The sequence below is a fragment of the Undibacterium sp. MH2W genome (genome assembly GCF_049340215.1).
GTDB lineage: Bacteria > Pseudomonadota > Gammaproteobacteria > Burkholderiales > Burkholderiaceae_D > Undibacterium.
Genome location: NZ_JBMPPA010000004.1, coordinates 230,687 through 461,372, shown reverse-complemented (window position 1 = coordinate 461,372; position 230,686 = coordinate 230,687). Strand labels below are relative to the sequence as shown.

General features: G+C 48.2%; 211 protein-coding genes, 4 tRNA genes and 1 pseudogene (2 of these 216 cut by a window edge). 148 read left to right on the top strand and 68 right to left on the bottom strand.

Annotation, left to right across the window (positions count from 1 at the left end; all coding sequences use genetic code 11):
* From urtA to ACO0K2_RS12655, 6 genes are all read left to right on the top strand, one after another.
* Positions 1-218, top strand: the 3' end of a protein-coding gene (urtA, locus tag ACO0K2_RS12680; protein WP_423019289.1) for an urea ABC transporter substrate-binding protein. 1,036 nt of this gene lie to the left of the window's left edge; the window shows 218 of its 1,254 coding nt (coding positions 1,037-1,254); its start codon lies off the left edge, out of view; its stop codon occupies positions 216-218.
* A 155-nt stretch (positions 219-373) separates the two neighbouring features.
* Entirely contained in the window at positions 374-1,948 is a 1,575-nt protein-coding gene (gene urtB / locus ACO0K2_RS12675) for an urea ABC transporter permease subunit UrtB (RefSeq protein WP_423019409.1), read from the top strand.
* On the top strand, positions 1,948-3,030 hold the full coding sequence (gene urtC, locus ACO0K2_RS12670) for an urea ABC transporter permease subunit UrtC (RefSeq protein ID WP_423019288.1): 1,083 nt from the start codon (positions 1,948-1,950) through the stop codon (positions 3,028-3,030). Before urtB ends, urtC begins: the two co-directional genes overlap by 1 nt.
* On the top strand, positions 3,027-3,881 hold the full coding sequence (urtD, locus tag ACO0K2_RS12665) for an urea ABC transporter ATP-binding protein UrtD (protein WP_423019286.1): 855 nt from the start codon (positions 3,027-3,029) through the stop codon (positions 3,879-3,881). Before urtC ends, urtD begins: the two co-directional genes overlap by 4 nt.
* Before the next feature lie 10 nt (positions 3,882-3,891).
* Positions 3,892-4,590: an urea ABC transporter ATP-binding subunit UrtE gene (gene urtE / locus ACO0K2_RS12660; RefSeq protein WP_423019284.1), complete on the top strand. Its 699-nt coding sequence runs from the start codon at positions 3,892-3,894 to the stop codon at positions 4,588-4,590.
* An 86-nt stretch (positions 4,591-4,676) separates the two neighbouring features.
* Positions 4,677-5,570 (top strand): urease accessory protein UreD, encoded by an 894-nt coding sequence (locus tag ACO0K2_RS12655; RefSeq protein WP_423019282.1) that lies wholly within the window; start codon positions 4,677-4,679, stop codon positions 5,568-5,570.
* A gap of 28 nt (positions 5,571-5,598) precedes the next feature.
* Here ACO0K2_RS12655 and ACO0K2_RS12650 read toward each other — a convergent pair whose 3' ends face one another.
* Together ACO0K2_RS12650 and ACO0K2_RS12645 are read right to left on the bottom strand one after the other, a co-directional pair.
* On the bottom strand, positions 5,599-6,540 hold the full coding sequence (locus tag ACO0K2_RS12650) for a VTT domain-containing protein (protein WP_423019280.1): 942 nt from the start codon (positions 6,538-6,540) through the stop codon (positions 5,599-5,601).
* A gap of 151 nt (positions 6,541-6,691) precedes the next feature.
* A complete protein-coding gene (locus tag ACO0K2_RS12645; RefSeq protein WP_423019278.1) occupies positions 6,692-7,774 on the bottom strand; it encodes a hypothetical protein in 1,083 nt (360 codons plus the stop codon).
* Positions 7,775-8,031: 257 nt separating this feature from the next.
* Between ACO0K2_RS12645 and ACO0K2_RS12640 the strand changes: the two genes are divergently transcribed.
* The 15 genes from ACO0K2_RS12640 (at position 8,032) to ACO0K2_RS12570 (ending at position 24,107) form a co-directional block, all read left to right on the top strand.
* Positions 8,032-8,334: an urease subunit gamma gene (locus ACO0K2_RS12640; RefSeq protein WP_423019407.1), complete on the top strand. Its 303-nt coding sequence runs from the start codon at positions 8,032-8,034 to the stop codon at positions 8,332-8,334.
* Positions 8,335-8,342: 8 nt separating this feature from the next.
* Positions 8,343-8,660 carry an urease subunit beta gene (locus ACO0K2_RS12635; protein ID WP_423019276.1) on the top strand — a complete coding sequence of 106 codons (318 nt, stop codon included), beginning with the start codon at positions 8,343-8,345 and terminating at the stop codon, positions 8,658-8,660.
* Positions 8,657-10,354 carry an urease subunit alpha gene (gene ureC / locus ACO0K2_RS12630; RefSeq protein WP_423019274.1) on the top strand — a complete coding sequence of 566 codons (1,698 nt, stop codon included), beginning with the start codon at positions 8,657-8,659 and terminating at the stop codon, positions 10,352-10,354. The genes ACO0K2_RS12635 and ureC overlap by 4 nt, the downstream gene beginning before the upstream one ends.
* 49 nt (positions 10,355-10,403) lie before the next feature.
* Positions 10,404-10,922 carry an urease accessory protein UreE gene (gene ureE, locus ACO0K2_RS12625; protein ID WP_423019272.1) on the top strand — a complete coding sequence of 173 codons (519 nt, stop codon included), beginning with the start codon at positions 10,404-10,406 and terminating at the stop codon, positions 10,920-10,922.
* Positions 10,922-11,602 (top strand): urease accessory protein UreF, encoded by a 681-nt coding sequence (locus tag ACO0K2_RS12620; RefSeq protein ID WP_423019270.1) that lies wholly within the window; start codon positions 10,922-10,924, stop codon positions 11,600-11,602. Before ureE ends, ACO0K2_RS12620 begins: the two co-directional genes overlap by 1 nt.
* Positions 11,603-11,651: 49 nt before the next feature.
* Positions 11,652-12,323: an urease accessory protein UreG gene (gene ureG / locus ACO0K2_RS12615; protein WP_423019268.1), complete on the top strand. Its 672-nt coding sequence runs from the start codon at positions 11,652-11,654 to the stop codon at positions 12,321-12,323.
* A gap of 50 nt (positions 12,324-12,373) precedes the next feature.
* Positions 12,374-12,991: a HupE/UreJ family protein gene (locus tag ACO0K2_RS12610; RefSeq protein WP_423019266.1), complete on the top strand. Its 618-nt coding sequence runs from the start codon at positions 12,374-12,376 to the stop codon at positions 12,989-12,991.
* A 248-nt stretch (positions 12,992-13,239) separates the two neighbouring features.
* Positions 13,240-14,136 carry a dihydrodipicolinate synthase family protein gene (locus ACO0K2_RS12605; protein ID WP_423019264.1) on the top strand — a complete coding sequence of 299 codons (897 nt, stop codon included), beginning with the start codon at positions 13,240-13,242 and terminating at the stop codon, positions 14,134-14,136.
* A gap of 12 nt (positions 14,137-14,148) precedes the next feature.
* Complete coding sequence (locus ACO0K2_RS12600; RefSeq protein ID WP_423019262.1) at positions 14,149-15,285, top strand: NAD(P)/FAD-dependent oxidoreductase; 1,137 nt, start codon at positions 14,149-14,151, stop codon at positions 15,283-15,285.
* The gene (locus tag ACO0K2_RS12595; RefSeq protein ID WP_423019260.1) at positions 15,282-15,563 is read left to right on the top strand and encodes a 2Fe-2S iron-sulfur cluster-binding protein; all 282 of its coding nucleotides are present in this window, start codon (positions 15,282-15,284) and stop codon (positions 15,561-15,563) included. Before ACO0K2_RS12600 ends, ACO0K2_RS12595 begins: the two co-directional genes overlap by 4 nt.
* Positions 15,550-16,848: an FAD-dependent oxidoreductase gene (locus tag ACO0K2_RS12590; protein WP_423019258.1), complete on the top strand. Its 1,299-nt coding sequence runs from the start codon at positions 15,550-15,552 to the stop codon at positions 16,846-16,848. Before ACO0K2_RS12595 ends, ACO0K2_RS12590 begins: the two co-directional genes overlap by 14 nt.
* A 112-nt stretch (positions 16,849-16,960) precedes the next feature.
* Positions 16,961-17,905 carry an AEC family transporter gene (locus ACO0K2_RS12585; protein ID WP_423019256.1) on the top strand — a complete coding sequence of 315 codons (945 nt, stop codon included), beginning with the start codon at positions 16,961-16,963 and terminating at the stop codon, positions 17,903-17,905.
* Positions 17,906-18,290: 385 nt separating this feature from the next.
* The gene (locus ACO0K2_RS12580) at positions 18,291-19,826 is read left to right on the top strand and encodes an efflux transporter outer membrane subunit (protein WP_423019254.1); all 1,536 of its coding nucleotides are present in this window, start codon (positions 18,291-18,293) and stop codon (positions 19,824-19,826) included.
* Between the two features lie 52 nt (positions 19,827-19,878).
* Positions 19,879-21,006, top strand: coding sequence for an efflux RND transporter periplasmic adaptor subunit (locus ACO0K2_RS12575; protein WP_423019252.1), 1,128 nt, complete (start codon positions 19,879-19,881; stop codon positions 21,004-21,006).
* 11 nt (positions 21,007-21,017) lie between these two features.
* On the top strand, positions 21,018-24,107 hold the full coding sequence (locus ACO0K2_RS12570; protein WP_423019250.1) for an efflux RND transporter permease subunit: 3,090 nt from the start codon (positions 21,018-21,020) through the stop codon (positions 24,105-24,107).
* A gap of 81 nt (positions 24,108-24,188) precedes the next feature.
* Here ACO0K2_RS12570 and ACO0K2_RS12565 read toward each other — a convergent pair whose 3' ends face one another.
* Complete coding sequence (locus tag ACO0K2_RS12565) at positions 24,189-24,830, bottom strand: TetR/AcrR family transcriptional regulator (RefSeq protein ID WP_423019248.1); 642 nt, start codon at positions 24,828-24,830, stop codon at positions 24,189-24,191.
* Between the two features lie 196 nt (positions 24,831-25,026).
* Between ACO0K2_RS12565 and ACO0K2_RS12560 the strand changes: the two genes are divergently transcribed.
* The 5 genes from ACO0K2_RS12560 (at position 25,027) to ACO0K2_RS12540 (ending at position 33,550) form a co-directional block, all read left to right on the top strand.
* Positions 25,027-26,211, top strand: coding sequence for a lipid-transfer protein (locus tag ACO0K2_RS12560; protein ID WP_423019246.1), 1,185 nt, complete (start codon positions 25,027-25,029; stop codon positions 26,209-26,211).
* 19 nt (positions 26,212-26,230) lie between these two features.
* Complete coding sequence (locus ACO0K2_RS12555; RefSeq protein WP_423019244.1) at positions 26,231-27,373, top strand: acyl-CoA dehydrogenase family protein; 1,143 nt, start codon at positions 26,231-26,233, stop codon at positions 27,371-27,373.
* Between the two features lie 76 nt (positions 27,374-27,449).
* On the top strand, positions 27,450-28,604 hold the full coding sequence (locus tag ACO0K2_RS12550) for a CaiB/BaiF CoA transferase family protein (protein ID WP_423019242.1): 1,155 nt from the start codon (positions 27,450-27,452) through the stop codon (positions 28,602-28,604).
* A gap of 182 nt (positions 28,605-28,786) precedes the next feature.
* Positions 28,787-32,080: an amidohydrolase family protein gene (locus ACO0K2_RS12545; protein ID WP_423019240.1), complete on the top strand. Its 3,294-nt coding sequence runs from the start codon at positions 28,787-28,789 to the stop codon at positions 32,078-32,080.
* A 276-nt stretch (positions 32,081-32,356) separates the two neighbouring features.
* Positions 32,357-33,550: an aromatic amino acid transaminase gene (locus ACO0K2_RS12540; protein WP_423019238.1), complete on the top strand. Its 1,194-nt coding sequence runs from the start codon at positions 32,357-32,359 to the stop codon at positions 33,548-33,550.
* A gap of 110 nt (positions 33,551-33,660) precedes the next feature.
* Here the strand turns inward: ACO0K2_RS12540 and murI are convergent, their stop codons facing one another.
* Both murI and ACO0K2_RS12530 read right to left on the bottom strand, forming a co-directional pair.
* On the bottom strand, positions 33,661-34,536 hold the full coding sequence (gene murI, locus ACO0K2_RS12535) for a glutamate racemase (RefSeq protein ID WP_423019236.1): 876 nt from the start codon (positions 34,534-34,536) through the stop codon (positions 33,661-33,663).
* Positions 34,537-34,620: 84 nt separating this feature from the next.
* Positions 34,621-36,138: a fumarate hydratase gene (locus ACO0K2_RS12530; protein WP_423019234.1), complete on the bottom strand. Its 1,518-nt coding sequence runs from the start codon at positions 36,136-36,138 to the stop codon at positions 34,621-34,623.
* Positions 36,139-36,672: 534 nt separating this feature from the next.
* On the opposite strand from ACO0K2_RS12530, the gene acs reads away from it, so the two are divergent.
* On the top strand, positions 36,673-38,676 hold the full coding sequence (gene acs / locus ACO0K2_RS12525) for an acetate--CoA ligase (protein WP_423019232.1): 2,004 nt from the start codon (positions 36,673-36,675) through the stop codon (positions 38,674-38,676).
* Between the two features lie 134 nt (positions 38,677-38,810).
* Here acs and ACO0K2_RS12520 read toward each other — a convergent pair whose 3' ends face one another.
* Positions 38,811-39,674, bottom strand: coding sequence for an AAA family ATPase (locus ACO0K2_RS12520; RefSeq protein ID WP_423019230.1), 864 nt, complete (start codon positions 39,672-39,674; stop codon positions 38,811-38,813).
* A gap of 289 nt (positions 39,675-39,963) precedes the next feature.
* Here ACO0K2_RS12520 and ACO0K2_RS12515 point away from each other — a divergent pair, with 289 nt between their 5' ends.
* Together ACO0K2_RS12515 and ACO0K2_RS12510 are read left to right on the top strand one after the other, a co-directional pair.
* A complete protein-coding gene (locus ACO0K2_RS12515; RefSeq protein WP_423019228.1) occupies positions 39,964-40,287 on the top strand; it encodes a c-type cytochrome in 324 nt (107 codons plus the stop codon).
* 15 nt (positions 40,288-40,302) lie between these two features.
* Positions 40,303-40,659: a c-type cytochrome gene (locus tag ACO0K2_RS12510; protein ID WP_423019226.1), complete on the top strand. Its 357-nt coding sequence runs from the start codon at positions 40,303-40,305 to the stop codon at positions 40,657-40,659.
* 48 nt (positions 40,660-40,707) lie between these two features.
* Here the strand turns inward: ACO0K2_RS12510 and ACO0K2_RS12505 are convergent, their stop codons facing one another.
* Positions 40,708-41,136: a DUF1841 family protein gene (locus ACO0K2_RS12505; RefSeq protein ID WP_423019224.1), complete on the bottom strand. Its 429-nt coding sequence runs from the start codon at positions 41,134-41,136 to the stop codon at positions 40,708-40,710.
* A gap of 213 nt (positions 41,137-41,349) precedes the next feature.
* On the opposite strand from ACO0K2_RS12505, the gene ACO0K2_RS12500 reads away from it, so the two are divergent.
* A complete protein-coding gene (locus ACO0K2_RS12500; protein WP_423019222.1) occupies positions 41,350-41,931 on the top strand; it encodes a malonic semialdehyde reductase in 582 nt (193 codons plus the stop codon).
* Positions 41,932-42,017: 86 nt separating this feature from the next.
* Here the strand turns inward: ACO0K2_RS12500 and nth are convergent, their stop codons facing one another.
* From nth to ACO0K2_RS12485, 3 genes are all read right to left on the bottom strand, one after another.
* Complete coding sequence (gene nth, locus ACO0K2_RS12495) at positions 42,018-42,665, bottom strand: endonuclease III (RefSeq protein WP_423019220.1); 648 nt, start codon at positions 42,663-42,665, stop codon at positions 42,018-42,020.
* Positions 42,662-43,360, bottom strand: coding sequence for an electron transport complex subunit RsxB (rsxB, locus tag ACO0K2_RS12490; protein ID WP_423019405.1), 699 nt, complete (start codon positions 43,358-43,360; stop codon positions 42,662-42,664). Before rsxB ends, nth begins: the two co-directional genes overlap by 4 nt.
* Before the next feature lie 125 nt (positions 43,361-43,485).
* Entirely contained in the window at positions 43,486-44,721 is a 1,236-nt protein-coding gene (locus tag ACO0K2_RS12485; protein WP_423019218.1) for a polyhydroxyalkanoate depolymerase, read from the bottom strand.
* 285 nt (positions 44,722-45,006) lie between these two features.
* Here ACO0K2_RS12485 and ACO0K2_RS12480 point away from each other — a divergent pair, with 285 nt between their 5' ends.
* Genes ACO0K2_RS12480 through ACO0K2_RS12470 form a run of 3 tightly spaced genes read left to right on the top strand, consistent with a single transcriptional unit; the run spans position 45,007 to position 50,987 of the window.
* Positions 45,007-49,314 (top strand): response regulator, encoded by a 4,308-nt coding sequence (locus tag ACO0K2_RS12480; RefSeq protein ID WP_423019216.1) that lies wholly within the window; start codon positions 45,007-45,009, stop codon positions 49,312-49,314.
* A gap of 32 nt (positions 49,315-49,346) precedes the next feature.
* The gene (locus ACO0K2_RS12475; RefSeq protein WP_423019214.1) at positions 49,347-50,495 is read left to right on the top strand and encodes an HD domain-containing phosphohydrolase; all 1,149 of its coding nucleotides are present in this window, start codon (positions 49,347-49,349) and stop codon (positions 50,493-50,495) included.
* Between the two features lie 39 nt (positions 50,496-50,534).
* The gene (locus ACO0K2_RS12470) at positions 50,535-50,987 is read left to right on the top strand and encodes a DUF5990 family protein (protein ID WP_423019212.1); all 453 of its coding nucleotides are present in this window, start codon (positions 50,535-50,537) and stop codon (positions 50,985-50,987) included.
* A gap of 53 nt (positions 50,988-51,040) precedes the next feature.
* Here ACO0K2_RS12470 and ACO0K2_RS12465 read toward each other — a convergent pair whose 3' ends face one another.
* The 3 genes from ACO0K2_RS12465 to fdxA form a co-directional block, all read right to left on the bottom strand.
* A complete protein-coding gene (locus ACO0K2_RS12465; RefSeq protein WP_423019210.1) occupies positions 51,041-53,227 on the bottom strand; it encodes an OsmC domain/YcaO domain-containing protein in 2,187 nt (728 codons plus the stop codon).
* A 193-nt stretch (positions 53,228-53,420) separates the two neighbouring features.
* Positions 53,421-54,491, bottom strand: a complete 1,071-nt coding sequence (locus tag ACO0K2_RS12460; protein ID WP_423019208.1) for an NAD(P)/FAD-dependent oxidoreductase — start codon at positions 54,489-54,491, stop codon at positions 53,421-53,423.
* Between the two features lie 105 nt (positions 54,492-54,596).
* Positions 54,597-54,920 (bottom strand): ferredoxin FdxA, encoded by a 324-nt coding sequence (gene fdxA / locus ACO0K2_RS12455; protein ID WP_423019206.1) that lies wholly within the window; start codon positions 54,918-54,920, stop codon positions 54,597-54,599.
* 402 nt (positions 54,921-55,322) lie between these two features.
* On the opposite strand from fdxA, the gene ACO0K2_RS12450 reads away from it, so the two are divergent.
* A complete protein-coding gene (locus ACO0K2_RS12450; RefSeq protein WP_423019403.1) occupies positions 55,323-56,291 on the top strand; it encodes a 2-hydroxyacid dehydrogenase in 969 nt (322 codons plus the stop codon).
* Here the strand turns inward: ACO0K2_RS12450 and ACO0K2_RS12445 are convergent.
* Both ACO0K2_RS12445 and ACO0K2_RS12440 read right to left on the bottom strand, forming a co-directional pair.
* A complete protein-coding gene (locus ACO0K2_RS12445; protein WP_423019204.1) occupies positions 56,283-56,534 on the bottom strand; it encodes an acyl-CoA-binding protein in 252 nt (83 codons plus the stop codon). The two genes, ACO0K2_RS12450 and ACO0K2_RS12445, sit on opposite strands and share 9 nt — an antisense overlap.
* Positions 56,535-56,682: 148 nt before the next feature.
* Positions 56,683-57,384 carry a UPF0149 family protein gene (locus tag ACO0K2_RS12440; protein WP_423019202.1) on the bottom strand — a complete coding sequence of 234 codons (702 nt, stop codon included), beginning with the start codon at positions 57,382-57,384 and terminating at the stop codon, positions 56,683-56,685.
* Between the two features lie 165 nt (positions 57,385-57,549).
* On the opposite strand from ACO0K2_RS12440, the gene ACO0K2_RS12435 reads away from it, so the two are divergent.
* The 9 genes from ACO0K2_RS12435 to ACO0K2_RS12395 all read left to right on the top strand — a co-directional run bounded on the left by ACO0K2_RS12435 (position 57,550) and on the right by ACO0K2_RS12395 (position 68,040).
* The gene (locus ACO0K2_RS12435) at positions 57,550-58,557 is read left to right on the top strand and encodes a serine/threonine protein kinase (protein WP_423019200.1); all 1,008 of its coding nucleotides are present in this window, start codon (positions 57,550-57,552) and stop codon (positions 58,555-58,557) included.
* Positions 58,558-58,672: 115 nt separating this feature from the next.
* A complete protein-coding gene (gene rpiA, locus ACO0K2_RS12430; RefSeq protein ID WP_423019198.1) occupies positions 58,673-59,344 on the top strand; it encodes a ribose-5-phosphate isomerase RpiA in 672 nt (223 codons plus the stop codon).
* Between the two features lie 38 nt (positions 59,345-59,382).
* Entirely contained in the window at positions 59,383-59,583 is a 201-nt protein-coding gene (locus ACO0K2_RS12425; RefSeq protein ID WP_423019196.1) for a hypothetical protein, read from the top strand.
* 272 nt (positions 59,584-59,855) lie between these two features.
* Positions 59,856-60,752 carry a hypothetical protein gene (locus tag ACO0K2_RS12420; protein WP_423019194.1) on the top strand — a complete coding sequence of 299 codons (897 nt, stop codon included), beginning with the start codon at positions 59,856-59,858 and terminating at the stop codon, positions 60,750-60,752.
* An 868-nt stretch (positions 60,753-61,620) separates the two neighbouring features.
* On the top strand, positions 61,621-62,457 hold the full coding sequence (locus tag ACO0K2_RS12415; RefSeq protein ID WP_423019192.1) for a TOMM precursor leader peptide-binding protein: 837 nt from the start codon (positions 61,621-61,623) through the stop codon (positions 62,455-62,457).
* A complete protein-coding gene (locus ACO0K2_RS12410; protein WP_423019190.1) occupies positions 62,454-63,767 on the top strand; it encodes a YcaO-like family protein in 1,314 nt (437 codons plus the stop codon). Before ACO0K2_RS12415 ends, ACO0K2_RS12410 begins: the two co-directional genes overlap by 4 nt.
* Before the next feature lie 15 nt (positions 63,768-63,782).
* Entirely contained in the window at positions 63,783-64,607 is an 825-nt protein-coding gene (locus ACO0K2_RS12405) for a SagB family peptide dehydrogenase (protein ID WP_423019188.1), read from the top strand.
* Between the two features lie 83 nt (positions 64,608-64,690).
* On the top strand, positions 64,691-66,919 hold the full coding sequence (locus tag ACO0K2_RS12400; protein ID WP_423019186.1) for an ATP-binding cassette domain-containing protein: 2,229 nt from the start codon (positions 64,691-64,693) through the stop codon (positions 66,917-66,919).
* Positions 66,920-66,921: 2 nt separating this feature from the next.
* Positions 66,922-68,040 (top strand): ABC transporter permease, encoded by a 1,119-nt coding sequence (locus ACO0K2_RS12395; protein ID WP_423019184.1) that lies wholly within the window; start codon positions 66,922-66,924, stop codon positions 68,038-68,040.
* A 212-nt stretch (positions 68,041-68,252) separates the two neighbouring features.
* Here ACO0K2_RS12395 and ACO0K2_RS12390 read toward each other — a convergent pair whose 3' ends face one another.
* Positions 68,253-68,525 (bottom strand): oxidative damage protection protein, encoded by a 273-nt coding sequence (locus ACO0K2_RS12390; protein WP_423019182.1) that lies wholly within the window; start codon positions 68,523-68,525, stop codon positions 68,253-68,255.
* Positions 68,526-68,630: 105 nt separating this feature from the next.
* Positions 68,631-69,941 carry an amino-acid N-acetyltransferase gene (gene argA / locus ACO0K2_RS12385; RefSeq protein WP_423019180.1) on the bottom strand — a complete coding sequence of 437 codons (1,311 nt, stop codon included), beginning with the start codon at positions 69,939-69,941 and terminating at the stop codon, positions 68,631-68,633.
* Positions 69,942-70,592: 651 nt separating this feature from the next.
* Here argA and hrpA point away from each other — a divergent pair.
* On the top strand, positions 70,593-74,594 hold the full coding sequence (gene hrpA / locus ACO0K2_RS12380) for an ATP-dependent RNA helicase HrpA (protein ID WP_423019401.1): 4,002 nt from the start codon (positions 70,593-70,595) through the stop codon (positions 74,592-74,594).
* 209 nt (positions 74,595-74,803) lie between these two features.
* Here the strand turns inward: hrpA and ACO0K2_RS12375 are convergent, their stop codons facing one another.
* The 4 genes from ACO0K2_RS12375 to pepF form a co-directional block, all read right to left on the bottom strand.
* Positions 74,804-76,042 (bottom strand): dicarboxylate/amino acid:cation symporter, encoded by a 1,239-nt coding sequence (locus ACO0K2_RS12375; RefSeq protein WP_423019178.1) that lies wholly within the window; start codon positions 76,040-76,042, stop codon positions 74,804-74,806.
* A 497-nt stretch (positions 76,043-76,539) separates the two neighbouring features.
* The gene (locus ACO0K2_RS12370; protein WP_423019176.1) at positions 76,540-77,433 is read right to left on the bottom strand and encodes a DUF1186 domain-containing protein; all 894 of its coding nucleotides are present in this window, start codon (positions 77,431-77,433) and stop codon (positions 76,540-76,542) included.
* 264 nt (positions 77,434-77,697) lie between these two features.
* Complete coding sequence (locus tag ACO0K2_RS12365) at positions 77,698-78,297, bottom strand: hemerythrin domain-containing protein (RefSeq protein WP_423019174.1); 600 nt, start codon at positions 78,295-78,297, stop codon at positions 77,698-77,700.
* A gap of 242 nt (positions 78,298-78,539) precedes the next feature.
* Positions 78,540-80,405, bottom strand: a complete 1,866-nt coding sequence (gene pepF, locus ACO0K2_RS12360; protein ID WP_423019172.1) for an oligoendopeptidase F — start codon at positions 80,403-80,405, stop codon at positions 78,540-78,542.
* 378 nt (positions 80,406-80,783) lie between these two features.
* Between pepF and ACO0K2_RS12355 the strand changes: the two genes are divergently transcribed.
* Positions 80,784-81,752 (top strand): bile acid:sodium symporter family protein, encoded by a 969-nt coding sequence (locus ACO0K2_RS12355; protein ID WP_423019170.1) that lies wholly within the window; start codon positions 80,784-80,786, stop codon positions 81,750-81,752.
* Position 81,753: 1 nt separating this feature from the next.
* Complete coding sequence (otnI, locus tag ACO0K2_RS12350) at positions 81,754-82,542, top strand: 2-oxo-tetronate isomerase (protein ID WP_423019168.1); 789 nt, start codon at positions 81,754-81,756, stop codon at positions 82,540-82,542.
* 74 nt (positions 82,543-82,616) lie between these two features.
* On the opposite strand, the gene ACO0K2_RS12345 is transcribed toward otnI, so the two are convergent.
* Positions 82,617-83,642 carry an NADP-dependent oxidoreductase gene (locus ACO0K2_RS12345; protein ID WP_423019166.1) on the bottom strand — a complete coding sequence of 342 codons (1,026 nt, stop codon included), beginning with the start codon at positions 83,640-83,642 and terminating at the stop codon, positions 82,617-82,619.
* Between the two features lie 341 nt (positions 83,643-83,983).
* On the opposite strand from ACO0K2_RS12345, the gene purU reads away from it, so the two are divergent.
* A complete protein-coding gene (gene purU, locus ACO0K2_RS12340) occupies positions 83,984-84,856 on the top strand; it encodes a formyltetrahydrofolate deformylase (RefSeq protein WP_423019164.1) in 873 nt (290 codons plus the stop codon).
* Entirely contained in the window at positions 84,856-85,398 is a 543-nt protein-coding gene (locus ACO0K2_RS12335; RefSeq protein ID WP_423019162.1) for a YaeQ family protein, read from the top strand. The genes purU and ACO0K2_RS12335 overlap by 1 nt, the downstream gene beginning before the upstream one ends.
* 158 nt (positions 85,399-85,556) lie before the next feature.
* On the opposite strand, the gene ACO0K2_RS12330 is transcribed toward ACO0K2_RS12335, so the two are convergent.
* From ACO0K2_RS12330 to yjgA, 3 genes are all read right to left on the bottom strand, one after another.
* Positions 85,557-86,231 carry an alpha/beta hydrolase gene (locus tag ACO0K2_RS12330; RefSeq protein WP_423019399.1) on the bottom strand — a complete coding sequence of 225 codons (675 nt, stop codon included), beginning with the start codon at positions 86,229-86,231 and terminating at the stop codon, positions 85,557-85,559.
* Between the two features lie 197 nt (positions 86,232-86,428).
* Positions 86,429-87,049 (bottom strand): molybdopterin adenylyltransferase, encoded by a 621-nt coding sequence (gene mog, locus ACO0K2_RS12325; RefSeq protein WP_423019160.1) that lies wholly within the window; start codon positions 87,047-87,049, stop codon positions 86,429-86,431.
* On the bottom strand, positions 87,036-87,647 hold the full coding sequence (yjgA, locus tag ACO0K2_RS12320) for a ribosome biogenesis factor YjgA (protein WP_423019158.1): 612 nt from the start codon (positions 87,645-87,647) through the stop codon (positions 87,036-87,038). Before yjgA ends, mog begins: the two co-directional genes overlap by 14 nt.
* Before the next feature lie 180 nt (positions 87,648-87,827).
* Here yjgA and pmbA point away from each other — a divergent pair, with 180 nt between their 5' ends.
* Positions 87,828-89,180 carry a metalloprotease PmbA gene (pmbA, locus tag ACO0K2_RS12315; RefSeq protein ID WP_423019156.1) on the top strand — a complete coding sequence of 451 codons (1,353 nt, stop codon included), beginning with the start codon at positions 87,828-87,830 and terminating at the stop codon, positions 89,178-89,180.
* A 65-nt stretch (positions 89,181-89,245) separates the two neighbouring features.
* On the opposite strand, the gene ACO0K2_RS12310 is transcribed toward pmbA, so the two are convergent.
* The 7 genes from ACO0K2_RS12310 to ACO0K2_RS12280 form a co-directional block, all read right to left on the bottom strand.
* Positions 89,246-89,959, bottom strand: a complete 714-nt coding sequence (locus ACO0K2_RS12310; RefSeq protein WP_423019154.1) for an ABC transporter ATP-binding protein — start codon at positions 89,957-89,959, stop codon at positions 89,246-89,248.
* Positions 89,956-90,717 (bottom strand): ABC transporter ATP-binding protein, encoded by a 762-nt coding sequence (locus ACO0K2_RS12305; RefSeq protein ID WP_423019152.1) that lies wholly within the window; start codon positions 90,715-90,717, stop codon positions 89,956-89,958. Before ACO0K2_RS12305 ends, ACO0K2_RS12310 begins: the two co-directional genes overlap by 4 nt.
* Positions 90,718-91,587, bottom strand: a complete 870-nt coding sequence (locus ACO0K2_RS12300) for a branched-chain amino acid ABC transporter permease (protein ID WP_423019150.1) — start codon at positions 91,585-91,587, stop codon at positions 90,718-90,720.
* Between the two features lie 3 nt (positions 91,588-91,590).
* The gene (locus tag ACO0K2_RS12295; protein ID WP_423019148.1) at positions 91,591-92,472 is read right to left on the bottom strand and encodes a branched-chain amino acid ABC transporter permease; all 882 of its coding nucleotides are present in this window, start codon (positions 92,470-92,472) and stop codon (positions 91,591-91,593) included.
* A gap of 193 nt (positions 92,473-92,665) precedes the next feature.
* Positions 92,666-93,814, bottom strand: a complete 1,149-nt coding sequence (locus ACO0K2_RS12290) for an ABC transporter substrate-binding protein (protein WP_423019146.1) — start codon at positions 93,812-93,814, stop codon at positions 92,666-92,668.
* A gap of 300 nt (positions 93,815-94,114) precedes the next feature.
* Positions 94,115-95,512, bottom strand: a complete 1,398-nt coding sequence (gene argH, locus ACO0K2_RS12285; protein WP_423019144.1) for an argininosuccinate lyase — start codon at positions 95,510-95,512, stop codon at positions 94,115-94,117.
* A gap of 275 nt (positions 95,513-95,787) precedes the next feature.
* Entirely contained in the window at positions 95,788-96,015 is a 228-nt protein-coding gene (locus ACO0K2_RS12280; RefSeq protein WP_423019142.1) for a hypothetical protein, read from the bottom strand.
* A 242-nt stretch (positions 96,016-96,257) separates the two neighbouring features.
* Here ACO0K2_RS12280 and ACO0K2_RS12275 point away from each other — a divergent pair, with 242 nt between their 5' ends.
* The 3 genes from ACO0K2_RS12275 (at position 96,258) to ACO0K2_RS12265 (ending at position 98,266) form a co-directional block, all read left to right on the top strand.
* Positions 96,258-96,704, top strand: a complete 447-nt coding sequence (locus tag ACO0K2_RS12275; RefSeq protein WP_423019140.1) for an OsmC family protein — start codon at positions 96,258-96,260, stop codon at positions 96,702-96,704.
* Positions 96,697-97,578, top strand: coding sequence for a pirin family protein (locus ACO0K2_RS12270; protein ID WP_423019138.1), 882 nt, complete (start codon positions 96,697-96,699; stop codon positions 97,576-97,578). The genes ACO0K2_RS12275 and ACO0K2_RS12270 overlap by 8 nt, the downstream gene beginning before the upstream one ends.
* Positions 97,579-97,873: 295 nt before the next feature.
* Positions 97,874-98,266 (top strand): VOC family protein, encoded by a 393-nt coding sequence (locus ACO0K2_RS12265; RefSeq protein ID WP_423019136.1) that lies wholly within the window; start codon positions 97,874-97,876, stop codon positions 98,264-98,266.
* A 237-nt stretch (positions 98,267-98,503) separates the two neighbouring features.
* Here ACO0K2_RS12265 and ACO0K2_RS12260 read toward each other — a convergent pair.
* Positions 98,504-98,580: transfer RNA gene (locus tag ACO0K2_RS12260), tRNA-Met, on the bottom strand.
* Between the two features lie 282 nt (positions 98,581-98,862).
* Between ACO0K2_RS12260 and ppnN the strand changes: the two genes are divergently transcribed.
* Positions 98,863-100,236 carry a nucleotide 5'-monophosphate nucleosidase PpnN gene (ppnN, locus tag ACO0K2_RS12255; RefSeq protein WP_423019134.1) on the top strand — a complete coding sequence of 458 codons (1,374 nt, stop codon included), beginning with the start codon at positions 98,863-98,865 and terminating at the stop codon, positions 100,234-100,236.
* A 203-nt stretch (positions 100,237-100,439) separates the two neighbouring features.
* Complete coding sequence (locus tag ACO0K2_RS12250; protein WP_423019132.1) at positions 100,440-101,399, top strand: chemotaxis protein; 960 nt, start codon at positions 100,440-100,442, stop codon at positions 101,397-101,399.
* 149 nt (positions 101,400-101,548) lie between these two features.
* Here the strand turns inward: ACO0K2_RS12250 and ACO0K2_RS12245 are convergent, their stop codons facing one another.
* Positions 101,549-101,959: a hypothetical protein gene (locus ACO0K2_RS12245; RefSeq protein WP_423019130.1), complete on the bottom strand. Its 411-nt coding sequence runs from the start codon at positions 101,957-101,959 to the stop codon at positions 101,549-101,551.
* Positions 101,960-102,305: 346 nt separating this feature from the next.
* Here ACO0K2_RS12245 and ACO0K2_RS12240 point away from each other — a divergent pair, with 346 nt between their 5' ends.
* From ACO0K2_RS12240 to ACO0K2_RS12175, 14 genes are all read left to right on the top strand, one after another.
* Positions 102,306-104,255: a CocE/NonD family hydrolase gene (locus ACO0K2_RS12240; RefSeq protein WP_423019128.1), complete on the top strand. Its 1,950-nt coding sequence runs from the start codon at positions 102,306-102,308 to the stop codon at positions 104,253-104,255.
* A 105-nt stretch (positions 104,256-104,360) separates the two neighbouring features.
* Positions 104,361-106,424: a M13 family metallopeptidase gene (locus ACO0K2_RS12235; RefSeq protein ID WP_423019126.1), complete on the top strand. Its 2,064-nt coding sequence runs from the start codon at positions 104,361-104,363 to the stop codon at positions 106,422-106,424.
* 234 nt (positions 106,425-106,658) lie between these two features.
* Complete coding sequence (gene nadA, locus ACO0K2_RS12230) at positions 106,659-107,792, top strand: quinolinate synthase NadA (RefSeq protein ID WP_423019124.1); 1,134 nt, start codon at positions 106,659-106,661, stop codon at positions 107,790-107,792.
* Positions 107,793-107,857: 65 nt separating this feature from the next.
* Entirely contained in the window at positions 107,858-108,724 is an 867-nt protein-coding gene (gene nadC / locus ACO0K2_RS12225; protein WP_423019122.1) for a carboxylating nicotinate-nucleotide diphosphorylase, read from the top strand.
* Positions 108,725-109,008: 284 nt separating this feature from the next.
* Positions 109,009-110,223 carry a selenium metabolism membrane protein YedE/FdhT gene (gene yedE, locus ACO0K2_RS12220; RefSeq protein ID WP_423019120.1) on the top strand — a complete coding sequence of 405 codons (1,215 nt, stop codon included), beginning with the start codon at positions 109,009-109,011 and terminating at the stop codon, positions 110,221-110,223.
* Entirely contained in the window at positions 110,220-110,459 is a 240-nt protein-coding gene (gene yedF / locus ACO0K2_RS12215) for a sulfurtransferase-like selenium metabolism protein YedF (RefSeq protein WP_423019118.1), read from the top strand. Before yedE ends, yedF begins: the two co-directional genes overlap by 4 nt.
* A 74-nt stretch (positions 110,460-110,533) precedes the next feature.
* Entirely contained in the window at positions 110,534-110,911 is a 378-nt protein-coding gene (locus ACO0K2_RS12210) for a nuclear transport factor 2 family protein (RefSeq protein ID WP_423019116.1), read from the top strand.
* A 378-nt stretch (positions 110,912-111,289) separates the two neighbouring features.
* On the top strand, positions 111,290-112,195 hold the full coding sequence (locus tag ACO0K2_RS12205) for a prohibitin family protein (protein ID WP_423019114.1): 906 nt from the start codon (positions 111,290-111,292) through the stop codon (positions 112,193-112,195).
* 265 nt (positions 112,196-112,460) lie between these two features.
* On the top strand, positions 112,461-112,931 hold the full coding sequence (locus tag ACO0K2_RS12200; RefSeq protein WP_423019112.1) for a hypothetical protein: 471 nt from the start codon (positions 112,461-112,463) through the stop codon (positions 112,929-112,931).
* Between the two features lie 657 nt (positions 112,932-113,588).
* Complete coding sequence (locus ACO0K2_RS12195) at positions 113,589-113,978, top strand: VOC family protein (protein WP_423019110.1); 390 nt, start codon at positions 113,589-113,591, stop codon at positions 113,976-113,978.
* Positions 113,979-114,062: 84 nt separating this feature from the next.
* Positions 114,063-114,506, top strand: a complete 444-nt coding sequence (locus ACO0K2_RS12190; protein WP_423019108.1) for a GNAT family N-acetyltransferase — start codon at positions 114,063-114,065, stop codon at positions 114,504-114,506.
* A gap of 233 nt (positions 114,507-114,739) precedes the next feature.
* A complete protein-coding gene (locus ACO0K2_RS12185) occupies positions 114,740-114,997 on the top strand; it encodes a hypothetical protein (protein WP_423019106.1) in 258 nt (85 codons plus the stop codon).
* Between the two features lie 2 nt (positions 114,998-114,999).
* Complete coding sequence (locus ACO0K2_RS12180) at positions 115,000-115,881, top strand: sensor histidine kinase (protein WP_423019104.1); 882 nt, start codon at positions 115,000-115,002, stop codon at positions 115,879-115,881.
* A gap of 11 nt (positions 115,882-115,892) precedes the next feature.
* On the top strand, positions 115,893-116,732 hold the full coding sequence (locus tag ACO0K2_RS12175; RefSeq protein ID WP_423019397.1) for a LytR/AlgR family response regulator transcription factor: 840 nt from the start codon (positions 115,893-115,895) through the stop codon (positions 116,730-116,732).
* 88 nt (positions 116,733-116,820) lie between these two features.
* Here the strand turns inward: ACO0K2_RS12175 and nadB are convergent, their stop codons facing one another.
* A complete protein-coding gene (gene nadB, locus ACO0K2_RS12170) occupies positions 116,821-118,431 on the bottom strand; it encodes an L-aspartate oxidase (protein WP_423019102.1) in 1,611 nt (536 codons plus the stop codon).
* Positions 118,432-118,545: 114 nt separating this feature from the next.
* The gene (gene purT / locus ACO0K2_RS12165; RefSeq protein WP_423019100.1) at positions 118,546-119,763 is read right to left on the bottom strand and encodes a formate-dependent phosphoribosylglycinamide formyltransferase; all 1,218 of its coding nucleotides are present in this window, start codon (positions 119,761-119,763) and stop codon (positions 118,546-118,548) included.
* A gap of 328 nt (positions 119,764-120,091) precedes the next feature.
* Here purT and ACO0K2_RS12160 point away from each other — a divergent pair, with 328 nt between their 5' ends.
* From ACO0K2_RS12160 to ACO0K2_RS12100, 13 genes are all read left to right on the top strand, one after another.
* Positions 120,092-120,364 (top strand): HU family DNA-binding protein, encoded by a 273-nt coding sequence (locus ACO0K2_RS12160; protein ID WP_162018311.1) that lies wholly within the window; start codon positions 120,092-120,094, stop codon positions 120,362-120,364.
* 48 nt (positions 120,365-120,412) lie between these two features.
* Positions 120,413-120,488 (top strand) — tRNA-Val (locus ACO0K2_RS12155).
* Between the two features lie 21 nt (positions 120,489-120,509).
* Positions 120,510-120,586 (top strand) — tRNA-Asp (locus tag ACO0K2_RS12150).
* Between the two features lie 472 nt (positions 120,587-121,058).
* Positions 121,059-122,981, top strand: a complete 1,923-nt coding sequence (locus ACO0K2_RS12145; RefSeq protein WP_423019098.1) for a SurA N-terminal domain-containing protein — start codon at positions 121,059-121,061, stop codon at positions 122,979-122,981.
* Between the two features lie 215 nt (positions 122,982-123,196).
* Positions 123,197-124,636, top strand: coding sequence for a cytochrome-c oxidase, cbb3-type subunit I (gene ccoN, locus ACO0K2_RS12140; protein WP_423019096.1), 1,440 nt, complete (start codon positions 123,197-123,199; stop codon positions 124,634-124,636).
* Between the two features lie 39 nt (positions 124,637-124,675).
* Positions 124,676-125,293, top strand: a complete 618-nt coding sequence (gene ccoO / locus ACO0K2_RS12135) for a cytochrome-c oxidase, cbb3-type subunit II (protein WP_423019094.1) — start codon at positions 124,676-124,678, stop codon at positions 125,291-125,293.
* Between the two features lie 45 nt (positions 125,294-125,338).
* Positions 125,339-125,485 (top strand): cbb3-type cytochrome oxidase subunit 3, encoded by a 147-nt coding sequence (locus ACO0K2_RS12130; RefSeq protein ID WP_423019092.1) that lies wholly within the window; start codon positions 125,339-125,341, stop codon positions 125,483-125,485.
* Positions 125,486-125,487: 2 nt separating this feature from the next.
* Positions 125,488-126,495, top strand: coding sequence for a cytochrome-c oxidase, cbb3-type subunit III (ccoP, locus tag ACO0K2_RS12125; protein WP_423019090.1), 1,008 nt, complete (start codon positions 125,488-125,490; stop codon positions 126,493-126,495).
* A gap of 24 nt (positions 126,496-126,519) precedes the next feature.
* Positions 126,520-127,932 carry a cytochrome c oxidase accessory protein CcoG gene (gene ccoG / locus ACO0K2_RS12120; protein ID WP_423019088.1) on the top strand — a complete coding sequence of 471 codons (1,413 nt, stop codon included), beginning with the start codon at positions 126,520-126,522 and terminating at the stop codon, positions 127,930-127,932.
* An 8-nt stretch (positions 127,933-127,940) separates the two neighbouring features.
* Positions 127,941-128,477: a FixH family protein gene (locus ACO0K2_RS12115; protein WP_423019086.1), complete on the top strand. Its 537-nt coding sequence runs from the start codon at positions 127,941-127,943 to the stop codon at positions 128,475-128,477.
* A gap of 128 nt (positions 128,478-128,605) precedes the next feature.
* A complete protein-coding gene (locus tag ACO0K2_RS12110) occupies positions 128,606-128,863 on the top strand; it encodes a hypothetical protein (protein WP_423019084.1) in 258 nt (85 codons plus the stop codon).
* Positions 128,864-128,877: 14 nt separating this feature from the next.
* Entirely contained in the window at positions 128,878-130,281 is a 1,404-nt protein-coding gene (gene hemN / locus ACO0K2_RS12105; protein WP_423019082.1) for an oxygen-independent coproporphyrinogen III oxidase, read from the top strand.
* A gap of 4 nt (positions 130,282-130,285) precedes the next feature.
* Positions 130,286-131,050 (top strand): sulfite exporter TauE/SafE family protein, encoded by a 765-nt coding sequence (locus ACO0K2_RS12100; protein ID WP_423019080.1) that lies wholly within the window; start codon positions 130,286-130,288, stop codon positions 131,048-131,050.
* 39 nt (positions 131,051-131,089) lie between these two features.
* On the opposite strand, the gene ACO0K2_RS12095 is transcribed toward ACO0K2_RS12100, so the two are convergent.
* The gene (locus ACO0K2_RS12095; RefSeq protein ID WP_423019078.1) at positions 131,090-131,446 is read right to left on the bottom strand and encodes a flagellar basal body rod C-terminal domain-containing protein; all 357 of its coding nucleotides are present in this window, start codon (positions 131,444-131,446) and stop codon (positions 131,090-131,092) included.
* 55 nt (positions 131,447-131,501) lie between these two features.
* On the opposite strand from ACO0K2_RS12095, the gene tnpB reads away from it, so the two are divergent.
* The 5 genes and pseudogenes from tnpB to ACO0K2_RS12070 all read left to right on the top strand — a co-directional run bounded on the left by tnpB (position 131,502) and on the right by ACO0K2_RS12070 (position 134,120).
* Complete coding sequence (tnpB, locus tag ACO0K2_RS12090; RefSeq protein WP_423019076.1) at positions 131,502-131,672, top strand: IS66 family insertion sequence element accessory protein TnpB; 171 nt, start codon at positions 131,502-131,504, stop codon at positions 131,670-131,672.
* A 293-nt stretch (positions 131,673-131,965) separates the two neighbouring features.
* Positions 131,966-132,223, top strand: a pseudogene (locus ACO0K2_RS12085) (transposase domain-containing protein); the annotation flags it as partial.
* Between the two features lie 536 nt (positions 132,224-132,759).
* Entirely contained in the window at positions 132,760-133,002 is a 243-nt protein-coding gene (locus ACO0K2_RS12080; RefSeq protein WP_423019074.1) for an S-adenosylmethionine decarboxylase, read from the top strand.
* Positions 132,999-133,694: a pyridoxamine 5'-phosphate oxidase family protein gene (locus tag ACO0K2_RS12075; RefSeq protein WP_423019072.1), complete on the top strand. Its 696-nt coding sequence runs from the start codon at positions 132,999-133,001 to the stop codon at positions 133,692-133,694. The genes ACO0K2_RS12080 and ACO0K2_RS12075 overlap by 4 nt, the downstream gene beginning before the upstream one ends.
* A gap of 264 nt (positions 133,695-133,958) precedes the next feature.
* A complete protein-coding gene (locus ACO0K2_RS12070) occupies positions 133,959-134,120 on the top strand; it encodes a hypothetical protein (protein WP_423019070.1) in 162 nt (53 codons plus the stop codon).
* A 195-nt stretch (positions 134,121-134,315) separates the two neighbouring features.
* Here the strand turns inward: ACO0K2_RS12070 and ACO0K2_RS12065 are convergent, their stop codons facing one another.
* From ACO0K2_RS12065 to trpS, 7 genes are all read right to left on the bottom strand, one after another.
* The gene (locus ACO0K2_RS12065) at positions 134,316-136,283 is read right to left on the bottom strand and encodes an MASE3 domain-containing protein (RefSeq protein WP_423019068.1); all 1,968 of its coding nucleotides are present in this window, start codon (positions 136,281-136,283) and stop codon (positions 134,316-134,318) included.
* 277 nt (positions 136,284-136,560) lie between these two features.
* Positions 136,561-137,400, bottom strand: coding sequence for a universal stress protein (locus ACO0K2_RS12060; protein ID WP_423019066.1), 840 nt, complete (start codon positions 137,398-137,400; stop codon positions 136,561-136,563).
* Between the two features lie 111 nt (positions 137,401-137,511).
* Positions 137,512-138,396, bottom strand: coding sequence for a helix-turn-helix domain-containing protein (locus ACO0K2_RS12055; protein ID WP_423019064.1), 885 nt, complete (start codon positions 138,394-138,396; stop codon positions 137,512-137,514).
* Positions 138,397-138,425: 29 nt separating this feature from the next.
* A complete protein-coding gene (locus ACO0K2_RS12050; RefSeq protein WP_423019062.1) occupies positions 138,426-138,809 on the bottom strand; it encodes a response regulator in 384 nt (127 codons plus the stop codon).
* A gap of 158 nt (positions 138,810-138,967) precedes the next feature.
* Positions 138,968-139,609 (bottom strand): response regulator, encoded by a 642-nt coding sequence (locus ACO0K2_RS12045; RefSeq protein WP_423019060.1) that lies wholly within the window; start codon positions 139,607-139,609, stop codon positions 138,968-138,970.
* Between the two features lie 105 nt (positions 139,610-139,714).
* Positions 139,715-140,170 carry a universal stress protein gene (locus tag ACO0K2_RS12040; RefSeq protein WP_423019058.1) on the bottom strand — a complete coding sequence of 152 codons (456 nt, stop codon included), beginning with the start codon at positions 140,168-140,170 and terminating at the stop codon, positions 139,715-139,717.
* Between the two features lie 184 nt (positions 140,171-140,354).
* Complete coding sequence (trpS, locus tag ACO0K2_RS12035; RefSeq protein ID WP_423019056.1) at positions 140,355-141,386, bottom strand: tryptophan--tRNA ligase; 1,032 nt, start codon at positions 141,384-141,386, stop codon at positions 140,355-140,357.
* Positions 141,387-141,779: 393 nt separating this feature from the next.
* Here trpS and hemC point away from each other — a divergent pair, with 393 nt between their 5' ends.
* From hemC to ppa, 5 genes are all read left to right on the top strand, one after another.
* Entirely contained in the window at positions 141,780-142,727 is a 948-nt protein-coding gene (gene hemC / locus ACO0K2_RS12030) for a hydroxymethylbilane synthase (RefSeq protein WP_423019054.1), read from the top strand.
* A gap of 19 nt (positions 142,728-142,746) precedes the next feature.
* On the top strand, positions 142,747-143,520 hold the full coding sequence (locus ACO0K2_RS12025) for a uroporphyrinogen-III synthase (RefSeq protein WP_423019052.1): 774 nt from the start codon (positions 142,747-142,749) through the stop codon (positions 143,518-143,520).
* Positions 143,517-144,695, top strand: coding sequence for a uroporphyrinogen-III C-methyltransferase (locus tag ACO0K2_RS12020; RefSeq protein ID WP_423019050.1), 1,179 nt, complete (start codon positions 143,517-143,519; stop codon positions 144,693-144,695). Before ACO0K2_RS12025 ends, ACO0K2_RS12020 begins: the two co-directional genes overlap by 4 nt.
* A gap of 3 nt (positions 144,696-144,698) precedes the next feature.
* Positions 144,699-145,895 (top strand): heme biosynthesis protein HemY, encoded by a 1,197-nt coding sequence (locus ACO0K2_RS12015; RefSeq protein WP_423019048.1) that lies wholly within the window; start codon positions 144,699-144,701, stop codon positions 145,893-145,895.
* A 206-nt stretch (positions 145,896-146,101) separates the two neighbouring features.
* Entirely contained in the window at positions 146,102-146,632 is a 531-nt protein-coding gene (gene ppa / locus ACO0K2_RS12010) for an inorganic diphosphatase (protein ID WP_423019046.1), read from the top strand.
* Between the two features lie 102 nt (positions 146,633-146,734).
* Here the strand turns inward: ppa and ACO0K2_RS12005 are convergent, their stop codons facing one another.
* Positions 146,735-147,781 (bottom strand): serine/threonine protein kinase, encoded by a 1,047-nt coding sequence (locus tag ACO0K2_RS12005; RefSeq protein ID WP_423019044.1) that lies wholly within the window; start codon positions 147,779-147,781, stop codon positions 146,735-146,737.
* Positions 147,782-147,873: 92 nt separating this feature from the next.
* Entirely contained in the window at positions 147,874-149,049 is a 1,176-nt protein-coding gene (locus tag ACO0K2_RS12000; RefSeq protein ID WP_423019042.1) for a GNAT family N-acetyltransferase, read from the bottom strand.
* A gap of 27 nt (positions 149,050-149,076) precedes the next feature.
* On the opposite strand from ACO0K2_RS12000, the gene ACO0K2_RS11995 reads away from it, so the two are divergent.
* The 3 genes from ACO0K2_RS11995 to ACO0K2_RS11985 all read left to right on the top strand — a co-directional run bounded on the left by ACO0K2_RS11995 (position 149,077) and on the right by ACO0K2_RS11985 (position 152,251).
* Entirely contained in the window at positions 149,077-150,690 is a 1,614-nt protein-coding gene (locus tag ACO0K2_RS11995; RefSeq protein ID WP_423019040.1) for an NAD+ synthase, read from the top strand.
* Between the two features lie 15 nt (positions 150,691-150,705).
* Positions 150,706-151,044, top strand: a complete 339-nt coding sequence (locus tag ACO0K2_RS11990; RefSeq protein ID WP_423019038.1) for a P-II family nitrogen regulator — start codon at positions 150,706-150,708, stop codon at positions 151,042-151,044.
* Positions 151,045-151,114: 70 nt separating this feature from the next.
* Positions 151,115-152,251 (top strand): ABC transporter substrate-binding protein, encoded by a 1,137-nt coding sequence (locus ACO0K2_RS11985; protein ID WP_423019036.1) that lies wholly within the window; start codon positions 151,115-151,117, stop codon positions 152,249-152,251.
* Between the two features lie 200 nt (positions 152,252-152,451).
* Here ACO0K2_RS11985 and ACO0K2_RS11980 read toward each other — a convergent pair whose 3' ends face one another.
* Together ACO0K2_RS11980 and trxB are read right to left on the bottom strand one after the other, a co-directional pair.
* A complete protein-coding gene (locus tag ACO0K2_RS11980; RefSeq protein WP_423019034.1) occupies positions 152,452-153,090 on the bottom strand; it encodes a Smr/MutS family protein in 639 nt (212 codons plus the stop codon).
* Positions 153,091-153,104: 14 nt separating this feature from the next.
* Positions 153,105-154,049, bottom strand: coding sequence for a thioredoxin-disulfide reductase (gene trxB, locus ACO0K2_RS11975; RefSeq protein ID WP_423019032.1), 945 nt, complete (start codon positions 154,047-154,049; stop codon positions 153,105-153,107).
* 325 nt (positions 154,050-154,374) lie between these two features.
* Between trxB and ACO0K2_RS11970 the strand changes: the two genes are divergently transcribed.
* The 4 genes from ACO0K2_RS11970 to serS all read left to right on the top strand — a co-directional run bounded on the left by ACO0K2_RS11970 (position 154,375) and on the right by serS (position 160,204).
* Entirely contained in the window at positions 154,375-156,711 is a 2,337-nt protein-coding gene (locus ACO0K2_RS11970) for a DNA translocase FtsK (RefSeq protein WP_423019030.1), read from the top strand.
* Positions 156,712-156,800: 89 nt separating this feature from the next.
* Positions 156,801-157,463 carry an outer membrane lipoprotein chaperone LolA gene (gene lolA, locus ACO0K2_RS11965; RefSeq protein ID WP_423019028.1) on the top strand — a complete coding sequence of 221 codons (663 nt, stop codon included), beginning with the start codon at positions 156,801-156,803 and terminating at the stop codon, positions 157,461-157,463.
* Positions 157,464-158,777 (top strand): replication-associated recombination protein A, encoded by a 1,314-nt coding sequence (locus ACO0K2_RS11960; RefSeq protein ID WP_423019026.1) that lies wholly within the window; start codon positions 157,464-157,466, stop codon positions 158,775-158,777. It begins immediately after the preceding gene.
* A 131-nt stretch (positions 158,778-158,908) separates the two neighbouring features.
* Positions 158,909-160,204, top strand: coding sequence for a serine--tRNA ligase (gene serS, locus ACO0K2_RS11955; protein WP_423019024.1), 1,296 nt, complete (start codon positions 158,909-158,911; stop codon positions 160,202-160,204).
* An 81-nt stretch (positions 160,205-160,285) separates the two neighbouring features.
* Here serS and ACO0K2_RS11950 read toward each other — a convergent pair whose 3' ends face one another.
* Positions 160,286-162,136: a GGDEF domain-containing protein gene (locus ACO0K2_RS11950; protein WP_423019023.1), complete on the bottom strand. Its 1,851-nt coding sequence runs from the start codon at positions 162,134-162,136 to the stop codon at positions 160,286-160,288.
* A 309-nt stretch (positions 162,137-162,445) separates the two neighbouring features.
* Here ACO0K2_RS11950 and ACO0K2_RS11945 point away from each other — a divergent pair.
* Positions 162,446-162,535 (top strand) — tRNA-Ser (locus ACO0K2_RS11945).
* A 156-nt stretch (positions 162,536-162,691) separates the two neighbouring features.
* Complete coding sequence (locus ACO0K2_RS11940) at positions 162,692-163,825, top strand: tyrosine-type recombinase/integrase (protein WP_423019021.1); 1,134 nt, start codon at positions 162,692-162,694, stop codon at positions 163,823-163,825.
* Here ACO0K2_RS11940 and ACO0K2_RS11935 read toward each other — a convergent pair.
* The 14 genes from ACO0K2_RS11935 to ACO0K2_RS11870 form a co-directional block, all read right to left on the bottom strand.
* Entirely contained in the window at positions 163,779-163,934 is a 156-nt protein-coding gene (locus ACO0K2_RS11935) for a helix-turn-helix transcriptional regulator (RefSeq protein ID WP_423019395.1), read from the bottom strand. The genes ACO0K2_RS11940 and ACO0K2_RS11935 overlap by 47 nt on opposite strands.
* A gap of 44 nt (positions 163,935-163,978) precedes the next feature.
* On the bottom strand, positions 163,979-165,094 hold the full coding sequence (locus tag ACO0K2_RS11930) for an RNA-directed DNA polymerase (protein WP_423019019.1): 1,116 nt from the start codon (positions 165,092-165,094) through the stop codon (positions 163,979-163,981).
* Between the two features lie 254 nt (positions 165,095-165,348).
* Positions 165,349-165,744 carry a four helix bundle protein gene (locus tag ACO0K2_RS11925; RefSeq protein WP_423019017.1) on the bottom strand — a complete coding sequence of 132 codons (396 nt, stop codon included), beginning with the start codon at positions 165,742-165,744 and terminating at the stop codon, positions 165,349-165,351.
* A gap of 52 nt (positions 165,745-165,796) precedes the next feature.
* On the bottom strand, positions 165,797-166,261 hold the full coding sequence (locus tag ACO0K2_RS11920) for a DUF1566 domain-containing protein (RefSeq protein WP_423019015.1): 465 nt from the start codon (positions 166,259-166,261) through the stop codon (positions 165,797-165,799).
* Between the two features lie 27 nt (positions 166,262-166,288).
* Positions 166,289-166,816, bottom strand: coding sequence for a hypothetical protein (locus ACO0K2_RS11915; protein ID WP_423019013.1), 528 nt, complete (start codon positions 166,814-166,816; stop codon positions 166,289-166,291).
* Positions 166,813-167,004, bottom strand: coding sequence for a hypothetical protein (locus tag ACO0K2_RS11910; protein WP_423019011.1), 192 nt, complete (start codon positions 167,002-167,004; stop codon positions 166,813-166,815). The genes ACO0K2_RS11915 and ACO0K2_RS11910 overlap by 4 nt, the downstream gene beginning before the upstream one ends.
* Entirely contained in the window at positions 167,001-167,816 is an 816-nt protein-coding gene (locus ACO0K2_RS11905) for a DUF2303 family protein (protein ID WP_423019009.1), read from the bottom strand. The genes ACO0K2_RS11910 and ACO0K2_RS11905 overlap by 4 nt, the downstream gene beginning before the upstream one ends.
* Before the next feature lie 2 nt (positions 167,817-167,818).
* Positions 167,819-168,163, bottom strand: coding sequence for a hypothetical protein (locus tag ACO0K2_RS11900; RefSeq protein WP_423019007.1), 345 nt, complete (start codon positions 168,161-168,163; stop codon positions 167,819-167,821).
* A gap of 58 nt (positions 168,164-168,221) precedes the next feature.
* Positions 168,222-168,671, bottom strand: coding sequence for a DUF1566 domain-containing protein (locus ACO0K2_RS11895; protein WP_423019005.1), 450 nt, complete (start codon positions 168,669-168,671; stop codon positions 168,222-168,224).
* Between the two features lie 13 nt (positions 168,672-168,684).
* Complete coding sequence (locus ACO0K2_RS11890) at positions 168,685-168,873, bottom strand: hypothetical protein (protein ID WP_423019003.1); 189 nt, start codon at positions 168,871-168,873, stop codon at positions 168,685-168,687.
* A gap of 8 nt (positions 168,874-168,881) precedes the next feature.
* Entirely contained in the window at positions 168,882-169,157 is a 276-nt protein-coding gene (locus tag ACO0K2_RS11885; protein WP_423019001.1) for a hypothetical protein, read from the bottom strand.
* Between the two features lie 265 nt (positions 169,158-169,422).
* Complete coding sequence (locus ACO0K2_RS11880) at positions 169,423-170,334, bottom strand: LysR family transcriptional regulator (protein WP_423018999.1); 912 nt, start codon at positions 170,332-170,334, stop codon at positions 169,423-169,425.
* 337 nt (positions 170,335-170,671) lie between these two features.
* Complete coding sequence (locus ACO0K2_RS11875; protein ID WP_423018997.1) at positions 170,672-171,034, bottom strand: helix-turn-helix domain-containing protein; 363 nt, start codon at positions 171,032-171,034, stop codon at positions 170,672-170,674.
* A gap of 82 nt (positions 171,035-171,116) precedes the next feature.
* Positions 171,117-171,575: a hypothetical protein gene (locus ACO0K2_RS11870; protein WP_423018995.1), complete on the bottom strand. Its 459-nt coding sequence runs from the start codon at positions 171,573-171,575 to the stop codon at positions 171,117-171,119.
* Between the two features lie 324 nt (positions 171,576-171,899).
* On the opposite strand from ACO0K2_RS11870, the gene ACO0K2_RS11865 reads away from it, so the two are divergent.
* The 30 genes from ACO0K2_RS11865 to ACO0K2_RS11720 all read left to right on the top strand — a co-directional run bounded on the left by ACO0K2_RS11865 (position 171,900) and on the right by ACO0K2_RS11720 (position 200,349).
* Positions 171,900-172,349 (top strand): phage regulatory CII family protein, encoded by a 450-nt coding sequence (locus tag ACO0K2_RS11865; protein ID WP_423018993.1) that lies wholly within the window; start codon positions 171,900-171,902, stop codon positions 172,347-172,349.
* Positions 172,350-172,530: 181 nt separating this feature from the next.
* Entirely contained in the window at positions 172,531-175,083 is a 2,553-nt protein-coding gene (locus ACO0K2_RS11860; RefSeq protein WP_423018991.1) for a DUF5906 domain-containing protein, read from the top strand.
* A 334-nt stretch (positions 175,084-175,417) separates the two neighbouring features.
* Positions 175,418-175,825: an antiterminator Q family protein gene (locus ACO0K2_RS11855; RefSeq protein ID WP_423018989.1), complete on the top strand. Its 408-nt coding sequence runs from the start codon at positions 175,418-175,420 to the stop codon at positions 175,823-175,825.
* Between the two features lie 902 nt (positions 175,826-176,727).
* A complete protein-coding gene (locus ACO0K2_RS11850) occupies positions 176,728-177,258 on the top strand; it encodes a phage terminase small subunit P27 family (RefSeq protein WP_423018987.1) in 531 nt (176 codons plus the stop codon).
* Between the two features lie 6 nt (positions 177,259-177,264).
* Positions 177,265-178,971 (top strand): terminase large subunit, encoded by a 1,707-nt coding sequence (locus ACO0K2_RS11845; protein ID WP_423018985.1) that lies wholly within the window; start codon positions 177,265-177,267, stop codon positions 178,969-178,971.
* 86 nt (positions 178,972-179,057) lie between these two features.
* A complete protein-coding gene (locus tag ACO0K2_RS11840) occupies positions 179,058-180,245 on the top strand; it encodes a phage portal protein (protein ID WP_423018983.1) in 1,188 nt (395 codons plus the stop codon).
* Between the two features lies 1 nt (position 180,246).
* Positions 180,247-180,894, top strand: coding sequence for an HK97 family phage prohead protease (locus ACO0K2_RS11835; RefSeq protein WP_423018982.1), 648 nt, complete (start codon positions 180,247-180,249; stop codon positions 180,892-180,894).
* Positions 180,895-180,985: 91 nt separating this feature from the next.
* Complete coding sequence (locus ACO0K2_RS11830) at positions 180,986-182,218, top strand: phage major capsid protein (RefSeq protein ID WP_423018980.1); 1,233 nt, start codon at positions 180,986-180,988, stop codon at positions 182,216-182,218.
* A 75-nt stretch (positions 182,219-182,293) separates the two neighbouring features.
* Positions 182,294-182,545 carry a hypothetical protein gene (locus ACO0K2_RS11825; protein ID WP_423018978.1) on the top strand — a complete coding sequence of 84 codons (252 nt, stop codon included), beginning with the start codon at positions 182,294-182,296 and terminating at the stop codon, positions 182,543-182,545.
* Positions 182,545-183,216: a head-tail connector protein gene (locus ACO0K2_RS11820; RefSeq protein ID WP_423018976.1), complete on the top strand. Its 672-nt coding sequence runs from the start codon at positions 182,545-182,547 to the stop codon at positions 183,214-183,216. Before ACO0K2_RS11825 ends, ACO0K2_RS11820 begins: the two co-directional genes overlap by 1 nt.
* An 11-nt stretch (positions 183,217-183,227) precedes the next feature.
* Positions 183,228-183,554, top strand: a complete 327-nt coding sequence (locus ACO0K2_RS11815) for a phage head closure protein (RefSeq protein WP_423018974.1) — start codon at positions 183,228-183,230, stop codon at positions 183,552-183,554.
* Positions 183,547-183,933, top strand: a complete 387-nt coding sequence (locus tag ACO0K2_RS11810; RefSeq protein WP_423018972.1) for an HK97-gp10 family putative phage morphogenesis protein — start codon at positions 183,547-183,549, stop codon at positions 183,931-183,933. The genes ACO0K2_RS11815 and ACO0K2_RS11810 overlap by 8 nt, the downstream gene beginning before the upstream one ends.
* Complete coding sequence (gene gp17, locus ACO0K2_RS11805) at positions 183,917-184,282, top strand: tail completion protein gp17 (RefSeq protein ID WP_423018970.1); 366 nt, start codon at positions 183,917-183,919, stop codon at positions 184,280-184,282. Before ACO0K2_RS11810 ends, gp17 begins: the two co-directional genes overlap by 17 nt.
* 56 nt (positions 184,283-184,338) lie before the next feature.
* The gene (locus tag ACO0K2_RS11800) at positions 184,339-185,001 is read left to right on the top strand and encodes a hypothetical protein (RefSeq protein ID WP_423018968.1); all 663 of its coding nucleotides are present in this window, start codon (positions 184,339-184,341) and stop codon (positions 184,999-185,001) included.
* A gap of 57 nt (positions 185,002-185,058) precedes the next feature.
* Positions 185,059-185,385 (top strand): hypothetical protein, encoded by a 327-nt coding sequence (locus tag ACO0K2_RS11795; protein WP_423018966.1) that lies wholly within the window; start codon positions 185,059-185,061, stop codon positions 185,383-185,385.
* 50 nt (positions 185,386-185,435) lie between these two features.
* A complete protein-coding gene (locus tag ACO0K2_RS11790) occupies positions 185,436-185,750 on the top strand; it encodes a phage tail assembly protein T (protein ID WP_423018964.1) in 315 nt (104 codons plus the stop codon).
* A gap of 60 nt (positions 185,751-185,810) precedes the next feature.
* On the top strand, positions 185,811-186,284 hold the full coding sequence (locus ACO0K2_RS11785) for a hypothetical protein (RefSeq protein ID WP_423018962.1): 474 nt from the start codon (positions 185,811-185,813) through the stop codon (positions 186,282-186,284).
* A gap of 56 nt (positions 186,285-186,340) precedes the next feature.
* Positions 186,341-189,280: a hypothetical protein gene (locus ACO0K2_RS11780; protein WP_423018960.1), complete on the top strand. Its 2,940-nt coding sequence runs from the start codon at positions 186,341-186,343 to the stop codon at positions 189,278-189,280.
* Position 189,281: 1 nt separating this feature from the next.
* Positions 189,282-189,620: a phage tail protein gene (locus ACO0K2_RS11775; RefSeq protein ID WP_423018958.1), complete on the top strand. Its 339-nt coding sequence runs from the start codon at positions 189,282-189,284 to the stop codon at positions 189,618-189,620.
* Positions 189,617-190,315 (top strand): phage minor tail protein L, encoded by a 699-nt coding sequence (locus ACO0K2_RS11770; protein WP_423018956.1) that lies wholly within the window; start codon positions 189,617-189,619, stop codon positions 190,313-190,315. The genes ACO0K2_RS11775 and ACO0K2_RS11770 overlap by 4 nt, the downstream gene beginning before the upstream one ends.
* Positions 190,312-191,067 (top strand): C40 family peptidase, encoded by a 756-nt coding sequence (locus ACO0K2_RS11765; RefSeq protein ID WP_423018954.1) that lies wholly within the window; start codon positions 190,312-190,314, stop codon positions 191,065-191,067. Before ACO0K2_RS11770 ends, ACO0K2_RS11765 begins: the two co-directional genes overlap by 4 nt.
* Positions 191,051-191,650 carry a tail assembly protein gene (locus ACO0K2_RS11760; RefSeq protein ID WP_423018952.1) on the top strand — a complete coding sequence of 200 codons (600 nt, stop codon included), beginning with the start codon at positions 191,051-191,053 and terminating at the stop codon, positions 191,648-191,650. Before ACO0K2_RS11765 ends, ACO0K2_RS11760 begins: the two co-directional genes overlap by 17 nt.
* 61 nt (positions 191,651-191,711) lie before the next feature.
* Entirely contained in the window at positions 191,712-195,218 is a 3,507-nt protein-coding gene (locus ACO0K2_RS11755) for a host specificity protein J (protein WP_423018950.1), read from the top strand.
* Positions 195,215-195,616 (top strand): hypothetical protein, encoded by a 402-nt coding sequence (locus ACO0K2_RS11750; protein ID WP_423018948.1) that lies wholly within the window; start codon positions 195,215-195,217, stop codon positions 195,614-195,616. The genes ACO0K2_RS11755 and ACO0K2_RS11750 overlap by 4 nt, the downstream gene beginning before the upstream one ends.
* On the top strand, positions 195,613-195,798 hold the full coding sequence (locus ACO0K2_RS11745) for a hypothetical protein (protein ID WP_423018946.1): 186 nt from the start codon (positions 195,613-195,615) through the stop codon (positions 195,796-195,798). The genes ACO0K2_RS11750 and ACO0K2_RS11745 overlap by 4 nt, the downstream gene beginning before the upstream one ends.
* A gap of 109 nt (positions 195,799-195,907) precedes the next feature.
* Complete coding sequence (locus tag ACO0K2_RS11740; protein ID WP_423018944.1) at positions 195,908-196,615, top strand: hypothetical protein; 708 nt, start codon at positions 195,908-195,910, stop codon at positions 196,613-196,615.
* Positions 196,612-198,831 carry a hypothetical protein gene (locus tag ACO0K2_RS11735; protein WP_423018942.1) on the top strand — a complete coding sequence of 740 codons (2,220 nt, stop codon included), beginning with the start codon at positions 196,612-196,614 and terminating at the stop codon, positions 198,829-198,831. Before ACO0K2_RS11740 ends, ACO0K2_RS11735 begins: the two co-directional genes overlap by 4 nt.
* A 257-nt stretch (positions 198,832-199,088) precedes the next feature.
* Positions 199,089-199,568 (top strand): glycoside hydrolase family 108 protein, encoded by a 480-nt coding sequence (locus tag ACO0K2_RS11730; protein WP_423018940.1) that lies wholly within the window; start codon positions 199,089-199,091, stop codon positions 199,566-199,568.
* Positions 199,561-199,956 carry a hypothetical protein gene (locus ACO0K2_RS11725; protein WP_423018938.1) on the top strand — a complete coding sequence of 132 codons (396 nt, stop codon included), beginning with the start codon at positions 199,561-199,563 and terminating at the stop codon, positions 199,954-199,956. Before ACO0K2_RS11730 ends, ACO0K2_RS11725 begins: the two co-directional genes overlap by 8 nt.
* A gap of 39 nt (positions 199,957-199,995) precedes the next feature.
* The gene (locus ACO0K2_RS11720; RefSeq protein WP_423018936.1) at positions 199,996-200,349 is read left to right on the top strand and encodes a hypothetical protein; all 354 of its coding nucleotides are present in this window, start codon (positions 199,996-199,998) and stop codon (positions 200,347-200,349) included.
* Positions 200,350-200,399: 50 nt separating this feature from the next.
* On the opposite strand, the gene ACO0K2_RS11715 is transcribed toward ACO0K2_RS11720, so the two are convergent.
* Positions 200,400-200,660, bottom strand: a complete 261-nt coding sequence (locus tag ACO0K2_RS11715; protein ID WP_423018934.1) for a hypothetical protein — start codon at positions 200,658-200,660, stop codon at positions 200,400-200,402.
* Positions 200,661-201,383: 723 nt separating this feature from the next.
* On the opposite strand from ACO0K2_RS11715, the gene ACO0K2_RS11710 reads away from it, so the two are divergent.
* A complete protein-coding gene (locus ACO0K2_RS11710) occupies positions 201,384-202,172 on the top strand; it encodes a hypothetical protein (protein WP_423018932.1) in 789 nt (262 codons plus the stop codon).
* Positions 202,173-202,427: 255 nt separating this feature from the next.
* Here ACO0K2_RS11710 and ACO0K2_RS11705 read toward each other — a convergent pair whose 3' ends face one another.
* Positions 202,428-204,047, bottom strand: coding sequence for a methyl-accepting chemotaxis protein (locus ACO0K2_RS11705; protein WP_423018930.1), 1,620 nt, complete (start codon positions 204,045-204,047; stop codon positions 202,428-202,430).
* A 620-nt stretch (positions 204,048-204,667) separates the two neighbouring features.
* Here ACO0K2_RS11705 and ACO0K2_RS11700 point away from each other — a divergent pair.
* The 3 genes from ACO0K2_RS11700 (at position 204,668) to ACO0K2_RS11690 (ending at position 209,077) form a co-directional block, all read left to right on the top strand.
* Entirely contained in the window at positions 204,668-205,804 is a 1,137-nt protein-coding gene (locus ACO0K2_RS11700) for an HD domain-containing phosphohydrolase (RefSeq protein ID WP_423018928.1), read from the top strand.
* 169 nt (positions 205,805-205,973) lie between these two features.
* Positions 205,974-207,353: a hypothetical protein gene (locus ACO0K2_RS11695; protein ID WP_423018926.1), complete on the top strand. Its 1,380-nt coding sequence runs from the start codon at positions 205,974-205,976 to the stop codon at positions 207,351-207,353.
* A gap of 152 nt (positions 207,354-207,505) precedes the next feature.
* Entirely contained in the window at positions 207,506-209,077 is a 1,572-nt protein-coding gene (locus tag ACO0K2_RS11690) for a tetratricopeptide repeat protein (protein ID WP_423018924.1), read from the top strand.
* A 32-nt stretch (positions 209,078-209,109) separates the two neighbouring features.
* On the opposite strand, the gene ACO0K2_RS11685 is transcribed toward ACO0K2_RS11690, so the two are convergent.
* Both ACO0K2_RS11685 and ACO0K2_RS11680 read right to left on the bottom strand, forming a co-directional pair.
* The gene (locus ACO0K2_RS11685; RefSeq protein ID WP_423018922.1) at positions 209,110-211,149 is read right to left on the bottom strand and encodes an ATP-binding protein; all 2,040 of its coding nucleotides are present in this window, start codon (positions 211,147-211,149) and stop codon (positions 209,110-209,112) included.
* Between the two features lie 24 nt (positions 211,150-211,173).
* The gene (locus tag ACO0K2_RS11680) at positions 211,174-212,049 is read right to left on the bottom strand and encodes a phosphate/phosphite/phosphonate ABC transporter substrate-binding protein (RefSeq protein ID WP_423018920.1); all 876 of its coding nucleotides are present in this window, start codon (positions 212,047-212,049) and stop codon (positions 211,174-211,176) included.
* Positions 212,050-212,351: 302 nt separating this feature from the next.
* On the opposite strand from ACO0K2_RS11680, the gene glp reads away from it, so the two are divergent.
* The 8 genes from glp to clpB all read left to right on the top strand — a co-directional run bounded on the left by glp (position 212,352) and on the right by clpB (position 222,881).
* The gene (gene glp / locus ACO0K2_RS11675) at positions 212,352-213,557 is read left to right on the top strand and encodes a gephyrin-like molybdotransferase Glp (RefSeq protein WP_423018918.1); all 1,206 of its coding nucleotides are present in this window, start codon (positions 212,352-212,354) and stop codon (positions 213,555-213,557) included.
* Positions 213,558-213,600: 43 nt separating this feature from the next.
* Positions 213,601-213,858 (top strand): molybdopterin converting factor subunit 1, encoded by a 258-nt coding sequence (moaD, locus tag ACO0K2_RS11670; RefSeq protein ID WP_423018916.1) that lies wholly within the window; start codon positions 213,601-213,603, stop codon positions 213,856-213,858.
* A 3-nt stretch (positions 213,859-213,861) separates the two neighbouring features.
* Positions 213,862-214,314 carry a molybdenum cofactor biosynthesis protein MoaE gene (locus ACO0K2_RS11665; RefSeq protein WP_423018914.1) on the top strand — a complete coding sequence of 151 codons (453 nt, stop codon included), beginning with the start codon at positions 213,862-213,864 and terminating at the stop codon, positions 214,312-214,314.
* A 182-nt stretch (positions 214,315-214,496) separates the two neighbouring features.
* Positions 214,497-214,880 (top strand): BlaI/MecI/CopY family transcriptional regulator, encoded by a 384-nt coding sequence (locus ACO0K2_RS11660; RefSeq protein WP_423018912.1) that lies wholly within the window; start codon positions 214,497-214,499, stop codon positions 214,878-214,880.
* The gene (locus ACO0K2_RS11655; RefSeq protein WP_423018910.1) at positions 214,877-216,727 is read left to right on the top strand and encodes a M56 family metallopeptidase; all 1,851 of its coding nucleotides are present in this window, start codon (positions 214,877-214,879) and stop codon (positions 216,725-216,727) included. Before ACO0K2_RS11660 ends, ACO0K2_RS11655 begins: the two co-directional genes overlap by 4 nt.
* Positions 216,728-216,912: 185 nt before the next feature.
* Positions 216,913-219,048, top strand: coding sequence for a TonB-dependent receptor plug domain-containing protein (locus ACO0K2_RS11650; RefSeq protein WP_423018908.1), 2,136 nt, complete (start codon positions 216,913-216,915; stop codon positions 219,046-219,048).
* 109 nt (positions 219,049-219,157) lie between these two features.
* Positions 219,158-220,135 (top strand): prolyl aminopeptidase, encoded by a 978-nt coding sequence (gene pip, locus ACO0K2_RS11645; protein WP_423018906.1) that lies wholly within the window; start codon positions 219,158-219,160, stop codon positions 220,133-220,135.
* Between the two features lie 154 nt (positions 220,136-220,289).
* Positions 220,290-222,881, top strand: a complete 2,592-nt coding sequence (gene clpB / locus ACO0K2_RS11640) for an ATP-dependent chaperone ClpB (protein WP_423018904.1) — start codon at positions 220,290-220,292, stop codon at positions 222,879-222,881.
* 59 nt (positions 222,882-222,940) lie between these two features.
* On the opposite strand, the gene ACO0K2_RS11635 is transcribed toward clpB, so the two are convergent.
* Positions 222,941-223,729: an AraC family transcriptional regulator gene (locus ACO0K2_RS11635; RefSeq protein WP_423018902.1), complete on the bottom strand. Its 789-nt coding sequence runs from the start codon at positions 223,727-223,729 to the stop codon at positions 222,941-222,943.
* 165 nt (positions 223,730-223,894) lie between these two features.
* On the opposite strand from ACO0K2_RS11635, the gene rraA reads away from it, so the two are divergent.
* The 6 genes from rraA to ACO0K2_RS11605 form a co-directional block, all read left to right on the top strand.
* Positions 223,895-224,389 carry a ribonuclease E activity regulator RraA gene (gene rraA, locus ACO0K2_RS11630; protein ID WP_423019393.1) on the top strand — a complete coding sequence of 165 codons (495 nt, stop codon included), beginning with the start codon at positions 223,895-223,897 and terminating at the stop codon, positions 224,387-224,389.
* A gap of 206 nt (positions 224,390-224,595) precedes the next feature.
* A complete protein-coding gene (locus ACO0K2_RS11625) occupies positions 224,596-225,399 on the top strand; it encodes a TatD family hydrolase (RefSeq protein ID WP_423018900.1) in 804 nt (267 codons plus the stop codon).
* A gap of 5 nt (positions 225,400-225,404) precedes the next feature.
* Positions 225,405-227,846: a DNA internalization-related competence protein ComEC/Rec2 gene (locus ACO0K2_RS11620; protein ID WP_423018898.1), complete on the top strand. Its 2,442-nt coding sequence runs from the start codon at positions 225,405-225,407 to the stop codon at positions 227,844-227,846.
* 14 nt (positions 227,847-227,860) lie between these two features.
* Entirely contained in the window at positions 227,861-228,670 is an 810-nt protein-coding gene (locus ACO0K2_RS11615) for an alpha/beta hydrolase (RefSeq protein ID WP_423018896.1), read from the top strand.
* 54 nt (positions 228,671-228,724) lie between these two features.
* Positions 228,725-229,690 (top strand): lipid A-modifier LpxR family protein, encoded by a 966-nt coding sequence (locus ACO0K2_RS11610; protein WP_423018894.1) that lies wholly within the window; start codon positions 228,725-228,727, stop codon positions 229,688-229,690.
* Between the two features lie 100 nt (positions 229,691-229,790).
* Positions 229,791-230,686 carry the 5' portion of a CTP synthase gene (locus ACO0K2_RS11605; protein ID WP_423018892.1) on the top strand. It continues 739 nt past the right edge of the window, so 896 of the gene's 1,635 nt are visible here — the first part of the coding sequence; its start codon is at positions 229,791-229,793; its stop codon lies off the right edge, out of view.

Sequence of the window (230,686 nt, the reverse complement as noted above, 5' to 3'; positions counted from 1 at the left end):
ATAAAGTGATCGCAGCGATGGGTGGTCAGACCTTCAAAGCACCTTCCGGTTTTGAGTTGATGATGGACGCGACTAACCACCATTTGCATAAACCAGTCATGATCGGCGAGATTAAAGCCGATGGTCAGTTTAGCGTGGTGTACAAAACCAAAGAAACCATTCGTGCGCAGCCATGGAGTCCTTACATCCCAGGTAACGAAGGTAAGCAAAAACTGTAATCTGACCATCGTCGTTTGACTTTGTTGTACCTGTTAGTGATAACGCCTTGCGCGTTGTCACGACAGGTCATACATCGTCTGTGTCGTCCTCCTTTTTGCAGCATTCTTTGGCTTTCGTTATGAATATCAAAAAACTCCGTCAGGTCGCCCTAGGTATGCTGTTGAGCCTAGGGTTATCCTGTGGCGCGCAGGTGATGATTGATCCGCATCTTCTTCACGACCTCGCTGGGGACGATCCCGATGCGAGAATCGTGGCGGTGAATGGGATCGCCGCTCTTGCTAATGACGAAGCGGCGCGGGTTCTTAATGCGTTGAAGGACGATAATCTCTACCTCAAGGGCGAGACCTTGTATTTGGTGGAGGGGGAGGTGACGACAGACCTCAGTACAGGAAAAACGACATCACTCCCTGACGGCGTTGATGCTCTTGTCGTCAATAATCGTTTACGTGGAGCCCTTGAGAGCGCCTTGTCTGGCATGAAATTATTCGCAGCCGACCGTACTATCCGTCTGGCTGCCGTGCATGATTTAGCCCAAACGGCAACGCCGGAACAACTGCCGTTATTGGAGCGTGCCGGTGCATCTGAAAATGATCCTGAAATCAAAGGATTGCTTCAACAGCTGATTGCCAGCGCCAATTTACATTCGGCTGATCCAGTCGCGCGTAAATCGGCGGTTCGACGTCTCGCCGAAACAAGTAACGCTAATCTCAAACCGGTGCTAGAAGCCATGCTGAAGCAAAACCCAGATGGCAGTTATGTCGAGCCTGACGAAAGCATTCGGATCGAAGTGGTGGCGACTCTCCATGCGCTCAACGGCCGGTTGGCGCGCACGGAATTTATCGGCAATATTTTCTATGGCATTTCATTAGGGAGCGTTTTGCTCTTGGCCGCCTTGGGATTGGCGATCACGTTTGGGCTCATGGGGATTATCAACATGGCGCACGGAGAACTCTTAATGATCGGCGCCTATACTACCTATGGCTGCCAACTGCTTTTCAAACATTTTTTTCCGCAGGCGATGGATGGCTATCTGCTCTTGGCCATTCCTGCTGCTTTCTTTGTGTCGGGATTCGTTGGTATTTTGCTGGAGCGGACGGTGATTCGTTGGCTGTATGGCCGTCCTCTAGAGACCTTGTTATGCACGTGGGGTATCAGTCTTATGCTCATGCAGACAGTACGATCCCTATTCGGTGCGCAAAACGTAGAAGTGGCGAATCCGTCGTGGATGTCGGGCGGTATTACGGTACTCGGTTCCTTGGTCCTATCGTACAACCGTATTGCGATTATTTTCTTTTCGTTGCTGGTCGTGGGGGCAGTGTGGTTGATATTAAATAAAACCCGTCTGGGACTCTTTGTTCGCGCCGCGATGCAAAATCGCCGTATGGCCGACTGTGTCGGCGTAGCGACTGGCAAGATTGATATGCTGACGTTTGGCCTTGGTTCGGGCATCGCGGGTCTCGGAGGTGTCGCGTTATCACAATTAGGTAACGTCGGACCGGATCTGGGCCAAAGCTATATCGTTGATTCTTTTATGGTCGTGGTATTGGGCGGTGTGGGACAGCTTGCTGGGACTTTAGTTGCAGCGTTTGGTTTGGGGGAAATTAATAAATTCATGGAGCCGGTTGCAGGAGCAGTGATGGCGAAAATCGTGATTCTAGTCATGATTATTATTTTCATTCAGCGCCGCCCCCAAGGCTTGTTTGCGCTCAAAGGCAGGAGTGTTGACTGATGCGTGATTTATTTCCACTGACGACTTGGCGACTGATTCTCGTATTGGCAGTCGTCGCCGCCATGTTGCCTGTCCTGAATCTGGCATTCCCTGATGGTCATCCGTTGCATGTGTCTGGCTATCTGATGGGCATTATTGCCAAGTTCATGTGTTACGCCCTCGCGGCACTTGCCTTAGACTTGGTCTGGGGTTACACCGGCATTCTGTCATTAGGTCATGGCGTCTTTTTTGCCCTCGGGGCCTATGCCCATGGGATGTACTTGATGCGTGCGATTGGGCACGAAGGTGTGTATCAGAGCGACTTGCCGGATTTTATGGTGTTTCTGGATTGGAAGGCTTATCCGTGGTATTGGTCGATGACAGACCATTTTCTGTACTGCATGGCGCTTGTGATTCTGGTTCCGGGCTTGCTGGCATTTGTCTTTGGATTTTTCGCCTTTCGATCCCGCATCAAAGGGGTGTATTTTTCGATTATCACCCAAGCAATGACGTATGCCTTCATGCTGCTGTTTTTCAGAAATGATACCGGTTTCGGTGGCAACAATGGCTTTACGGACTTTAAGCGAATACTCGGTTTTAGTTTGACTGCGGCATCCACCAAAGCGGTATTGTTTTTAGTGACGCTGGCCTTTTTGTTGGGCGCATTAGTGCTTTGCCGTTGGATCGTCACTTCCAAATTAGGGCGAGTGCTACAAGGTGTACGGGATGCAGAATCGCGGTTGATGTTTATTGGTTACAACCCGCTGTGGTTTAAGCTGTTCGTTTGGACCTTATCTGCTGTGCTTTGCAGTATCGCCGGTGCCTTGTATGTCCCGCAGGTTGGGATTATTAATCCATCTGAAATGTCACCCGGTAATTCGATTGAAATGGTGATCTGGGCTGCGGTCGGTGGCAGGGGAACCTTGCTTGGTCCGATTCTGGGTGCCTTTGCGGTCAATGGCCTGAAAAGCTGGTTCACGGCGGCTTTTCCTGATCTGTGGTTGTTTGCTTTAGGTCTGCTATTTATTCTGGTGACCTTGTTTATGCAGCAAGGCATTTTAGGACTGTTTGCGAAATTAAAAAAATCCCGGGAGGCGGCATGAACTACGTGATGAGCGGTGTCTTGCGTCCCGGTCAGCAATATACCAGTGCGACCGGTGATCAGGGGGTGTCGTACCAGCGGTTGAAACCAACGGGCGTCGATACAACGCATGGTGCGATTTTGTATCTGGAAGATATCGTGGTGTCGTTTGATGGGTTTAAAGCCATCAATCACTTAAATTTGGACATTTCTGTCGGTGAGTTGCGTTGCATTATCGGCCCCAATGGCGCGGGTAAAACAACGATGATGGATGTCATCACAGGCAAAACACGACCCACCTCTGGAACCGCATTTTTTGGTCAAACCATGGATCTCACCAAGATGAATGAGGTCGAGATTGCGCATGCCGGTATTGGACGAAAGTTTCAACGACCAACTGTCTTTGAACAGCACACCGTGTTTGATAACCTCGAACTTGCCATGAAAATGAACAAGTCCGTTATGACCACCTTGTTTGCCCGATTAACGAGTACGCAAAAAGACAAAATTGCGGCTGTCCTTGATTTGATTCGTTTGCAAGATCAGGCCTCACGTCTCGCTGGGCTGTTATCCCATGGACAAAAGCAGTGGTTAGAAATTGGGATGTTGCTAATCCAAGAGCCTCAGTTGATTTTGCTCGATGAGCCAGTGGCGGGGATGTCTGACGCTGAAACGGCTAGAACTGCTGAGTTGCTGAACGAATTGCGAGGGAAACATTCCATCATGGTGGTGGAACATGATATGGGCTTTGTAACAGAGATCGCGCAGCAGGGAAAGGTCACTGTATTGCATGAGGGTTCAGTACTCGCGGAAGGGACGATGCAAGAGGTGCAAATGGATGAACGCGTGATCGAAGTGTATCTGGGGCGCTAAAAGGAATGCTATGTTAGAGGTGAAAGAACTGCACCAACATTACGGCTCCAGCCATACCTTGCGGGGTATTTCGCTGCAGGTAAAAAAAGGCGAATGTCTGGCGCTACTTGGACGCAATGGCGTCGGTAAAACGACGTTACTCAAATGTCTGATGGGCGTATTGCCCGTGACCAAAGGCGATGTGTTTTTAGAAGGGAATAAAGTCACCTCGTTCGCCCCGCATCAGCGCGCGAAAGCAGGCATGGCATATGTTCCACAGGGTCGAGATATTTTTGCACGACTGACCGTGGAAGAGAATTTGCTCATGGGGATGGCGAACTTGCCATCGAAGCGGGCGCAGACAATCAAGCCAGAAGTGTTTGAATTGTTTCCCATTCTCAAAGAGATGCTACAACGTCGTGGCGGCGATTTGTCTGGTGGACAGCAGCAGCAATTGGCGATTGCACGTGCATTGCTCGCAGAACCCTCTTATATCATTTTTGATGAACCTACTGAAGGGATTCAACCGTCGATTATTAAAGACATCGGGCGCGTGATCGGGATGCTACGTCAACGGGGCGATATGGGTATTATTTTGTGTGAACAATATTTTGATTTTGCACGTGAGTTAGCGGATCAGTTTATTGTTCTTTCAAGAGGAGAGGTCGTTGCGGCGGGTGCTCAAGACATCATGGACACAGACGACGTTAAAAAGCATTTGGCCGTCTAATTGATGTATTTTTGGAGTGGGTTGATGGCGCATCAGTGTAGAATCCGAGATGCCAACGCACCCACAGTGTTTCACCTTTTACTTGTATGACTGCATCTGAATTCATCACTGATACCACGACGATAGAAACCATCCCACCCAAGGCACATTGGCGCGCCCATCTGCAACTGGGGTTTGCTCATGATGCGGGGACCACGCGTCTGGTTCAGCGTCAGCATACAGGTCCTTTGCGTGTACAGAAGCCACTGTATCCAGAAGGTGAGCGTATTTGCCACGCCATCGTTATTCATCCGCCGGGTGGTGTTGTTGGAGGGGATCAGTTGGCGATCACAGTGAATGTCGGCGCCGACGCGCATGCGCTCATTACGACCCCAGGAGCGGCAAAGTGGTACCGCAGCAATGGCTACACCTCCGAGCAACGGATCGATCTACAGGTAGCAGACGATGCACATCTGGAATGGTTGCCACAAGAAACGATCTTCTTTGACGATGCTACGGTCAAGTTACATCAGACGGTGCACTTACAAGGAAACGCAAGCTTTATCGCGAGCGATATCCTCTGCTTCGGCAGGACAGCATCCAACGAACAGTACACCCGTGGTGTCATTGCTCAGTGCAATCGGATATATCGCAATGGTCAATTGATCTGGTTTGAACAGGGACGTATCGGTGGCAATGATGCTGCCATGCACAGCCCCTTAGGACTGTATGGCAAATCGGTGTGTGGGATGGTGCTTGCTTGTGGTGAGTCACTGACGAGCGAACAGTTGCAACAGCTACGTGATCGCACGGCAACCCTGATTGCAGCGCTGGAACCAGACAGCATCTGCGGTGTGACGCAAATGAAAACGGTGATCGTTGCTCGGTATCTCGGGAATTCGAGTGAGGTTGCGAAACAATGGTTACAGATTGTCTGGGAACACCTGCGGCCCGTGATCAATGCTCATCAAGCCGTGATCCCTCGGATCTGGCAAACGTGAGATTACCCCCGTCACAAGCGGCGCGACATCAGGCTTTGTGGCTCGGTTGCACAATCCACGCCGTTTTACTCAAGGCTTCAAATCCTCCCTTGAGTGGGCGCACATCCTGAAAACCCATCGCCTTTAAGGTGTGTGCTGCATGGACTGCACTGGCATCGCCAGGGCACGCGCAGAAGGTAATAATGAGTTCCGTACTAGGCACCTGATCCATCGCTTCGCCGACCTTGTTCACGTTACGCACCAAAGCGCCAGGGAAGATGCCGGTTTCTTCTATGTATGCCTGACTGCGCAAATCAATCACCTGAAAAGGCTTATTAGATGTAGCAAGTTGTGCTAATTCGTCAGTGGTGATGTGTGGAATCGCTGCTAATTGTTCAAAGCGCATTTTCTGCCAGAATTTCCAGCCAAACCACACAAGGAAGATCCCCAAAAAGACGGTCATAATTTGAATGCCATGTTCCGCCAAAAGATCAACGGCAGCCGCGATTTGCTCTTGCAATGCAAAGCCTGCGAGGAGTGCAATGCCAGCCCATAACGCCGCGCCAATTGCAGAAGCAAATAAAAATTGACCACGTGGCATTCCTAGTGCGCCAGCGACGGGCGGTGCGACGGTGGAAAAGCCAGGAATAAATTTACCGAAGACCAGAGACCACATGCCCCACTTCACAAAACGCGCTTCTGTCTGATTGACGCACGAACCGGGGTTGATGGACATCTTGCACAATAATTTTAATACCTTGTAGCCAAATACCTTCCCCGCTTGATACCACACCAAGTCAGCGATCAGCGAAGCAGTCACAGCGGCATCAAGCATGGCGCTGAGTGGTAGGAGAGAGGTTGCTTGGCTCGCATTGATCATCATCGTCGGTACAGCGGGGACCGGCAGACCGAGCTGTTGCAGCAAGACATTGGTAAAAATGAGCAGGCTGCTGTTATGAGTGACAATATCGTTGAGCCAGTGCGCTGACATAGAAAGTAATCGGTTAGGGTGAAATGGCAGATCGATTGTGGGGCAATCGCAGATACGGCGTCTTTTCTATTTTAACTCAATAGCTCGTATCGGTTCGTTGTCTTCCATCGGTTCGTTGTCTTCCGTTATCCGATGCTGCAGAAATCACCTGTCACGGCGCGATCGCCTGACATTGGGCTGCATTAGGTGCTGTCGTGGCACTACGACCAAATAGAATGTGGGTTCCACATTGCGAGCCGAACATCTGCGCTTGATTGTGACCGACGCCAATGACCTCGAAACGCTCATGCATCTGTACACTCAATGGACCCGCGAGATAGTGCTCATAGTGCCAGTAGCCCCGGGCGCGCGTAATTCTGGTTGGCCCTTCTGCTTCCGCACCACAGGATTTATCGAGTACCCGATGGTTGGGATCGTTATCTGACGTTCCCGCTAGATAGGTGACACGACGCTGCAGATAACGGTGGAACAGATCTGAGCCTGCCATCGTCCCTGCGTACGGCACCATATTCTGCATTCCGTACCGGTAATCATCGTAGCTAGGACACAGTTTCTGGTCATATCTTGCAAAACCATCGCCCTGTGGACGCTCTGGCGTGAAATACAGATAAGACGAAGGATTGGCGATGACATAACGTACATCCAAGCCAGTCTGGCGTAACTGTTCATCGACATGATTCAAGACCGCATAACGGTGCACCAGTTGCCCACCACCTGAATGGCCCGCGACGGTGATTTTTTGCAGTAGGGGAAAGCGTTTTTTATCAGCGAGCATCAGGAGAATGTCATCGAGCACTGTCAAGGAGCTTAACCCGTGAGAGGGAAGCGTGCCGCTCACGGCGTTATCGCCGCCTGTCCAACCTTGGATAGACCAGAGAGGCATGTTGTCGAACCCCTTATCTTTATCCGGTACGCCAGGAAAATTGGGCGCAATGACGAGAACCTCTTTGGGACTGCGCCCCGACCCCTCTAACAGCGCCATCGCGGAGGCGAAATAATCATCCCCATTTCGTTGTATTCCATGCTGAACAATGATGGCTTCGCGTACATCGGGCTGAGAGACGGATAAATCGTCGTTGGCATAGACCGGAAAATCATATTGATCCTGACCAGAAGTGCCAAGGTGTAGACGTTGCCAGTGCGGTACTTCTCCCGCAATTGCACCGACAGAGAGCTGCGTCAACGAGAGAGTGACACCGCTGAGAATGTGGGTAATTAACGAGGATCGTTTCATGGTTCATTCGCCTGCGAAGAAGGTGAGCGCCGAAGAACTGCATTATACAAAGGGGTCATTGAATACAGCAGAGTGGGTTTGTAACGTTGTGATAACGATGTGTATGACACATAACGGGGCGTACTCAAAAAAAATGCACCAAAATGCAACACTTTCTTTGATATTCGGGCGCGATGGTAGCAGAGTGGTGCATGAAAGCTGGTTTGATTCTTGCACTATTTGAATGTGATTCGCGTTTGTTAGATAAAGGCAGAACCATGGACCTCACCCCCCGAGAAAAAGACAAGTTATTGATTTTTACCGCCGCTTTGTTGGCAGAACGACGAATGGCGCGTGGCCTGAAGCTGAATTACCCCGAAGCGGTCGCGCTCATTAGTGCCGCCATTATGGAAGGTGCACGTGATGGCAAAAGCGTTGCACAACTCATGTCTGATGGTACCCAGATTTTGACACGCGCCGATGTCATGGAAGGGGTGCCCGAAATGATTCCTGATATTCAGATCGAGGCAACCTTCCCAGATGGCACCAAATTGGTGACCGTTCATCATCCAATTCCTTAGGAGTACTTATGATTCCTGGTGAAATGTTCGTCGCTCTGGGCGATATCGAACTCAACGTTGGCAGACCGACGGCGACCATCGTCGTGGCCAATAGTGGTGATCGCCCCATTCAGGTGGGGTCCCATTTTCATTTTTTTGAAACCAATCCCTTTTTAAAGTTTGATAGAGACGTCGCCTATGGCATGCGCCTCAATATCGCAGCCGGTACTGCTGTCCGCTTTGAACCTGGCCAGCAACGCACAGTAGAGCTCGTTGCGCTCGCGGGTGATCGTCAAGTGTACGGATTTAATGGCCTAGTCATGGGACCATTGAAAGGATCGTTATGAAAATCTCCCGTCAGGCATATGCAGAAATGTTTGGCCCAACGACTGGCGATCGTTTGCGGCTCGCAGATACCGATTTATTGATTGAAATTGAAAAAGATTTCGCGATTTACGGCGAAGAGGTCAAGTTCGGCGGCGGCAAAGTGATTCGGGATGGCATGGGGCAATCCCAGCGTGCGCACGCAGACGTCATGGATACCGTCATCACCAACGCCGTTATTCTCGATCACTGGGGCATTGTGAAAGCAGACATTGGTCTCAAAAATGGTTTGATCGCATGCATCGGTAAAGCCGGTAACCCCGATATCCAGCCTGGGGTTGATATGGCGATTGGTGGTGCAACGGAGATTATTGCCGGCGAAGGGATGATTGTGACAGCGGGTGGCATCGATTCGCACATTCACTTTATCTGTCCTCAACAAATTGAAGAAGCATTAATGAGCGGTGTTACGACCATGCTTGGCGGCGGTACGGGGCCTGCGGTAGGTACTGCGGCGACGACCTGTACGCCAGGACCTTGGCACCTTCATTCGATGCTGATGGCGGCCGATGCATTTCCGATGAACCTTGGTTTTTTAGGCAAAGGGAATGTGAGCCTGCCGCTGCCGTTGGAAGAGCAAATCCGTGCCGGTGCTATTGGCTTAAAGCTCCATGAGGATTGGGGCAGTACACCCCAAGCGATTGATAATTGTCTGACAGTGGCTGATCGCATGGATGTGCAAGTGGCGATCCACAGCGACACCCTTAATGAAGGTGGTTTTTTAGAGCATACACTGGCTGCTTTTAAAGATCGTACGATCCATACTTTTCATACAGAGGGTGCGGGTGGTGGACACGCGCCGGACATCATTGCTGCAGTAGGGCAAGGAAATGTTTTGCCATCTTCCACGAATCCGACGCGTCCGTACACGGTCAATACGCTCGATGAACATCTCGATATGCTTATGGTCTGCCACCATTTAGATCCGGCGATTGCTGAAGATATCGCCTTTGCGGAGTCGAGGATCCGTCGAGAGACTATTGCCGCAGAAGATATTTTGCATGATATCGGCGCAATTTCCATGATGTCATCTGATTCCCAAGCGATGGGCCGGGTGGGGGAAGTCGTCATGCGGACCTGGCAGACGGCACACAAAATGAAGCAACAGCGCGGCGCATTACCTGAGGATCAATCTGGTAATGATAATTTCCGTGTCAAACGGTATGTTGCTAAATACACGATCAATCCTGCAATTACTCATGGCATATCGCACGTCGTTGGCTCAATCGAAGTGGGAAAAATTGCGGATATCGTTTTATGGAAACCGGCTTTTTTCGGGGTAAAACCATCGATGATTCTCAAGGGCGGCATGATTGCCGCGGCGCAGATGGGCGACCCTAACGCGTCGATTCCAACACCGCAGCCAGTACATTATCGGATGATGTTTGGCGCATTTGGTGGTGGCTTGAAAAAATCCTTTACCTTCGTCTCTCAGGCAGGATACGACGCGGGATTGGCTGAGCAATTAAAGCTCAGTAAAACTCTCATTCCGATCAAAAATACCCGACATGTCCGCAAACAAGACATGATTCACAACGCACTGGTTCCAACGATGGAAGTCGATCCTGAGACGTACGAGGTTCGCGCCAACGGTGAATTGCTGGTGTGCGAGCCGGCGAAGGTACTGCCGATGGCACAACGGTATTTTTTGTTTTAACACAGGATGTTGAATAACCTTTATTTCAGACAAGGATGATGTAATCACCATGTTGACACTTCATACAAAAACAGAAAAAGCAGAAAAAATTGATGGACAACTGATTTTGCCCTACGAGTTACGCGAAAAATCTCGTCTCAGAGCACATTTGGTGAGTGGAGAAGACGTCGCGGTATTCACCGTTCGCGGCACAGTCATGCGCGATGGTGACTTGATGTTAGGAAACGATGGACGTGTGATTCAGGTGCTGGCGGCACCAGAGCCAACGTATAAAGTGGAATGCGACCATGCCTTTGCCTTATTGCGCTGTGCGTTTCATTTAGGTAACCGCCATACGCAGGCACAACTGGGGGACGGTTATTTGCGGATTCGTAAAGATCTCGTCCTGAAAGAAATGCTACAGGGCTTAGGGGCGAGGGTCACGGAAGAAATGGCGAGTTTCGAGCCAGAAGCCGGTGCTTACGGTGGCGGTCATCATCATGGTGGCGATGATATGCATCCACATAACCCGCTTGCGCCGATTCCTTTGCGTCAACGGATCCATCGTCCATCCGATAAGTCTGACTAATGCAATCTGCAGCCTTATTACATCTGCTTCAGCTAGCGAGCCCATCCTTACCGATTGGCGCTTATAGTTATTCGCAGGGGCTTGAGTCAGCCATTGAGCAGGGACTGGTACGTAACGAAAACAGCGCAAGGACATGGATTACGACGTATTTACATGAGATTGTCGCCACGTTTGAAGCACCCGTGTTGTGGCGCTTAATCGATGCTTTTCAACGACGGGATCAAGAACAGGTGCGTTATTGGAACAGTGTCTTTATCGCCGCACGCGACACCGCCGAATTTCGCGCTGAAAGCATTCAAATGGGGTATTCGTTAGGAAAATTGGTGGGTGAGCTGCGTATTGCAGACGAGCAGTTGATGGCAATCTTGCTTGCGCAATCCGAGTTACCTTTACCGACCTCGCTAGCGTGTGCCGCTGTGGCGCTGGAGGTGCCTGCCCCGTCGGTGGTGTTAGGGATGTTGTTTTCGTGGGCGGAGAATCAAGCGTTGGTCTGCGTGAAATCGATACCGCTTGGACAAGTGGCTGGTCAACGTCTTTTGTTATCACTGCGTCCTGAATTAGAGGCCGCTGCGCAAACGGCGATGTCACTGGCCGATGATGAGTTGTCGAATTGGGCGCCGGGATTGTCGCTGTTATCGATGCAACACGAAGTGCAATACAGCCGCTTGTACCGTTCATAAACGGATGGCAAGGGTATTGTCTACATAGAAAAGAAAGAAGCAAATAGCAATGAACTCGATAAAAACTGAATTAAGTCCGGCTCACCATAGCGCCGACCATGCTGCTGCCAATCCATTACGTGTCGGTATCGGCGGTCCTGTCGGCTCTGGTAAAACAGCCTTATGTGAAATGCTGTGCAAGCGCATGCGTGATGACTATGAAATGGCGGTGATCACCAACGATATCTATACAAAAGAAGATATGGAAATCTTGTTGCGTGCCGATGCCTTACCGGCTGAGCGTCTGATGGGAGTGGAAACGGGGGGGTGTCCCCATACCGCCATCCGTGAAGATGCATCAATCAACCTCGAGGCGATTGCACGGATGAGCGCTGATTTTCCGGATCTGGATTTGATTTTGGTGGAATCCGGCGGCGATAACCTCGCGGCAACCTTCAGTCCCGAATTGTCGGATTTGACGATTTATGTCATTGACGTGGCGGGTGGTGAAAAAATTCCTCGTAAAGGGGGGCCTGGGATTACGCGCTCTGATTTGTTGATTATCAATAAAACCGATTTGGCACCGCACGTGGGCGCCAATCTCGACATCATGGCGCAAGACGCCAAGCGGATGCGCGGTGCACGACCTTTTGTGTTCACCAATTTGCGGACAGGCGATGGCTTAGAAGCGGTGGTTGCATTTATTCGCGAGCAGGGCATGCTTGATGTTGCGCATCCCTGATACTGATAGAAATACAGTTGTTGTTTTTTAATTGAAGGAGTGAAAACAAAATGAACTCGAAACGTAAAGCAGCGTTAATCAGAGGTGTTGGGTTGTGCAGCTTGTTGGTGGTGGCTTTGCCGGCGTCGGCGCACATCAGCGTGATGCACAGCGTTGGCGGTTTTGAAGCGGGACTGATGCATCCATTAACAGGATTGGATCATTTGTTGGCAATGTTAGCAGTTGGGATGTGGGCAGCAAAGAATCCTCGTCCAGCACAATGGTTATTGCCGGTGGTGTTTCCCTTACTGATGGCGCTGGGTGCGCTGGCGGGGATCTCGGGGTTGATAGTGCCTGGTATTGAGGCAGGTATTGCGGCGTCGGTGTTGGTACTTGGCTTGTGTATCGCGCTGACAGTGCGTATGCCGGTGTCGGCGAGTGTGGGTTTGGTGGCATTATTTGCTGCAGCACACGGCTACGCACACGGTGTAGAGTTGCCTGCTGGTGCCTCGGGTGCTTGGTTTAGCGTTGGCTTTTTATTGGCGACAATTGGCTTGCACGCTGTCGGATTTTTTGCGACACGCTCTCTATCCCAGATGACTTCCAGCAAGCAGGCAAATACTGTCTACCGCGGTATCGGCGCTGCCATCGCAATGATGGGGGTCTATTTTTTCAGCACGCTTGCTTGATATTTTACTGGTCGTAATACGTTCAGCGTAGTCCGATAAACAATTCTTCAAGGCTTTTGACTAACGAGTCAAAAGCCTTTTTTCTTGTGCTGTGATCCCAACAATGATCCCAACAATGGCATGGGTTCTATTGTGCAGATTTCGTCATGTACTTCGGTGACATTGGTCAAGACTTGGGGTGTACTGCGACCTACAATGCGTAGTATCGAGTGAATTATTTCAATGTAGGTAACGACAAGGAGACGACGATGTGGCGTGGCGTGATACCGGCGGTAACAACTAAATTTACCCCGCAGGATGCACTAGATTTCAATGAAATGGAGCGTTGCTTTCGGTACCTGATGGAAGCGGGCTGTGACGGCTTGATCGCGTGTGGCTCCCTTGGCGAAGGACCTTTGCTTTCGCATGCGGAGCGTATTGATGTTCTCAAGCTGACGAAAGCTGTTACCGGAAGCCGACCTGCGATTTTAACGGTAGCAGAAGCAGCGACCCGCGATGCGTGCGCATTGGCAGAAAAAGGGGCGCGTGCTGGTGCTGATGGTCTGATGGTTGTGCCAAGTACGATTTACCACAGTAACCACAAAGAGACCGTTGCGACCTTGCGTGCCATTGCGAACGCTGCTGATCTGCCGATCATGATTTACTCTAACCGTCTTGCTTATCGTGTTGATGTCACGACAGATATGCTCGAAGAAATTGCCGACGACAAACGTTTTGTGGCAGTGAAAGAATCGTCTGATGATATTCGACGTACAACAGAAATTATTCGTCGTCTTGGTCATCGTTATGATCTGTTCACTGGTGTCGATAATCTGGCCTTTGAAGCCTTGACTGCAGGTGCCATTGGTTGGGTAGCTGGTTTGGTGGTGGCATTTCCGCATGAGACTGTAGCGATCTATCGTTTAATTCAAGCGGGACGTTATGCCGAGGCGCTCGATATTTATCGCTGGTTCCGTCCTTTGCTTGATTTGGATGTGTCGACTTACTTGGTACAAAATATCAAATTGGTCGAGGCATTGGTGATTCAATCGAATGAGCGTGTCCGCGCACCACGTCTTCCGTTAGAAGCGGATTTGCGGAGCCGAGTGGAAGACATTGTGCGTACTTCCTTGGCGACACGTCCGACCTTGCCATCCTTTGCCTAACGGGCGGTCGCTGTGCAGCCGGATGTCATTGTTGTTGGTGGCGGTATCATTGGTGCGTCCTGTGCGGTGAGTTTGCAGCAAGCAGGCATGCGCACGCTGTTGATTGAGGCTGCGCAGCCTGGTTGTGGTATTACTGCGGCGGGGATGGGGCACCTTGTTGCGCTCGATGAAAGTGTGCAAGAACTTGATCTTTGCTTATTCTCGCTCAAATTATGGCGGGACTGGGTCGATCAACACCCCGGGATCGGACAAGTCGTCCAAACTGGCACGCTATGGGTAGCAGAAAACGACGCACAATTGATCGAAGCGCAGCAGCGCGCAGAGCGCTTAAACCAACGGCAATGGCAAGCGGAGGTAATTCGCCCAGAAGACCTCTCTCAGCTTGAACCTGCACTGCGCCAAGGTCTTGCTGGCGCTGTACGTGTTACTGGGGATAGTGTCGTCTACCCACCGGTTATTGCGTATCGAATGGCGCACGACCTTGTCCAACTCGGTGGGCAATTGTTATGCGGTCAGCGTGTGAACTCCTTGCGACAAGGTTCCGGAAGCTCTGTGAGCGTGATGCTGGATGATGATCGTCAGTTCTCTGCGCAACATGTCGTCGTTGCGGCAGGCCTCGGCACCACAACGTTATTACCAGAGATACCAGTGTTTCCAAGAAAAGGGCATTTAGCGATCACGGATCGTTACCCCGGTCGCCTTCGCCATCAGATCGTTAGCATGGATTATGGTCAGCACAATATGACCGAAGATGGCTTGAGTGTCGCCGCCAATGTTCAGCCCCGTGCGACGGGGCAGTGGTTGATTGGTTCTAGTCGTCAGGATGGCCAGTCGGATACGCAAGTGTCTCCTGTGGCAATCGGGGCCGTGTTGCAATCGGCGATTCGCTTGTTGCCGTGTCTCGCTACGATGCATGTGATTCGATCATGGGCCGGAATGCGTCCAGCATCGCCCGATGGGCAGCCGATGATTGGTGCACATCCCCATCGTCCTGGGGTTTGGATTGCCACTGGACATGAAGGCTTAGGCGTCACGACTGCCTTAGCAACAGCCGATATGCTGACGAGTCAACTCTTGGGAAAGACAACAGCGATCGACGCTGCCCCTTATACGCCATCGCGCTTTTTCAATGGAGTGACTGGAAGATGATTGATGTGCAGCACAGGCAGACACCGTTTCAGGTTTGTTTAAATAGGGAGTGGATCACAGTACAACAGCCAATGACGGTGGCAGCACTGTTGTTGTCCAAAAATACGCTCGCAACCAGAGCCGCCGTGTCAGGCGCTACTCGCTTCGCCGTTTGTGGCATGGGGGTATGTCAAGAATGTCGCGTGACGGTTGATGATCAACCACACCAACTTGCCTGTCAGGTCTGGTGCAAAGAGGGTATGGTGATTGAGACTGGAGGTGAAAATGCACGCGACTAATCTGACATCGCAGGAAATCATTACATCGATCTTAATCGTTGGCGCTGGCCCGGCTGGCATTGCCGCGGCGGTCGCTGCTGCTGCGCACGCCCAAGGTATCGTGATTCTCGATGAAAACAGTGAGGCTGGCGGTCAGATTTGGCGTCGTGGTCTTGATGCGTCTCATCCGCAAGGCGCCGCGTTATATGCGCAATTGGTGGAGCAGCCTCATGTGCAATGCGTGTTCGGCGCGCGCGTGATTGCCGTCGTGGATGCGCATCGGCTCATGGTAGAAACACCGCATGGTGTCAAGATCATTCAGTGGGACAAATTGATTGTATGTACCGGGGCAAGAGAACTTCTCTTGCCGTTTCCGGGATGGACATTGCCTGGAGTGACGGGTGCGGGTGGTCTACAAGCATTGATTAAATCCGGTGCCGATTTATCTGGACGACGCGTCGTTGTTGCAGGTACGGGACCGCTATTGCTGGCTGTCGCGGCGACCGTGAAAAAAGCAGGTGGGGAGGTGGTTGCGGTGGTTGAGCAACGTCCCTTATCGCGTTTATGGACTTTTGCTAGTGCACTCTTTTTTCATCATCGTCCCAAATGGTGGCAGGCCTTAGGCTTGCTCTGGATGATCAAGCCGTGGCGATATAAGCTTGGCACGGTGGTCAGTGCAGCCCAAGGCGTGACGCAGGTGCAATCTGTGAGTCTACAAACTGATCACGGTTGTGAAGAAGTGGCGTGCGATGTGTTGGCGTGTGGCTTTGGTTTGCGGTCCAATCTGGCATTGGCTGATGTGTTGCTTTGCCAGTCAATCGATGGAGCGATCACCGTCAATGAGCAGCAGCGTACGAGCCAGCCTCATATTTGGGCTGCAGGTGAAGCAACAGGCATTGCGGGTGTTGACAAGGCGCTGATCGAAGGTCGCATCGCAGGCTTCAGTGCGACGGATCAGCCACTATCTACCGAAGATATGGCTAAGCGAAACCATGCCCAGCATTTTGCGCGTCTTTTGCAAAAAACATTCAATGTCGACCCGCGTTTAGCACAATTATGTCAGCCCGACACCTTGGTATGTCGATGTGAGGATGTTGCTGCGAAAGAGCTCACGCCATTTTCCGATTGGCGGACAGCCAAATTGATGACACGGGTTGGTATGGGCGCTTGTCAGGGGCGAATCTGCGGCGCGGCATGTGAATTTCTGTATGGATGGGAGGCGCCTGAAGCACGTCAACCCGTATTTCCTGCGAAGGCTTCAAGTTTAGCCATGTTGGCAGAGCCATTACCGAAATCCCGCCAATAAACGTCTTGTACTGATCCTTCGGAAAGAAAGTGTTGGCGGATTGTTCAAGTGATTCCGTTTTCTGAGCGGCAGGGCGTTATAAAATGATTACCTCTTTGCGTTTTCATTCATTATGTTTCCCCTTTCCATATTGATTTCAAAATTGGTCCCCGCTTATGTCTATGTGCTGGCAGGGTATGTCGTCAAGCGTCAGACACCGCTCCGAGAGAAGTTGATTGCGAATTGCTTGTTTTATGTCTTCATTCCCATCACGGTATTGAAAGGCGCTTTGTCTTCGGATGCCGGTCATTTTTTCATTCTTACTGGGCTAGCGCTGATAACGAGCTGTAGTTTGGCTGTCGCCGGCTATGCCCTGCGTCGTCAGTTTGCAGATCGTTTGGCACCGGGGATGGTTTCCTGTTTATTTAGTTATTTGAATATTGGTTGGTTTGGCATCCCGATCGTGCAGGCCGTGTATGGGGCCGAGGGTGCTGCCATCATGACGGCTTTTTATGTGGGGGGGATGTTATTTGGAAATACGATTGGCTATTCATTGGCGACCGCTGACGGCCGTTCTTGGTGGAGTGGGCTCTCGAAGTTGACCAAGATCCCCTCTATTTATGCTGTCGTGATTGCCGCGGGGATTCGGTTGTGTATTCCCGGTGCGGATCAGTGGTTATTAAAAGAGGGCGGATTCGTGCTAAGTGCTGGCACGCTGATGACGTCGATATGTGGCATGGGCTTGGTCGGGATGAGTATCGCTCATACACAACTCCGTCACATTCCTTGGGCCATGCTGGGTAAGCTGTTGGCATCGCGCTTTGTCTGTATTTTGCTCATTACAATGACTCTGCAGTCGATATTGGTGCCACTTGGCATCATAACTTCGTTAGATGCCAAGATTTATCTCTTGTTCGCTGCGTTACCTATTGCCGCTAATTTGCTGGTTTTTTCCGCAAAAGACAACAAAGGGCACGCTGAATATGCATTGGTTGGGATTGCATTATTTGCGTCAACGGTATTGTCGTTTGTGTTGCTACTTGCCGCGATTTCAGTACCGCATTTGCTGTTTTCCTGAACAAGCTTGAATCATGCTTTAAAAATAATTCCTTCAAAGTATTGTTTGCTTTAGGAAATAATGCGGTCGCTGCTCTACACCTATTCGTTGTTGTTGACATTGATCTGGCGCTAATGCGCTTGCCATTTTGCGTTCACTTGGGGCAAACTTAAGACACTTTTTTTACAATTTGAAACCCCTTGTCACGATTTAATGGGGTAGTTGTTGATAAGGCATCAAAAAGCGCGTCACGCCTCTTTCTCTCCGACGCCGTTACATTGTGTAATAAGCAATCCAAAATCTAGTGTATGATGTTAATGACTTTTGAGTCAGTTTTATGAGACTCAATTCCTCATTCCCAACCTAATTGTGTATTTCAGGAGTGTGAAAATTGAAAAAAGCAAGGATGTTCAAAAAAAGTCCCCTACGTGCACTCGCTACAAATACTGGTAGTGCACTAGTAACGGGATTGCTTATCAGCGGGTGTGCGGTTGGCCCCGACTTTCATTCGCCGGCCGCGCCGGTGAGTTCCGATCAGTACTCTTACGGTGGCGGTAGTGCTGTTAAAGAGACAGTGGCAACGAAGGGCTTTGCCGGGCAGTCGCAAAAGCTGTCGACAGGACAGGAAATTCCCGCTGCGTGGTGGGAAGTGTTTCATTCGGAAGCGTTGGATAAGCTGATCCGAGAATCACTGAAACACAGTCCAACATTGTCCTCAGCACAAGCTGCTTTGCGTCAGGCACAAGAAAGCTACAATGCCCAAGCAGACGCAACGCTCTATCCGAGTGTCACCGGTAATTTGCAAGCCCAACGTGAACACGCATCAGCCGTGTCAACCAATATCCCTGGCGGGACGATTCTGAACCTCTACAATGCGTCGGTGAATGTATCGTATTCCGTCGACGTATTTGGTGCAAATAAACGGGGTTTGGAAAGCTTACAGGCAGGTGTGGAATATCAACGCTTTCAAGTGGAAGCAACGTATCTCACGTTGACTTCTAACGTTGTGACAACAGCGATTCGCGAAGCATCATTCCGTGCGCAGTTAAAAGCGACCCAAGATATTCTTGATGCACAGACAGCGCAGTTAGCGGTGATTGAGAAGCAATTCTCGGTTGGTGCCATTCCGAAGGCGAGTTTGTTATCGCAACGTAATTTAGTCGCACAAACTCGCGCCAGTGTGCCCGCTCTCCAGAAATCACTCGATCAGACCCGTAACCAGTTAGCAGTGTTGGCTGGCAAGTTACCTGGCGATGCCGATTTGCCGGAATTCCATCTTGAGACCCTGCAATTGCCGCAAGAATTGCCGGTCTCTGTGCCATCGGCATTGGTGCGTCAGCGTCCAGATATTCGCGCCGTAGAGAGTTTGTTGCATCAAGCGAGTGCACAAGTAGGGGTGGCAACTGCAAACCAATATCCACAATTTACCCTCACTGGCAGTTACGGATATACCTCGACAGATTCAAGCAAACTCTTTACCAATAACATGAGTTTCTGGAATCTCGGCGGCGGTTTAGCGGCGCCAATCTTTAATGCCGGTGCCTTGTCCGCAAAACGCCGCGCTTCAGAGGCGGCATACGACCAAGCCGCTGCACAATATCGGTCGACGGTGTTGTCTGCATTCCAAAACGTCGCCGACACGCTGCGCGCGTTGGAATTGGATGCGCAGACGCTCAAGCAACAGGCAGACGTAGAATCATTGGCGAAGGACACCTTGGATCTGACAACCAAACAATACAAATTGGGTGGGGTGAGCTCGTTGGCACTCCTCGACGCCAAGCGTACTTATCAGACTGCCCGGATTAATTTGGTGCAGGCACAAGCAAATCGTTATGCGGACACTGCTGCTTTATTTCAGGCGATGGGCGGTGGCTGGTGGAACCGGCCTGAGCTAGAGGACATTTCCAAAGCGGAAACTGCCACGAGTAAAGCGTCACAGTAATCAAAATAAACCGATATTCCATTTGAATTTTGAAATGTAAGGGGAAGTGTTCATGACTAAGCGTATGTTCATTATGCTAGGCAGTGTGGTGGTGTTGATCGCCGTGCTGGCTTTTGGCAAATTTCTGCAAATTAAACAATTGATCGCGAGTGCCCCAAAACCAGGCGCGCAGACAGTGTCTGCTGCGAAGGCTGAAGTGCTTGAATGGCAGCCACAGATTGCGGCGGTTGGTACGGTGAGTGCCTTCCGTGGTGTGGACTTGAGTTCGGAAGTAACAGGTCTGGTTCGTGAGGTGTTGTTTAAATCAGGTCAGAACGTTAAACGCGGCGACTTGTTAATTCAACTCAATGCTGACGCTGATATCGCTCAGTTGCATGCGTTAGAGGCAGCTGCAGAATTGTCCGCGACAGTATTGAAACGTGATCAAGCGCAATTGGCTGCTGAAGGCGTGAGCCAAGCGCAAGTAGATGCTGATGCTGCTGATTTAAAAAGCAAGCGTGCACAAGTTGCCCAACAAGCAGCCTTGGTAGAGAAAAAATCGATTCGCGCACCTTTCAACGGTCGTCTCGGTATCACGACAGTCAATCCTGGCCAGTACGTCAATACAGGCGACAAGTTAGTGACATTGCAAACGATTGATCCAGTGTATGTCGATTTCTTCGTACCGCAAAAACAAGTGAGTGCATTGAAAGTCGGACAAAATCTGAAGGTCATAAGCGACGCGTTTGCTGGTCAAGAGTTCACTGGTCAGGTCAGCTCGATTAGTCCGAAAGTTGATACGTCCAGCCGTAATGTCCAAGTGCAAGCAACCCTGAGCAATCAGAAGCAATTGTTATTGCCAGGCATGTTTGCGAATGTGGCATTGGATGTGGGTGATAAAAATAAATTTATCACGTTGCCACAAACAGCGATTACCTATAACCCTTATGGCTCGACCGTTTTTGTCGTCAAGGACGGGGACAAAAAGGATGAGAAAGGTAATCCAGTTCAAGTGGCACAGCAGGTATTTGTCACAACAGGTGCAACACGCGGTGATCAAGTTGCCGTACTGACGGGTATTCAAGCTGGACAAGTGGTTGTGACGAGTGGACAGTTGAAATTGAAAAACGGTACGCCAGTGCTGATTGATAATTCTGTGCAACCTAAAAACAACCCGAATCCAACTCCGCAAGAACACTAAGAGGAGCTACGATGAAATTTACCGATATTTTTATCCGGCGTCCGGTGCTTGCCATGGTGGTGAGCCTGCTGATCGTCGTGCTCGGTTTGCGTTCCTTGTTTAGTTTGCCGATTAACCAATACCCTCGCACACAAAATGCGGTGGTGACGGTATCGACAACCTACTACGGTGCCGACGCGCAAACTGTCGCTGGCTTTATTACCCAGCCACTCGAATCTGCCATCGCGCAGGCTCAGGGTATCGATTATTTGTCTTCATCCAGCAGCAGTGGTGTGTCGACGATCACCGCTACTTTGCGTTTGAACTACGATGCTAATCGTGCGTTGACGGAAATTAACACGCAAGTTAACTCGGTGAAAAACCAATTGCCAGCGCAAGCGCAAGAACCTGTGTTGACCGTTCAAACCGGCCAGACCACAGATGCGATGTACATGGGTTTTTACAGTGATACTTTGCCGACCAATAACGTCACGGACTTTTTGATTCGTGTTGTGAAGCCAAAGCTCGATTCGATTGAGGGTGTGCAGACGGCTGAATTATTAGGTGCCCGTCAATTTGCCTTGCGTGCTTGGTTAGACGCCAAGAAAATGACGGCGATGGGCGTTACAGCAGCTGATGTGAGCGCCGCCTTAACCAGCAACAACTACCTGACGGCGCTTGGTGCGTCTAAAGGTCAAATGGTGACAGTGCCGCTGACAGCAGGAACGGACTTGCACTCGGTGGAAGAGTTTAAAAAACTCGCCGTCAAACAAAATGGCGATGCCATTGTTCGTTTAGAAGATGTCGCAACCGTTACACTGGGTTCCGAAAACTATGATTTCAACGTTGCGTTTAGTGGCGTACGGTCCGTGTTTATTGGTATCAAAGTAGCGCCTGAGGCGAACATTCTTGATGTGGCTAAACGTGTTCGTACCGCGTTCCCGCCAATCCAGTCCCAATTGCCAAACGGCCTGACGGGGCAGATCGTGTATGACTCAACAGAGTTTATTAATACATCGATTGAAGAAGTCGTTAAAACCTTGCTAGAAGCACTCGTGATTGTGACGGTGGTGATTTACCTCTTCTTGGGTAGTTTCCGCGCGGTCATGGTGCCAGTGATTGCGATGCCGTTGTCATTGGTGGGTACTTTCTTTGTGATGCTGATGTTTGGCTATTCGATTAACTTGCTGACCCTTCTCGCGCTGGTATTGGCGATTGGTCTGGTGGTTGACGATGCGATTATTGTGGTCGAGAACGTCGATCGTCACATGAAAGAAGGGAAGTCAATTCTTGATTCGTCCTTAATCGCCGCACGTGAATTGGGTGGACCTATTCTGGCGATGACCGTGGTATTGGTGGCGGTGTATGTGCCGATTGGTTTCCAAGGCGGTTTGACTGGTGCGCTCTTTACTGAGTTTGCCTTCACACTGGCTGGCGCTGTGGCTGTTTCTGGGATTGTGGCGTTGACCTTGTCGCCGATGATGTGTTCTCGTTTTTTCTCGGCGGATCAAAACGAAGGTCGTTTTGTGAAGTTCATTGATCATACGTTTGAACGTGTCCGTGGTCGTTATTTGCGTATTTTGCATAGCCTGCTCAATACCTGGCCTGTGCTGATCGTGATGAGCTTGATCCTGATTGTTCTTTTGGGTCTGATGTTCAAAATGTCGCAGTCAGAATTGGCACCAGAAGAAGATCAAGGCATTGTGTTGTCACAGGTCGTCGGTGCACCAACAGCCACATCCGATCAGATGCAGACCTACGCGGATCAGGTGTTCAAAATTGGTCACGATATGCCTGAATACAAGCAAATGTTCCAAATCACAGGCGTGCCAACCACCAATGCCGGTATCGGTGGTGTGCTGCTGAAAGACTGGGGCGAACGTACCCGCAGTGCAAAGGAAATTCAACAAGATCTGCAAGCAAAATGGAACAAGATCGCCGGTGCTCGTATTGCGGCGTTCCAGTTCCCCGCCTTGCCGGGTTCTTCAGGATTGCCAGTTCAATTCCTGATTACCACGACGGAACCTTTTGAAAATCTGAATACCATCGTGCAACAAGTGATGGACAAGGCACGTGCTTCGGGTAAGTTCTACTTCATGGACGTTGATTTGAAGTTGGATAAGCCACAAGCGACATTGGAAATGGATCGCGACAAAATTACGGCATTGGGCATGACACAACAAGGTGTTGGCCAAGCGCTTGGTGCAGCATTGGGCGGTGCTTATGTGAACTACTTCTCGATTGCTGGTCGTTCTTACAAAGTGATCCCTCAAGTGCAACAAGTGGATCGGCTGAATCCAGATAGTTTGCTTGATTTCAATATCCGTACTCCATCTGGAACAATGATCCCGGCCAATACCGTGGCGCATTTCTCTTACAGCGTCGTTCCTGAAGCGATCAACCGTTTCCAACAGTTGAATTCGGCAACCATTTCAGGCGTGGCAGGTGTATCGCAAGACGAGGCATTGAGCTACTTGAAAGGTCTTGTACAAGAAGTTGCGCCGACCGGTTATACGGTTGACTACGCTGGTCAGTCACGTCAGTTCATGAATGAATCCGGTGGCTTCTTGGTGACGATGGCGTTTGCGGTGATTATTGTGTTCTTGGCTTTAGCGGCACAATTTGAAAGCTTCCGTGATCCTGTGATTATTCTGGTCTCTGTACCACTGGCGTTATTTGGTGCGATGATCTTTATTTTCTGGGGATTCTCATCCGTCAATATTTATACGCAAGTGGGTCTGGTGACCTTGATGGGTCTGATTAGTAAACACGGTATTTTGATCGTTGAGTTTGCGAATCAATTGCGTAAAAAAGGCTTGAGTAAGCGTGATGCGATCGAAGAAGCCGCCGGCGAACGTCTGCGTCCGATTTTGATGACAACAGCCGCGATGGTGTTTGGTGTGATCCCATTGGTGATCGCGTCTGGCGCAGGTGCAGCAGGTCGTCATGCGATGGGACTGGTGATCTTCACTGGTTTGTCGATCGGTACGTTGTTCACGTTGTTTGTGGTGCCAGCGATGTATGTCTTTATCTCTGGAAAACACGAAGCCGATGTGCCAACTGGAACTTCAGCTGGAACCCCAGCAGCATTGGATGCTTCAGCCAGCTCTCCCGCCGTTTAACGCGACGTTCTCATAAAAAAACCCGTCATGTATGTGACGGGTTTTTTTTCGTCTACGGCGTCAAGTCATGTTCTTCGTTTATTACTCGCAGCTTGCCAGTGTCATGATGGATTTTTTCAATGCAGCATGGACCGCAAGCATTTCCGTTTTCTGTGTTTGGCGATGGTAACGGAAAAGCATGAGACCTTCGACCTGCGCGACGATCAATGTGGCGCGGAGTGTGTACTCCTCGTCCGAAATGGCAGGATTAAGACCCTGTATAAGTTTGAAAATGGCTTTACGTTCTCGCGCGATCATTTTGTCCATCAATGCAGAGGCAAACGGATGGCGTGCCGCTAGTGCCCAAATTTCGAAAAACATGCCGTATGTCACGGGATTACTGAGTTCTTCTAAAAACATCGTAATCGCCGAGTTCAATTGCTCTATGCGGGGTTGCTGTTGCATGACGTTGGTAATGTGATCGAGCTTTTCCTGAAACTGATTCATCGTCATGAGTAAAACCGCCTCCATCAGCAGATCTTTACTCTGAAAATAATGCTGGACGTTGCTGAGGCTAATGCCCACTTCGCTAGCAACTTTGCGCATCGATAGTCCTGCATACCCTTCGCTGGCGAGAAGATGACGCGCCGCTTCGAGGATTTCGTTGATTCTGCCCAATCCCTTTTCTGTCGTGCTGGAGGATTTGTTTTTGATCGAAGTATGGAGAGGGTTTTGTATCATCATGCAGCTCGGCTGGGACTTGGATTGATTGTGTTGTGTTGTGTTGTGATGCGGTGCAACTTGAATTCACATTGACAAATAGTACGCTTGACCTATAAATTATGATTATTGGTCACGTGACCTATATTAAACAATACCATGATTTTGGCAATGCTTTTTTCATCGACGCCAGGATCCAAACAAAAATATGGAGACAAACATGAGCCAACAAGTTGTTGTGGCGGGCGTTGGTATGATTCCCTTTGCCAAACCTGGCACGGGCGCAGTCTATAACGAGATGGGAGCGAACGCGACGATGCAGGCGTTGGCGGATGCTGGTATTGGTTATGATCTGATTGAACAAGCGTATGTCGGATATGTGTATGGCGATTCCACAGCGGGACAGAAAGCACTATACCAAGTTGGGATGACAGGCATCCCTATCGTCAATGTCAATAATAATTGCTCGACGGGTTCGACTGCTTTGTTTCTCGCGCGCCAAGCGATTGCCAGTGGCGCGGTTGAGTGTGCGTTGGTATTGGGGTTTGAACAGATGAGCCCCGGCGCTTTGGGCGCGGTATTTCAAGATCGGCCAAGTCCGTTTGATCGCTTCGATGAGGTGACAGAGCGCTTGGTTGGTATGTCGCATATTCCCCTAGCACTTCGCTACTTTGGTGGTGCGGGTCTGAGCCATATGCAGAAATACGGTACGCCGATGGAGTCATTTGCCAAGATACGTGCCAAAGCAAGTCGTCACGCCGCAAACAACCCTCTTGCCTTGTTTAAACAAGTAGTGACCCCTGAAGACGTCATGAATGCCACGATGATCTGGCCTGGGGTCATGACAAAGTTGATGGCATGCCCACCGACTTGTGGTGCGGCTGCTGCCGTGCTGGTTTCTGAGCAATTTGCAAAGAAACATCATCTCAATACGCAAGTGTATATCGCCGGTCAGGCGATGACCACAGACCGACCTGATACCTTTAACAGCGACGACATGATGCGCGTCGTTGGTTATAACATGAGCAAAGAGGCCGCCGCGAAGGTCTATGCACAAACCGGGATTGGACCGGAAGACCTCGACGTCGTCGAGCTGCATGATTGTTTTGCGCATAATGAACTCATCACCTATGAAGCGCTTGGATTGTGCCCAGAAGGTGGTGCTGCGAAATTTATCGACGATGGTGACAATACCTATGGAGGGCAGGTGGTAACCAATCCATCGGGTGGTCTACTCTCGAAAGGGCATCCATTAGGGGCGACCGGCTTGGCACAATGTTTTGAACTTACACAACAATTGCGCGGTAATGCTGGAGCACGTCAGGTTGCCGGTGCGCGCGTGGCGCTTCAGCATAATTTGGGTCTCGGCGGGGCCTGTGTTGTGACGATGTATCGTCAAGCCTAATCGATGAGAGGAGCATGATATGCATTACACGTCACCTTGGATGAATCCTGAGCTTGAACAGTTTAGAGCGGCAATCAAACGCTTTATCGCTACGGAGGTCACACCCCATCAAGACCGTTGGCGAACCCAACAGCACGTTGATCGCGCGCTCTGGCATAAAGGAGGCGAGATGGGAATGCTCTTAGCAGACATTCCTGAAGCCTATGGCGGGTCAGGCGGTAGTTTCGCACATCAGGCGATTGTGTTTGAAGAGTTGGGTGATGCGGGTGATATGGCATTCGGTATCCATGTACACGCAATCGTCGCACATTACATCCTCAATCAAGGAACCGAAGCACAAAAGCAAAAATACCTGCCTTTACTTGCCAGTGGAGAACTCGTTGCGGCCATTGCGATGTCCGAGCCTGGTGCTGGGTCCGATTTAAAAGGCATCCGAACAACAGCGCTTCGCGATGGTGATGGCTACCGCATTAACGGTTCGAAGATTTTTATTTCGAATGGGTATCTCGCTGATCTCGTCGTTGTTGTCGCGAAAACCGATCCGGAGGCAGGCGCAAAAGGGATTTCGCTGATGCTGGTCGAAACCCGCCACTGTCCTGGATACCGTGTCGGTAGGATTCTCGAAAAAATGGGGCAGAAAGGGCAAGACACGTGCGAACTGTTTTTTGATGATGTCAGGGTGCCTGCTGACGCTGTCTTGGGTGGTGTCGAGGGGAAGGGATTCTCTCAGCTGATGACGGAGTTGCCCTATGAACGTACGATTCTTGGGGTCGCTGGTGTTGCTGCCATCGAGCGTGCACTGCGTTTGACCGTTGAATATACCCGCGAACGAAAAGCCTTTGGTCAGGCTTTGATTGAGATGCAACATACCCGTTTTGTCTTGGCCGAAATTAAAACGGAGGCGACCATTGCCCGTACTTTTATCGACCGATGTATCGTGGATACATTGGAAGGGCGTATGGATACGGAGCTCGCTTCCATGGCGAAATACTGGATTTCCGACCTGCAATGCAAAGTAATTGATCAGTGCCTACAGTTGTTTGGGGGATATGGTTATATGCTTGAGTATCCAATCGCGCAAATGTATGTCGATGCGCGGGTACAGCGCATTTACGGTGGTGCCAATGAGATTATGAAAGAAATTATTTCGCGTTCTTTGTGACGTTGTTGCTGATGCTGTTGCTGATGTTATTGCGCCATCGACATCCACGTCGTTTATTTCAAGAATAGGGAAGTCTATGAGTGGTCCGTTATCGGGTTTGCGAGTCATTGAAATGGTTGGTTTGGGTCCATGCCCTTTTGCCGCCATGATGTTGGCCGATATGGGGGCAGAGGTGATTCGTATCGATAAGAAAACATCACCGGGCGCCATCAATCCCTTTCCTATGCTGGGTACCCGATTCGATGTCATGGCGCGCGGACGTCGGTCTCTGGCATTAGATATGAAGCAGCCGACAGATCAGGCGATTCTATTGGCGCTGCTTGATCAAGCGGATGTGCTTCTGGAGGGATTTCGACCAGGTGTGATGGAGCGTCTCGGCGTCGGTCCGGAGGTATGTCTCGCTCGCAACGCCAAGTTGGTGTACGGACGAATCACTGGCTGGGGTCAACATGGTCCGTTGGCCTTGTCAGCGGGACACGACATCAATTACCTCGCCTTAACCGGTATGCTGCAAGCAATGGGGAGGGCCGATGCACCCCCAGCACCGCCGCTCAATCTGGTGGCTGATTTTGGTGGTGGTGCAATGATGCTGGCGTTTGGCGTGTTGTGCGCGGTATTTGCGGCGCAACAGTCCGGGCGTGGGCAGGTGGTTGATGCGGCCATGGTCGATGGTGCCGCCTTGCTTGGCGCGATGCTTTACGGATTCAAACAATATGGCGCATGGAGCACAGAGCGCGAGGCAAATTTGTTGGATGGTGGTGCGCCGTTTTACGATAGCTATGCCTGCGCGGACGGCAAATTCATTACGATCGGTGCGATTGAGCCGCAGTTTTATGGGCTATTGCTCAAGCTGACGGGGGTTGATGATCCTGCGTATTTATCGCAAATGACGGTGTCTGGTTGGCCCGATCTCAAGAAAAAATTTGCCGCCTTGTTTGCAACCAAAACGCGCGAGGCGTGGTGCAGCATTCTTGAGAACACCGACGTCTGTTTTGCGCCGGTATTGGATATGGCAGAAGCGCCACAGCACCCGCATAACGTTGCACGAAATAATTTTATTCAAATCGATGGCGTAACACAGCCCGCACCTGCGCCGCGCTTCAGCCTGACACCGCCTGTGGTGTCGATGCCGCCATCAAGGCCCGGAGAACATAGCCACCAGATTTTGCAGGATTGGAAGGTCAGTGAGACCTTGATTCAGCAATATCACGATGTGGCAATCACGCGATAAGAATTTTATTTATTTCGCTCTCAAAGTACGCGATATTCTTTTGTCTTGGCCCCCTTTGCACAAACATTCTCTCTATCTGAGGACGACCGGAACTTCTGATCCGGTGTTGTATCAGAATACGGGTATCACTATATAAATGAGCTGCTCAACCGTTGGGCAGAACAATAAAAAGGGGAACGTGTATGCGTAGTTCAAGATTATTGCCCGGCGTCGTGGCAATCATGATGTGTTTTCCGGCACTCAATGGATTGGCGGCTGAGCCGGCAAAACAAGAGGCAAAGCCAGAAGCAGAAGCCAAAAAATGGGATGTCAATCACCCGCCAGGAGAAGCTAAAACCGTCAATATCGATACCCGTACTGGGACTTGGATGAGTGTCGATGTGAGTCCAGATGGTCAGCAAGTGGTGTTTGATTTGTTAGGTGACTTGTACTTGCTGCCGATCAAGGGTGGGGAGGCCAAACCATTGACCCATTCTATCGCTTGGGAGATGCAAGCACGGTTTTCGCCAGATGGAAAGCAAATCGCCTATATGTCTGATGCCAACGGCGGTGACAATATTTGGGTGATGAACGCAGATGGAAGCAATCCTCACGCGATTACGAAAGAAGATTATCGTCTGCTGAACAATCCCGTCTGGAGCCCTGACGGACAATATATCGCTGCGCGTAAACATTACAGCGGCACGCGTTCTTTGGGATCCGGTGAAATCTGGATGTACCACACCAGCGGTGGCTCTGGCGTCCAGCTCAATGAGAAGCCTAATTGGCAAAAAGATCTGGGTGAGCCAGCTTTCTCCCCAGATGGTCGTTATGTGTACTACTCACAAGACACCACGGAAGGAAATGCATTCGAGTACAACAAAGACGCGAATGGACAGATTTACCAGATTTTCCGGAAAGACTTGCGCACCGGAAAAGTCAATGCCATTGCCGGTGGCCCAGGGGGTGCCGTGCGACCAGTGCCATCGCCTGATGGTAAATACCTCGCCTTTGTACGTCGAATCCGTAACCAATCAACATTGTTTTTGAAAAACCTCGAGACAGGTGAAGAAGTCGCAGCGTGGCCAGAACTAGAGCGTGATTTGCAAGAATCTTGGGCAGTGCAGGGCGTGTATCCGTCATTTGCATGGATGCCTGGAAGCAAGGAAATCGTCGTCTGGGCAAAGGGCAAAATCTGGCGTCTGGATCCGTTTGCACAAAAAGCGGTAGAAATTCCATTTCATGTCAAAGACACCCGTGAAATCCGCGAAGCAGTGCGTTTCCCACACGCTGTGGCGCCGGATCAGTTTGAAGTGCATCAATTACGTTCTGTGAATGTGGCTCCGCAGGGTGATAAGGTCATCTACTCGGCGTTGGGACACTTATATGTCCGTGATTTGCCAAATGGTACGCCGCGTCGTTTAACAAAAGAAACCACGCATTTTGAATATTTCCCCAGTTTTTCACGCGATGGCAAAAACGTCGTCTTTACAACATGGGATGATCAGAAAACAGGTTCCGTCCGTACTATCAATTTAGCGAGTGGCAAAGAAACAGTACTCACGACGCGTCCTGGAAAATACACGCAATCACGCTTCTCCCCAGACGGTAAGCAGGTCGTTTTTGTCAAAACCAAAGGCGGTTATCTCACGACCCCATGGTTTAGTATGGAGACGGGTGTTTATCTTGTGGATGCCGATGGAAAAGGTACACCACGCCTTGTGACTGAAGAGGGAAGTGCGCCGCAATTCGGTAAAGATGCGAGCGAAGTCTTTGTTACTCGTACCAAGTACACGGGTGAAGTTGATTGGACGACATCGCTGGTCAGGGTGCCGCTCGATGGTAAACCAGAGCAAGCCGTGGCAACGGGGGATTTTGCGGGTGACTTTGCGATTTCTCCAGACGGTCAATGGTTGGCATGGGGTGAACGTTATCATGCCTATGTCGCGCCGCTTCCTGCTGTTGGTAAAGCCATTACCATCAGTCCAAAAATGGACTCTCTGCCTGTGAAACAGCTTGATATCAATGCCGCGCAGTACCTGCATTGGTCGGGGGATAGCAAGCAAATTCATTTTGCGCTGGGCAATGAGTTATTTACACGGGATCTGAAAGAAGCGTTCACCTTCGTTCCTGGTGCGCCCGCGGAATTGCCAAAACTCGCTGAACACGGCGTTCAGATTGGCTTTACCGAAAAGGCAGATAAGCCACACGGCACGACCGTGATCTCGGGTGCACGCATTGCCACGATGCGAGGCGACGAAGTGATTGAAGATGGTCGTATCGTGATTGTTGATAACCGTATCGCGCAAATTGGTAAGGCAAGTGACATTGCGATCCCTGCGGGGGCAACGCAGATCGATGCCAAGGGCAAAACGATCTTGCCTGGTATCGTGGATGTGCACTGGCATGGCGGTATGGGTGAAGGCGGCATCATTCCGCAACAAAGTTGGATTGATTATGCCTCACTCGCTTTTGGCGTGACGACATTGCATGATCCTTCTAACGATAGCAATGAGATTTTCTCCCATAGCGAAATGCAACGTGCCGGGGCTGTAGTCGCACCGCGTATTTTCTCAACGGGGACGATCTTGTATGGTGCGAAGGCGAACTTCTCTGCGGTGGTGAATAGTTTGGATGACGCGTTAACGCACTTAAAGCGTCAAAAGGAGCTCGGTGCCATTTCTGTGAAGAGTTATAACCAGCCTCGCCGAGAGCAGCGTCAACAAGTGTTGGAAGCTGCACGTGAGACCGGAATGATGGTGGTGCCAGAAGGTGGTTCCTTGTTCCAAGCCAATATGACGATGGTGATTGATGGTCATACCGGTGTGGAACACACATTGCCAGTGCCAAAGGTCTATGACGATGTCACGCAGTTGTGGTCTCAGACGCGCGTCGGCTACACGCCAACCTTGGGTGTGGCGTATGGTGGATTGGATGGCGAACATTACTGGTATGCCCACACGGATGTCTGGAAGCATCCTTTGTTATCCAAATATGTGCCACGTACCGTGTTGGAGTCACGCAGCGTTCGCCGCGAGATTGCACCGGAGGAAGATTACAACGTCTTCCGCGAGGCTGAACTGGCGACGTCGTTGCAAAACGCGGGCGTTCCTGTCAACTTGGGTGCCCATGGTCAGCGGGAAGGTTTGGCAGCGCATTGGGAGCTCTGGACAATGGTGCGTGGTGGCATGACACCAATGCAAGCCTTGCACAGTGCGACAATCAATGGCGCGAAATATCTGGGGCTGGATAAAGATGTGGGATCGTTAGAAGTCGGTAAATTGGCGGATTTAATGATCATTGACGGCGATGTGCTGCATGATATTCGTCAGTCAGACCGCGTGACACAGGTCATGCTGAATGGCCGTCTGTACGATTCGGCAACGATGAATGAGGTGGGGGCAAGCAAAAAAGCGCGTCAGCCATTCTTCTTCGAAGGTAAATCCGGCGTGAATGCGCCAGTGGGGGCGGCAGAATACAGCCACGGCGGCGATTAATCGTTTTTGTTACCTCCCTAAACGCCCATCAGCTGACACTGGTGGGCGTTTTTTTTGAGCGCTTCTCACCCTGAGACATGGAGACAGACAACGTCTGGTTTTTTCTTCAAAAAGGGGTTTCAGATACAGTTATTGCCTTCCTAGGACGTAATGTGTGTATTTTATTTGGACTTGAGTGTGTCAAAATAGCGCATGTTTTGCGTCGTCCTGTTATTTTATTAAATAATGAACAATGATAATGGGATGATTTCTTATCCAACAACCTGGAGTCACATCATGTTTCAGCACGTCGAAGCCTATCCTGGCGATCCTATTTTGTCTCTGAACGAAGCCTTTGGCAAAGATCCGCGTCCAAATAAGATCAATTTATCGATTGGTATTTACTTTGACGACGCAGGAAAGATCCCTATGTTGCCTTCAGTGCGTGCTGCCGAGCATAAGGTGGTCGCCGATGCTGGTGCCCGTCCTTACTTGCCAATGGAAGGTGCTGCCAACTTTAGATCAGCAGTCCAAGAATTATTGTTTGGTAAAGACAGTGCCGCTGTCAAAGCAGGGCGTGTTGTGACGATGCAAATGGTTGGTTCTAGCGGTGGTCTGAAAATTGGTGGCGATTTTATTAAGCGTTACTTCCCAGCTTCCACCATGCTCGTCAGTGATCCGACATGGGATAACCACCGCGCCGTGTTTGAAGGCTGTGGTATCACGGTGAAAACATATCCTTACTACGATGCTGCGACAGGTGGTTTGCGTTTTGATGCGATGTTGGATGCGCTTAAAGCTGCTGAGAAACACAGTATCGTGCTGTTGCATGCATGCTGCCACAATCCAACAGGTGTTGATTTGACCAAAGAACAATGGCAAGCATTGGTGCCAGTCTTGAGGGAGCGTGAATTGATCGCTTTCCTGGATTTGGCGTATCAAGGCTATGGTGACGGGATCGATGAAGACGCGTATGCGATTCGTTTGCTGGTCGATGAAGGCTTGAGTTTCTTCGTGGCGAACTCATTCTCTAAGAGCATGAGTCTGTACGGCGAGCGTTGCGGTGCGTTGAGTGTCGTATGCCCAGATGCGGCACAGGCGGTCAATGTGTTGGGTCAGATGAAGGCAACGATCCGTCGCAACTATTCCAACCCACCGATGCACGGCGGCCAATTGGTGGCACGTGTGTTGAGTGATCCAGAATTGCGTCCAATGTGGGAAGCGGAAGTCGTGGCGATGCGTGATCGTATTCAATTAATGCGTCGCAAATTGCATGATGTGTTGAGTGCGAAATTGCCGGGCCGTGATTTTAGTTATTTCTTGACACAGCGCGGTATGTTTAGCTACACCGGTTTGACTGCGGAACAGTGCGATCGTCTGAAAGAAGAGTTCGGTGTGTATCTCGTGCGCTCCGGTCGTATGTGCGTCGCCGGTCTCAATACTGGTAACGTCGAAGCGACAGCCAATGCGATGGCAGCCGTGCTTGGCTAATGGTGGCACAGTGATCAAAGCGGTGATCGTCACCGCTTATCAGACAAAAGCGACGTCATCAGCGTCGCTTTTTTTCATGCATGCACTTGGTTTAGCGGGCGTTTAAAAAATTAACAGGTACTCACTGCACTTGGCATTTCGGCGATCGCAGCGATGTCGAGTGCCGAATCAGGTATTTTTAATAACTGACTAAATGCGTTGCGCAAACTGCTCTTGCTGCTGGTCGTATACGCCCTTAGCGTTGGTGGACGCTGGATTGCCTGTAGCGATAATCCGCCTTGTTCCAATAAACGTTGAAGCTGCAAGGCAACGGCAACACCCGTGTCGACGATCTGAACGATTTTTTCTGGTGTCCCTTGCTCTGCGTGGTATTCGCGAATCACTTGCTCGATGAGCCCAGTGACGAATGGGTAGTGAGTACATCCCAGCACCAGCGTATCAGCACCCGATTGCAGCAAAGGCGTGACAAATTGACGTACTAATCGCAGTGTTGCGATCGACCGCAATTCACCTTTTTCAATTTGATTGACCAAGCCAACGCAGGCTTGCTCTTCGAAGTGAACGTTTGTTTCAGTGGCTAAGTGATTCTTTAATTGTTTGAATTTGTCGCTTTGCAGCGTGAACTGCGTTGCCATCACGCCGACAATCTTTTCTTTACTCAAGAGCGCAGCAGGCTTGAGGCCAGGTTCCATACCAATGATGATGAGATCTGGGTAGTGCGCACGCAAAGTTTTGATAGCCGCCGCAGTGGCAGTATTGCAGGCGACGACAAAGGCTTTGATTTCTTTTTGTTGCAAAAATTCGGCGACGGCGAGGCAGCGTTCGATAATATCTGCTTCTGATTTATCACCGTACGGTGCGTAGGCTGAATCAGCAAAATAAATGAGTGATTCGTGCGGAAGAATATGTCGAATATGTTGTAAAACAGAAAGACCACCGACCCCAGAATCAAACACCCCGACAGGTGATAAACGATGCATCTTCATAGTGGGATAGTCCTTTTCTAATCTGAGCTTGCAGGGGTGCAAGCTCAGAGGTGGTTCGGGTTTAACTAGTACTTAATTACGTTATCAGTTGACGGGAATGATGCCGATTTTTGCTTGCCATTCTCTTGGACCTGTGTTGTGGACAGAGGTACCTTGAGAATCGACAGCAACCGTCACTGGCATATCAACCACATCGAATTCATAAATCGCTTCCATGCCCAGATCAGCAAAGCCAACAACCGTTGCCGATTTAATTGCTTTGGAGACGAGGTAAGCTGCACCACCAACGGCCATCAGATAAGCAGATTGATGTTTTTTGATCGACTCAATGGCAACAGGTCCGCGCTCGGCTTTACCAATCATCGAAATCAACCCTGTTTTTTCTAACATCATGTCGGTGAATTTATCCATCCGTGTCGCTGTTGTTGGACCTGCTGGGCCCACAGCTTCATCACGGACAGGATCAACTGGACCGACGTAGTAAATAACACGGTTGGTGAAATCGACAGGCAAGCTTTCACCCTTCGCCAGCATATCTTGAATGCGTTTGTGTGCAGCATCGCGACCGGTCAACATTTTGCCGTTCAAGAGCAAGGTCTGACCTGGTTTCCAAGATGCGACTTCTTCTTTGGTCAATGTGTTGAGATCGACACGTTTCGATTTTTCTGTATCGGGTGTCCAGTGAACTTCTGGCCAGTCAGAGAGTTTTGGTGGTTCAATGTAAGAAGGACCTGATCCATCCAACACAAAGTGCGCATGACGAGTTGCTGCGCAGTTTGGAATCATTGCGACAGGCTTGGATGCCGCATGTGTTGGATACATGTTGATTTTCACGTCGAGTACTGTCGTCAAACCGCCCAGACCTTGCGCGCCAATGCCGAGTGCGTTGATTTTGTCGCACAATTCAATACGTAATTCTTCGGTTTTGTTTTGTGGGCCGCGCTGTTTGAGTTCATACATGTCGATGTCATCCATCAAGGATTCTTTTGCCATCAACATTGCTTTTTCAGCGGTACCACCGATACCAATGCCCAACATCCCTGGCGGACACCAGCCAGCACCCATCGTTGGGACGGTTTTCATCACCCAGTCAACCAAGGAATCAGAAGGGTTGAGCATGACGAATTTGGTTTTGTTTTCGGAGCCACCACCTTTTGCTGCGACTTTCACGTCGACGGTGTTGCCCGGTACCAGTTCCATGTGAACAACTGCTGGTGTGTTGTCTTTGGTGTTTTTACGTTCGAACTGTGGGTCAGCAACGATCGACGCACGCAGTTTGTTTTCTGCAAGGTTGTAGCCTTGGCGAACGCCTTCATTGACGGCATCGATAATCGAGCCAGAGAAACCTTCAAAGCGGACACCCATACCAATCTTGAGGAACACGTTGACGATACCGGTGTCTTGGCAGATAGGACGCTTACCTTCTGCGCACATACGGGAATTCGTCAGAATTTGGGCAATCGCGTCTTTGGCTGCGGGGCTTTGTTCTGCCTCGTAAGCGCGCGCCAAATGGGCGATGTAATCAGCAGGGTGGTAGTAGCTGATGTACTGTAGCGCGGCGGCTACGGATTCGATCAAATCGTCTTGCTTAATGACTGTCATGGTGTGGCTCTTCGCTAGTGGTGAAAATGGGTTGCTTAGTGAATGTCGCAACCAGGTTTGGTCAGGAACGACGCGATCATCTCGACGCGATAGCAGCGACATAGTGGGTGCTTCGTCGCGTACTCTGCATGCACGTTTGCAGAACAAATCAATGCCGTTCCTCGTTCGTCTTTGGTTCAACCGCAGACACCTTTTTCCCCGTCATGTTGCACAGGATAACTCAGCAACATGGGGACTGTGCTGGGTTACATTCACATAAAACATTATTTTACATCTGTGTCGCAGGCTCGTGTATCCCGACATGATGTTAATGAAACTTCAATGTGGGGCTAATGGTATTATTCTGGTATTGAATTCGGCGACGGCGTGGAAGTGTCAATGGACAGGATTCATCGTAAGGCTTGAGTAAGTCTCTGCGTTTAAGGTTAGCCTGTCCAGTTTCATGGCACGGATTGTTGGCTTGCTTCTTACTGCCTTTGATTCGGCTTTATTCCAGCGTTAAAGATTTTTATTGAAAACAAGACGGAGACAAACATGACAGACTCAACATCGAACGGCACTGATAGCACAGAAATAAAAGCAGAGTCCCGGATTTTCCCGCCCCCAGCGGCGTTTGCAGCGACGGCAGCAATTTCAGGAATGGATGCTTACCACGCGCTGTGCAAGTCAGCAGAAGATGACTACGAGGGCTTCTGGGCTAACTTAGCACGCGAGAATCTGCACTGGCACAAGCCATTCTCCACGACCTTGGATGAGTCGAATGCGCCACTCTATAAATGGTTCGACGATGGTCTGCTCAATGTCTCCTATAACTGCTTGGACGTCAATTTACAAAAAGGGAATGGCGACAAAGTTGCTGTGATTTTTGAAGCCGACGGTGGAGATGTCACGAAAGTCACTTACAAAGAGTTGCACCAGAAGGTTTGTCAGTTTGCGAATGGTCTGAAATCGCTGGGCATCGGCAAAGGTGACCGTGTGGTGATTTACATGCCCATGTCGGTTGAAGGTGTTGTTGCAATGCAAGCATGCGCACGTATCGGCGCAACACATTCTGTGGTGTTCGGTGGTTTCTCTGCAAAGTCACTGCAAGAACGTATCGTTGACGTCGGTGCCGTTGCGGTGATCACGGCGGATGAGCAGGTTCGTGGCGGTAAACATTTACCACTGAAAGCCATTGCTGATGAAGCGCTGGGCTTAGGCGACTGCGAAAAAGTGCGTAACGTCATCGTTTATCAACGCACAGGCGGTCCTATTGCAATGGTCGAGGGTCGTGATCTGTGGATGCATGAGCTGGTCGCTACACAATCCTCCGAATGCGAGCCAGAATGGGTGAGTGCAGAGCATCCGCTCTTTATTCTTTACACATCGGGTTCAACCGGCAAACCAAAAGGTGTTCAACACTCGTCAGGCGGCTACTTATTGTGGGCGATCCTGACCATGAAGTGGACATTTGATATCAAGCCAACCGATGTGTTCTGGTGTACGGCAGATATTGGTTGGGTCACTGGTCATACCTACATCACTTACGGACCATTGGCTGTTGGTGCAACTGAAATCGTGTTTGAAGGCATTCCAACGTTCCCGAATGCAGGGCGTTTCTGGAATATGATCGAAAAACACAAAGCGACGATTTTCTACACAGCACCAACGGCGATCCGTTCGTTGATCAAGGCGGCAGATGCAGACGCCAATGTGCATCCATCGAAATTCGATCTCTCGTCCTTACGCTTGCTGGGCTCCGTCGGTGAGCCGATTAATCCAGAGGCGTGGATGTGGTACTACAACAATATCGGCCGCGGCAATTGCCCGATCGTTGATACTTTCTGGCAAACAGAAACGGGTGGTCATATGATGACTCCGCTGCCAGGTGCAACACCGCTGGTGCCAGGTTCATGCACATTGCCGTTGCCAGGCATTATGGCAGCGATTGTGGATGAAACAGGCCACGATCTGCCTAACGGGCAGGGCGGTATTCTGGTGGTGAAGCGTCCATGGCCTTCCATGATTCGTACCATCTGGGGTGATCCAGAGCGCTTTAAAAAGAGCTATTTCCCAGAAGAGTTTGGTGGCAAAGTCTACCTGGCAGGTGATGGTGCAATTCGTAACAAGGACACAGGTTACTTTACGATTACGGGGCGTATTGATGACGTGCTCAATGTTTCTGGTCACCGCATGGGCACCATGGAAATTGAATCCGCACTCGTTGCGAATCCGCTGGTCGCTGAGGCGGCAGTGGTTGGTAAGCCTGATGACACGACAGGTGAAGCAATCTGCGCGTTTGTTGTGCTGAAACGTAGCCGTCCTACCGGCGATGAAGCAAAACAAATCGCTACTGAATTACGGAATTGGGTAGCGAAAGAAATTGGTCCGATTGCTAAGCCAAAAGAGATCCGTTTTGGTGACAATCTGCCAAAAACACGTTCAGGCAAAATCATGCGTCGTTTGTTGCGTGTGCTTGCAAAAGGCGAAACAATCACCCAAGACGTGTCGACTTTAGAGAATCCAGCGATTCTGGAGCAACTCAAACAGCCACTGTGATCGACCCACTACTGAATTGATTCATTGTTTCATTAATCAAATTAATCAATTCAGTGGCTATTGTGCTAGCAAAAAAAAGCGCGCTGCCGAAGAGGGGGCGCGCTTTTTTAATGGGTGTTTTCGTCTTTTTGTTGTTAGCGATTGGTTCTCGACATAAACACGAGGCGCTCAAACAGGTGAACATCCTGTTCATTTTTAAGTAAGGCACCATGGAGTGGCGGTACGATCGCCTTGTTGTCTTTGCTGCGAAGCGCTTCCGCTGGAATATCTTCCGCCAGCAACAATTTCAACCAATCGATAAATTCAGACGTCGACGGTTTTTTCTTGAGGCCTGCCACGTCACGGACTTCGTAAAACGTCTGTAAGGCTTGTGACAACAAATCTGCTTTTAATTTCGGAAAATGGACATCGACGATCTTTTGCATCGTGTCCTTGTCTGGAAACTTGATGTAGTGGAAAAAACAACGGCGCAGGAAGGCGTCTGGCAATTCTTTTTCATTGTTTGACGTAATGATCACCAAGGGGCGGTGCTTGGCACGGATCATTTCGCGTGTTTCGTAGACATAAAACTCCATCCGGTCTAGTTCACGCAATAAGTCGTTGGGAAACTCAATATCTGCCTTATCGATTTCGTCGATGAGCAAAACGACAGGCTCTTCTGCTGTGAACGCCTGCCACAGGACACCCTTCACGATGTAGTTGTGAATGTTTTTAACCCGTTCGTCACCCAATTGCGAGTCACGCAAGCGCGAGACGGCATCGTATTCGTACAGACCTTGTTGCGCTTTGGTGGTCGATTTGATGTGCCATTGCAATAATGGCATGTTGAGTGCGGCTGCTACCTCTTCAGCCAGCATTGTTTTGCCAGTGCCAGGTTCGCCTTTGATCAAAAGAGGACGCTGTAAGCGGAGTGCCGCATTCACAGCCAGTTTCAGGTCATCGGTCGCGACATAGTTGTCAGCACCATCAAAACGGAGAGTGGTCGTTTCCTGGGTCATGGTCGTTAAGAGTCAAATTGGATTGATCGGGTAGAAGCCGTGCTTCCATTGCACTTGAGTATAAGCCAGATTGGCAGGTTCTGCGAACGTCTGTTCTATTTTGCCGTGATTTGGGTTGAGCGCAATTCTCTTGGTTTTCTTGAGGCAACGAAAAAGTGTTGTCGTATCCTGTCCAAATAACTACGTTTGAGCGTGTTTTTTTCGCACAATTGATTTTGATCATATAAAATGGTGCGCAGTATCAAGGTGTTGTCTTCATTGTTCTGTTTGTTTACATCAATTCGCTCATATGAAAAAACTGTTTGCAATCCTCGCTCTCGCGAGTCTCGCCCATGTAGCAGTCGCAGCAGAAGTTGTTGGCAATGCTAAAGATGCTGCTGATAAAAAAATTGCCATGTGTATTGGTTGCCATGCCATTCCAGGGTACAAAGCAACATTTCCAGAGGTGTATCAAGTCCCGATGATTGGCGGTCAATCTGCCAAATACATTGAAAGTGCCTTACAAGCGTACCGTAAAGGTGAACGTAAGCACCTGTCGATGCGTGGGATTGCCAGCAGCCTGTCTGATCAAGATATCGCCGATCTGGCCGCTTATTATTCCCAACAAAAATAAGAAAAGGAGCTGGATATGAAAAAGATGACCTCGATGGTTGTTGCTGCTATGGCCTTGTCAGTTACTTCGTTGACTGCCTTTGCGTCAGGCAATGTAGAGCATGGTAAAGCGATCGTTGAAAAAAATAACTGCTCTGCATGCCATGGGAAAGACTTCAATTCTCCTATCGACCCAAGCTACCCACGGTTAGCCGGACAGCATGAGGATTACCTCGTACAGGCACTCAAAGGCTACCAACGTGGCGTCGATGGCCCAAATGGTCGTGGCAATGCGACGATGGGTGCGCAAGCGAAGGTGCTGTCCCATGAGGATATCCTCGATGTGGCGGCTTACTTGCATAGCTTGCCAGGTAGCTTGGTGCTGAAAAAATAAGGAAGCCCTTCAATCGACAATAAAAAACCACGCCGTAGCGTGGTTTTTTTATCTGCAGCGTTGTTGCAGTGATTCTATATACGCCTCGCCATCCGGCGGTAATCCCGTGCGTTGAGAATTCCAGATCATTTCGCCAAGACATTCCATGATCTGATGATGTGCTTCGTGTTCAGAATTAAACTTGTGCGCTAACAGTTGAAAAGCGGCTTTTACGCCACGTGGCTGATCCACAGAAATCTGTTCCGCAATCGACAAATGCATTGATAAATGCAAAAAGGGGTTTGTTTGACCCTGATCCACGCTGTAGTTCGCTTCGAGTGCGGCATCCACGTCACTGAGGTCGGCTTCATACTCTGAGTGTTGCCGAATCCAATCCGAAGCGATCGCTTCGAGTGGCGTTAAAATTTCGTGAGAATGGATTTTGCGGAAGGTATCGCAGAAAAAACGCCGAACATCGTGCTGGCTGGGATTGAACATAAAAACGATCTGTAAATACGACTACGTTAAAATAAGCCTGTTAACTCGTTAGGCAAGTAACGCCGACGGGTGAAAAGGAAATGCAAAGGGCTCTATTGTAAAAGGATTTTCGCTCGACTGCTGTGGTCGAGCGAATGCGATTGATATAGGGCCTTTGTATTAAGGATGAATGATCGTGGTTGCCATGCAACCTGAACAATAAAGGAGAGTGGAATGTTATCAAAAGACGCATTGGACGTATTATTTACAGAAGCACGCACCCATAACGGATGGTTGGATAAACCGGTCAGTACTGCGCAGTTGCAAGAAATTTACGACTTAATGAAATGGGCGCCGACGTCTGCCAATGCTTCACCTGCCCGTATCGTTTTTGTCACCTCGCCATCGGAAAAAGAAAAATTATTGGCTTGCATGGCTGAAGGCAATGTTGAAAAGACAAAAACAGCACCAGTCACTGCGATTATTGGCATGGATATGGCGTTTTACGAGCAATTGCCAAAGTTATTCCCTCACGCCGATGCACGTTCTTGGTTTGCGGGCAATCAACCTGTGATTGAAGCAACGGCATTCCGCAACTCTTCTTTGCAAGGGGCGTATTTGATGCTCGCCGCGCGCGCGGTTGGGCTCGATTGTGGCGCGATGTCTGGTTTTGATCCTGAGAAAGTCAATGCTACCTTTTTTGCGGGAACGACCGTCAAAGTCAACTTTATCTGCAACTTGGGCTATGGTGACGCAAGTAAGTTGTTCCCACGCTCGCCACGGTTGAGTTTTGAAGAGGCGTGCAAGATCGTGTAAGGTCAACTAAGGACAACTAAGGTCCACTCAGTTTGATATACGACGAGTGGTAGCTGACATTGTCCACCGCAACACCCTTGGTCAGATCAGGTATGGTCTGGCAAGGGTGTTTTTTGTTTGAATTCGCACAAATCATGAATCATGCAATTCCAGCATTTCGGCTTTCTGGCGATGCAGGTATAACGACCGTGCAAGATGAGCCAATGGTGGGCATCCTGTTGAAATTCTTTGGGCACAAATTTCATTAACTTCTGCTCGACGATATCGACGTTTTTGCCAGGAGCAATACCCGTGCGGTTCGATACCCGAAAAATATGCGTATCGACAGCAATCGTTGGAACCCCAAACGCCGTATTGAGCACGACATTGGCCGTTTTTCGACCAACACCAGGCAAGGCCTCCAGCGCCTCTCTGTCTTGCGGGACCTCACCATTGTGCTCGGTCAGAATGAGGCGACAGGTCTCGATGACATTTTTCGCTTTGGTTCGGAATAAGCCAATCGTCTGAATATAAGGAATTAAGCCATCCACACCCAGCGCGTAGATGCTCGCTGGTGTATTTGCTACAGGATAAAGGAGACGTGTTGCCTTATTGACCGACACATCGGTTGCCTGCGCCGACAGAAGTACCGCGATGAGTAACTCGAATGGCGTGGTGTACTCCAGCTCGGTGGTGGGATGCGGGTTTTCTTGTTGTAGTCGGGTAAAAATGGCGTGGCGTTTTGCTGGGTTCATGAGGCGTTTCCTGATTCAGCTTCCAGTTTTTTTAACCGAGCACGTTCAATTGCTGCGGCGATAATGGCTTTTTTGCGTTCTTTTTGTTGTATTTCTTCTGCAGTTTGGGCGGTTTCTAACTCGAGCGCCTTTAATTTGGCCGCCGCTTTGGCTGCTAAACGTTCTTCATTTTCTCGTTTTTCTCTCAGCAGTCGCTGATTTCTGAATTCAAATTGATGACGGGACGCCTGCGCCTGTTCCTCGCTCCATGCATCCCATCCTGTTTTGCCAGGTGTGACAGAAATCATTTTGATGCAATCGACAGGGCAGGGCGCAACGCATAAGTCGCAACCAGTACACATCTGAGGGATGACGGTGTGCATTTGTTTTGGCGCACCGAGAATGGCATCCACTGGGCACGCCTGAATACACAGCGTACAGCCAATGCAAAATTCTTCTTCAATAAAAGCAACAGGTCGGGGACGTTCTTCTCCGTGCGCTGTGTTGAGGGCAATCACAGGCTTGTTCAGGAGTGTGGCTAGGCGTGCGACGCCTTCTTGCCCACCGGGAGGACATTGGTTGTAGTTGGCGCTGCCATCCGCAATAGCGACGGCATAGTCATGGCAAGACGGGTAACCGCATTTTGTACATTGGGTCTGCGGCAAGCGTTGTTCAATTTGTACGGCGAGGTGGTCTGACACGGCAAACTTTACAATAACAGCAAAAAGGAACTGAATTATCCACGTAAATATGACGAAGAACAAATGTTACGGCCAACAAATAAAAAGACCGCCTTCATGTGAAAGCGGCCTGATGGGCTGGTGAGCGTCAGACTCGGCGATTAGCCGTGTTTTTTGATAAATTCACCAATTTTTGGACAGATGATGTCACGCCAACGACGACCCGAGAAAATCCCGTAGTGGCCACAGCCAGGGGCAACAAAATCTTGCTTCATATCGGCAGGGATGTTGCTGCACAAGTCGTGCGCCGCCTGCGTTTGACCTGCACCGGAGATATCATCCAACTCACCCTCAACCGTGAATAACGCAACAGTTTTGATGTCTTGCGGACGCACCAGTTTTCCTTCGACTTCCCATGTACCCATTGGCAGGCGGAATTCTTGGAACACGGTTTTAATCGTCTCTAGGTAATAATCCGCGGGCATGTCGAGAACGGCATTGTATTCATCGTAGAACTTACGGTGCTGTTCTGCCGATTCGTCATCGCCCTTAATCAAGTGCTGGTAGTAATCCCAGTGGCTCTGTGCGTGGCGGTCAGGGTTCATTGCCACGAAGCCGGTGTGTTGCAAGAAACCTGGGTACACCTTGCGACCATAACCCGGATAGTTTGCTGGCACACTGTAGATGACCGTATTTTCAAACCATGAAAATTTCTTTTCGGTCGCCAGATTATTGACCTGTGTTGGGGATTTACGCGGGTCGATCGGACCACCCATCATGGTCATTGTTTTTGGCAATTTTGGATCATTATCCGATGCCATGAGCGAAATAGCCGCTAATACAGGCACTGTTGGCTGACAAACTGAAATAACGTGGACATCAGGACCCAATAAGCGAATAAAATCTTGCACATAGTAAATGTAGTCATGCAAGTGAAATGCGCCTTCGGACAATGGCACCATGCGGGCATCTGTCCAATCGGTGATGTAGACGTCATGCTGTGGTAATAAGCCCCGTACAGTATCACGCAACAGTGTGGAGTGATGGCCTGACAAAGGTGCCACCAGTAAGACCGTTGGTTGTTTGAGTTTCGCTACATCTTTATCGCTGAGTACTTTCTTGAAATGCAATAATTTGCAGAAAGGTTTGATGACTGCAGTCGTCTGCGCAATTTCAACAACTTGCTTATCAATCGTTGTTGACGTGATACCGAATGCTGGTTTTTCGTAGTCTTTACCTAAACGGAACATTAACTCGTAACCAGCCGCAATACGTTGCGCGTAAGGAGTATGCGCTAGAGGCGAAATCGGATTGGTGAACAGCTTTGAAGAGGCCTCAGCCCATTGAGTCAGTGGGTTTAAGAAGGCGCGATTAAGTTCGTGAAGTTGGTAGAGCATGTTGTCATCTTTCTTGAAAAAGACGGAGAGCCGACGAGATGATTAACCCACTTGGAGTGGGCGAAAGTTTCTGGGTAAATATAATACTTTTTGTAGTTTCTGTAAGCAGGTATTGCATTGCATCATAAACCAGTTACAGATTTTTTGGGATTTATGGTGCAAATGTAGCTCTTTTGCTATGTAAATCAATGTTAAATCCATGGCGAATCACTTAATTAAAGTACAATTCTTAAATGCTTTGCGTAGAACCAACGTTGGACGCTTATCTTATTAAAGGTATCTCGTATGAGTAGTAGTCTTTATCTGTCAGAGGCAGAGTGGCGTGAGCGCTGCTTCGTGGTCTTTGATGAAATGCGGGACAATCCTTGTGCCGGCAGAGAGCTTGCGCGCGAGATGCATCAGCAAGCAATTTTCCACCGATTGCCGGTATTGGGGACGTTCGCCGAGTCGCTGTTAGCATTCGCTGATTTTTTTGCGGGCAATTTAGAGCTGGCTGAGCCAGAGTTCGAACGAACTGCGGCCATGTTTGAGTTGGTGGGCGATGACTTGGGTCTCGCTTTTGCAAATTTGGGTACGGTCGCTGTGTGGCGCAAGCGCGGCATGTCCGAACAAGCCTACTCTCTTTGCCATTCTAAAATTCTTCCCTTATTGCCAGTCAAGGATCACCGTTTGTCGGTGTTGGTCCTCAATATCCTCGCCGTTCTCTCCCAAGAACTTGGTTTTACCGAAGAGGCGATACGTCACTTTTATAAAGCGCTTGAGCAAGCTCGGCATCTCCAGATTCTCAATCGCGCCTCACAAATTTTGGCGAATTTGGGAGAAATTTTTTACATGAGTGGGAACGTCGAGTATGCCGAAACGATGCTCGATGAGGCCAGACAAATTGCAGTTGATTCCAATGAGCGTTGGCTGGCGCCCTTTATTTCGACGATGCTTGCCCTTTGTAAGCTCTCGCTTGAGAAATATGATGACGCTTATGCAGCGGTTGCCCCCTACATCGGGGAGGGCAGGGCGGCATTACATACTGACCCTGCGAGTCGCGCATTTTGTTTTTCAGTAGCGGCTTACACCTTGGCCAGAAAAGGTCAGTTGACGCAGGCGGATCAATTGTCGCAGACCGCGATGCACTCGCTTGAGACATTCGAAGATAAACATCTGAAACCGTATAGCTGGTGGGTGAGCGGCTATTTACATCACTGCCATCAGCGTCATCATGATGCGGTGCGTGATCTACGCCGTGCCATCGATGAGAGCGGCAATAAAGGTTATTTCTACGTCCCGCTACGGGCGATGAAAGAAATTACCGATATTTATTCAGAGCAAAAAAATTGGGAGGCGGCTTTCAAGGAGCAGCAACGTTACCTTGAGCTGTTTTCGAAGGTCCAAGGACGGGCAACACGCATTCATGTCCAGACCTTGCATATTAAAAATGAATTGAAAGAAGCAGAATTAGCTCGCCGTTTGGCTGAGGAAGCAATGCAAGAACGGAAAGCGCTCGATGAAGAACTCAAGCGCATGCTCGCCGAACGGGAAACGATCCTTGAAAATGCGATCGTCGGCATCGTCTTTTTAAACCACCACGGTCGCGTTCAGTGGGCGAATACACCGCTCTGTTTAATGTACGGTGTTCATCGCGATACGATTTTGAATGCTTCTTTAGAGCAGTTCTATGTCTCGCGAGAGGACTATTTTTCGTTTGGCGATAAGGTCAATCAGGTGATTAAAACGGGTGCCCCGTATCAGACAGAAATGCAAATGCGGCGCGCCAACGGTGAGTTGTTCTGGGTGCAGTTTTCAGGACAAGCGGTCGATAAAAATGATTTATCGCATGGCACTGTCTGGGTGGTAATGGATATCTCAGCGCGTCGGCGCTTGGAGTCGGATCTAAATCGTTCCGAGAAACATTATCGACAATTAGTGAATAATGCCTCTGAAGGTATTCTCGTGATCCAGCAGGGGCAAATTGTGTTTGCGAATCCGAAAGCATGCCATTTGTTTGCGAGCGATGCAGCGCAGTTGCACCACCAACGTTTTCTGGACCTGATTTTAGCGGAAGACCGCTTGCTCGCTGAAAATTTCAGTACGTGCCATATCAACACAGAACAAACTGACCATTACCTTCATTGTCGCATCCTCCCGCCTTCTTCTCATGCGATTATTTGGGTTGAACTATCTGCGGTGCAGATCGATTGGGAAGGTCAGCCAGCGACCTTGTCTTTTATGTCGGACATCACCCAAAGAAAACTGCTGGAATCGCAATTACAAGAGAGCATGGCTGAGCAGATCCGTTTAGAGACACTGCAAATGCAAAATGAGCTCAAAGAGGCGGAAGTGGCACGTCGCCATGCCGAAGAGACGACCGAGGCGAAATCGCTGTTTTTAGCGAACATGAGCCATGAAATTCGCACGCCCATGAATGCCATCATCGGCATGACGCATTTGGCATTGAGAACTGAACTCACGCCGAAACAAAAAGATTACATCGAAAAAATTCACCACGCTGGCATGGCATTGACAGGAATTATCAACGATATTCTTGATTTTTCTAAGGTCGAAGCAGGTAAGTTGACGATTGAATATGCCGACTTCAGCCTCGATGATGTCTTGGAAAATATCGCTTCAATGACAGCCGATCAGGCTTATGAAAAAGGTGTTGAACTGGTTTTCGGTGCGGCGCACACCGTTCCTCGCCATCTCCGTGGGGATGCTTTGCGCTTAGGGCAGGTATTAATTAATCTGGTCAATAACGCCATCAAATTCACAGAGCAAGGTGAAATTGAAGTGCGCTGTCGAGAATTGGAGCAGTCGAGCGATCGGATTAAGCTTGAATTTGCCGTCAGGGATACTGGTATTGGCATGTCCGCGGAGCAGATGCATCGTTTATTTGTTCCGTTTAGTCAGGCTGACCTATCCACGACACGTAAATTTGGTGGCACTGGACTTGGTTTATCTATTGCTAAACGTGTCGTTGATTTGATGGGAGGTGATATCTCCCTTGAAAGTACCCCAGGGCAAGGAACAACCGTGCGCTTTTCTGCGTGGTTTGGCGTTAGTCAATCCCAGCAGGCGTCGTTGCATTTGCCACAGACCCTGAAGGACATGCGCATTTTGATTGTCGATGACAGTAACTTGGCAGCCGATGCGCTACGCCAGTCTTTGCTGTCGATGTGTGATCATGTTGACGTTGCGCTGACCGCAAACGATGCGATTCATGCACTGGAAGAGCGCGATGTCTATCAACCGTATGACTTAATGTTCGTTGATCTGGATATGCCAGATGTGGATGGTCTTGCATTGATCGGTCTGTTGAAAAATATTAAAACGCTCCGTTCGTCGCCTTTATTTGTGTTGGTTGGTGCCCATGGACGCGAGGAAGTCAATCATCGTGCGGACGTCGTTCCCGATGGATTTATCAATAAACCCGTGAATCCAGTCAGCCTTCGCCATTGCCTTGCTGAACTCTATTCCAAGCAAGAGCATCAGACCACACCACAAGAGTTGCTCAGTATTCCGCAATACAGCGATCTACGTGTATTGCTCGTGGAAGACAATGAAATTAATCAGCAAATCGCACGTGAATTAATGGAAGCGAGTGGCATCACTGTTGATATTGCTGCCAATGGAAAAATTGCGGTCGAAAAAATGCTTGCACATCCGCCCGAACATTTCTCCTTGGTTTTCATGGATTTGCAAATGCCCGAACTTGATGGACACGCTGCAACGGCGATGATTCGTGCTGACAATCGCTTCGATCAGCTGCCGATTATTGCGATGACGGCGCATGCGATGCTTGATGAGCGGCAGCGTTGCCTCGATTCAGGGATGAACGCGCATCTGCCAAAACCCATTGAACCAGCGGCTTTATTTTCGACGATTTCAGAGTGGTGCCCAAGTCATGAAACCGGTAAGCGCCAAAGCTACGTTGCTGAAGACAAGGAAAGCCATGCCAACGTTTTGTTGATCGATGGTGTCGACACCGAAGAGGGCTTGAAACGTACGATGGGTAGCTATGAGTTATACGGAGAGCTGCTCAGACGTTTTTGTGAAGATCAGCGCGATGCGATTGTTAAAGCGCAATCAGCTTTTGTTGAAGGTGATACGCAAACCGCAGAACGACTTGTGCATACCTTGAAAGGGGTTGCTGCGCTGATTGCTGCGAAAGAAATCCGATACATGGCGCAGGATTTGGAAAACTTACTTCGGACGTCTAGTCAAGCGAGGGATATCCTCTCGCGATTTGATGCTTGCCAAAAGCAACTGCAATTAACGATTGTTGCAATTGAGCATGCAATCACACGGATGCGCGCTGATACTGAGCCCACAGAGCAAGTGCCGAGCGCGGGTCCAACGTTTGATCGAGCAACAATGCAAAGCGTTATTAGCCACTGTGAATCATTATTGTCAGAATACGATGGCGAAGCCGTGGATGTCATGATGGAATCCAATGATGTGATTGTGCAGGCACTTGGGGTCGAGCAGTACAAGCAGTTAATGCGGGCAGCAAAGCAATTTGATTTTGATGCCGCACTCGCGTACTTACGCCAAGGCGCAACGCGCAATGGATTTCAGATTAACGTGCAGTCAATTAAATAGGGAGCCGCGGCTGTCTTGGTTTTTTGTTCGCCATGTCAGCCCACCATAGTATGCGTCAGAGAGTCGATCCTACAGCAAAGCAAACGATCTTAATTGTCGATGATACCCCCGACAATATCGCACTTCTGTCAGGACTATTTAAATCGCAATACCGGATAAAAATTGCCACTAGCGGTGCAAAAGCGTTGCAAATCGCCGCCCAACAACCTGCGCCCGACTTGATTCTGCTTGATGTCATGATGCCTGAAATGGATGGGTATGAAACGTGTCGTCGTCTCAAATCAGATTTGCTGACAGTCGATATTCCTGTCATTTTTTTGACAGCAAAAAATCAGCCTGCCGACGAAGAAAAAGGACTATTGTTAGGTGCTGTGGATTACATCAGTAAGCCGATCAGCCCAGCGGTGGTGGTGGCGCGCGTGGCGACGCAGTTAACTCTGCTTCGTGCCCAGCAGTTATTGCGTGATCAAAACAAGTACCTAGAACGCTTAGTGCAGGACAGAACAAGTAAGCTCGCCAAAATGCAGGATGCCATCATTCTCGCAATGGCCTCATTAGGTGAGATACGGGATAATGAGTCGTCCAATCACGTCAGACGGACGCAACTATATGTTCAAGCCTTGGCACTTCAGTTGCGAGAGCATCCGCGATTTTTGCACGAACTGACCGACGAGAATATCGAGCTACTTTATAAATCGGCACCGTTGCACGATATCGGTAAAGTTGGCATTCCGGACAAGGTGTTAATGAAGCAAGGAAAGCTGACACAGGCTGAATTTGATGTCATGAAGAAACATACCGTCTATGGTCGCGATATCATTTTGTCTGTTGAGTATCATCTCGGCGAGAGTAACAACTTCTTGCGCTTTGCCCGTGAAATCACGTATTCTCATCAAGAGAAATGGGATGGAAGCGGGTATCCAGACGGTATTCAAGGGGACGCGATCCCGATTTCGGCAAGATTAATGGCTGTGGCAGATGTCTATGATGCACTGATTTCTGAACGTGATTACGAACCAGTTCTTTCTCACCAAGAGGCGATTGAGGTGATGAGGAGGGGACGAGGGATTCATTTTGATCCCGATGTGCTCGATGCCTTTTTGGCCGTCGCTGATCAATTCGAAACGATTGCCTTACGTTATAGAGATGCGATGCACGAACCAGTTCTATCCTTAGATTGATCGCCAATTAATCATCACGAATGACGCGAGGGGTTCATTGTGGATTCTGTTGCATTGAGATTTATTTATGACGGAGTTGGGCCTGTCGTATGGAATGGCGGCCCGACCGATTTCGGGTTGCAGGATAAAAATGATCTTCTGATGCAGGGGAAGAAAATCAGTGATCACGAGTTTGTGTTTGATTTTCAGTTACAGGTCAAAACTGGAAAAGAAGGGCAACCGATTTTTTTAGGTGACTTTTGTCACGGATCGCCAAAAGATCGTTTTTTGTATTTAAGCTGGCGCAGTCTACAAGGTCACTATGCGCAACGATTTCTTCTGCCTTTAACAAACATCACATCAGCACATGTGGCATTGGCGCAAGAGTCCGGTGTGCCACTAGTCGGACTTCTCAGGGACCACCAACCTAAAGCAACATCTACCGGTGTCAACATCGGTGGACGTCGTTCGGTAGAGTGGACGCTTGCGGTGAATGAGGAAGTAACGAAGTGATGAAGCAATGAGGCGACCGTTGTCTATAACGGTCGCCTCTTGAAGATACGCTGTTATCGCGCGCGGGCGGCGTGGATCTTTTTGTAGCTATCAATCAAACGTGCATGGCGATCCAGACCTTCCAGTTGCATGCTCGTTGGCGTGAGTCCATAGAACCGTACACTGCCGTCGATAGAGCCGATGACCGCGTCCATCCGTTCATTTCCAAACATGCGGCGGAAATTAACGATGTAGTCTTCTAAGTCCAACTCGTCATTGAGTGTGACTTCCAACACCACATTCAATGCTTGGTAAAACAAACCGCGCTCAACGGTATTGTCGTTGTAATGCAAAAATGCGCCGACGAGTTCATGCGCTTCTTCAAAGTCTTGTAACGCAAGGTTGATCAGTAGCTTTAACTCCAATACGGTGAGTTGGCCCCATACGGTGTTTTCATCAAATTCAATACCAATCAATGTGGCGATGTCGCTGTAGTCGTCTAATTCATTATTTTCCAGGCGGTCCAGCAAGTCTTCCAAGGCCTCTTCATCGAGCTTGTGGAGATTGAGAATATCTTCGCGGAAGAGAAGTGCTTTGTTGGTGTTGTCCCAAATTAAATCTTCAACGGGGTAGACTTCGGAATAGCCGGGGACCAAAATCCGGCAGGCCGTAGCACCAAGCTGATCGTACACAGCCATGTAAGCCTCTTTGCCCATTGCTTTGAGAATACCAAATAGGGTTGCCACTTCTTCTTCATTGGCACTGAGTCCTTGACCCGCAAAGTTCCATTCCACAAAGTCGTAATCGGACTTGGCACTAAAGAAGCGCCAAGAAACGACACCGCTGGAATCGATGAAATGTTCAACAAAGTTGTTCGGTTCAGTGACCGCATTGCTGACGAATGTTGGTTGCGGTAAATCATTGAGACCTTCAAAGCTGCGTCCTTGTAATAGCTCAGTAAGGCTACGTTCCAATGCGACTTCGAGGCGAGGGTGTGCGCCGAATGATGCAAACACACCACCTGTACGTGGGTTCATCAGTGTGACGCACATGACTGGATATTGACCACCCAATGAGGCGTCTTTTACCAACACCGGAAAGCCTTGTTCTTCCAAGCCTTGAATGCCCGCCAGTATCCCTGGGTATTTGGCTAAGACCTCTTGCGGCACGTCTGGTAACGCGATTTCTTTTTCGATGATCTCGCGTTTGACTGCACGTTCAAAAATTTCTGACAAGCACTGTACTTGTGCTTCAGCGAGGGTGTTACCCGCACTCATGCCATTGCTGGCGAAAAGGTTTTCAATCAGATTTGAGGGGAAATACACCGTTTCACCATCGGACTGGCGCACATAGGGCAGTGCACAAATGCCGCGCTCCGTATTGCCGGAGTTGGTGTCGATGAGATGTGTGCCGCGTAATTCACCATCAGGATTGTAAATATCCAAGCAATAGTCATCGAGAATGTCTTTGGGTAGTGCGTTTTTCTTGCCAGGCTTAAACCAGCGTTCGTTCGGATAATGGACAAAAGGTGCGTTGGCGATATCCTCGCCCCAGAATGAGCCAGCGTAGAAGTGATTGCAGCTGAGACGTTCAATGTATTCGCCCAATGCAGAAGCCAGCGCGCTTTCCTTTATTGCCCCTTTTCCATTCGTGAAGCACATCGGAGAGTGTGCATCGCGGATGTGTAATGACCACACGTTTGGAATAATATTGCGCCAAGAGGCAATTTCAATCTTGATCCCGAGTCCAGCTAAGAGTCTAGACATGTTGGCAATGGTTTGTTCGAGCGGCAGATCTTTGCCTGGAATGAAGGTGCTCCCTTCGTTACCGGGCTGAAGGGTCAATAAAGCTTGGGCATCGGCGTCGAGATTGTCGACTTCCTCAATCACAAATTCTGGGCCGGTTTGCACGACTTTTTTAACCGTGCAGCGATCAATCGAACGCAGAATGCCTTCGCGGTCCTTCGGGGAGATATCGGCTGGCAACTCCACTTGGATTTTGAAAATTTGTTGATACCGGTTTTCTGGATCAACGATGTTGTTTTGCGATAAGCGGATATTCTCAGTTGGAATATTGCGAGTATTGCAATATAACTTCACAAAGTATGCCGCACATAACGCAGAAGATGCTAAAAAGTAATCGAACGGCCCTGGTGCTGAGCCATCGCCTTTATAGCGGATTGGCTGGTCAGCGATCACCGTGAAGTCATCGAACTTGGCTTCAAGACGAAGCTTATCGAGAAAGTTGACCTTAATTTCCATGAGAGTATTCCAAAATAATGTTCAAAATGCGATGGACGCTATTATCCATGTTTTAGCGATGGCGCAGAGAAAAGCCTTATCAAATCAAGGCATTATCTGAAGATCAATGCAAGTGGGATGCGCAAAAATAAAAAAGCGCAAATTGCTTTGCGCTTTTTTTAAGATGAGTGATTGCCGCAGCAATCGGTCGTCATCAGTCGAACGTTGGTGTTTCCACGCCGAGAATTTTATGCAATTTTGGCGATGTCGTTGTGTACTGCATGTGGATTTTCTTTTCAGGGAAAATATACGGTGCTGCACCGAATGCTGCCAACGCGGCTTCATGGAAGCCAGACAAAATCAATTTCTTTTTGCCTGGGTAGGTGTTGATATCGCCAACCGCGAAAATGCCAGGTACGTTGGTTTCGAATTTTTCAGTATTCATCACCTTGAGCTGCTTACGCTCAATCTCTAGACCCCATTCAGCGATTGGGCCAAGTTTTGGTGACAAGCCGAAGAATACCAACAGGTTATCAAGTGGCATACGACGTGTTACGCCATCGGCACCTGTTACCTTGATTTCGCTCAGTACGTCATCTTTTGTTTCGATGCCAGTGACTTGGCCGATCGTCAGTTGCATTTCGTAGTTGTCGCACAGTTCTTTCATTTTGGCGACTGACGCTGGCGCAGCACGGAAATCTTCACGGCGATGCAACAGAACGACGGATTCTGCTTTACCGACCAAGTTCAGTGCCCAGTCAAGCGCGGAGTCGCCACCGCCACAGATCACCAGGTTTTTACCGTGGAATTGGCTAGGATCTTTGACGCGGTAGAAGACTTGTTTGCCTTCAAATGCTTCGATACCGTCCACTTTTAACGTACGTGGTTGGAATGAACCAACGCCAGCAGCGATAAAAATTGTTTTAGTGATGAAGCGCGTACCAGTGGATGTTTCCAGATCAAAACGACCATCTTCACGACGCTCAACCAGTGTCACTTCTTGACCCAAGTGGAAAGTCGGCTCGAACGGTTCGATTTGTTTTAACAGATTGTCAGTCAGTTCTTGACCTGTGCAAACTGGCACGGCTGGAATGTCGTAAATCGGTTTGTCAGGATATAACTCGACGCATTGACCGCCAACCACCGCCAGTGAATCGATCACGTGTGCTTTGATTTCGAGCAGACCTAACTCGAACACTTGGAACAGGCCAACCGGACCCGCACCAATAATAACGGCATCGGCTTCGATGACGCCGTTTGCCTGTGTAGTTTGATTATTTTCCATACGACGAGATATTTCCTGATATTACCTAAAATTGGTTGGGTAGCGATTTTCTTGCTACCCGCTTGCCATGATGGCATCGCCTCAGCAATGGCGGTCTGGATGGGATTAGCGTTCCAGGTATTGCAGTTTGTCTTTGACGTCTTTCCAGTCATCCGCATCGGCGAGTGGAGCGACTGTTTTCGTGATCGAAGGCCATTTACGTGTCAATTCAGCATTGATTTTGATGAATTGCTGTTGGTCTGCCGGTACGTCTTCTTCGGCATAAATCGCATTGGCTGGGCATTCTGCCACGCACACCGCGCAGTCGATACATTCGTCCGGATCAATGATCAAGAAATTGGGGCCAGCACGGAAGCAGTCCACAGGGCAGACATCCACGCAATCGGTATAGCGGCAGCGGATGCAGGATTCGGTCACAACGTGGGTCATAACAGTCCAATCTTTAAAATTCGGGGTGTTGGCGCAGCCAATTCGCCAAAAAAACGCATGCTATGGCTGCAAAGCCTTGTATTTTAAGGCAATTTCACAGATCTCACAAATCAGGCTTATATACTTTGTGCATAAGCAAATGCAGCGGCGCCTTGTACTTCATAGGGCGCTCTTCCGCTTAGTTCAATAAAAAGCCAGAGGATAGGCGCAAATTATAAACAGATATCGCAGTGTTTGCATTGATGTGGATCACCAGAAGGACGGATTCGCGGTGATGTAGGACGGATGAAATTTTTTCAAACCGCATGCATCACGGATCGTCAATCCAATTTAAAGTTAAGATAGCGTCAACGCCTACACACTGGGCTAGCCCGTTTGATTTTACTTTTTTCTGGATGAATGATGAAACCTGCCATTTTAGTTGCTCGTGCTGTTTTTCCCGAAGTACTGACCCGTTTGTCTGCGCACTTTGAGGTGGAGTCTAACCAAGAAGATGTGGTCTTTACGCCCTCGGAGTTAGTCGAAAAACTGCGCGGTAAGGCGGGTGCAATGACAACTTCGAGCGCACGCATTCATCGCGAACTATTGCAACAATTGCCAGACTTGAAAATGGTCGCGAATATGGCGGTGGGGTACGATAATTTTGATGTGCCTGCTATGACCGAGTTTGGCGTGAAAGCGAGCAATACACCAGATGTTCTGAATGAAACGACGGCTGATTTTGGATGGGCGCTCATGATGGCGACGGCCCGCCGTATTACCGAGGCAGAACACTGGCTGCGCGATGGGCAATGGCATAAATGGCGTTATGATTATTTCCTCGGTGCCGATCTCCATGGCTCTACACTGGGCATTATTGGTATGGGCAGGATAGGGCAGGCGATTGCTCGTCGTTCAACGGGATTTAATATGCGGGTGATTTATCACAATCGCTCACGTCTTTCGCCAGAACAAGAAGCACAGGCCAATCACGCGCATTACGTCAGTAAAGAGGAGTTGTTGCGACAGGCGGATCATGTGATGCTAGTTTTGCCGTATTCCGCAGCCTCTCATCATACGATCGGGGCGGCAGAATTAGCGATGATGAAGCCGACGGCAACGCTCATCAATTTGGCGCGTGGCGGGATTGTTGATGATAAAGCGTTAATTGTTGCGCTACGCAATAAGCAGATTGCCGCAGCCGGACTCGACGTGTTTGAAAAAGAACCTCAATTTGATCCGGATTTTTTAAGTCTGAGTAACGTCGTTTTGACGCCGCACATTGCCAGCGCATCACCGGCGACACGCCTCGCGATGGCAAATTGTGCTGCGGATAATCTGATTGCAGGATTAAGCGGCGCTACGCCACCGAATCTGCTTAATTCATTTTAACGAGTTGATCAGGTCGACGTATTGCTGCATAGCATCTTCCTGAGATGTCCCCTTTAAATTTGCCCACGCATCAAACTTGGCGCGACCAACGAAGTCGGTCATACCAGGACGATCACCTGTGGCATCGCCCGTGCTGCCTTGTTTGAACAGGGCATAGATTTTCAGGAGCGTCATGTTATCTGGACGCTCCGGTAAATTTTTGGACTCAGCTAAGGCGAGGTTGAATTGTTCTTGTAAGCTCATGGGAAACTCCAGCTTTGTTGAATAATAAAAGGATAAAAGTAACGCAAACTCAAAAAGTACCATGAGTCTTGGTTAAATGATCACTTTTACGCTAGAGCTTTTCCTCAAGTCTTTCTGCGCTAATACGGGTCGATTAGCTTGTGATCAATTAATGCAAGGTCGGCTCAGCGCCGCAACAGGCTTTATATTTTTTGCCACTACCGCAAGGACAAGGATCATTGCGACCTACTTTGGGTGTGTCACGTTTGACGGTTGTTACCCCTGATTTTCTTAAGGGTGCCCAGAAACGGCGGATGGCAGGAATCGATGCTTCGATGGACAGCGCCAACGTATGGCATTTTTCTGGCGTATCGACGAATTGAAGCTCTTCTTCGTCGATTTCTTCCGCACCCAATAAGTAGATCGGTTGTAGCAGTGGGCCGATTTCTTCGGATTCCCATGCAGCTTCCCATGCTTCTTCGCGTAATTGCATTCCTTCCCAGAAGCCCCACGCCCACGTCTCACCGTCGATTAATTCTTTGCCGTTTTGTTCGAGTATGCAAAACAGTGGTTCAAATTCTTGGGGTGCGACCTCAAATGTGATCTGGATTTCGTTCATGAAACGAGCGATCAACTGCGTAATGCGCTGTAATTCTTTTTCGTTTTTGAACTTTGGTTCAGCGGCGTCTGGCAGACCCCAAACCAAAGGCAGCCACTCACTCATCGGAATCATCTCAGGACCGAGTGCAATGGCAGTGAGGTAGCCGTGCAAGGCATCCATGGTCATTCCATCGTCGCCAACCCGGTCGGACATCAGAAATTTGTCCAGTTCATTAAATTCTTTGTCGCTGAGTGGTTCGTCTAAATGCATGGTGTAACCTGAATGTGAATATGTAAATACCGGAAGTGTAGCGCTTTGTCGTCATGCTGTAACGCGTTTTATCGTTTTTTGACGCAAACGGAAAGACATCGATCAGAGAGAAGAAAGGTGGATGAAAGGGAAATAAAAGAGAAATTACCACGTACAATTCGGGGTATGAATGAACAAACACTCCCCCAGTCTTTTTCTGATTTGTCGCCTGAACTTGTGCTTGATGCCGTCGATAGCTGTGGCATGCACTGCGATGGTCGCTTATTGGCGCTTAATAGCTATGAGAACCGTGTATATCAAGTGGCGATTGATGATGCGCCGCCACTGATCGCAAAATTTTATCGCCCCCAGCGATGGACGGATGAAGCGATTGTTGAAGAGCATCAATTTGTTCATGAACTTGTCGAACAGGAAATTCCTGTTGTGCCTGCCATGCAAAATGCCGAGGGGGCGAGTTTATTTTCCTACCAAGGATACCGTTTTGCGTTGTTTCAACGACAAAGTGGTCGCGCCCCTGAGGTCGGTGATCCTGCGACCTTGGAATGGCTAGGGCGGTTCATTGGCCGTATTCATGCGGTTGGTGCGTTGCGTCCCTACGCACATCGTCCTGTGATCGATCCGCATACTTTTGGAACGGTGCCGCGAGATTGGTTACTGGCGCACGACTTCGTGCCGTCTGACTTATTGCCGGCCTATCAATCTGTTGTTCAGCAGGCGCTGGATGGGGTTGCAGCGTGTTATGACAGAGCGGGGGATGTTTCTTTGATTCGCTTACATGGTGATTGTCATATGGGCAATGTGCTGTGGCTAGATCAAGGTGAGCAGGCGGGGCCGCATTTTGTGGATTTTGACGATAGCCGGATGGGACCAGGTATCCAGGATTTATGGATGCTACTCTCGGGATCTCGTCAGGAGATGCAGACGCAGCTAACGGATATTTTGGTTGGCTATGAAGATTTTTATGAGTTTGAGCCGCGTCAACTGTACCTCATTGAGGCGCTACGAACACTACGGTTAATTCACTATTCTGCGTGGCTTGCACAGCGTTGGACAGATCCAGCTTTCATCACTGCTTTTCCTTGGTTTAATACCCAACGTTACTGGCAAGACCGTATTCTTGAACTGCGTGAACAGATTGCCCTCATGGAGGAACCTCCTTTGTGGCCTGTTTAAGCTGGTGCTGTTTAAGTTGATGTGAATTGTCTCGATTGCCCAAAAATCTGCGCTGCAAAGAGCGTATCGGATAAAATACCGGACATTTTTGAACTGATGTAAAAGGAATCGCACCATGACGCAGGATGAATTGAAATTAGCCGTTGCTCAGGCGGCAATTGCCTATGTAGTTGAAGGCGAAATTGTTGGTGTTGGCACTGGCTCGACCGCTAATTTTTTTATTGATGAATTAGCTAAAATTAAACATAAAGTCAAAGCGGCGGTCGCTTCCTCTGAAGCAACGGCAGACCGTTTGCGTCAACATGGTATCGAGGTGCTGGATCTGAATGATGTGAGCTCGATGCCTGTGTATATTGACGGAGCCGATGAAATTACCAATCAAGGTGCGATGATTAAAGGCGGCGGCGCTGCATTGACGCGTGAAAAAATCGTGGCATCGGTTGCTGAAAAATTTATCTGTATCGCTGACGGCTCTAAACTGGTGTCGCAGTTAGGAAAATTCCCTTTACCTGTTGAAGTGATTCCGATGTCTCATGCTGCGGTTGCCCGCCAGCTCAATGCGATCGGTGGCGAAGCGCGTCTGCGGATGAAAGAAGGTAAGCCTTTGCTGACTGATAATGGCAACATGATTTTGGATGTACATGGTTTGCAAATCGCTGACCCAGTGGCGTTGGAAGCGCAAATCAACAATATCGTGGGTGTCGTGACAGTTGGTTTGTTTGCACGTCATGGTGCTAATGTGTGTTTGCTCGGTACAGCCGAAGGCGTTAAAACCTTGACGTTCTAATTTGGTTTTTGATAGGCGTATCATCATGCTTCATACTGGTGAAAACTGATGATGCGCTTCTCGGTACTACCGCTGCAGAGGTGATTCTCGCCTTCTCATCGACATCCATGATGCAACATGATGTCGTATCCATTGGTGCCACGACTTTACACTGCGCCGTCGCACCACGCCTTCACACCGTCAATTCGTTATCCCTCCTGACATTCTTTATTATGGTGTATCCAACGAGACTGGATTAGCCTGCCACAGAGACGGCGTTTTCTACTGAGGCAAGACGGTGAACTTGTTACCAAATCCATCATCTGTATTTCAAATCGAAACACTCGTGAGAATTCGAAAACCAAGGCCATCGACGGTTGACGCTGCTTCGCGACCCTTGTTAAGGTAACCAGCGCTATCTGATCAAGCGGCTGTGAAATATGCCAGGCTCAGATAGGGACAGTCTCGTGATTGAGCTGATAACGATGTGCAATCAGGTACACGGCGATGGGTGAGGCATACTGACAGCGCGATGCAATGCCTCAAACATCGTCTACGTACCTGCTGGATCAGAGAGCGTTGGATGGATGCGATTGTTTTAACAGACTTGGCCAGAAATTGCGATGCGCGAAAAGAGTCCTTGTTGTCTCTGAAAGGACGATCACTGATTGCCCATGCGCTTTCTGGTGAATATAAAGTGGCTCAGTCAATACTGAACGAGTTACACCTTCTACGTGGCCGTTTCCTCGGTTTTGCAGCAATACGTGATATCGCTTCTGGATCGGTGCCACTGCATCAAATCGGATCGGTAGTGTATGCTGGTACTCCTCCTGATTCTGTGGTGCTTTCTTGTATTTTTGCTGAATGCATCGCAACCTGTGCTCAATGGTTTGCAATGCCACCCCCGCAAATTGTGCTCCAATGTATCCCTCAGGATTGCCATTTGCACTACACCTTGATTTGCTTTCCTGGGTTAGCGATCATTCGTTTGTCGAGGATGCCTGAAGCGCTTGATGAAGTGCGCCGCATTGTTTTTCAAGAAGTGTGTCACGCTTTTCTTCATTGCGGCGTTCGTCTTCTTGATGAAGGACTTGCGCATTATTGTGCGACACATTTCGTTCATTCCACACATCCATTACATGCGACCACGACACATCATGGGCTATCTGACATTCATGAATTATTGACGATGAATGGAGATGGTCTATTCGGTAATAATGTCTGCTGTGACAGTGGTGATTATCGCGCTGCCGTTTCCAGTGGTGCACGCTTAATTGAATGCTTGATCAACACCGCTGGCATTGACAAACTAAAAGCGCTTTTTCTACGCATTTCGCAATCGACAAGTGACGCCGAAATTATTGAATTAATCGAAGCATCGCTAGGCTATCGATTGCCGCACACCGTCGCTGACGGTGCTTATTCTTGAATTGATCTTTCCTAAAAATATCCTACGCCAGAGGTGAGGTGATGCCGTCAGCATTGATCGCCTCTGGAAAAATAATTGAAAAACCCCACACCATCTCGCTGCATGTCATCCACCAGATGATGCCCACATTGCCATTGACCGATTAGTACAACCACCTTTTCCGATGCGCTATTTTTTGACACATAGAAGTTCGTTTAAAAACAGGATAAAAAAGTGACAGGTATTGAATTGGCGTTCCAAACACGCAAGAGGATGTTACGAAAGTAAGCCGCCTGTAAAACAGGAAAAAGAGTGTGTGGCTTGATTGACGCTGGTTCTCGTGCATTGCTAGAGTCTCCGTCGCTGCTCTCTTGCAGCGTGAGGGATTTCAACTTTTAAATTGGATAACTGGAGGAAATTTTGAATATCGTTTTTGATGTGAATTCAATTTTAATTATTGACTCGACGGAGTCTGAATATGTCGATGACGATTTATCGGCAGCGATGGCAAATGTAAGTATTTCCTGTTGTACGTGCTCTTGCTCCTGTTGTTGCTAACGATGTTGCCGCTTTCTGGGCAATAAAGCGAAGCACGTATTTCGCGTGGCTTATCGCAACGTCTTTTTCTTTGATGGATCGTCGATGAGTTCGGTTGAGTTGAATGCTCGTCGACGATCCTCAAGAATCCACTCAACAATTTACATCAAAGCGCTCCGCGTTGAATTGATTACCCACCTACCTTATGACTGAAAGACTATTCATTTCTCCCCTTGCCGAGATAACCACTTTAGACGACGACAAAATTGCGCTTTCGGTCGTTGGTCGACGATATACGATAGAAGATAAGATCGGTCTGACGAGGCGAATATTAGACTTTGCACAGCACGGAATGACTTCCTCGACATTAATTGACTCTTTGTCGAATGAATTTTCAGAAACAGTCTTGGCATCGACGATTCAGTCACTCACTGCCACAGGCGTTCTTGTCAGTGAAGACGCTCGATCGATGGGGGAGAGCACGCATTTGCACTTACAGCACTATCGAGAAATGAGTGGGAATCCGGAAGGTAGACCTCTTGAGCAATATGATCCAGCCTGTTGGCGTGTCGCATTAGTGGGTAAGGGCATGTTAGCAAATGCATTGAAATTAGCGATTGCGGATGTTCAGATTGAAGTTGAATGTGTTGATGATACGTTACCGACAGTAAGTGATAAGCGTTGCGTCATCCTGACGGTTTCAGACGATGAAAATGTTGCGCTAGCACGGGCGTGGAATAAAACCGCAGTTGCCCTCGGCTTACCATTTTTATTTGTAGGCATCGATTGGTCGGTCGTTCAGTGTGGGCCGCTCGTTCTTCCACGCGCGACGGCATGCTATGAATGCTATTACCACCGGGTTCGCGCTACTCGTCGGTTCGTCAATGAATTCGACGCGCTCAGTGATCGCTCTCGCATTCTCTACAATAAATTACCCAGTAAGCTTGCGATACAGTGGGCTGTTGCTGAAACATTGCGCTTACTCTTACGCTACTTGAGCGGGACACATGACCAACTCCATCAAAGTCCATTCTCGACCATTGACACCTTTCAAGGCAGCGTTGAACGCAGCATGGTTCTGCGGCTGCCACGATGCCCAGTGTGCGGTAATGCAAGTGGAGAAAAGCCTGTTAGTGCCGTTTATCAACACGCTCAACTTCGGCGTGGTAGTGGAGTAAGTCGCGTATGAGTGACGCACACACTTTGGCCATGTTGCATGCTGCATTGGTGAATCAGCGACATGGAATTATTACGTCTTTATTGGAAGAAGTAGAGCATCCGGCTGCGCGTGGCTTATTTGTTTTTAATGCGATGACGGTGGATTGCAAGGCGATCATGCTCAATCCCACGCACCAGCAGATGAAGACAGAACGTCATAGCTTGGCTGGCTCTGGTGCCGCTTTTGATCGCACGTCGGCGTTATGGGCTGGATTTGGAGAGGCAGTTGAGCGCTATTCAGCTGCAATATACGATGAAGAACAATTACATTACGCCAGTGAATACGATTTAAAGGACGCGGCGGTGTCGCTGGATGACTTTATTTTGTATTCGCCAGAGCAATATGCACAGAATGACCTTGAATTCAGTGCGCCTGACAAGCATGCAGTACGAGCGTGGTCGAGCGCAATCAATCTTGCTCACCCAAGTCACCTGTTATACGTCCCAGCGCAGATGGTGTATCTGGGCATGCGCGTAAAGCAAAAAGCGGAAATTGTCTCTCAGTCATCCAGCACCGGTTTAGCCTGCGGGATGCACATAGACCGCGTCATGCTGAGCGGGTTGTGTGAAGTGATTGAGAGGGATGCATTTGCGGCAATGTGGCAAATGCGTTATGCGCCTCGGCGATTGCACCTCACTGACGTAACGATGGCGATGCTGTTGCCTGGTGTTAGGGCGATCCTACTTAAAGCGGATCTTGATATTACCCTCTGGGATATCACGACTGATATCGGCTTACCGGTTGTACTTTGCCTTGCGCGAAATCGTCAAAAAGCGACCATGTCCTTTGGTGCGAGTGCGCATCTTGATATTCATCAGGCGATCAACAAAGCGCTGACGGAATCAATGCACGGATACATTTGGGCCCATTCGATATTGGCAGGGGATTTGCCAATACCCGATGCGGATGCCATTCAACAACCAGGTGATCACTTTGCCTATTATCTTCGTCGTGAACGCCAAGACAATCTCGCCTTTTTATTTGAAAACCAAGAACACATCTCAAGTGACGATTCGTCGTTACGACAGTTAGCAGACATCGATGCGCTGATTCAACGGTTGGGTCATTTGGGCTATCAGCCCTTGATCTCTGATGTCACTTCTCCTGATATCGGCGCGCTCGGTTTTCATGTGATACGCGCCTTGATTCCAGGTCTTCAACCCTTGCTATTTGGTAGCGGTTTAGTCAGTGGTGATCATCGACGACTCCAACGTATCGCAAACCATTGGGGATTGCCAAGCATACCTGCTCCTAATCTCGATCCACATCCCTTTCCTTAATCATAAGAAGAAAAAATGGAAACTCTCCAAACACTGCTTCCACCAAAGCCTTTGGCTGCCAATGTTGATATCGATGATCCAGCTGAAATTTTGCAGGAGCAAACCAAATTTCATCGTTCAACGATGGCTGGCTTGATTAAAAATATAAGTCGCTATTTACACCATCCTACCTATATCGCTCGAGGTATCGCTGGCTTTCATCATTATGATGGTAGTGAAGTTATTACTTTGCCGGCACCAAGGTTGGATGTGGGCTCACTTTGCGATGCATTGTCATTGCGGAGAAGTGTTCGTCAATTGTCATCCACGCTCACTTTGCAAGACCTATCGACCTTGTTGCACTATTCATTCCGGGTAAATCACTACGTGCAAAGCGACGTTGCTCCGCATTTAAAGCTATCGCTTCGACCCTATCCATCGCCTGGGGGACTATATCCGACTGAGTTTTATTTGTTCATCAATGATGTCGATGATGTGACGCCATGTATCGCGCACTACGATGCCCGCGAACATTGTTTGCGTCGCTTGTCAGATCAGGATGGGAAAGCGTTTTCAAACGTCGAAATTCGCTCTGGAAATGATGGCATTCATGCTCCAGTCATCTGTGTTATGACGAGCGTTCCACAACGCGCAACTGCTAAATATGGCCCTCGTGGCTATCGCATGGCACTCCTTGAGGTGGGGCATGCGAGCCAAAATCTATGTCTTGTCGCTCGAGGTCTTGGTTTGGGAAGCTTAGTGTATGGTGCTTTTTATGACGATGAACTGGCACGTTTACTGCAAATCGATGGCGTAACTGAAACGGTTGTATCTGTTGTACTTGTGGGAAAGGAAGCGTGATGGATTGTGTGAACATGAGCCTAGAGGAAATAGATAATGTTGACTCAATCCCTTCTTTATTGGCAACAAAAAGCAAGCGACTCATGTCGTGCGCTTTGACAGCTGATTTTCGTGGTGCACAGGCTTCGTTGAGAGAATTGCATCAATTGCGCGGACAGCTTCCTGGCTATGTCACGTTGCGCGACGTCGCAAGAGGTGAGGTAGAGATCGTTTCATTTGGAAAGAGCGTTGGTGTCGACATCCCCTCCGATGCGATCGCGCTGATTGACCACATGGACGAAGCGATAGACCGCTGTGCTCAATGGTTGGGTGTGACAGCTCCCACGATTATGGTGCAATGTTTACCTCATCATAGTGACTTGCACTACACATTACCGTGCTTCCCTGGACTCGCACTCATCCGCCTATCAAGTTTAGCAGCCGGCTTTCCAACTGACATGCGCCCGATCCTATTGCATGAGGTGGCACACGCATTTCTTCATTGCGGAGTTCGGCTACTGGACGAGGGGTGGGCGCATTACTTTACCCAGCAACATCATGATTTGCCCATGCCGCCTTTCGAGCGTCAAACGAACGTAGATATTCGCCATTTGTTGATGGCCGATGGAGACGCCATATTTGGTGATGGATCCGATGATCCCTCTGAGTTCTATCAATCCGCTACCGAAATGGGTGCTGAGTTAATCGCGAAAGTCATTGCTGCGCGAGGTATTGACGGGTTGCGTTCACTTTTTATCGCTGTCTCACAATGTGCATGCCGTACCGAAGTGATTAGTCATGTAGAGGCCGCTCTTGGAGAAGCGCTTCCGCAAAGGCCTGTTGTGAATACAAACCCTCAGCTTGATTCGCACACTGTGATGCGTGTACGTCACGCGATTTTTGACGCATGGAAAAGCAAAACTCCGCAGGATCTTGATCAGGTGATTAATGAGATTGAGTCGCTTGAGTATATTGGTTGTCAAACCCTGCTCGATTGCGTGCTCGCCTTACGTATTAACCGTGCGTTGCTTCACGTGAGCGCAGGTGAAAAGCCGAGTACCAACGAGTTACTTCGTCTCGACTCTTTACTTCATGACGCACTTTGTCTAACACCCGGTCGTCTATGGTTGTGGCGCGCCTGTCGTTTGGTGCTCACTATTTCAGTAGTGCGACCTAATATCATTAAGGTGGCGACAGCAGGCAGTCAGGCATTGCAGGCCTTTAAGCATGCTGCAAGCCTGATTCCCGATGATCCTGACCTCCTGATACATCATGCGATGTTATTACTCAATGCTCCTGAACAGTATGGAGGAGATCGGGATCTTGGGGTGTCAAAATTGCGTCGCGCGATGGATGATCCTCAATATCGTCTGCACGCAATTGGTATTTTGGAGCGCTATGGCTACGTTGTAGCTGATACTGAATCGGATGTAATCGCGACTTCTTCTTCATCATCTTCTTCGCAGCATGTCGTTTTGAATGTGGCCCATCTACAGTTAACACTGAAGAGTGGTTTTTGTTTACAACTTTCTGATCTGCATTTGATGGAAGGTGCCAAAGTGGGTATTGTCGGTCCCAATGGTTGTGGAAAGACGGTACTCCTCGAAACACTGTTAGGTTTGCGCACACCTGACGAGGGCCAAGTCGAAATCTTGTCAACTGAAGGAGCGGCCATGCGCCGTCATATTGGCGGTGTTTTACAAAGTGCTGATTTCCCCGCAGATATCAAGGTACGTGAAATCATGTCGATGCATGAGACTATTTATCAGCATACTGATGAGAGAGTCACTCAGGCATTGGGGTTGCAAGAATTGCGTAATCGCCCTTGGAAAACGCTCTCTCGCGGGCAAAAACAACGCGTTCTACTGTGGCTTGCATTGTCCCATGCACCAAAGTTGGTTTTGCTCGACGAACCTTCATTAGGCCTTGATGAATGGTATGCAAGGCGATTACGTGAATTATTGCAAACCCTCCCGTGTGCAGTGTTGCTGATCTCCCATTTACCAACGGACTTACTCGTTGTAGACACCCTATTGTGCATGGCGAATGGCAGGATTGTTGATCGCGGTACCTTGCCTGATCTTATTCATCGCCATGTCGGCGAATTCAAAGCAGAGGTACATCAACTACTTCACGCGGATGCCGAAAAAGCGTTCTTGGCATTGCCACACAGTGTACATCCCCCTCGCCAGCAAGATGGCGTATGGCGATGTTTTGGGCATACTGGATTTGATCAGGGTTTTCGTCGATTTATCGACCAGTTTTCGATTAAGTCATTTCGTCTGGAGAGTACAGGTGTTGATGATTTTTTAGCGGAGGTCAGTCGGACATGAGAATGCAAGTGTTATTTTATTTAATGAGATTAGATCTAAGACTCTTTTTCCGAGCGCGGTTGGCGATGTTTTGGACATTTGCATTTCCAGTGTTATTGCTGGTGGTGCAAATGGGATTATTTGGACATGCAGCGGCGCTTAGACCAGTTTCCTTGCGTATTGTTGATCTTGATGGGAGTGCTGAGAGTGCTGCATTCGTTTTTTATATGAAGCGTGAGCTGGCACTTCAGAAAGTAGTCCGATTCGATATCTTTTCTGGATCGAATATGGCTAATTCGAGGTCGCCTGAAGAGCAAGATGTGTTGCTGACGATTCCGCATGGATTCGAGGATCATGTTTTACATCAGAAAGAGACAGTCATTCCGCTCTCAACGAAATTAAAGCAAGGACCACTTTACGATGCATCCTTTGGACTCTTACGCGCACTGAGTACCACATACAACCTCCATGTCATCGCGGCTCCGCAGCGTGTCCTATTGCAAACACCCGTATCACCAGCCTCACAACTGGATTATGGTCTCTACCTTGTGACTGGACTATCAGGGATGATCATCTTATCGTCGAGTTTGATGGGTTTTGCGGGCCCACTTGTTGCCGCACGCGAAGGGGGCATGTTTAAGCTTTATCAGCTATTTCCAATGAAAACGGAGCTTGTCGTCATCGCTTGGTGGCTGTCTCGTTTGTGTGTGACGCTTCTTGCTAGTATCTTTATGCTGGTCATTGCGCGGCTCTTGTATGACGTGCGTATTGATACGACGTCTGTGGGGTTATGTCTCGCGCTCTGTGTTATGGTTCTGGGGACTGGCGCTTCGCTTGCCTTAGGAATGCTCATTGCGGCACTTTGCCCCACGGTGATTTCCGTTGCAATGGTCTCCAATGTTCTCTATCTCCCATTAATGTTAGCGAGTGACCTCGTCATCCCGCTTGATTCGCTGCCGAGGCGCATGCAAGAACTACTGTCGTGGATGCCACTCCATGCGATGGTTGATGCAATACGTAGTTGTATGATGAATCAATCCGATTGGCACTTGGTGGGATATAGCGTCATTGCCTCGTTGCTGACGTTAAGTGTCGCGCTATTCTTCTCAGCGAAACATTTTACTTGGGCACCAAGGGGCTGATCGATTGGATTGGCGTTGTATGTCCTGTCATTTCGAGAGCGACTTTTTGCTTTTTTTTGTTTTTTTAAGGGCAAAAAAAATCCCTGTCACGAAGGTGGTCAGGGATAGACATGATCTCCGAGGAAAGTGCCTAGACGCACGCACTTCTTCGATAGTGTGATCGCGAAGAAGGGGAGCTCCCCTCAATACCTGCGATCAACACAGAACAATAATTATGCTGCTGGCGGAACATAACCCGCGGCAGCATCAGCGCCGTCGCCAAAGAAATGTTTTTCCATCTGCGTAGCGAGGTACTTGCGTGCGCGCACATCGGCCAGATTGAGGCGGTTCTCATTGACCAACATAGTCTGATGTTTCATCCAGCCTGCCCATGCTTCTTTGGACACACTTTCAAAAATCTTTTTACCCAGATCACCAGGGTAAGGAGGGAAGTCCAAACCTTCAGCTTCTTTATCTAATTTGATGCAGTGGACCATACGGGCCATGGTAATACTCCTTAGAAAACCTGTCATAACTAAAAACAGCAGCGATTATAAGTCAAAATCAATCGCGACAACGTGGTGCGCCAGATTGGCAATGACAACCTTCACTTATAGCTGCTTAATCAGCACTAAGGACTTTCGTTGCCAGTTATACATTTTTTGGCGATCTTTTGGTAAATCATCCACCGATGCTTTGACAAAGCCACGTTTCAGGAACCAATGTTCTGTTCGCGTTGTGAGAACAAACAAGGAATGGAAGCCCGCACGCCGGGCGCGTTTTTCCATGTGCTTAAGAATTCGCTCGCCATCGCCTTGGCTCTGTACGTCAGGGTTGACGGTCAAGCATGCCATTTCGGCCATCTTGTCGAACGGGAAAGGGTACAGCGCCGCACAGCCGAAAATAACGCCATCATGTTCAATGACAGAGAAATAATTGATTTCACGCTCAATGAGTTCGCGACCACGTTTGACAAGTGTGCCGTCCGCTTCGAGTGGCTCGATTAGTTTGATGATACCGCCCACATCCTCAATGGTCGCTTCACGCAGACTCTCAAGGTTTTCGGAGGACACCATTGTGCCAACACCATCATGCGTGAACACCTCAAGCAAGGCAGACCCGTCTAATTCATAGGGGACAATGTGAATCCGAGGTACGCCGCCACGTGACGCTTTGACAGCATGCTCCAGATAAAACGCAGAATCCGGCGGCAGGTAGTTCTTTTTGAGCTCTTGTTCTGCTTGAAGGAAAGATAATTCACGGATTTCGTCGCCATCTTGGTCAACCATCATGGGTGTCTCAGAGATGAAGATCAATTTGTCCGCACGCAGCGCAGTGGCTGCAGATACCGCGACATCTTCCATTGTCAGGTTAAATGCCTCGCCCGTTGGCGAGAATCCAAGTGGGCCAAGTAGCACCAGATTACCTGCATCGAGAATGCGATGAATCGTGTCATAAGCTACTTTACGCGCGATCCCTGTCAATCCAAAATCGACGCCACCGACGATGCCGATTGGTTTGGCCGTAACAAAGTTGCCAGAAATAATGCGTATTGCCGCATGCGCCATCGGCGTGTTTGGCAAACCTTGGCTAAATGCGGCTTCAATATCCAGACGCAACTCACCGGCGGCTTCTTTTGAGCATTCTAGTGCCGCAGTATCGGTGATACGAATGCCATTGTGAAACTGCCCCTCCACGTTTCTCAGCGCCAATTGCTCAGCGACCTGTGGTCGTGAACCATGCACGATCACGATCTTGATCCCAAGTGCGTGGAGTAACGATAAATCCTGTGCCAAAACCGGTAAGGCGCCAGCCATCACGAGTTCACCCGGGAAGGCAACGACGAAAGTTTTGCCACGGAAGGCATGAATATACGGCGCGACCGAACGCAGCCAATCAACGAATTGAACGGGATTTTCCATACGCTTATTATAATCTGAGTCATTCGCGACTTGTCGCGGTAAAGCCATTCAAAATAAGAAGCAGCGCTCATTTATGGCATTCTTTTTGATGGTAAGCCGATTTTATGTCGTTTTTATTACGAGAGTGCCCGTTGTTCTACTATTTATTGCGTCCTTCTGTCGGTAAAGCTCAAGTAGACGATGGTGCGGTTTTGTTAAGCACGAGATCGCACTAGCCACTAGCAATCCGTGCAACGGAAAAAAAGGGGGGCCTCGCGCTGCGTCGTCGGGGGCTTGATACGATTTTACATTTGCTTGGTGCTGTTGCAGGTGAATCGGTCAGGTCATCGCCGTTGAATTAACATAGAAGGGAGGGATGTCGCTATATCGCTGAGCAATACGCTATCAATCGTTAAAAGATTTTAAAAATAAACATTTTTAGACGCTTACTTTGGCATCTTTGACAGGTCATCGTCAAAATCTGGGATAATGCGCACCGCTATGTCTTCTAATCAATCCCCCAAAAACCACCCTAAAAAAAACGGCAGCATCACGATTGATGGACTGTCGGGTCTGCGCGAGCTTCGTCAACAATTGCGCCAATCAGAGCCGTTGCCTGAAAAGGTACCCGTTACCGCAGTGCAAAGCACTCCGCAACGTTCAACTGCAACCATGGATCGGCGTGCTGTTTCGCACACGTCCAAGCCACAAAGTGATGTGACAACTGGGCTTCAAAAGGCACAGTCATCCCAGCAACGTCACACTAACAATGCGGGGCGTGTTGTACGGCAACCGCAAGCCGAACAAGCAGCTCAGGCAGATCTGCCTATGAGAAACCCCTTGCCGGTGATTACCTACCCGGAAGAGCTGCCTGTATCCGGTCGGCGCATGGAAATCGCCGAGGCCTTGCAACAACATCAAGTAATTATTGTGTGTGGTGAAACGGGATCCGGTAAAACGACTCAGTTACCTAAAATTTGTTTGGAGCTTGGTCGTGGTCAAAAAGGATTGATCGGGCATACGCAGCCTCGCAGAATTGCCGCCTCATCGACGGCAAAACGGATCGCACAAGAACTCAATTCGCCGCTCGGTGAGCATGTCGGTTTTAAAGTGCGATTTACTGACACCCTCAGCAAAGGGGCATCCGTCAAATTGATGACCGATGGTATTTTGCTTGCAGAAACGCAGACCGATCCGTTATTACGTCAATACGACACGATCATCATCGATGAAGCGCATGAGCGCAGCTTAAATATTGATTTTCTGCTTGGATATCTCAAGCAACTGTTACCAAAACGTCGTGATTTGAAGATTATCATCACGTCAGCGACGATTGATGCCCAGCGTTTTGCACATCATTTTGCGCAAATGCGGGAAGGGCAATTGACTCCTGCTCCCGTGATCGAGGTATCTGGCCGCTTATATCCGGTCGAGATTCGTTACCGGCCAGTGCAGGACACCGAAAAAGACAAAGAGCGCGATTTGATGACGGCCATTACCGATGCCGTTGATGAATTGTGTCGCATTGGTTCCGGTGATGTACTTGTGTTCTTACCGGGCGAACGGGAAATTCGTGATGCGGCGGAGGCGTTACGTAAGCACCATCCACCCCATGTCGAGATTTTGCCGCTGTTTGCCCGTCTCTCTGCGCAAGAACAAGAACGTGTATTTAAAACCTCCAATGCGCGTCGTATCGTATTGGCGACCAACGTTGCCGAAACATCCTTGACAGTCCCAGGCATTCGGTTTGTGGTCGACACTGGCTTGGCACGTGTCAAACGCTATAGTTACCGAAATAAAGTAGAACAGTTGCAGGTGGAGGCGATTGCCCAATCGGCGGCGAACCAGCGGGCAGGGCGATGCGGTCGTGTTGCGGCGGGTGTTTGCATTCGGTTGTTTGATGAGCAGGAGTTCAATCAACGTATCCGATTCACCGAGCCTGAAATTTTGCGCTCCTCTCTTGCGGCGGTCATCTTACGGATGAAGTCCCTGCGTCTGACCGACGTCGAGACATTTCCGTTTATTGAGCCGCCTCCCGGTCGGGCGATTGCTGATGGTTATCAGCTATTGCAAGAGCTCGGAGCGATGGATGATGCTAATCAGTTGACGCCTGTCGGAAAACAGCTCGCAAAATTGCCCCTCGACCCACGCGTCGGTCGAATGATTCTTGCCGCGCGTGATAATCAGGCCTTACAAGAAGTTTTAATTATCGCTGCTGCCTTGTCGGTACAGGATCCTCGTGACCGCCCGATGGAGGCGCAGGCTGCTGCGGATCAGGCGCATAAGAAGTTTGCTGATGAGAAATCAGAGTTCTCGTCGTATCTCAAAATATGGCAGTGGTTTGAAGATGCTATTGCCCATAAAAAAACAAACCGCCAGTTGCAGGATAACTATCGGACGAATTTTTTAAGCCAGATGCGTTTGCGTGAATGGCGTGAAGTACATTCCCAATTGCTGACGATCGTGAAAGAACAGGGGTGGCGTCTCAATGAATCACCGGCGACTTACGAGCAGTTACATTTATCGTTATTGACAGGTTTGCTGGGCAATATCGGGTATAAATCCGATGAAGAGGCGCATTACCTTGGTGCGCGGGGCATCAAATTCTTCATTTGGCCAGGGTCGAGTCTCGCCAAAAAAGCGGGCCGATGGATAATGGCGGCCGAATTGGTTGATACGTCACGCTTATATGGCCGATGTATTGCGCAGATTCAGCCAGAGTGGCTGGAGAAAATTGGCGGTCATTTGTTGAAAAAGTCGTATGGCGAGCCACGTTGGGAAAAGAAAGCAGGTCAGGTGTCTGCCTTTGAGCGGGCAACCTTATATGGCCTTGTCGTCTATAGCCAGCGACGGATCCAGTACGGACTGACGCATCCTGCAGAAGCGCGTGAGATTTTTATTCGCGAAGCGCTCGTCGATGGCGAGTTCGAAACCCGCGCGCCATTTTTCGCTTATAACCAAAAACTTGTTCGAGAAATCGAAAATCTTGAGCATAAGTCACGGCGTTTGGATGTACTGGTCGATGAGCAATTGATCGTCGCTTTTTACGATCAATATCTACCACCTGACGTGTACAACGCTGTGTTATTTGAGCAGTGGTACAAAGAAGCGAGCAGAGCAAATCCGAAAATACTGTATCTGAACAAAGATGAGTTGATGCGCCATGAGGCAGCTGGCATCACCACGGATTTGTTTCCGAAAACGATGCAAGTATCCGGTGTCGCATTGCAACTGAGTTATCACTTCGAACCAGGTAGCCCAAGAGATGGCGTCACACTCACTGTGCCACTATTTTCACTCAACCAGGTGTCTGCTGAACGCAGTGAATGGCTGGTGCCCGGGATGCTCAAAGAAAAAGTGCATCTGTTGATCAAATCATTGCCGCAGAAAATTCGTCGTCACTGTGTTCCATTGCCCGAGTATGCAGCGGGATTTTGTGAGCGGAATGAGTTTGGTCGAGGTAATTTTCTCGATGCGGTGATTGCTGATATCCGTGAGCAAAAAGGCTTGCTGTGTAAAACCACCGACTTTAAGTTTGAAACCCTACCGGTGCATTTGACGATGAATTTTAAAGTCGTCGATGAGCATGGTCGTCAATTAGAGATGGGACGAAATCTCGCCAATCTACGGGCGGAGTTTGGAGGACAAGCGAGAGAGAGTTTTCAGAAGATCGCGAGTGCCGAAAAGCTGGCCTTATTGGATGGCAACGTCTCGCCTCACCATCAGACTGGCACCGCCTCGTCATCGTCTTCGTCGAGGAACAGTGCGGATGATCGAAAGCAGGGCGGTGCATCGAAGAGCGCAGCACCTGTCATGAAGCAAGAGAACTTAACCGGCTGGACGTTTGATAGTTTGCCAGAATTACTGGAAGTGCAGCAGGGGAAGCAAACGTTGATTGGCTATCCTGCCTTAGTAGATAAAATTTCACATTGCCATATTGAAGTGTTTGATGATCCCGATGAGGCCGCTCGGGTACATCGCATCGGACTGCGCCGTTTGTTCGCTTTGCAGCTCAAAGAACAGGTGAAATTTTTAGAGAAAAATATTCCTGGTTTGCAGCAAATGGGAATGCAATTTATGGCGTTGGGCTCGCAAGAAGAATTGCGAGAGCAAATCATTCAAACAGCGATCGAGCGTGCTTGTTTGCAGCATCCGTTACCAATTAACGCCGGTGAATTTAGTATTCGTCGAGAAGAAGGTAAAGCCCGATTAAATCTACTGGCCAATGAAATTGCACGGATGGCAGGGCAGATTTTGGCGGAATTTTACAGTCTGCCGAAAAAATTGCAGGGTGTGAAAGCCCACGCACAGGCTGCTGCTGACATGCAAAGCCAGTTGCAACAGCTCGTGACGAAGCGCTTTATTGCAGAGACTGATTTCACCCAATTGGCACATTTTCCCCGTTATTTGAAGGCGATCACCATTCGCTTGGATAAGCTACGCGCTGATCCTTCTCGTGATGCAAGGTTGATGGCAGAGTGGAATAGTGTCGCGCAGCCTTGGCAGAGAATGCCGCGTAAGTCTGGTACTGGGTCGGATATTGATCCCAAATTACTGGAGTTTCGCTGGATGTTAGAGGAGCTACGGGTTTCTTTGTTTGCGCAAGAATTGAAAACCCCTATGCCAGTTTCAGTCAAGCGTTTACAAAAAGTATGGGAGAGTATGCAGCGATGAGGTAACTTAGCGCATTCACGTTGCACGCAGTGTTATTGTAAAAGGCTGATGAGGATGATCCTTCATCAGCTTTTTTTATTCAAGTGATGCATCGATGATCGAATCGATGTGCTTGCTGTTGTATGTGGCAAAAAAAATGGTGGCCACCTTGCGGCGCCACCATCTTGTTTGGATGTCAGTGAGTCTGACTTGATATTGTCAGCTACGTGTTAGTGTGAGCTGGTATCGAGACCGTTTTCCCATTTTGCAATTACAGCAGCTGCAATGGAGTTACCTACCGCGTTTGTTGCGGAACGACCCATATCCAAGAACTGATCAACGCCCATAATCAATAACAGACCTGCTTCAGGAATATTGAATTGATTTAATGTCGCAGCAATCACGACCAGCGATGCGCGTGGAACACCTGCCATCCCTTTCGATGTCACCATCAGCAACAGCAACATGGTGATTTGTGTGCTCAAGGACAGTTCAATGCCGTAAGCCTGCGCAATAAATAACACGGCAAAGGTGCAGTACATCATGGAGCCGTCGAGGTTGAACGAGTAACCCATTGGCAAGACGAAGCTGGAGATTTTGCGTTTCACGCCAAATTTGTCGAGTGCGTCCAAAATTTTTGGATAAGCCGCTTCAGAGCTGGCTGTGGAGAACGCGACGAGGAAAGGCTCGCGGATCAATTCCATCAATTTGAAAATGGATTTACCAATAAACGCAAAGCCAGCCAGAATCAACAGACTCCACAAAATAGCCAAGCCAAAATAGAAACCAGCCATGAATTTGGCAAATGTCACCAACACACCGAGACCTTGCGTTGTGATGACGGATGCCATTGCTGCAAATACTGCGATCGGAGCCAAATTCATGATCGCGCCAGTCATTTTGAGCATGACATGTGCAAGTTCTTCGATCATGCCAGCCAATTTTTTACCGGAGTCGCCAAGGTTTGCCAGCGCGGAGCCAAAGAAGATTGAGAAAATAACGATTTGCAGAATTTCGTTATTTGCCATCGCTTCAATCGGTGATTTTGGGAACAAGTGGCTGATGAAATCTTTCAGTGAGAATGCACCGGTTTTCAAATTGGTGCTGGCGTTCACGTCAGGAAGTGGCAAGCCTAAGTGCGTGCCAAGTTGCAGCGCATTCGATAACAACAAGCCAATCGTCAGGGATACCAGAGAAGCAATGACGAACCAACCCATTGCTTTGATACCGACGCGACCAATTGTTTTTGTATCGCCAAGATGGGCAATACCGATAGTCAGCGTAGAGAACACCAGCAAAGAGATGATCATCTTGATGAGACGTAAGAATATATCCGTCGCAATCGAGAAATATCCTGCCAGATCGGTCATAAATTTGGTCGTTGCCCATGTTTCATGGCAAACGTAGCCAACGGCAATACCCGCCAGCATCGCGACAAATATCATCGGGGTGGATGATGGTTTTTTCATAGTTCCTCCAATTTTATGCAGCCAGTCACTGGCATGCACCCTTGATTTAGTTGTAAAGCAAAAATTCTCAATTGACTTGCGATAGGCCGCAAAAACAGTCAGTGCCAGCATTGTTGCCAGCAATGCGTTATCTTGAAAATCCTCAACAGGATAAAGGCGTGGTCGATATGTCGATCACACCTTGTTTAATACACGGAGATTTTTGGTCTTTTGTGTTAGCCAGTAAGGGCTGTTTCAGAGTGCCATTACTCGTCTTTGTTGCGAGTGTTTTGGGTTGACACAATGGGCTCGCATCATGGCATTAACAAAAAAAAGGAAGTATTGGGGAAAACCACAATTGCATTGTATTTTTTCTAAACAAAATACGGTGGAAAGTAATTTTTAAAAAATTAGTATATTAATTGCCAATTAAAAAGGCGATGAATATCGCTTTGAACCCGTGCGGCTTCTCAGCGATTATTTTTATTTCAATTCAATGCGCATGGAGATGTAACGCCTCAGATATGAATGCCGTGGCATTTTTTGTATTTTTTCCCACTACCGCAAGGGCACGGATCATTTCGCCCAATCTTAGGCTCTTTGCGAATCGTATGCTGGGTATAGGTCTCGCGAAAACTTGGCTTTTTCTCTTCCTGAAAACCAGACCACCATCCCATCTCTTTCTCGACGTCATGGATATAGCCTTTGCCGTGCTCTAACTCAAGCGCACGACTTGCATTGTAGTCTTGCAAAATATGTTCGTTAAACCAGTCGCGGTCGCTGATTTGTGGATCGAGTAATTGTTGATCGAACCAGTCGTTGACCTGCTGCGCCATTTCGGTCGCGCAGAGCGCTGTGGCGACATCCACGATGGTCTCAAGCAATACGGCGTCGCCCTCAGCATTTTCGCGCCGTTGTCGTGCTATGACTTCACCTTGGGTGCTTAAAAAATCGATGAGTTCACTACGGTCGTTTTCTCCGGCGATGACGCGGACCTGCCATGCAATTAATGCGGCGGTTCTCGACCAGATGCTGGTTTTTTCATCGCAAAAGCGCTGCTGAAGGGGCAGGACATTGCCATCGCACACGGATGCTAAGCAGCGCCCGTAGGTTTCGGTCACCACATCACCCATCATGCTTTCAATAATTTCATCAGGAAAGCCCCCCATTGCTAACATCGGCATGTAGGCGTCAGTGACGCGCCACGAGGCGAGCAAGTGCATGGCGTACATGTGTAGCATGTATTCGCCGTCTTCTGTGATTGCTGGGTTATTTGCCGCATCAACTAATGCTTGAATCAGATATGGAGTGACTTCTTCTTTATTCTCTTCTGCAAACGCGATGGCTGCACGTGGAAAGGGCGATGAGAAATAGTCGATTTGTTCTCGCAGTGTGAGCCAGGCTTGGGACATATTTTTTTGTCGGTAGGTAGAGAGGACTGCATTGCATATAAAGCACAGTATAACAGTCAGCACTCCTTTTTTGCGGACAAAAAAGTGTATTTAAATTGGCATATATTAACGTTTATTGGTGTTTTTTTACGTGTATTGGTATTGACATGCTGACACGAATCAGTCTTTTCTTCTTCGCAAATAGACTTGGCAAAACAATGTCTTACCGAGTCTTCTATCGCGACGCAATACGATCTTAATAATCTCGTATGTGTTGAGGTTGGGTCAGAGCGGATCGGCGATCCCAATCGGTGCAGGGCTGATGTGGACAATCATTGAAAATAACTGTTCATAGCGGTAGCGTTCACCAGCCTCATCGAGGTGTTGACGGTTCTCAATGAAGGCCTGATCGATCTCTTGCCAGTCATTAAAATTAAGGACTTGCTTGGCGACAGGAATAATTGTTTTTTCTTCGATGGACATATGCGAATAATAAAATTTCGCATACTGCTCTACCAATTGATAGAAATGGGCAAATGCTGCGCTGCCGGTAAATTCGTAGCGCAACAAGGCATCTTGTAATTGATGAGCGAGAAACTCTCCTTTTGCATGCTGTGCGATCAGTTCATCGAGCTCGCTATCGAGTTGGTGCGTACGCTCTTTGATTTTGGCAAAAAGAAATTGGTCCTCTTTGGGATGGTGAATTTTCTCTGGATATTCCGAGATGTAGTAGAGCATGGCGCGGAATACTTTGAGATCGGGAGCTGGCCCACCTTTTTCAATTCCCCTGACGAAATAAAGCATGCCCTGAATGACTGCAGAAAGATGTTCATGTTCATGCTGGATGATGTCAACGGCGACAGGGTGAAGGTTGCGTGTGGCCATAATAGGTCTCCAAAGTGTTTTCCACAATGTACTCCTCCCATCATTCACAGTTTTTGATGCGGATCAAAGTTTGATTGGGGAATCTATGACTCAAGAGCGCTCAAATGTTCCTAGATGTTTCACACGTAACTTCAAAAAAATCCCCGCTTTATGCATGACATTAGGCGGGGACTGCGTTTTAGCGGTGTTTCGCGAGAAATGAAGTGCCATTCACGCGAACACTTTTATTGATGAAGTTACGTTTACTTACGTTTGGCTAGAATCACTTCAATTTGATCCATGATGCTGTTCATCCGTTTAAAGACGGCCTGATAAGGTGCTGGCGAGGCAAGATCGACACCCGCGTTTTTCACTAAATCGTAGGGGTAAACCGATGCACCTGCTTTGAGGATATTGAGGTATTTATCTCTAGCACCTGTCTGACCATGCAGAATTTCATCGGCGAACATTGAGCCGGCGGCAATGGATGTTGCGTATTGAAATACATAGAAGCGATTATAAAAATGTGGAATGTAAGCCCACTCCACGGCATAGGTATCATCGATTTTCATGACGCCTTCTTTATCGCCGTGATATCGCTTCAGGATGTCGCCGTAAATTTTACTTAAACCTTCGCCGGTGAGTGACTCGCCTTTGTCGACGCGGGCATGGACTTCGCGTTCAAAATCAGCAAACATCGCCTGGCGGAAGAAGGTCCCGCGTAAGTTTTCTAGGGCAGATCCAAGATAGAGCAAACGTTCATCGTCTGTTTTCGCAATTTTCAACATGTGATCGAGTAAAAATACCTCGTTCGTTGTTGACGCGATTTCGGCAGTAAAAGTGGGGTAGTCCGAATTGAGGAAGGACTGATTTTTATTCGCCAGATAGGAATGCATTGCATGTCCCCACTCGTGACCGAGTGTAGAGACGGATTCGTAGTCATCGTTGTAGTTCAGCAGCAGGTACGGATGAACATCGTACGCTGTTCCAGACATATAAGCACCAGAGCGTTTGTGCGGACGAGGGTAGACGTCCATCCAGCGTTCTGTCGTTGCTTTCGTCATTGCAGCTACATAGTCGTCACCAAGTGGTTTGACGGATGCCAGCATGAGTTTGACGCCGTCTTCGATGGGATAGTGGTAATCACCAGAGACAAGAGCAGGGTACATGTCGTAATAATGCAGGTCATTCACGCCCAGCATTTTTGCGCGTAATTTGAAATAACGATGCAATGTAGGGAGATTTGCTTGGGTCTGCGTTACTAAGGTATCGTACACGGCACGCGGCAAGTTATTACCATCCAATGCTTGTGTCAGCGAATCTGGATAGTTACGTACTTTGGCGTTGACTGCATCTTTCTTCAACTGTTCATAGAAAGTAACGCCAAACGTACGTTCGAACTCTTTCCATTTTCCCCAGAATGCATCAAAGACGAGTTTACGATCGGCGCGGTTGCCTGAGGCACGATATTTGGTGTAGGCGGCTTGGTCGATGACAACTTCCTCGCCATTCGAGAGCTTCACCCTCGGCCATGGAATATCAGCACTGGAGAGGGTGGAATAGACTGCATTGGCCGCATTGGTCGCGAGGCCAAAATTAGCGATGAGTTCTTCGCCTTTTTTGTCTAAGGTATGCTTACTAGCGCGCAGAATGTCGTGCAAGTAGAACGCATAACCATTCAACGATTTGTCTTGCGCTAAGAATGCATCAATTTTCTTTTGCCCGATCAAGAGAAGCTCTGGCCGTAAGAAAGAGCTTGCCGCGTCCACTTTGCTACCTAAAATTTCGGCACTTTGAGCGATGTCCTGTCCCGCAGTGGTTCCCGTGTCTTGATCGCGAAATTGCGATGCGTAGTTTGATAACCGCACAAAGCGCTTTAAGACATCGCTATTGAGGTCGAGACACGCCTTGAATTGTTTAGCGCTACTGCCTAAATGGCCACTGCATTTTTCCAGCTCTGTTAATTGTGATTCAAGATGGCTAGCATCTTTATCCCAAGCAGCGCGATCCGCGTATAAATCTTTGAGATTCCATTGGTTCGCCTCGACATCATTAGGGAGGTTAGCGTGGCTGTAACCAGGTAGGGCGAACGTTAGCGCAAGGATGCTTGCAATCAAAGTGCGTTTCATAGGGTCTCCGAATTTTTTGCGGGCTGACATTCGTGGCACCAAACAACGATTTGGCGTCATGTCGGCAGTTGGAAACTTGAAAATATACAGTGTATTGACCCGCTAAGTGCAATGGCTAAGGGCACTTGCGGGCCCTTATGCTTATTTCAAAAGAATCTTTGGTTTTATATAACTTTGCGGGTTTTTCTATGCTTTTGTTGTTGCTAACACCGTGATTCTTTGGTCAGATTGTGACATTTTTGTGAACGAGTGTTATGCATTGTAATGATGTAAAGCCTTCTTTTTGTTTCTAGTACAATCGAAGTGCCTTGTCATGGCGACGAAAGTAGCGCCATGAATGACTTATTTCACCGTTTCGGGATGATTTTTGGAGCGATTATGCAGCGACCCCGTTTTTTACCTGACAATATGACCCTGCTTTTGCTGACAGTCGTATTGATTGCCAGTTTTTTTCCTGCACGTGATCACGTTGCCGCTTTTTTTGATCAATTATCTGTCTGGATGATTGCGTTGCTCTTTTTTATGCATGGTGCAAAGCTATCACGGGAAGCGGTCATATCAGGTTTGACGCATTGGCGTTTGCATTTATTGGTACTGGCTATTACGTTTGCCGTGTTTCCTGTGATCGGTATCGTGATTAAGCCCGCCGTATTACCTTTGCTGACGCCTGATCTTTATATGGGGATTTTGTTTTTATGCATGCTGCCATCGACGGTACAGTCATCCATTGCTTTCACCTCAGTGGCGAAAGGGAACGTCTCTGCGGCAGTCTGTAGTGCGTCAGCGAGTAATTTGTTTGGGATTTTTCTCACGCCATTATTGGTGAGCGTGTTGTTGAAAACTACTAGCGGGTCTGGTTCTTCCCTCGATGGTATGTTGAAAATTATCGTGCAATTACTCTTGCCATTTGTTGCTGGGCAGCTGCTACGACCTTTGTTACAGGCCTGGATAACAAAGCATGCCAAGGTCTTAAAAATGGTCGATCAAAGTTCCATCTTATTGGTTGTCTTTGTTGCGTTTAGCGAGGCAGTTGTACAAGGTTTATGGACGCAAGTGCCATTAGTCATGTTAATCAGTATTCTGATCATTAGTGCCACCATGCTAGCGATCATCATGGTGATGACGACGTGGGCGAGTCGCCGTTTGGGCTTTAATAAAGAAGATGAGATTACGATTGTCTTTTGCGGATCGAAAAAAAGCCTTGCTAGTGGCGTGCCAATGGCAAAAGTGTTATTTTCAAGCGGATCAGTTGGGTTGGTATTGTTACCGCTGATGTTATTTCATCAGTTACAGTTGATGGTGTGTGCAGTGCTCGCACAACGTTACGCAAAGAGAGAAGGGGCGTGAGATGCCGCGATTTGCAGCAAATTTAAGCATGATGTATCAGGAGTTGGATTTTTTAGAGCGATTCGGTGCCGCGGCTGCTGATGGTTTCAAGGCCGTAGAATTTCTCTTTCCTTATGCCTATCCTGCGCAACAGATTCGTGATGCACTCGATGCTGCAGGGCTGCAGCAAGTACTTTTTAATGCACCACCTGGCGATTGGGCGTCGGGCGAGCGGGGTATTGCATCGTTGCCAGGGCGTGAAAGTGAATTTAAGGAGTCCATTGCGCTTGCGATAGACTACGCGAAAATTCTTGGTAATCGTCATATTCACGTCATGGCGGGACTGTTGCGGCCTGACCAAGATGCAGAGAAACATCGTGCAGTCTACTTGCGCAACCTTGCCTATGCCGCGTTGCTTGCGTCACGTGCAGAGATGACCATCCTCATTGAACCGATCAATCATCGTGACATGCCAGGTTATTTTTTAAATTACCAGCATGATGCGCATCAGATTTGTGAAGAGCTTGGAAATACCTCATTGCAGGTACAGTTTGATATCTACCATTGCCAAATCATGGAGGGGGATATCGCAACGAAACTTAAGCGTGATCTTTCCCGTCCGACTGGCGGTGTCGGACATATTCAGATCGCTGGTGTACCGAATCGACATGAGCCAAGTGACGGTGAGGTCAATTATCCGTATCTCTTTACCTTATTGGATGAGCTAGGTTACGCTGGCTGGGTCGGATGTGAATATCGTCCCAAAGCAGGAACGTCGGCGGGGTTGGGGTGGTTAAAACCTTACCTTTGATGGTGTGTTCGGCCTAATAACCCCTAAAAACGCCTCTCTACCGTGTATGAGAGGCGTTTTCCTGATGGTTTTCTTTATTCTGGGCTGACTTGTAAAATCAGTTTCCCAAAATTTTTCCCTTCAAATAACATCATCAGTGTGTCTGGGAATGTTTCCAAGCCTTGCACGATGTCTTCGCGTGTGTGGAACTTACCTTCGGCCATCCATTGCCCCATTTCTGCAACGGCGTCACCATACCGGGCTGCATAATCGAAGACGACGATGCCTTCCATGCGTGCGCGGTTCACCAACAAGGACAAGTAGTTTGCAGGGCCTTTTACTGGCGTTGTATTGTTGTATTGTGAGATTGCGCCGCAGATAATAATGCGGGCTTTCATATTGATACGGGTGAGTACCGTGTCAAGGATGTCGCCACCGACGTTATCAAAATACACGTCAACGCCATTCGGGCAATGTTCTTTTAAGCCGTCACGGACAGAACCTGATTTATAGTCGATGCATGCATCAAATCCTAATTCATTGACCACAAAATCACATTTGTCTTTACCGCCTGCGATACCGACCACGCGGCAGCCTTTTTGTTTGGCAACTTGACCCACTGTTTGTCCAACGGCACCTGCAGCGCCAGATACAACGACAGTTTCACCTGCTTTGGGTTGTCCTACATCCAAAAGCCCAAAATAGGCCGTCATCCCTGGCATGCCCAGCGCGTTTAAGAATTTCGGTAAAGGTGCCAGACGTGGATCCACTTTATAAAAGGCAGCCGTCTTATCTGTCGCTTGACCGATCCAGTAACTCTGTACACCGGTGCCGCCGGAAACGTAGTCGCCGACCGCAAAACGAGGTGACTTGGAAGCGATCACTTTACCAATCCCACCAGCACGCATCACCTCATCAATCGCCACCGGACGAATGTACGATTTACCCTCGTTCATCCATCCGCGCATGGCTGGATCCAAAGAGAGATAAATGGTCTGGACGAGGATTTCACCGTCGGCCAGTTCGCGCACTTCTTCGGAAGTAAAGCGCCAATCGCTGTGTTTTGGCGTCCCGACAGGGCGGGCGGCAAGACGGTATTGCTGATTAATGCGTGTAGTCATGGGGTCTCCTTTGTTTTTGGAATGATGAGGGATTATTTGGTCTCACTTGAATGCTTACTTGTACTTTTGCTTATATTTTCACTGTTGTTGCATGACTTGCTTCTAGTTGTACTGAAGTTTACCGTCGAGAGCGTCAATAGTTCATCGTGAACAAATGCAATAACGACTATACATGAATTAGAACGTTCGTGCTTTTTATTTTCCTAAGCATCGTAAAAAAAGCGGTTGCTGATTTGTGTGTCAGAACGTGCGACAATACTCAGTTATATTTTTCGCTCGATGACCAAATTAAATTTGTTTTCTATCCAGAAAATTGTTTTTTTGGATAATATGATATTACTATGACAATACAACCAGAATACATCCTGACCCTATCTTGTCCCGATCAGCGCGGTATCGTGCACAGTGTTTCGGGATTTTTGGCCCAGCATGGCTGCAACATCATTGATTCGGCGCAGTTCGGTGACGCCCAGTCGGCAACATTCTTTATGCGTGTTCATTTTGCCGTAGAAGACGCTTCGATCGAAGACGCTCAACTGCGTCAAGAATTCGCTGAGCTGGCTGATGGCATGCAAATGAATTGGCAACTTCACGACGCGCATCATAAGCCGCGTGTGATGCTGATGGTGTCTAAAATCGGTCATTGCCTCAATGATTTGCTTTTCCGCTACAAGAGTGGTTTATTGCCTGTCGAAATCAAAGCGATCGTGTCGAATCACACGGATTTTTACCAATTAGCCGCTAGCTACAACATTCCATTTCATCATTTCCCATTGGCTGCGGGGGCTTCCCCAGAGGCAAAACAAGCGCAAGAGCAGAAAATTCTTGAAATCGTCGATGCCAATGAGATTGAGTTAGTGGTGTTGGCACGTTACATGCAGATTCTGTCGCCAATGATGTGTGATGCCTTACGCGGTAAAGCGATTAATATCCATCATTCGTTTTTGCCAAGCTTTAAAGGGGCAAAACCTTATTACCAAGCGCATGAGCGCGGCGTCAAACTGATTGGGGCAACAGCTCACTTCGTCACGGGGGATTTGGATGAAGGCCCGATTATCGAACAGGATGTTGAACGGGTGGATCATGCGATGGATCCTGAGACCCTCACTGCGATCGGCAGGGATGTGGAGTGTGTGGTGTTGGCGCGTGCAGTGAAATGCTTTGTTGAACACCGTATTTTGTTAAATGGTCATAAAACGGTGGTATTTAAGTAATGGCACTCAAATCAATTATTTATAAAGCGGACTTAAATATTTCCGACATGGATCGTGGTTATTATGCCGACCACAGCCTGACCATTGCACGCCATCCTTCTGAGACTGATGAGCGCATGATGATCCGCGTATTGGCGTTTGCGATTCATGCTGCAGAGCGTTTGGAATTTGGTAAAGGTATCTCGGATACAGAAGAACCAGACTTATGGGAAAAAGACTATACCGACGCGGTTCAGCTTTGGGCTGAGGTCGGGCAGCCGGATGACCGGCGGTTACTCAAAGCGTGTGGACGTTCAGAGAAAGTGGTCGTCTATAGCTTTGCAAGTGCAAGCGATATCTGGTGGAAACAGATGAATAGTCGTCTGGATCGGGCTAAAAATCTGAAAGTGATGAATGTTCCCGCCGAGCAGAGTCAAGCGTTAGAAAAGCTGGCGCAGCGGACGATGCAATTGCAATGCACGATTCAGGATGGTCAGATTTGGATGTCGGCTGGCGATGCGTCCGTGCAGATCGATATTGAGACCTGGAAAGACTTCGGTTAATCGCTGTGACTGTTGCCAATAGGTGATGTCCTCGCTCCAGCTCCCGCTCGTGTTGGAGCGGGAGCTGAAGCTGGAGCTGGAGCTGTGTTACACGACGGTCGACGGTCGAAGGCACGCTGTACCTACGTTATCGTCAGAATGTTAAGCACAATGTCACATCAGACTTTCAAGACTGAGCGTAGCCAGTTGCCAATGTCGTCAATCTCTTCCTGGCAAACGGAGTGTTGCATCATATATTCATGCCACTCAACGGGATAACCCATTTCTTTCAACAGATCGCGCGATTGTTCGGCACGCTGGATAGGAATGACTGGGTCAGCGCGACCATGAACGAGGAAAATCGGCGTGTGTTGATTGGCCGCATGACGCTCGCTTGCAACCACATCCCGCAGCGGCACATAACCAGACAGGCACAATAGTCCCGCTAATTTCTCTGGATGCCGGAGACCTGTTTGCAACGTCATTGCGCAGCCTTGGGAAAAGCCTGCCAAGATGATGCGATGAGCTGGAATACCACGAGCCACTTCGCGTGCGATGAGTTTTTCAATCTCTGCCTGCGAGCTGCGTAAGCCTTTTTCATCTTCACGTCGGACAATGTCCGTCCCAAGGATGTCGTACCAAGCGCGCATGACATAGCCGCCGTTGATTGTTACCGGCATTGTTGGTGCATTCGGGAATACAAAACGGATCGCCGGACAGTCGTGCAGGTCGAGTTCCTTGACGATGGGGACAAAGTCATTGGCATCGGCACCCAGACCGTGCATCCAGATGATGGCAGCGCTTGGCTGTGGGCCGCTTTCTAATTCAATGGTATCAAGTAAATTGCTCGTCATGGACTTGGCTTTCTTCTTGGTGGTTAATGGTGTCGTGGGGCGCACGTCTACCTGTTTTGCTTGACTCAAATTGTTGATGCCTACAGTGAGGTATAGCAGTCCACACTGTAGCAGCCACCGACGTTGGAGAGTAGGTGGCGCTGGATCAACCGTAGGATACATCTTAGGCAGAAAGTGTGGATTGTCGTCGTGCCAGCTTATTGTGCTGGGCGGCGGATGGCTGATTTCGGCCGAAAGGCTTTGCACACAGCATCGTTTGTCTCAATATATGGACCGCCAATGAGGTCGATACAATAAGGAACGGCAGCAAAAATACCGTTCACAATGGACACACCATCCGCATCTTTGAGACCTTCTAAGGTTTCTTTGATTGATTTGGGTTGTCCTGGCAAATTCAGAATCAATGCAGCATGGTCGGCCGTTTCGCGAATCACAGCGATCTGGCGCGACAAAATGGCGGTAGGAACAAAACGCAGACTAATTTGGCGCATTTGTTCGCCGAATCCGGGCATTTCTTTGGTCGCCACCGCGCGTGTCGCTTCGGGCGTGACATCGCGTCGGGATGGGCCAGTGCCCCCAGTGGTGATCACCAGATCGCAGCGCGCGTTATCAACCAGATCGATCAGTGCTTGCTCGATCGCAGGGCGCTCATCGGGAATGAGTCGGGTTTCCATTTGCCATGGACTGGTCAGCGCTTGACTGAACCATTCCTGAAGGGCTGGCAGACCCTGATCTTGGTAGACGCCAGCCGAAGCGCGATCAGAAATCGACACGAGGCCGATGCGGAGCGCGCGATCCAACGGATCAGTATTGCTCATCTTCCTCGTCCTCTTCGTCTTCCAAATCTTCTTCGTCAGTGGCATTGCCTTTGTTATCGGCTTTTTGCAATTGTTTCAGAATTTGGAAAATTTCGCGGTAGGCTTTTGGTGGCTTGTTTTCTGCTTGCTCTTTACGGGCATTGCGGATCAACGTACGCAAATGTTGCACATCCAGCTCTGGATGCTCTGCCAGTAATTCTGTGAGTGTATTGTCATCTGTGAGCAATTTGTCACGGCGGCGTTCCAGTGCGTGCATCGCAGCGGTTTCTGCTTTGGACGCGCCTTTCCAGCTGTCGATGGTTTTTTGGATCAATGCGACTTCCTCTTCATCGAGCGTGCGCATTTTTTTACCGACGTATTGCATCTGACGGCGGCGACCTTCATGGTTGGTAATTTGCTGGCACTCAAGGATGGCATCGCGCACATCTTCAGGCATAGGAACGCGCTTGACGCGTTCACGTGGCTGTTCGACCAATTCTTGTCCCAATTTTTGCAGCGCGGTCATTTGGCGCTTTAATTCGGATTTTGATGGACGGTCGTACTCTTCTTCAAACTCATTGGACTGGTAGCCACATGAGCCACGATTTGGATTTGGCATAATTCTGCGCCTTTACTATAAACTTTACTAAACGGCTGCTATGATACCCTTTTTAGCTGGGATATACGCAAAAATGCCCTTTGAAAGCGTGTAATCGTTTATCTGATATTGGTAAGCGCACCCTTTTGAGGCACGTTGGCGCCGTCCCATTAGCCTAATCTCTTCACAGAAATCGTCTCTATGAGCAAACCCGTTTTTACACATACCCAGGATCAGTTGCAGCAAATCGCCCAAGATATGTTGCTTTTTGCGAAAGAAAAAGGCGCTTCCGATGCCGCTGTTGAAATCAGTGAAGGGGGTGGTTTATCCATCAGTGTTCGCAAAGGGAAAGTAGAAACCATCGAACAAAATCGCGACAAGGGCATTGGTATTACCGTCTACCTCGGGCAACGTCGAGGCAATGCGAGTACTTCGGACTTTTCCAGCCAAGCATTACGCGATACGGTCGACGCTGCCTATAACATCGCGCGTTTTACAGCCGAAGACGATTGCGCCGGTCTTGCAGATGCCGATTTATTTGAGACTGCGCCACGCGATCTGAAGCTATGCCATCCTTGGTTGATCAGTGCGGAGGAGGCGATTGATATCGCGCAGCGGACCGAGGCGGCGGCTTTTGCGGTTGATAAACGGATCACAAACAGTGAGGGTGCGAGCGTTCACGTACAGCAATCACATTTCGTTGCTGCCAATTCACGGGGATTTATGGGGGGATATCCCATTTCCCGCCACACGATTTCCGTTGCGCCGATTGCAGGTAAAGGCGCAAAAATGCAACGCGATGACTGGTATTCATCCCAGCGCAATCCTAAAAAGCTAGCAAAACCCGAGGATATCGGGCGCTACGCTGCTGAGCGGGCGCTCGCACGGTTGAATGCGCGGAAGCTGGATACGCGGAAATGTCCAGTGTTGTTCGAAGCGCCGCTGGCCGCTGGATTGTTAGGTTCCTTCGTGCAGGCAACCTCTGGTGGGGCGCTCTATCGCAAGTCGACCTTCTTGCCAGATTCTTTGGGTAAACAGATTTTCCCGGATCATATTCAAATTGTTGAAGATCCGCATGTGATCGGTGCGATTGGCTCGTCCCCGTTCGATGACGAGGGGGTCAGAACAATGAAGCGGGACGTCGTGCTTCATGGCGTCTTGCAGGGTTATTTCCTGTCATCCTACTCTGGACGTAAGTTGGGAATGAAAACGACAGGCAATGCAGGTGGTTCTCATAACCTGAGTTTGCGTTCTAGCCAGACCAAGCGCACCGATAATTTTGCAGCGATGCTGAAAAAAATGGGTACAGGCTTATTGGTGACCGAGTTGATGGGGCAGGGCGTGAATTACGTCACCGGAGACTACTCACGCGGTGCGTCTGGTTACTGGATTGAGAATGGCGTTATTCAGTATCCCGTCGAAGAAATCACCATCGCTGGCAATATGCGCGACATGTTCATGCAAATTGTCGCCGTCGGTGCGGATAGTTTGATTCGGGGCACCAAAGAGACTGGATCTATTTTGATTGAAAGCATGACGGTTGCTGGGAGCTGATGCGCTTCTAACGTGATGGATATCAGCGCCGGACGGTCATGCGTCCGGCGCTGTTTTTTTGGGATTTAAGTACCCAGATAGGCTTCGATGACGCGTGGATGATTCAGAAGATTGGCGCCACGATCATGCAGCACCATTTCGCCGTTTTCTAGAACGTAGCCATGTTCGGCAATTTTTAAGGCTTGTTTAACATTTTGTTCCACAAGCAAGATGGTGAGCCCGGTCTGATTGATCTCTTTGATTATCCTGAAAATTTCCTGCACCATCAGAGGGGCAAGACCCATTGAGGGTTCGTCCAGTAATAAAATTTTGGGACGCGCCATCAATGCGCGGCCAATGGCAAGCATTTGTTGCTCGCCACCAGAGAGATTGCCAGCGAGCCCCTTAGCCCGATTTTTGAGCACCGGGAACAAGGAATAAACCCAAGCGAGGTCGGCAGCAATGTTGGCCTTGTCACGCCTCGTGTAGGCGCCGAGATCAAGATTTTCTTGTACAGTCAGCGTACCAAGAATAGCGCGCCCCTCTGCGACCTGTACCACTCCTTTTTGCACAATATGGTGCGGAGACGCTGAGCGCAGTTCTTCTCCATCGAGCATCACACTTCCAGCGCTTGCTTTAATCAGACCAGAAATCGCCAACAGGGTTGTACTCTTGCCCGCACCGTTGGCACCCACCAAGGCAGTGACTTTGCCAGCCTCCAAAGCGAGATCGATCCCTTTTACTGCCTTGACGTGACCGTAGGCGACGTGCAGTTGGCTAACGGTAAGGAGGGCGCTCATTCTGCATCCTCCTTGCCAAGGTAGGCCTCAATGACTGCGGGATTTTGTCTAATTTCTGCTGGTGTCCCATCGGCGATTATTTTGCCGAAGTTGAGTACGGCGATGTGATCGCAAAGCTCCATTACAAAGCGCATATCGTGTTCGATCATGAAAATGGCATATCCTCTATCACGTATATGCTTGATCTCTACCATGAGTTCTGTTTTTTCTGCGGGATTCATGCCTGCGACGGGCTCGTCCAGAAGCAGCAGCTTTGGCTCAGTTGCTAAGGCGCGGGCTAATTCGAGTTTGCGTTGTTCGCCATAGGATAAATTGTCCGCCAGCAGATCGGCTTTGTGATCGAGTCGAACCCATGACAAAAGTTCCATCGCGCGCTCTTTTGCTTTTTTTTCAGCTTGCTTGAATGACGTGAGATGAAAAAGCAAACTGAGCGGGTCATAGCGCAAATGTCGATGCATGCCAACAATGACGTTCTCGATCAAACTCATTTCTTTAAAAATGCGGATATTCTGGAACGTTCGTGCAATCCCTGCATCGGTGATTTTATGCGACGGAATTTGGCGGAGGTCTTGCCCATTAAATTGGATGTCTCCGCTGGATGCCTGAATAAGGCCGGTAATTAAATTAACGATGGTGGTCTTTCCTGCACCGTTTGGTCCAATTAAACCAAAGATACTTCCTTGCTGCATGCTAAAACTCACATCGTGCAACACCTGAAGTCCACCGAAATTTTTACTGACAGAAGTTAACGTCAACATTTACTGCACCTTTGTTGAAGGGAGGCGACGGCGCCATTGGCGCAATTTGGCTGGGTCACAAATGCCCTTGGGCAGGTACAAAATGACGATGATCAATATCAGTCCATTTGCAGCGAGCCGAAAATCTTTGAGCGAGCTCATTAATTCAGGCAAGACACTCAATGTGAAGCTGCCAACCAAAGGGCCGATCAGATTACTTGTGCCACCAAAAACAGCCATCGTTAAGATATCGACGGCGTTTTCGAATCCATAGTTGGCGGGACCGATCGTGAAGGTATAGTGTGCATTGAGTCCGCCAGCAATTCCTGCGATAACCGCACCCATCACAAACGCAATGAGCTTGTAGCGTCCGACGTTGACTCCCATTAACCTTGCTGCGATTTCGTCTTCTTTGATCGCTTCAAAGGCCCGTCCCACTTTAGAACGCCGCATTCTTGCCAGTCCGAATAACATCACGGCAAGCAAGAGGGCGATGTGCCACCATTCTGTTTTTTGTTCGATGCCATTGAGCCCCATCGGCCCGCCGGTGATATCGAGGTTAAGAACAATGACGCGCACCACTTCACCAAAGCCCAGCGTTGCCATTGCTAAATAAACGCCGGACAGGCGTAGCGTCGGTACGCCAATCGCCAATGCCACGATCGCTGGAGTGACTGCCGACGCAAGTAAAGCGACCGGAAACGACAGACTCGTCTGCATCGTGATCATTGCCGCTGCATAGGCGCCGATCCCCATGAATGCTGCGTTGGCAAGCGACAGCAAACCGCATGACAGCGTTAAATAAATCGATAGTGCCAGCATCGCGTTGATGCCAATCCCAAAAATTACCGAGCTGTAAATCGCCCAAAAGCCGTCCCACCATTCGAGCATGACTTACGCCTTTCTTTCTAATAATTTGCCAAACATGCCAGCGGGTTTGACCAATAAAATCACAAATAACAAACCAAATGCAACGGCATCGCGATAATCGCTGGAGAGATAGGCGACGCTCATGACTTCCGCAAATCCAAGGAAGAGTCCGCCGAGGAGCGCGCCACGGATATCACCCATACCACCCAAAATGATGACCGCGATCCCTTTATGGAGCATTGGTTGCCCCATGAAAGGGGAGATAGCATTGAAAGAAAGTCCCACCAAAACGCCTGCTGCACCACCGAGTGCTGCAGCGGCAAACGAGGTCAGAAAAAATAAAGCCTCGACGTTAATGCCGAGTAGATAGGCCGCTTTGGGAGATTCAGCGATCGCCCGCAACGCTTTGCCGAGTTGGGTACGTTGCATCATCGCCAGTAATGCCAGCATTAATCCAAACGAAATCAAGACGATTGCTAATTGCACTTCAGTCAGGTGTAAGCTCCCAACGCTGATGCTATCCTCTGGAATAGTGCCTATCGGGAACCGTTGATTTTCCGCACCAAAAAATCCTTGCGCGATATTGGTGATCATGATGGCGACACCGATGGTCGCGATCATGGGGGCGAGGTGAGGTGCTTGTCGTTTGCGTAGTGGACGTAATACCAGGAAATCAACGATCACGCCCAGCAAGCCACAGGCGAACATCGCCACGAGCATGGCGAGCCATAACGACACTTGAAAATGGTTGACCAGCAAGAGCGCAATATAGCTCCCGAGCATAAAAATGGCACCGTGCGACAGGTTAATGACGCCGAGAACGCCAAAGATCAAAGTAAAGCCTAAAGCAAACAGGGCGTAGACGCTACCAAGCGTCAGCGCATTCATCAGTTGTTGAGCAAACATGGTGTTCCAGAAGGTTCAAGCGTGTTCTTTTGATCGATCGCAGAACAAGACTTGGTTAAACGACAGGGGTGCAAGCCGTTCGCGGAAGATGCATTGCGTGAGTCATTCGTTGATTGTCGCTGGTACAGATCAACGGGGGGGCAACAGGCAGTGATCAATTGATACTGATGTGCCTGTTGCCGCGGATCTAGCCTTACTTCAGTAACGTGAACTTACCACCTTTAGCAATATTAACGATCGCATCTTGCTGCGCATCAAAGCCCGCTTCTTTGCCATCTTTTGGTGCTGCACGACGGAAGGCAAATTTGCCAGTGGCACCTTCATATTTGATGGCAGGCAGAGCATCACGCAGCGCAATACGATCTTTATTTAAATCACCGCTCAGTTTGATTTTTTTAATGCCTTCAGCGACGATATTCATCGCATCATAGGCCTGTGCAGCAAACTGATCGGGGTCTGTTCCGTATTTTGCCTTGTAATCGGTCATGAACTGTTTATTTGCCGCTGACGGATTTTCAGCAGACCATGGGCTACCCATCAACGTGTTATCCGCAGCATCTTTTGCAATGTCGAATAATTTAGGCGAGTTGAATCCATTGCCGCCAATGAAGGGTTGTTTCATTCCCAGAGAGCGTGTCTGCAAAATAATGTTGGCTGCTTCTTCCGCTAAGCAAGAGCACACGATGGCATCTGGTGCGGATGATTTGATTTTTGTGAGTTGGGCTTTGAAATCGACGTCACCTTTGGCATAGGTTTCTGTTTCTGTGACCGCTATTTTCTGTTCTGCCAGTGTTGCTTTGAAGACGTCATAGCCGCTCTTGGTAAAGGCATCATCGTTACCGTAAATCACTGCGACTTTTTTGATATTAAACTGCTTGATCGCCGCTTTGGTGGTCACAGGCAATACATCCGCTTCCATGACAGAGTTGCGGAAGGTGAATGGTCCTAAGTTGGTGATGCCATCGGCGGTATTGCTGGTGCCAAAGACCACCGTTTTTGTTGCGTTAGCGATGGGGTCGGCTGCAAATGCTGAGTTAGAGAGGGTAGGGCCAAAGACCATCAAGACTTTGCTCTGGAAAATGAGCTTCTTGAATACGTTGATCGCTTCTTCTTTTTTTCCTTGTTCATCTTCAACGACCAAAACAATTTTGTCGCCATTGATGCCGCCTTTAGCGTTAATGCTGTCTGCCGCAAGGGTGAACCCGTTTCGGATCGCGACGCCATATTTTGCTGCAGGCCCGGAAAGCGCCTCGGCAACACCAATTTTAATTTCTGCGGCTTGCGCCAATGTTGCAGAACCAATCAAAGCACTCGCGACAAGCCATTTAAGCTGGTGTGACATCAACATCTCCTGGAATATTTTTGTTCAAGAATGACAAAGACGTGAGCAAAAGTTTTTATTTGCTTCATCCTATTTTGCCAAAGATTGTATTGCTTGTCTCTATGAACAGCAATACAAAGCGTGCTTTTGTCTATTTTGCGCTGCAGCATAGTCGGTCGCCGTAATGACACAACATTGTTTCTTTGGCGATGATATTGACTTTACATCGATCGTGCAGGGAGTGGCGATGACGCGTGTGGGTGGGGAGGGGAGGATTCATCGATGGGGCACATCGTAATGAATCCTCGGTGGTAATGCAGTTTAAGCGGTCAGTTTTTGGCGTGCTCTGGCGATTGCTAGGCGCACTTGGTTTGGCGCCGTACCACCAATGTGATCACGCGCCGCAACGGAGCCTTCGAGGGTCAGTACCTCGAAAATATCTTCGCCAATCAATGAAGAATAGGTCTGCAACTCTGCAAGCGACATGTCGCTGAGATCGCAGCCTTTTTCTACGCATGTTTTGACCGCGTGAGCAACGGCCTCATGGGCATCACGGAAAGGTAAGCCTTTTTTCACCAGATAATCGGCCAGATCCGTTGCCGTTGCGTAGCCTTGCAAGGCCGCAGCGCGCATCGCTTCTGGCTTAACGCTGATGCCGGTCGCCATATCAGCGAAGATACGGAGGGTATCAATAATCGTATCGACAGTATCAAATAAAGGCTCTTTATCTTCTTGGTTATCTTTGTTGTAGGCCAGTGGCTGGCCTTTCATCAGCGTGAGTAAGGAAATGAGGTGACCATTGACCCGGCCAGTTTTACCACGGGCAAGCTCAGGGACATCCGGATTTTTCTTTTGCGGCATGATGGATGAGCCAGTACAGAAGCGATCGGCAATATCAATAAAGCCCACACGCGGACTCATCCAGATGACGAGCTCTTCTGACATCCGTGAAATATGGGTCATGATCAGTGCCGCTGCAGCGCAGAATTCAATCGCAAAGTCACGATCCGAAACAGCGTCAAGCGAGTTGTAGCAGACTTCGTCAAAGCCGAGTGTGCGGGCAACGCGTTCACGATCAATCGGGAAGGTGGTGCCAGCCAATGCGGCTGCGCCCAATGGCAAACGATTGACGCGCTTGCGGCAATCCTGCATGCGTTCTGTATCGCGTCCAAACATCTCAACGTAGGCCAGAATATGATGACCAAAAGTGATTGGTTGGGCGACTTGCATGTGCGTAAAGCCTGGCAGAATCGTGTCGGCATTTTTTTCTGCCAAATCAATCAATGCACCACGCAGACCGCGAAGTAAATCAATGATGTTGTCAATCGCTGCGCGCATGTAGAGACGAATGTCGGTAGCGACTTGATCGTTGCGTGAACGGCCAGTGTGCAGGCGCTTTCCTGCATCGCCAACGAGTTCAGTAAGGCGTTTTTCGATATTTAAATGGACGTCTTCCAAGTCAAGTAACCACTCAAATTGACCGGATTCAATTTCCTGCTGAATTTGTGCCATACCACGTTGAATATCTGCGTAATCTTGCGCGCTGATAATGTGCTGGGCACTCAGCATTTCTGCGTGAGCAAGCGAGCCTTGAATGTCAACGCTAGCCATACGATTGTCAAAAAATACAGACGCTGTGTAACGTTTGACCAGATCAGAAACTGGTTCAGAGAAACGCGCAGACCATGCTTCGCTTTTTTTATTGAATTGAGATGTCATAGTTGGGTGATAACGATTGAAATACGTTTGAAATCCGTTTGAAATCCGTTTGAGGTCGGTTTGCGTTGCCACGAGGACAGTGTTGCGTCACATGTGGCGAAAAGTTACCCCGATTATAAAACACTGAGCCCGCTTTGCCCGTTTTTCGATGGATGCCTATGCTGATATATTAGGCGGTATGGTGTAGCAATGTCGCCAATGGGCATTGCTCTATGGCAGGAAGCAACGAGTTTGTGCTTGTTTGTGCTTCATAGTGGTGCTTGATGAACCTGCCCTCAGCGCCAGATTGGCAGGCCTGTCAGGTCCGTGTTCTCGTCATGCACCCAAGCAGGGAGTCCGCTAATGTCGGTAGGCCCCAATACTTCTAACAAATTAAGCTGAACTTGTTTCGCTGCTCGGTTGCGTTTTGGTGGGGTAATTGGTTTGCGGATTTCTGGTGTTTCTGTCTCTGGCTCGGCAAAGCCGGGTAATTCCATGGTCGCGTTATCTTTGTTATCTTTCATCGGATTGCATCTAGTTCAAGTTCTGTGCAAATTGGGACACGAAGGTTACGCGATATCGAGAGCCGATTCAATGCCTTTTTGTTGTGAACCGACTTGTGATTGGTTTTTCTTGATGTTTTTTAATGCTTCTGAATGGAGGTGAGCGTCGAGAGGAGCTGCTTTTCTATTCATGGATGTGCGACTACAATTCAGATGCTTGTTAAAATTTTAAAACACTTACTTTATCGATGGATACCTAAGTCATGACAATTGAAGCAACATTGCACCGAGCAAATGGCGCCTTGACGACCTTGAGTAATGGACGTCATGTCTGGAATGCGGATGTGGATCGCACCGCGGGATCGCTGGATCGGGCGCCAGATCCTCACGATTTGTTAGATGCTGCTTTGGCGTCTTGTACTACCTTAACATTGGAGTTGTATATTCGTCGACGCCAAATGGCAGTGACCGATCTTCGCGTGACAGTGGACCGCGTAGAAGGTAAAAATGAACAAGGGCAGGTCACCTATCACATGCTGCGCCGCATCTCTATTGAAGGGCCGATCACCGATGCTGAACGGTCACGTTTGATGGAAATCGCCGACAAGTGTCCTATTCACAAGTTACTCACTGGACAGATTTCGATTCAATCAGAAATGATGTCGTCGAGCCATCCTGAAGAAAAAACACAGGGTGCGGGGAATGAGTGAACTGACACTGCTGCGCGGACATGTCAGTGAAATCGCCAAAGGGTTAAAAGTCCGGCGCGTACTGCCAGCGGCGGCCAAACGGTCTATTGGTCCTTTTGTATTTTTTGATCATATGGGACCTGTGACGATTCCTCCGGAGATCGATAGCGATGTTGGTGCTCATCCCCATATTGGTCTGGCGACACTGACATATCTGTTTGAGGGGAGTTTTATTCATCGAGATAGCGTCGGAAGCGTGCAGTTGATCACGCCGGGTGACGTGAACTGGATGATCGCTGGAAGTGGTGTGGTGCACAGCGAACGGGTGTCGGAGGAAGAACGTGGTAAGTCTCGACGATTACATGGCTTGCAGCTATGGGTTGCTCTTCCGCCTGAGCTCGAAGAAATGAATCCTTCTTTCCAACATGTTGCTGCACGCGATATTCCACAGTGCGAACCAGAGGGGGGTGTGGTGGTTCGTGTGTTGGTCGGGGAGGCGTTTGGACTGGTCAGCCCAGTTGAGACGACGTCGAATACCTTGTATTTGGACGTGCAGATGTCCGCCGGCAGCCAATGGTGTTTGCCGCCACTTGCCGAGGAAATGGGTATATACAGTCCAGAATTCACGTTGTCTGTGGGGAGTGATGACATTCCTGCGCAACAGATGTGTTTGGTTCCTACAGCGGCGAATTTGGTTCTGCGTGCAGGCGATGCGGGTGCACGGTTTGTTGTGATTGGTGGTGCTCCACTCAAGCAGCCGGTGCGCATGTGGTGGAATTTTGTCTCTGTCGATCGGGAGCGCCTTGCCGAAGCAGCGTACCGTTGGGAAACCGGTGATTTTACGATGATTCCTGGCGAAACCGAGCGGTTAGCGGCTCCAAGATGGACTGATTGAGAAACGTTGGATAATGAAGAAAATTGCGAGGTCGCTTTTTTGTGCGTAGATGCGAATGGTCGATTCGCGTGGGTGTTGGATCTCGAAGGCAACAAGCTTGGGTTGTGGGAGCCGAAACAAAAAGCGGATCATTAGCTTAGACGGTGTCGATGGCTTTTTCGGCGTTATTGTGTTCGGTAACACTCCATTGAACAGGGTACAATTCATCGTCATCGATGCTGATGATCTATGTTCTGACGTTGATTTTTGTTTTTCGTTTTTAATAATGCTCCCCAAGGGAGTTTAAGGAGACCGCATGTTTAGTCATGTGATGGTAGGTTCTAATGATATAGAACGTTCAAAAAAATTCTATGATGCCGTGTTGGGAATTTTTGGTGCGGCGGAAGGGGTGCGCAATGTGGCACCTTCTGGCCACACGCGTCTGTTTTATCGCCATGATGGTAGTAGTTTTGGTGTGAGTGAGCCGATTAACGGCGAGCCAGCAACATTCGCCAACGGCGGCACAATCGGTTTTAAATGTAGCTCTGCAGAGCAAGTACAGCTGTTTCACGACACTGCAGTCGCTCATGGCGGGCAGACCTGTGAGTCGCCTCCAGGCTTGCGAGAAAGCTCGATGGGTGCAATGCACTTGGGCTATGTCCGCGATCCAGACGGCAACAAATTATGTGCGATTTTCCGCGGTAAATAAGTTATTTATTTAGTCGTGTCATGAGGGATAGTCATCGCCGGCAATAGAGTGCGGTGACTGTTCTTGATCGTCGATAGCAGCGTGAGCTTCGCTGCATTCTTTTCCCTTGATCCTATGCGCGTTTTTCCATTGCAGCATTTTGGATCTATTCAATCACAAGCGACGACATAAACAACATACCGTTTCGATCTTGACGAAAAAAAAGCTTACGATGAACGTAAGCTTTTTTTTTGAATCTGGTTGCGGGGGCAGGATTTGAACCTACGACCTTCGGGTTATGAGCCCGACGAGCTGCCAGACTGCTCCACCCCGCGTCTGAAGGGGCGAACTATACATGGCATTAGTTGAATATACAAGTCTGTCACGCAAATATTTTAAATTAAATCGCCGATCACGCTCTCGCTGCGATAAACGATAAAAAAAATAATGCGAGAACAATAAGTTTTTTCTGAAAACGTGCATAATGAAAATCAAGAAATGATGCGTTAAGGTCTCGACCACAACGCGATGTATGCTCGTCACATTGCGAGAATCGTGACGTTGCATGCGCTTGACACCTGCGATGGCAGGTGGGTTTTTAAAAAGGAGAACTGAACATGATCGACCAAGAAGTCATTGATACCCAAATTTCTCCAGAAGGCCGTATGGAAGTCCTTTCCAAAGCCGAGGTCGGTAAGTTGCTTGATAACAGTCACGGTGGCTTGTATCAGGTGTTTCGTAATTGCGCATTGGCGGTGTTGAATTGCGGCAGCGGCCTTGATGACGGCAAAGAATTGCTTGAGCGTTATAAGAGCTTTGATATCAGCATCATCCAACGTGAACGCGGCATTAAGCTTGATGTTAAAGGCGCGCCTGCAAGTGCCTTTGTGAATGGCGTCATGATCAAAGGGATTCAAGAACACCTGTTTGCCGTATTGCGGGATATCTTATTTATTAATGTCGAAATTGCCGACGGTAATAAATTTGATCTAACGACATCCGAAGGCATTACTGACACCGTTTTCCATGTGCTTAGAAATGCGAATTTACTCAAACCACAAGTCAATCCGAATCTGGTTGTCTGTTGGGGTGGGCACTCAATTTCTGGGCTTGAATACGACTACACCAAGCAAGTTGGTTATCAGTTAGGGCTCAGAGGGATGGATATTTGCACCGGATGCGGTCCTGGCGCGATGAAGGGCCCCATGAAGGGAGCGACGATTGGTCATGCGAAGCAACGCCTAGCGCACAGTCGTTACCTAGGTCTGACGGAGCCGGGGATTATTGCTGCGGAGGCGCCCAATCCTATCGTCAATGATTTGGTGATCATGCCTGACATTGAAAAACGCCTAGAGGCTTTTGTGCGCGTAGGCCATGCCGTGATCGTGTTCCCAGGTGGGGCGGGGACTGCGGAAGAGATCTTGTATTTGCTCGGTATTTTGTTGCATCCTGAAAATGCCGAATTGCCTTTCCCTCTGATTTTTACGGGCCCAGAAAAATCCGCTGACTATTTTGCGCAAATTGATCAATTTATTGGTGATACCTTAGGTACGGCGGCGCAGAAACGATATAAAATTATCATTAATAATCCGGCACTGGTCGCACATGAAGTCGAGCAAGGAATCAAAGAAGTGCGTGAATTCCGTAAGCAAAAAGGCGATGCGTATTATTTCAATTGGCTGCTGAAAATCGACCCTGAGTTCCAGAAGCCGTTTGAACCAACCCACGAGAATATGCGTAATCTAGCGCTGCATAAAAACCAAGAGCCGCATTTGCTCGCTGCACAATTACGTAGGGCATTTTCTGGTGTGGTGGCGGGCAACGTTAAAAACCAAGGGATTCGTGCCATCGAGCAGTATGGACATTTCGAAATTCGAGGAGATGTTGCTATTATGGAATCTATGGATGCACTTTTGGGTGCGTTTGTTGTGCAAAATCGAATGAAATTACCGGGTAAAGCGTACACGCCGTGCTATCGCATCATAAAATAGGGAATAAGTTCCAGTTTTGCACCATTTATAGCTATAGTGAATGTTAACTTATGTGGCTATAGTGGTGACTATCTCGCGGCACGCGTGTAGGATCGCAACATAAACAAAAAGTTTCCGTTGGGATACAGATATTGATGTTGAAAAATGCACGAACTTGGTAAGATGTTCACATTCAATTTTATTACTTTTTGAGGATAACAATTATGAGTACCGTACAGCAAGAAGTTGATGAGCGTACCAATCTCACGGGTTCGAACAAATTTGAATTGTTACTTTTCAGATTGGGTGGGGACGGTGGCGGTGAACGCTCAGAATTGTTTGGTATCAATGTATTCAAAGTACGTGAAATTGTTGCTATGCCTGCAATCACTGCTGTCGCGGGTGCCTTGCCACACATGTTGGGTGTGGTGAATCTCCGAGGCCAGATTATCCCTGTGATCGATTTACCTTCTGTCGTTGGATGTGTCCCTAAAACGGGTTTAAACATCATGCTGGTGACCGAATACGCACGGACCACGCAAGGTTTTGCCGTGGAATCCGTAGAGGAAATCGTTCGTCTTGATTGGAGCCAAGTCTTGTCTGCGGAAAATAGCGCAGTGGGCGGCATGGTGACGAGTATTGCACGCCTCGATGGCGACACAGAAAATACACGCTTAGCGCAAGTCTTGGACGTTGAGCAGATCCTGCGTCAAATTACGCCTTCTGATGCGAAAGACGTTGACCCAGAGACCATCGGTGATCGCTTGCAGATGAGAGAGGGCGCGATCATTCTTGCTGCGGACGATTCTGGTGTTGCCCGCAGCCTCATTGAGAAAGCACTAGGCGCGATCGGTGCACCGTTCATCATGACGAAGACGGGCAAAGAAGCGTGGGACAAATTACAGGTCCTTGCTGCCGCCGCTCAGTCTGAGGGTAAAGGCTTGAGGGATAAGGTGGCGATGGTGCTGACAGATTTGGAAATGCCAGAAATGGATGGTTTTACTTTGACCCGTAAAATCAAGCAGGACGATCGCTACAAGTCACTCCCCGTCATTATTCACTCTTCTTTGTCCGGCCAAACCAATGAAGAACACATCAAAACCGTGGGTGCAGATGCTTATGTAGCCAAGTTTGTGGCTGAGGAATTGGCTGCGGCAATTCGCAAAGTATTGTCAATGAAATAATAATCTGACGCCAATTCTGGTTTCATGAAGTAAAAAAGGGACACGATTTGTTGTCCCTTTTTATTTTTTCGATCGGATCGTGCTTAACAGTAGATCAGCTTTGGCCTTTTAAATGATCGATCAATAAACGATGAATGGCCGGTAGTCGATTATTTTACGATTCGTCTCCAGCCGCTAGGGCAGTCCTTAACGACGGGATAAAACCCGTCTGGCTGGTTGCAGTAAAGCCATTCCCGTCCTTCGCTCACTCGCTGTGTTGCTGGCGCAGGTTGTACTTCATAGGTTGAACTACTATAGCTGACCTCTGGGGCAGAGGTGTAAACAGGCGTGCTGTACACAACAGTTGGTGCACGGACGACGACCTCTTGCGGGTAGCTGTAATATGGGTTGCCATAATAGTAGCCAGGGTTGTAATAAGGCCCTCCAACGATCAATGGTAGTGGATTGATGTATAGGCCAAAACCCACACGTGGCCCGCCATGGTATCGGGGCCAGGCATAGCTGCTGCTCATCACACATAAACTCAATAACAAGAGTGTGGCGACTTTTAAGGTTTTCATAGCGTCCGGACCTTCACAAAAAAAACGAAAAAATATTCAACAAATATCGACGTTAACGTCAAAAAAACGAAACTTTTTTGTCAAAATACACTCTCTTTACCATATTTGATATAAATTAACTTTCTCATGTGCACGATAGACGTGGGTCAGAAGGCGTATTTTGTTCATTTCGAGCCAAAGTAACGAGTTCGAAATCACTTTATATCAAAGAAATACATTGAAGCAGTTTCCTGTATGGATCTCTGGGTTTGACTGCAACTTCCAAAACAAGTTCATTTTTCGCTGACGTCTCGATTACCCATACGAACGTTGGCTGAGAAGTTCAATTCATAAGAAAAGGGATGACATGGCGTCTTGGCTAAAAAAAATAACAGTGGCATGTGGTGCGGCCTTGCTTGCTCAATACCCGGTGTACGCCGCATCGGCAGCGCCCGAAACGACCGAGTCTTCAGCGCCCAGCGTTCGGGAAAATTATACAAAATATGAGTATCAAATACCCATGCGCGACGGTGTTAAGTTGTTTACGGTTGTGTACGTACCAAAGGATGCGAGCCGTACCTATCCTTTTTTGATGATACGAACACCATACGGGACCGGATCGGGATTCAACGACGAGATGCGCTATGGCGTTGACGTCTATCCGAAATCGGTGGGACCGTCGAAAGAATTTGAAACCAGCGGTTATATTTTTGTTGATCAGGATGTTCGCGGTCGTTTTATGTCAGAAGGTAAATGGCAGGAGATGACGCCACACATTAATCAACAGCGTCAACCTGGTGAAGGTAACGAAAGTCAGGACATGCACGACACCATTGATTGGTTATTGCAGCATGTGCCTGGCAATAACGGCAAAGTGGGTATCTGGGGAATCTCTTACCCTGGTTTTTATACATCAGCCAGTATCATTGACTCTCATCCTGCGATCAAAGCCGCTTCGCCTCAAGCTCCCGTGACCGATTTATTTATGGGGGATGACTCCTATCACGGCGGCGCTTTTATGCTCGCGGCCAACTTTGATTTTTATGCCAGTTTTACCGAAGAGAAAAATCCGACCCCTTATCCTAAAACATGGAGCGCCTTTGACTATCGGACCAGCGATGGTTACCAGTATTTCTTGCAATATAAGAGCTTGCAACAGATCGCCGCACAACTCAGCGATAAACAGCGTGAATTATTTGTGCCAAACATCGAGCACAGCACCTACGATAGCTTTTGGCAGTCGCGTAATATTGCGCCGCACTTAAAGAACATTAAAGCCGCCGTATTAACTGTTGGTGGATGGTTTGATGCGGAAGATGTGCATGGGCCGTTTGCGACCTATGACAGTATTAAGACAAATAACAAAGGGATCTACAACGGACTCGTCATTGGTCCATGGTCACACGGCGGTTGGGCGCGTGCGGATGGCCGAACAATGGGTGACGTCGATTTTGGTAGTAAGACGGGTGAGTATTATCGTAAAAACGTTTTATTTCCTTTCTTTGAACACTATCTCAAAGGTGTCGATGCGAAGCCGCTGCCAGAGGCGACGGTGTTTGAAACTGGTACTAACGTTTGGCGCCAATACACAAGTTGGCCGCCGCAACAGGCCCAGCGAAAAACCTTGTATTTGGGTGCCAATGGCACCTTGAATTGGACGCAACCTGCCGCCGATAGTGCGCCATTTGACGAATACGTGAGTGATCCACAAAAACCTGTGCCTTACACCGCTTACGTGGCAACCGGTGTCCCTCGAGAATACATGGTTTCGGATCAGCGATTTGCCTCCACCCGACCAGATGTTCTCGTCTATCAATCGGATGTGTTGCAAGAGGATGTAACGATCGTCGGCAAGGTAGAGCCAAAATTATTTGTGTCAACGACAGGTACGGACGCTGATTGGGTCGTAAAACTGATCGATGTCTATCCAAACGATTATCCAGATGAGCACGTGGCGAAAGAACGTGGTCATGATGTGCCGCCACCTGTGACGTCGATGGCGGGGTATCAGCAATTAGTCCGCGGCGAACCGATCCGTGCAAAATTCCGTAACAGCTTTGAGCATCCTGAGCCACTGGTTGCAAATCAAGTGACCGCGGTCAATTATCAAATGCCAGACGTGAATCACACCTTCCGTCGTGGACATCGGATCATGGTCCAAATTCAGAGCTCGTGGTTTCCGTTGATTGACTTAAATCCGCAACAGTTTATGGACATCCCCAAAGCGCAACCGGCCGATTTTAAAAAGGCGACGCAGCGTGTCTATCATGCGCCAGGACAGTATTCTGGTTTGTCTGTTCAAGTGATACCGAGATAAGGTGATGACGTTCCAATTCGAAGAGATCGACATCATCTAAACGATACAAATAACCCAAATAACCCAAATAACTCCAAAAACATCAATACTTTCAGGGATAGGATAATGAAAATGTTACCAACCATGTTTAAACGCAAAACAATCAGTGGCCTCGTAGGCCTGTTGTGCATCGGTGCCGCCTGTGCGGAAGCACCTGCACCAACGGCAACGTCGAATCAATTGGTCCTTGAATCTAACACGATGGATTTGAAAGCAGATCCGTGTACTGATTTTTTTGAGTATGCAAATGGTACGTGGTTGAAAAATAATCCCATTCCCGCTGATCGGTCGCGTTACAGTGCTTATGATGAAGTGACTGAGCGTAACTTAGCAGCCTTAAAGCAAATCGCAGAAACTGCGGCAGCCGGTGAGATTAAAACTTACAACGGCCAATTGGTTGGGAATTTCTATGCCAGCGGCATGAATGAAGCGCGTATCGAAAAAGAGGGTGTGACGCCGCTTCGCCCTGAGTTTGAAAAAATCAACAGCATTAAAGATAAGCAACAGTTAGTGGCAGTGATTGCCGATTTGCACAAACAAGGTGTGGGAGCCTTATTTGGATTCGATGTCGAACAAGACGCGAAAAATGCCACGCGCTACATTCCGCAACTCATGCAAGGTGGTTTGGGATTGCCTGACCGTGACTACTACCTCAAAACCGATGCCAAAACGGTCGACATTCGTCATAAATACGTCGACTACGTGGCACATCTCTTTGTCTTGACCGGTGACAAGCCAGAAGAGGCACAGCAACACGCACAAACAGTATTAGCCATCGAAACGCGCCTCGCTAAAGCGTCTCTGACCAAAGTGCAATTACGTGATCCACAAGCGAGTTATCACCTCATGACTGTCGATGGTCTGAAAAAGGTCGACCACTTCACGCCATGGACTGCGTATTTTAATGAAGTCGGCTTAACGCAGCCTGGCCAGCTCAATGTGGCGCATCCGCAATTCATCGCTGAGGCGGGGCGTATGATCAATACGGTGTCGTTGGATCAATGGAAGACGTATTTACGTTGGCACTTAACGAATACTTATGCAGGTGATCTGAGCTCTGATTTCGTGAATGCGCATTTTGATTTCTATGGAAAAACGCTGGCCGGTACTAAAGAGTTACAACCTCGCTGGAAACGAGTGCTGGCGAAGATCGATGTAGATGCAGGCGAAGCATTGGGCGAATTGTATGTGGCGAAATTCTTCAGTCCTGAAGCGAAAGCTGGCGTACTGGAAATGGTCAACAACATCAAAGAAGCGATGCGTGAAAGTATTGGAAAGCTTGAATGGATGTCCGATACGACAAAAAAACAAGCCTATAAAAAGCTTGATACGGTCATGGTGAAAATTGGCTACCCGGATGTATGGCGCGACTACAGCGCATTGCATATCGATAACGGCTCATACGCTGCGAATGTCGCCCGTGCAAACGCGTTTGAATTTCAGCGTGTTCTCGCTAAGTTAGGTAAGCCGATCGACCGTAACGAGTGGGGTATGACACCACAAACGGTGAACGCGTATTACAACCCGACGATGAATGAAATCGTGTTCCCAGCAGGGATTTTGCAACCGCCGCTGTACCACGTCAATGCGGACCCTGCTGCTAACTACGGTAATACAGGCGCCACAATCGGCCATGAGCTCACCCATGCGTTCGATGACGAAGGTAGCCAGTTTGATGAGCAAGGTAATCTGAAAAGCTGGTGGACGGCGCAGGATCAGAAACAATTCCTCGCGAGAGTAAAAACAATCGAGCAACAATTTGATGAGTTCAATCCAATTGATCAATTGCATATCAATGGCAAGCTCACAGCCGGTGAAAACATTGCCGACCTCGGCGGGATGAAAATTGCGTTGCAAGCCCTGCGTACCTCCTTAAAAACGAAGCCGCAAGCGGCGGAGATTGATGGTTTGACGCCAGAGCAACGTTTCTTTGTGGCGAATGGTCAGAGCTTCCGTAGTTTGATTCGCGATGAAAGCTTACGTTTGCAACTGGCAACGAACCCACATGCCCCTGATAAATACCGCGTCATTGCGCCATTGGCTAATATGCCTGAATTCTCAGAGGCATTTAATTGCAAAGGTGATCGTTCGCCATTGCGCCATGGAGGTAAGCAGGTCGTTATCTGGTAACAGCGTATACTAGGCGCTCAATAGGCGCTCAATAGGCACTGAATTCAATTGATCTTGGTCGCTTGCCACGCTAAATAATAGTAGAAAGGCAAGTTGTTTGCCCAGTTGATATTGAAATCATGGCGTTTGTGTGAAAACACCCTATTGTCCTTTGGGATACTAGGGTGTTTTTGTATATACTCCCCGATTACTCGAAATTGATCCTCTTTATCTTACTAGCTCACGTTAATTTGTATGGAAACCACCAAAGTCGTCGAATTTGAACGTCCTCAAATGGATGTCGGTCTTAGTTGCACAGCCAACGCTTGGGCGCGTGTTCCTGAGTCGCCCAGCGCTGAAGAAAAAGTGGCACTCAAAGCCCGTATTAAGCAGTTACTCAAAGAAAAGCAGGCCGTCTTGGTGGCGCACTACTATGTGGATGCTGAGCTTCAAGACTTGGCAGAGGAAACGGGCGGCTGCGTCTCCGACTCTTTGGAGATGGCGCGCTTTGGTCGTGATCACGCAGCGAAGACCCTCGTTGTTGCCGGTGTGAAGTTCATGGGCGAAACAGCGAAAATCCTGAGCCCAGAAAAAACGATTTTGATGCCAGATTTAGACGCGACATGCTCGTTGGATCTCGGATGTCCTGCGGATGAATTTACCGCGTTTTGCGATGCCCATCCTGATCGCACGGTCGTTGTCTATGCCAATACCAGCGCTGCAGTGAAAGCCCGCGCTGATTGGATGGTCACCTCAAGTATTGGTTTGGATATCGTCGCGCACTTACACGCCCAAGGTAAAAAAATTCTCTGGGCACCTGATAAGCATCTGGGTAGCTATATCCAAAAACAAACAGGGGCCGATATGCTCTTGTGGCAAGGCTCTTGTCTCGTTCATGATGAGTTTAAAGGCATTGAGCTCGATGTTCTCAAAGCTGAATATCCGCAAGCCAAAGTATTGGTCCATCCTGAATCGCCAGCTGCAGTGGTCGCTTTAGCGGACGTGGTCGGTTCGACATCCCAAATGATCCATGCAGCGCAGACAATGGATGCACAAGAATTTATTGTGGCAACCGATAACGGTATTCTGCATAAAATGCAAATGGCGGCACCCGGAAAACGCTTCATCGTTGCTCCGACAGCCGGTAACAGCGCGACATGTAAGAGCTGCGCGCATTGCCCTTGGATGGCGATGAACGGTTTGCGTAATCTGTTGCAAGTGCTTGAGCAGGGCAAAAATGAAATTCACGTTGATCCGCAGATCGCTGAAAAAGCGCAGTTATGTATCAATCGGATGCTTGATTTTGCTGCTGCAAAGAAAGCGAATGTGCGTCCCTCTGGCGATTTAGCAAAGGATGCTGCGCTGTTCTCAGGCATTGGCCCAGCATAATGGCGTGAGCTTCACTAGCGCACCTGATTTGAAAATGATTTTTCCTGAAACAAGGATGGCTTTGTATGCCGAGTAATTTAAAAAATAAACACGTTCCATTTGACGCTGATTTGCAACAAGCCTTTGAGCGGAACGTTCGCGATGCACTGCAAGAAGACATTGGTGCGGTGGATTTAACGGGTCTGCTTGTTCCGGAAAAAGAGCAGGTGCAGGCGCAAGTGATTGTGCGTGAGGACGCTGTTTTATGTGGTGCACCGTGGTTTGACGCTGTCATGGAGCAGTGCCATCCTGAAACCGTCATTGATTGGCAGTATGCAGAGGGTGATCGGATGGTCGCAAACACCGTCGTATGCAAAATAACGGCACCCGCACGTGCCTTGTTGACTGCCGAGCGTTCTGCATTGAATTTCTTGCAGCTCTTGTCTGCTGTGGCGACAGCGACTTCGCATTATGTGGCTATGATTGAAGGGACGTCGGCAGCGATTCTCGATACCCGTAAAACCATGCCTGGTCTCCGCTTAGCACAAAAATATGCTGTCCGCGTTGGTGGTGGCAAAAATCAACGTCTTGCTTTATATGACGGTATTCTCATCAAAGAGAATCACATTGCTGCCGCAGGTGGTATCGCCGCAGCGATGCAGCAAGCTTTTGATTTGAAGGCACAAGCGACAATTCAAATTGAGGTAGAAAGCCTCGATGAATTACAAGCGGCATTGAGTGCGGGTGCGCAGTCGATTTTGCTGGATAACTTTACAACCGAGATGATGCGCGAGGCAGTCAGCCTCAATCAGGGTCGCGCCTTACTCGAAGCATCTGGGGGTGTCGATCAGCGTACAGTCCGCGCAATTGCAGAAACGGGCGTCGATCGTATTTCCATTGGTAGTCTCACGAAAGATATCAAAGCAACGGATTATTCCTTGCGCGTGCTGTAATCGACAGCCTATGGTGGTTTCGCGTGTCATCGCGGGGCCGTCGAAAGCTCATGCCACACTCCGATGCATCGGGTGTGGCATTTTTTTACGATATAGAGGCGCGTTGGATGTGTGCTGCTTGTAGCCTCGACTGTGGATCAAGGTCGGATATGGCGCAACATGCGCAACAATATCGCGGATTCTTTAGCAAGAGTCTGTGGTTTGAATGCTAAAATCTTCCTCCTGTTCAATATTATTCTGTCATCCTTTTTGATGCCGTACCATCTTCTACGAAAGCCCCTCCAATGATGCAATGGAAAGAATTTAAAGACACGTATCTGATCCGTTTTTGGTCTCCAGTACCGTCGGTCATCGCGGCGGGTATTTTATCTGCCTATTATTTCGGTATTACTGGCACGTTTTGGGCGGTCACCGGGGAATTTACGCGTTGGGGTGGGCATCTGTTGCAGTTGTTCGGTTTTCATCCAGAGGCATGGGGTTACTTTAAGGTGATTCATCTTGATGGAACGCCCCTCGATAGGATCGATGGTGTCATGATTATCGGCATGTTTGCAGGCTGTCTGTCGGCGGCACTCTGGGCAAATAACGTGAAGTTGCGTATGCCGCAGCATCGTATCCGGGTGGTTCAGGCAATTGTGGGCGGCATCATTGCGGGATTTGGTGCGCGTCTGGCGATGGGTTGCAATTTGGCGGCATTCTTCACTGGTATCCCGCAGTTTTCCTTGCATGCGTGGTTTTTTGCACTCGCAACGGCACTGGGATCATGGTTTGGTGCACGTTTTAGTATGTTGCCGATGTTTCGTATTCCCGTGAAGTTGGAAAAAGTCTCTTCGTCGCAGCCCTTAACGCAACAAACGGATCAGGCAAATAAGCGTTTTTGGCTTGGTATGGTGCTTTTTGCGGTATTTATCGTTTGGGCCGTCGCGAAAACCTTCAGTGCGCCAAAATTGGGCTTGGCAGGTTTGTTTGGTCTCGCCTTTGGGTTATTGATCGAGCGCGCCCAGATTTGTTTTACATCGGCATTTCGTGATCTCTGGCTGACAGGGCGCACCCAAATGGCGAAGGCGATTATTGTTGGGATGGCGGTCAGCACGATCGGTATTTATAGCTATATTCAGTTGGGCGTGGCGCCGAAAATTTTCTGGGCGGGCCCTAATGCAGTGATCGGTGGTTTATTGTTTGGATTTGGTATCGTGATGGCGGGTGGTTGTGAGACAGGATGGATGTACCGCGCAATGGAAGGGCAGGTGCATTATTGGTTAGTGGGCTTGGGTAACATCATCGGTGCGACCGCGTTGGCATTCTGGTGGGATGATCTGGCACCTGTTGTGGCAACCAATTTTGATAAGGTCAATCTGCTGCAAGTCTTTGGACCACAGGGTGGCTTGATTGTGACTTACCTTTTATTGGGGCTGTCGCTCGCCGCTGTTCTCTGGTGGGAAAAACGTTTCTTCTCCACACGATCAACCACTGCAACACTTTCCGGAAAACGCGCATGAAAACAATGACTTTTACTCCTGACTATCGCCTTGATATGAAAGGGGAGCCGTGTCCTTATCCTGCGGTTGCTACGTTAGAGGCAATGCCACAACTAAAGCCTGGTGAAATTCTTGAGGTGATTTCTGACTGCCCACAATCCATTAATAACATTCCAGCAGATGCGAAAAACCATGGATATGAGGTGCTCGAGATTCAACAGGATGGTCCCACCATTCGCTATCTGATTCGACGTTAGCATGCACCGGATAGTATGAGTGGCCTCTTCATTCAACCAATAAATTAATCAACGAATCTCGCTGGAAACGACCTATGCCGAACGACACACCTAACGAATCGCCCATCGATATAGTGCAACGCCAGCTTGATGCCTACAACGCCCGAGATATCAACGCGTGGCTCAATACTTACTCGAAGGATGCTACGCAATATATTTTGCATGGTCAACTTCTTGCGAGAGGGCACAACGATATTCGTGCCCGCATGACCTCGCGATTTGCAGAGCCTGATCTTCATGCGGAACTTGTGACTCGTATCTCTATCGCGAACATCGTCGTTGATAATGAGATCATTACCCGAAATTTCCCAACAGGACGCGGCACGATTGAAATGCTGTGCGTCTATGAAGTTGTTGATGGCTTGATCCACAAAGCCTCCTTTGCTTCCGGCATGATTCGACTCGGTGCTTGAAGACAAAAGCGTCGGTAGTAATTTGTCGCGATTACCGTTTGCCTCGATGCTCTTGATGTCTACACTGCTACTCGTCTACTTGCTCTCGTCATGTGTTCACTGAGGTGCATTTTTTCTTGTAACTGATGATGACCAACAAGCGGCGCATATAGACGATCTTTATAGAATTTTTACACTGACTATCGATTTCTATAGAGAATTTTTATGGTGCCCTCGTTAAGCTGGGATCATGGTCATCCGATTGATCACGTCCTTTCGTGATGGCCCTGTGTCGGCTGAACGAGCACTGAGTGAGAAAATCTGAATATGGATTAATCACGCTAAAAATAGCGTTCTTCATCAAGAAAAATAATTTCATTTACGCATCGAGAGAAAATCATGACAAAAAAATTGATGTCAATAGTGTCCCTTGTAGTGACAATATTGATTGCTTTGATCCTCAAAAATATGTTCGTTGCTTCCGTATCTGCTAACCATGTTGGCGTGGAGTTTAACCGGATTGACGGTCGTGTCGTGCCGACACCATTAACATCAGGTTGGCACTTAATGGGTATTGGGACATCCGTCGTCGAGTTTCCAACTTTTACTCAGACGTACACATGGACTAAATCGGTCCACGAAGGTGCGCCACTGGATGAATCGATGAATTTTCAAGTGGCTTCCGGGGTCGTCATCAATGCTGATTTGAGCATTTCATATAGTATTGATTCCAGTAAAGCACCGGTTCTCTATCAAAAATACAAACGTGGCTATGAAGAAATCACTAGTCGGATTATTCGCAATGAGATCAGAAATGCCTTAAACATTTATGGCTCTGATTATGATGCAGAAGGATTGTTATCCGGCGGAAAAATTAAATTGGCCGAGCAAGTTCGCCAAAAAATCAACAGCGATTTAGGCCCTTACGGCATTCTTGTCGAGCAATTTGGTTTTGTGAACGAACTGCGTTTGCCGACGAATATTCAACAAGCGATCGATGCAAAAATTCAGGCAACACAAGAAGCATTAAAGTCCGAAGCGATGCTGCGTAAAAATAAAGCCGATGCCGCAAACGCTGTAGCGATCGCGCAAGGACAGGCGGATGCAAAAATAGCCGCTGCCCAAGGTGATGCCAAAGCGCTGGCGGTATTAGGCGAATCGATCAAGCAATATGGCGCTGAGGCAGCTAAAGTAAAAAATCAGACCTTGTGGATTGAAAAGTGGGACGGAAAATTACCTACCACGACCGCCGGAAACAATGCTGCACTGGTAATGGGTGTGAACGGCATTTCCGAATCCAAATAAAAGCAGCTAAACAACATCGTTCGGGGGATTTGTGACTAACAACTCCCGAACGATATTTACTTTAATCACCTCCATGCATTGCGCAACAGGGTGTGGAAAACGATGCCCATCCTCGTGAAGTGGAATTTTAAGGTTTGTGCGATTACCTGTGATCTTGCACCTATTCGCGTCGACTTCACGCATTTTTAATGTTTTCCTCGTAATTAAGCCTATTCATGTGGCAAGAAAAATCTAATGAGATGAGCATTTCGAATATCGAGAATATATGAAAAAAATAATTGCACTAATTTGTATTGGTATATTTTCGATCATTTATCAAAAATATTTGATCATCCAATATCAACCAACACTTGAGAGTTATGGCAAATTTGAAACGGTTAAAGGGGCGTTCAAGACTGTAACTGCAGGTAGATTTCACTACAGCGCGATAGGTCGTAAAGGATTTGCCTGTGCCGTATTTTTTGATGGAGCTGGTGCGAACTGCCGCATACCAAATTTAATCGAAAATGAGGTTGTTGAAGTCAAACTTGCCAAGATAAAAACTCTTATTGGAGATATCTCTTATTTGCTATCGATGTCAGCAAATGGGCAAATAATTTATGAAAAAACACCAAGCGAGGCACTTCAGGAATGGAAGGATGGTTCAAACGAAAGTATCTATGTGAATAGTTTTTATTTGATGGTAACGATAGCTTTTTTTGGATCTTTAATTGTTAGGATCTTCAATAGAGATTGAGCTTTCAAAAATCGCACGTATTTATTTGGAGCGAATAGTTTTGAAGTGTTCATTTGATTTTTATTAGCGGTCAACTTGAAAGTTAAAGCGACCGATGAGTCTCCCGTCCAAGGTCATAACGTAGAGGAGGCTTAGCCAAGTGTCGTTAAATTTTAAATTTACAGTCAAGCGACGTATTGAGAAATTTTTCACGTTCAAAAAAAATAATCTAAAAAAGTTATTTCCCCTATGAAATGTGTACTTAACTAGGGGAAGTTCAAAAGATCGTATCAGAGATCCCATTGAGTAGTTCACAGAAAGAGGCTTTAGAAAGGACGGAGGAGTCTGAAATTACAAAAGCAATAAAGCGAAGCGAGAATAAAGATTGCCAAATCAAATATGCTGACAATGCAAGCTTTAAGCAGTTGGCTGCACTCGCACCTTTGTTGTACGACACTATTAAAGATCGTTGCAAGTGGCGGTGAAAAAGTGATAATTTTGCTGCGATGTCATTAGCATACAGTCCTGATTGCTTCAGCCCCTTTTCAGTAATCAACATCAATTTGAGGCACGATACAGCACAAATAAGTTATTATCTAAAAGGTAAGTCTTGATGCCTTGCGCGTCGACTACATTCATTGCCAAATAAGTAGCGGCGATATTTTATGGGATAAAAAAATGATCGATCACACAGGCGTCATTGTTAGCGATTTTGAGCGCAGCAAAAAGTTCTATCAAATAGCGCTTGCCGCCATTGGTTATGAGCTGCTCGCTGAATTTCCTGCGTCCGTGACAGGGCATACTGATGTCGCGGGATTCGGAGAGGAAGGAAAGCCTGACTTTTGGATCAGTAAAGGTACGCCAAACCAACCACCGATTCATGTCGCATTTCGAGTGAGTGAAAGAGCGGTTGTCGATGCATTTTACAGCGCCGCGATGCAAGCGGGCGGTCGTGATAACGGAAAGCCCGGCTTACGTCCTCATTATCATCCGAATTATTACGGTGCTTTTGTTTTGGACCCAGATGGACACAACATAGAAGCAGTCTGTCATGCCGCAAGTGATTGAAATCAGGTGGTTGCCAGCCTGACTGGTGGTCTGTGCGCGGGCCGTTAATTGGCCATCAATTTTTTTAAAAAGGACAATAAATTCATGATGTTTCGCACTGCACAACCCAACGACATCGCCACCTGCATTGTGATCCGAGGACAGACACGAGAAAACGCCGTTTCTGAGGCGAGACTCAGTGAGCTTGGTATTACGCATGAGAGTTGGGCGAAAAGCGTTCAGGATGGGGAGCTATTGGGTGTGATTGCCGAAGTCGATGGCAAGATGGTGGGCTATTGTTTTGGTGACGCAGGAAGCGGTGAGATCGTTGTGTTAGCTTTGTTACCTCCATTTGAAGGCCGAGGCGTAGGCAAGGCGCTATTGGCTCGCGCCATTGATATCTTGCGTGAACGCGGTCATCAACGTTTATTTCTAGGGTGCAGTAGCGATCCTCAGGTGCGCTCTTACGGCTTTTATCGGCATTTAGGCTGGATCTCTACAGGGCAAACCGATAAGTATGGCGATGAGATGTTGGTCTATATTTGCTAGCAGCGTCGGTGTCGATATCAAAGCAATCTGGGCTGGTTACCTTCAATTCTCTCAGACTGCCGACCTGGTTGTTTATTTTCTTTATCTTCTGATTCTGCCATTTAACCCTCTGAACTGACACTTAGTCGCATTTCATTCGCGACTCGTTACCTTACGGTTTATTCTTTGATCACGGGTGGGCTGCAGCGAAAGCTGTCCCGCAAATGGGGTGGTCATTCAGAAGGAGAAAACAAATGAAACAACGTAAATTAAGCATCTTATCGGGATATTGGGCAAGATATAGCCGTCGTCTGCATGAAGCGTCGTGGATGGAAGTGTTGTGGGGATGTCTTGGGGTACTTTTTGCAGGTGTGGTGTTGCAATTAACGACCTTGGCGAAATTGATTGTTGCCGTATCGGTGCTGAATAAATTATGGTCTCAGAAAGCGACGCGCCGGCAGCGTGTTTCGACATTAACGTTTTCATCAAAGCTTAACCGTGAGAGTGAATAGTAATGAAGCCGCAAAACGATAATCCCCTCTTGCATGCCGTTCTTAACGTGACGGAAGTAGTGAGCGTGCTGTGGTGGAAATTTTTCGATTGGGCGGCGGTCACTGCTTGGAAAGCGTTGGCGGCGGTGTCGGTGATTGTGTTGATTTTGGGCGGCTTTATCGGTGCGGGACCATTCGCTGTGATGTTGGTGTTATCAGCAATCTTGATTAAGAGCGTTGCTGGCGGCAAAAGGAGGGCGGAAATCGCGGCGACCGAGGCGGTCACGCGGGCAGACGTAGAATCGCTCGAGCGCAGGCTGCTTGAGGCGCAGATGGCCGCACTTCAAGCGCAGATTGAACCGCACTTTTTATTCAATACACTGGCATTAATTGGGCAATTTATTGCAACAGACCCGAAGCGGGCGGCGGAGGTGCATGCGGATTTGATTAAATATTTGCGGGCTGCCTTACCGCAAATTCGTCAGGAAGGGACGGGACAGTTAGGGCAGCAATTGGCTTTGTCTCAAGCGTATCTCAATATCATGCGTGCGCGGATGCAAGAGCGACTCTCTTATGATATCGAGATAGAAGAGGGGCTGAGTGATGCGCAATTTCCTTCGATGATGATCCAGACCTTGGTAGAAAATGCGATTAAGCATGGGTTGGAGCCTAAAATTGAAGGCGGTAGTATTCGTATTGCGGCACGGCGTCAGATGGATGAACTGTGGGTGGAAGTCAGTGATAATGGTTTAGGGCTCGATCTGCATATCGCCGAGGGTATGGGTTTAACAAATATTCGGCAACGATTACAGATCCTCTATGGAAGCAAAGCGCGCCTCATTATTGAAACGCCGTTTGAGGGTGGCGCGCGGTTCCGGATTCAGTTACCTTATCTTCAAGGATGAAGAACGTCATGATGGTAGATCAACGAAAAGCAACTGCATTAATTGTCGACGACGAAGCGCCCATGCGTGACTATCTTCGTACGGTGCTTGCTAACGCTTGGCCAGAGTTGATCATCATTGGCGAAGCGGCCAATGGGATTGCGGCAATTGAAGAGGCAGATCAATTGAAACCTGATCTCATCTTTTTGGATATCCGGATGCCTGGCAAGAATGGCCTTGAAGCAGCATTGGAACTGACACGCCAATCGCAAGTGGTTTTTGTCACCGCCTACAATGAATACGCGGTCGACGCATTTGATCGCGGTGCGGTAGATTACTTATTAAAACCAGTCGATCCAGAGCGCCTGCAAAAAACGGTGCTACGTTTACAGGAGCGGTTAGCAGAAAAAAGGGCGCAAACCGCCACAACGAACAATGTGAAGGTAAGCGATGATGAGATGAATCATGCTGCGCAAAGTCAGCAGATGAAGCAATTGCTGCAGCAGATCATGGCGCAGCAACTTCAACAAGTCGCGCCGCCACGACAATATCTTCGCTGGATACAAGCAAGTGTGGGCAACGCTCTACGGATGATTAGTACCAACGAAATTGTGTTTTTCAGGTCAGATGATAAATACACCTTGGTGCAAACTGATCAGGCGGAATATCTGATCCGGAAAACATTAAAAGAGTTAGAGGATGAACTCGACCCAGATGAGTTTTGGCGCATTCACCGATCAACACTGGTGCGCGTAACGGCCATTGCCGAAGTGACGCGTGATTTCAAAGGGAAGCAGATGTTAGGGTTGAAAGGGCGAAGCGAAAAGCTAGAAATTAGCCGTAATCACGCCTATTTGTTCCAGCAAATGTAAAAAAAGACCGGACGTGAGCCGGTCATTTTTTCATGCATCGCGGAGGAAGGCTCCGCAGAGCGAAGTCCTTGCCACCTTTACAGCGCCTTTAATTCTTTCTACGCTTCGGAGAAAGAACGGTAGGAAGCGCCTTGGGTAAGGTGTCTGGGTAATCACGGCTATAGTGGAGTCCGCGACTTTCTCGACGTCCTAGCGCACTGTTGACAATCAATGACGCGACTTCGACCAGATTACGTAACTCGAGTAAGTGATTCGTAATGCGGAAGTTAGCGTAATACTCGTCGATTTCTTCTTTTAAAAGGCGGATGCGGTGTTTGGCGCGTTCTAGGCGTTTTGTGGTGCGAACGATACCGACGTAATTCCACATAAATCGACGCAATTCATCCCAGTTATGAGCAATCACGACTTCTTCATCCGCATCGGTTACCCGGCTCTCATCCCAATCCGGGAGCGCAAGCGGCGAGGTGCGTTCTTGATTTTCGATATGTTTCGCTGTGGCGCGTCCGACAACCAAGCATTCCAATAAGGAATTGCTGGCCAAACGATTCGCGCCATGTAAGCCTGTATAAGCCGTTTCACCAACAGCATACAATCCCGGTAGATCAGTTCGACCATCGGTATCTGTCACAATGCCACCGCAGGTAAAGTGTACTGCAGGCACGATAGGGATGGCTTGTTTTGTGATGTCGATACCAAATTCGAGGCAACGCGCATAGATCGTAGGGAAATGTTCTTTTAAGAATTCAGGCGATTTATGGGTGATGTCGAGTTCGACATAATCCAAACCACGTTTTTTCATTTCAAAGTCGATCGCCCGTGCAACGACGTCACGCGGAGCAAGCTCAGCGCGCTCATCATGCGCCAACATAAAACGTGTTCCTGCTGCCGCGCCTGCCTCAGGTGGGAGGCGTAAAATGCCGCCTTCACCACGCACGGCTTCTGTGATCAAAAATGATTTTGCATAAGGGTGATAGAGGCAGGTGGGGTGGAATTGAATGAACTCCATATTGCTGACCCGGCATCCTGCGCGCCACGCCATCGCGATGCCGTCGCCTGTCGCTGTATCTGGATTGGTCGTGTATAAATAGACTTTTCCAGCGCCACCCGTCGCCATGACGGTGTGTTGTGCCGAGAAGGTATCGACTTTACCCGTTTTCACATCTTGGACATACAAACCAAGGCAGCGTGGTGTCGGTGATTTATCGCCCAATTTTGCCGATGTAATCACGTCGATGGCGTAGTGATGTTCAAACAACGAAATATTGGGGTGATTGCGAACTTTTTGTTCCAGGGTGACCTGGACGGCATGTCCGGTCGCATCGGCTGCGTGGATGATGCGTCGTTGGCTGTGACCGCCTTCACGTGTTAAGTGAAATCCGAGTTCCGCTTCTTCGTCGCGGGTAAAAGGGACACCTTGTTCGATGAGCCAATCGATGGCTTCGCGACCATGTTCGATGATATAGCGTGTCGCACCTTCATCACATAAGCCGCCGCCTGCAATCAGTGTGTCAGAAATGTGTTGCTCATGGCTATCATGAGAGTCAAGAACTGCCGCGATACCACCTTGCGCCCAATTACTGGCACCATCAAGGAGCTCGCGTTTGGAAATAATAGCGACTTTACGTGTTTGTGCCAGATGCAGCGCGACTGATAAGCCAGCCAAGCCGCTGCCGACGATGGCAACATCAAAATTCTTCATTGTTATCTGCTTTAATTTTGCGACGAAATCGTGAATGCGGAAGCGAGGTCTTTATTTTTTTTGGGGAGGGCTATTTCGCCCCCCTTGTTCGCTGCCGGCTATTGTACCGGATAGTTATTTTTTGGTGCCCAGAACAGGTTTAACCTTGGCTGCAGCCGCTTTTGCTAAGCTTCTTGCGGTGTCCGTATCATTTGCTTTCGCTAAGGCGACACCCATGCGACGACGCGCAAAGGATTCAGGTTTTCCGAATAAACGAATATCCGTGCCCGGTACCTGCAAGGCTTCTGCAACGCCTTCAAATGCAATCCCTTTTGCTTCGTGCTGACCGTAGATCACCGCTGATGCAGCGGGTGTCGATAGGCTGACGTCGACTGGTAATCCCAAAATCGCTTTTGCATGAAGTTCAAATTCGTTTTGTACCTGGCTCGCCATCGTGACCATCCCGGTGTCGTGCGGCCGTGGACTAACTTCAGAGAACCAGACCATCTCGTTTTTGACGAATAACTCAACGCCAAAGAGACCGAGGCCTCCCAAATCATCTGTAATTTTTTTAGCGATGTCACGTGCGCGCTCCAATGCGACGGGATGCATTGCCTGCGGCTGCCATGATTCGACATAGTCACCATGGACCTGAACGTGACCGATCGGCTCACAGAAATGCGTTTCGATCGCACCGTCCTTGCCTATTGCGCGTACAGTCAATTGGGTGATTTCATAATCGAAATCGATAAAACCCTCGACAATCACACGTCCCGCATTGACGCGACCACCCGCTGCTGCGTAGTTCCAAGCGGTCTCTACATCTGCCGCGCTATCTAATTTTGATTGTCCTTTCCCAGAGGAGGACATGACTGGTTTGACGATGCAAGGAAAGCCAATCTCTGTGCAAGCTTGTTGGAGTTCTTCGAGGCTATCAGCAAAACGATATGGGGAGGTCGCCAATCCAAGTGTCTCGGCGGCGAGGCGACGGATACCTTCGCGGTTCATCGTCAACCAAGCTGCACGTGCTGTAGGAATAACACGGACTTCGCCGGCGTTTTCTAATTCGACCAGCTTGGGAGTTGCAATGGCTTCGATTTCCGGCACAACCAAGTCAGGTTGTTCTTTCTTGATTAATGCGGCCAGCGCATCACCATCCGTCATATCGATGACATAAGCGCGGTGGGCTACTTGATGTCCAGGCGCGTTTTCGTAGCGGTCTACGGCAATGACTTCGATTCCCAGACGCTGCAGGGAGATAATCACTTCTTTACCAAGTTCACCAGATCCAAGGAGCATGACTTTGGTGGCAGAGGGAGAGAGTGGTGTGCCTAACTGCGTAATTGTTTTCATAGGAGCGTCTAATCAAGATTGAATGGATTGCACTGCAAAAAATCATCGCAGCGTTCTGCGTGCGATATACCTCCGTCTTTACCGAGGAGAAAATTTTCGCATAAGCAGTCGCATTCCACCTGCGTGGAAGCGGATAAAAATGAAATTATACTGAGTAAATCAAAATTTATTCTGGACTTTGCTGCGATTCGATGCAAACCGCTTGACACAAGGGTTTGCGGCTTGTTTTAATACGAGACGCAGACTTCCTGCTTGCCGTGCTTGGTGGTAGACCATTAAATAATCGAATACATCGACGCGAATTCAAATTTTTGTGAGGGAGCTTTAAGTGAATAAAACTGAGTTGATCGATCATATTGCGAAAACAGCGGACATTTCTAAAGCGGCTTCGTCCCGCGCCCTGGACGCATTGATCGGTGCCGTAAAAACGACCCTGAAGAAAAACGGTACAGTAACTTTGGTTGGTTTTGGTACCTTTTCTGTTGGTAAACGTGCAGCAAGAACTGGTCGTAATCCACGTACTGGTGAAGCAATTAAAATCAAATCTGCGAAGGTTCCTAAATTTAAACCTGGCAAAGCTTTGAAAGATGCGGTAAACTAATGCTCTTTCGCGCTGCGGTGACTAGCGGCGCGGGGTTGATTTCGGTGCGGGCGCTTAGCTCAGTTGGTAGAGCGGAGCCCTTACAAGGCTTAGGTCGGGAGTTCGAGCCTCTCAGCGCCCACCAGATAAAACCAAGATGTATTTAGGAGTGGTAGTTCAGTTGGTTAGAATACCGGCCTGTCACGCCGGGGGTCGCGGGTTCGAGCCCCGTCCGCTCCGCCAAGTTAAATAAAAAACGAGTTGCTGATGCAGCTCGTTTTTTTTTGCCTATTCGGGATGCTTGGGACTGAAAAATTAGTAATTTTATTGGTTATTTTTTAATTTTTTACTGGGTTGCGGTCTTCATCGACCTCCCCAGCGTGTCTTAACGTGCGGGAATGACAGTCGTTTCGCGCCATCGATCGAAAAAATGCGCAATTCCTTTTTAATATTATTGACTACAAGTAGAACTATGGCTAAAAGACTGCTAAAATCTTTGCTCGTTTAGTATTGCTAGCAGCATGGATTGATTTTGATGTGTGCCTGTTTGCTTTTTTGAGTGGTGTTGCTAAGTCCTTGATTATATTGGGGGAGAGCTGAAATTCACGAATTTCCCGTCGGCTCCGCCAAAAAATCGAGAAGGCGAACGAAAGTTCGCCTTTTTTTGTATTCGCAATTTTGAGATTGTTACTCTTAGTCCTACGATCGGTTGAACATGTTTGAATATATTCGTACCCATCAGCGTTTAATGCAATTTTTATTGTTGCTGATTATTTTTCCTTCGTTCGCTTTCTTTGGTATCGAAAGCTATACCAGATCGCAAGCTGCGGCTGGTGCAGCCGTCGCAACGGTGGCTGGACAACAAGTCATGCAGGCTGAGCTTGATGCCGCTTTACGTGATCAACTGGATAAATTCCGCCAATCGTATGGTGCGCAATTTGATCCGAAATTGATGAATACGCCAGAAGTAAAGCAAAACGTTCTCGATGAATTAATCGCGAGAAAAGCGGTGGCAGCAGAGGTGAAAAGCAATAAGTTGCTGATTACCGATCAGATTTTGCAGCAGGCCATTCTGGCGACACCTGGCTTGGTCAAAGCCGACGGTACTTTTGATGCTGATAAATACAAAGCAATTCTCGCCTCTCGCGGCATGTCGCCTGCGATGTATGAGCAAAGTCTGCGTCAGGATATGGCATTGGAGCAATTGATCAATGCGGTACAAAATACGTCGATCGTTCCAAAAACGGTTGCCGAGCGGTTTGCTATGATCAGCGAGCAAGAGCGTGAGGTACAGGCCTTGACGTTTAAAGCGTCTGACTTTACCTCTCAGGTCAAGATTACGGATGAAATGGTCAAAGCGTTTTACGATAAAAACGCGGCACAGTTTGAAATTCCTGAAATGATCAAAGCGGAGTATGTTGTCTTGAGCAACGACGTGTTGGCTGATCAAGTCACGGTGACTGACGCTGAAATTCAAGAGTTTTACAAAAACAACACCAAGGCTTACAGCGTTGACGAACAGCGTCGTGCTAGCCATATTTTGATCGCCGTTGGAAAAGATGCGAGCGCGGCAGACAAAGAAAAGGCGAAAGCGAAAGCGGATGCGTTATTAACTGAATTGCGTAAAAACCCGTCGGCATTCGCAAAATTGGCAAAAGAAAATTCTCAAGATCCTGTTTCTGCTGAACGTGGCGGTGATTTGGATTTCTTTGGCAAGGGTGCGATGGTCAAGCCATTTGAAGAAGCTGCTTTCAAGTTGTCCAAAGGTCAGATCAGTGATGTTGTTCAATCCGATTTCGGTTTCCACATCATCGAAGTGACAGATATCAAGCCTGCAGTTGTGAAACCATTGGAAGACGTGAAGGCGCAAATCGCTGCTGATATTAAGAAGCAAAAAGCATCGAAGGCGTACGCTGAGGCAGCGGAAACATTTGGCAACATGGTGTACGAACAGTCCGATAGTTTGAAAGCAGTCGCCGACAAACTGAAGCTCAAAATCGACACTGCGGATCAATTAACGCGTCAAGGTAACCCGGCTGCACCAGCGACCAACCTGACGAATAATCCCAAGTTCCTGAAAGCGATCTTTGCGGATGATGTTGTGAAGAAAAAACACAACACCGAAGCGATCGAAGTGGCACCAAATACGATGATCGCCGGTCGCATGGTGGAATACAAGCCAGCAACGAAGCGCCCATTGGATGAAGTGAAAGCGATGATCGTTGCACGTCTGACGCAGACTGAAGCAGGTAATCTTGCTGAGAAAGAAGGTAAGGCCAAGCTTGCTGCATTGAAACAAGCCGATGCCACAACAGGTTTCTCTGACGTGAAAGTAGTGTCGCGTGCTAAACAGCAAGATCTTCCGGCGCAGGCAATGTCGCAAATCATGAAGGCAGATACACAGAAATTGCCAGCATTTGTGGGTGTTTCTTTGGGCGATGCTGGTTATGCGGTGTACCGTATCTCCAAGGTGAATGCAGGTACTCCTGACCCAGCGAAACGTGCATCAGAGGGTGCGCAAGTGGCGAACTTGCAGTCCCAACAGGATTTGCTGGCCTATATTGAATTACTGAAAAAGAAAGCCAAAGTGACGGTGAATAAAGCAGCATTAGAAGCACCAACACAGCCAGTGCAATAACCAAAGAGTTTCTTTTCCATGATGTAAAAGCGGTGCCGATATGGCGCCGCTTTTTTTTGCGTAAAGCCATTTCGCAGACTATTCTTGATTTGTTGTCATGACGCCCGTGCTGTGGCGCCAGACTCCTTAGATTTTGGCAACATTTGATGTGTATCAATGTAGCAAAGTAGGGCGGTTGTTATTCTGGCGGTGTATTTTTACAACAGAGTGAGATCATGACGATAACTAAAGAAAACACATACAACTATCGGGTTGTACGCCAATTTTCAGTCATGGCTGTGGTTTGGGGAATAGTCGGCATGCTGGTAGGCGTGGTGATTGCGACTCAACTGGCCTGGCCTGAATTTTTAACAGGTATTCCCTGGCTCAGCTATGGTCGATTACGACCGCTGCACACCAATGCGGTGATTTTTGCATTTGGTGGTTGTGCATTGATGGCAACGTCGTATTACGTGGTTCAGCGTACTTCCAACGTTCGCTTATTTTCTGATGCACTCGCAGAATTTACGTTCTGGGGGTGGCAGTTGGTGATTGTGGCCGCTGCGATTACTTTGCCGTTGGGTTATACCCAGGGTAAAGAATATGCAGAGCTGGAATGGCCAATCGATATTCTGATTGCGGTTGTGTGGGTTGCCTACGCGATTGTGTTTTTTGGCACGCTCGTCAAACGTAAGGTAGAGCACATCTACGTGGCGAACTGGTTCTACGGCGCATTTATTATTGCTGTTGCTGTATTGCATATCGTCAATAGCGCTGCTGTACCAGTTACTTTCTTGAAATCCTACTCTGCTTATTCTGGCGTGCAAGATGCCATGGTGCAGTGGTGGTATGGTCATAATGCGGTTGGTTTCTTCTTGACGGCAGGCTTCTTGGGCATGATGTACTACTTCATCCCAAAACAAATCGAACGTCCTGTCTATTCCTACCGCTTGTCGATCGTTCACTTTTGGGCGTTGATTTTCACCTACATGTGGGCGGGTCCGCATCATTTGCACTACACCGCATTGCCTGACTGGGCGCAGTCGATTGGTATGGTGTTCTCGTTGATTTTGTTGGCACCATCTTGGGGTGGTATGGTCAACGGCATCATGACCTTGTCTGGCGCTTGGAGCAAGCTGCGTTCTGATCCGATCTTGCGTTTCCTCATTGTGTCTTTATCGTTCTACGGTATGTCGACATTTGAAGGACCTATGATGGCGATCAAAACAGTGAACTCTTTGTCTCACTATACTGACTGGACAATTGGTCACGTGCACTCAGGTGCCTTGGGCTGGGTTGGCTTTATCTCGATCGGTAGTTTGTACTATCTGATTCCACGCTTGTTTGGTCAGACACAAATGTACAGTAAGCGTCTCATCGAGGTGCATTTCTGGGTCGCGACGATTGGCGTTGTGTTGTACATCGCGTCGATGTGGATTGCCGGTGTGATGCAAGGCTTGATGTGGCGCGCAGTGAACGAAGACGGTACGTTGACTTACACCTTCGTTGAAACTGTGAAAGCAACTTTCCCTTACTACGTGATCCGTTTGACCGGTGGTGCAATGTACCTCAGTGGCATGTTGATCATGGCCTATAACGTAGCAAAAACGTTGATGGGTGCCAAACCGATCAATAACGCGATTCCTGCCTTGCCTGCTGCTCATGCGCATGCATAGTTAGCAGAAATAGTCAGAGAAATCAAAAGGAGAAGTTTGATGCGTAATTTTACTCATGATCTGATTGAGCGTAACGTTGGCTTGATGTTGATCCTGGTCATCTTGACGATCAGTGTCGGCGGTCTCGTAGAAATCGTTCCGCTGTTTTTTCAGAAAACAACCACGCAGCCAGTACAGGGGTTGAAACCTTACACCCCATTACAACTAGCAGGTCGCGACATTTATTTGCGTGAAGGTTGCTATGGCTGCCACTCGCAAATGATTCGCCCATTCCGCGCAGAAACAGAGCGTTATGGTCACTATTCTGTTGCGGGTGAGTCAGTGTATGACCATCCATTCCAATGGGGTAGTAAGCGTACTGGTCCTGATTTGGCACGTGTTGGCGGTCGTTACAGCGATAACTGGCACCGTGATCACTTAACGGACCCTCGTTCGGTTGTGATCGAATCCAATATGCCTGCGTATCCTTGGTTAGGCAAAACGCAGTTGGTTCCAGCGGATATCGTGCCTAAGCTCAAAGCAATGAAAACCCTCGGTGTTCCATACACCGATGAAGAAATTGCTGCGGGTCCTGCTGAACTGGAGAATAAGACCGAACTGGATGCGTTGATCGCTTACCTGCAAGTCTTAGGAACTGCAATTAAAAACAAAAACTAAGAAAAGTGTTTCCTTGGACTATCACTTTTTGAGAAGGGGAAAATTATGAATTTCACGATCCTAAGCAGTGTGGTGACGGTGATTAGCATGTTTGTGTTCTTGGGCATCGTCTACTGGGCGTTCAGCTCCGGTAACAAGGAGCGTTTCGAGAAAATGGCTCGGTTGCCAATTGAAAATGAGGATGGGAAATAGTCATGGCTGATTTCTTTAGTGAATGGTGGGGCATCGGGATATCGATCGTTGTCGCCATCAGTATGGTTGCCTGTGTGGTGTTGTTGTGGTCGCAATCCAAAGTGAAGGTCAAGATCGGTACTGACGGTAAGCCTTTGCCTGCAGAAACGACGGGCCACGTGTGGGACGGCGACTTGATGGAGCAAAACAATCCCTTGCCACAATGGTGGAAGTGGTTGTTTTATCTGACCATTATTTTTGGCGTCATTTATCTGGTCGCTTACCCAGGCTTTGGTGCACGACAAGGTGCCTTGGGTTGGAGTCAGGTCAATGCCTATGAAAAGGAAATGAAGGACGGCGAAGCACAATATGGTCCGATCTTTAATAAATATCTGGCGATGGATATTAAAGATGTTGCCCGTGATCCACAGGCACATGAAATTGGCCAGCGTTTGTTCTTGAATACCTGCTCGCAATGTCACGGCTCCGATGCACAAGGTGGAAAAGGCTATCCTAATCTGACCGATAACGACTGGTTATACGGTGGTGATCCGAAAACGATCGAATTGACGATCACGGAAGGTCGCCATGGTCAGATGCCTCCAATGGGTGCTGTCATCGGTACGGATGATGATGTACGTAATGTGGCGAACTATGTGTTGAGTCTCTCTGGCTCTGCGCATGATCCGATCAAAGCAGCGATTGGTAAGCCTAAATTCGCAGCATGTGCAGCTTGTCACGGCATTGACGGTAAAGGTAACCAGGTCATCGGTGCACCTAACCTGACAGACAAGATCTGGCTCTATGGTGGCGACATTAACACCATTATGGAAACCATTAACAAAGGTCGTAACAACCAGATGCCAGCGCATAAATCGATCCTGACACCAGGAAAGATTCATTTGTTAGCTGCTTATGTGTGGAGTTTGTCTAATACCGGTGCTGCAAAAGTCTCTGACGCAGATACCGCTGCATTAAAACAAATTTCTGCCGCTACACCTGCTACGGATTCGACTGCTGTTGCGAAGTAAGTATTATTTAAAAAGAAGTAAAAAATGAAACAAATCCCCATTATTCCGGTGCCGATCGAGGAAGCTGAGCTTGCCTTATTTGAAGAGCGTAAAAAGATTTATCCACGTTCCCAGAAAGGTTGGTTTGCTTCGCGGCGCTGGATAATGGTGGCATTAACACAGTTGCTGTTTTATGGCACTGTCTGGCTGAACTGGAATGACCGGCAGGCGGTGTTGTTTGATCTCGTATCGAGAAAATTCTATATATTTGGCCTCGTATTCTGGCCACAAGATTTCATTTATCTGGCGGTACTTCTCGTCATTTCGGCACTTTCTCTCTTTTTATTTACAGCGATTGCTGGCCGCTTATTTTGCGGCTATGCCTGTCCACAGACAGTGTATACGCAGATTTTTTTATGGGTGGAAAGTAAGGTCGAAGGCGATCGCAATGCGCGGATAAAGTTGGATGCGTCTCCGCTGACGGCGCATAAATTCTCTCTGAAATTCGTTAAGCATTTTATTTGGCTCTTAATCGGCTTGTGGACCGGGTTCACCTTTGTCGGTTATTTCACGCCAATCAAGCAATTAGCCATCGAAATCGGTCAATTGACACTCGGCCCTTGGGAAACGTTTTGGTTATTGTTTTACGGTTTTGCCACCTACGGCAACGCGGGCTGGTTACGTGAGCAGGTCTGTAAATACATGTGTCCTTATGCACGTTTTCAAAGTGCGATGTTTGATAAAGACACCTTAATCGTCACCTACGATACTGAGCGGGGCGAGCCTCGTGGATCGCGTAATAAGAAAGTCGATTTCAAGGCAAAAGGTCTTGGTTCTTGTGTTGATTGCAGTATCTGTGTTCAAGTCTGCCCAACGGGTATTGATATCCGTAACGGCTTACAGTATGAATGTATTGCTTGCGGTTTGTGTATTGATGGCTGTGACCAGGTGATGGATAAGATGGGCTACGAGCGCGGTCTGATTCGTTATACGACGGAGCATGCCTTAACCCGCAAACTGGATCAAAAAACCATGTGGGCTCGGGTTTTCCGTCTGCGTACCTTGATTTATTCCGGTATTTTGAGTCTCATTATTTTGGTGACCGCGATCTCTCTGTTTTACCACGTTCCACTGAAGGTGGATGTGATCCGTGACCGCACAATGCCGAAGATTACTGATACGGGTGCGATTGAAAATGTGTATCGTCTTCAGGTGATGAATACGCAAGAGTCTGCCCGTCACTACGCTGTTGAGATTGTCGGTTTGCCAGGTGCCATCATCCTCAATAACGAAGTCGTGGATGTGAAATCCGCCAATGCGACGGCGGTACCGATTCGTGTCCGTGTCCCTGCAAACGTCTTGCAGCCAGGATCGAACCGTATTCGTTTTGAAATTAAAGATCTAGATGACCCCAAAGTGAAAGTCATTGAAAAAGCTGTATTTTTAGTACCACGATAGGAGATGCAATGAACAACGTTCTAACACTGAAGAAAAAAGATAAATGGTACCAAGAACCTTGGTTGCTCCTGGTGGTCGGCGGCCCATTAGTCGTCGTTTGTGCAAGTATCTTTACCGGTGCGATTGCATTTATGGGGTCGGACAAGGTCGTCGCTGAAGACTACTACAAGCAAGGTCTGATGATTGATAAAGATATTCAGCGCGATGCCAAAGCAAGAGAATTGAAGATGGCCGCAACGCTTCAGTTCGATGCGTCCAGCAATAAAATCCGCATGACACTCAGCGGTAGTGGTACGTTTCCAGACTCTCTGCAGCTCAGCGTTGCCAGTGCGGCATCTGATGGGATGAATGTAGCAGAAATTATCCGTAGACTACCAATGCTCCAAGTGAGTCCGGGCGTCTATGAGGGCGACTCGAAATTGATCTCCAATATATCCTCTAATTCTGTTAAATTGTTTCATCTCAAGTTAGAAGCGTCTGACTGGAGATTAACAGGCGATTGGTTTGAGCCAGAGCAAAAGGTTGCGCAGCTAAGAGCGTCATAATGGCAGCGCTTCCCTTAGATTTGTTAACTGGCAAGTTAAAGGGCTGGTAGAAGATTGCTTCAGTGAGCCATGACAACGCTGGCGCAGTTTTCCATCAGTCCTCATAAAATCACTAGAAGGGGACGAGAATGGAACATACGATGTCGGTTCACCGCAAAGCACCTTTGCGACCCATGTTAATGATTGTGTTGTGGCCTGCATTTTTAATGGCCTGCGCTGCGACCGGTTTGTTTTTCAGTCTCGTCGATCCGATGGAGCTGATTGTGTTAGACGAACGACTGCAAATGCATATTTCGGGCGTCTACACAGTGGGCTTTTTTGCATTTTGGTTGCTCGGAATTCTTTCTAGTGGTTTGACTGCCTTACTTGTGCAAAAAGCTCACTAGAATCGACCCATTTTATGAACACCACGCCATCAGCTGTTTTTCCTGCGATTGAAATACCTGAAGAATTAATTCGTCGTTTCGATTCTTTTGGTCCGCGATATACCTCGTATCCAACTGCAGACCGGTTTCATACAGAATTTACAGCTGATTCCTACATTGCTTATCTCACGCAACGCAGCAGTCTGGCCAACAAGCCGCCGCTTTCACTGTACATCCATATCCCGTTTTGTGCGTCACTTTGCTACTACTGTGCATGTAATAAAGTGATTACTAAAGACCGTAGTCGGTCCGCGATTTATCTCTCGTATCTCGAAAAAGAGTTACAGATGGTGACGTCGCATCTCACTACGCGTGAAGCGTTGAGTCAGTTGCATTTAGGTGGTGGTACGCCGACATTTCTGAGCCACGATGAAATGCGCCAATTGATGGCTATGCTGCGTCAGCATTTTGATTTTACCGAAGATGCCGAGATTTCGATTGAAATCGATCCTCGCACCGTCACGTCTGAAACGTTAGAGATGTTGCAGGAAATTGGCTTCAACCGGACGAGTCTTGGTGTGCAGGATTTTGATCCAGAGGTGCAGAAAGCGGTACACCGCATCCAAGAGTTTGACATGGTCGCACACACCATCGAGGAAAGTCGCCGCTTTGGCTTTACGTCGATTAACTTTGACCTCATCTACGGTCTTCCAAAACAGTCATTAGCAAGTTTTTCAAGAACGCTCGATCAAGTCATTAGTTTGTCACCGGATCGGATCGCGTTATACAACTACGCCCACTTGCCAACGCGCTTCAAGCCGCAACGTCGAATCGCAGAAGCCGATTTACCGACAGCTGAACAGCGCCTTGAGATTTTCCTGATGTCCTTGCGTCGGTTATTGGCAGAAGGTTATGTCTATATTGGGCTTGATCACTTTGCTAAACCAGACGATAGCCTTGCCAAAGCAACCTTAGACGGTAGCTTGCACCGCAATTTTCAGGGTTATACAACCCGGTCCGATTGCGATCTGATTGCACTTGGCTTATCTGCGATCGGCAAAGTAGGGAATTCTTACGTACAGAATGTACGGACTCTGGATGAATATTATGCTTGCCTTGATCAGGGCAAATTGCCTGTGGAAAAGGGCTTTGACCTCAATCAGGATGACCTGATGCGTCGTCAAATCATCATGGACATGATGTGCAGTACAGGCGTGAATTTCAAAGCCGTTGAGGGGCAGTTCGGGATTTCTTTTGCTGATTATTTCGATGCGGAAATGAAGCAGATGCAGGCGTATGCCACACAAGGCTTAGTTGGTATTAATGACGCTGGTATCCACGTGTTACCGAAAGGGCGTTTGTTTGTCCGAGCTTTCGGGATGGCGTTTGATGGCTACCTAGCGAAACAAACGACGGCCAACTATTCTCGATTAATTTAAAACGATGCTGACCCTGCCTCTGGCGCTCGCTGCTCTCACTGCCGGTGTTGCTGGCGGTGTACACTGTGTTGGGATGTGCGGTGGCATTTCTATCATGCTGAATCGGGCGGGAACGCGCCCCTTTAAAACCATCCCGATTCAAATTGCCCCAGAGACCGCGCAAGCAGACATTGCCATGGCGACACGCGGTACGCTGCTTTTTCAGATGTTGCTCCAATCTGGTCGTATATCGACGTACATGTTGATTGGTGCCTTGTTTGGCGGCATCGGAAGCGCGGGGTTGGTGCTGCGCCCTAGCTTGCTGACCCATCAAATATTGTTTTTTGTCGGCAATCTTGCCTTAGTGGTGCTAGGACTCCGGGTGCTTGGTGTTCAACTTCAGTTTCAATGGTTGAGTAGGTACTTTGCCACATTCCAACAAGCGATAATGGGTCGATTTCCCGCCCTGAAAAATGGCGTCCGGTATCCCTTTCTGACCGGAATGGCGTGGGGGTGTTTGCCCTGTGGATTGCTCTATAGCGTGATCCCGTTCTCGCTGTTGTCTGGCGACTGGTTTGCAGGGGCGATGTTAATGCTGTTATTTGGATTGAGTGCCTTGCCGCATTTGTTATTGAGTCAAGGTCTCTTTGCGATCGCAGAAAAAAGGCGCGCACCGATGTCAATCAGATATGTTGGTGGCGTGCTGCTTGTTGCGATTGGCTTACTCGGGTTTTGGTATGTCGACATGCATGAGATGCCGTCGTTTCTATGTATCATGCCCGCCGCCTAGCGGGCCTTCAACAAAGTCGTGTTGACCGTTTGGCCATGCCTATGCTTTGAGGTCGACCAATGTGCCTAACACTTGATCCGCTGTCTTCACCACCTGAGCATTGAGTTTAAAGGCATTGGCATATTGAATCGAGTTCACAGTGTCAGATGTCAGATCGGTACCACTTGGTGCCTCTGACGAGGATGACGATGACGCAGTTGCGCCAGATGCCGCAGCGGCACCCGCCTGACTGATATTCACCGTGACGCCATTGGGTGATCGCTCTTCAAAATTGGCGACTTCAGGTCGATAACCATTGGTACTGCTATTGGCGATGTTATTCGCAGAACTATCCAGTGCTTTCGCATTGGCGATCATTCCTGACAAGCCACTACTAAGTGAAGAAATAGACATCATGAACTCCTTATAAGGCACAACAGTTGCCTCGTTACATGAGTAGCATAGTGCTTTTTTGACGATCTCGCTAAACGATTTTCGTTATTTCACTATTTTCTCAGTTTTATATTATTTGTTTGTAATCATCGCCCGCCGCGCCACTCAAATTAAGGTGTTGTACTTTGACCGCAACGGCCTATACGTCTGGAGCGAGAGGCTGGAACAAGGTCGTCTTCTCAGCGACTGATCCCATGTCACTACCCGTGAAATGGACTGGAGCAGCTTGAAATTATTATTGGAAGGTATTAAGCCGCAGCGGCAGCGCCTACGCTGTCGGCAACGTCCTGTAACAGACGTATCCTGAAGTAAAAGCAGCTTTCTCGCGTCGCGTATTTCGCTATGATTTCGTTATGCATCCGACACCTTCTCCCTCCCCATTGGCACAACAATCCTCCTTCTCGGAACCGGTGGAATTACTGGCATTTGTCGGTAAGCTGCAACAGAAAATCGTCACTTTGCTCCGGCAAGTCGCCTGGTTCGATGGGCCGGCGGAACTGGCTGTTTGCTTGGACCGAACTCTGTGCCAAACACATCGGCATCGTGCAAAGTTTGCTGATGACCTGTCGTCTGCACGACATCAACCCTTACGACTACTTCGTCGATGTCTTGCAACGCATTGATTAACAGCCGGCAGTGCGGGTCGAACAACTCACACCATGGCGCAGGAAAAAATGCTACGTCAGCAACCCGCGACGCTTCGACCTGCAGCTCATCAGAGAACGCCAGGCGGGTCAATAACGCTAGTTACTTATCGCTCACCATCATTTCACCTAATCTTTATGCTCATTGATCAGAGTATGAGTCTCGAAAAATTGCCAGAATTTTTAACGTTCATTACTGCCGTGTTAAATGAAAAATGACGTTGCGGGACGTATGCGAGCAACGCCGTATCCATTTGAGTTAATAGGATTAGGAGAATATTTTAGTGATCTAGCGGATGCCTATCATAAGCATATTGAGTTTTGCCGTTTTGTGGTCTAAGTCGAATCGAAACATCGAATTGCGACTAGAACGCTACTTGCAAGTGCTTTTGTATATGCGACTCAACAGTATTTAGGCGTCATTGCGGCTTGCCGTACTCCACAAAAGAGACTTTTTGAGAGTTTTGGATTATGAGTAATTAATCAAATTCTAATTATTTTGCCGGAGCGACAAAACGGAGCTTATTGGATGTTAGAAGGGATTTGCGATGATATCTCTCACGCGATTTTAAAACGCGACACAGTTCAAAAACTGAATTGATATTTATTTACTTGAAAAGGGAGGACTTGACTATGAATGAAAACTTAATTGATTTTGATGGTGTTTTTAAACAATCATATCCAGAGAGTAACTATATAGCAGTTGATATATTTACTTGTGGTCGCGATCCTGGAAATACTGGAACTGAATTGAGTGAACGATTAGGAGTAATGAAATATTCTTCTCATTTCATAAAGCGTGGTTCACAGGCTATTGCACATAGTTATCAGAAGATCAGTCATGAACGGTTTAATAGACAATCGGAAATGGCATGACTATGGAAAGTTCTGACGCATTTTATACTGTACAGAAAGAATATCAGGTAAAGCGAATCGCTGAACGTGCCCACTATAACAAAAACGATGTCAATGCGATCATTGATGCCAGCTATTTGTGCCACATTTCTTTCATGCAAAATAGCAAGCCGACCGCTATTCCAATGGCTTGTTGGCGTAATGGTCAATATATATATTTCCATTCGGCCAATAAAGGGCGATTGAGCAAGCTATTAATAGGAATGGAAGTCTGTATTTCAATTGCCTTGTTTGATGGGCTAGTTCTTGGACACAGTGCATTTAACCATTCTTACAATTTTCGTTCAGTTGTTATCCATGGCCAAGTTGAAGAGGTGGAGGAGATCTATAAAGAAACAGCAATGCGAGATTTTATGGATCATATTTTACCTGGGCGGTGGTCTGATATCAGGCCTGTAAAGGAAAAAGAACTACGTGCAATTACAGTGATGAGAGTTAAATTGGATCAGGTCGCGGGGAAAATCCGCGATGAATTTCCAGATGACGAAGTGGATACCCCAGACTTCCCGACCTGGATTGGGGTAATCCCAGCTGTAACGCAGTTTTCAGCGCCTGATGCAGACCCTGACCGTAATAAGACATGCGTAACTCCGGAGTATATTGAGGGATATACTGGCATCGATACCCATCTCGCACAATATCGGAAATCATAAGAGTGACGATATCGAGTGTTGTATTGAGCGATACAGCACTCGATGATATCTATACGGCGGCGAGTGCAATTGGGTAATTGAATATGTATGAGGGGTGTTATTCGCAATATGTTATTGATAATTTAATTATTGCTGTTATTTCTGTAAATCCATTTTGTCAGTTTGAGGGATTGTTTGCACAAAGTGGGCTTCTCCCCAAAACACAAGAAACTCCATCCGAGATTGCTGGGAGAGTTTTACACCTTTAGTTTAAAAAAAATTCAAATGATTGCTACGCATTTACGCTTAAAAATCATCGTAACGGTTGTTATTATTTTGACCGCCGGTGCCTCTTGGCTGCGCATCAAACCACCTGCATTATTCAAGTTCGGCTCCAACTTTACTGCCAAATTCGTCCGCTCCAATGATTTCTTAGCCAACTGGTAACTGGTTCGGTACGTCTGAATAGGGCGACGATGATGCAGCAGATGCCGCAGCTGCACCCGCCTGACTGATGTTCAACGTTACATCATTGGGTGATCCCTCTTCAAAATTGGCGACTTCAGGTCGATAGCCATTGGTGCTGCTATTGACGATCTCGCTAAACGATTTTCGTTATTTCACTATTTTCTCAGTTCTATATTATTTGTTTGTAATCATCGCGTTGGTCTGGGTGTGTAAAGGAAGCTCGATGTACAAGGTGGTACCTTCATCTTCGTCACTGACGACATGAAATTCTCCCTGCATTGCCTTGACCCGTTCACGCATGCCCACCAGACCAAATGATTGTGTTTTTTGCATGTCGACTTCGTCGATTCCCTTGCCGTTATCGTTAATCGTAAAATTGAGTTTGTCGCTGGAACGGTGAAATTCAATCTGAACGCAGGTCGCTTCAGCGTGGCGAGCGACGTTGGTCAGTGATTCTTGAACAATCCTGAAAATTGCCGTGCTGCGTTCATCATCCAGTGTCAAGAGCTCTTCGGTGGCTATCAGTTCGCAATCGATCTTATGCCGTTGCGAGAAGTCTTTTTGCAATGTTTGTAGCGCAAAAAATAAGCCACCTTCATCGAGTGCCCTTGGTCGTAAATCTGTGGCGATCCGGCGTAGAGTGGTAATGGCGGTCAAAATCAACTGATCCATGCTTTTGATGGTGAGCTGATTGGTTTCAACAAGTTGTTGATCTCTTTGTAATAGTGATAAGTCCATGCGTAATGCGGCAAGTAACTGCCCTAAATCGTCATGGAGTTCACGCGCAATATGCTTGCGTTCTTCTTCACGGATACTTTGCAGCGTATTGGATAATTGGCTGAGTTGCGCGTGATAGGCAGCCATTTTTTCTTTAGCAATTTTCCTATCAGTGATATCTCGGAAAATCACGGTATAAAAGCGTTCACCTTTTTCCATTTGATGCGCAATGGACGCTTCAATCGGGAACTCTTCACCATCCGCTTTACAGCCTGTGACGTAAAAATCTTCGTAATGAGTTCCCATTTTTCGACGAGTTGTCCCTGCTTCACCAAATTGCTTCATATGGTTGCCGTGATTGTGGCGATGTCGCATTGGAATCAATTGACTGAGCGGTGCACCGATCAAGCTGTTTGCCGGATAACCAAAAATAACGGCTGCTGCTGGGTTGGCAATGACGATGATCTGTTTTTCATTCACAGTAATAATGCCGTCGATTGCCGTATCAATCATTCGACCAAGTCGTTCGCGTTGTACAGTTAATTCTTCGGTAGATGCCACCAAATTAGCGGTTGTCTCGATTAACGCAGCATATGGCGTGTGAATATTCACAGCCACCATGCTGCGGTAAATGGCAAATGCGGCCAATACCTGTAATGAATGACCGATGACGATGTCAATATCACTGGTTGACGAGTAGAGTGAGAAATAGACCTCAGACATCGCCATGAGCGTACTGGCAAGAAATAAGGGGATTCGGTCAATATGCAAATGCTCGGCAGATTTATCGGTTTCGAAGCGCAGTGCGTGTTTATAAAATAGCAATGCTGTTATGCAATTGACGGCGACTAGACCCATTTCATAGAGCACCTTAAAGGAGGTTTGTCCTTGGTGTTCTACAAACGTCAGGGGGAGCCATTCTGGTAAATTAAAGATGATCGTCGTGATTGCTGCGGTGAACGCTAGTCCAATCGCTAGCACTAGGTATGACTGCTTTCGTCCTATATCCGCGTCGATGGGGTCCAATGAAAGCCCAAGCAATGTCACGGCAACGATTGAGCGTGAAACCAGCCAAAAACTGAGGGATTTATGCATATCCACAGCTGTCTCAAAGCCAGGCATCCCCTGGAACGAAATCGAGTGAAAAAATCCCAAGATAGCAGTGCAGAGAAACGCTACCGCGAGAATAGCACTGCTTTTTTTTCTGGTATCCCCAAATGCGTTCCAGCAGACGATAAAGACCGACGCAAAAATGACGATAGTGACGGTTTCCAAAAACGTATGCACTGGCAATGGGTGCGGCACACTGAGGAAGGAAAGCTGCGCATGTCCGACCCACATTGCCGCAGAGAGGGCAAGTAAAACAAAGGTCAGCCAGCGGGCGCGCGTAAGTCTTAATCCTGCAAGAGAGTTGGTATGGAGCATGGGAAACATCGGGTTAATTGGGTAAAAATGCTAACAACAGTGCTGGCCTTGTTCAACTGCGTAATCTGCGTCATCAATCTCCGTCAACAATCAGCTTAAGAGGGCATGATCGCTGTTGTTCATTCTGATGCAATATCAGACTAGGCGGGTTATTTTAACGGCAAATTGCATGAAAAATAACCTTCAAAAGAACAAAGAAGGCGTCCGATACATCGAACGCCTTCTATTTGTACTGCTTCATGGGCTGTGGACGGCCCGTTTTGCTAGGGCAGGAGCCTTAATGGGACATAAACACAGGCACCGTCATGCTCTCAAGGATTGTACGAGTGACGCCGCCCATGATCATTTCTCTGAAACGTGAATGACCATAGCCACCCATAACGATCATGTCGCTATCGAGGTCATGCGCGAGGGAGAGTAGCGCATTACCGATGTCCGTCGATGTTTTATGTACGGATACCTCGACTTTAATGCCATGTCTTGCCAGATAAAGCGCGATATCGGCACCAGGTTGTTCGCCATGCGCATCAGGCGTGGATTTGGTATTAAAAATGGCGACTTGGACTAAATCGGCTTTTTTCAGAAGTGGAATCGCATCCGTGACAGCACGGGTCGCTTCTCTACTTGCGTCCCATGAAATCAAAGGACGTTTTGCGACGGTATTAAATTCACCTGCATAAGGAATAATCAATGCTGGGCGACCGGAGTTTAAAACAATGTACTCAGGAAAATCTGGGAGTACTGAAGGAGAGGGTTCATCGCGGTTTGTTTGGCCGAGGACGACCAGATCGCTGTAGCGTGCTTGCAAACCAATACCGCCACCGGCTTCATCATTGGCAATGGAGGATTCGTGAGAGGCGACGCCGATATGCTCAACGATTTTGTTAAATTCATCGACGGCTTTCTCTGCACGTTCTCTTAAAAAGTTCAGATGAATTGTTAAATTAGGATCGCTCGCACTAATGTTGCCGTCTTGGTAGATAAAACGGGATATGCCTGTCACTGCTGTGCCGATTAAATGAGCCTCTTCTTTGCGCGCGATTTCTGCCGCAAATTTGACGCGCAAGTTGGAACGATCTGATTCATCAACGTGGACTAATATAGTTTTATAAGACATGACATTGCTCCTGAGTTTAACGCTTGAGGCGCAGCCATTGTGTGGCTGGCCCCGCAGTATTGATCAATCGAAGGACAACAGTGTTTGTTTCAGTTCTGTAGCTTAGAACATTTATGCAGCAACTGCAGCCTCAGCACTCCATTGCGGTAATAATTTTTTTCCAACTAAGGAGGAGACTTTCTCGCTCACTTTGCTTCGTGCTTTTGCAGGAGGTAAGCGACGCAGCGTTTTGAGTGTTGCTGGATCGAGAAGGCAAATCTCACGTTGCTCGACGCTGATAAGTCCCATTTCATTAAATGCAGACAGGGTACGGCTAACGGTTTCCAGTGTCAGACCAAGGTAGCTGCCGATTTCGTGGCGTGTCATCCGCAAATTAAAAGAGCGACCAGAGTAACCCAATTGGCTGAAACGATCGCCAAGGTTGGTGAGGAAGCGGGCTACTTTTGCTTCTGCGCTTAATGCACTTAACATGCCAATCATCAACTGTTCACGGACCAACTCGCGGCTCATGACGCTCAACATCGCGTGTTCTAATTCTGCGTAAGTGTGTCCCAGTGCCGTAAATGCTTTGTAAGGCAAGAGGATGACGTCGCAATCGGACAGTGCGACAGCTTCAGATGCATGGTGTTGATTATGAATGCCGTCGATACCGAGGATGTCCCCTTTCATTGGGAAACTCAATACTTGTTCATTGCCATACTCGTCGATCAATACGGTTTTCAGGAAACCTGAATTGACGATATAGAGTGTGTCGAAACTTTGACCAATGGTATGCACGCGCTGACCTGCCTTGAAGCGTACATGCTGGAACAGCACCTCTTCATCAGCGGAACTTGCAGGAGCAGGGATGTGCAGTAAATCACATACTTCACGCAGATTGGACCATAAGTTGCCATGACAACGCCAGCCGGCTTCGTTAATGTTAGCGGACAAGAGCGACTTGTTGACTGGTGTGCTCAGGCTTGTTTGGCGAGGTGAGAGCGCTGCTGTTGTCATGTGAGTCTCCAGAGTGTAAGGGTAAAGGTTTAATTGACGTGATTTGAAAAATGGGGTGCTTGCCAACGGTGCAGAAAATCCGGTATCCGTTCAAAATCCGTTGATTTGTCCAAAAAGCCATCCGCTCCTGCACGCATCGCATGTTGACGGTTGTCTTCAGTCGAGTGGTTGGTTAATACAACGATTTTTACTGAGGGTTTTCTTTGCTTAATGCTTTTTAAAAGTTGCAAACCGTTTCCAGTGCCCAACTGGAGATCGAGGATGATGGCATCCGTCTCACTGTTGAGGACTTTGTCGAAAGCAGAATCAATATCGCCCGATACGCCGATGACATGGATGCCCGGTACTTCTTCGACAAACCGAATTAATCGGTTTTGGATCAGGACTGAGTCTTCGACGATAAATAAATTCATGATGCGTGGGAGGATGAACACCGCTTTGTTTGCTTGTGTTCATTATCGTTTTTCCACGCATTGATTTAAATCAGGGGATGCTGATTTGATCTATCGGATTTTCAGCGGTGTTTGTAGGAGTTTTCCTACAAGAAAGGGAGGGGAGAGGAAGAATTTGCTTACGCGTTGGGTGTAAGCAGGTGATGCGCCATCGCGTATTGCACGAGATCGGACATGTTATTCATGTTCATTTTCTGCATGATTCTCATCTTGTGGGTGCTGACCGTTTTGACACTTAGATGCAGTAAATCACCGATTTCAGTAATTGTTTTACCTTTGACGAGGTGCGTAAATACTTCAAATTCACGATCTGACAGGTTGGTGTGAGGTAAGTTATCGTCAGCAGGCATGGCGTTCATTGCTAGCTGTTCAGCAACTTCAATGCTGATATAGGGGCGACCAGAGGCAACCTTGCGTAAAGCAGTGACTAACTGGGTACCCGCACTTTCTTTCGTCAGATAGCCACGCGCCCCAGCCCGAATAGCGCGCACGGCATACTGCTCTTCTTCGTGCATTGTTAAGATGAGAATCGGTAGCTTCGGAAATTCATCTTTAATCTGACGGATTAAATCGACGCCGCTTCGTCCGGGCATCGATAAATCCATCAGTAAGACGTCGAACGCGACACTTCTGACCTTATCCAAGGTATCAAAACCATCCACTGCCTCCGCAACGACCTCAATATCGTCGTTGCCATCAAGGATGCGCTTTAAGCCTTCGCGCATGATGGTATGGTCATCAGCAATCAGAATACGAATCATTGAATGAGTACAAAGTAAAGGTTCTTTGCAAAAAAGTTGCAAGCCAGTCACCATTGTACTGTACAACCCGCTTCAAGGATGTTGTATCCTGGAAAAAAACTGATTTCAGTGGTTTTTGGTTCGGTGAACAAGAACGGGAATGTTGCACAGAGACAGTACCTTCATCGTTGTACTTCCTAAGAGAAGGTTGCCCACACCGCTACGACCATGCGAGCCCATAAAAATCAAATCACATGCCTCTTGTTGTGCCGTATGAACAACTTCTTTTGCGGCAGAATCATTGAAGTGGACGAGGCCATCACATGTCACACCAGCTTGTTCGGCGACATGCCGTGCCGCATCAAGGTAAGCGCTCGCGTAACTTCTCATTGCGGCTTGATACTCTTCTTCCGTCGGTGTGTTGGGAGGGATGATATCGATATAAATTGGGTACTGATAATTGCTTGCCACGAAAAGGGTGACAACTTTTGCGTTGATTTGTCTAGCAAATTCAATTCCCTCGCGCACTGTCGCGGTAGCGAGTTCAGAGCCGTCGGTTGGCAGCAGAATTTTGGTGTACATAATCTGTCCTTTCTCGAAACATCGATGATGTGACTCATCATGCGCCTAAATTGCCCGCGTCTGTTTGATCCGGAACAAATTGTTGCGGTGGAAAGAACAATGGCGGCGCTGACTAAGATCGTCAGTGCCGCCATCATTTGTCTTTCTCAGTGCGCATCATTGCGCATCATCGTACTTTAGTGGGTCAGAAATGTTTTAAACCAATCGCCGCTTTGACTTCATCCGTTGTTTGCGCTGCGATTTCCCGTGCTTTACGGGTGCCTTCTTTCAGCATTTGCAGCACTTGGCCGCGGTCTTTCGCAAACTCTTCACGACGCGCGCGGATTGGGGCAATGAGGTCTTGTAAGATGCCTTCTAAACGGGCTTTAACGACACTGTCACCGAGACCGCCACGGACGTAGTGGTCCTTCATCGCTTGCAAGCCTTCTTTGTCTTCGTCGAAGGCATCGAGGTAGATAAAGGCAACGTTACCTTCAAGATGGCCAGGGTCTGCGACGCGCAGGTGGAGTGGATCCGTGTACACATTGCGTACAGCGGCTTTGATTTCTGCAGCGCTCGCACCGAGGTTAATCGTGTTGCCTAAGGACTTGCTCATTTTTGCCTTGCCATCAATGCCTGGCAAACGACCGATTTCTGGGACCAACGCTTGACATTCGACGAGGATATCTTTATTCACAAGGCGATTGAAGCGACGCACAATCTCATTGGTTTGCTCAATCATTGGAATCTGATCTTCGCCAACGGGCACCAGACTCGCTTTGAAGGCCGTAATATCCGCAGCTTGGCTGACGGGATAGGTCAAGAAGCCGGCTGGGATGTCACGCTCGAAGTTTCTCAGGATGATTTCTTGCTTGATTGTTGGATTGCGCTCCAAACGTGCCACGGAAACCAGATTGAGGTAATAAAACGTCAGTTCTGTCAGTTCAGGAATTTGAGACTGAATAAAAATAGTGGATTTGCTTGGGTCAATACCGACGGCCAGATAGTCCAGAGCGACTTCAAGTACGTTGTTATGGACTTTGGCGGGATCGTCCATGTTGTCAGTGAGCGCCTGCGCATCAGCGAGCATGATGTATTGCTGATATTCGTGCTGATACTTCACGCGATTACGCAGACTCCCCACAAAGTGACCTAGATGGAGTGGGCCAGTTGGACGATCGCCTGTCAGAATCAGGTGGTTTTTATTTTCAGTGTTTTCAGTATTACTTGCTTGCATAGCTATTTCATCACTTTCGTGCATGGTTGTGCATTAAACGGTCTTAACTCATGGTAATTCGGCCGGAGCTTGGTCGTGCTGCCTGCTTGCATTACGGGATTGTTTGTTCGTATCTTTCGTCGTGTTGCGTCGTCGGTCGTCGCTCGTTTTGCGTAAAAAAATGCCGCTCAATCGTGGCGGCATCGTGAAAACCTGCGTCTAATCAAGACACTATGATGCCGTTACTAAAGAATATGTGTCAAGTTTGAAGATATTTGTCAAAAACTCTGTCGATTTTACCGCGTCCTGAGGTCAGTTTCATGGGTGTCAAATGGTAAAATTGACGAAGAGCGCATTGCTAGGTCCTTTGGCAGGCGTCATATTGCCAATTACGTAAATAGAAAGATCGCTACCTTGACCGCTGTATCCCCCAAAAAATTAGTAATCGCGTCTCGCGAAAGTCGACTCGCCATGTGGCAGGCAGAAAATGTACGTGATCGCCTTAAACAGTTGTACCCTGACTGTGTGGTCGAGATTCTTGGGATGACCACCCGTGGCGATCAGATTCTGGATAGAGCACTGTCAAAAGTGGGCGGTAAAGGCTTGTTCGTCAAAGAACTCGAAGTAGCGATGGCGCAAGGCGAGGCGGATTTGGCTGTTCATTCACTCAAGGACGTGCCAATGGAACTGCCTGCAGGCTTTGCATTGGCAGCCGTTCTGGAGCGCGAAGATCCGCGGGACGCTTTTGTTTCTAATTTGTACCCGTCGCTGGCGAGCTTGCCTGAGGGCGCGGTTGTTGGAACGAGTAGTTTGCGTCGCCAAGCGTTAATTTCTGCTCGGTATCCGCACTTAGTCATCCAGCCGCTGCGTGGCAACCTTGATACTCGCCTTCGCAAGCTCGATGAAGGTCAGTATGCGGCTATTATTCTCGCGGCTGCAGGGCTGAAGCGGTTGGGCTTGTCGGAGCGTATTCGTGCTGTGATGGCGCCTGAAGAAAGTTTACCTGCTGCAGGGCAAGGCGCAATGGCAATCGAGATTCCGGATAATCGGCCTGAGCTGGCAGCATGGTTGGCGCCGCTCAACGACCTGCCGACGTCTCAGGCAGTTCATGCAGAGCGCGCCATTTCGAAAGCATTTGGCGGAAGTTGTCAGATTCCTTTGGCGGCTTACGCGATGATTCATGGTGACGAAATGCATTTGCGTGCTATGGTGGCGACACCGGATGGTCAGCGTGTTGCCGTGGCAGAGGTCCGTGGGGCAGCAACGCAAGGTGCAGAATTGGCAGCGCACGTCACGACGGCACTCGCAGCGCAGAATGCGGAAGAGATTCTGGCCGTCTGTAAAGCCCAGACGCAGGATTAAATTACACATCGGATTACGGATGCATCAAAAAAAGGTCATCATTACGCGTCCTGTTGCGCAGGCTGTTGATTTTGCCAATAAGGTGCGACAACTGGGGTGCGAGGCAGTGGTGTTCCCGTTGATCGATATTCGGGCACTTGATGATCGGACGGAACTGGTTGCAGTGGCAGGGCAGTTAGAGATGTTTTCGTTGGTCGTATTTGTGAGTCCCAATGCGATTGATGCGTTTCTCCCCCATGTAAAAAGTTGGCCGTCGTCAGTACCCATCGGTGTGATGGGGAGCGGCAGTCGTCGTGCTCTTTGTCGCTTTGGGATAGATGATCAAAATACGCGCATTCTGAGCCCGGCTAACCTTGCAAAGACGGACTCCGAAACCTTGCTCGAAGTGCTGGATGTGCAAGCGCTTGTCGGCAAGCAGGTCTTGATTGTGCGAGGGACTGGTGGTCGTGAGCTGTTGTCGGATGCCTTGCGTTCGGCAGGTGTTCATGTGCAAATGCTGACCTCTTATCAGCGGCTTGCCCCGGCATTGACTGAGGATAAAAAGGACGCGTTGATGCAGTTGTTGGATGAGGATAATCGGTGGGTGATGACAAGTTCCGAGGCCTTGCGTACATTGATGCAATGGGTTGAACAATTACAATCTGGTGAGTTCGTGGCAAAAATGCAACATCAAGAAATGATCGTCCCTCACGCGCGCATTGCAGAAACAGCGACATCGTTGGGTTTTCATTTCATCACTTTAACAGCTTCCGGCGACGAATCTCTGCTTGTCGCGTTACAATCTCACGTATGAACGAACAGCAAACACATTCGGGCGCTTCAGCGCCAACTCCACATCCTGAACAGACTGCAAGCCAGTCTTCGGGGACCCCTGTACAAGTCGTACTCAAGGAGGCGAACTGGACTCAGCCAGCGTATTTGCTGTCTGGCGTGTTGGCCGTCTTGTTAGCAGCGAATTGGTGGTCATCTCAGAATCAAATTACTGCGCTGCGTGAAGAAGTTGCTCGCCGCCTGATGGCTGCGGACACGTCCAGCAGTGAAACAAAAATCCTCGCAAAGAATGTGCAGGAAACTTCGAAAGAAATTCAGGCAAAAGTCATTCTGCTTGAAGGGAAGCAATCGGAAGCGCAGAGTCAGCAGCTCGCGCTGGAGCAGCTGTATCAAGATTTGTCAAAAAATCGCGATGAATGGGCGCTGGCTGAAATCGAGCAAGTCTTATCAACAGCGAGCCAACAATTGCAATTGGCGGGTAATGTGCCAGGTGCGTTGATTGCGCTGCAGAACGCAGATAACCGTCTTGCTAAATCAGATAAGCCGCAATTTATTGTTATTCGCCGTGCGATTGCAAAAGATATCGAAAAGCTGAAAGCCTTGCCAGCATTGGATTTGCCGGGCGTAGCCTTGCGCCTAGATAGCGTGATTGCCCAAGTAGATCGGATGCCACTCTGGGTCGATGAGAAATCCGTTGTGACAGCGACGCCACCCAAGGCACCGCTGCGCGTTTTACCAAAATCTCAAGGCAAGCAATCTTCTGATAAAAATGCCAAATCCGCAGCAAAAGAAGCAGACGATACAAGCGATCTGACGTGGAGCATGCGTTTGCAAGATGCTTGGCAGAGTTTTTCGAGCGAGATGTGGGGCGAAGTGAAGCAACTGGTTCGTATTCGTAATGTCGAAACGCCAGACGCTTTATTGCTCGCGCCAACACAGTCCTACTTTGCACGTGAAAATCTCAAATTACGGCTTTTAAACGCACGGCTTGCTTTGTTGTCGCGTAATGAGGCGGTCTTCCGCAGCGACATCAATGCCTCGCAGGATGCTGTCGCAAAGTATTTTGATACCCGCGCAAAACAGACGCAGACGGTGCAGGCCCTACTTGTTCAGGTGCAGAGCAGTAATTTGTCGATTGAAATGCCGACCTTGTCTGAGAGCCTCAATGCGGTACGTAACTACAAAGTGAAGCCTTAGTGTATGCGAATTTTTATCCGGCTTCTTATCCTATTCGCGCTTGCTGTTGGCCTGGCAATTGGTGCGCGTTTTAATCCCGGTAATGTGGTTCTGTTTTACCCGCCTTATCGGGTCGATTTATCGTTAAATCTGTTTTTATTCTCGCTAGTGGTAGTGTTTGCGGTCATCTATTTCATTATGGGTGCTCTGGTTACCGCTAAAAAGATGCCGAAAAAAGTTGCGGCTTACCGTCAAGGTAAGCGTGAGCGTGACGGCAACAAAGCCTTACGCGAGGCGATACGTACCTTGTTTGAAGGACGATTCGGCTATGCAGAAAAAGCAGCGAGCAGAGCCTCTGAGTTGCCTGAAAACGTTGGTGTCGCGGCGTTAATAGGAGCACGTGCAGCGCACCACATGAGCCAGTTTGATCGGCGCGATGCGTGGTTGGCGGGAATTGAGGCAGATCAAGCATACAAAGTTGCCCGGTTGGTCACGTCGACAGAACTTCTGGTTGATCAGCACCAGTCCGAGAAAGCATTGGATGCTGTGCGCCAGTTGCATCTCAATGGCAGTCGTCATATTCAAGTCTTGCGCTGGGCCTTAAAGGCAAACCAACAGGCACGTAAATGGCCTGAGGTGTTGAAGCTGGTACGGACGCTGGATAAGCACCATGCGTTGCATCCGACATTGTCAACCCGCTTAAAAGAGCTGGCGTACGAGGATTTGCTGAAAGATCATGGACATGATGCAGAGTCAATTCGTCGTGTGTGGTATGAGATTCCTGCAAACGATCGTACCTCCGCTTTTGTTGCTTATCAGGCTGCAGTGGCTTTTAATGCACGTGGATTGTTTGACGATGCGCGGACCATTGTTGAAAAAGCATTGGCTGAAGAATGGGATGAGCGCTTGTTACGAGCCTATCGCGATGCCGCCGCCGCAGAGGGATCTGCTGCCTTGCTGACGCAAATTGATCATTGTGAAAAATGGTCCTTAGATCACCCAACGGATCCCGAACTCGCCTTGACACTCGGGGTCTTGTGTCTGCGTCAGAAATTATGGGGTAAGGCGCAGCGTCACATGGAACAGGCCTTGTCTGATGCTGTTTCTGCAATTACTGTGCGCGAAGCTAATCTTAAGCTGGCGCAATTACACGAGGCGCTTGGTCAAGACACTGAGGCAGCCTATCATTACCGTCAGTGCGCTATCGCGACAACACTGTAACAACATCTAAAAAGAGGGCGTTGCCGGATGAATGATCTGGTTCGCTCTCTCTTCATGACTGACCATGGCAAGGTCTGCGTAAGCTCCATGCGATAAAGTTCTGGTATTGCGACGCACAATTCGACGCTGAAAGTCGATATAATCTCGCGAGAGAATAATTCGTTCTACTTCCTATTTAATGAGCATATTTACTGAGAAAGAGTGACATGAGCTTGAATAACGTTCCTGCAGGTCGTGATGTACCAAATGATTTCAATGTCATCATTGAAATCGCGATGAATTCCGATCCAATCAAATACGAAGTTGACAAAGAATCTGGCGCGATTTTTGTTGACCGCTTTATGGGTACAGCAATGCATTACCCATGCAACTACGGTTATGTGCCACAAACAATCGCTGGTGACGGCGATCCAGTTGACGTTCTGGTCATCACACCATTCCCACTGATTCCTGGTGTTGTCGTTCGCTGCCGTGCTATCGGCGTGCTGAATATGACAGACGAAGGCGGTCAAGATGCCAAAGTGTTGGCAGTTCCAGTCGACAAGATTTTGCCGATTTACACACACTTGCAAAAACCAGAAGATGTGAATGAATTGCAATTGCGTCAGATCCAACATTTCTTTGAACATTACAAAGATCTGGAAAAAGGCAAGTGGGTAAAAGTCGAAGGTTGGGCCGGCCCTGAAGCAGCGAAAAAAGAAATTCTCGACGGTATCGAGAACTTCAAGAAAGCGTAATTGCTCTGAGTAAATTCCTTCTGTATTCGTTGGCGCCACACTGTTGACGCAACGCGAGAAGAAAAAAGCGATCTCCGGATCGCTTTTTTTCTTTGGGGGGAATTAATGGTTGAGCTTGGATATGGATAGCAGTGCAATCGCAACACCAACCGCGATTGCGCTCCACAGCAGTAGAGAGTTGACGCCGTTGACTGATTTTTCGTTGGCGTTTTCTGCTGAACCGGCTGTTCGACGACCTTTTTTCTTCAATTTTTCATTGCGGGTCAGAAAGCGGTAGAGCGCTTGCGACATCTCTTCAGTACTTTGGTAGCGTAATGTCAGATCTTTCTGCATTGCCTTCATGACTATTTTAGAGAGCGACACAGGAATGGTGTTGTTGATGTCACTGGGCCATCTTGGCTGTTTATGTGCTATTTGATGTAATAATTTATCAATATCGGTGACATGGAAGGGTTTTTGCAACGTGAGCATTTCATACATCACCGCACCCAGCGAATACACATCCGTCAATGCGGTCACTGGTTTCCCCATGGCTTGCTCCGGAGACATGTAGTTGGGTGTCCCGAGGATATTATTGTTGAATAGCGTAACGTCCGCTGGTCGACTTTCGTCAATGAGTCGGTTTGGAGCACGGGCGATACCAAAATCCACCACTTTTGGGTGGTTGTTTGGCAGGATAAAAATATTGCCAGGTTTGATATCGCGATGAATCACCCCGCTACGATGTGCTACGGAAAGTGCATCCGCGATTTTTTGGATGATGGTTGCTATTTCAATAATATCAAACGTTTTGCCTTGCGATAAGAGGTGCCGCAAATCCTGCCCCGGAAGAAATTCCATGGCGATAAACGTCGTTCCACCTTCACTTGAGGCGTCATAGATGGTGACGATACTCGGATGTGACAATCTGCCTGCAGCACGCGCTTCGTTGATGAATTGCTGTTCGCGTTGCTTTTTGTCAGTGGCGTTGGTGGCTGTATTTAAAATTTTGATGGCCACGTCCCGATCAATGACCGGATCGTGTCCACGGAAAACAGTGCCAGTTGAACCTACGCCTAATTTTTCAATTAAATAAAAACGCCCCACACGTTTATTGAGTGGTGTAACGGTTGGTGGCGTCGGTGGCGTTGGCGGAGAATTATTTTGCATGGCAGCAGCATGCCTTGAACGTACCAAAATTTCAAGTCATTGTACTTGATCGCCATGAAAAATTGCCATAATACAACTATAAATAGTCATTCTTAAGCCGCGCCGGCACTGGAATCTTTCCGATACGGTGTATGTTGCTGAAGGTCGTCAATGTATAACTCAACACCGTTAGTCTCTCTTTCAAGAAATTTTTCGACGGCATCACTGAACTCTGGGCGGGCCAACAAATGCGCCGACCATGTTTTTTCAGGCAAAAATCCACGAGCCATCTTATGCTCACCCTGTGCGCCACCCTCAAAAATGCTGATTTTGTTACGGATGCATAGCTCGATCGCCTGATAATAGGCCGTTTCAAAATGAAGGCAAGGGTAGCTCTCAAGACAACCCCAATAACGACCATACAGGCGTTCTTCGTCGTGGACCAATAACGAGGCGGCAATTTTTTTCCCCTCTTTGACTGCGACGATGAGGTGGAGATTGTCCGGCATGTCTTTACCGATGCGCAAAAAGAACGCGAGATTGAGATAAGGGGTTGAATGATGATTGGCGTAAGTTAAGTCGTAACAACGCTTAAAGAATACCCAATCATCTTCGCTCGCTTCATCGCCCGGAATGTGTATAAACGAAATCGCTTGTTCGCGCACCTTGCGACGTTCGGCGCGGATGTTTTTGCTTTTCTTTGCAGAGAGAGTCTGTAAAAAAGCTTCAAAGTCGCTGTAATTCTGGTTTTTCCAATGAAATTGCACGCCTGTCCGTATTAAAAATCCAGCGTCTCGGTAGAGATCGACGTCGGCTTCAGGGAGGAATAGGGTATGACATGACGAAAAATCGTCTGTCAGCGTCATTTGCTTCTGTATGGTAATCAATAGCGCCTGCACTTCGGCGTTTTTGGCCATTGCCCTATTTCCTGTCACGGGTGTGAATGGGATGGCAGACAGTAATTTGGGGTAATACGAAAAGCCGTAGCGCTGATAGGCGTCCGCCCATGCCCAGTCAAAAACATATTCACCATAAGAATGCGCTTTTTGATAGAGCGGGTAGGCGCCAACGAGACTTGTGTCGTCCCATAAGGTGATAAAACAGGGTTGCCAGCCACTATGTTTGCTGGCGCAACGGGTTTCATGTAGGGCATCGAGAAACGCATAAGACAGAAATGGATTGCGATGAGATTGCGTCTGAAGTAACGTTTCCCAATGCGAACGACCAATCTCAGAAAGTGAAGTCGCAATACCCATGCGATAATGCTGGTTGATAGATGTTAATTCCATTTTTGATTCAATTCAGATTGCACGATTATGACCATTAAAGTTGCCATCGCCCAGATGAATAGTTCGGTTGGGGACCTCGCCGGAAACGCAGCACAAATTTTTGACTACGTCAGCAAAGCCGCCGGGCAGGGTGCTGATATTGTTGTTACGCCAGAATTGTCTTTAGTTGGTTACTCACCAGAAGACCTGCTGTTGCGTCAGGCTTTTTACGACAAGGCACAGTATGCCTTAAATCAATTGGCTATGCAGTTGGCGGCTTTTCCGGACGTCTATGTGCTGGTGGGGCACCCTGCAGAGCAGGAAGGAAAACGATATAACGCGGTTTCTCTGTTGGTGAATGGCCGCGTTGCAGGGAGCTACTTTAAACATAATTTGCCGAATAATATGGTGTTTGATGAAGTTAGATACTTTTCTTCTTCGTCTGAGGCATTTGTATTTGAGGTCAAAGGGACGCATTTCGGTGTTAATTTGTGTGAGGACACGTGGTTTAAAGAAGCCCCTCAGGCAGCCAGAAATGCCGGCGCGCAAGTATTACTCGTTCCTAACGGATCGCCATTTCACATGCGCAAACAGCATCAACGGATGGAGGTCATGCGTGAGAATGTGTCGAGTTGCGGCATGTCCTTGGTCTACGCTAACCTTGTTGGTGGGCAGGATGAGCTGATTTTTGATGGTAACTCTTTTGTCCTGAACGCCACGGGCGATCTCTGTGCTCAGTTGAAACATTGCGAAGCTGACCTACAGCTGATTGAATTTGAGGGTGCAGAACCACAACCATCCACTATCCATGCTGACGGCAGCATTGAAGCGCAAATCTACCAAGCCTTGGTTTTGGGTGTGCGCGATTATGTGACGAAAAATGGCTTTCCGGGCGTCTTATTGGGCTTATCCGGCGGTGTTGATTCGGCGTTGACCTTAGCCATTGCAGTTGATGCCCTTGGTGCCGACAAAGTGCGGGCTGTCATGATGCCTTCGCCTTACACGGCAGATATTTCCTTGTTTGATTCACGGGACATGGTAAAGCGTATTGGTGTACGGTATGATGAATTATCCATTGCGGCGTGTTTTGATGCATTCCGTGGCACCTTGAGTGCGGAATTTGCTGGGTTAAAAGAGGATACGACAGAGGAAAATATTCAGGCACGGATTCGTGGCACCCTGTTAATGGCCATGTCCAACAAATATGGCTCCATTGTCCTGACGACAGGAAATAAGAGTGAAATGGCGGTCGGCTACTGCACGCTCTATGGCGACATGGCGGGTGGTTTTGCGGTGATTAAGGACATTGCAAAAACGCTGGTTTATCGCTTATGTGCTTATCGAAACAGTCTTTCTGACATCATCCCAGAGCGCATCTTGACGCGCGCGCCATCGGCGGAGTTGCGACCGGATCAGAAAGACCAGGATTCTTTGCCGCCTTATGAAGTGTTGGATGCCATTATGCAGCTTTATATGGAAGAAAATAAGTCACGTGCAGAGATCGTTGCCGCTGGCTACAGTGAAGAGGACGTTGAAAGAATCACCCGTTTGATTAAAATTAACGAATACAAGCGTCGTCAGGCGCCAATCGGTATTCGTATTACGCATCGTGCTTTTGGTCGTGACTGGCGCTATCCAGTGACATCAAAATTCAGGGATTAAAAGAAGGAGAAAAACATGAAACAAATTACTGCTGTGATCAAACCATTTAAGTTGGACGAGGTACGTGAAGCACTGGCTGACGTGAATGTAACAGGCTTGACGGTGACGGAAGTGAAGGGCTTTGGTCGTCAAAAAGGACATACCGAGCTTTACCGTGGCGCTGAATATGTCGTCGATTTTTTACCTAAGATCAAAGTGGAAGTCGTTGTTGACGACAATATTTGTGATCACGTTGTAGATGCCATCATTAAAGCGGCGCACACCGGAAAAATTGGTGATGGAAAGATTTTTGTGCAAAATGTGGAGCAAGTCATCCGTATTCGTACTGGAGAAACAGGCCCAGACGCCGTGTAGTTTCTTTAGATTTTTGTTTTTTTAGTTTTTTAATTGAGTCGGTTTCATTAGCGGCGTAGAAAAGGGATCAATGGCCATCTTGCGTACTTTATTTATCATCTTATTTGTGTTCTTCACGTCTTCTGTTTGGGCAGAAAACGGCGTCACAGATCGCAAAATTGTTCTGGGGCAGTCTGCTGCATTTACAGGACCTGCTGCACAGTTGGGGATTCAACTTCATGCAGGTGCCAAAGCCTATTTTGATCATGTGAATTCGATCGGTGGTGTGTTCGGTCGAAAAATCGAAATTATTACGCGTGACGATAAATATGAGGCAGATCTTGCAGTCGCCAATACGAAAGAGTTGATCGAGTCGGATGATGTATTTGCCTTATTTGCTTATGTCGGTACGCCGACAAGTAATGCTGCTTTGCCAATTTTTACGAAAGCAAAGGTTCCTTTTTTCGCTCCTTTTAGTGGGGCATCTTCATTACGTGAGCCGTTCAATAAGTTAATTTTCAATGTGAGAGCAGGCTACAACGAAGAGACCGAACACTTGGTCGATCGTTTGGTGAACACGGGCCTCAAAAACATCGCCGTTTTTTACCAGAACGATGCCTACGGTAAAGCGGGTCTCGCAGGTGTAGAGCGCGCATTAAAAAAATTAAATTTGCCGATCATTGAGACAGCAACAGTGGAGCGCAACAGTGTTGACGTCACCAAAGCCGTCGACAAAATGATCGCGAAAAAGCCGGATGTCATTATCCAGGTAAGCGCTTATGCATCGTGTTCTGCGTTTATCAAGGAAATGCACAAACGGGATTACAGTGGGCAGTTTTATAACTTGTCTTTTGTGGGCAGTCAGGCGTTGTCAGATGCGTTGGGTAATCAAGGACCTGGCGTTGTCATTTCGCAAGTGGTGCCTTTTCCGTGGTCGAACGTCAATGCAGTCGTCGCTGAATACGCCAAAGTCATGAACAAAGCAGGGATCAAAGATCTCAATTTCTCCAGTCTGGAGGGGTATATTGATGCTCGAATCTTCGTTGAAGGTTTGCGTAGAGCGGGTCAAAATCTGACTCGCGAAAAATTTATCGCAGCGCTTGAGTCAATGAACATGAGAAATTACGATGGGGGTGGCTTTGACGTGAATTTCTCTCCAACCAATCACAATGCATCCAAGTTTGTCGATATGACGGTGATTGGTAAAGATGGGAAATTTAGAGATTAAACTGGTGTAACGATCATCGGCGGTTCATGTGCCAACGTTAATCGCTGACCCGGTAGGGTAGGATGGAAAGGCGAGTCCATCAGAAAACCTTACCTTAAAAAATAAAACCGAGAAGCATGAAGATGCCTCTCGGTTTTTGTTTTTTTTATAGAGAGAAAAGCAATGCCGATCGTCGCTATACGATGGTCGATACGCTCTGGTCAGGATGCTTTTAATAAGACGATCAACGCGCCGGAACCACCATCAGCTGCTGTTGCCTGACTAAATGCAAGTACCTCATCTTTTTGGATGAGCCAGTTTCTGACTTTTTGCTTCAGTACGGGTTCTTTGTTTACCGAACCGAGTCCCTTGCCATGAATAACACGGACGCAACGTAAGCCGCTACGTTCGCATTTTCGAAGAAATTCACCCAAGCTATCCCGTGCCTGATCGCGTCGCATTCCATGTAAATCTAGCTGTGCTTGAATTACCCAGTGTCCCTTTCTGAGCTTACGCACCACATCCGCGCCGACCCCGGGCCGCGTGTAGCTGAGATCGCCATCGGTTTCCAGCAACGAATCCGCATCGAACTCGTCAGACAGGGATTCTTGCAAGGCAGACTGTTCATCTGCTAAATGCTGGAAAGGGATAGGTTGTGGGCGTGCCGGAATCGCTACGTGTTTATCCACCTTTTTTAAGGGCGCAATATCACCGATGCTGGAGCGAAAAATATTGGCTTCGGCTGCCGCTTTTTTTTCTCGCTCCAGACGTTCCGCTTCTTGGCGCTGCTTCTGCTCTTGTTGTTGCTTTAATTGCTGACCCAATGATTTGAGATCAGCAAAATTTTTCAGAGAAGACATTGGCCGTATCCAGATTACTCTTCGAGGTAGCGTTGTGCATCCAGCGCTGCCATACAGCCAGTACCTGCGCTAGTGATCGCTTGGCGGTAGACGTGATCTTGTACGTCGCCCGCGGCGAAGACGCCAGGAATATTGGTTGCGGTTGACATGCCTTCGCTACCTGTACGGGTTTTGATGTAACCGTTGTGCATGGTCAACTGACCTTCGAAAATGCTGGTGTTTGGTTTGTGGCCAATCGCAATGAAGACGCCGTGCAGAGGCACTGACGTGACAACACCTTCAGCAGACTTAATGTTGATGCCCGTCACACCGGAGTCATCTCCCGTCACTTCATCGAGTGTGTGGTTCCACTTGATCTCTACTTTACCTTCAGCCACTTTTGCCATCAGGCGATCAATCAGAATCGCTTCTGCACGGAACTTGTCGCGACGATGGATCACGGTGACTTTGCTTGCGATATTGGACAAATACAGTGCTTCTTCCACGGCCGTATTACCGCCGCCGACAACGGCCACTTCTTTACCACGGTAGAAAAAGCCATCGCACGTGGCGCAAGCAGAGACGCCTTTACCCATGAACGCTTGTTCAGAAGGCAGCCCCAAGTACTGTGCCGATGCGCCCGTTGCGATAATCAAGGAATCACAAGTGTATTCACCTTGGTCGCCGATCAGACGGATTGGTTTTTCTTCCAGTTTTGTCGTGTGGATGTAATCAAAAATAATTTCAGTATTGAAACGCTCAGCATGTTGCAAGAAGCGCTGCATCAATTCTGGACCTTGAACGCCCAATGGATCTGCTGGCCAGTTTTCTACATCTGTCGTAGTCATCAATTGACCGCCTTGCTCAACGCCAGTGATCAAAACCGGGTTCAGATTGGCACGTGCGGCGTAAATAGCAGCAGAGTAGCCCGCTGGACCTGAACCAAGAATGAGTACACGAGCGTGTTTAGGAGTAGACATAGGGTCACCTGGATAAAAAGTTAAATGTGGAGCAAATGAGACGGGGTTGTACCCATTGGCTCGGAGTGATTGCTAGTAAATGGAGTTTCAAAGAAGAAAAACAAGACATGGTTGATTGCTGAAGTTGCTGCTCTTGTTGCTACTCTTCATGATCATTGTCGTGTAATTTCTTGTCTTTTACTCATCTTTTGGTCACAAAAGCAAATATAGGAGTAAATTATAGTCTATCCCTCAAAGCTTGGCTGAGCGTGCGGCGTTTGGCGAGTCCCGCCTAACATGCTATCTTGTCAGACTTTGGTTGTCTGGATGAACATTTTCCTGATTTATGACTACAAGTAACGAAGCCTATACCCGCAGTAATAAAGCGCCGCCGCCGCCGCCATTGCCAAACAAGATGGTCGTGTTGTTAATGGAGGCGCGATGGATTTTGTTCGCCGCATTGAGTATTTGTCTGATTCTCGTCCTTGTGTCGTATTCGAAAGATGACCCCGGATGGTCGCAATCGAGCGTTGTGCCGAAAATTCATAATGTTGGCGGCAAGTTTGGTGCATGGCTGGCGGATGTGTTGCTCTATGTCTTCGGTTTTTCAACCTGGTGGTGGTGCGTTGCCGGGTTGCGTCAGGTCTGGCAGGCGTATCGCAAGCTTGCAAACCGGTTTTTGGTGTCTGCTGAACCTGAACCCGATGTGACGCAAACGGAAATTCTCATTCAGAAGTTCGGATTTGCCATGCTGCTGTGCGGCAGCATGGGGATTGAGTATTTGCGATTGTACTCAATGCGCATTCCATTGCCGTTGGCTCCCGGTGGCGTGTTGGGCGAGTTGATTGGTCGAGCATCGTTTAATGCGCTGGGTTTTACTGGAGCGACGCTGGTCCTATTATTGGTCATGGCCTTGGGGATTAGTTTGTATTTCCAGATGTCGTGGCTGACCATTGCCGAGAAAATTGGCGCGGTGATTGAAGGGTTGTTTATTTTCGTGAACAATAAATTCGCTGATGCTGAAGATCGGCGTCTAGGACAAACCGCCGCCGTTAAGCGTGAAGAAGTGGTAGTGCAGGAGAGAGCGAAAATTGTTGAAGCCCCACCGATTCGCATTGAACCACAAGTCGTTGCTGTACAACGCTCCGAGCGCGTCGAGAAGGAAAAGCAGGTCTCGCTCTTCAATGAGCTGCCTGACACCAACTTACCGCCACTGAACCTGCTGGATGATGCGCCGCCGGTACAAGAGACCGTGAGCGTCCAGACCTTGGAATTTACAAGCCGTCTCATTGAGAAAAAGCTGTCTGATTTTGGCGTCGATGCCAAAGTCGTTGCCGCGTATCCTGGGCCGGTTGTTACTCGCTATGAAATCGAACCAGCAACTGGTGTGAAAGGTAGCCAGATTGTGAATCTGGCACGGGATCTGGCTCGCTCTTTGTCCCTTACATCCATCCGTGTCGTGGAAACCATTCCTGGTAAAAACTACATGGGTCTGGAATTGCCGAATCCCAAACGGCAGATCGTTCGCTTAACGGAAATCCTTGGATCGAAGCTTTATAACGACAGCGTATCAAGCCTGACGATCGCACTTGGTAAAGATATCGCCGGTCACCCTGTGACGGCGGATTTGGCAAAAATGCCGCATTTATTGGTGGCGGGTACCACTGGCTCGGGTAAATCGGTCGGTATTAACGCAACGATTTTGTCGTTGCTTTATAAGTCTGACCCCAACGACGTGCGGATGATTTTGATCGATCCGAAAATGCTTGAAATGTCCGTGTATGAAGGCATTCCGCATTTGTTAGCGCCCGTTGTGACGGATATGCGTCAGGCAGGTCATGCCCTCAATTGGGCGGTCGCTGAGATGGAGCGTCGGTATAAGCTGATGTCGAAGTTAGGTGTGCGTAACTTGGCGGGCTACAACGTGAAGATCGCGGAAGCTGTCAAGAAAGAACAATTAATCCCCAATCCATTCAGTCTTACCCCTGATGCCCCTGAACCATTGGATAAATTGCCGACGATCGTCATTATTATCGATGAATTAGCGGATTTGATGATGGTGGTTGGTAAAAAGGTCGAGGAGCTGATTGCCCGAATCGCGCAAAAAGCCCGTGCTGCCGGTATCCATTTGATTCTCGCGACCCAGCGTCCGTCTGTGGACGTTATTACTGGTTTGATCAAAGCCAATATTCCCACCCGAATCGCGTTTCAGGTCAGTAGTAAGATTGACTCCAGAACGATTCTCGATCAGATGGGGGCTGAGGCCTTGTTAGGGATGGGTGATATGTTGTACATGCCTCCAGGCACGGGTTTGCCAATTCGTGTGCATGGTGCTTTTGTCTCCGATGAAGAAGTGCACCGCGTTGTGGAATACCTGAAAGCACAAGGTGAGCCCAATTATATCGAAGGCATCCTTGAAGGCGGTACGCTGGAGGAGGGTGGTGAAGCAGGTGGTGCCGCTGAGGGTGCTGGCGGTGGAGAAGCTGATGCGCTGTACGACCAAGCCGTGGCGATTGTCTTGAAAAATCGCCGTGCATCAATCTCACTGGTGCAAAGGCATTTACGCATCGGATACAATCGCGCCGCACGTTTGTTGGAACAAATGGAGCAAAGTGGAGTCGTATCTACCATGCAATCCAATGGCAACCGGGAAATTCTGGTGCCCGTCGGGAATGCGGAATAATTTTTTTTTTTCGTATCTCGATCAATTTCATACAATGAATGCTATCCCCCATTGAGCTCAATGGGGTGTTGAAGCAGATAGGAAACTCAGTGAAGAAGCAAAATAAGATGTGGGGCCGATGGTTGGCAACGACGATCGCAGCCAGCGCAATGCTGGTTGGTTCGATGAGTGCGCATGCCTCCGCGGTCGAGCAATTCAAAGCTTTTGTTGCCAGCTCAAAAACGGCCAAGGGCGATTTCGTTCAGCAGCAGGTGAAGGTGGTCAACGGTGCGCCTAAAATTACCAAGACCTCGAGCGGCGTCTTTTTATTTGCCCGCCCCGGTAAATTCATCTGGAGCTATCAAAAGCCTTACGAGCAAACACTCCAAGCCGATGGCGCAAAATTGTATATCGTCGACAAAGACTTGAATCAAGTTACCGTGAAAGATATCGGCAATGCGCTGGGATCGAGTCCGGCAGCGATTTTATTTGCGGGTGCAGGTACTGCTGATCTAGAGAAAAATTTCACTCTCAAGGATGTCGCCGATAAGCAAGGAATGGAGTGGCTAGAAGCAACGGCAAAAGCCAAAGATAGCCAGTTTGAACATATTGGCATTGGTATGAAAGATGGTTTGCCCTACGCATTAGAGCTGCGCGACAGTTTTGGACAGGCATCGCTGATTACTCTTAAAAACATGGAAAAGAATCCAGCATTGAAAGCGGATCAATTCAAATTTGTTGTTCCTGCTGGAGCAGATGTTTTCCGCCAATAAATGAATACATCGAGTCATAGCAACGCTTTTAAGCAATCCCCACTGGCGGAGCGGATGCGCCCGTCTAGCCTGCAACAGGTGATCGGACAGCAACATTTACTGGGCGAAGGTAAGCCACTACGTCTCGCTTTTGCGTCTGGTGAGCCGCATTCCATGATTCTATGGGGACCGCCTGGCGTCGGTAAAACGACCTTGGCTCGGTTGATGGCGGATGCTTTTCATTGTGAGTTTATCGCGTTGTCCGCTGTCTTGTCGGGGATTAAAGATATTCGCGAGGCCGTTGAGCGCGCGCAAATTTTGCAGGCCAATTCCAGTCGCCGTACCATTTTATTTGTCGATGAAGTGCATCGATTCAATAAGAGCCAGCAAGACGCCTTTTTACCGCATGTCGAAAGTGGCTTATTCACCTTTATCGGCGCAACGACCGAAAATCCATCCTTTGAAGTCAATAGCGCCTTATTGTCACGTGCTGCGGTTTATGTATTGAAATCACTGACCGATGACGATCTTGCTGAGATGGTTGATCGTGCCTGCCAACGCGAATTGGGTGGCCTGCAGATCACACCAGAGGCGCGATCCAGTTTGGTGGCTAGTGCGGATGGTGATGGTCGCAAATTGCTGAACAACCTCGACATCGTGGCACATGCAGCAACGGCAAAACACGCGCAGACCGTGGATGCGGTATTGTTGAGCGAATGCCTCGGCGATGCTTTACGCCGTTTCGATAAAGGCGGTGACGCTTTTTATGATCAGATTTCGGCATTGCATAAGTCGGTACGCGGTTCAAGTCCAGATGGCGCGTTGTATTGGCTGGTGAGGATGCTTGATGGCGGGGCGGATCCGCGTTATCTGGCGCGACGTATCATTCGAATGGCAGCCGAAGATATCGGATTGGCCGATCCCCGTGCACTGCGTATCACCCTCGATGCCGCTGAAACCTATGAACGTTTGGGGTCGCCCGAGGGCGAGCTGGCGCTGGCAGAGGCGGTGGTGTACCTTGCTTGTGCCGCCAAATCGAATGCTGTTTATCAAGCCTACAATGAAGTCCGCGCTTTGGTAGCAAAAGACAAATCGCGGGTTGTGCCAGAACATCTGCGCAATGCCCCGACAAAGCTCATGAAAGAGTTGGGTTACGGCAAGCTGTACCGCTACGCCCATGATGAGCCGAATGCCTATGCTGCAGGAGAAACCTATCTCCCAGACGGCCTGTCGAACCATCGTTGGTATCATCCTGTCCCGCGGGGCATGGAGATCAAAATCGGCGAAAAACTCGCTTATCTACGGCAACTCGACGAGGATGCGGGAAAGTCATAAGACTTGACGGCGGATGAAGGGGAATTTGAAGTGCCATTTTCCCTCTTCTTTACTATAAATTTGGGGGAAATACCCTGAGCTTGTTACAATAGCTCGTTCGCTCCATTTCAAATAATTGGCATTAAATTACTATGATAGACATTCAACTCCTGCGCAAAGACATCGACAGTGTTGCTGCACGCTTGGCAAGCCGCAAATTTCAGCTAGACGTCGAGACGTTCAATACCCTCGAAGCGGAGCGCAAGCAAATCCAGTCCCGTACTGAAGAATTGCAAGGCAAGCGCAATACCTTATCCAAACAAATTGGCATGCTCAAAGGCAAGGGCGAAGATGCGTCTGCAGTGATGGCCGAAGTTGGCGGTATTGGCGATGAATTGAAAGCCTCTGAAGTACGTTTGGCTGAAGTTCAGCAAAGCATGACGGCTTTTTTGCAAGCGATTCCTAATTTACCGCACGAGTCTGTGGTGGTTGGTAAAGATGAATCCGCTAACGTCGAAGTGCGCAAGGTCGGCACGCCACGTACTTTTGATTTTGAAGTCAAAGATCACGTCGATATCGGTGCGGCACTGGGCTTGGATTTTGACACCGCTGTTAAGCTGACAGGTTCACGTTTCTCTGTGATGAAAGGTGGCATGGCACGTCTACATCGTGCATTAGCGCAATTCATGCTCGATACACAGACGTTAGAAAACGGTTATACCGAAGTCTATACACCTTACATGGTGAACGCAGATTCGATGCGCGGTACAGGCCAGTTGCCGAAGTTTGAAGAAGATCTGTTTGCCGTGAAAAAAGGCGGCCAAGAGGGCGAGGGTGAAACACTCTACCTGATCCCGACATCAGAAGTAACACTAACAAACACCGTGCGTGATGAGATCGTTCCTGCTGATGCGTTGCCAATTAAATTGACCGCACATACACCTTGTTTCCGTTCAGAAGCGGGTAGTTATGGTCGTGATACACGTGGCATGATCCGTCAACATCAGTTCGATAAAGTAGAAATGGTACAGATCGTACACCCTGATCATTCGATGGTCGCATTGGATGAAATGGTCGGTCACGCCGAGTCAGTATTAAAAAAACTTGGATTGCCATACCGCGTGGTGAGTTTGTGTACTGGCGATATGGGTTTCGGCTCTGCGAAAACATTCGACCTCGAAGTGTGGTTGCCAGCACAAAATACCTACCGCGAGATTTCATCGATCTCCAATATGGAAGCCTTCCAAGCGCGCCGTATGCAAGCCCGTTTCCGTAACGCGCAAGGCAAGCCAGAAATGGTGCACACCCTCAATGGCTCGGGTTTAGCTGTTGGCCGCACTCTTGTCGCTGTATTGGAAAACTACCAAGAGGCTGATGGCTCTGTCGTTATTCCAGAGGCATTGCGTCCTTACATGGGTGGTATTGAAAAATTACAACCTGCAGCTTAATACACCCTCATGCAGTCTGTTTAGCCAGATGTCTTGGCTAAGAAAAAATCCCGCATCGCCAATTGGTCATGCGGGATTTTTTTAAAGCACGAGATGACTTGGAATTTCTTGGCGGCGATCTACGAATAAGCTATTGCCATGAATCTTTTTGGATTGCTTTTTCGCATCGGAGGCGGCTAAAGAAATTTGATGGTGAGAATAAAAGCGATTTTGACTCGATTTGACAACGCCTAACGACAAGGACACTAAAGGGTAAAACACTTTTTTCCCTTGACGGTCTTCACTCAGGTAGCCACCACGTTCACGATCTTCGTTGCTGTAAAAATGTTGAATTTCACGCTCAAACGTTTCTAGGATTGCTTTGCAGCGTTGCTCCCAATCCTCGCTGCGAAACAGAATAATGAAATCATCACCACCGATATGACCCACAAAGTCGATTTGAGGATCGCAGTGCTGCTTCAAAATTTCACTGGTCAACTGAATTATGTCGTCGCCACGACGATAACCGTAGACGTCATTAAACGGCTTGAAATGATCCAAATCGCAGTAACAAGCGCAAAAGGGCTGGTTTTTTTCGAGCAGTTGATCGATATGTTGATTAATCGGCACATTGCCCGGTAATTGCGTGAGCGGGTTGGCATAACGGGCGGCGGTGATTTGCATTTGCGTAATTTCGCGCATCAAATCGGGACCGGTACAAATGCCGATGTATTTTCCCTGATCGGTAATGATAATGCCGTTGATCAGATGGTCTGGATTCGTCTCAACGATAATGTGACTGACATCCTGCATACTGGTATTTTTATCGACAACAACGGCATGGGGATCCATAAATACTTTGCAAGACTTTTTGCCGTAGAGCTCACGCTGGTAAGGACGTGCAAACCGGTCAATCATATGATAGCGGTTAATGATACCCACTGGTACGCCGTCATCCACGACCGGAATAATCTGTAATTTTGGATTTTGTAGAAAAATATCGTCGACCTGATTATTGAGCATCGTTGACGGAATCGTCGGTGACGTCTTGAGAATTTTTTCTACCGCAATCGTTTGCTCATACGAGCCAGTCGCTTTGCGCGGTGTGTATTGTCCATTGGCGGTGAGCACCTTTGCTACTTCAGCAGAAATAGCGCGTGTCGGCGTCGGATGAGGACGCGCAATGTGATAGCCCTGACCGCAGGCGACGCCTAACTCACGCACTGTGAGCAGCTCAGCTTGCGTTTCAATGCCTTCGGCGATTACGCGTGTTCCGGATTTTTCGGCGATCGATTGAATCGAGCGCACAAATTGCGCTTTCACCGAATCATGATCGATGCCCTGTATAAAGTGCATATCGATCTTGACGTAATCGGGTTTGAGCTCAGACCATAAACGAAGACTCGAAAATCCCTCACCCAGATCGTCAATCGCAATTTCAAATCCCATTTCGCGGTAATGAAATACGGCTTCACAGAGCAAACCATAATCATGCGTTGGCTGGTACTCGGTGAGCTCAATGATCACGCGGTCGGGATTGATGCCCAATTGATGGATATAATCCAACGTCTCACCATAGCGCACATCACGTTGAATGAGGCACTCAGGGCTGACGTTGAGAAATAATTTGCCAGGCAGCTTTTGCGCTGCAAATTGCTCCAAGACCACGCGACGACATAAATGCTCAACAGTGACGGTTAACTGATGTTCTGACGCCGCCTTAAACAGGTTAATCGGTGAGTGCAAGGGGCTATCCGATGGACCTCGAATAAGACCTTCGTAGCCAAGAATATCGCCGTTTTGCATTTCAACAATCGGCTGAAAGCGAGCGGTTAATAATCGCTGTTCGATAATTCGCTGTAGTTGCATCAGTACCGTATTTTCTGCCGACTCGTGGTCAGTAGAGAAGTCCTGGTGTTCGGTGACTGTGCTGTGCTGAGAAAGATTGGGCATATAATCTTCTGCCAAAACACTATCCATTAAAACGCATTCCTCAATGACAAAATTCCGCGCTTCATGGGTCATGTAGGCGGTGTTAGCAGGCAATTTTTTACTATAGTTAAATAATGTTACAACTTCATGTCAAAGTTGATATATGGCAATAATTAAATTGTTGCAGTGAATAAACAAAGTTGGAACGCCTCTAGATGGCACGCCCACAGCGTTAAAGACAAAATTAAGCCTCACACCGAAGTCACGCTAGGAAAGCGTAGATTTCTTTGCTATAATCGAAGGCTTCGTTTTACACGAACAACCAAAGCCGGAGAGGTGGCAGAGTGGTTGAATGTACCTGACTCGAAATCAGGCGTACTGTAACAGGTATCGGGGGTTCGAATCCCCCCCTCTCCGCCAAGACATAGTTTCAAAGTATTTCTAAAAGCCCCGCAAGGGGCTTTTTTCATAGGAAATACTAGTTTTAATAATTTCTTATCATTTCAACTTATTTCTATCTATCCCAAATATAAACATGGTATAAATCATGGTACGAAAAAACGTATACCATGACCCATGAAACTCACAGCAAAAGCAGTGCAGGCAGCCAAGTCTGAGGATAAAGCATATAAGATGGCAGACGGTGCGGGCCTTTATTTATTTGTCACTCCGGCCGGTGCGAAAGTCTGGCGAACAAACTACACTGAAAGTGGTAAACAAAAGACAGCAACGTACGGGCAATTTCCTGAAATGGGCTTAGCTGAGGCGCGGATGGCAAATCTGAGCCGTAAGCATGCGGCTGTCGAAGAGGTGAAAAAGGTTCCGACGTTTGAAGATGTCGCCCGTCGTTGGTTTGAGATCAAATTGCCTGATCTGAGTAACGAAAAGCACAAAAAACAAATTCCTTCCACGCTGGAGGAATATGTTTTTCCCTTTATTGGTAATAAGCCTATCAACGAAATTTCACGCACAGAGTTGGTGACGGTTGTTCAAAAGTTATCTCATATCCCAGAAACGTCGCATCGCGTTGCTGGCCGTATCCGAATGATTTTTGATTATGCTCAGGATATTGGCGTTCTGGAAACTCACGGTGCAGCCGGCTTGACGCGCGTTCTGCCAAGCCGCAAAGTCAAAAAACCGATGGCAAGCATTTCAACATCTGAGGTCGGGCCATTGCTGGCAGCCATTGAAACGTATGAGGAGCCAGTGACCAGGCTTGCGCTGAGATTTATTGCGCATACCTTCGTTCGCTCGACTGAATTGCGAGGTATGTTGTGGTCGGAAATTAATTTTGACGAGAAAGTCTGGGTGATTCCGGCTGACCGGATGAAGTTGCGTATTCCGCATGTTGTGCCATTGACACCGCAAGCTTTGGCAATCCTTGATGAGCTTAAGCAGTATTCGTCCGGCGCGGGTGTTGTGATTGAGTCTCCGCTGCGACCTGGGTATACGGTGAGCGAAAATACGCTGCTGTTTGCACTATACCGGTTGGGTTATCGCGGAAAAATGACTGTTCATGGTTTTAGGGCGCTGGCGAGTACTGTGCTCAATCAACAGCCGCAGTTTCATGCAGACGTGATTGAGCGGCAATTGTCGCATCAGGAAAAAGATGAGGTAAGGGCGGCTTACCACCGGGCAGAGTATCTGCCTCAGCGGCGCGAGCTTATGCAGTGGTGGTCTGACTGGTTAGACTCTCAATGTAAAGATTGATATCCGATTCTACCCAGCGATTCAGACGACCGAGCTTGCGTGGTGTTGGAATGGTGTTGGATTTTATCAGGCGCCAGAGTGTGGTGTTGCTGACGCCAAGTCGTGCCATGACGTCATTGCTATTCAGTAGCTTGGGCGTTTGTGCTGCATGTATCATTTTGCACCTCTATAAATCTTCGTTAAATCACTCTTCACTGCAAATCCTCTACGCATCGCCGCTTTAACGATCAGCGTCTGGTGCTGGTGGCTGGCAGTTGCTTGGCGTATCAGGCCGAGGTAGCTATTCGTCATCGTAAAGACATCGCTTTGTTTTGCTGTCTTGATCCGATGTGCGGCTTCCATTGCTGTACGTTTGCGTGTGGTCGTGTGCCACGGCCGGATCACATGGCCCACAAAATCCACGCCGCGCGCGACCGGCTGCAGGATGGTCTTGCTGTTGTTGAGCCGGGCGCCAAGCGTCGCCGGCAGCCATGCGGCGATATCGGCCAGCGCGGTATTCAACCAGTCTGTGGAGTTGTGTAGCAGTACAAAATCGTCGACGTATCGAATGTAATGCCGGGCACCGATCCGGTGTTTGATGAACTGATCAAGCGCGTTCAGATAGACGTTCGCAAAAAACTGGCTCGACAGGTTGCCGATCGGCAGGCCGAGGTGAGCTGGTTGTTCGGTCAGGCGCTTGTGCTGCGGCACTTTCGCCAGTAGCTCTTTTTCTCCGCGAATTTCGACGTTCTGGCGTGGGTCGTGCCATAAGATCGTGTGCGTCAACCGCTGCCAAAATGGTTCGGTAATGCGTTGATCGAGCTGCGTTTGCAGCACGCGCTTGTCGATGCTAACGAAGAAATTGGCGAGATCGCATTTCAGGTAATACGTGGGCTTTGACCAGTTCTGCGATGCGCTGCGGATTTTTGCGTCCAGCCGATTCGCTGCGTATAACGTGCCACGTCCCGGTATGCAGGCGCAGCTGTCTGCGATAAAACTGGCGTAAAAGCGCGGCGCCACTTTGTTGTAAAGCAGGTGGTGCACGATGCGATCGCGGAAGTCGGCTGCCCAGACCTCACGGGCTTTCGGGCGCGTGACGACGAAGCAAATTGACTTGCCTGGCGTGTAGCGGTCATTGATCAGTTCTTCGTGCAACTGGATCAGGTTGCACTCAAGCTGTTGCTCGAATGCGAGCGCGCTGGGCTTATTTCGTTTGTTTTTGCGGCAATCGAAATATGCCTGAACGAGCTCTGCGAATAAAGGTTCAGCACGGCTCGGTGCCGCTTCCATTTGATCTGCGGACTGCGCGAGCGCGGTAATGGTTCGACTTGTTGTTGTTGTTCTGGTTGCCGTTGTTGAAGTTCTGCATCCAGGCGTAAGAGTCGTTGTGGGCATTCTGCGGTTATTCATGCTATCTACGTCGTTTCGTCGAAGGTGGTTGCCGATCAATAAAATAACTGCGCCAGACTTGCGGGCATGCGCCGGTAGTCTCTGTGGTGCGCGTGGCGGTGGGGCGATGCGGCTGCCCCAGCGGCATGACCAGATTAAATTAAAGCGCGCTGACATTGCTGCCTTGGCATCGATGTATCGGGCGCTGGAGCGGTTGCGGACTTGCGCCATCCATTCGCCTGCTTACCGATCGCATCGGTGATCTCGATTGCGTTTGCAAATTGACCGATCGAAATAAAGCGCATGTCTTTCGATAGGCGGAATAAAATTTCGACGGCGTGAATTTGCTCCAGCAATTTCGTCAGATGCAAAGCCTTTTCCTGTGCGGCATTTGCGCGTGCAATCAGCAGCACGCTTTGCACGCACAAAGAGCGAATTTCGCCGCCAATCGACGCCTTGAAATCCTTAGGCATATTCTTGGTGATTGTCGTCGCCAGCCTCAGAAGCTCGTAGGCTTCTTTATAAATCGGTAATTGATGATGGATAGCCATGCTGAAAAAAATCGTGAACGGGCTCACGCCCGTGGTTAATCAAATGACTGAATTACTCAATGATTGATAATCTGCGGACTGCGCGAGCGCGGTAACGGCCCGACCTGTCGTCGTAGTACTGGCCGCCGTCGTTGAAGTCCTGCACCCAGGCGTAAGAGTCGACGTGGGCAAGCTGCTCGCGAGTCCAGTGCCACTCCGGCTTGAATTGATCTTTCATCGTTGCGAAGAGTAGGGCGGACTCAACGCGATCCGGCAGCTCGCCGCCGATTGATGCGGCCCAGTTTATGGCGGCTTGCCAGTTGCCCTCTTTGAGTTCGCCGGGCAGTAGGATGATGTGTTCGCGCTTGGTACCGTTCGCGCTGATGATGCTTCCGACGTACTGCTCGCCGGCATTCATCTGCGGAAAATTAACGGTGATCGGGAATGCTGTGGATAATGTTGCGGTCGCTTCGAATGCGGCGATCATTTCTGCGACTTTGTTGTGTTGCTCTTTGATAGCTTCCATCGTGATATTCATGTTTTGCTCCGTATAAGAAATTGAAATTTATGCAACTTCCGAAAGCTGAATCTGAAACACATTTCCGCTGACTATGCGATCGCGGATTGTTGTCAGGGCTTGTTGTATGTCGCCGTTTGTTACGTGTTCACATTGGAGGTCGTGCAGCTCCAGTGTGTCGCGCATGTCTTGTAATCCAGCTCCATCCAGTCGCCAGATATTTTTTTGTGTGCCGCGTGCATACATGCGGGTGAGGGCTTCTTGGGCGCGGATGAAAACGGCTTCGTGTTCAGAACCGTATCCTTGTTCGGCCAGCATCAGTGCCAGATTCGCGACAGTTGCCAGATCGGCCCAGTGATCGACATTGGCGGCATGGTCGGCGACAACGACGGTGAGCGATGCCCAGCCAGTTTTTGAGATTTCAAAGCGCTGATCGCCGTCGAGCTTTTGCGGGGCAATGTTCTGCGCGAAGTAGCTGCTCTGAATCACGCTAAGACCGCCGACCGGATTCGCTTGCCATTTGTGGGTAAATTTCCGCTGCCGCGCAGCGCGTTTGTCGCGAGATCGGGTTCTCATGCTGCTTTCCTTAGATTCACCACTGGCTCATGACAGATGCAGCTAGTAGGTTGGTTGGATAATTGAACGATCGCATAGGGTTGGCCGTTAGTGATGTCTTTGGTCAGCGCTTGAATATGACCTTCAACGGTGCCGAGAATGTGGCAGTCGAAGGTCACGCAATCGCCTCTTTCAAGGCGCGCAGTCATGCTCGTCCGTACAGCAATTTGTAGCCGTATTCCATCGCTTGAACCTTGGCGATGTACTCGGAGAATGCATCTTCGAGTGCATTTTCGGGTCGGTCGAGTTCGTACCAGAATTTAATGTTCCCGGATGTCAGGCGGTATTTCAGGCGAGCGCGAATTCGGTAGCCGTCGCCGTTTTTGAAGAGACGAACGCCGATGGCAAACTCGCGGGGAACTTCAATCAGGCCGGAGCCGGCGCGTGTATCGATGTTTTCAACGTAGGCAAATTGAATCTGGCCGTTATCCAGTCGCTTACTGCTAGCGAAATTGGCCGATGTTTTTGCTTCTAGTGTCAGCGCGACAGATAGCATGGTGTCTCCGGACGGCTCTGCAATGTCGGCAATGTTGTCTTCGAGGAAAATAGCGAAATCTTCTTGTGACATTGGCTTGCGATCGTTACTCCTCCATTTGCTGAACTCGCGGCTTAACGCTGCAGTGAAAACCGCACGATGGTCGCGCCAGCCTGAAGTGTTGCTTGCAAAATCGTTGAAAACGGCAGTGAGCGTGCGGTTTTCTGGGTCGGCGTAGATATAGCCTTCGTTCTGGCAATTTTGATCTTTGGTGTATTGAATGAAGCTGTCGATTTCGGTCAGTTGTTGGGTGTTTTTCTTGCGATTCGCAGACGTTTGCGCGCGCTCGATTGCATCGGTAATATCGATGTGTTTCTGATTGTCTCGAAGTAACAAATGGGTTGTGGCGTCTTGTTGCGTGACTTGTGCGTCAGCCGGTAACGATTCTTTCAGTGCTTGAATAGTAGATTGAATAACTTCTTGCATGATCATGCTTCCTTAAATTTAGCAGGGGTGGTAGGGGTGGCATCGCGCAATTCGAGATTGCCTTGCTTAGGGTGATTGCGGCTTAGTTCGTTGTTTTCTGTGAGCCAGAAGAAGTCTTCGCCGCGCTCTTGTTTTGGCATGTTGACGGTTATCGCATCAGAAACGATTACTTTGTCAATGTCGCCTCCGCGCCCTTGCGGCTTCACTTTGATTTTTAACGTGATTTCGCCGCCTTTTCCGGTCTCTTTGACCTTGCTTACAAGCTCTCCGAACTGTTGAGAAAGTTCGGCGTGAACGCGGCCGTCGCGTAAATCTTGCAGGGTTACTGCAAATGCTTTTCCTGACATGATGTCTCCAAAAAAAATCGAGAACGGGCTTGTGCCCGTGGTTAATCAAATGACTGAATTACTCAATGATTGATAATCTGCGGACTGCGCGAGCGCGGTAATGGTACGACTTGCCGAGGTCGTACTGGTTGCCGCCGTCGAAGTACTGCATCCAGGCGCAAGAGGCGTTGTGGGCAACCTGCGAAGCCGTCCAGTACCATTCGTCTAGATCAAAGCTATCGCGGCAGTTTATTGCCAGCAGACGCGCTTCACGGCGATCCGGAAGCGACCAGTCGCTATGACCATTAATCGGTGCTTGCGCTGCTTCGATGGCTCCCTGCCAGTCGGCATCGAAAATTTCGTGTTCCGATGTGGCATGAATCAGGTGGTAATCCGGTGCGCCTTTTTTTCCTGCGACGATGCCAGCATAGACGCCGCCTTGCTCTGCCCAAAATGTGCCAATGCGCGGGATTGCGGTTGTGATGAGTGGTGTTGCGATTATTGCTGGTACGGTTTCTGCGATGGTCATGATCGTCCTTTCGTTAGTCGTTATCGTTGGCTTGCAACTTCTTTAAATCAAAGCGATCGCGTTGGCGTACATGAGCCCTTGCTCTTGCTTCGATTAACTTTTTATAAGTTGGATTTTTCATGGCATCGCTGTATGACAAAGTAATTCCAAGTCGCTTATAGGCGATTTCAAGAGCAGCTTTGTCGGGATTGATGCGAGCCATGATTTGGCTTATTTTTGAGCAGGTATGTCGTTGCTAATGGCGGCGATAGCCGTCATTTCTTTGACGTGCTCGGCGTCGTCGAGCAGTGCTGCATATTTGGCATTTGAAATAACTTCAGCACTTTTTTTCTCGTCTTCCATTTGATCATAGCCAGCAAACGCTAAAAATATGATGAAGCAGATAAGTGCGACAAGGCTTTCCAGTAAGCTTGGAAAAGTTTTTTGAAGATTCTTTGGTGCAATCCATGGAGCTGCATAGGATTTGCGAAATTTAATTTTTTTCATTTCGCTGTACTCCAGATGCTACGAACGATGCTGGCCAACTTTTGATCTACCAAAATTGCGATACCAATCAACATGCGAGCTGACATGATGAATACGCGTTTTTTTATTGACTTATGGTGCTGATTAGTTACTTCGTGGACTTTTAAAAACAGATGCTTCAGGTGGTTGAAGTTCATTTTTTTCTCCATCGGTTAGTCGATGGAGATACTTTATCAAAAAGAGAAATAAAAAACAAGAAAACTTTATCAAATTGAGAAAAAAGTTGTTATTGTTGCCCGATCACTTTATGACGACGTCGTAGAAGTCGAATGAAATCATTAGTTATTTTGGATGTGGCGGCGATATCGTGTACGCAAACGTACAGATTTCGCTCAGCCCATGTGTCGTTAAGTCTTATAACTTTAACTGCTTGAGAAAGTTGGTTTTCAAAACGACGTGCGATGCTCTCAAGCATAATCGCAATCCCTAGATCCGTCTGTGCAACTAAGTTTGCTTGGAGGTCAAAGTTTGAAACCGTGATTAAGTATTCGGGCGTTAATTCATCACGTTTTGCCATGGTATCGATTAGCGAGTAAATTTGTTTTGTATCATCAGCGCCGATCAATGGGTATTTCAATACGTCAATAAAATTTATAGACTCAAAGTTGGCGATTGGATGTGAACCGCGTGCAAGTACACATAGCTGGTCTGATCGATATTTGAAATATTGAATTCCAAGAACTTTAGGGTTGTCTGGCGTTAGTCCGGCAGACATGTCGCCTTTAAGTACTTTTTGAATAATCTCGCTCTGAGACCCGCTTGCAATTTCGACTTTGATATTTGGATATTTAATGCAAAGCATTTCAATTACTTGAGGAATGTCGGAAATCATAATGCTGCTATTTCCAATCAGGCGTAGCACTTCTTGCCCAGATTTAATTCGTGCCACATCGGTCATGAATTTTTCATGTTCATCAAGTACCGTATTCGCCAATCTTAAAAAGCTCTCGCCCTCGAACGTGAGTCGATATGGTCCGGGACGATGTATTAAACGCGCAGAAATTAATTTCTCAATCTTTTTTACGCGACGAGAAACGGCAGCTGCTGAAATTCCTAATTTGCTTGCAGCACCGGATAGGCTAGCCGCCTTATCAATCGCTTGGATTAGATATAAATCATTGATATCAAGTTTTTTCACGATGAGCACTCTTTTTTAATGAGTGCATATTGGGTGCAAGCATGAAATGTTGAAATGGAGAAACTATAATTTTTAACAATTGTTGTAAATCGTCTTAATCAATGCGCAAATGCATTTGCGTAAAAATCAAAAAATTGCACTAATAAATAGAATATAGTTACAGAATGTTAAACACTGTTAAGCGGTAAGGTGACGTATGGATGATGTAGAAAAATCGCAAATTGAAGAATTACGTGAAATACAGAAATCGACTGACCCAGAAGCATTTTCTCAGATAATGAAAATGATGAGAGAGTGGGCTAAACTTAATCCGCGAAGAGAGCGAGCAAAGCTTCGTTTAGTTCGTCGATTTAAGGGATGACTCTTTTTCAGCTGTGGAAGCAGCGGTTTTGATTAGTTGTTTCCCCATCTTACTTGCTTCACGAAACTGGGTTAATAATTTAACTTCCTCTTGGCTGACGTACATTAAAGGAAAAGGCGTTAAATCTAAGGATTGCTTTTCAGTGCCGGTCACAAGAATGTCGATAGTAGTGTTGCAAGCATCAGCAATGAGAGCTAAGTTCGCGATACTTGGTTCGGCTGCGCCTTTTAATATTCTTGAAAGTGACGATTCAGGCACTCCTGATCGTCTAGAGAGTTCAGCGTGAGATTTTATGTTTGCCGATCGCATGGCAACATCTATATTGTGAGCGATGTTCATGGGTGCAATATACGCACCATGATATTAATGCTCAAACTTACTCCCGCTAACGAAATAATCTACCGTTCTCGGTATTTTTGATCTATCCAGCTTTGATGGACCTAATTTTCGTAACATCTTTTTCGCTGGTCGCGGCTGCTGTTTCAATCAACTTCATTCCCTGCGCAGTGGATTCTCGATACTTAGTGAGTAGCGTAATTTCTTTGTTAGTCGCGTACACCAAGTTGACCTCATTTTCATCAAGTATATGTCCCGTCTTATCTTCTTGCGCGCTTTTGCGTTTTTCGTGGTCTATATCGAGCCATCCGTGCGTTAAACCGTAGGCATCCTCAATCATCTTTGCTGCTTTATCACCAATATTGCGTGAAAACTTATCGCCAATTAATTGGCTAACACGAGAGTCTGTAAAGCCAACTTTACGCGCGAAATTTGCCGGGCCACCAGCTTCAGAAGCAAGGCGGCGCGTATTTAGTCGTCGTATGTCGTTTATATGAGCCATTTTTTTATTATCCTGCGATTTATCAAAATGGTAAATTCTCAAAATGATAAATTATGTTGCGTTAAGTTTCTCATTTTGATAAAGTTTGGTTATGGATATGAAAACTTACCTTAAATCAGTGTCTCGCGAAGAACGTGAAATTCTTGCGCTGAAGGTTCAAAGATCAGTTGGTTATTTTTATCAAATTGCGGGACATCACAGAAATCCAAGTCCAGCGCTTTGTAAGAAGTTGGTTGAATTTGAACCGCGATTAACTCTCGCAAACTTAAGACCTGATATTTGGGCGTCAAATTCAACTTCTTAACTGATGTACCTAGTGTTGTTCATATTTAAGAGAATTTCTACATTTATTTTGGCGGGGTTTACATGACGACGGCGGCAGATGCTTTTTACAGAACTTGTTTTGATTCGCCGGGTGGCATTGAGTCACTGGCTCCGCGCCTGAATATGAGTGCCCAGGTGCTACGCAATAAGGCCAATCCAAACACTGCAACAAACCATCCAACTTTGAATGACGTAGAGCGCGTGATGGACTTCACCGGTGATTTTCAGGTTTTGCATGCGTTGGCAGGAGATCGAGGCTTTATTTGCATTCGTGTTGATGCTGATGCAAAGGCGAATGCCTCTGACATGGCGGTTCTCGATTTGATAACGCAAGTTTGGAAGGCTGAGGGTGATGTCGGTACCGCCGTCAACGCAACACTTGCAGATGGCCGTGTAGAGGCGCACGAAATCGCATGCGTTCGCAAGGCGGTCTATAAAGCGCAAGAGGCACTTTATGCAATGCTGCATCGGCTTGAAGGTATGCAGCAATGAAATTAGCCCAATCAAATGAGAAGACGGCTGAAGAATTGGCACCGGCTTTGGTAATAGGTACGATGTCAACCAGAGCTCGTCATCAAGCGGCAGCACCGTATAGGCCAGGTGCCGATGACCATCTGAGCATTCCGTCTCTTATGGGTAACTTGCGCAAACTTCCAAATGGGGAGGTTATCGAGTGAATCCAGTTTCGTTAGATACAGCGCGTAAGGCGCTGGGTTTTGTGTCGCCTGAAGATCGTGATACCTGGGTTCGCATGGGCATGGCGCTCAAAGCAGAATACGGTGAGCAAGCATTTGACACATGGGATCAATGGAGCGCATCTTCATCTAGCTATTCGGAAGGTTCTACTAAGTCGGTTTGGAAGTCAATTAAAGAGGGTGGGAAAGTTGGTATTGGTTCGTTGCTTGGCGCTGCGAAAGATGCTGGTTTCGTTATTGACCGTGAAGACATCGTTGTTGATCCAGCGAAGGTTGCCGCAGAAAAAGCAGAGCGCGAAGCGAAGGCTAAGAAAACCGAAGAAAACCGAATTAAGGCGGCAGCGGCGGCTGCAGTTCGCGCGGGATCGCAGTGGCGTATGGCAGAAAAAGATGGTGTTTCACCATACTTGGAGCGAAAGAAGGTCATGGCCGAAGCTTGCCGCTTTTTGACTGGTGGTGGAATTATTATTCCAATGTTGCGCTATGACGAAGTTCCCGCAAAACTTGTCGGCAAACAACAAATCGAGGCTGATGGTACGAAGAAATATAGCGGCGGAATGGACAAGCAGGGTGCAATGGTTCGCCTCGGTCAAAGTGATATTTCATTTGATGAAGTGATATACGTCTGCGAAGGTTATGCGACAGGCGGATCAATTCGTGCGGCTCTCGAATATAAGTCAACGGTGTTCGTTTGCTTTGATACGTCAGGGTTGATTCATGGAACAAAAATTTTACGTGCGATTTACCCGAGCAATCATATTGTATTTTGTGCGGACGACGACTACTTGACCGGCAATGCTGGATTTGAAAAAGCATCTTCGGCTGCTAGTGTCATAGGGAATGCTTCGGTATTTTTGCCAGTTTTTTGTGTGCCGCGTCGTGAATCAAAAAAAGATGAATCATTACCGATGCTTACTGATTGTAATGATCTTCATGTTTCAGAAAGCCTGGAAACGTTGCAATCGCAATTGCTCGCACATGAATTTAGTATTGTAAATTCTCCTGTCACCTCTTTTTTTGATGCCCCGGAAAGCAACGATTCTCAGACCCTTTCAGTTGGGGATGCCAATAAGGAACGCGTGCTCCCAAAGATTGAATCGCTGCTCGAGCATTTTATGCTTGTGTATGGTAAGACCGACGTCTGGGATAGCCTGAATCGGCAGTTATTGAAGAAAGCAGCGTTCACCGCTTTTGCAGGGAATGCATTGGCAAAAGAGTGGCTAAACCATCCGGAGCGAAAAGAAATTGATTCGCGTGACTTGCCTTTACTTAAATCTGGTCGAGCCATCAGCAGTACTGAGGGGGGCGGGGGCGATCCACTGCGCGAGCTACTTGACCGCTATGTTCTTCTTTACGGCACGGAAACGGTGTGGGATAGAACGGCACGTAAAGTTATCGGTTTGGGACCATTGCGCTCTGCTTATCCAGATTTGGCGAGTCGTTGGTTGGAGCATCCGCGGCGGGAAATGAGGGATGCCGATAACTTAGTGTTTGACCCGTCCCTGCGATGCGATCCCGAGACGCACATCAATATGTTCACGGGTTATCCGCTGGTACCGAAATATAACGAGGAATTGCAGCAACTTTGCCTGACATTACTTGGCTCATTGTGTTCAAGTGAACGCAATGCGGAGGAAGTCTTAGATTGGCTTGTTAAGTGGCTCGCCTATCCACTTCAGCACCCTGGAGCAAAGATGGCGACGGCGGTTCTCATGTTTGGTGAAAAGCAGGGTACCGGTAAGTCGTTATTTTTTGACGGAATTATTCGTCCGATTTATGGTGAATACGGAACCACTGCCGGCCAACATCAGCTTGAATCTAATTTTACGGACTGGCGATCAAGAAAGACTTTTGTTCTGTTTGAGGAGGTTCTTGGTAGAGCAGAGCGTCATAACTATATTGGCACCATAAAACATATGATCACAGGCAAAGACATGCGGATTAATCCAAAAGGTCTGCCAGAGCGCGTCGAAGAAAATCATCTAAACGGTGTGTTTTTGTCGAATGAAAGACAGCCTTTGCCATTAGATGCAGAGGATCGCCGCTTTCAGGTGATTGAGGCACTTAACCACATGGGGGCGGATTTTTATGCGAAGTTCAAAGCGGCAATTGCTGCGGGCGCATGTGAGGCTTTTTACTATTATTTGCTTCATCTTGATCTAGGGGATTTTGATGAGCATACGAAGCCGGTGCGTACTGATTCAAAAGACGCGGTGATCACTTTCGGCTTACCGAGTTGGGAAACTTTCTACCAGCGCTGGAGTGCGAAAGAGTTAGATATCCCGTATTGCTCCTGTTTGACAGAAGACTTGCACAACGCGTTTTTGCGGTGGTGTGAGAGATCAAACGAGAAAAAGCTATCGCTGACGAAATTTAGTGAATTGATTAGCGGTCGCGAGCTCAAAACACGTAAGCGCGTCTTGCTTAACGGATCCGCTGATACCAAGATGGTAACCGTTTTACTCATAGGTGATAACGACAAAGATATGAGTAAAGATTGCAATGCGTTCAGAAATGCGATGGTGAAATAATGTCTAAATATGTACAGGGTAAATCGGGGTTGAGTTGCGACCATGAACATACAAAAACCGCGTCAATATTGGTTCTGTGCAGGGTGTTCAGGGTGTTCAGGGTTCCTTGCGCATGCGCGAGAGGTGACTATTTTAAGTTATTAAGCTTTATTTTAATCGCTCGCGATATCTCAATATTAACCCTGCACACCCTGCACACCCTGCACACAGCTAATACCCATGCGGTTAATCCGGTGTTCAGGGTTTATTAATAGGTATGAACAACTATGAACAAATAATTTAAGAGAATATTTTTGACTTGTTGTAGGTAAATTGGCGAAACATAGGAGATGGAATGATTCAGTTTATTGATAAGCTTTTGTTAGATTGGGCGCGTTGGTCACGTATTCGCCGTGATGGCGGTTTAGGGTTTCCATCTTCCGTTGCGATTTGTGTACGCGTATCCGGTGGTCAGCGTGGTGATATCATTGGCATCGATGAGCAATCACTTGAAATTGATTTGATCATTGCGATGCTCAAGAAATCGCGCTCGGAATTGTTTAGTCTCGTCGAATATTATTATTTGAAAGAAGCGACAGGGCACGAAATAGCAAATCGCTTAAAGTGTAGCCGTGACACGGTATATGTTCGATTGCATCAGGTTCACCAATTCGTTATGGACGCAATGCACGACAATGAAATAGAACGTCAGGATGCAGCAGACGAATTAAAGAATCAAAAAAAGTTTGCAAAAGTAGCTTGACGGTTTCCGACAGTTTAACTATGATTCAGCTAATCTTGTGATTCGTGTGTCTTGCGAATACATAAATAAAGAACCTGCCCAAGTTTGGCGGGTTTTTTTTTGCCCTTAATATCCATGTTCCGTCATGTGGAAAAGTTTTGGTGACCGACCCTGCTAGCAGAGACTATCGATAGACCTACTTGACCTTACGTGTTACGCATTCGGTCGCCAAATTCGTGTTTCATGTTGTTAATTTGCTTTAGCTCTGTCTTGTTTAGTCAAGCAGGGCATTTTTTTGACAACAAAACCCTCCTGAATAATTTGGCTTGAGCTTTTCTCGTGTGCCTCTTTTATTTATATTATAAATATTCATGGGCAAGCATGCCCTCATACAAGGTCGTAATAGATCTTCATCATGATTTTATGGCGACACGATCACGGTCTATTTGTCAGCACCCCGGGTGCAACGTCTTAATCGATGTGGCTGGCAGGTGTGCAAGGCATAAGGTCGTTGATCGAGATCGCGGATCAGCGCATGCGCGCGGCTATACCAGTGCATGGCGCAAAGCTAGGGTAGCTTTCTTGAGGAAGCATCCTTTGTGCGTCTACTGCGAAAGAAACGGCATAACGAAATCTGCGGAAGTTGTTGATCACATAGATCCTCCCCGCCTAAAGCAAGCAATCGACAGTGGCATCCAGCACTTGATTGATGCCGCAAAGAGGTTGTTCTGGGATAGTAAGAATTGGCAATCACTTTGTAAGAGATGTCACGATAGTACAAAGCAATCTGAAGAAAAAGCAGATGGTCGTTATTAGGATGGGGGCGGTCAAATCTCTGGCACTCCTTTCTTAAAGACCGGGGCTTCAGCCTTTTTTTTGTACGCGCAGGTTTTGAAGTGGGGGGGGTATAAAGGAGTAAATATATGGGTTTACGTGGACCAAAGCCAAAACCGCATGAGCTAAAACTGCTTGAAGGCAATCGCGGCCACCGTCCGATCGATACTTCCGGAACCTGGCGACCGCAAGTAGAAATTCCTGACCCGCCAAAATACCTGGGTAAGGAAGCGAGGAAAGAGTGGAAGAGAATTACTGCTGAACTTGCTCAGAATAATTTAATTGCGCGGGCTGATCAGCAGATGCTCGGGATGCTTTGTCAGTCGGTTGAGCGACTTGTGATGTTCGAAACTGCATTACAGCGCCAAACTGCGAAGACCGTCGAGAAGGGCATGGATCCAGTCATGGCATACATCTCCTTTACCGATAAAGGTTACGAGCTACAAGCCGTTCGATATCAGCTGCTCAACAAAGAGCGTGAAATGCTGATGAAGTTGCTTGGCGAGTTCGGAATGTCACCCGCATTGCGCGCAAAGGTAGTTCAAGGCACCCGAGCTGCACAGCTCAGCCTTTTTGAAGGCGGTAAAGAAACAAAACCATCTACATTTGAAAACTTCTAACATTGAATGAGTTTTACAGATCGCGCCCTCCGATACGCCAACAACGTAATCGGCGGGAAAATTGCGGCTTGCAAATGGGTAATCGCGGCTTGTCAGCGGCATATTGATGACTTGGAGCGGTCTGAGGGGGATTGGAAATATGTATTCGATACCCGCGCTGCAAACAGAGTTTGTCAGTTTAACGAACTGCTGCCACATATTAAAGGGGAGTGGGCGAGACCAACATTGATCAATGGCGAGATGGTTTACCCCAAAATCGAGCTGGAAGACTGGCAGTGCTTTATTTTGTGCGTCATCTTTGGTTGGAAAAATAAGGAAACTGGGAAGCGCCGATTCAAGCGTGTCTATATTGAAGTGCCGCGTAAAAATGCTAAGTCGACTCTATCGAGTGGTGTTGCGAACTATATGCTCACCGCTGACGATGAGCCGGGTGCAGAGGTTTACAGCGCGGCGACGACAGGTGAGCAAGCGCGTATCGTGTTCAATGATAGTTGCACCATGGCGCAGCGAGAACCATCTTTCGTTGCTCGGTTTGGTGTGGATGTCGGTAAACACAGTATGTCCGTGCCACATACCGCAAGTGTGTTCCGACCGCTTAACGCGGAAGGTAGCACGCTCGATGGACTGAACATTCACTGTGCCATCATCGATGAACTCCATGCACATAAAAAGCGTGATTTGTACGATGTTCTAGATAGTGGTACCGGGGCGCGATCACAGCCCATCCTTTGGATGATCACTACTGCAGGCAGCGATCGTAGCGGTATTTGCTATGAGCAGCGAATTCACGTAACAAAGATACTCGATAAGGTTTTCGATGATGAAAGTTTTTTCGGGATCATCTACACAATTGACGAAGGGGATGATTGGACGGATCCAACAACCTGGATGAAAGCAAATCCAAATTTTAACGTCTCAGTTATGCCGGATGACATGGAAGAAGCTTGTCGCAAAGCGATGTCCATGGCATCCGCACAGAATGGCTTTCTTACCAAGCGATTAAACATTTGGGTAAATGCTGATAGCGCCTGGATGGATATGCGGGCGTGGGACGCGGCAGGAGATGCAAAAATAAAGCTGGTTGATTTTGTTGGGCAGGAATGCATCATCTCTCATGATCTAGCAAGCAAAGTCGATATTGCAGCAAAAATGCGCCTGTTCTGGCGAGATATCGACAATATCCGACACTACTACGCTTTTGGCGCTTACTTTCTTAACGAGCAAGCGATTGAGGATGGTAAAAATAGTCAATACTCAGGCTGGGCTCGCCGTGGGCTTCTGATATCTACAGAAGGTAACGTGACAGATTTCGGTGTGATAGAAGACGATTTTCTTGATGATGCAACTCGTTTTACTGTTGCCGAAGCGCCGTATGACCCTTTTCAGGCTACTCAATTCAGTCAGCGCATGGTTGCAGCTGGTTTGCCAATGATTGAGGTTGGTCAAACAGTTAAAAATTTTTCTGAGCCGATGAAATGGCTTGAAGCGTTGGTGTTGCAGGGGCGTTTTCATCATGATGGAGATCCGGTCCTCACGTGGATGGTTAGCAACGTTGTATGCCATCGGGATGCAAAGGATAACATCTACCCGCGGAAGGATCGGGAAGAAAATAAAATCGACGGAGTGGTCGCGCTCATCATGTGCCTAAACAGAGCGATCACAAGCGAGATACAAGAAAGTATCTATGAAGAGCATGGTATTCGCTCGGTATAAAAAAGGACAGCATGTCATTCTGGAATAAACTTACTGGTCTCATGCAGAAAAGTAGTAACCCGGACTGGGGAACTCTCGAGCGATACATGGCATGGGCATTTGGCGGTGGCGCATCTTCATCTGGCGTCGTTGTTAATCCTCAAACTGCTATGCAATCTGCTGCGGTCTACTCTTGTGTAAAAGTATTGGCTGAGTCCATTGGGATGTTGCCAATAAACCTTTACAAGGCCAGTGGGAAAAGTCTCGTTCTTGCAGACGATCATCCGCTCTACTACTTATTACATGATCAACCGAACGACTATCAAACGATTGTCGAATTTTTGGAAATGCTTGTCATCAGTCTGTGCTTACGTGGAAACGCCTACGCATGGATTAACCGAACCAGATCTGGGCGTGTCGTTGAACTCATTCCCCTACATCCTGATATGGTTCGGGCTGAAATGTCAAACGCATCGAGTGTTAATTATCAGGTTACTTTGCCAGATGGAACGTTAAAGACATTCTCCACCGGTGAAATATTCCATGTAAAAGGACTGACCCTCAACGGATATATTGGCATTAGTCCCATTGCCTACGCTCGAGAAAGCATTGGCCTTGCTCTCGCGACTGAGAAGTTTGGTAGCCAGCTCTTCCGCAATGGCGCGAAGATGGGCGGCGTACTGGAGCATCCCGGTAAGCTCTCAACAGAAGCCTATAATCGCCTTAAGGCGAGTTTTGACGATGCTCATTCCGGAGAAAATGCTCACAAGACTGCGTTACTTGAAGAGGGAATGAAATTCTCGAAGGTGGCAATGACGGCTGATGATAGTCAATTCTTAGAGACCAGAAAATATCAGCGCAGTGAGATAGCAGCGGTTTTCCGCGTTCCTCCACACATGATTGGAGACTTGGAACGCGCGACGTTTAGCAATATCGAACAACAGTCACTTGAGTTCGTTCAATATAGTCTCATGCCCTGGCTGACGAGAATTGAAAAAGCAATAAAACGCGATTTATTTAGTAAAGAAGATAAGAAGGCGAAGCTGAATGTCAAGTGTGATATCGCTGCACTCTTACGAGGCGATGCCGCCGCGCGAGCATCTTACTACAACAGCGGCATCATGTCCGGCTGGCTAACGCGTAACGAGGCGAGACAATCGGAGAGTGATGTTGGAATTATTTTAAATCCAATCGATGGTTTGGATTTGCCACTTGTACCCATGAATATGTCTGACGGCACGGAGGATCCTGACGAGGATGATATGCCAGTCAAGCCAAATACTCAAAAGGAATGAAATGAACTTACTTGATACCCACTTAGAAATTAAATCAGTCTCAGACAATGGCATGTTTGCCGGAATGGGATCGGTCTACAGTGTTGTTGATCAAGGGGATGATATTGTCGCTCCTGGTGCTTTTGCGGATAGTTTGAAATCATGGAGCGAAAAAGGGCGCATGCCCGCGCTTTTATGGCAACACAACCAGCGTGAGCCGATTGGCGCATATACCAAAATGCAAGAGACGGATGCTGGCCTTTACGTTGAGGGGCAGCTTTGTTTGAAAACCCAGCGTGGCGCCGAAGCATATGAGTTAATGAAAATGGGGGCATTGTCCGGGTTGTCGATTGGATTTATTACCCGTGATTATAGTGTCGATCAAAAAACCGGAGTTCGCACGATCAAAGCGGCGGATTTGATGGAAGTGTCACCGGTAACGTTTCCGATGAATGACGATGCGCGTATCCAAGTCGTTAAAAGTATTGAGCAAATCACAGATTACAAATCAGCAGAGACATACCTGAGAGAGTCAGGTCTGTCAAAGTCGGCGGCTACCGCCATAGTAGGACGTATCAAAGCACTAGTTCGGAGTGAATCTGACGTGCCCGATATGAAGGCTGTTCTGGAAGCGTTAGAGCAGCGAGCAAAAATTTTTACGCAGCCTTAGCAGCAATTAAGCAAGAAAACTGACCGCCACGAGGCGGTTTTTTATGCCCATTCACCCGCCTTGAGCGGGTTTTTTCATTTCTGGAGAAACAATGTCTGATTTATCTGAAATCCAAAAGGCACTCGATGCCAGCAACAAAGCATTTCACGAATTTAAGTCCATCAACGACAAACGCCTGGACCTGATCGAAAAAGGCAAGGGGGGTGCTGATGAATTGAAAGAAAACATGGAAAAAGCTTTCAAGGATATGGCAGAACAAAAAGCCGTCCTTGAATTATTGGAAGCCAAGCTGAATCGGCCTAACTTTGGCAAAGATGGTAAGCCGGTCAATCAGGTGGAAGAAGACCATAAAGCGGGTTTCCATAGCTTTGTGCGTAAGGGTAAAGACGAAGGCTTAGCAGCCTTAGAATCAAAGGCACTCGGCTGGTCAACAAACGCTGGTGCTGATGGTGGTTATGCGGTGCCGAAAGTAATTGATGACAGTATTGAGGCGCAATTGATCAACGTGAGCCCAATCCGACAATTAGCGAATGTCGTCCAGATCAGTACTACTGATTACCATAAATTGGTGAACTTACGTGGGACAGCGAGTGGCTGGGTTGGCGAAACTGCTGCACGTTCTGCAACGACGACACCGACTTTGTTCGACATTAAGCCGACTATGGGTGAGTTATACGCTAACCCACAGGCAACACAGCAGATGTTAGATGACGTTTTCTTTAACGTTGACCAGTGGCTGGCAGATGAAATTTCGACCGAATTTGCGCGCGCTGAGGGTGCGGCATTTATTTCTGGTTCTGGTACCAATATGCCGACGGGTTTTCTTTCCTATACCGCAGCAGCAACGGCTGATGGCGTTCGCGCAAACATGCAATTGCAGTATGTCCCAACGGGCGTGGCTGGCGGCTGGGCAACAACTAACCCGGCTGATTCATTGATTTCATTGGTAAGTCAAATGAAAGCAGGTTATCGCCAAGGATCGTCCTTTGTGACAAGTAAAGCATTGCTGTTCCAAATTGCAGCATTCAAAGACCCATCTGGTCGCTACATTTTCAACCCAGTCTCAGCCCCAGGCGTTCCTGAAACGATATTGGGATATCCAGTAGTTGAGGCGGAGGACATGCCAGGTGTGGCGGCAAATTCATTATCGGTGGCTTTTGGTAACTTCAAACATGGATATCAAATTGTTGATCGCATGGGCACCCGTGTGATTCGCGATCCGTTCAGCAACAAGCCTTATATCGGCTTCTACACAACGAAGCGTGTTGGTGGTGCAGTGATTAACTCGGAAGCTATCAAGCTTCTGAAATTCTCTGCGACCTAAGTCTTAAAAAACTTCAAAACAGTCGTTTAACCAAAGCCCCTCAATCGAGGGGCTTTTTATTTTCAAGAGGTTGTTATGCCAACGATTACAGTGAAAGAGACCTTCAAGTTTGCTGAGCGTGGAGTCGATATTTTCGAATACAAGCAAGGTGAGATCGTAGAGGTTTCTGATGAATGTGCCGCAGTTGCAAAAATTGAAGGTTGGGCAGTCGATGCTGATTCTGGGGTAAAAGGCACGAAGAAGACAAGGCCAGCAACGGATATTGTTGATGAGGCATTTGTTAAGCAAGAAGCCGATTTGATCGCTGGTTTAGCTGATTCTCAATAATGCCAAGCGTTATCCTCACTCAACCAGCGGTTGAGCCAGTGACATTGGCAGAGGCGAAGTTACATCTGCGCGTAGACATAGCCGACGATGATTTACTCATCAGTAGCATGATTATTGCCGCACGCCAGTCGGCTGAGACGATCTGCCGCAGAGCAATTTGTACGCAGACCATTAAACTCGTGTTGGATCAATTCCCTATGCCGGGAATGAATGTTGGGTCAGCTAATTGGTACGGTCCGCAGTGGGGTACGAGTCCCGGGCCACTGACCATGTTGCGGCCTGATGGTAAAACGGGATACGAAATAATTTTGCCGATGTCACCAGTTCAAGCTGTAACCAGCATCAAATATATTGACGCAAATGGTGTTCAGCAAACCTTAGATCCATCCCAGTATAAGCTCGACAATGTGAGTGAACCTGCGCGTATCGTCCCTGCTTATGGGGCCAGCTGGCCAGCTGCGCGCAACGAAATAAATTCGGTTGAAGTCACCTATGTCGCTGGCTTTGGTGATAACACGGCAGTGCCTGAAGGGATAAAAAGTTGGATCAAGATCCGAATCGGTACGCTTTATGAAAACCGGGAAGAAGTCGCAATTTTGACGCGCGGAAAAGTTGAAGTACTGCCGTTTGTTGATGGTCTTCTCGACCCATTTAGAGTGGTGACATTTTGAGAGCTGGCGACTTGAAAAAGCGCGTTATTTTGCAGCAACAAAATAGCGTTGATGGCACTGCAGGGAATCCCACGACAGTATGGTCAACAATTTCACCTATCTGGGCAGAAATTGAAGGTCTTACCGCCCAGCAGCGTATGGTTTCAGAAGCGATTCATACACAAGTCTCTCACAAAATAACAGTGCGTTATCGCTCGGAATTCAAAAATCCGGTGGCCGTAATGTCGATGCGAATTGTCTATGGTGCGAGGATCTTCAACATTCAGGGCATGATCAATTTTGATGAAAGAAATCAGATGGTTGAACTTTCAGCGAATGAAGGCATGAACGATGGATGATATTTCTGGGCTAACCGAGTTACAAGCGGCGATTAACACCATGGCCGTGGATTTGAAAAAATCATTACCGGATATTGTTATGGCATCGGCGGACGTTATTGAGCGTGAAATTGAAATTAGGGCGCCTGAGCGAAGTGGGAACTTGGAAAAAGCCATCGATACGTATCAGCAAACTACTGATACTCAGGTGACTGCAATTGTTCAGGTAGATGATTCGTCGCCCAACCAAAAGGAACATTACGCGATTTTCCAAGAATTTGGCACTTCAAAAATGGCAGCTAGACCTTTTTTTCGCCCAGGTATTGAGGCGGGGCGCGATAAAGCATCAAATATTTTGATTGACGGAATTTTAGGGGTAATCGATGAGCATGCTGGTTGAAGAATGTCTATATGCAAGTATAAAAGCTTCTCCGACGTTCTCAGCGATACCCGTGCGCCCAAATGTGGCGATAGCGACAGACGTTACTCCCTATGTCGTGTACTCAAAAATATCTACTCAAAGAGTAAAGAGTTTGCTCGGAGATAGTGGACTTGCAAATTCCATATTCCAAATTGACGTTTATGCCCGTGATGGGCTTCAAGCCGCCAATTTGAGTGCCGCGATTCGTCAAGCAGTACTTACAGTGCCACAGTTAGGGGCTGTTCACCGTGACGAAGCTTCGCTTTATGAAACGGACACAAAGCTTTATCGATACCGACAAGATTTTTCGTTCTGGTACAACGATTAAACAAAACTATTTCTAACCCGCCCGCTTCGGCGGGTTTTTTTACTTTAGGAGCCTTTATGTCTCAAGCACAACGTTCGCAGGGTAGTTATATTCAACGCGGCGCGGTTAGTCCTGCGGCGCCGCAAACAATTACAGGAATTACGGTAGTCGGCACCGTAGCAACGGCAACAACAAGCGCTGCTCATGGACTCGCCCAAGGATCTCAAGTTACATTGTCTGGAATGACGCCGTCGGCATTTAATGGTTTGTTCTCAGTAGCGACTGTACCTTCCACGACAACCTTTACATTTAATACGCTGATCGCACCAGGTGGCCCAGCCACAGTGATCGGTGCATATACAGCAAATAACATTGCGATGGCATTGTTCGAAGAAGCATCGGACATTAACCTCGGTGGTGTTAGTGTTTCATCGATCGATGTGACTCATCTCTTGTCGACAGCAAAAGAATTCATCGCTGGCTTGCAAGACAATGGCTCATGTGATTTTACTGCTAACTTTATCAATGGCACGGTGCAAGGATTGGTGCGTGCTGATATGAACGCAGGCGTTACTTCGCCATATCAAATTGTGATTCCTGGCTCGGGGCCAACTAAAACGTACATTAACTTCAATGCGTTTGTGACCAAGTTTGCTGGTCCAAAGTTGAAAGTCGATTCAAAGGTCGAGATTTCAGTCACTTTGAAGATTTCCGGCGCGATCACCATCGTCAACCAGTAATTCCGCGCGGTCAACCGATCAATCTATTTAACCGTTTTTCAGAAAAGAGAAAGCATTATGGCATTCGATAAAGCAGCGCTGTTCGCGGCACTCAAACCAAAAACATCAACCACGATAGTCGAAGGTTTCGGTGATGTAACGCTCAAACAACTCAAAGTTGCAGAAACAGACGATATTCGCGCCAAAATCAAGGCGAACGGCGATACCAGCCAATTTGGGCTGGAGCTGCTGGTGTTGTCGGTGGTTGATGAGAAGGGTACTCCGGTATTTTCAGAATCGGATATCCCGGCAATCAAAGACTCCAGCAATGCCCCGATCGAAAATCTGATCGGTGTTGCATTGGAGTTAAACGGCTTTAAAAAGGCAGCTGAAGCAAAAAACTAAGCGAAGACCACGAGCGCCGATTCAAATACAGACTGGCGCTCGCGCTTGGGATGACAGTTGGTCAGATCAATGAAATGCCAATCGAAGAATATTTGGGCTGGCAAGAGTTTTACCTGCTTGAACCATGGGGTATTCAGGTGCAAGATACCATGCATGCCCATTCGATATCGGTGCTTGCTGAGATAAATCGTAACCGCACGGAGCGACCGGAGCCGTATCGAATTAAAGACTTTACACTTTACGATGATCGAGTTCCAGAGAAGAAAGCAGTTGATCCTTTAGTTGGAGGTAAGACGTGTGAAGAGTGGCAATTGCTCTTCGCGGCTGAAGCGCTAGCGGCAAGATGTCAAGTTGCTAATGAGTAATTTTAAGTTTTTTACAATAAGTGATATTATTTAAAAGTAAATTAACTTAATGAGGTTGCAATGAAGTTTAGTTCAAAATTGATTATCGGGCTGCTCTTTGTTTCAGTCATATGCGTCTTGACAAACGACAATCCTGTAAAAACTGGCCTTCACATCGTAATGATTGGTTTTGCTGCGATCTTGTTGAGGATTTTTTGGCAAATTTATGTTTTTTTACGTAATCTTTTTAAGCCTGTATTTAATAAATTAGCGCCGTATTCGGAAGTATTAGATGAAAAATTGAAGCCAATCAATGAGCATATTGATTTGTCATTGCGTAAATCAGGTATGGCTGGGACTGCAGATTTTGGTAAGAATACTGGTTCATTTCTGAGGTCAGCCATCGATAAAGTCAACGAGAAAGCGGATCGATATTCTGAAGAGCAGGTCGCCCCTACGCCGGAGACACATGTTAAATGTCCAGATTGTCGGGAATTAGTTTTCAAAGATGCTAATAAATGCCAATTTTGCGGCTGTAAGCTTGTGCCGCAGTAAGTTATCCACATTCACCATAAGCCACCTTCGGGTGGCTTTTTTTTTGGAGTATTGCCATGGCACTCGGTAATTTATCAGTTAAAGTTTCTGCCGATATTTCTGGGTTCACGAGCAATATGCAGCTTGCATCCCAGGCTGCAAACGACAATATGATGGCATCACAAGATGCGATCGAAGGATTCCGTCAAAGCTTGCTGCAATCAACAGCCGATATGAAGAGCTTCTCGGCAGTGATCAATTCCAACATGAAGGCGGCAAACGACAGCATTACAACTAATGCTGATCAGGCCGCAAATGCGCTCACTGATATGGGTGATAGCATGGACGAAGCGAAGGAAAAAATTAAGGAAGGGGCAAAGGAGTCGCAAAAAGCGATTGAGGATCTCAATGATGATGCGGGAGAGAAGGCAGAGACATTGGGTGATAAAGTAATGGGCGCTTTAGGTGCTGTTGCTAGTTTTGCTCTCGGCTTTGTTAAGAGTGCGATTGAGACGGCATTGGCGGTTGAGGCAGCACTAGCTTTTTCGAATGCACTGGGCGTCATAGTGAGATCTTTATTTGAGATCTATGCTATTTATAAGGCGATCTCATTTGTAGTCTCGATGCTCGATATTTCGTTTTATAAAAGCGAGGACATCGATGCGATCATTGCTTACAGCGCGAGTTTGAAGGAACTGCAGGACAACCTTTTAATTTCATCTATTCAGGCCGGAGCTCTATATGATGCTTTGCATCGCCTGGGTGTTGATCAAAAAGAATATCTAGACGTCTTCTCAAAGGTCACATTCTCAATTCACGACAATGGGGATGAGCTTGAGCGCTTAGGCGTAGTGACAAAAGATGCAAATGGTAAATTTTTAGACCAGCGTAAAGTCCTTGAAAATGCCAAGGCAGTCCTGGATTCCTACACGGAGGGCTGGGACAGGAATAGAGCATCGGTCGCGATTGGCATGGGTACTTATGCTCAAATTACAAATGCGTTGAAAGTCACGGATGATCAATTGCACGCGTCCAAGGAGCGCCTGAACGACTATCAGCTCGGCATGACCGCCGGAACGCAAGAAGCGCTTAGAAAATATCAGACAGCTATGCGAGAGTTTCAGAATGAAAATGATCTGATGTCGCAAGGTTTTAAGCGTGTCATGTCTGACGCGCTGGTACCCGCTTTTACTGCAATGATGAACTATCTTAAGAATGGATGGCCGAGCGTCGTTAATCTTTTCCGTGTTGGTGTGTCGACTATTGTTGGTCTTGTATATGGCATCGTAGATGGGATCTATATCTTTGCTCGGAGTATCGTCGCGATTGGTGAAGTAATCGGTGGAACGTTAATCTCTCTCGGTAAGGCGTCGTTAGCTGTCATGCAAGGAGACTTCAAGAAAGCTGGCGAATATATGACCGAAGGTTGGTCGGATGCCAAGGATCGGGTCAATGATGCTGGTAAAGAAATCGTTGACGTCATCATGAAAAATGATGCGGCGATCAAACAAGCAGTCGGCGATGACGGTCGAGATGCGTCTCTTGCTGCGTCGAAACGCGATATTCCTGAGAAGAAATCATGGGTGCCGCCGGATAAGAAAGAAAAAGAAAGCAATAAAGACGTTGCTAAGTCAGTGATGGAAGGAAAGATCAAAGAGCAAGAAGCATTGATTGCGTCTGAAAAAGCGATTTTGCAAAGTCGTGAAAGCTATCTCAAGACGTATTACGCGAACGACGAAATGAGTGCTGAGGAATATTACAGCACAAAAAACCGCGCCATTGTAGAAGCAAAAAACAATATCGAGATCGCATACAAGGCGGAAATCGCTGCTGCTGAGCAGTACATTTCGATTAATGAAAAAATTAAAGGGAATGAAAAAGAAGTGGAAGAGGGTAAAAATCGGATTATTGAAGCCAAAAAGAAGCGTGCAGCCGATGAAATGGCGCTTAATAATCAAATTACTCAGTCTTACATGGAGCTGGCAGCGGAAGCGGGTGTGATACAGAAAGAGTTTTTGACCAACGCTGAGGCCGAGGACAAAATGTACGCTAGTCGTATGTCAAAAATCCAAGCTTTCAAAAACGCTCAAATTTATAACGAGCATGCGGGGAACCGTATGCTTGAGCAAGAAGGCAGGCGGCATTCTGAATCAGTGATTAATGCGGCGATCGCCGATGAGCGAAAAAAACAGGATCTCAATGTGTTATTTTTGACAAATTCTGCAAATACAGCTGATCAAGTCAAAGGTTACTGGCTAGCAGCAAATCAAAGCGTTTTAACCGACCAGCAAAAGCTTTCTCAGATGACAGCTCAAGCAATGACAAGCGCTACCGATGGCGTCGCCTCTGCCGTAACGCAATTCATTAATCATGGTAAAAGCCTCGGTGAAAGCTTAAAGAACGTAGCGGTAAGCATTGCCGATTCATTCGTGCAAAGTTTTATAAAGATGCAGATTCAAAAACTCTTGCTTGATAAAGTTGCAGCAACTGGTTATGTGGCCACCATCACGGCGCAGTCGCAAGCGATGGTAGCTATGGCGTCTTTGGCTGCATTTGCATCCACCGCCGCAATACCTATTGTTGGTCCTGGTCTCGCTCCTGCTGCTGCTGCAACTGCCGCGGCAACTGCAGAGGGTTTTTCCACTGCTGCGATTGCGGCAGCTACGTTGAGTGTTCCTTCCGCTCGGAATGGTTACGACATTCCGACGAACGTCAATCCCTTGACTCAGCTTCACGAGCAAGAAATGGTTTTGCCAAAAGAGCAGGCGAACGTTGTTCGTGACCTTGCAAAGTCGAGCTCTACAACGCAGCAATCATCAACGGGGCCTATCGAGCTACATACGACAATAAATATTCACCCTGACGGCAATTCGTCTTCTAATACAAGCGGCAAAGGCGTTGATACGGGAGCTGCAAAGCAATTGTCGGATATGGTTAATGGGCTGACGCAGCAAGCACTTGCTAAAGAAATGCGGCCAGGTGGGTTGATTTGGAAAATGAGAAGCGGACAGGTTTGATATGGATACTTTTAATTGGCAACCATTTGCGGGGTCTACTTCATTAGCGCCGAAATATAGAACCCTGAATGCACAGTTTGGCGATGGATATTCGCAAGTGGCAGCAGATGGCATCAATAACGTGGTCAATTCGGCGCAGCTAACGTTTCGCGGTCGTTCTGCGGATATGTTGCCGATACTCTCTTTTCTGAATGCAAAGGCTGGGGTTGTCTCTTTTTACTGGACTCCGCCACTAGGGGTGCAGGGCACGTACAGGTGCAAAGACGTTCAGCCAAAGCAAGAAGAGGGTGACGTTTATTCAATCTCTGTGACTTTTCAGCAGGTATTTAATCTTTCATGAATATTCCATTTCAAGATGTTCAATCACTTGAGCTGCCGCCAATCGTTGAGCTATTTGAGCTTGATGCAACATCGATTGGTGGTAGTCTTATTCGATTTCACGGATATACCCAATCATCTACGATCACATGGCAGGGCAATGTTTATACGGGATGGCCGATTGAAGCCACGGGCTTTGCTCGTAGCGGAACGGGTAACTTGCCAACGCCAAAATTAGCTGTCGGCAACGTTGATTCATCAATTTCCACCCTTTGTCTAAATTTCGCTGATCTGGTCGGGGCGAAGCTTACTCGTCATACAACCCTTGGGAAGTACCTTGATGCGGTGAATTTCACCAATAGCAATCCGACTGCTGACCCAACTCAGGAATTTCCGCTAGATATCTGGTACATCGAGCAAAAGACATCTGAGACCAATGAAATTGTTGAGTTTCAGCTTTCGAGTGCATTGGACTGCATGGGCGCGATGCTTCCACGGCGCCAGATTGTAGCTAACGTTTGCTATTGGCTAAGTTGCGGCGGCTATCGCGGTCCTAACTGTGGTTATACAGGAAGTGCGATGTTTGATAACAAAGGTAATCCCGTGCAAAACAGCGCGCAGGATCGTTGCGGCGGTCATTTATCGGACTGCAAATTGCGGTTTGGCGCAACGGCTATTTTTCCGTTTGGCGGCTTCCCTGGCGCGGGGCTTTCATGAACGATCAAACAATTGCTGATCTTAAGGCGCACGCTGAGGCTGAATATCCAAGAGAAAGCTGCGGTCTCGTCGTCATCGTCAAGGGGCGTGAGAAATATATCCCCAGTAAGAACTCAGCAACTGGTGAAGAGCATTTCATCATCTCTGCTGAAGAATATGCAGCGGCAGAGGAATTAGGCGAAATCGTGGCAATCGTTCATTCGCACCCAAATGTAATGCCGGAGCCAAGCGAAGCAGACCGCACTAGCTGCGAGGCCTCCGGTTTGGCTTGGCATATCGTCCGAGTTGATACGGACGGCGAAGGCGCGAACGCTGGCGACATCGTGACAATCAAACCATGCGGGTACAAAGCGCCATTGGTAGGCCGTCAGTTCTTCCACGGTGTTCTCGACTGCTACACACTAATCAGGGACTGGTACGCGGAAGTAAAAGGCATCACTTTGCCGGACTTTCAGCGACATGACGACTGGTGGAATGATGGTGCTAGCGACATCTATACGAACGGTTTTCCGCGCGCTGGCTTTGAAAAAATCCCAGCACACGATCAGCCAGAGATTGGCGACGTCATATTTATGCAGATTCGCAGTAAAAATGGCGTTCCGAACCATGCCGCGGTCTATATCGGTGATGGATTGATGCTGCACCATCTGCACGGGCGATTATCCAGTCGTGACGTGTACGGTGGCTACTATCAAGAAGTAACACGCTTCATTGTCAGATACAAAGGACTTCCAAGTGACGCAGGAACTTAAAACAATTCGCTTATACGGCAAACTCGGCACTAAGTTCGGACGAGTCCACCGGTTCGCCGTTCAAAATGCCAGCGAAGCTATCAGAGCACTTTGCATCATGATCCCGGGCTTTCAAAAGGAATTAATCACGAGCAAAGATCGCGGCATTGCTTATAGTGTTTTTCTCGGTAAAGAAAACATCAATGCTGATTTACTCCACGCTCCTACAGGTGGTCAGGATATTCGCATTGCTCCGATTCTGCAGGGCGCAAAACAGGGCGGCTTGTTTCAGGTGATTCTTGGTGCTGCCTTGGTTATCGGCGCGGGCTTTCTGACTGGTGGAGCAGCCTTCGCTGCAATCGGGGCTGGCGGTATTGCTGGGGCAGTAGCAACGGCGGGCATCGGGCTTGCTCTGGGCGGCGTAGTTCAAATGCTTTCCCCGCAGCAGACAACACAGTCAAGCTCAGCAAGTAATAGTGCCTCCTACAACTTTAACGGGGCAGTCAATACAACAACTCAGGGTAACTGCGTTCCCGTCCTATATGGTCGAATGATTGTTGGCTCGTCCGTAATTTCAGCGGGGATTTACTCGCAAGATCAGTAATTTAAAAAGAATTTTTTTCAAAGGCACCTTCGGGTGCTTTTTTTACGTCTGAAGGTTTTAAATGCGCAAAATTATCGGGTATGGCGGCAAGTCTGGAAGCGGCAGCGGCTCCGTAGAGTCGCCAGATTCTTTGCATAGCATCTCATACGCAAAAGTAATGGACTTGGTGTCTGAAGGCGAGATTCAAGGTCTCGCTAATGGTATGCAGTCTGTCTTCTTCAATGATACGCCGCTGCAAAATCCGGACGGTTCATACAACTTTACTGGCGCAACAGTCGATTTTCGTTCCGGCTCACAAAGCCAGTTGCCTATCGATGGTTTTCCGGACGTGTCGAATGAGCATGGCGTTGGCGTAGAGCTGCGCTCATCATCCCCATGGGTGCAGAACGTTACAAACACTCAACTGACATCACTAAGTATTCGTCTGGGCGTTAGTGCTTTGAGCAAAGCAGACACAAGCAGCGGAAACATTGGCGGCTATCAGATTAATTACATCATTGAATTGTCTACTGACGGCGGCGCATATCAAACGGTCGTCAATACCTCGTTCAATGGCAAAACCACTTCGCAATATCAGCGTAGTCATCGATTCGTACTTCCAGCGGCGAAAAATGGCTGGACTGTCCGCGTTACTCGCACCACGCCAAACGCGAATAGCTCAACGGTTTCGGATACGACGACCGTTCTGACATACACGGAATTGATTGATGCCCGCTTGAACTACCCTATGTCAGCATTGATAGGCGTTCAAATTGATGCGTCGCAGTTCCAAAGTATCCCGACTCGTTCTTATGATCTTCTCGGTCGCATTATCCAAGTGCCAAGCAACTATGATCCGGTTGCCCGGACATACTCGGGCATTTGGGACGGTACGTTAAAGCCCGCGTGGACTAACAATCCAGCGTGGATTTTCTATGATCTACTGACAAATAGTCGCTACGGTCTGGGCAATCTGATTCCGTCGTCTTATGTCGACAAATGGGGGCTGTACATCATTGGTCAGTATTGTGACCAGATGGTCCCGAATGGCTTAGGTGGTACTGAGCCGCGCTTTACATGTAACGTGTATCTTCAAAGTGCTGCAGAGGCCTACAAGGTTTTGCAGGATTTGGCTTCAGTGTTTCGCGGGATTACTTATTGGGCGAGCGGATCTATCGTTGTGTCCGCAGATATGCCGCAGGACCCGACGTACACATTTACTGCAGCCAATGTCATCGACGGTAAGTTTCATGGTGCAGGTAGCGCAAAAAGCACTCGCTACACGACAGCGACCGTCACATGGAACGACCCAAACAACTTCTACAAGCAAAAAGTTGAGTATGTCCAAGATGATTTAGGCGTCCAGCGTTACGGTGTTAAACCGATCAATGTGACCGCATTTGGCTGTACATCGCAAGGTCAGGCACAGCGCGTAGGTCAATGGATGCTGCTCACATCTCGCCTTGAGACTGACATGCTGACTTTCAGCGTAGGTCTCGATGCTTTGGTTGTTACGCCTGGTCAAATCATCCGTATTGCGAATCCAAACAAAGCAGGTGTGCGTAACGGTGGTCGGATTAGTTCCGCCGTTGGGCGCGTTGTAACTTTAGATAAAGCTCCCGCGATTAGTGCTGGTGACTTGCTGACGGTTATTTTGCCGTCTGGTGTATCAGCAACGCGAGTAGTGCAGTCGATTTCTGGCAACTCTGTGACTGTTGTTGGAGACTGGCCAGTTATGCCACAACCGCAAGCGATCTGGTCTGTGGACAACGCGAATCTCGTTGCGCCTACTTACAAGATTTTATCGATCACAGAGAAAGACGGACTTACTTACGAAATATCCGCGATTCAGCATATCGCAGGCAAGTTCGACAATATCGACAACGGCACGATCATTCAAAACAAGCCGACGGCATTGCTTGCAGATTTACCTGATTTGCCGACGAATTTGCTGTTTTCAGCAAATACATACTGGAACCCATCTAATATTTCTGTGACTGATGGTAATCTGAGCTGGTCAGGAACATCACCGAAATATCTAGTCCAGTGGCAGCGCAATAACGATATCGTCAACCTAGATACTTCGCTGACGCCGAGCTACCAGATCAATAGCATGCTAGCAGGGACGTATAATTTTACGATTACGGCGGTGTCTGCGGCTGGGAAGAGGTCGCAACCAGTACCATATTCAGTTGTAGTGAGCAACAGCACAGATGCCAGTGTTTCAGCAGCTACATCGCTGACTACGGCGGCAAACATTTTTGAAATCGATGTAAGTTGGGCGATTCCTCCGAGCATTATCAATTACCTTGTTGGGACTGAAATTTGGAGCTCTGCGACTCCGAATCTATCGGACGCAACAAAGCTGACGACTATTCCTGCGCCGCAAAATACGTTTGCATTGACAGGCTTATCAGCGGGTCAAATAGTTTATTTTTGGGTTCGGTTGGTAGATAAGCGTGGCAATCTCAGTGACTATTACCCAACTGGCACTGGGGCAAAGGGTACAACGAGCACTGATGCAACGAGTATTCTTAACTATCTAAAACGTCAGATTACTCAATCGCAGCTCAGCGTTGATTTGCTAACGCCAATTCAGGCAATTCCCGATATTCAATCTACGCTACAGGAAATACCGCCTGGTGCAGAATTGCAGCAGGTATTGGTTGATCAGCAAAATTCGATTTCAGCAGCTGATGCAATGGCTGCATCGCAGCTAATCTCATTTGTGAGCGCAGATCAAGCATTGGCAAACGCGCGGACTCTGTTGCAGGCATCTATTGCAAAAAATACCGCATCGATTCTTCAAGAGTCTACAGCTCGAGCGAATGCTGATGGCTCATTGGCTACGCAAATTGAACAAGTCGCAGCTGTTGCCGGATCCACTTCGGCCTCGGTGGAAACGGTATCAGCTACTGTTGCTGATATAAATTGCAAGCTGTCAGCAACACATACCATCAAGACGCAAATTACGCAGGATGGTAAAACGTACATTGCTGGCATCGGTCTGATGGTCGACAACGGCAGTGGCACGCCAGAGACTGAGATTTATCTCTCAGCGCAAAAAATTGCTTTTATTGACGAAAGTACAGGTAGTGCTACGGTCCCATTTGTTGTAGTGAATGGACAGACTTTCATCGCTGATACTTTTATCAATAATGCCAGCATTACAAACGCAAAAATTGTCGATGCTGCTATTAGTAGCGCCAAAATCGGTAACCTACAAATTACCACGGCGCATATCCAAGATTTGACTGTCGGCACTAACAAGATTACCGGAAATGCAGTAACGGATATCGACATCTTTTCAGGTATTGCGCCGGGAGCCGCGGTGCCTTTCGTAGTTTCTGATGCATCGTCAGTTCTTGCGATTGCAACTTGTAACTATGACCAAAATGGTTATGGCGGTGTGGTAATCAAAAATAGCAGCGGCTCAATTATTATTGCTGGCACTGGCGGCGCCGTAGGTATAACTACGTCAAACGTTGTTGTATCAGGTGTGCTTCAACCTGGTACGTACTACCTTTGTTCTGCCGGCTCAAATACTGCGTCACTGGTATCAGCCAATATTTTGAAAGTAAAGAAATGACTGGAACTATAGACCCACTAGCAGAGCCAGCGCAGCAACAACTTGCTTTTCCAATCTCTATGTATGACGAAACGGGAAAGATTATCCTGAATGCAATCTTGTCGCCGTCAACTTACGAAGGTTACAAGGAAGCAAACATTCTTTTCGTAGAGGGAATTTACGACTCAACGCTAAACTATGTTGTTGAAGGCGAAGTGGTCAGTCGAGTAAGTAACCCAACGACGATATTAGGTCTCGAACTTAGCTCTTTGCCGAGCGGTAGCGTAATCTATATCGACAGCTCAAGTTACCCCAGCGATGAAAGCACAATGACACTGTCGTTCTCTCACGCCGGAACATACAAAGTCGTCGTTAAGTGCTTTCCATTTACAGACAAAACTTTTGAGGTAACAGTATGAGTAAAATCCTTCACATCGTCTGCCACAAACTTCTTCGCAAGAAGGAGTATCCATCTTTAGAAGAGTTCGCTGACGCCTATTTTTGGGAAAGAAATGGCAATCCAGAACCAATGAAACTGTATTTGGAAAAAGTGAGGAGCGTCAAAGAGAAAATTCCAAAGTCACCGAATCAACAAAAATAGAAACCGCGGAAAGCGGTTTTTTTTCGTCTATAGGAAGTGAAATATGGGCTGGTATAAAACTGGAACAGTTTCAGTGCAACAGGGTTCGAATACGGTTAGTGGTGTTGGAGTGGATTTCATATCCAATACAGCGCGCGGAAATATATTTCTCGGACCAGATCGACAGGTATATGAAATTGATCAAATTATCGACCATCAGACGCTGCATATAGTAGTGCCATATGCAGGTGCAACAGTGCAAAGCGGAACATATTCTGTTATTCCTACGCAGGCATATGTGCAGCAACTAACGCAAAGCGCGTCATCTCTGCTCAACACGTTTGGTGCATTTCGCGACGACTATGTTGCTGGAAATTTAGTGGGAAAGGGTCTGCAACTCAAGGGAGTATTGAGTGATCCATCTCAGTTGCCATCGAGTCCGTCGGTTGGCGATGGGTATCTAATCAATGCAAGTATTTATGTTTGGACAGGACCTGCATGGCAGTCAAGTTCAATCAAAGGTGATCCTGGGGACGTTACGCCAGCATATACGTCCATTGGAAATCAAGTGGCAGCAAATGCACAGCAGACAGCATTGGATCGAGCTGCGACGTCTCAAAGTGCTGCTGCAGCAGCTGCTTCTGCTCAGGCGATTCAAGCAGTTGCAGCTTTAGTTCAATCGTTGACGGCAAACGCGAGTTGTCAATCGACAGTTCAGCGTCCAATTCCAACGTACGTCGGTCAGTCGTGTCTAGATATGCAACTCGGCTACGTTGTTTACGCAAGGCAGTTAAATCCACCAATTTGGCAAAATGCCGAGGGAGTTTATCCATTATGAAAAAAATCATCGCGTTCGTAACAGCATTATTTTTAATCACGACTAACGTGAGTTTTGCACAGTCATTTTCAAGTTCTGTTATCCCGATGGGAAACATCAATGTACTGGGTACCGCAACATTAGCTACTCCATTATCTGAAGCATCGGGAGGCAGTGTTTACGTTAATGCTGACAAATATGCTTCGCAGGGTTTGCAAGCAGCTATCAATGCGACGCCCTGCGGTGGTACGCTTTTTGTTGGCAAGAATGGTTTCAACGCGAAAACATCGCAAGCAAATAGTCCAAACGAATTGGTTTTAATTCAGGCGTGCGTTAAAAATATAGAGTGTTCGGGCTGGGATGCGCCGATTACTGTGACCAATGATTCGTCGTGGCCAGCAAATATTATTCGGGTAGCAGGTCCGAGTAATGGTCAAAGATTTCGTAGTTGCTACATCAAAAATGCGAGCACACCTGGAACAACGAATGCGCTAACGCTTGACGCCACATCGACATATGAGGGGTCAAACGTCATTGATTATTTCAAGATCGAACACAATAAGTTTGATAATTTTGGCGGATTGGGAATTAACGTTGTTTTTCCGCTTCCGTACTTAAACGGTGTTTTCGATGGCAACATTCAATACAACTTTATCAATGGTGGAGTCTCTCTAAACCGTGCGGGCGATAACAATGTGTTGTCTCATAATCTGATCGCAGGTGCTGGACCAGGCATCTACATGAACTCGGTCATTGGAGCAAATACAAATGTCATTGCTAACAATACGATTGTTTCATGTAACGGTAGTATTAAAATCGATTATGCAATGCATCCGGTCATCATTAATAATGAACTGGAGCCCGCGTATGGCTGCGCATTAGAATCAAATGGCGCATTAATTGATTTGAATGGCAGTGCTGCAAATCCAATCACGAATGCGATTATCAAGAGTAATCAAGTGACGATGCAGCCGGGCACTGCAACGTCAGGCGTTCGTGTGAACTACGCTAAAAATACCCAGCTCGATAATACAGTGATGACCGGCAATGCGACGATGACGCAGAACCTGATCACAGCGAATGCTTTAAACACCGTACTAACAATGACGGACGTTGGTGATGGTAGCGGCATTCAAACTCAAGTGAAAAATTTCAGTGCGACCACAGCAATCAAGAACACTGTACGTGGATCTGAGTATTTTCTGACTCCTGAAAATTTTTATAATTTGCAGCCAGGTGGGGCGACTGTCGTGACCATGATCAATGGTAACGGTCAGAACGGATCAACATATCCACTGTCGCTTTACAAAACTCAGTTGGCGTTACCGGTATTCACTGGCACATTGAATGATTTGACTGCTGGTGGGTTGTATAACGCTGGATTTAGTGCGACATACTGCGTTGTTATCGATTCGGTGGGCGCAGTAGATACATTCAAGTGGGGAACAGATAATTGTTCAACGTTCCCTAGCACTGGTGTTCCCGTAAACGGCGGTGTGATCGGGTTATCGTATGGTGTCGCAGTGCAGTTTGCGAACAATACGGGGCATGCGATCGGTGATAAGTGGGTGATCCAAGCGAATGCATTAACTCAAGCAAATCAATTATTTGGGGTTAATTATAATGGCGACGTAGTAGTAGCCAACCAGCAGTACTACGCAATTCGTGATACTGCTGGAAATAACATTCAAATGCTCACGGTCGACAACGCGAACAATATGTTTGTGGGCCCGACGGCTGCAGTGACGAGTGCTGGCCCTGTGGTTTTTGGAACATCAGCAGGCACGCAGGGTGGTCGCTTAATATCAAATGGACACTGGTTATTTGGCACTACGACTGATTGTGGGTCGATAGTATGTGCTGCGACAGTAAATGCCACTACAAAAATGGTGGCGAGCAGCTATGCGAGCTCGAGCGGAAATGTGTTTGTCAGTTCTACAGCTCCAACAATTGCATCAGGGTTTGGAACTTCGAATCAAATCTCAGCGTACACAACAGCAGCCTTCAAGATCACTGTCGGATCAAGCCCTACTGGTTCCGGTGTGGTTACGATGCCTGCTTCAACTCTTGGGTGGGCGTGTCACGCACAAGATGTATCTAATAGTGCATCAATCGTTGTCGGTGTGACAGCACAATCTACGACATCAGTAACGTTGAGCGCTTACTCAAGAACAACCGGGGCTTCTACCCCATTTATCGCTGGTGACGTATTGACAGTATCTTGCAGCGGTATTTAATTAACTCGTCCTCACTTTAAACAACCCGCTTCGGCGGGTTTTTTTACATCCATAGAAAGGTAAAGGATGGATTTTTTAAAACATTTTATTGATATGGCATCAATAGCGACGGCACTCGCGACCGCTCTTGCTGCTATCGCTGGAGTCCTCCCGCCGCTTGCCGCACTAGCGTCGATTCTATGGATCTGCTTCCAGTTCTATCATTCTGATCCCATAAAGCAATGGCGAAAAGTCAGGAAGTTAGGAAAGGTGAAAAAATGAATTTCGATATTTGTATCAACAGACTGCTAGGCAATGAAGGCAGCTATGTCAATGATCCGAGCGATCCTGGTGGTGAAACAAATTGGGGAATTTCCAGGCGAAGCTACCCAATGGTTGATATCAAGAACTTGACGAAGGCACAGGCATCTATGATCTATAAGCGTGATTTTTGGGATGTGGTTCAACTAGACGACGCACCGCTTGGAATCGCAAATCAATTGCTTGATTTTGCAGTTAATTCTGGCTTACAGACCGCAATTCGAGCTCTTCAGCGTGCTGTAGGCGTTGCAGACGATGGTGTGCTTGGGGCTTTTAGCAAGCAAGCCATAGCAAAAATGCAGAGTCACGACATCGTCATGCGTCTATTGGCGGAGCGCATCATTTTTATGACAAATTGTAAAAACTTCGATTCAGATGGAAAAGGTTGGATGCGTCGGATAGCGAAAGAATTGCAATACGGAGCTCAAGATGTTTGAAAAATTTGGACTCTTTTATAACGTGTTTCGTCAAGGGCAGGCCGTTGCGGATGCGGCCAAGCTCAAAAACAAACAACTGCTGGCCAACACGCTTGCAGTCTTGCTGACATCAATCGTCGGCGTTGGGAAAATGTATGGTTACGATTTCCATCTTACAACGGACGACCTTAACAGTATCGCTGGTGTGGGCGCTGTTGTGTTCGGCTTGTTCAACGCAGGCGCAACTGTGGCATCTTCCGACAAAATCGGACTGCCAGCCAAACAATCCGATCCAGCGAGCGAACAGCCAATGCCAGCAGTACAAGAAGTTGTTCGAGCACCAAAACCAGTGCAATCAGAGTCTGGTTCTGAAAACATCTGGATCAATCCACCTCAGCCGGGTGGCTGAATCAATCCGGATAGTCGATGGGCTGACTATAAAAACGCAGTGCAATTTTTAAATTTATCTACAAAGAAAGGTAATACCATGAACTTCTTAGACTTTTTTAATGCAGTAAAACAAGCGGAACAAGTAGCTGTAGTATTGCGCCCAACGCTGGAAAATTTGGTGGCAGAGGCAGCAAAGATTTTCGGTCAAGACTCTGCGACAAATGCGCAAAAGCTTCAGCATGTGCAAGATCGTTTACGCGCTTACTGGCAATTTGCAGGTGAGTTTGGTGTGGACTTTGACAAAATCTGGCCAGTACTATCGGTTGTAATCACTGGTATCGTGAAGGCCAACAATATTGGCGGACGTTGGGGTGAAGCTATTTCTGCGCTAAATATCGTTGCTGCAATGTAATTGTATATGCGCTGCAGCTAGTATTAGAAACGCTAGCGGCAGTGCATACACTAGAGCTTTTCAATAAATTTCCATTCGTCAAAGTTATCGCCGATTTTTGATCTACGGAATTTAAATATTGCACCTACAAACGAGTTTATATTTTTATCATCGCTGTATGGTGCTGGGGCATCAGAAGCGCAAATATTCATGTTTTCATTATCGAAAGCGGAGATTTCTATTGTCATCCCATGTAGTTTTGTGCGGTGTAAACCATTATTGGCAATGCATTCTGCATACGCAGAATTCAATTCATCTTGACTAAAAATCATCGTAACTCCATAGATTTGTTTAGAGAGTATATATATGGCCGAACGCAGTAATTGCAAATAAAAGTATTAGTTATACATAAGAACCGTTAATTCGAATCCCGAGTGTGAAAATTAATGCATTTTCAAAATATGGTATTAAACATGGTATTAAGGCGTTAAACCATTGCTATATAAGCAGTTTTGGATTTCCCCCTCTCCGCCAAGAACACCGCAAACTACTACCAAGTTTGCCTAAAAAGCCCCTAAGTCATCAACGACTTAGGGGCTTTTTTTGCGTCCGTAGCGGAAAAGGACGAGATTATCGCGAAGGTGCGGCCCGCTAAAAGTGGTTAATTGCTGATCGTGGTGATGTTTCCATATTGGGTGGTCAAATCTACATCATCCTTGAATGCTACCTGACTTACGAAAGACGCCGCAAAAGGGAGGGGTGTGCAAAAATAGCGATGATTGATACGTTGAATTTGCTTTGTAGAGAGCTCCGGACAAATGCCGAAATCAAGCAAGACACGATGAAATGTAATGCACCACTAGGTGCAACATGCCAGATATTTATTCCATCCATTGCAGAATAGTCCGTCTCCATCGCCGGAAAGTCGCTATCAATACGTTACGCACAGAATATTTGCTATTTATTAAGTTTTAAACTACTGTTATCAATATAGCTAGCGGTACTCATCTGCTAATAGATGTTGTGAGTTGGGGTGACTGGTCATTCGGTGCGGAATGAATTCACTTTTGCCGCCAAGTGGTATGCATTTGGTTCGGCACAAAGTATTGATTGTGGGTAAAAAAATGATTAAACACATGTTGGTTATTTTTTTAGGATTGATACTGTTTCCGAGAGCGGCTTTGTCGGAAGAGAAATTAAAGCTACAAATTATTGAACTACCGCCTTACATCATCGTTAAGTCTGCGACTGAGGTAGGTGGAACGGTTGTGGAGCCTACATTGAAAGCGCTACATAGCGCAGGAATTGATTTTGAGTGGGAGGTTATTCCTGCTAATCGTCAAATCGCCCAAATTAAAAATAATCAGGAAAAAATTTGCTCTGTTGGCTGGTATAAAACGCCTGAAAGAGAGCTGTTTGCCAAATACAGTAAGCCAATACTGATCGATTCTAAATTTATCGCATTTGCGAATATAGATTTCAATTCAGTGCAGGGTGAGACGCTTGATGACATTCTCAGTGATCCTAAAACCCAGGTTTTGATCAAGTCGAGTTTAGCAAGTGGAAATTTCTTAGATGAAAAATTTAAGAATATGAAAGCCACTGCTGTCATCACTTCGGCGGAAATTGCTTCGGTATTCAAAATGATACAAGCGGGTAGGGCGCATATTACTTTTGTTCCCGCTGATATGCTGAAATACTATCAAGACGTTGGCATCATTCAGGGAAAAAACTACAAGGTATTAACATTTGATGAAATGCCTGCCGGGCGCGAACGCTATCTCATGTGCAGTAAGTTGGTGGATGATCAAACGATCAAAAAATTTAATAAGGCATTGAATTAAATGGTGAAGGGCGATGTATTTGAAATTGTCATGGTACAGATTATTCATCGCCTTTATGTATGAGCGTTCCCGTTATCAAAGGCAAGGTTAGTGCCGTGGATGTCATACACAAGAACATAATGCAATCGATCAATAATCGTCCTTTGCGTTACTGAACTCGGTGACGGATGCGATTGGTGAGAGAACGTTGTTTGTTGTGTGAAAGCGTCAGAGGGGATGGCGCCCGTCATGTGACGGGCGTTTTGTCGATGAAACTCAGCCAATGAGTTTAGGGAGCACTCTTTGCGGAGCTCTTGCGGCGATGAAATTTCCAGTGGTGGGGAGCAGCTTAAAAGCGCTGACTTCTTTCATCAAGTTCGTCGCTTGTTCTTGCATGCTCGCCGCGGCGGCTGCCGCTTCTTCGACTAAGGCTGCATTTTGTTGGGTGACTTCATCCATCTGGGAAATCGCACGATTTACTTCTTCAATGCCGGTACTTTGCTCTTGGCTGGCGGCGGCAATTTCGCTCATGATATCTAAGACTTGTTTGACGGACGAGACGATGTTATTCATCGTCTCACCTGCTTGATCAACGAGGGTGCTACCGGTGTTGACTTTGTCAACAGAGTCTTCGATTAAGGCTTTGATTTCTTTTGCTGCACCGGCTGAACGATGCGCAAGATTTCGCACCTCTGCAGCAACAACGGCAAATCCACGACCCTGTTCACCTGCGCGTGCAGCTTCAACAGCAGCATTCAGCGCGAGGATGTTAGTTTGGAAAGCGATGCTGTCGATGACACCAATAATATCCACAATTTTTTGCGAACTGTCTTTAATCGACCCCATTGTGGAGACGACATTGGTGACAACTTGGCCGCCGTTCATGGCGATCGTGGAAGCGGAAGCTGCAAGTTGATTTGCCTGACGGGCATTGTCTGCATTTTGTTTCACAGTGGCGGTGAGTTGCTCCATTGCAGAGGCAGTTTCTTCGAGCGCACTTGCTTGCTCTTCTGTACGGGAGGAGAGGTCTAGGTTTCCTCGAGCGATTTCTTCCGATGCGGTCGATATGATCGAGGTACTACCTCGCACTTGTTCGATGGTGGCAGAGAGGTTGGTGTTCATTTGATGAAGTGCCTGCAATAGCTGACCAGTTTCATCTGTACAGGATGTATCCATATCACTGGTGAAATCACCTGAGGCAACGATTTGTGCAATCTCAACGGCATCGCTAAGCGGTTTCGTGATGCTCCGAGAGATCAATACGGCACCGCTGATTCCGATTGCCAGCGAGCTGCAAAGTATGATGATTAAAACGACACTGTCTCTGGCGATCCTTGATTTTGACTCGTTTTCGACTTCATCGGCACGCTTGTTGGTGATTTCTACGAGGTTGTTAATTTGATTCAGGTGCGTTGCATAGCTTGCTTTCATTTTTTGCATTGCTGTGGCCATCGCATCTTTATCTTGTTTTTGTGCGGCCGGCACAAAATCATTCAATGCAACTTGATAAAACTCTTGTGCTGGTGCATGGGCTTTGTTGAGAAGGGCATCGGCGATGTCGCTGTCGAGACCTTCTTTGCCCCAGAATTCATGCCTTGTGTCATAGTCCTTTTTGAGATCGCGTAAGTGCGCGATGAGCTTTTCTTGTTCAGCATTGTCGTCCGTTGCCATGATCTGGAAGACCACAAGGTAGGATTCGAGAATATATTCAGGGGGTGGTAAAACGTCTGCTACGAGGTCTTTTCCCTGAGCAATTTTTTGATAAACAGGTCCCGAAACTTTGAGCTCGTTTAGCGTTTTAAATGACCAAACTCCATAAATGAGAAATCCCGCCGAGAACAGAGCAATTAAAATTGCGAGTCGTTTGGAGAGTGCTATTTGGCGAAGGACATTCATGTTGATATTCCTCTCATTACATTCCAAAAACATTAAAATATGCGCAAATCAGACAGTCGGCACCTAAGCTTGTCGACTGAAATTGTTACAAGTGGTTAAGTCGCACACATCACATACATCCACACAGTATGGCGTTTATCGGTAATGGATTCCATCTATAAACTTGCTTATTTGCAATAATTTGCAATGCCCACAGTACTGTTGTTGCATCGCCCGTTCACGGTTAGCGCTATTTTTAGCGCATGAGTCTTCTTCGATTTTTGCACGGTATTCGAAAACACTGCAATCCCTAGTTCCCCTCATCGCTAATCCTAGCGATGTACTCTTGCTAATAAAGAACTTATCGTCACTCATATTGTCTTCGAGTCAATGGCAGGATCGGTGAGGGCGTACGATTTTCTTTGCAAGTATTTACTGCGAGCGACAAGAGGTCCTAAAAACTGAGAAGAATAAATCAGTAGATTGGTGTGAAAGTGTGAGAACACTTCTGCGTGAACTTTTACGATGAATAGAGAAATGTCGAAAAAAATGTTGTTGATGATTGCTGAGTCTTATTTAAAACAGGTACTTGATATCACGATGGCGCGCGATTCTTCGGTGTAAAAATTGATGAGGTATGTATGCTTGCGCTCGCGGTAAGGGACTCAAAACAGTCCGTTCTTGTCATTGATGAGAAGACGGATGATTTAATGTGGCTTAGTAATTTGTTGAATCAGCATTTTTCTGTCAAGTTATCGACAAGTGCTCAGCATGGGTTGAAGACAGCGAAAAATAATTTACCAGATCTTATTTTGCTGGCGATTGTGATGCCTGAAATGAACGGGTATGACGTTTGCAGGGAATTAAAACGACACCCCTCAACGCGGGATATTCCGGTTTTATTGTTATCTGAAAATGATGCGCATATTGATCATCAAACGGGATTCGATGCTGGTGCGGTCGATTTTATTTCTAAACCTTTCAGTGCCCCGATTGTTCTAGCAAGGATCCGAACGCATTTGTTATTAGGCGCGTTATTGTCGCAATTGCAGAATCAAGATGAATGTCTGGAGTTTGGTCCCTTTGTGTGGGTTCCTGGCTCAGCATCGGTGGTTGATTCGGAGTCTGGCGCAGAGCCTGATCCGATGATCGCGACCATGATGGCGATGCTAGAAACGCGTGATGATGAGACAAGAAATCATCTGTTACGTACGCAGCAATACGTTAGGATACTTGCGGAGTGCTTGCAAAAAAGTTCGCGTTTTTCTCATTTGCTCTCGGATGAGGATATTGAGATTCTCTTTAAATCTGCCCCTTTTCATGACATCGGCGAGGTGGGTATCCCTGACCACATTTTGCTCAAGCCGGGAAAATTAACTGAAGATGAAATGGTGGTGATGAAAACGCACACTACACTTGGCAGACAAATGATTGAATCTGCGGAAAAACGTTTAGGCCGGTCTATTCCATTTTTGAAATGTGTTAAAGAAATTGCGTACTCGCATCAAGAAAAGTGGGATGGCTCAGGGTATCCTGAAGGTTTGGTCGGAACGCAGATTCCTCTATCGGCACGCCTCATGGCAGTGGCGGATGTCTATGACGCATTAATACGGCAACAGGTTTATAAATCGGCGATGACGCACGAGGTTGCGGTACAAATTATGAGCGAGGGACGGAACGCGCATTTTGATCCTGATGTGTTGGATGCGTTTTTACAAGTGCAGTATAAATTCCGAGAGTGCGCTTTACGGTATGAACGGTCGGACAGTGAAAAGTAAGGCAAGTAAGAAAAGTGCCATCGGTCTAGCACCATCGGTTTAGCGGGATGGGGTGAGGGTGCCGGATAGAGTGACTATTCTCGATCATTGCTGGATCGATGTTTTTGCTTACAAAGAGTTACAGATCTAACTCGAATCGTACTGATTTATTGCAAAAGGATCGCTATCTATGTCTGCTATTTCCCCCCAAAGTCAACCACTTCTGACGGATCACTTCGCTGTTACTCCCGTGCTACCGGCAACATCAACGGTGTATCGACAATTGGCCGTGAGACAAAAGCTTTGTATATTACTGAGCATTTGCCTTGGCGTTGCAGCATTTTTTACTCATCATACCTATCGCCACGTTATTGCTACTATCAGCAACGATGCTGCACCATCCATTATTGCTGCGGCACAGATACGTTCAGATATTGCCCATGCCCACACGTTAATCGTCAATTTATTTTTATCGAAAGAAGGGACGGAGAGCCCCTTAGGTCAAGCCTATATCAGTGCGATTGATCAGGCAGATGATCACCTATTGTTTGCTGCACAAAATATTACCTTTGGTAATGAGGAGCGTCGATCAGTGCTGGCGGCGATGACGCAAATGTCTGAATACGAGCGATTGGTAGGTATGGCATTTGTGAGTAAAGAACCAGTCCGCTTTGTGCTCAAAGCGGATACGTTGATGCGCGAAAAACTATTACCGTCCGTCTCTTTGATCGACGAAATCAATGTGAAACATTTAACAGCGAGTTACACCGATGAGGTACGACAAGCGACGTATTATTTTTATACGTCGTTGTTGTTTGCGGCGTTAATGCTAGTTCTATTTCTTGAGACTCAGGTGAAGCTCTATAGAGAGTGCAAGCGTATCTTTAATTTGCCCATGTTATTAGGGACCATCAGTCTATTGAGCGGCATTGCATTGATGAGTTGGCATGTGTCGTCATTGACGAGGCATTTGCAGATAGCAAAAGTGGATGCCTTCGATTCTGTCCATAGTTTAAGTCATGCGAAAGCAAATGCGTATGTTGCCAACGCGCAGGAGAGTCTGTATTTACTTGTGACTGATAAAACAGTCCAATCACAACAGGCAGCTTTTTTTATGTCGTATGCGCATCAGCTCTTTGATGGAAACATCGGTATTGCCTCAGCCCTGATCGCGAGTCCATCGAGTGTCAAGACGCATGGGCTTCTAGGTGATGAATTGGCGAATATTGCATTTGCTGGTGAACACGAGGCCGCGGCTGAGACTTTGACTACATGGGCAGAGTACATGGCGATTGATGCGCACGTGCGTCAATTGGAATCAGCCGGAGAGCACCAAAAAGCGATTGCCTTGGGCACCGGTAAACATGAGCACGAAAGTGATTGGGCTTTTGAGCGGTTCACAACCGCATTAGCAAAAGCGCTGTCAGTCAACCAGCAGGCGTTTGAGGCCGCAATCGGACGCTGCGCCAGCATACTTCAATGGACAACCTATCTCTTACTTTTATTATTCCTAGCGCCACTCATTGGAAGCTATGTTGGTATTCGTCAACGGTTGCTGGAATATCGGTAATAACGTTAATAACAGTGGTGGCGGTGACGATTTCATTTTAAGCATCGTGGGGTGAAACTATGAAGGCAATTTGTCAATATTGTCACGGCAGGATGGTCGATGACGTGTGTCGGCGTTGTGGACATCCTTCGGAAAGTGATGAAGTGATACCAATGAGAGTGATTCGGTCGACGAAGGACGATCAGAATGCGGAGGAGCTGATCTCGATGGAGTATGTCGGTGGTCAGACGGTACTAGCGTTGCGTAAGCAACGTGGGCCTTTACCTGTTGCTGAGGCAGTGTCATACATCGTGAAGATTTTGCCTGCATTTTCAAACTTACATACACACGGGTTCGTTTTCGTTGATTTTACGCCAGAGAATGTGGTGGTCGATGCAGGTGAAGTCAAACTGATCGATAGGGGGAGTGTCTATAAAGTAGGGGATCCAAATGGTGATCGATATGTGACGAAAGGATTCGCTGCGCCCGAGGCACGAAAAGCCATTCGCGCAGAATCAGATCTGTACAGCATAGGTCGTGTACTCGCAGTGTTGGTCATGGACTTCGATTTTGCGTCTGAATTTGAATTTACGTTACCGTCACCCGAGGACGCGCTTGTTCTTGCGGATAATGCTTCTTTCTATCGGTTCTTATTACGCTCTACACACGTTGATCCCGATCGACGTTTCCAAACGGTGGATGAAATGACGGAGCAGTTGCTTGGCGTCTTGCGTGAGATGCTTGCCTCGCACACATCGCTTGCGCCAGTCGAGAGTAAGTTGTTTACGGGCGACCGTTTAGTGCATGCAACGGCGAAAGAATTAGTGACGCAGCGACAACCCTTATCGTTACCCAGCCCCAGAATAAAGATCGATGATCCGGCAGCGGGTGAGGTGATCTGTATCCTCATGCTGATGCACGCGGAAGATCAGTTAAGTGAACTACAATCGCTTGTAGCCAAGCATGGCGATCGCGCTATTGAGCCGCGTTTGAGATTGGTTGAGCTATTAATCACGCACCCTGAGTTACTTCCTGCCGAACGAGACGGCATCATTGATAAAGCGTTGACTGCTGTCATCGAAGCAGATTCATTGGATTGGCGTGTCGATTGGTATCGTGGTGTTGTTCTGATGATGCGCGGTGAGGGGGAGGCTGCCTTACGATATATTGACCGGTGTTACAGTGCATTGCCTGGTGAACTTGCCCCTCGGCTTGCGATGGGCCTTGCAGCGGAGATAGCGAGTGACGTAGAAGTTGCCCTAATTTATTACGATCGTGTCGGTCGCGTTGATCCAAGTTTTGTTTCTGCTCACACGGGTGGTGCACGTTGTCTCGCTCAATTAGGGCGCTTACAGGAAGCGATTACATTTTTACAGCGCGTTCCAGTCAGTCATGCTTTGTACTCACAGGCGCAATTGAGTGTCGGAGAATTGTTGCTTGCCTATCCTCACTCAGTCGATCTGAACGTCATGCAAATTGCTGAATCCGTCATTCGTTCAATTTTCGGTCAGGGAGGATCTGTATTTCAGATGACAGCGCGATTAATTACACTGCTCGTTGAACGCACAAAGAGCGCGACTTGGCCATGCGAGGCGACCTTTTTAGGAGTTGAATATACGGAGTATGCTTTACGACTCGCGGCCGAAAAACAATTCAGACAGGCGGCAAAACTCGCATCAAGCCGGCCTGAGCGTCACTATTGGGTCGATCATGCAAACCGTGTTCGACCCGTTTCAATTTGGTGATACAGCGCAGTGACTGTTTTTTGTGTTATCGATCATGAGGCAGATTGCTTTATGGATTGTAAGGCGATCGATGTTAATACTTCATATAAAATCTGCCGATTAATCGGTTTTGTCAGATAACCATCGAGGCCAGCTTCGATCGCTTCTTGCTGCTCACTCGCCATTGCAGATGCTGTCAGGGCGTAGATTGGAGTCTTTTTCTGATGCCTATTTTCTTTTTCGATGCGACGAATGTGTCGTGTCGCATCCATGCCACCCATCACGGGCATTTGCATGTCCATGAGAATCAAATCAAACTTACCCTCTTGCCACATTGTAACCGCCTCTTCGCCATTATTTGCGATGCTGCAGGTGTGTCCGTGACGGACCAGCAAGTTGAGCATTAACGTTTGGTTGATGGCGTTATCTTCTGCAACCAGAATATGTAATTTCGGGATTTCGATCTGTTCAACGATCGGTGCTAAGGTTGTTGCTGTCACAGTCGGCTGCGGTGGCAGTAAGAGCGGAAGTTCTAGTGTGAACTGGCTACCTTGACCTGGTTGGCTTTTGAGATGAATCGTACCATCCATGAGCTGCGCGAGCCTGTTGCTGATACTTAAGCCTAAGCCGGTACCACCAAATCGGCGAGTCGTTGATATATCTTGCTGAGAAAATGCGTCGAAAATTCGCTCTTGTTCTGACACAGGAATACCAATCCCCGTATCAGCAACACTGATGTGGAGTTTCGCAGGTGTATCCGCGGTGATGAAGGCGGAGAGGCAGATATGGCCAACGTCGGTAAATTTAATCGCATTACTGAGTAAATTATTAACAATCTGCGTCAGTCTGACGGGATCGCCCAAAATCTGGCTCGGTAGATCGGGACTGATCTCGGTCTTTAGTTTGATATTTTTCTTTTGTGTCGTTATTTCAGCGGATTTAATTAAATCCCGCAACAGGGCGTTAATGGTAATCGGAATGGATTCGATCTCAATTTTATTCGCTTCGATTTTGCTAAAGTCGAGAATGTCGTTGATGATGACCAGGAGATTATCGGCAGAGTGCCGCGCCATCCCCAAGAAATCGCGTTGTTTGTCGTTGAGTGGTGTTTCTAGACAAAGGTCAATCATCCCAATAATGCCGTTCATTGGCGTGCGAATTTCATGACTCATATTGGCGAGAAATGCACTTTTTGCTTCATTGGCATGTTCTGCTGTTTCTTTTGCGATTACCAACGCTGCGCGAGAGCGTTCGCCCTCAGCGATTAATGATTCGATGGTCATCAAAATTAAGGCAATATTTTGATCCTCAAGTGGTTTTTCAGCGCTTTCGGGCAATAAGCTAATCAGAATCTGCCGAAGCGAATGGAGCGTATTCTCTCTTTCAGCCAACTCATTCCGGAGTTGCGACGCAGTGTCTTGCAAACGGATCAGTGTCTGACGTATCTCGATCGGTGCATTTTTGATTAATTCTTCATTTTCGAAATCGCGACCTTCGATCATCCCGAGTTCTAAGACGCGGCTTTCATTGAGTTTGCCGAGCCAGCTTTGCAATGGGAACCAGATCAGTACTAAACCACTGAGGAAGCCAGCCAATGATAAAGCCAGTCCCATCTGCATGATCCGCCACATACGGTAAGCAATCTGCTGGTTATCAAAACTCAAACGCAGAACGCCATAATCAACACCGCCAACTTTAATGATGGTGTTGTCGTCAAGTAGGTGATCGTCAACCCGTCGGGTGATCCATGGCGGAATGTAGCCATATTGGTCCACGACTTTTTCGCGACTATTAACAAATCCTTGCTGTAGTGGAATGAACTTCGCCGATAAAAAATTCGAACTTACGACCATGTGATCGAGCGTGCGCTTAATCGTATCAAAATCGCCAATAACCGCACTGTCTGAGATACTGTTAGAAGCGACCTCGAGCATCGTTTCTGCAGACTCTTGCACATCTTCAATTTCTTGCGTGAAACGAGTTTCGACATAAAGAACCATGCCGGTACACATCAGTGCGAGCCACGTGACGGTATACAGCGCATAGACGCGCAGTACCAGTGACTGAGGGAGTAGATACCTTAACAAACGCACAGTGGCCTCATGATGAATATAGCCTTAACGCAAGCTAGGAGGGAGTGTCTGAAAGAACTTTTTATAGTTCGTGTATTCACTGCCGTCAGAGGGGATAAAGTAAGCGCTGTCGCTTAAACCGATTTTAGCGGACGCCTCTTTTAAAACGATCTTACCTTCTGGATCATCTTTCATGCCGAAAAATGCAGCAGCCACTGCTTTAAGGTCCGCAGGGCTCACTTTATTGGAGGCCATCAGTGCGAGGTCATGGTAGGGTTCAGATTTCCAAAGTACGCGAAATTTTTTCTTTTCGCGGTTGCTGTAGCTCTCAACCAGTTGTGAGTTACCCCCGACGGCTTGCACTTGTCCGGCAAACAATTGAGCGAAGGCGCCGTTTTGGTTGCCGCTAAAAACGACATTCACGTTAATTTTTTGGCTGAGCAGATAGGCGAGCGGCGCCTTGTAAGCGATTAAGGCTTCCGGACCTGGAAATGCCATATCTTTACCGTCGAGCTGTGTAATCGAAGTGATGGTCGATCCTTCTGGGACGACAATCTCACCAGAAACAGGTGGGAGGTTGCGTCTGCCGAATGTTTGCCATCCGAGTTTTTCGCGTTCTGGTGAAAATAAATGGTTGGTAAAAGCAAAATCGACTTCTTTGGCTAAAACGAAACTCGTCGTATCTGCTGAAGTGCGACCAATCTTTAGCACAAGTTTCACACCACTTTTTTCAGACACATAGCTAATGATCGGGTTCCAGTACGCGGCCGTCAGATTGATGTCGTACTGATTGACAGGCGAGAAGCGGTAGGTTGCCCCCGCGGCATGCGCGTGTAGGCTAGTAGCTGCCAAGGTTAAGGTGCAACCCCATGCGGCGAATTTCCAAAGCTGAGACAAGCGCAGGGCGATGTTGTTAGACATAAAAACCTCAAGTGAATATCCGAGAAGTGTGGCTGCGTCTTCGATTAATTTGACGTAATTATAAGGGGTAGTGTGCCAGTAAATTAATGCCATGCAACTTAGTTTGCAGTTGTTTGCCTTTATTTGTGTGTAATTATGCTCACTTTTTTGCTGTTTTGGATGTTGATTTCGATGGAAATCGGTGGATATTAATACGGTTTCTCGCCAGTGTCGGTGGATCTGACGGGGAACGGCTACAATGTTGGCTGATTGTTTCTTTCCACTTTCCTATTTTCTGTTTCATTACGGACTATTTTTTGCTTATGAATCAAAGAAAACCATTGATGAGCGTCAATGATGCACTGACCTTTTTAGTGAATGCAGCTCGGCCGATTAAAGAGGTCGAGTGGCTACCCACACTAGCCGCCTCAGGTCGGGTGCTAGCACAGTCGCAAACATCGTTGCTGGACGTGCCGCCGATGGACAATACCCAGATGGATGGCTATGCCGTACGCACAGCAGATTGCGTTAATGGGCAGGCAAAATTGCGTGTTTCTCAACGAATTCCTGCCGGTCATGTAGGCGCGCCATTGGAAGAGGGGACGGCAGTACGCATCTTTACAGGAGCGATGATTCCAGATGGGGCAGATGCGATTGTGATGCAGGAACAATGCATCGTCGACGGTGAGGATGTGACAATCAACCACATTCCTCGTTCTGGAGAATGGATACGTCGGCGCGGTGAAGATATCAAAACTGGGGCAACGATTTTGCCTGCCGGCGTCCGCTTGCGTGCACAGGAAATTGGCCTTGCTGCATCCGTTGGGCTGGCGACGTTGCCTGTTTGGCGGAAAATGCGCGTCGCTGTATTTTTTACCGGTGATGAACTTGCTATGCCGGGTGAGCCACTCAAACCGGGCGCCATCTATAACTCTAACCGATTTACGCTGAGTGCCTTGCTGCAGCAGCTTGGTTGCGAAGTGACGGATTACGGTATCGTACCCGATACTTTGGAAGCAACCCGCGACACACTGCGCCTCGCAGCACAAGGACATGATCTGGTCTTAACATCCGGCGGTGTCTCAGTGGGCGAAGAGGACCATATCAGGCCTGCCGTTGAAGCGGAAGGGCGTCTGGCGATGTGGCAAATTGCCGTTAAGCCCGGCAAGCCACTGGCGTTTGGTGAGGTGGGTGATGCATTTTTCGTTGGACTGCCAGGCAATCCCGTGTCGAGTTTCGTGACATTTTTGATGTTCGTCCGGCCATTTATCTTGCGGATGCAAGGCGTGGCAGACGTGACGCCGTTGTCGTTTTCGATGCGTGCTGATTTTGATTGGTTACGCCCTGACCGTCGTCAAGAGTACCTACGCGCCAGAATCAACGGCAATGGTGGTTTAGATCTGTTTTCCAATCAGGGTTCTGGTGTGTTGACCTCTACTGTATGGGGCGATGGGTTGATTGAGCTGCCGCCGGGACAATCGGTGCACGTCGGCGATCAGGTGCGGTTTATCCCATTTTCTTCCTTCTGACCTCGGTTTTACTTTTTGAGTGACAGGATTGATTGTTTGTCTTATGAAAATTCAATTACGTTTTTTTGCCAGTGTGCGTGAAGCTTTAGGGGTCTCGGAAGAGACGGTGATCGTGCCTGATACGGTAGGTACTGTGGGCGATGTACGGCAATGGTTGGTGCAGCGAGGGGATGTTTGGGCGGAGACATTAGCGTCAAACACAGCGCTTCGGATGGCGTACGACCATGTGATGTGCGAGCCAGAAACAGCGATCGCCGACGGTGGGGAAGTCGCATTTTTCCCGCCAGTCACCGGAGGATAAGCGATGCAGGTGCGTGTCCAGACAGAGGATTTTGATCTTTCCACCGAAGTCAAAAAACTGCGTGAGGCAAATCCGTTGATCGGCGCTGTGGTGAGCTTTTTGGGTTTGGTGCGCGATCTCAATGATGGTCAGACGGTGAGTGCTATGGAGTTAGAGCATTATCCTGCGATGACAGAAAAAGCCTTGGCGGACATTTCTATGCAGGCGGCAGCGCGATGGTCGGTGATTGATAGCCTTATTATTCATCGTGTTGGCCCCTTGTTACCGCTGGATCAGATTGTGTTAGTTGTGGTGGCGTCCAAACACCGTGGTGATGCATTTGCCGCTTGTGAATTCATGATGGACTATCTTAAAACGCAAGCACCGTTCTGGAAAAAAGAGCAAACCGATGCAGGCGCTCGGTGGGTCGATGCACGCGAAAGTGATGAAAGCGCATTAAACAAGTGGGCGAGGTGATCTGACCGTTGTGCTGCTATTCAATAACCGGCCTTGTTAGGCCGGTTTTATTTTGTCCGTGGGAAGAGTATTATTTGTAGAAAAATAGTTCTAGACAAAAAGTTCTAGAACATTTATTCTGGAGTCTCTATGCGAACCGATGTGGTGATGTGCAATCGGTTTTCCTTCTCCAGAAAGTGATCATGAGCTCATCCAAGCATGCTCCCAAGCCGACTGCGGCTGAAATTAATCTTCTCAAAGTCTTATGGGAGATCGGCCCCTCCACCGCCAAGCAAGTACATGCGGCAGCCCAAGCTGACCGACCTGACTTAGCGTATGCGACCGTTTTACGTCATTTGCAGTTAATGCACAGCAAAGGTCTTCTGAAACGGGATGAAAGCCAACGCTCCCACGTGTATGCGCCGGTGCAGGAGCAGGATGATATCCAGACAAACTTACTCAAAGACTTGATTCAAAAGGTGTTTGCGGGTTCTGGCAAAGCCTTAGTGATGGCGGCATTGCGGGGACACGTGAGTCAACAAGAACGGGCAGAGATTGAACGTTTTTTAGAGGAAGACAAGTCATGAGCACCGATTTTTCATTGGTTGAGGTCATCGGTTGGCCTTTATTGAATTTTCTGTGGCAAGGCACGTTGATTGGATGTGGCGCCGCGTTGATATGTGCCATGTTAAGAAATGCATCACCGCAACGTCGTTATTTGGTGCTTTGTTGTGCGCTGGTTGCATGTGTTGCTTGGCCTATTTATGGGGTGTATCAAGAAGTGCTTGCGCCGCGAACACTCGCTCTTGAAACTGCACTCGCCTATATGCAGCAATCTGCGGGGCACTTTGATCTGGTTTTTGTCGATGGACATCAGTTTCTCTCTGGCATGCAACCGTATTTGCCGATCATTGTTTTTATCTGGCTGGCAGGTGTTTGTTTGATGAGCGCCAGAATTGTCGTCGGTCTGTTGTGGGTGCGTCAGTTGGGTGAGAAATTGACTTCATTAGAACAACGACAGCAAATGGCTTACTGGCAATCACGGACAGATGCTTTGGCACGTCTTTTTGGTATTCAACGCCAAGTGCAATTCCGATTGGATGCTCGCTTGCCTACACCGGTAACGACGGGAAGCTGGCGACCCGTTGTGGTAATGCCTTTGTCGCTCATGAGTGGGATGGCACCGCCGCTCATCGATGCCTTATTGGCGCATGAGTTAGCCCATATCAAACGTTGGGATTATGCGGTCAACGTCATTCAGCAATGTGCGGTATCGATCTTGTTTTATCATCCTGCAGTGTGGTGGATATCGTTCAGCATCGATGCAGAGCGTGAACAGATCGCCGATGATTTAGCTGCCAATGTACTGGGGCAGCCACGTGAACTGGCATTGGCGCTACAACAATTGGATTCGTTACAGATTGCAGTGCCAACCATGGTTCCGGCTGCAAACGGAGGACAATTATTAGCGCGCATTCGACGTCTGATGAGAGATGATCGTCAAGCATGGCACTGGAGTATGGCAACACCACTTCTTGGTGTTCTGTTGATGGGCGTTGTCGCGAGTGCCATTGCAAGACATGATCAAATCGCCGATGTGTCGCAGCGTGAAACTCTGTCTGGTATTGCTGCCTCAGAGAGCGCATCGACGCAATCTCCGGTACCGTTATTGGTTAATCTTCACTCTGCCCATGCCGTTGTGATTGATGATGCCTCTGGTAAGATCTTGCTGCAAAAGGAGGCTGACACTATCACCCCGATGGCTTCGCTGTCGAAGTTAATGACCGCTATCGTTATTCTTGATGCGGGATTGAATATGCAGGAAATTCTCTCTGTCACGGATGAAGACGTGAAGGCACTCAAAGGCGCATCCTCACGCTTACCGATTGGTACGCATCTGAGCCGCCACCAAATGATGGAGATGATGCTCATCCCATCAGATAATCGTGCTGCACAGGTACTTGCGAGGACCTATCCGGGTGGTGAGTCTGCTTTTCTTCGTGCAGTACAACAGAAAATCGCTTTCTTGGGTTTATCAAGCATGCACATGGAAGAGCCGACTGGCTATAGCAAACAGAATGTCGCTAGTGCCGCCGATCTCGCCCATTTGACGCAGGTGTCGATGGCTTATCCAGCGTTGGTCAACATCGCCAGCGCAGCGTCCACCTTCAGCATACAAGCGCATGCGCAAGCAGCGGGCCTTCACCAACGCGGTTTAGTCGCTCGACAAAATACCAATGTCCTTGTCGGTCAGAAAGATTGGGATATTCAATTATCTAAAACAGGCTTTACACAAGACGCAGGCCGTTGCATTCTGATGCATCTGCACATTGCGGGTCGTGCTATCACGATAGTGTTACTTGGTGCAGAGAGTCTTCAAAGCAGAACGGACGATATTGTGCATATTCGGCAGGCGATAGAGCAACACACCTGACCATCGGATTTGTTTCGCGTCGTTTTTCTCATCTTCCTTTTTATTCGTTATTCGTTACTTTTTAATTGCACCTTTCCCTGTTGAAAGGTGCTATGGGGACGTGTTTTCTTTTTATGACTAGCCAATACTCATTGCGCCGCATCGCCGACCAACGCTCGCGCTTCCTATCATGTGGTGCCGTGTTCATGCCACTCGTCTTTTCGCCGTCCATGAGTTCCGCGTCAGTTGATCAGGTCCAGACGATTGAAGTCAACGCTGTCAATGCCAACGATAAAATTCGTCAAGCTGAACCGACCATCGTTAGTTTATATGGACATGATGATCTGATCCGGTATGGCGACACATCGGTCAGCGACGTCTTAAAACGCTTGCCTGGTATTACAGTGAGTGAAAATAAAAATAAAGAAACGGTGATTTCCTTGCGGGGAATGGGGGCCGGTTATACGCAAATGTTGCTCAATGGCGAGCCAACGCCTGACGGATTTGCGATAGACAGTATTGCGCCGGATGCAATCGATCATATTGAAATTATGCGGGTCGCTGGCGCTGATAAAGGGGCACAGGCGATTGCTGGCAGTATCAATATTGTCCTAAAAAAGAAAACCAACTCTTCGCCACCCGAAGTCAAATGGCGGCTCAATGCGCAACAAGGTCGATGGAGCCCCGGTGCGACCTTGAGTGCGAGTGGTAATGCAGGTCAGGCGAGTTTTAACCTCAATGCTGTTGTTGATCGCAGTAACACCAACACACAAGATCAAGTCACAGAATCGTTGTTGCAAAAAGCACCGAACGGGAATATTGCTGATCCCGATATCGCTTCGGCACGTCAACTCCAGCATGATACGCACATTGAACGCAACACCTTGACCTTGACTCCGCATGTTCATTGGCAGCGGCAACCTGACGATACGATTAGCTGGCAAGGTTTTTTTAATCAGCTATACATCCATCAGCTAAAGCAAGAAATACAAACCCAATTGGCTGGTGCAAGTACGGATTTTCCGTATAACGTCGGTGTCTGGAATGCACACATGAGCACGGCAAGGAATACCTTCACTTGGGATCGTCGACTAGACAATGATGCGAAATGGAATGTGTCTGTTGGATGGAATTTTTTTAGACGCGTATCGGCCTTTCATTTTATCGGGGACGATGCCGATCAAGTGTTATTGCAAAAGAGAGAAGTCGGTGTGGAGGCGATTGAAAATGAATTACGTTCGACTGGAAAATACACCGTCCCGTTATCGGCAAACCATCTTTTTTCAGTAGGATGGGAAATGAGCCGTGGTAACCGGCACGAATCGAGACAAGAGGTGGATAAGGATCCGCTAGGAAGCATTCTTCTAGCGACCGACCAGCCGTATGCGGTGACCGTGGACAAGCGTGCTGTGTTTGTACAAGATGAATGGCAGCTCTCCACGCAGTGGCTCGCTTATCTGGGATTGCGCTGGGACGAAGTCAATGTCGAGAGTACGCAGCCGACGGACCTTGCACTTCGTCATACGGATCGGATATTGGCACCGGTTGTACAAACGGTATTCAAACTGGACGACCAGCGACAATGGCGTTTCGCACTCAATAGAACGCTCAAAGCACCAGCACTAGCGACCTTGATTCCGCGCATAGTTCGCATTGATAACGATAATGGCCCACTCAATCCGAACCAACAAGGTAACCCCGCGCTTCGGGCAGAAAAATCGTGGGGACTGGATATCGCGTATGAAAAATTTCATACAAACGGCAACACCGTGAGTGCCAGTGCTTATGTACGTCAAATATCAGACATCATTCAAGATACGCTAACGTGGCAGTCAGGTGGCTGGCTATTGCAGCCCACAAATAATGGCAAAGCCGATGTGATCGGTGTGGAGTTTGAAACGAAGTTTTCTTTGCCGACACTGAATGCGGCGTTATCGGCAGTGAACGTGCATGCCAACGTGAATCGGAATTGGTCGCAGGTGAGGGCAGCGCCAGGTCCCGATAATCATATTGCAGATCAGGTCAAACTGAGCGCGAACGTCAGTCTCGATTACCGGATGGGCCCCGGCTGGACTGCTGGTGGAAATTACTCGTTTCAGATGAAAGCACCGCAGCGCGCCTCGTCTTACTTATATTCAACAGAGAGCAATGTGCATGATCTTGACCTTTTTAGTGTGTGGCAGGTCACGCCAGTTGGACAGTTGCGATTGTCGGTGAGCCATTTATTGCGTCAGAATGCCTCTGGGTGGTCGGTGTATGAAGATCCTCAGATTCGAGCGACCGAACAGACCACGCAACGCTTGCCTGCGGTCTGGCATTTGGTATGGGAGCAACGATTCTGATTGCCGAACCGCGATACCTATTCGTTTTATAATGGTCGCTTTGATACCTGTTGATGTTGTTCGATCACACAGGTTTCGCTGTTAACCCTTAACCCAACAAGGAGATGCTATGTCAGACGCCGCCCAACAGGCCAATTACCCGTTGTTTCCGGAAATTGAACCCTATCGCACAGGAACGCTCGCGGTCGACAATCTTCACACCTTGTATTGGGAAGAATGTGGCAACCCTGATGGACAACCCGTTTTGTTTTTACATGGCGGGCCTGGGGGCGGTACGACGCCGGGGCACCGTCGCTTTTTTGATCCGGCACACTATCGCATTGTGCTATTCGATCAACGCGGTGCTGGAAAATCAACGCCGCTGGGCGAATATCGCCAGAATACGACGCAGTTGCTGATTGACGACATTGAAAAGATCCGTGTTTTACTTGGAATTGATCAGTGGTTGGTGTTTGGCGGCTCTTGGGGATCAACACTGGCACTGGCTTACGGCGAAGCCCATCCCAAGGTCTGTCTGGGTTTCATCTTGCGTGGCATTTTCTTGTGTACCAAAGCCGAGGTGGACTGGTTCGTCAATGGCATGAGGAATTTCTTTCCTGAGGTACATCAACGCTTTGCCGATGCAATTCCGGTTGCCGAGCGTGGTGATCTGCTGCAAGCCTATGTGAAGCGACTGTTCTGCGACGATCCTGCGATTTATGTCGAAGCGGCCCGTCAATGGAGTCGCTATGAAGGCTCGTGTTTGTTCTTGACGCCGCAGGCAGAGGCGATTTCCAGTTTTGAATCCGATGAAGTCAGCCTTGGGATTGGTCGCCTAGAAGTGCATTACATGTTGCACGGTGCTTTTATGGAAGATGATGCACTCATCAAGAACATTGGCGCGATCGCCCATTTGCCGGCGGTGATCGTGCAGGGACGGTATGACGTGATTTGCCCACCTGTGTCCGCCTATCGCTTGCATGAGGCATGGCCGACCGCTGCATTTCATGTGATTGGCGATGCAGGTCATGCAGCGATGGAACCTGGTATTGCCTCTGCTCTGGTTCGGGCCACCGAACAGTTCAAGAAACAAGGTCGATTTGACTAATCTTTCAATATAGTTAATTTTCTTGCCTGAGTGAATGTCTATCTCAGGCAAGCTTGCGCTATCACAAACTCGGTGGCATCGTCTGCGCCACACTGCTTGAAAACTGCTTCACAGCCCCAAATTGTGTTGGTAACTATTCATTCAGGAGCAAAATATGCGTCTCGATAAATTAACCACCAAATTGCAAGAAGCCCTAGCCGACGCACAGAGTCTGGCCGTCGGTAATGACAATCAATACATAGAACCAATCCATTTACTACTGGCATTGATTAACCAAGATGATGGCGGTAGCCGTTCACTGTTGCAGCGTGCAGGTGTCAACGTTAATGCCTTGCTTACGGCATTAAAATCAGGGTTGGATCGCTTGCCTAAAGTATCTGGCACCGATGGGCAAGTACAAATCGGTCGCGAATTGACCGGTTTGCTCAATCTGGCAGACAAGGAATCCCAAAAGCGCGGCGATGAATTTTTGGCAAGTGAAATGGTCTTGCTGGCGCTATCAGACGATAAGTCGGATGCCGGCAAGTTATCGCGCGAAAACGGATTAACACGCAAATCGCTCGAAGCAGCCATTACCGCTGTGCGCGGTGGGGGGAATGTCAATTCACAGGATGCCGAAGGTCAACGTGAAGCCCTCAAAAAATATACCTTGGATCTGACAGAACGTGCCCGTCTGGGTAAGCTCGATCCGGTCATTGGCCGTGATGATGAAATTCGTCGCGCAATTCAGGTTTTGCAACGTCGCAGTAAAAATAATCCCGTGTTGATTGGTGAGCCTGGCGTCGGTAAAACAGCGATCGTCGAAGGTCTCGCTCAGCGTATCGTTAATGGCGAGGTGCCTGATAGTCTGAAGTCCAAGCGGGTACTTTCACTGGATATGGCTGCCTTGTTAGCAGGCGCGAAATTCAGGGGTGAATTTGAAGAGCGCCTCAAAGCTGTGCTCAAAGAAATCGCCATGGACGAAGGGCAAACGATCGTTTTCATTGACGAACTGCACACCATGGTAGGTGCCGGTAAAGCCGAAGGTGCCATGGATGCCGGCAACATGCTCAAACCCGCATTGGCACGGGGTGAACTACACTGCGTCGGCGCAACGACCCTCGATGAATACCGTAAATACATCGAAAAAGACGCGGCGTTGGAGCGTCGTTTCCAGAAAATTATTGTCGACGAACCGAGCGTAGAAGCAACGATCGCCATTTTGCGTGGTTTGCAAGAGAAATACGAGGTACATCACGGTGTCGATATTACGGATCCTGCGATCGTTGCGGCGGCTGAACTGTCGCATCGCTATATCACTGATCGTTTCTTGCCGGATAAAGCGATTGATCTGATTGATGAGGCCGCAGCGAAAATTAAGATTGAAATCGACTCTAAACCAGAAGTGATGGATAAGCTAGATCGTCGTCTGATCCAGCTCAAAATCGAGCGCGAAGCGGTTAAGCGCGAGAAAGATGAGGCATCACATAAGCGCCTTGGTTTGATCGAAGAAGAAATTGAAAAACTCTCGCGTGAGTACGCCGATCTAGAAGAAATCTGGAAAGCAGAAAAAGCGATTGTGCAGGGCAGTACGCACATTAAAGAAGAAATCGAGCAAATCCGTTTGCAAATGGAAGATGCGAAACGCAAAGGCGATTGGCAAACCATGTCGCAGTTGCAGTACGGTCGCTTGCCAGAGCTCGAAGCACAGCTCAAGCAAGCGGATACCCAAGCAGATAAATCTCAAGAAGCGAGCGGTAAGTTGCGTCTGTTGCGAACTCAAGTCGGTGCCGAAGAAATCGCAGAAATCGTATCGCGTGCGACCGGTATCCCTGTGTCTCGGATGATGCAAGGTGAGCGTGAGAAACTGCTGCACATGGAAGATGCACTGCATGAGCGCGTTGTGGGTCAAGACGAGGCGATTGTTGCCGTGTCTGACGCGATTCGCCGTTCACGCGCTGGTTTGGGTGATCCTGGACGTCCTTATGGTTCGTTCTTGTTCCTCGGACCAACGGGCGTAGGTAAAACAGAGCTGTGTAAGGCGCTGGCAGGTTTTATGTTTGATACCGAAGAATCGCTGATCCGGATCGACATGAGTGAATTCATGGAAAAACACAGTGTCGCACGTCTGATCGGTGCGCCACCGGGTTATGTTGGCTATGAAGAGGGTGGTTATTTGACGGAAGCCGTGCGCCGTAAGCCATACAGCGTTATTTTGCTCGATGAAGTAGAGAAAGCGCATCACGATGTCTTTAATGTCTTGCTGCAGGTATTGGATGATGGCCGGATGACCGATGGTCAGGGACGCACAGTCGATTTTAAAAATACCGTTATCGTCATGACCTCTAACCTCGGGTCTCATCAGATTCAGGCAATGGAAGGGAGTGATCCTGCGGTCGTGAAAATGGCTGTAATGGGTGAAGTGAAGGCGCATTTCCGCCCAGAATTCATTAATCGTATTGATGAGATTGTTGTGTTCCATGCCTTAGACGCGAAAAATATCGGTGCTATTGCAAAAATCCAGCTTAAAACCCTGGAAACACGCTTGCAGCAAATGGACATGGGATTGCAGGTCAGTGACGCTGCCTTGTTGAAAATTGCGGAAGCAGGGTTTGATCCTGTGTATGGTGCTCGTCCTTTAAAACGGGCTATTCAGCAAGAGATCGAAAATCCACTTTCCAAACAAATATTGCAAGGCAAGTTTGGACCAAAAGACGTGATTGCCATCCATGCACAGGATGGGGCCTTGGTGTTTAGCAAGGCTTGATGAATTAACTCTTTGGGTTGAATGTCGCTCCCTCTGCGTTTCTGCACAGAGGGAGCGTTTTATTCTGACTGCTTGAAAAAATGCGATGGTGAAACTCCAAACGTTTTTTTAAACATGGCTGAAAATGCCGATTGGCTTGCATAGCCTAATTCTGAGGCCACCTGTGACAAAGGGGTGCCGTTGGCAATGAGTGGGTAGGCACGTGCTAGGCGCATCTGCTGCCGCCAGTCACCAAAACTCATATGTAGTTCTTGTTCGAAAAGACGCGTGAGTGTCCTTGCAGAAGCGCCAACTTTTGTTGCGAGGACGTCTAGCGTGTCATTGCTACCCGGTTGTGCCAGTAATAATTCACATAAATTCTTGAGTCGCTTATCCTTTGGCATCGGTAAATAAATGGGAAGCGGTTTTGCTTCCATCAGTTCATCGAGGATGACTTGAACCAAATGTTCTTCTCGGCGACTCCCTGGCTCACTGTATTCCAAGCTGAAAATCAATTCGCGCAATAAATGGGACACATCTAAGACCAAACAGCGGCTTTTACTGAGTGGAGAAAAATCTTCATGGATATGGATTGCACGTAGGTTCGACTCGGTGAGCAAGCGAACTTCATGGACCGTATTGGGTGGGATCCAAATCGCCCGCATTGGCGGTACAAACCATACCGTACCGTCAGCAATGACCTGCAACATTCCCTGTGGTGTATAGGTAATTTGGCCGCAAGGATGGCTATGGGGTGCCAAATCTTGTGAAATTTTTAAATTACGCGCCACTAGTCGCACCGGTCGCTCTGGTGTTGGCAGATTGGGTGCGGTCACAGGAAGGTTGTGCGTCAGTATCGGTGTCGGCATGGAGGGGGGCTATGCATGGAAGGCGCTCATGACGTTATCTTAACTGTAACTTCATTTGTTTGCAGCGACGTTGAGCCTGTTGTTTGTATTGCACTTTCCACGCTCAGGAATTGGCGTGCTCGGGTGGGCAGGCTACAATGAACCACCACTTGAAAGGATTGAATGATGACGTTTGCGACGTGTGACTTGTGTGATGCGAATGAAGACAAATTAGCGACAGGTGAATTGGGTGTCTTGCCTCCGGTGTTTAAAATATTTGGCGCTGTAGAAAAATTCTCTGGGCAAGTGAGCACACTGAAATTGTTCGAAGACAATGGCATGGTGCGGACGGTATTAGAGACGGCGGGTCATCGACGGGTGCTCGTGATCGATGGCGGCGGCAGTCTGCGCTGTGCCTTGGTGGGCGGTAATCTGGCAGTCCTAGCACAGAAAAATGGATGGGCTGGTATTATCGTCCATGGATGTATTAGAGATGCCGAAGAAATCAACGCATGTCAAATTGGTGTGCGAGCATTGGCGACGATGCCTGTTCGTAGTATCAAGCGCGGTGGTGGAGAGCATGATATTCCGATTCGTATTGAAGGTGTCGCCATCCGACCAGGCGACTGGATCTATGCGGATATTGATGGGATTGTTGTGTCTCCGCGTGCCTTGTCATAACCGCATCCTCCCGACGACTGATAAGTAGGATGACCCACTTGCAGCGACAAAACTGTAACGATATTTGCAGACTTAATGGGCGTTGGTGAATTTGAGACACCTGTGGGGATATCTTTTGTGGATGTTCGTACGCCCATCCTTCATAATCGCGTGATGCACAATATCAAGACAAAGTTAATCGTTAGCCTGCCTATATGGGAGTCTGTATGTGGATAGACACCCATTGTCATCTCGATGCCTCTGAATTCGGTGGTCGTTCTCTCGAAGTGGCGGATGCCGCGACCCACGCTGACGTCTCCGGCATCGTGATTCCCGCCGTGCATCGAACCAATTTCGATGTCGTAGCGCAATTAGCAGAGCGCCACCAAGCATGCTTTTATGCGCTCGGCATTCACCCTATGTATGTTCCTACGTCGGATGAAAAAGACTTAATTGACCTTCGAAACAGGGTGGCGTTGCTAATGGATGATCCACAGCGTAGTCGTCGCTTTGTGGCGATTGGTGAAATTGGTCTCGATTATTTTGTGCCTGCGTTAACGCAAAGTCCTTTACGAGAAAAACAAGAATATTTTTATACTGAGCAACTTAAAATTGCCCGAGATTTTGATTTGCCCGTATTGCTGCATGTGCGGCGCTCGCAAGACATGATTCTGAAACACCTCCGGCGCTTTCGATTGGTTGGTGGTATTGCACATGCGTTTAATGGCAGTGTGCAGCAAGCGGGGCATTTTGTTGATCTTGGTTTTAAACTCGGGTTTGGCGGTGCGATGACGTACACACGGGCATTGCAGATCCGCCGTTTAGCGACCGATTTGCCGTTGGATGCCATTGTGCTGGAGACCGATGCACCAGACATACCACCCAGTTGGGATGCGCATGGCATCAATCGTCCGGCGGCCTTGCCACGAATAGGTGCTGTTCTCTCTGAATTGAGGGGGATGTCGATATCAGACATTGCTCTCGCTACCACAGTTAACGCAAAGGCGATATTGCCCCGGATGAACGGATAGGTTGGATGCGTCTCGTCTGCGTGTCGTTTGTGGCTGGTGTTGCCATCGTGCAGCACCAAGCGTTTCTTCTTTCCTTTCCAACTGTCGCGATGGTGATCGCTGTCGCCATTCCTGCTTTTCTTGTCGTTCGATTCCTCGTCGCATCGCATCGGCATGCACTGCAATGGCGGCTTGGCGCTGCGAGCTTGTTGGCACTCATTGTAGGTTATGGGTGGGCGACTGCTTTTGCCCATTACTATCTGCGATCCGCGCTTCCGGTTGCTTGGGAAAGTAAGGATATCGTTCTTGTCGGTACGATCGATAGTTTGCCAACACACATGGCAGAAGGACAGCGGTTTATTTTTGCTGTCGAGGAAGTCCGAGAGAGTCAAATGACATCGGATGAACGTGCACATTTTCCGCAGAAAATCATGCTGTCGTGGTATCAAACTGCCTCAGTGGGCAACGCCTCTTTGCCACTGAATCTGATGCCTGGTGAGCGCTGGCAATTGAAAGTGCGTTTAAAACGTCCGCATGGCACGGTGAATCCTGACGGTTTTGATTATGAGGTCTGGCTGCTGGAGCAGGGAATACGCGCAACCGGTGCAGTACGTGATCATGGTGAGTCCACGATGCCGATCAATCAGCGATTAGATCCCTTCGTCTGGCGGGTTTGCTATGTGATTGAGCGTGGGCGAGCAGCACTCCGCGATCGGATACATGCCGCACTTGCTGGTGCGCCTTATGCAGGTGTAATTGTTGCCCTTGTGATTGGTGATCAGCGTGAAATTCCACAGTCTGACTGGACTGTGTTTAACCGTGTGGGAATCGGTCACTTGATTAGTATTTCCGGTCTTCATATTACGATGGTCGCGGGATTATTCTCTGGGCTCTTGTCTTTCTTGTGGCGTCGGTCGTTTTTTACAGACGGGGCGTTGCCACTCTACATGCCGGTGCAAAAAGTCGCCGCACTTGCCAGTGCATGGATGGCTGTGATTTATGTCGCATTGGCTGGTTTTGGAATTCCATCACAGCGAACCATGTACATGTTGATGGTGGTCGCATTGGCGCTATGGACAGGACGGATCGGCCATTTTTCGGCGATCTTGTGTTTAGCGCTTTGCTTGGTAGCGTTGCTTGATCCTTGGGCAGTGTTGTCACCGGGTTTTTGGCTTTCGTTTGGCGCCGTCGCTGTGATTGTTTTTGCTGCTGGCGGGCAGTTGCCGCCGCATGCGCAAGACCGCGCACAGCAACTGCGTCAGGCGTTACGAGCTGCCAGCCGGACCCAATATGCAGTGACCTTGGGACTCGTGCCGTTGACCATGCTTCTTTTTGGCCAAGTGTCGTTGATCGGCCCTGTCGCTAATGCGATTGCTATTCCGCTGGTTAGTTTTCTGGTCACGCCACTGGCGCTTTTAGGGAGTATCGCGCCGCATCCTCTTACGCATTGGATTTTGGCGCTAGCGCATTGCTTGATTGAGGGGCTGGTCTTTATCTTGCGCGGGCTCAGTGATCTACCCGTGGCGGTATGGAGTGCTGCTTTACCTTCTTTTGCTGTCTTTGTTATCGCACTGATTGGGACGCTCTGGGTATTGATGCCAGCCGGATGGCCAATGCGGTGGTTGGGGCTGGTGTGCTGGTTGCCACTTGTTTTTTCGAGACCGACACCAGTGAACGATAGGGTGTTGCGGGTCATTGCGTTTGATGTTGGACAGGGAATGGCGCTGTTACTGGAGACCGCGCATCACCGGCTTTTATATGACACGGGGCCGATGTATTCACCTGAAAGTGATGCTGGAAGTCGTGTTGTGTTGCCGTATTTAAAAGCGCGGGGTATTGATGCGCTCGATATGCTCATGGTCTCTCACAATGATAGTGATCATTCTGGTGGCGCGCTCACCATCCTTAAGCAGATGCCAATTGGTATGGTAAGTAGTTCATTGGCATTAGATAGTCCCATCGTGATGCAGGCGTCGCGTCATCAGCGTTGTCGTGCTGGGCAGTCTTGGGACTGGGATGGTGTGCATTTCTCTGTGTTGCAACCAGTCGCTGCCAGCTATGAGAGTAATAAATGGCGTCCGAATGCCCGCAGTTGCACCTTGCGGGTGAGCACGGATCGTTTTTCATTGCTTTTGCCTGGGGATATAGAAGCGACTCAGGAAGATGAATTGGTCAACAGTATTGCGGATCAACTCACATCGGATGTCTTATTGGCGCCACATCATGGCAGTGGTACTTCATCCACGCCAGCATTCCTGCGCGCAGTTCATCCATCGCTCGCAATTTTTCAGGTTGGCTATCTGAATCGCTACCATCATCCCAAGCCCGAGATCTATGACCGCTACGAAGAATTTGGAATAAATCGTCTAAGAACCGACGTTTCTGGTGCAATCACATTACAATTTGGCGCATTATTGCAGTTTTCTCAATTCAGACAGGAGCATGCGCGCTATTGGTATCTTCAATAGTGGGGTAACTAATTATGACCGGGCAAGCCAATCAATCGATTATTCATTTTGTGCATGGGAACAGTTTTCCATCGGGCACCTACCGTGTCTTTCTTGAGCATTTGCGAGAAAAGTATGACGTGCAGGTCTCAGACATGCTTGGGCATCATCCCGATTATCCTGTTGATGATGGTTGGCGAAATCTTGCCCGAGAATTAATTGATACCTTGGAGTCGAGATATCAGCAGCCTGTCATTTTGGTGGGGCATTCTTTGGGCGGGATATTGTCATTGATGGTTGCACGAGCACGGCCTGATTTGGTGCGGGGTGTGGTTGTGATTGATTCTCCGATTGTTGCTGGCTGGAGAGCGCTGTTGGTCAGGGTTTCTAAATGGCTGGGCGTCGATCGAAAATATGGTCCAGCGCGATTCTCAGAGAAACGCAAGCATCTATGGAAAGATAAGCAAGCAGCATTTGACCATTTTGCAGCAAAAGAGATATTTGCGATCTGGCCGCCAGAAGTCTTGTGGGATTACATCCATGCTGGCACAGTAGAAACGGAAGAGGGTGTGACTTTACGTTTTACCCGTGAGGTAGAAACGGCCGTTTATCTGGGATTGCCTCACGGATTAGGACGCTTGATTCGCCGTCGACCGCCCGTACCTATTGGTTTTGTCGGTGGCACGGAATCGGTAGAATGCGCACAGGCGGGTGATTTTTATACGCGAAAACTGATGGAGCCGAATTACACTTTGATACCCGGCGGACATTTGATTCCGATGGAAACCCCAAAGCAAACCGCACAAGCAGTGCTGGCGATGTTGGCGAAGTTACAGCTCACATGAGTTGACCTTGCAATTTTTTAAGCTTTTTGACGTTGTTGAATGACATCCATAAAAATGACAAAACAATCAAACACGATGATGAAAACCATGTTGGCGTGCGTAGTTGCTGCTGCGTCGGGAGTGGTCGCAGCAGAGGGCGTTGGTTTTACGACGGTGGGCAATCCTTCGTGGAGCGAGGCGCAATCGGTCATGCAACACGGGCGTGAGATATGGATGCTTGAGCTTGAAAATGATAGTTTTTTGTTCAATAAGGACGATAAATTCTATACGGCAGGCGATCACCTACAAAAAACCTATGTCTCACAGACAGATTTGCAGTCGGTAGAGTACGGATGGCGTCTTGGACAAGATCTGTACACCGCCTCAGATGTGAAATTATTGCCTTCACAGTTAGCCTCCAATGATCACCCTTATGCTGGTTGGCTCTACGGTGGTGTTTTTAATACCCACGCAGATGTTACTGGAAAGAGTTGGCGTTGGGGTCTCGACATTGGTTGTTTTGGTCAATGTGCGGGTGGCGCGCGAACGCAGGCGCAATTACACCGCATTATTAACCAGCCATTGCCTCAGGGCTGGAGTACGCAATACCACAATGAGTTGGGCGTTGTGTTGTCGAGTGAATTGTCACCCGGGCGACTCCTTCCTTTTGCAGACGTTGATGTGACCCCCAAGATCCACGGGCGCTTTGGGAATATTTTTACGGATGTGGGGGCGGAGCTTGAAATACGGTTCGGGCGTCTCAATGCGCTGCCTTATCAGCAGGCGAGTTATGGGTTTTTCCGTGCCGATGTTAAAGAAGTGGCGTACAACGCGACGATACAAGGTGCTTATTTCAGTGATGATGTACCTAAAGTGCATGCGAAACGACAGGGCGGCGAAATAGAGGCAGGTTACCTTTGGCAAGGCGAAAAGTATGCGTTGAGGGCATCCATTTTCCGTCGAGCGAATGAAATTAAAGAGATGTCTAATGCAATCGGAAATCAAAACATTGTTAAATTGCAACTAATCTACGCCATGTAATTCGCGTTTTTTTGCCTGAGTTTGGCGGGAAAGTGTGAACTCTGCTGCAGAGTGATGTATAATTCGAATTTCCCGCTTGTGCCGTTCGGCACCTTCTGCAATGACTAAGTTCGTATTCGTTACGGGGGGCGTAGTCTCCTCATTAGGCAAAGGCATCGCTGCCGCCTCTCTCGCCGCCATTTTAGAATCTCGCGGCCTCAAAGTTACCATGCTCAAACTGGATCCGTACATCAACGTTGATCCGGGTACGATGAGTCCATTCCAACACGGTGAAGTGTTCGTGACCGACGACGGTGCGGAAACTGACTTGGATTTGGGTCACTATGAGCGCTTCATCACCGCTAAGATGAAGAAAGTGAATAACTTTACAACAGGCCAGATTTATGAATCCGTGATCCGTAAAGAACGTCGCGGTGAATATCTGGGTAAAACTGTTCAAGTTATTCCTCACATCACCAACGAAATCCAAGAGTTCATTCACCGTGGCGCAGCTGGTGCTGACGTTGCGCTGGTTGAAATTGGTGGCACGGTCGGTGATATTGAATCCCTGCCGTTCTTAGAAGCTGCACGTCAATTGAGTTTGCGCGCTGGTCGTAATGCCGCTGCGTTTGTGCATCTGACCTTGGTTCCTTACGTTGCTGCTGCTGGTGAACTGAAAACAAAGCCAACACAGCATAGCGTTCAAAAGCTGCGTGAAATCGGTATTTTCCCTGACGCGCTGCTGTGCCGTGCTGACCGTCCAATTCCAGACGATGAACGCGCAAAAATCTCCCTGTTTGCTAACGTCCCTGAAGAGGGTGTGATCTCTGTGTGGGATGCTGACACGATCTACAAGATTCCACAAATGTTGCATGATCAGGGTCTGGATAAGATTGTTTGCGACAAATTATTGTTGTCACCAAAACCAGCTGACTTATCGATGTGGGATAAATTGATTTATGCCCTCGAAAATCCAAAAGAACAAGTCACGATCGGTATGGTCGGTAAATATGTTGA

Coding starts and splice junctions, on each gene's coding strand:
- urtB (WP_423019409.1), top strand. CDS start 374: ATGCTGTTGAGCCTAGGGTTATCCTGTGGCGCGCAGGTGATGATTGAT.
- urtC (WP_423019288.1), top strand. CDS start 1,948: ATGCGTGATTTATTTCCACTGACGACTTGGCGACTGATTCTCGTATTG.
- urtD (WP_423019286.1), top strand. CDS start 3,027: ATGAACTACGTGATGAGCGGTGTCTTGCGTCCCGGTCAGCAATATACC.
- urtE (WP_423019284.1), top strand. CDS start 3,892: ATGTTAGAGGTGAAAGAACTGCACCAACATTACGGCTCCAGCCATACC.
- ACO0K2_RS12655 (WP_423019282.1), top strand. CDS start 4,677: ATGACTGCATCTGAATTCATCACTGATACCACGACGATAGAAACCATC.
- ACO0K2_RS12650 (WP_423019280.1), bottom strand. CDS start 6,540: ATGTCAGCGCACTGGCTCAACGATATTGTCACTCATAACAGCAGCCTG.
- ACO0K2_RS12645 (WP_423019278.1), bottom strand. CDS start 7,774: ATGAAACGATCCTCGTTAATTACCCACATTCTCAGCGGTGTCACTCTC.
- ACO0K2_RS12640 (WP_423019407.1), top strand. CDS start 8,032: ATGGACCTCACCCCCCGAGAAAAAGACAAGTTATTGATTTTTACCGCC.
- ACO0K2_RS12635 (WP_423019276.1), top strand. CDS start 8,343: ATGATTCCTGGTGAAATGTTCGTCGCTCTGGGCGATATCGAACTCAAC.
- ureC (WP_423019274.1), top strand. CDS start 8,657: ATGAAAATCTCCCGTCAGGCATATGCAGAAATGTTTGGCCCAACGACT.
- ureE (WP_423019272.1), top strand. CDS start 10,404: ATGTTGACACTTCATACAAAAACAGAAAAAGCAGAAAAAATTGATGGA.
- ACO0K2_RS12620 (WP_423019270.1), top strand. CDS start 10,922: ATGCAATCTGCAGCCTTATTACATCTGCTTCAGCTAGCGAGCCCATCC.
- ureG (WP_423019268.1), top strand. CDS start 11,652: ATGAACTCGATAAAAACTGAATTAAGTCCGGCTCACCATAGCGCCGAC.
- ACO0K2_RS12610 (WP_423019266.1), top strand. CDS start 12,374: ATGAACTCGAAACGTAAAGCAGCGTTAATCAGAGGTGTTGGGTTGTGC.
- ACO0K2_RS12605 (WP_423019264.1), top strand. CDS start 13,240: ATGTGGCGTGGCGTGATACCGGCGGTAACAACTAAATTTACCCCGCAG.
- ACO0K2_RS12595 (WP_423019260.1), top strand. CDS start 15,282: ATGATTGATGTGCAGCACAGGCAGACACCGTTTCAGGTTTGTTTAAAT.
- ACO0K2_RS12590 (WP_423019258.1), top strand. CDS start 15,550: ATGCACGCGACTAATCTGACATCGCAGGAAATCATTACATCGATCTTA.
- ACO0K2_RS12585 (WP_423019256.1), top strand. CDS start 16,961: ATGTTTCCCCTTTCCATATTGATTTCAAAATTGGTCCCCGCTTATGTC.
- ACO0K2_RS12580 (WP_423019254.1), top strand. CDS start 18,291: ATGTTCAAAAAAAGTCCCCTACGTGCACTCGCTACAAATACTGGTAGT.
- ACO0K2_RS12575 (WP_423019252.1), top strand. CDS start 19,879: ATGACTAAGCGTATGTTCATTATGCTAGGCAGTGTGGTGGTGTTGATC.
- ACO0K2_RS12570 (WP_423019250.1), top strand. CDS start 21,018: ATGAAATTTACCGATATTTTTATCCGGCGTCCGGTGCTTGCCATGGTG.
- ACO0K2_RS12565 (WP_423019248.1), bottom strand. CDS start 24,830: ATGATGATACAAAACCCTCTCCATACTTCGATCAAAAACAAATCCTCC.
- ACO0K2_RS12560 (WP_423019246.1), top strand. CDS start 25,027: ATGAGCCAACAAGTTGTTGTGGCGGGCGTTGGTATGATTCCCTTTGCC.
- ACO0K2_RS12555 (WP_423019244.1), top strand. CDS start 26,231: ATGCATTACACGTCACCTTGGATGAATCCTGAGCTTGAACAGTTTAGA.
- ACO0K2_RS12550 (WP_423019242.1), top strand. CDS start 27,450: ATGAGTGGTCCGTTATCGGGTTTGCGAGTCATTGAAATGGTTGGTTTG.
- ACO0K2_RS12545 (WP_423019240.1), top strand. CDS start 28,787: ATGCGTAGTTCAAGATTATTGCCCGGCGTCGTGGCAATCATGATGTGT.
- ACO0K2_RS12540 (WP_423019238.1), top strand. CDS start 32,357: ATGTTTCAGCACGTCGAAGCCTATCCTGGCGATCCTATTTTGTCTCTG.
- murI (WP_423019236.1), bottom strand. CDS start 34,536: ATGAAGATGCATCGTTTATCACCTGTCGGGGTGTTTGATTCTGGGGTC.
- ACO0K2_RS12530 (WP_423019234.1), bottom strand. CDS start 36,138: ATGACAGTCATTAAGCAAGACGATTTGATCGAATCCGTAGCCGCCGCG.
- acs (WP_423019232.1), top strand. CDS start 36,673: ATGACAGACTCAACATCGAACGGCACTGATAGCACAGAAATAAAAGCA.
- ACO0K2_RS12520 (WP_423019230.1), bottom strand. CDS start 39,674: ATGACCCAGGAAACGACCACTCTCCGTTTTGATGGTGCTGACAACTAT.
- ACO0K2_RS12515 (WP_423019228.1), top strand. CDS start 39,964: ATGAAAAAACTGTTTGCAATCCTCGCTCTCGCGAGTCTCGCCCATGTA.
- ACO0K2_RS12510 (WP_423019226.1), top strand. CDS start 40,303: ATGAAAAAGATGACCTCGATGGTTGTTGCTGCTATGGCCTTGTCAGTT.
- ACO0K2_RS12505 (WP_423019224.1), bottom strand. CDS start 41,136: ATGTTCAATCCCAGCCAGCACGATGTTCGGCGTTTTTTCTGCGATACC.
- ACO0K2_RS12500 (WP_423019222.1), top strand. CDS start 41,350: ATGTTATCAAAAGACGCATTGGACGTATTATTTACAGAAGCACGCACC.
- nth (WP_423019220.1), bottom strand. CDS start 42,665: ATGAACCCAGCAAAACGCCACGCCATTTTTACCCGACTACAACAAGAA.
- ACO0K2_RS12485 (WP_423019218.1), bottom strand. CDS start 44,721: ATGCTCTACCAACTTCACGAACTTAATCGCGCCTTCTTAAACCCACTG.
- ACO0K2_RS12480 (WP_423019216.1), top strand. CDS start 45,007: ATGAGTAGTAGTCTTTATCTGTCAGAGGCAGAGTGGCGTGAGCGCTGC.
- ACO0K2_RS12475 (WP_423019214.1), top strand. CDS start 49,347: ATGTCAGCCCACCATAGTATGCGTCAGAGAGTCGATCCTACAGCAAAG.
- ACO0K2_RS12465 (WP_423019210.1), bottom strand. CDS start 53,227: ATGGAAATTAAGGTCAACTTTCTCGATAAGCTTCGTCTTGAAGCCAAG.
- ACO0K2_RS12460 (WP_423019208.1), bottom strand. CDS start 54,491: ATGGAAAATAATCAAACTACACAGGCAAACGGCGTCATCGAAGCCGAT.
- fdxA (WP_423019206.1), bottom strand. CDS start 54,920: ATGACCCACGTTGTGACCGAATCCTGCATCCGCTGCCGCTATACCGAT.
- ACO0K2_RS12450 (WP_423019403.1), top strand. CDS start 55,323: ATGAAACCTGCCATTTTAGTTGCTCGTGCTGTTTTTCCCGAAGTACTG.
- ACO0K2_RS12445 (WP_423019204.1), bottom strand. CDS start 56,534: ATGAGCTTACAAGAACAATTCAACCTCGCCTTAGCTGAGTCCAAAAAT.
- ACO0K2_RS12440 (WP_423019202.1), bottom strand. CDS start 57,384: ATGCATTTAGACGAACCACTCAGCGACAAAGAATTTAATGAACTGGAC.
- ACO0K2_RS12435 (WP_423019200.1), top strand. CDS start 57,550: ATGAATGAACAAACACTCCCCCAGTCTTTTTCTGATTTGTCGCCTGAA.
- rpiA (WP_423019198.1), top strand. CDS start 58,673: ATGACGCAGGATGAATTGAAATTAGCCGTTGCTCAGGCGGCAATTGCC.
- ACO0K2_RS12420 (WP_423019194.1), top strand. CDS start 59,856: ATGCAATGCCTCAAACATCGTCTACGTACCTGCTGGATCAGAGAGCGT.
- ACO0K2_RS12415 (WP_423019192.1), top strand. CDS start 61,621: ATGACTTCCTCGACATTAATTGACTCTTTGTCGAATGAATTTTCAGAA.
- ACO0K2_RS12410 (WP_423019190.1), top strand. CDS start 62,454: ATGAGTGACGCACACACTTTGGCCATGTTGCATGCTGCATTGGTGAAT.
- ACO0K2_RS12405 (WP_423019188.1), top strand. CDS start 63,783: ATGGAAACTCTCCAAACACTGCTTCCACCAAAGCCTTTGGCTGCCAAT.
- ACO0K2_RS12400 (WP_423019186.1), top strand. CDS start 64,691: ATGTCGTGCGCTTTGACAGCTGATTTTCGTGGTGCACAGGCTTCGTTG.
- ACO0K2_RS12395 (WP_423019184.1), top strand. CDS start 66,922: ATGCAAGTGTTATTTTATTTAATGAGATTAGATCTAAGACTCTTTTTC.
- ACO0K2_RS12390 (WP_423019182.1), bottom strand. CDS start 68,525: ATGGCCCGTATGGTCCACTGCATCAAATTAGATAAAGAAGCTGAAGGT.
- argA (WP_423019180.1), bottom strand. CDS start 69,941: ATGGAAAATCCCGTTCAATTCGTTGATTGGCTGCGTTCGGTCGCGCCG.
- hrpA (WP_423019401.1), top strand. CDS start 70,593: ATGGATCGGCGTGCTGTTTCGCACACGTCCAAGCCACAAAGTGATGTG.
- ACO0K2_RS12375 (WP_423019178.1), bottom strand. CDS start 76,042: ATGAAAAAACCATCATCCACCCCGATGATATTTGTCGCGATGCTGGCG.
- ACO0K2_RS12370 (WP_423019176.1), bottom strand. CDS start 77,433: ATGTCCCAAGCCTGGCTCACACTGCGAGAACAAATCGACTATTTCTCA.
- ACO0K2_RS12365 (WP_423019174.1), bottom strand. CDS start 78,297: ATGGCCACACGCAACCTTCACCCTGTCGCCGTTGACATCATCCAGCAT.
- pepF (WP_423019172.1), bottom strand. CDS start 80,405: ATGAAACGCACTTTGATTGCAAGCATCCTTGCGCTAACGTTCGCCCTA.
- ACO0K2_RS12355 (WP_423019170.1), top strand. CDS start 80,784: ATGCAGCGACCCCGTTTTTTACCTGACAATATGACCCTGCTTTTGCTG.
- otnI (WP_423019168.1), top strand. CDS start 81,754: ATGCCGCGATTTGCAGCAAATTTAAGCATGATGTATCAGGAGTTGGAT.
- ACO0K2_RS12345 (WP_423019166.1), bottom strand. CDS start 83,642: ATGACTACACGCATTAATCAGCAATACCGTCTTGCCGCCCGCCCTGTC.
- purU (WP_423019164.1), top strand. CDS start 83,984: ATGACAATACAACCAGAATACATCCTGACCCTATCTTGTCCCGATCAG.
- ACO0K2_RS12335 (WP_423019162.1), top strand. CDS start 84,856: ATGGCACTCAAATCAATTATTTATAAAGCGGACTTAAATATTTCCGAC.
- ACO0K2_RS12330 (WP_423019399.1), bottom strand. CDS start 86,231: ATGACGAGCAATTTACTTGATACCATTGAATTAGAAAGCGGCCCACAG.
- mog (WP_423019160.1), bottom strand. CDS start 87,049: ATGAGCAATACTGATCCGTTGGATCGCGCGCTCCGCATCGGCCTCGTG.
- yjgA (WP_423019158.1), bottom strand. CDS start 87,647: ATGCCAAATCCAAATCGTGGCTCATGTGGCTACCAGTCCAATGAGTTT.
- pmbA (WP_423019156.1), top strand. CDS start 87,828: ATGAGCAAACCCGTTTTTACACATACCCAGGATCAGTTGCAGCAAATC.
- ACO0K2_RS12310 (WP_423019154.1), bottom strand. CDS start 89,959: ATGAGCGCCCTCCTTACCGTTAGCCAACTGCACGTCGCCTACGGTCAC.
- ACO0K2_RS12305 (WP_423019152.1), bottom strand. CDS start 90,717: ATGTTGACGTTAACTTCTGTCAGTAAAAATTTCGGTGGACTTCAGGTG.
- ACO0K2_RS12300 (WP_423019150.1), bottom strand. CDS start 91,587: ATGCTCGAATGGTGGGACGGCTTTTGGGCGATTTACAGCTCGGTAATT.
- ACO0K2_RS12295 (WP_423019148.1), bottom strand. CDS start 92,472: ATGTTTGCTCAACAACTGATGAATGCGCTGACGCTTGGTAGCGTCTAC.
- ACO0K2_RS12290 (WP_423019146.1), bottom strand. CDS start 93,814: ATGTCACACCAGCTTAAATGGCTTGTCGCGAGTGCTTTGATTGGTTCT.
- argH (WP_423019144.1), bottom strand. CDS start 95,512: ATGACATCTCAATTCAATAAAAAAAGCGAAGCATGGTCTGCGCGTTTC.
- ACO0K2_RS12280 (WP_423019142.1), bottom strand. CDS start 96,015: ATGAAAGATAACAAAGATAACGCGACCATGGAATTACCCGGCTTTGCC.
- ACO0K2_RS12275 (WP_423019140.1), top strand. CDS start 96,258: ATGACAATTGAAGCAACATTGCACCGAGCAAATGGCGCCTTGACGACC.
- ACO0K2_RS12270 (WP_423019138.1), top strand. CDS start 96,697: ATGAGTGAACTGACACTGCTGCGCGGACATGTCAGTGAAATCGCCAAA.
- ACO0K2_RS12265 (WP_423019136.1), top strand. CDS start 97,874: ATGTTTAGTCATGTGATGGTAGGTTCTAATGATATAGAACGTTCAAAA.
- ppnN (WP_423019134.1), top strand. CDS start 98,863: ATGATCGACCAAGAAGTCATTGATACCCAAATTTCTCCAGAAGGCCGT.
- ACO0K2_RS12250 (WP_423019132.1), top strand. CDS start 100,440: ATGAGTACCGTACAGCAAGAAGTTGATGAGCGTACCAATCTCACGGGT.
- ACO0K2_RS12245 (WP_423019130.1), bottom strand. CDS start 101,959: ATGAAAACCTTAAAAGTCGCCACACTCTTGTTATTGAGTTTATGTGTG.
- ACO0K2_RS12240 (WP_423019128.1), top strand. CDS start 102,306: ATGGCGTCTTGGCTAAAAAAAATAACAGTGGCATGTGGTGCGGCCTTG.
- ACO0K2_RS12235 (WP_423019126.1), top strand. CDS start 104,361: ATGAAAATGTTACCAACCATGTTTAAACGCAAAACAATCAGTGGCCTC.
- nadA (WP_423019124.1), top strand. CDS start 106,659: ATGGAAACCACCAAAGTCGTCGAATTTGAACGTCCTCAAATGGATGTC.
- nadC (WP_423019122.1), top strand. CDS start 107,858: ATGCCGAGTAATTTAAAAAATAAACACGTTCCATTTGACGCTGATTTG.
- yedE (WP_423019120.1), top strand. CDS start 109,009: ATGATGCAATGGAAAGAATTTAAAGACACGTATCTGATCCGTTTTTGG.
- yedF (WP_423019118.1), top strand. CDS start 110,220: ATGAAAACAATGACTTTTACTCCTGACTATCGCCTTGATATGAAAGGG.
- ACO0K2_RS12210 (WP_423019116.1), top strand. CDS start 110,534: ATGCCGAACGACACACCTAACGAATCGCCCATCGATATAGTGCAACGC.
- ACO0K2_RS12205 (WP_423019114.1), top strand. CDS start 111,290: ATGACAAAAAAATTGATGTCAATAGTGTCCCTTGTAGTGACAATATTG.
- ACO0K2_RS12200 (WP_423019112.1), top strand. CDS start 112,461: ATGAAAAAAATAATTGCACTAATTTGTATTGGTATATTTTCGATCATT.
- ACO0K2_RS12195 (WP_423019110.1), top strand. CDS start 113,589: ATGATCGATCACACAGGCGTCATTGTTAGCGATTTTGAGCGCAGCAAA.
- ACO0K2_RS12190 (WP_423019108.1), top strand. CDS start 114,063: ATGATGTTTCGCACTGCACAACCCAACGACATCGCCACCTGCATTGTG.
- ACO0K2_RS12185 (WP_423019106.1), top strand. CDS start 114,740: ATGAAACAACGTAAATTAAGCATCTTATCGGGATATTGGGCAAGATAT.
- ACO0K2_RS12180 (WP_423019104.1), top strand. CDS start 115,000: ATGAAGCCGCAAAACGATAATCCCCTCTTGCATGCCGTTCTTAACGTG.
- ACO0K2_RS12175 (WP_423019397.1), top strand. CDS start 115,893: ATGGTAGATCAACGAAAAGCAACTGCATTAATTGTCGACGACGAAGCG.
- nadB (WP_423019102.1), bottom strand. CDS start 118,431: ATGAAGAATTTTGATGTTGCCATCGTCGGCAGCGGCTTGGCTGGCTTA.
- purT (WP_423019100.1), bottom strand. CDS start 119,763: ATGAAAACAATTACGCAGTTAGGCACACCACTCTCTCCCTCTGCCACC.
- ACO0K2_RS12145 (WP_423019098.1), top strand. CDS start 121,059: ATGTTTGAATATATTCGTACCCATCAGCGTTTAATGCAATTTTTATTG.
- ccoN (WP_423019096.1), top strand. CDS start 123,197: ATGACGATAACTAAAGAAAACACATACAACTATCGGGTTGTACGCCAA.
- ccoO (WP_423019094.1), top strand. CDS start 124,676: ATGCGTAATTTTACTCATGATCTGATTGAGCGTAACGTTGGCTTGATG.
- ACO0K2_RS12130 (WP_423019092.1), top strand. CDS start 125,339: ATGAATTTCACGATCCTAAGCAGTGTGGTGACGGTGATTAGCATGTTT.
- ccoP (WP_423019090.1), top strand. CDS start 125,488: ATGGCTGATTTCTTTAGTGAATGGTGGGGCATCGGGATATCGATCGTT.
- ccoG (WP_423019088.1), top strand. CDS start 126,520: ATGAAACAAATCCCCATTATTCCGGTGCCGATCGAGGAAGCTGAGCTT.
- ACO0K2_RS12115 (WP_423019086.1), top strand. CDS start 127,941: ATGAACAACGTTCTAACACTGAAGAAAAAAGATAAATGGTACCAAGAA.
- ACO0K2_RS12110 (WP_423019084.1), top strand. CDS start 128,606: ATGGAACATACGATGTCGGTTCACCGCAAAGCACCTTTGCGACCCATG.
- hemN (WP_423019082.1), top strand. CDS start 128,878: ATGAACACCACGCCATCAGCTGTTTTTCCTGCGATTGAAATACCTGAA.
- ACO0K2_RS12100 (WP_423019080.1), top strand. CDS start 130,286: ATGCTGACCCTGCCTCTGGCGCTCGCTGCTCTCACTGCCGGTGTTGCT.
- ACO0K2_RS12095 (WP_423019078.1), bottom strand. CDS start 131,446: ATGATGTCTATTTCTTCACTTAGTAGTGGCTTGTCAGGAATGATCGCC.
- ACO0K2_RS12080 (WP_423019074.1), top strand. CDS start 132,760: ATGAATGAAAACTTAATTGATTTTGATGGTGTTTTTAAACAATCATAT.
- ACO0K2_RS12075 (WP_423019072.1), top strand. CDS start 132,999: ATGACTATGGAAAGTTCTGACGCATTTTATACTGTACAGAAAGAATAT.
- ACO0K2_RS12070 (WP_423019070.1), top strand. CDS start 133,959: ATGATTGCTACGCATTTACGCTTAAAAATCATCGTAACGGTTGTTATT.
- ACO0K2_RS12065 (WP_423019068.1), bottom strand. CDS start 136,283: ATGCTCCATACCAACTCTCTTGCAGGATTAAGACTTACGCGCGCCCGC.
- ACO0K2_RS12060 (WP_423019066.1), bottom strand. CDS start 137,400: ATGTCTTATAAAACTATATTAGTCCACGTTGATGAATCAGATCGTTCC.
- ACO0K2_RS12055 (WP_423019064.1), bottom strand. CDS start 138,396: ATGACAACAGCAGCGCTCTCACCTCGCCAAACAAGCCTGAGCACACCA.
- ACO0K2_RS12050 (WP_423019062.1), bottom strand. CDS start 138,809: ATGAATTTATTTATCGTCGAAGACTCAGTCCTGATCCAAAACCGATTA.
- ACO0K2_RS12045 (WP_423019060.1), bottom strand. CDS start 139,609: ATGATTCGTATTCTGATTGCTGATGACCATACCATCATGCGCGAAGGC.
- ACO0K2_RS12040 (WP_423019058.1), bottom strand. CDS start 140,170: ATGTACACCAAAATTCTGCTGCCAACCGACGGCTCTGAACTCGCTACC.
- trpS (WP_423019056.1), bottom strand. CDS start 141,386: ATGCAAGCAAGTAATACTGAAAACACTGAAAATAAAAACCACCTGATT.
- ACO0K2_RS12025 (WP_423019052.1), top strand. CDS start 142,747: ATGCATCAAAAAAAGGTCATCATTACGCGTCCTGTTGCGCAGGCTGTT.
- ACO0K2_RS12020 (WP_423019050.1), top strand. CDS start 143,517: ATGAACGAACAGCAAACACATTCGGGCGCTTCAGCGCCAACTCCACAT.
- ACO0K2_RS12015 (WP_423019048.1), top strand. CDS start 144,699: ATGCGAATTTTTATCCGGCTTCTTATCCTATTCGCGCTTGCTGTTGGC.
- ppa (WP_423019046.1), top strand. CDS start 146,102: ATGAGCTTGAATAACGTTCCTGCAGGTCGTGATGTACCAAATGATTTC.
- ACO0K2_RS12005 (WP_423019044.1), bottom strand. CDS start 147,781: ATGCAAAATAATTCTCCGCCAACGCCACCGACGCCACCAACCGTTACA.
- ACO0K2_RS12000 (WP_423019042.1), bottom strand. CDS start 149,049: ATGGAATTAACATCTATCAACCAGCATTATCGCATGGGTATTGCGACT.
- ACO0K2_RS11995 (WP_423019040.1), top strand. CDS start 149,077: ATGACCATTAAAGTTGCCATCGCCCAGATGAATAGTTCGGTTGGGGAC.
- ACO0K2_RS11990 (WP_423019038.1), top strand. CDS start 150,706: ATGAAACAAATTACTGCTGTGATCAAACCATTTAAGTTGGACGAGGTA.
- ACO0K2_RS11985 (WP_423019036.1), top strand. CDS start 151,115: ATGGCCATCTTGCGTACTTTATTTATCATCTTATTTGTGTTCTTCACG.
- ACO0K2_RS11980 (WP_423019034.1), bottom strand. CDS start 153,090: ATGTCTTCTCTGAAAAATTTTGCTGATCTCAAATCATTGGGTCAGCAA.
- trxB (WP_423019032.1), bottom strand. CDS start 154,049: ATGTCTACTCCTAAACACGCTCGTGTACTCATTCTTGGTTCAGGTCCA.
- ACO0K2_RS11970 (WP_423019030.1), top strand. CDS start 154,375: ATGACTACAAGTAACGAAGCCTATACCCGCAGTAATAAAGCGCCGCCG.
- ACO0K2_RS11960 (WP_423019026.1), top strand. CDS start 157,464: ATGAATACATCGAGTCATAGCAACGCTTTTAAGCAATCCCCACTGGCG.
- serS (WP_423019024.1), top strand. CDS start 158,909: ATGATAGACATTCAACTCCTGCGCAAAGACATCGACAGTGTTGCTGCA.
- ACO0K2_RS11950 (WP_423019023.1), bottom strand. CDS start 162,136: ATGCCCAATCTTTCTCAGCACAGCACAGTCACCGAACACCAGGACTTC.
- ACO0K2_RS11940 (WP_423019021.1), top strand. CDS start 162,692: ATGAAACTCACAGCAAAAGCAGTGCAGGCAGCCAAGTCTGAGGATAAA.
- ACO0K2_RS11935 (WP_423019395.1), bottom strand. CDS start 163,934: ATGGCACGACTTGGCGTCAGCAACACCACACTCTGGCGCCTGATAAAA.
- ACO0K2_RS11930 (WP_423019019.1), bottom strand. CDS start 165,094: ATGGAAGCGGCACCGAGCCGTGCTGAACCTTTATTCGCAGAGCTCGTT.
- ACO0K2_RS11925 (WP_423019017.1), bottom strand. CDS start 165,744: ATGGCTATCCATCATCAATTACCGATTTATAAAGAAGCCTACGAGCTT.
- ACO0K2_RS11920 (WP_423019015.1), bottom strand. CDS start 166,261: ATGAATATCACGATGGAAGCTATCAAAGAGCAACACAACAAAGTCGCA.
- ACO0K2_RS11915 (WP_423019013.1), bottom strand. CDS start 166,816: ATGAGAACCCGATCTCGCGACAAACGCGCTGCGCGGCAGCGGAAATTT.
- ACO0K2_RS11910 (WP_423019011.1), bottom strand. CDS start 167,004: ATGACTGCGCGCCTTGAAAGAGGCGATTGCGTGACCTTCGACTGCCAC.
- ACO0K2_RS11905 (WP_423019009.1), bottom strand. CDS start 167,816: ATGCAAGAAGTTATTCAATCTACTATTCAAGCACTGAAAGAATCGTTA.
- ACO0K2_RS11900 (WP_423019007.1), bottom strand. CDS start 168,163: ATGTCAGGAAAAGCATTTGCAGTAACCCTGCAAGATTTACGCGACGGC.
- ACO0K2_RS11895 (WP_423019005.1), bottom strand. CDS start 168,671: ATGACCATCGCAGAAACCGTACCAGCAATAATCGCAACACCACTCATC.
- ACO0K2_RS11890 (WP_423019003.1), bottom strand. CDS start 168,873: ATGGCTCGCATCAATCCCGACAAAGCTGCTCTTGAAATCGCCTATAAG.
- ACO0K2_RS11885 (WP_423019001.1), bottom strand. CDS start 169,157: ATGAAAAAAATTAAATTTCGCAAATCCTATGCAGCTCCATGGATTGCA.
- ACO0K2_RS11875 (WP_423018997.1), bottom strand. CDS start 171,034: ATGAACATCGCTCACAATATAGATGTTGCCATGCGATCGGCAAACATA.
- ACO0K2_RS11865 (WP_423018993.1), top strand. CDS start 171,900: ATGACGACGGCGGCAGATGCTTTTTACAGAACTTGTTTTGATTCGCCG.
- ACO0K2_RS11855 (WP_423018989.1), top strand. CDS start 175,418: ATGATTCAGTTTATTGATAAGCTTTTGTTAGATTGGGCGCGTTGGTCA.
- ACO0K2_RS11850 (WP_423018987.1), top strand. CDS start 176,728: ATGGGTTTACGTGGACCAAAGCCAAAACCGCATGAGCTAAAACTGCTT.
- ACO0K2_RS11845 (WP_423018985.1), top strand. CDS start 177,265: ATGAGTTTTACAGATCGCGCCCTCCGATACGCCAACAACGTAATCGGC.
- ACO0K2_RS11840 (WP_423018983.1), top strand. CDS start 179,058: ATGGCATGGGCATTTGGCGGTGGCGCATCTTCATCTGGCGTCGTTGTT.
- ACO0K2_RS11835 (WP_423018982.1), top strand. CDS start 180,247: ATGAACTTACTTGATACCCACTTAGAAATTAAATCAGTCTCAGACAAT.
- ACO0K2_RS11830 (WP_423018980.1), top strand. CDS start 180,986: ATGTCTGATTTATCTGAAATCCAAAAGGCACTCGATGCCAGCAACAAA.
- ACO0K2_RS11825 (WP_423018978.1), top strand. CDS start 182,294: ATGCCAACGATTACAGTGAAAGAGACCTTCAAGTTTGCTGAGCGTGGA.
- ACO0K2_RS11820 (WP_423018976.1), top strand. CDS start 182,545: ATGCCAAGCGTTATCCTCACTCAACCAGCGGTTGAGCCAGTGACATTG.
- ACO0K2_RS11810 (WP_423018972.1), top strand. CDS start 183,547: ATGGATGATATTTCTGGGCTAACCGAGTTACAAGCGGCGATTAACACC.
- gp17 (WP_423018970.1), top strand. CDS start 183,917: ATGAGCATGCTGGTTGAAGAATGTCTATATGCAAGTATAAAAGCTTCT.
- ACO0K2_RS11800 (WP_423018968.1), top strand. CDS start 184,339: ATGTCTCAAGCACAACGTTCGCAGGGTAGTTATATTCAACGCGGCGCG.
- ACO0K2_RS11795 (WP_423018966.1), top strand. CDS start 185,059: ATGGCATTCGATAAAGCAGCGCTGTTCGCGGCACTCAAACCAAAAACA.
- ACO0K2_RS11790 (WP_423018964.1), top strand. CDS start 185,436: ATGACAGTTGGTCAGATCAATGAAATGCCAATCGAAGAATATTTGGGC.
- ACO0K2_RS11785 (WP_423018962.1), top strand. CDS start 185,811: ATGAAGTTTAGTTCAAAATTGATTATCGGGCTGCTCTTTGTTTCAGTC.
- ACO0K2_RS11780 (WP_423018960.1), top strand. CDS start 186,341: ATGGCACTCGGTAATTTATCAGTTAAAGTTTCTGCCGATATTTCTGGG.
- ACO0K2_RS11775 (WP_423018958.1), top strand. CDS start 189,282: ATGGATACTTTTAATTGGCAACCATTTGCGGGGTCTACTTCATTAGCG.
- ACO0K2_RS11770 (WP_423018956.1), top strand. CDS start 189,617: ATGAATATTCCATTTCAAGATGTTCAATCACTTGAGCTGCCGCCAATC.
- ACO0K2_RS11765 (WP_423018954.1), top strand. CDS start 190,312: ATGAACGATCAAACAATTGCTGATCTTAAGGCGCACGCTGAGGCTGAA.
- ACO0K2_RS11755 (WP_423018950.1), top strand. CDS start 191,712: ATGCGCAAAATTATCGGGTATGGCGGCAAGTCTGGAAGCGGCAGCGGC.
- ACO0K2_RS11750 (WP_423018948.1), top strand. CDS start 195,215: ATGACTGGAACTATAGACCCACTAGCAGAGCCAGCGCAGCAACAACTT.
- ACO0K2_RS11745 (WP_423018946.1), top strand. CDS start 195,613: ATGAGTAAAATCCTTCACATCGTCTGCCACAAACTTCTTCGCAAGAAG.
- ACO0K2_RS11735 (WP_423018942.1), top strand. CDS start 196,612: ATGAAAAAAATCATCGCGTTCGTAACAGCATTATTTTTAATCACGACT.
- ACO0K2_RS11730 (WP_423018940.1), top strand. CDS start 199,089: ATGAATTTCGATATTTGTATCAACAGACTGCTAGGCAATGAAGGCAGC.
- ACO0K2_RS11725 (WP_423018938.1), top strand. CDS start 199,561: ATGTTTGAAAAATTTGGACTCTTTTATAACGTGTTTCGTCAAGGGCAG.
- ACO0K2_RS11715 (WP_423018934.1), bottom strand. CDS start 200,660: ATGATTTTTAGTCAAGATGAATTGAATTCTGCGTATGCAGAATGCATT.
- ACO0K2_RS11710 (WP_423018932.1), top strand. CDS start 201,384: ATGAATTCACTTTTGCCGCCAAGTGGTATGCATTTGGTTCGGCACAAA.
- ACO0K2_RS11705 (WP_423018930.1), bottom strand. CDS start 204,047: ATGAATGTCCTTCGCCAAATAGCACTCTCCAAACGACTCGCAATTTTA.
- ACO0K2_RS11700 (WP_423018928.1), top strand. CDS start 204,668: ATGCTTGCGCTCGCGGTAAGGGACTCAAAACAGTCCGTTCTTGTCATT.
- ACO0K2_RS11695 (WP_423018926.1), top strand. CDS start 205,974: ATGTCTGCTATTTCCCCCCAAAGTCAACCACTTCTGACGGATCACTTC.
- ACO0K2_RS11690 (WP_423018924.1), top strand. CDS start 207,506: ATGAGAGTGATTCGGTCGACGAAGGACGATCAGAATGCGGAGGAGCTG.
- ACO0K2_RS11680 (WP_423018920.1), bottom strand. CDS start 212,049: ATGTCTAACAACATCGCCCTGCGCTTGTCTCAGCTTTGGAAATTCGCC.
- glp (WP_423018918.1), top strand. CDS start 212,352: ATGAATCAAAGAAAACCATTGATGAGCGTCAATGATGCACTGACCTTT.
- moaD (WP_423018916.1), top strand. CDS start 213,601: ATGAAAATTCAATTACGTTTTTTTGCCAGTGTGCGTGAAGCTTTAGGG.
- ACO0K2_RS11665 (WP_423018914.1), top strand. CDS start 213,862: ATGCAGGTGCGTGTCCAGACAGAGGATTTTGATCTTTCCACCGAAGTC.
- ACO0K2_RS11660 (WP_423018912.1), top strand. CDS start 214,497: ATGAGCTCATCCAAGCATGCTCCCAAGCCGACTGCGGCTGAAATTAAT.
- ACO0K2_RS11655 (WP_423018910.1), top strand. CDS start 214,877: ATGAGCACCGATTTTTCATTGGTTGAGGTCATCGGTTGGCCTTTATTG.
- ACO0K2_RS11650 (WP_423018908.1), top strand. CDS start 216,913: ATGCCACTCGTCTTTTCGCCGTCCATGAGTTCCGCGTCAGTTGATCAG.
- pip (WP_423018906.1), top strand. CDS start 219,158: ATGTCAGACGCCGCCCAACAGGCCAATTACCCGTTGTTTCCGGAAATT.
- clpB (WP_423018904.1), top strand. CDS start 220,290: ATGCGTCTCGATAAATTAACCACCAAATTGCAAGAAGCCCTAGCCGAC.
- ACO0K2_RS11635 (WP_423018902.1), bottom strand. CDS start 223,729: ATGCCGACACCGATACTGACGCACAACCTTCCTGTGACCGCACCCAAT.
- rraA (WP_423019393.1), top strand. CDS start 223,895: ATGACGTTTGCGACGTGTGACTTGTGTGATGCGAATGAAGACAAATTA.
- ACO0K2_RS11625 (WP_423018900.1), top strand. CDS start 224,596: ATGTGGATAGACACCCATTGTCATCTCGATGCCTCTGAATTCGGTGGT.
- ACO0K2_RS11620 (WP_423018898.1), top strand. CDS start 225,405: ATGCGTCTCGTCTGCGTGTCGTTTGTGGCTGGTGTTGCCATCGTGCAG.
- ACO0K2_RS11615 (WP_423018896.1), top strand. CDS start 227,861: ATGACCGGGCAAGCCAATCAATCGATTATTCATTTTGTGCATGGGAAC.
- ACO0K2_RS11610 (WP_423018894.1), top strand. CDS start 228,725: ATGACAAAACAATCAAACACGATGATGAAAACCATGTTGGCGTGCGTA.